This is a genomic window from Colwellia sp., from assembly GCF_013214175.1.
GTDB lineage: Bacteria > Pseudomonadota > Gammaproteobacteria > Enterobacterales > Alteromonadaceae > Colwellia.
This window is the reverse complement of sequence record NZ_JABSPA010000002.1, coordinates 865,074-1,095,759: the sequence shown is the minus strand read 5'-3', so window position 1 is coordinate 1,095,759 and position 230,686 is coordinate 865,074. Positions and strand designations below refer to the sequence as shown.

Sequence of the window (230,686 nt, the reverse complement as noted above, 5' to 3'; positions counted from 1 at the left end):
AAAATACAGCAATACCAACATGCGCAACGCGCCATCGGTTAAGGTAAAGGCCCAATAGTTAGCAGTGATCACTAGGTATTTTTTTACCGGTGCAGACAACTTTACTGATGGAAACAGTGAACTTAATGAAAACAAGCTATTACTCGCTAAGGCTAGGGTTTGTTGATCTTTCAGGGTTAAATTTGATTCAATTTAAAACGGGCTTAATCGCGGCGCGAGCTTTGTATCATAGTTATTCTATTAAAAAAGCAAGCAACAAGGAGTAAGTTCGTTTTAAATGAACCCAAAGGGCAGCACTTGTTTGAAATTTAAACGGCGTTATCGTATGTTCATGTAGCTAGCTACACTTCACATGCTCTGCCTTGCCTAAATATCAAACATGTTGCTGTAAAAGTAATCTCGAAAGATCAACAGACCCTACTTAAGCTATTTGCCATAAGTTTCATCAACTCCGCACTACGATTAGCATAGCCCCATTCATTGTCATACCATAAATACATTTTCAACTGCGTATCATTAACTACCATGGTAGACAAAGCATCGACGACACAGGATCTAGCATCGGTTTTATAATCAACAGACACTAAAGGCCTTTCTTCATAGCCCAAAATTCCTTTTAACTGCCCTGCCGCGGCATCAGACATTAATTGATTTATTTCCTCAACACTGACATTACGCTGCATTTCAAAAACACAATCAGTTAGCGAGGCATTTGCCAGTGGCACTCGCACCGCATGACCATTTAATTTACCTTTTAGCTCGGGGAAAATATCGGTGATGGCTTTTGCTGAGCCGGTTGTGGTTGGAATGAGCGACTGGCCACAAGCACGGGCACGGCGTAAGTCTTTATGCGGTGCATCTAAAATGGTTTGGGTATTAGTAATATCGTGAATGGTCGTCATGCTGCCATGTTTTATGCCAATATTATCTTGTAATACTTTAACCACAGGCGCTAAACAGTTAGTGGTACATGAGGCGGCAGTGACAATACTATGTTTATTTGCTTGGTATAAATGTTGATTAACACCCATAACAATATTAACAATATCCTTATCTAAAATATTACCAGAGCTATCTTGCGCTAACTTCATCGGCGCGGTAACCAGTACTTTTTGAACACCTTGAGTAAAGTAAGCTTGCAGCTTAGCTTTATCACGCATCACGCCTGAAGCTTCAATAACTAAATCACACGCTGACCAGTCAGTTTCAGCTATGCCATTATTCTGGCTAACGAGCAACTGCTTGTCTTCAATATGCATTACCGTATCGCTAGCTGTCGCTTCATATTGCCAACGACCATGAATAGAATCAAAATTAAGCAAATGAGCCAGTGTTGCGGCATCACCTGCGGGATCATTAATCTGAATAAATTGCACCTCTGGCCAATGCCAGGCAGCGCGTAAAATTAATCGTCCCATACGGCCAAAGCCATTTATGCCTACTTTTATTGTCATTAGTTCTTCCTATTATTCTCTAAACTAGCTGATTTAATTACAACACTGTTGCGCACGTTCAGGGCGTTCACCCATCATTGCTAAATTTCTAAGACATTCATCAATCACCGGCAAGTTTTCCTCAAAGCAACTTTTGATGACTATTTGCTTCCATTGAGAAAGAGGTTTTGCCATAGAGTAATAAACCCAACGACCTGACTTACGTTCACTAAGTAACTGTTGTTTCTTTAATAATGCTATGTGGCGAGATATTTTCGGCTGAGATAACTCCAACGCATGAGTCAGCTCACAAACACACAATTCACTTTCACACATCAACATCAATATGATTTTCAAGCGTGTATCATCAGCCATGACTTTAAAAAATAATAAGCAGTCACTTTCCCTAACTCGATTTGTAGCAGTATTCATTATTTTCTGTCTCGTTCACTAGAACTTGTTCGCTGCGATTAGTTGCCAAACATTATACATATGTTTTTTCATATGTATATGCAAGCGTTTAGTTAAAATACTCAATAATAAAGAGTTAACCTAACAGTTATTTCTTTATAAAAATGTGTTTTATAAAATCTGCCCCTTAAAAACTTTTTTCATCATGTGAAATTCAAACTGTACACTTATCACACATCGGCATTGCATGAAAAAGTCGCTAGCTCTTTGTTTTACCAGCATTACTAAAACTGTGTAGCCAAACTCTTTGCTCGGTAAAATATTACATTGATGTAAAAACAACCACCCACCAAGTAAATAGCCATAATATTTTAACGGTCATTAATTGACACTAGTGACAGCTTTATGTAGATTTTTAACACAGTTTTTTTCACAAAGTTGCCACAGTACTGGCTAGTTTCTAGCTAAGGACCGGCTGTAACCTATTAAAATAATAAAGAAAATAACAGAGAGAGCTATTATGGAAATATTATATAACGTTGAAGATAAACCACCGACAGGCACCAGCCTGATATTGGCAGCCCAGCATTTACTTGCTGCTTTAGGGGCAATAATTACCGTGCCTTTAGTGGTTGGCGGCGTTTTAGGTTTGCCGGTAGAAGATATTGTAGTACTAGTTAACGCGGCAATGCTTGTTTCTGGTGTGGTTACTATTATTCAATGTAAAGGTGTTGGCCCAGTAGGTATCAGACTTCCTTGTGTTATGGGTACTAGCTTTACCTTTGTTGGTGTTTCTATTGCCATTGGCTTTGAGCATGGCGTTGCTGGCATCTTGGGCTCAGCGCTTGTTGCTTCACTCGTGATGATAATTGGCAGCTTCTTTATGCCATTAATCAGAAAATTTTTCCCGCCGATTGTTACCGGTACTGTAGTTACCTTGATTGGTCTGTCGTTAATCCCAGTTGCCGTTGATTGGTTTGCTGGTGGACAAGTTGGCAGTGAAGGTTATGCTTCATTACCAAACTTAGCCATAGGTATGCTGGTGTTAATAACCGTAGTGTTGTTATCTATGTTTGGTAAAGGCATATTGTCTGCAGCCGCTGTAGTTATTGGTATGGTAGTCGGGTTTATTGTTTGTGTTACCTTAGGCCTTGTTGACTTTACACCAGTACAAGAAGCACCATTATTTGCTTTACCTAGCCCTTTCCATTTTGGCTTATCTTTTCCAATTAGCGGTATTATCGGTATGTCTATCGCCTATTTAGTTACCATAGTTGAGTCAACAGGTGATTTCTTAGCTTTATCGAATGTGACTAAAACCAAACTAACCGGTAAGAAATTATCTAGCGGTATTTTGTGTGACGGGCTAGGTTCGGCTTTAGCGTCAATATTCTCGACCACGCCTTTTTCTTCTTTCTCGCAAAATGTAGGTATCATAGGTATGACAGGTGTTGCTAGTCGCTATGTTGTGGCGATTACTGGTGCTATGTTGATTCTTGCTGGGCTTTTCCCAGTTATCGGTGCATTAGTAGTAGCTATACCACTGCCCGTACTTGGCGGAGCAGGCTTAGTTATGTTCGCTATGATAATCACTGCAGGCATAAATATTTTATCTGAGACTAAACATAGCAAAAGAAACGGTATTATTATCGCGGTAAGTATTGGTGCAGGTATGGCAGTAACCGTTCGTCCAGAATTACTAAGTCAATTACCTGATTTTATTAAAGTAATTTTAGCCTCCGGTATTACTACCGGCTCGCTAATTGCCCTACTTTTAAATGCAATTCTTCCTGACGGTGATGTCGTTGATTTTGATGAAGAAGATGAACTTACAGAAGCTTTAATAACTGCTGAGTCATCGGTAGCAGAAGAGCTAGCGACTACCAAAGAAGTTCCTTCAACCTCATAAAAATAGAATTATTGTTAAATGGCCTGATTAAATCACAATAAGTATTATGTGATTTAATCAAGCTACTTTTATTTCCCCTCACTAAAACATATCAGTAAAAAACCTCAATAATGCACACCAGCACCATAGCTTCCTCACTATCTAGTCATTCAGACTTGCTGTAGTAGATTCACTTAGACAATTTTGCATTAAGAACTACGGGAATGTATTGGTGATCAACTCACTTTATTTTAGCCATAAAAAATCCTCTGCACTAAATAAGCGACAGAGGATTTTTTAAGTGTTCTAACTTACCTAGCTCCTACCAATAAGACTTTTATAACAAAGCTTAGCGGCAATGGCTTAAGTAATTAATTCCCTGAAAAGACTAAGACTTTTACCGGTAATAACAAAGCTTGCATACGCAGGATAATGGCATGCACCACTCCAACCGCGTCAACCATATGTAAATAGATAGTCTCAGAGGTACTGAGTGTGCCACTAGCGATTAATTCATGATGGTAGCTGTAAGCATTGGCGATACATTTTGTTCCAGGAACAACGCCATCAAGTCCACCTTCATATAAAGGCACTAACTTTACCGTAAACGTGCCTGGTCTTGCTCTATCTTGTATATCTAACAAGTTTTCATTCGCTCTGATTTGACCACTAGCAATAACACTTTGAATACTTGCCACCCTCATAGGAATGATAGTAAATGGCTTAGACAAACAGGTAATTTCGGCAAAGGTGCCTACTTTGATAACACTGGCCGCTAATTGATTAAAACCCGCTTGCACACCCTCTTTCCCTGATGCCTCGCCCGAGCTTGGTACAATAATACCTGCTGAGCGAATCATAGGATTAATAAAATCACCGGGTTGCAAAGCAAATTGCTGTAATTCGCCATCAACATGGGCATAAAGTGTACGTTTTCCTTCCTCAACTATTGCAGATTCTAACTCTTCAATAGCGCTGGCTTTGTTCGCTGGTAAAACACTTTCAATGACCCCTTGCGCAGCTGCTTGATTCGCTAATGAAGCGGCTAAGCCAGCTTCATTGATTGCTACGGTATCAGCCATTTTTTGTACTTCACTGGCACTGATAATATTTAGACCTTTAAGTGATAACTTCTTCTTACGGTCGTATTCATTCTTGGCACGTAAATAAGCACCCTTAGCTTTTTCAACACTGCTAATAGTTATAGCAAGTTGTGCATAGGCAGTAGAAAATTCAGACTCCACTTGTTTAACTTTCGCTTTAGCACGGTCAATTGCCGCCAATTGCGACTCATCATACATGCTAAAAAGTGCCGTGCCAGCCTTAACATGCTGATGATTTTCAACAAAGACATGCTGAACCCGGCCGCTTTGCTCTGGCATGATAGAGACTGTTCTAAACATGGGCGTGGCGTTAGTCGTTGATGGGTGGTAATAAAAAATCAAAGTCACTAATGAAATAGATAAGATAACACAAGCTGATATTCCCCAGCGCAGTTCATACCACATAGTAAAGAAGGTAATCTCTTTACCCCAAGTCTTACCTTGGCGATATTTTCGGAACAAGTAATCTGGAAAAATGGTGACAAGTGAACATAAAAGAACTTCTAACATTTTAGTTGCGCTCCTTAATAATCACTGACTCTTCCGTTTCTAGCTGAGAGTCTGAATGTGAGTTCGGCTGAGAGTTAGCTTGTGCACTTGGCTGTATTGCTTGCTGCTTACTTTGGGCTATGGTCTCTAGAGACTTAGCAATAGACTTTAACGGCGCCAAAAAGTCGGGTAATTCAACTACAGCCAATACTAAGGCCGCCACCCAAAAAATATTATTATGGGTAAATAAAGCTAAAATTGTTAATATGGCGATAAGCTGTATTTGGCTATGATTTTTTCCGTGAGCAATGTGCTCAGGTATAGCGTGTAACTTAAAGTATAAAACACCTGCTATTAAGATTATCACTACCAAAACAACAGTCATTACTACCATTAATGGGTCACTATCAGCGCCAGCCAAATACCCCGGAATATGCTCTGTATTCATTTCTATGTCCCTATTTTATTTATTATTTTGGATATTACTCATTTATCATAGCAACAGTTGAACGCCTGATTAAACGACGGCCATATCACCTTTACTTTGTAGCCATGCTTTACGGTCACTGGCACGTTTTTTCGACAGTAACATATCCATCAATTCCATGGTTTCACTATGATCGTCCACGGTAAGTTGTACTAAGCGCCGAGTATTTGGATCCATGGTGGTTTCACGTAACTGCAACGGGTTCATTTCACCCAAGCCTTTAAAGCGTTGTACGTTGACTTTACCGCGTTTTTTCTCGGCTTCGATTCGATCTAAAATACCCTCTTTTTCTGCTTCATCTAAAGCATAAAAAACTTCTTTGCCGATATCGATTCGATATAATGGCGGCATAGCAACATAAATATGACCCGCTTGAACAAGCGGTAAAAAGTGCTGAGTAAATAAGGCACACAATAAGGTGGCAATATGCAGTCCATCAGAATCGGCATCCGCTAAAATACAAATCTTACCGTAACGTAGCTCTGATAAGTCATCACTGTCAGGATCAATCCCTAAAGCTATTGAGATATTATGTACTTCTTCCGATGCTAATATTTGCCCTGAATCGACTTCCCAAGTATTTAAAATTTTACCACGTAGCGGCATAATCGCTTGAAACTCACGATCCCGCGCTTGTTTAGCACTACCGCCAGCGGAGTCACCTTCCACTAAAAACAATTCGGTACGGGCTAAATCTTGGCTACCACAATCGGTCAACTTACCGGGTAAAGCAGGACCAGAAGTGATTTTTTTACGTACTACCTTCTTACTGGCTCGCATACGTTTTTGCGCGTTACTGAGACAAAACTCTGCCAATAATTCCGCTTTGTCTGTGTGTTCATTAAGCCACAAACTAAAAGAATCTTTTACTACGCCAGTAACAAAGGCGGCACATTGACGTGACGATAATCGCTCTTTAGTCTGTCCGGCAAATTGTGGATCTTGCATCTTAATCGATAAGATATAACTACATTTATCCCAAATATCATCTGGAGTTAGTTTTACCCCGCGCGGTAAAATATTACGAAATTCACAAAACTCTCGCATCGACTCAAGCAGTCCTTGGCGCATACCATTAACATGAGTACCTCCAGCAACCGTTGGGATTAAGTTAACGTAACTTTCACCAATACTTTCGCCGCCTTCTGGTAACCAAGTAACCGCCCAATCGGCCGTTTCATGTTGAGAAGTAAAACTGCCCGTAAAAGGTTCTTCAGGTAATGATATATAGTCTTTTATTGCATCTTTTAAGTAATCGGTAAGTCCGTATTCATAACACCATTGATATTTTTTATCTTCAATTTTGTCATGGAATTTAATGGTTAAGCCCGGGCATAATACCGCTTTAGCTTTAAGTAAATGGGTGAGGTGACGGACCGAAAATTTAGCGGTATCAAAATAGCTAGCATCGGGCCAAAACTTAACACTGGTGCCAGTGTTACGTTTTCCTACTGTGCCAGTTTCGCGCAGTTCTTCTACCTTATAGCCATTTTCAAAGGCCATTTGATAGATTTTACTGTCTCGACGAACACTGACATCGACCCGAGTCGATAAGGCATTTACCACCGAAATACCAACACCATGTAAACCACCGGAAAACTGGTAACTTTTATTGGAAAACTTACCTCCTGCATGCAGCTTACAAAAGATAAGTTCTACCCCTGAAACCCCTTCTTTAGGGTGAATATCAGTAGGCATACCACGGCCATCATCGATTATTTCAAGTGACTGATCTTCATATAAAATAACACTAATATTTTGTGCATGGCCGGCAAGCGCTTCATCCACTGAGTTATCAATTACCTCTTGACCTAAATGATTGGGTCTTGTGGTATCGGTATACATACCAGGACGGCGGCGAACGGGATCTAAGCCACTGAGTACTTCAATGGAGTCGGAGTTGTATTGGTCAGTCATTTGAAACTCAATTTAATCGCGGTTAAAAGGTTTAGATATTTATGCTATCAGCTATCGCTAATTTCATTGGTGGTCATGTGAAGCCAAGAGGACTAATTTATTTACTATTATCAAGTTGAAAGAAGTCACTTATGGTGGCTAAGCATTTATCAAAATTGATAAAACTATGATCGCCTCCTTCTTGTACTATTAATCGACAATGTTGATATTTTCCCACAGCTTGTTGGTAATTTAACACTTCATCACCGGTTTGTACCATAACTAGGTAATTATTTTTTTTCTTGTCAGCAATTGTCGGGGCTGCTTGTTCAAGCGCTTGCAATTGCTGTATATGTTCTTCGGTTACTTGGTACACTTCTTCTGTATAAGGATTAACTTGCTCACCAATATAGTCATGCAATAACTTATAAGGTGTTATTGCTGGATTCACTAACACCGCTAAACAGTGATATTTTCCCTCCAGGTAACTAGCAAAATAACCGCCTAATGAAGAGCCTATTAAATACCACTGGCTATTTGGGCTGTCACTTTCAATGAGCTGCTCTAATTGACTAATAGCTTTGGCTGGTGTCGAGGCTAATTGCGGGCAGACAAAGCCAACATCAGCATGGTTTTTAGCTAAGTATTGACGGGTTTGCTCGGCTTTTAGCGACAATGGCGAAGAGTTAAAACCATGAATGTAGAGGATGTTTTTTTTCATAATATTATTTATTCTGTTAATAATGACGGCAGTAACTCAGCTATTTCTTAAAGGAGCTTCTACTATATACCCGTTTCAGGTGAAGTAGCTGTAGGTTGTACTATCTGGGATAAACGCACTATTTATAAGTAAACGACATCTGTATGCAAGTTACCATCGGCAGATAAATTAAAAATTCGATAACCCGGTCCTTTCGCTAAAGCAGCCACGCCATCGACACTAGGGTCAAATTGTATCGATGTTGCTGGACAGGTATACAAAGTAACGGCTTGATTTACTGCTGTCGATTGAGTTGTTACGGCTTTAGTTATTTTAGTTGCATTAGGTGTATTAATTACGTTAGATGCATTAGTTACGCTAGTTACCTTAGCTGGCTCACTTTCGTTAGAGAGTTGCATAGCACTATGTACATGGCCACAGGCAATGGTTTGAATATTGTCATAGTCATTTATGGCTTGCCAAAAGTCCGCTTTATTTTGCAAACCATGTTTATCAATAAAATAACCGACATCTATAGGATGATGATGCATCATAACGAGCTGATGTTTGTCCTGCTTGATAGCAGTTTTCAATTTAGCCAATGCTTGCTCACTGACATAACCTGCTGGTGTTGCGCTTTTGCTGTCCACGAGTTGAATTTGCCAATGCGGGTGCTCAATGCAGGTATCTGATGAAAACGGCGCTGCAGAAAAGTACTTAGCTAACAATTCTGGCTCATCGTGATTACCCGCTAAATAATAAATAGGTATGGCAACACCACATTCACGGACAAGGTCCGCAAAATTTTGGTAGGACTGCTCGCTGTGATCTTGGGTTAAATCACCGGTAAAAACGACATAGTCAATTTTGGGGTTATGACAAATACTCAATAAGACTTTTTTAAGATTTTCGAAAACATTGTGGCCATGGTGCATGCCGTCTCGGCTTGAGAACAAGTGACTATCAGTTATTTGTGCCAGCACAATGGCTTTATCTTTTATCGGAGTAGGGTTGCTCATATTCATAATAATAAATTAAGACTGCAACTCAACATTCACTTGCCCTAGACGCAAACATAAATGTAGCCACTCATTTAAAAATTGATTCGTTTGCTGCTTTTCATCTTGCTGATGCATTTGACTATTAGGGTAGTCGTACCGAGGCTTTACCTGCCTGATATCTTGCGTAGCCAGTACTTCCGCCATGCGAGCATCGTGATATAAACGAATAGTCATACGCGGATGTAGCGCACTGGCGACAACACCGGGAATATTTTTAAGGGAATGGCGTAAGCTTTCCTGCTCAAAGCTAATAACAGAGGTATAACGAGTCACCTCGGTTATGGTTACTTGATAAGAGAGGGAGTCACTAATAAAAAAATGGCGTGTTTCATCAAGCGTTGATTTTCCCGCTAACACTTTCAGCAATAACATATAGTTGTTGGCGCACAAAGTCATCAAGCTAACTAAGTTAGGTTGATAATTCTTTCTAACCCCATTAACCAACGCTCTATTGGGAAAAAAACTCATAGCTGCCTCTTAACTACCTCCTTTACTACTGAAAAACTTAGTAATGGAAGTTTTAATACTGAAAGATTTAGTACTAGTCGCTAGTGCCTATCCCTTCAGTAGAAGTGATTGATAATTCATAGCCAGCCATTGTAACCCGATAATAGTGGCTGCGTTAGTGATTTTACCTTGCGCTAATAACTCCAGAGCCTTAGTGCGACTAACAAGGTGCAATAAAATATCTTCATTTTCCTCGATCAGGCCATAAACTTCACCATCACTGACTTGCTCACTGTCAAAATGCGCTAAATATAGATGAATACGTTCACTCATACCGCCAGGGCTAGAAAGATATTCCATGATCGGTTGTAAGTTATCTGCACTAATACTGATATTAGCTTCCTCTTTGGCTTCTCGTATAGCGACCTCAATTGGGCTTTCATTATCATCAAACATACCGGCAATAAACTCTAATAACCAAGGACTATCTTCTCCCCTGATAGCGCCAGCTCGAAATTGTTCTATTAACAGCACCTTATCTTGCTTGACATCATAAGGCATAACAACAACGGCATCGCCACGCTCAAAAACTTCTCGGGTAAATGTCTGACTTTGCTGGCCGGAAAAAAGTTTGTGCTGCAGTGTATATTCATTCATTTTAAAAAAGCCCTGATACTTGGTATCAACCGAGTGCACCGACACCTGTTCATTATCGAATTGCAGCATAGCTAAAGGCTTATTTTTATTAACTTTCATCAAGGTTCTCTTTGGTTAAATACTTTGTAAAATAATTTGTTACACTAGTAAACAGTTATTTTATTTGGTTAATTTAAAAATCCATGTAGGATACTCTATCAGCGAATACCAATAAATAAATAACAAGAGTAATACACCCAAGGAATTCCTTACTCATGAAAAAAACACTAAGCACCCTAATTATAGCGATAACAGCTACTTTTAGCAGTACACAAGCCCAAGCTGATGATTTACTGACGGTTTACCAGCAGGCATTATTAAACGACCCTGTGGTACTTAAAGCACAAGCGCAGTTTATGATCGTAAAAGAAGATATTGAACAAGCGCGTTCAGTATTATTACCACAGATTAATGCCTCGGGTGGTATATCCATTAGCGAGCGTGAATCACAACAAACTCAACTAGTAGGCTCAGATGTGGTTGTCTATGATACAACTTCCAATACTGATGCAACTAATTTTGGTGCCAATTTAAACATGCAACTGTATCGACATGATAGCTGGTTGCGTTTAGGTAACGCCGAAAAATCAGCCCATCAAAGTGATTTAAACTATCAAGTTGCCAAACAAGATTTAATCACTCGCGTAGCAAAAGCTTATTTTGATTTATTAAGCACCAAAGATGATCTCGTTTTTGCTACCGCAGAAAAAGATGCCATTGCCCGCCAGCTTGAACAAACTAAGCAAAGGTTCTCTGTTGGCTTGACCGCAATAACTGATGTTTATGAAGCGCAAGCACAATTTGATAGTGCCGTTACTGAAGAGATTCGCGCCGAAAATGCCATTTTTCAAGCAGAAGAAGAGTTACGAGTCATTACCAATACTTATCCGAGAAATGTCAGTGTATTGAATACACAGCGTTTTAGCACTAGCACTCCAGTGCCCAATAGTGCTGATGAGTGGCAAGTAACGGCTGAAGCAAAAAATCTTGACTTAATTGCCGCAAAAGTCGGTATTGATATTGCGCAAGAAAATATCAGTATAGCTCGTGCAGGCCATTATCCAACTTTATCGCTAAACGGTAACTGGGGCAGTAGTAAAAGTAAAACCAGTGTAGAGGCTCTAGGTTTCAATGAAGACTTTGATGAAACACCTTATTTCAATGATTACTCGGTGGGTATTACCTTAAACGTTCCCATTTATTCTGGTGGAGCTATTCAAAGTTCAGTGCGCCAAGCACAAAGTCGCTTTGTTCTTGCCAGCCAAGACTTATCTTTAACACATCGCGGTGTTGTTCGCACCACACGTAATGCTTACAATACCGTTATTGCTGCTATTTCAGCGATAAAAGCCTTTGAACAATCGGTTCTCAGTGCCAATAAAGCACTAGAAGCAACAGAAGCTGGCTTTGAAGTGGGTACTCGTACCATAGTAGATGTATTAGATAGTACACGTAACTTATATAACGCTAAACGAAACTTATCATCAACACGCTATGCCTATATTCAAAACGTTTTATTATTGAAACGTGCGGCTGGTACTATTACCGATGAAGATATAAGTGCTATTAACACAGGTTTAATGGTAGTTAATTAGTCTATCGATTAATGATACTCCTTAACAAATAGCCTGTTAATCAAGCTATTAAAAAGCCCTAAGCAATACTTTGCTTAGGGCTTTTTTTATTGGGAATTTAACCAGAGGTAGGCACACTATATTCGTTGTTTAATAGCAGTTTAATTAAGTTTGTGATCTTGTTGTGCACAGGAAAAACAAATCTAAGCAAGGCGCCCAATTAACCAATAGCTGGCGTGTGTGATTGAGAGCAACGCCGCCTTGACGTATTTCACCCTGCATAAGTGGGCAATAATTTAATGGCATTGGTATAATAAAGGTTATGAGCACTGGCAGCGCATAAGGTAAACAATAACTTACCTTAGTAAGTTTATATTGAGTTCAAGCTATTTAGCGCAGGATTGTTTAACAGCAGGGTTACTTAATAAATAAGTAAATAAGTAAGTAAATAAGTAAGTAAAGTCGTTAAACAATAACGACTCTCTATCCCATATATTACACTAGGGTTTTAAGGAAACGGGTCAGTTCTATTGCTTCTCTTTCGACAGAATAATATTCCTCAACACGCTGACGACCAGAGTGGCCCATTTGAGCAAGCTTAGTTTCATCACTCAGTAATAACGCCATTTTATCTTTCACTGCCGCCAAATCATTTACCGGAACGACATAACCATCGACTCCTTGACGAATAACTTCAGGCCATGCTCCTGCCTCACTGGCAAGTACAGCAGCACCACTACTCATGGCTTCAAGAATAGTTAAGCCGAAGCCTTCTCTTTCACTCAGGGCAACCACAAGCGATAAACTGCTAAATATTTTAGGGATATCAGCAAAGTCCTGCTCACCAGCAAAGATTATTCGATCCGATAAGCCAGCTTGGGCAATGCTGTCACGTAGCTCTTGGGTATATTTTTCATGCTTAGCGGCAATGCCGCCGACAATAACAGCAGTATAATCAGGGTAGTCATTTAATATGGCAATACAGCTTTGTACAAAGAGGTGCACACCTTTTTGTTTTCTCACTCGGCCAAGAATAGCAATACCGCGTTTGCCTTTGGCTTGACTGGGCGCTAATAAGTTAAGTGCTTGCCAAGCTTTTTCTTTGTCTGCACTCGCCGTATAAGCGCTGGTATTAACGCCATGATAAATTACGGTACTGGGAGGGTTTTCTAAATACCTGGCTGAGGCTTTACACATGGCAATAACCGCATCCATACGTCTAGTTAACCAACAGGTGAATTTTGCGCGTTTTCGCTGAGCCGCAGAGCTGAATACTAATTTAATTTTGGCTCTAAAAAGGTATTTTAACACTACCCCTTGAATCATTTCATCAACACGACGAGCATGAAATATCCGTAACTTGCCATTGGTTAAAGGGCGTTGACACATTTTGACCACTTGCCAGAAGCTAATAGCTAAGCTGGTATCGGTTAAATTGTTTTTTCCCATAATGCGTAATGGGATCATGTGCTTTTGGTAAGATACCACTTGCAACATAGTTGAGGTAATTCCAGAAAAATTCCGTTTTGAATTTCCAATAATAAGCTCAATCTCAGTACTGCTTACCGCTTGGTTAACCACTGCATCCATTAAAAAATTCTCAAAATACCAATTATTGATCTAATGACCGCTATTCTACTGGAAAAACCCATTAAGTGGTAAATAACTTCATTGCCCAAGACAAACTAACTTGCGTATAATCATGCATAGTTAAAATAAAGGTCAGATGAGAAAATACATTGAGCAAAAATAAAGTGTTACAGCCAAACTTTAAGTTATCTTTTTTATTACCCAAATACTGGTTAACTTGGCTAGGTGTTTTTATCCTTTACAGTATTTCTTGGCTACCTTTCAAATTACAACTCGCTATGGGCCGTGTTTTAGGCCGGTTAATTTTCAACATTGCGTCAAAGCGAAAACATGTTGCCCTGACTAATTTACGCTTATGTTTTCCAGAGAAAGACGAGCAAGAAATACAGCGTATTTTAAAAAAGAACTTTGAAAATACCGGTATTGCCTTATTTGAAACAGGTATGGGCTGGTGGTGGCCAAATTGGCGAGTAGCAAAAAAAGTTAAAGTGATTGGCGCCCATCATATTACTTCAGCACAAGCTCAAGGTAATGGCGTATTAGTGTTAGCTATGCACAATTTAAGCTTAGAACTGTGTGCTCGTGGCGCAGGTATTGATAACCCACTGGTGGCATTTTACCGCCCACATAATAATCCGCTTATGGAGTTTTTCCAGCACAGAGGTCGAGCTCGTTCAAATAAGTATATGGTCGGCAAACGTGATGTTAAAGGGCTATTAAGAGCACTGCAGAATAAAGAAGCCTGCGCATATTTACCCGATCAAGATTACGGCCGTAATAAAAGTCTCTTTGTACCCTTTTTTGCCGTTAAAGAAACCGCAACTACCACTGGTACGCTGATTTTTGCTCGAAAACGAAATACCAAAACAATGATGATGATTCCGCGAAGAAATGCCGATGACAGTGGTTACACCATAGAAGTATCACCGCCATTAGAAAATTTCCCAACAGATAATGATGAACAAGATTTAATTCGAATTAACCAAGAATTAGAACAAGCTATTCTAGTGCAACCAGAACAATATATGTGGTTACATCGACGTTTTAAGACTAGACCTAACCCAGACGATGTCTCACTATACAAATGATCATTAACATATAACCAACTGATTATTATAGTGATTCACACACAACAAGTCCCTCTAGCATTATAGCGTTGAGGGAAAAAACACAGAGAGATTTGTATAAATATTACTCTTTGGGTAAAGTAAGCTAACTTCACTATAATTAAAGTAATGAAAACAAAGGTGTTGATTAACCGATGAACTTTTGGCTGCGGAACATTATCTTAGGACTCCTCCTGACAGTGCTTGCTTGGGGCTTTTTTGCCAACCAAGACTTTTTACTGTCCCTTGATGGCTCTTTAGGCAAGGTTGATCAAAGTGCCATAAGTAGCAGTGTAACGTCGGTAACTCCACTGCCCCAACAAGAAAAAAGTAGCGCGAACAACTATCAGCAAGGTGGGACTTCAACCAATGCCGCTGCGATAGGACTATCCAGATTCTATGCGAATTTACACGGCGACATGGATGGTAAAGGTCCGAAAATTCGCAACAATATTGTTTACCTGCCCGAGCCGAAAGGTGATTTAACCAAGTTATTGCAAGCGCGAGAAATGGTGGTACGCCCTTATAAAAAAAATTGGCAAGGCAGTATTGAATCTCGCCCTTTTAGACGCGGTGAAACCTTAAATCAAAAGCTTGCCGAATATTCTGACAAAGATGGTATCGATTTAATTTGGTGGTTAAACCGAGATTATGTGGTAAAAGACCCGTTTAGGATTGAAAAAGATATATTAAAAACCTCCTTTCAAGTAGCTAAGGCCATTGAGGGTCACTTTGAATCGGGTCTGTCGATTTTCTTTTGTAATCGTCAACGCGCTATTGTCATTATTGAAAGTGCTCCTCAGCCTTTTTTGGATGAGGAGTGTATTTTACTTGCCAGTGAAAATTCTTATTAATAAACCCTTTGCTTCACTTTATTAATCACCTTATTAATCAACCAAACGGTTTTGCCAAATATCACTAATAGCAGCTTGCCCAGTGACGTTTTGTCTATTAATTAAATGCCCTGCACTTTCCATGGTTGCTTGATGCCCTAGCGCTCTCAGCTTTTGATACATATCGCCAAGCAGTTTCTGTTCGACTTTTTTAAGTAAAGCAAACTTGAGCAGTAATTTAAATATGCCTAAGTTATCACAAGCTAACATCAATTCAGGATATTGCTTGGCATGAGCGAGCACTAAAAACTGGGCAATGAATTCAATATCAACTAAACCGCCCTTGCCCTGCTTAATATCAAACTGTAATTCAGTGGAGTTATCTAGGTGACTGCGCATTTTTTCCCGCATACTAATAATTTCGCTTTTAAGCTCAGTTAGCTCTCTGGGTTTTGATAATACAGCTTGTCGAATAGCGATGAATTGCTGCTGCAGCTTATCATTACCGAAAATCATTCGGGCTCTTACTAAGGCTTGATGTTCCCAAGTCCAAGCATCTTCATCTTGATATTGGGCAAAAGTAGCTAGATGTACCACCAGCACTCCTGAGTTACCTGATGGCCTTAGGCGCATATCTAACTCATACAATATGCCACTATTCATACGAGTATTAAATAGATGCATAATGCGTTGTGCTAACTTCATATAAAACTGGCTTGCTGGTACCGACTTACTACCATCGGCCCTACCACTAGTCACTTCATCGGGCTCACTATGATGTACAAACACTAAATCTAAGTCTGAACTGTAACCAAGTTCAACGCCACCGGTTTTACCGTAAGCAATAACGCCAAAACCTTTTTCCTTGGCACCACCTAAACATGAATTTGGCACACCAAAGCGTTCATTAACATGCTGCCAAGCAAGGTTAATCACCTCAGATAATATCGCTTCGGCCAAAGCGGTTAAATGCTCACTAACTTTACCGACAGGTAATACATCAGCAATTTCAGCCGCAGCAATACGTAATTGCTGCGATTGTTTAAATTGACGTAGCGACTCCATTTGCGCTTCAAGATCTTCCTCTGGAATTCGCAGCATGCGCTCGCGTAACTCCACCGCATAAGTACAAAGCTGAGGCGGATTATGCAGTAATTCAGGATCAATAAGCTCATCAAGTAATATTGGGTATTTGGCAATATAATCAGCTACCCAGCTACTTGCTTGGCATAAATGAATAAGTTGCTTTAAGGCGCCATCATTTTCAAAGAGCAATTCTAGATAAGCGGTACGGGTGACTATTTTACTAAAAACTTGCAGTACCCGCGCTAATACCTGCCCGGCATCGACATTTTTTTGCAGTCGACATAAAAGCAATGGGATTAGTTTATCTAAAACCTGTCGGCCACGATTACCTAAACTGCGTTTACCAATATCTTCTCGAAAAGCACTTAATGTTTGCCAAACTTTTTCACTTTGCCAGCCGAGAGCCTCTTGATCCAACCAAGCAATAGACTCTTCATCACTCCAACGGCTATGCCAAAGTGTAACCCAATGCTCATCGGGTGCTTGATGATTAGGACTATCAAGACCAATAAGTAAATCGAATTCTTGATGCACCGCTTCCATATGTTTGGCTAGTAGAGATAGAAATTCAGGCCAACTGTCAATGGCAAGTACCGCGAGCAGTCGCTGTTGGTCAAGCTCATTATCCGGTAAGGTTTGTGTTTGTTTATCGGCAATGGCTTGAATAATATTTTCCACACGCCGTAAAAAGCGATAAGCATTTTCAAGTACTTGTTTGCTGGTGTCAGTAATCTCCCCTGACAACACTAATTTCGGTAACACTGTTAATAAACTGCGTTGCTGTAACTCCTTAACCCGTCCGCCGCGAATTAGTTGGAAAACTTGCACAATAAACTCAACTTCACGAATACCGCCCGCCCCTAGCTTAATATTATTGACTAGCTGCTTTCGGCGAACTTCTTGAGCAATCATCATTTTCATACGGCGTAAACTATCGATAACACTAAAATCGATATAGCGACGATAAACAAAGGGCCTGAGCATACTTGATAATTCTTGGTGATATTTAGACTGACCGATAACTCTAGCCTTTAGCATGGCGTATCGCTCCCAATCTCGCCCTTGCTCTTGGTAATAATCTTCCATGGCATTAAACGTTAATACCAGTGGACCACTGTCACCAAAAGGACGCAAACGCATATCAACGCGATAGACAAAACCATCACAGGTGATTTGGTGCAATGAGGCTATTAACTTTTGTGCCAACCGAGTAAAAAATTGTTGGTTATCTATGCTGCGACGACAACCCTGGGTTGCACCACATTCAGGATAAGTAAAAATAAGATCGATATCGGAAGAGAAATTTAGCTCTTTTCCGCCCAGCTTACCCATACCATAAACCAGTAAGATCTGCTGTTCGCCCTTTTCATTGGTAGGTATACCCCACTTCTGTCGACAAAAATCAGTCAGCCACTGCAAGCTCGCTAATATAAGCTCATCGGCCAAAGATGACAATCGCGCTAGTGAGGTATCTAAACTGATATTAAACACCATATCATCAAGGGCTATCCTGACCATTTGCTGTAAGCGAAAACGTCTGAGTATGCGATGTAATTGTGCTTCATCAACACAATCGGCTAATTGGGCAAGTAAAAGCTGCTTATAATCTGGTAAAACATCTTCGTTAGCCGTTTTAAAAATTTCTATTACCAACTCAGGTGCTTGTAAAGCACTAGAAAAAATATAGTCACTTATGGTTATAGCTTGTTTAAACGCGCTCAACTGCTCTTGGCTTAACTCAGCAGATACTTGAGAGTGTTGTTCAATAAAGTGTTGCCAACTTGTTGTTTGTTGTTGCTTTAAGAGCGGGGAAAAGGGTAAGGTCACAAGAATTCCTACATAAGCAGCGTTGCCTATAGACATAATATGTCGTTAATGGTATTAATTGACACTTGCCTATGATTTATCGCTAAATTTAATTAACTATTTCGATAACATAGCATTTTTGAGGAGATGATGGCAGAAATGCACTTACTAAAAACACCTTTTTTATTGCTCTTGATCACAATTACCAGCCTTAGCCTTTTTGGTTGTGGCGATCCCGTGAAAGCGCAAATCGAACAGCAACTACCTATCACTGAACAAAGAGTCGCTCAGTTAGGTGATGCCTTAAGCAATGGCCAAATTCGCAATGCTAATTTAATTAACCAATATGCTGATAAGGTTCAGGTTAATAAAGCCCACTTAACCCCATTGATTAACGAGTTTCGCAAAGATGCTTCTATCGATGGTCCTATGTATAAAGCGCTATTGGATAGGGTGAACACTGCCAAGAATCAACCACAAATGTTTGACTCTTCGCAGGCACTTTATAATGAATTACTTAATATTTACCAAGCGGCAGATCCGGTACTCTATTCTGACGCCTTAAGTGATCCGCTTAATGTTTTAGCGGACATGTCAGATGGCCAATTGCCGCGCATTAATTCATTATCAAAAGCACAAAGCCAGCGTGCCAATAATGCCCAAGACTTCGGTACTGGTGAGCAATTAATTGGCAATCCAAGTTATGGTAACTGGCAAACCGGTAGTAATGGTATGTCTTTTTGGGCTTGGTATGGCATGTATTCAATGATGGGCAACGTATTTGGTCGAACTACCTCTTATAATGATTGGGGTAGAAGCCGTAACTACAGCTATTACAATGATTACGGCAGAACACGCTACAGCTCTCCTGGACAATTAAAAAAACAAAACTCACTTGATACTCGCACGAAGAAATCATTTAGCCGCAGCGGGCAAAAATTTACCAGTCCCTACAGTAAAAATAGAACGGGATCATCGAGTTTATCTAGCCAAAGCAAAACCGCTCAAACAAGTGCCAACCGCTTTCGCACGAATGCGGTTAAGAAAAGTAGTTATGCCAGCAAGTCGAAAAGTAAAAACTCAAGCTTTAGAAATTCAAACACCAACACCTCACGCGGCTTTAGACGCGGGAAATAGTGAATAAGTCGTTAATATGAAAAGAATAGGAACAACAAAATTATGAACACATTCATCGAGCTCGTTGGTGTTAATCAAGATTTACTTATTTATTTAGCCATCGACGTTTCCATTGCCATCTTGTTATTAGGGGCTATGCGCTTCCTTTCTGGAATTAGCGCGAAAGTTAATAGTACTGAAGAGCTAGCAACAGAAGACAACTTCGCCTTTGGCATCAGTGTTGCTGGTAGTGTCTTAGCCTTAGGTATTGTCCTTACCGGTGCCATAACCGGAGAAGCCGCAAGTAGCTACGCTATGGAAGCCATTGGCATGTTGGCATACGGCGGCTATGGCTTAATATTAATAAAAGTGGGCCGTGTTATCCATGATAAAGTGGCGCTGCAGCATATAGATAAAAATGCATTAATTATTGAAAAAAATCTCACCATAGGCATTATTGATGCCGCTGGTGCGATAGCGACCGCCATTGTTATTCGCGCAGTATTACTCTGGGTTGATGGCTTAGACCTAAGCACATTCATTGCCATCACCAGCGGCTTTATTGTTGCACAAACCATGTTAGTTCTTGTCACCCGACTTAGAGAAAAACAATATGCGAAAAACAACCAAGAAGATTGTTTGCAAGAAGCACTAAGTAATGGCCAGCTTGCCCTAGCAATTCGCTATAGTGGCCAAGTGATCAGCACCGCATTAGCAGTAACTGCAGCCAGCCATTTCCTTATCTATAGCCCTGAAACCTTAGTAGTTAATTTAATAGGTTGGTTAGTGTTTGGCGTAGTAATGACTTTACTTGTCGCAATACTTACCGCAATAGCTAAACGCATTGTGCTTTGGGGTATTGATTTAGTTGAGGAAGTTGATCAACAACATAATATCGGTGTCGCCAGTATTGAAATGGCCACCAGTATTGCTATCGCTTTGATCTTAACCGCGCTGATGGCATAACAACATGATTGAATCACCATCAATTTTCTAGTGAAAGTTGATGGTGATTTGCCAAAATTAACGTAAACACTGCCCTAAACCTCCCTCTCCTCTGAAACTAAAACCAATATGTCACAAAACACTTTACCTCAAGACTCTTTACTCCAAAATAAGTCCCACCTGCTCGACGATACCTTACTTATTTTGACCATGGCCGTGTTAGCTGGTTGTGGCCTTATTTATGAGTATTTACTTTCTCATTACGCGGGCCGAGTGTTGGGTGTTATGGAAAGTACTATCTATACCATGATAGGTTTGATGATAGTGTCTATGGGGCTTGGTGCATTTGCAGCGCGTAAAGTCCGCTGCGCTTTTAATGGCTTTGTTTGGCTTGAACTCATTATTGCCTTACTCGGCAGCTCTGCCATTTTAATTATTGGCGGCTTAATTGCCATTACCCAGATATTCCCAGAGCTAATCTCCAACATGTTATCTCTGCCACCCGATATGAAACCCCAGGGTGGGCTTTTTAAACAATTGAGTTGGCTTGCTTTTAATAGCCCTTATTTCTTCGGTGCACTGCTGGGCTTTTTTATTGGTATGGAGATCCCACTAATTGCTCGTATTCGCGAGAATATCCATCAACAACATCTTGCCAATAACTTAGGCACAATTTACGGTGCAGACTATGTCGGTGCCGGTATTGGCGCTGCTATTTGGGTGATCTTTTTACTCAGTATAGATATCAGTAAGGCCGCAGCAATAACCGCTAGTTTAAACCTTATTGCCGGTGGTTTTTTCATTATGCGCTATTGGCAGCGACTGCATTGGCGCAAAACATTTGTCACTTTACATTGCCTATTAGCTTTGGTGATTATTTTAATGTTTAACTATGGTAATCAATGGCTCAATCAAATGAATAGTTTGCTCTACCTAGATAAGGTGGTGCATACCGACAAAACTCGCTATCAACAACTTACCTTTACTGAGCGCCATATGGGGCTTGACCAAGATAATATTATTAACTTTTACCTCAATGGTCGTTTACAGTTTTCTTCAATTGATGAACATATTTATCATGATTACCTGGTTGCCCCTGTCATGGCAGGCTCTGCACGGCATGATAATATATTAATTATTGGCGGCGGTGACGGTTTAGCCTTACGCGATGTATTAAAATATAACCCAAAAAGTGTCACGTTAATCGACTTAGATAGTGAGCTAATTAATATTTTTCAAAAGCCAAATGGACTAGTAAATCCGCGCTTAGCACGACAGATATTGCAGTTAAATGAACAAAGCTTGCAAGATGAACGAGTCACTATTTATCGTGCGGATGCTTTTATAACCATTAATGACTTGTTAAAAGATCGGCAGGTATTTGATGCCATCATTGTTGATTTACCCGACCCTAGTCACCCTGATCTAAATAAACTTTATTCGGTTAATTTTTACGCTCGGCTTAATTTATTACTTGCCGGCGATGGCTTAATCGCAATCCAATCAACCAGCCCTTATCATGCTAAAGACTCGTTTATTGCTATTGGTAAGACAGTGGCAGCGGCAAAGTTTGCCCATGTTGAGCAATATCACGACAATGTGCCCAGCTTTGGAGAGTGGGGTTGGACCATAGCTGCTAAGCGTGGTGCGAGCCCATTAACAAGATTAAACAAACTAAGCCAGTTGCCGGTAGCGCATCAATGGTTAAATTTGGCTATATTAAAAGCGGCTTTTATTTTCCCTAATAATTTCTACCAAGACAAAGCAGATATTGGCATTAATATATTAGGTAGTCATACCATTTATCAGTTACATCAAAAGGCCTGGCAAGATCAACAAGGCTTGAATTAAGCTGAAATGCCCAAATTGTAATTAGGTAGTAATAAAACTTAGTAATACTAGACAGTAACAAATAGTTTATAAAAACATCTTGACATAATATGTCAAGGTGTTAAATTTAACTCAGACGACATAATATGTCATCTAACTTTTTCACTAAAGAAAGGAAGGATAGGAAATACATGAATATTCATACTATAGCCGATCACTTAAACAGCTTGGCAGATAATTCAGACACAGGAATGAGCTTTGATTGCCAACCAATATCTGGCGAAGTTGACGTCCTGCAAATTAGTATTTTAGGCCGTGAAGAATTACCCGTTTTTGTCTCGGTAACCGAAGACCAAATTATTTGCATTACCTACTTATGGGGCGTTGAAGAAGTAAAACCCGAAAGTATTAATACTATGCATGAAAGCATGTTGGAAATGAATATCCCTATGCCGTTATCATCATTTTCAAAAATTGGTGATAAATATGTAGTTTTTGGTGCTTTATCTATCAGCTCAAGCTTTCTTGATGTTGAACATGAGTTAGCGGTATTAAGTAATAATGCCGTAGAAGTTATAGATGATATGAGTGATTACTTACTTTAGTTACATAGCTAATTAAGAATCACCTTAAATTATCCCCTAATTAGAAAGAAGTGGAGTTAATAATGAGTATATTTAAAAAAATTATGACCGCAATTCGCGGCGGTGCATCAGAAGCTGGTGAAGCGATTATCGATGCCAATGCAACCCGTATTTTTGAACAAGAAATTCGTGATGCTGAAAATCACCTGACTAAAGCAAAACGTGACTTAACCGGCGTTATGGCTGAGCAAATGTCAGCTAAACGTGAAGTAGACCGCTTAACTCGCGAAGTTACTGAGCACGAAGGTTATGCAATGCAAGCACTTGAAAAAGGTGATGAGACTTTAGCCGTAGCTGTAGCTGAAAAAATTGCTAACTTAGAAACTACTTTAGCAGAGCAACAACAAGCTCACGATAGCTTTAGTGGTAACTCTGAGCGTCTAAAAGAATTAGTGAAGAAAAGTGAGCGCCAAGTCGCAGAGCACAAACGTCAGTTGTCTATGGTGAAAACCACTGAAAGCGTACAAAAAGCGACTTCAGCAATTACCGACAATTTTTCATCAAGTAACTCTAAGTTATTAAGTGCTAAAGATTCACTTGAGCGTATCAAAGCTAAGCAGCAGAAATTTGATGATAGAATGAAAGCTGCTGAACTACTTGAATCTGAAGACTCAGATAGCTCATTACAAGCACAATTAAAAGCAGCAGGTATTGGTTCACAAGATAATAGCGCTAATTCAGTATTAGAGCGTTTGAAAGCTAAGCAAAAATAGTATCAAGTGTCAGCCAGCTAATAACTTTTAGCTGGTAATGCGTTTAATGTTTTGCATAATAAACAATACCCAATGGGCACTATTATTTATCGCTACTTAATGAAGCTATAGATGAGTGCCCATTCTACGTTAGGTCATCAGATGAATTTTTTAAAAAAAATATTTAACAAATCAAATAATGAGCAGAGAAAGTTAACAGAAGTAAATCAACTACTCGTTGGCGATATTATTGTACTCACCGACAGCTTTGCTTTACCTGAGTCGTTACGTGGGCAAGACTTTCAAGTGAAAGCAGTAAATAGCTATGAATTTGAAAACAAGGTACAAACAGAATGGGCCCTTGTCGGCACTAATGCGCTAGAGATATTTTTATCGCTAGAAGTTGATGATATTACCGAGCTGAAACTTTCATTAAAGATTCAACATGAAGATGTCGAAACACTGTTTGACTTAGAGCGTTTTGCCGAAGTTTTTGATGAGCCCGGACAAGCTTTTCTGGAAAAAAAATCTGACTCAGCAATCACCGCTATGTGGAGTAGTGAGCAATATCAACAAAGTGTTTTTGCTAAGGTAGGATTTTTTCATCGTAAAGATCACCGCAGTGAAAATTTATCAGCGTATGAAGGCAAAGACAGCGGCGAGCAGTTCGAGTTATATAGCCTTTATAATGAAGAGCAAAGCAAAGGCGTTGATGTTGAAGTCTGGCAAGATGGTGATACCGAAGTGTGCTTAACTTTATTTAGGCCACTTAGTGATATCATTGATATGTACCCAGCAAGTTAATCGACAACTTCAGCAGAAGTTAATCTAAAAATTAAGCGGAAGTACTATGGCGAGAAAAATCCCCGAGAAATGGCAATCCTCAGTTAAAGCAATAAAAGCTGTGCAAGTTGCTTTTGATATGGATGAAAAAATCCAATTGTCTATCCGTAAGCAGGCGCTCGATGCTGGTTTAAGTCCATCTGATCAAATTCGTGACATCTTGGGTTTACCGATAAATAAAAGACCTAAACGTCCACGTTTAACTGTAAGTCTTGCCCCTAGTGATTACCAAATTCTCGCAGAAAAATATCAACTGCCAGCCGAAGATCAGCTCAGCATTAAAAAGAGACTGATGGATGATTTAGTCACGCATATTAACTTAGGCAATACCGACGAAAATAAATAGTGATTTCAATGTCTGAGATCAATAACTTACCTCAAGATGTAACTGCTTTGTTAAAGTTTTTTTTTGTGCCATACTGCAATGAACGGAATCTAATAATAACTTCACTTGGGATATCATTATGTTAAAACAAATCACCGCAATTTCTTTCGCCTTAACACTTTCGGCTTGCGCAAACACTGATGCACTTGATGCTAACATTAGCTCATTAAACAATAAGGTTGATGCCTTATCAGCCCAAGTTGCTGATTTAGAAGCTCAGCAAAAATCAATGGCAAGCGATACACAAGCAGCTAAAGATGCAGCAGAGCAAGCAGCAAGCGATGCTAAAGCCGCTAACGAGCGTATTGATAATGTTGTTGCTTCTTATAAGAAATAATAGTTAGCGTTGAGTTAACTCAACAAGTAAAAGACAACAAAAAAGCACCTCCTGGTGCTTTTTTGTTGTCCAGATTTTATTGTTTATTCGTCACTAAAATTACTGCTTACTTGGAGAGTTCAACCACTAAACCATGAGGTTTTTCAATAATAGGTAATAATTGCTGCCAGTACTCCCGATTGGTGCCGACAAATCGCTGCATTGCCTTGGTTACAATGACATTGCCTTTGCTTGATTCAAGATCGGTTAACGGCTGATGTATTTCTATTAATTGCTTGTCACCATTTTCATAGGACATTTTTACTGGTTGGTTAATCACTCTCACTTTAGTATTTAGTGGTACATGATCAAAAAGCCATTTTATATCATCATCATATAATCTTATACAGCCAGAGCTTGCCCGCATACCTATACCAAAGCGCTTATTCGAACCATGAATTAGGTATTCACTGGTGCCTAAACGTAAGGCATATTTACCAAAAGGATTATTAGGCCCGGCGGCAACTTCTTTAGCTAAATACTTGCCATGCTCAGCAAAGTAACGATCTTGCATCTCTTTGGTTGGCCGCCAAGTAGGATCCTTTCTCTTCTCACCAATAACAGTACTAGTTAACGGGGTTGATAGGCCCTGTCGCCCTATCCCGACAGGAAAAACATGGACTTTATTCCCATCAAGAGAAAAGTAGTATAAACGTAATTCTGGTAGATTTATCACTATGCCTTGACGAGTAATGAAGGGTAATAACATTTCGTTGGGAATAACGACTTCGGTACCAATTTGAAGTAAAAATGGGTCATGCTGTGGGTTCGCCGCAAGTAAAGCTAAAAAGCCAACATCATATTGCTCTGCCAGTTGCTGAAAATAATCACCCTTGACTACTATATGAACTTTAGGTTGACCAATCAGGCGCTTGTTAACACTACCTATATCATAAACGGTGGCCAGTAACGGCTGAGTAAATAACAGTAACAATTGCATTGAGATGTTTATAAAAATAGAGCGTGATCTTTTATTTTTTATCATAGCGGCTATTACCAGTAGGGTTTCATCGTTAAGGCTTTAGCTCTAGATTGATCTAGTGCGGTAATTAAATTGTCACTTTTATTGGTTAACCATTGCGCTAATTTCGGCTCTGATACTGGCAAATGTCGTAATTGTTGCTGTAATAAACTCAAAGACTGCAATTCACTAATACCTTGCTTAATATCAAGCCAAGGCATACTAAACCGCCTAACCATATCGCTCTCTGACCCAGAAACTAGGCCACCAAACCAACTTGTGGTTAATAGTGCGCGAATCAATAAGCTGTGTGCGGTTAAATATAATTCGCTAGATGATGCACTTGGTGTTTTTTGCAACTTAGCGAGTTCACAACTTAACGCCCTAGAGCTATGAGTTAAGTGCTTAGCAGCAAACTCAATTAATGACGATGAATTTTCAGTTTTATTTGTATCTGCACTATTTCTTTTAAGCAATAATGACAGTAAGTTTAATTGAAAATTATTAAAACGCTCACTATGCAATATCGCCAACACTTGCGACTCATTAGGGTAACGCTGTTGAGCCAACTGTAGCTTAGTTATCAACTCTTGTTTTACCAACGCGGCCTTTTGATTGCAGATTCGTTTACTCGTTAGCGCTTGAATATAGCGGGCATTATCCACCCAATGAATGGTGCGAATAAAGTAACTAAGTTCGCTGCGTAACTCTTGCTGCTCAGAGGGAGATTTGTTGGCCGGAAATAACTCTTTAAAGAGCCAAAAACCTTGCCTAAGTACCGCAAGCAATTCACTTATCTTAGCTAATTTAGACAATGACGGCACATCAACATAACTATCAACACTGAGCTGTAACTGAGTTATAGAATACTCTATGCCTTTATTAAAGGCGCTGTCTATGCTGCTATTTTTGGATAAATCTATCATTGTCAGTGCTATCGGCTCAACAAGTTCGTCATCATCAATAGCTATATTTTCAAGATTAGCACTAACGGCAATACTCTCATGATATAAGGCATAACCGCGAGCGGCTTTGGTTAACTGCCCAGGCCTTAAAGCTAATTGACTAAATAAAAGCTTAGTTAAGACAAATAACGCCTGAGTATCACCACTCACTAACTCTAACTCAATTTCATAAATACGTGGTTTATTACTATGTCCCTGACAAGCAACCTCACCACTATCAAAGGCAATTTCCACTTGCGCATTACTTAAAGTAACCAACCAGGTATGGCGGGTAAAGTTAGTAGAGAAGAGCTCAACAATCTCTTGTTGTAGTTGCTTAATATCCGTAGCTGGCCGCCAAATGGCTTCCGGAAACAGGGCCAGGATAGGTTTAGCATCATCAATATCGACATTGTATTCTGGTCTTTGGTGCAAACCGGCAATGACGGTGCCAGAAGTTTTGATGGTTTGCTCAAAACTTACACCTTGCTGTAGAGCCTGAGTGCCCCGAGTTCGTAATGCTATTCGTTGTTGGCGCAGTGACAAACTCTCGCTATCAAAATAGTGATTACTTAGCTGCTTAACCTGATGAACAAAAGTTAACTCTTGCTCGGTTAGTAACTGGCATATTTTCGCTTTAACTTGTTGTTCTGTCGCCATATCACGACATTCAAGCAGGGAATATTTTAATTCAATTTCGGTAACCATTATCTTCCAATTAGTATTTTAGCCATCACTTAATAATCATACCGTTAGTACATGAATATGCCAATAGAGAGTTACCGCTTAATTAACGCAAACTCATATAGAATGCAGGCTAGTCTACGAAAACATTACTAGATAACTAATTCTACTTACTGATAACTTACCAATAAAAAGCTAAATATGCTTAAGGTTTGAGCTGATTTTTACGCATAATGAAATCATTCTTAGCTTGCCATCAAAGCTGCAAACACATAATATCTTGTCTTCCTTGATTTAATTACTACATTGGTTTTTTATGAATAACGTTATTAACGTCATAGCATTTATTGCTATCACTTTATCTAGCTTGCTTTTTTCATCTGCTCAGGCTGCAGAAAACAATTACAAGCAGGGTTATATCTCTGATGAATTGTTCATATATATGCATGCAGGCCCAGGTACCAATTATAGAATTTTAGGCACAGTTATCGCAGGATCTGAAGTTAAAATTACCGGTTCACAAGACAATGGCTATAGTGAAATTATCGATGATAAGAATCGCGCCACTTGGGTGGAAAGTAAATATGTAACCACACAAGCCGGACTTCGCTTTATTGTCGCTGAGCTTAATGGAAAAATTGCTACTAACAGTAATTTTGCCAGCCAACTAGATGGTGAAGTGAATGGCCTGAATAACCAAGTAACATTATTAACTAATGATAAGAAAAAGTTAACGGCAGAACTGAAGCAGCTAACCACTACCTTGACAGAAACACGCACAAAAATTAAAGATCAAGATACCAACATCAAAAAGCAATGGTTCTTCAATGGCGCCTTGGTATTAGGTATAGGTTTGATTTTAGGTTTAATTTTACCTAGGTTCTTCACTCGCCGTAAAGGTTCAATGGAAAACTGGTCATAGTGTCGAAACTAATGCTTTAAAGGTATTATTTAATAATTAATACCTTAATGCTAAAAATAAAAAGCTCTTAGTGATTATCTCCCTAAGAGCTTTTTTTTGTCCACTAGCAGATTACCTGGCTAGGCTTATATATTGTTGAGCAATTTTACTTGCGGTTACCTTACCAAGAATATCTGCCTCGGCTAAATCAAGTTCACTCATTAGCACACGCTCAATTGCCAATGCCAGCGCCTTAGGATCTCGTCTAGGCACTAAATAATCACTTAACTGCCCTGTTAATATCTCATCCGGTCCATGTTGGCAATCGGTACTAACAACCTTAGTACCTACAGCAATGGCTTCTAATAATACCGTCGGTAGCCCTTCATAATCAGAGCTAAGTACTAAGGCTTGCGCTTGTTTTATCCAATTGTAAGCATTTTTTTGGAAGCCAGGTAAAATTAGGCGGTCCGCAATACCATATTTCTCTGCAAGCTTAAGTGCCTTTTCGGGCTTATTGCACAATAACACTAGCTTAATTTTTTGGCTAACTTGGGCAAATGCGGCAAATAAAATGTCATGACGCTTTTGTTTCGCTAATCGGCCAACATGGATAATGTAGGGTTCACTGGGTATGGCACTATTTGCTATTAATGACTTCTGCTTAATATCTTCAATATCAAAGGGATTATAAATAGTCATTATGTTTTTGGGGGAAATGACAGTTCCTTCAGATACTTCCTGCTCTATTCCTTTAGACACTGCAATTAAACGCTTGCCAGACAGGTTCTTTTTCGATTTAAGTAAGTACCAATAAGCTAAAGGGCCAAGTTTTTTCTGTCGCTGCAACTCTTCTTCAACACTGTTATGAACAATATAATTAACTGAGCGAATACGGCTTTTGGCGAGTAAGTTATTACTACGATCTAAATTAGATAACACTAAATCAGAAGGTTTACCTTGTTGCTGTTCAACGTCAGCAAACCAAGCTTCAAGTTTAGCAACACTGGCTTTTATTTGCCAAAACCGATCAACTTTTGAAGCCTTATGATCAAATAAATAACAGACTTTAATCCCTTCAGGAATAGCGTAATCACAACGATTACTTAATGATAGTATGGTGACAGTATGTCCTTGGGCAACCATTTCAGTGGCTAAACTGATCATTACGCGTTCAGCCCCGCCTCCCGTTAGCCCATCGATGACTATGGCAATATTTTTCATTTAATTATTATCCTGTACATTATTTTTTTTAGCTGTTTTTTGCTGAATACTGCTTTTCTGGGTACTGTTTTTCTGAACATCACTTTCATTACCAAGAAAAAATAACGCAGCGATATCACCGACAATCAAGGCTAATGCTTTTACTGGCGCAAGTTGTGCCATATTACTAATGAGCGTTTTAGCTTGCTGTTTTTCAATTAATCGCAGCGCCTGCTTTACTAAGCTATAGGGTGTTGCTTCAGCCGCAAGTACTAGTTGCTTATGCTGACATAGTTTTAAACGCGCGGGTTGATCTGGCGATACTGGCGCGGCCACACAAGGTTTATGTAAAGCAATACACTGCAATAAGGTATCACCGGCACTGATAACACAGCCTTGAGCGGTTGAGTTCAAGGCTATAAAATCTTTATTGCTAATACTTTTCACACAGGTGATATCACTATCATCAGGGAGCTCTTTAGGGTAGTTACCCCCAAATATAACTAGGCATTTTATTTTTGTTTTTCGATAAAAAATTTGCGCTGCTTGATAATAGATATCTGCGGCAAGTTCCCCCGCAACCAGATGTCCGCCAGAGCCGGCATTAAAAACAAAATAGTCATTTTTAATTAAATCAAACTGTTCAATAAGCTGGGTTTGGTATGAACTGCTACTCACTTCAAAAACAGGACCTATATTTTGAGGCGCTTTTTTATTAAAAAAGGCTAGCTTAGCTCGTTGCCAATAACTTATCGACTTTATACAAAAATCAGGCTGAACTACCCAGTGAATATCGGTATTGAATAAGCGGTTTAATTTTAAGCCCCTGCTACGCTTTTTATTATGCTGGGAGATAAAGGCAACTTTGGCGCCGACAGCTTTCGCTTGCTTAAACTGTTTAGCGCGACCCGAGGCATCAAAAACCACTAAATCAGGGCTAACCTTAGCAATAATTCCATTAACTCCTACTACATCTTTGGTCGGTGACCCCTGACAGGCATGAACTGTATAAGGACAGTCGTTAAAATAAGCTACTTGCTCATTTAAAATAAAATGGATGTTTATATCAGGCCATCGCAATTTCAGCGCCTTGGCAATAATCATCGAGCGCATGTATTCACCGATGCCGGAAGGTGAAGATACAGGAATAAATAATACGCAGTTAGGTTCCATTAAAGCATAAGACCGAAAGTTAAGAGGGGAAATAAAACTATGCATAATACCTGAAAATAGCGCATTGCTCTAATAGCTATCGCTGTTTTTTTTGTTACTTACTTTAAACAGTAGATGAGTTAACTAGCTAACACTGCTACAATTTACGCAATTTTTATTGTTGCAAATTTTTGATATCTTTAGGCGGCAATTTTTTAGTGTTTATTTATTATCAGTGTACCGCACTCTTTAGGATGTTTTAATGTTGTTAAAGTCTAGTTTGGCCATTTTATCTTTACTTTTTTTAAACTCAAGCTTTGCCGCACCTTGGGTAGAGCCAGATGATCTCGCTTTAAGAAATGATATTCAACTACTTGCTGATATCGGTCTAATTACCGCGCCAGTAACAACTTACCCGCTGATGTGGAATGCTATTAAGGATGACATTCTATCGGCTAACACCTCATTACTTAGTGATGAGCAAATTCAAGCCCTTAATCATGTCCGCTATAACTATAAATATGCGTCAAGTAATCAAAATACGACAAAAAAGAGTATTTACTTAGCCAGTAATCAAAATCGCTTTACCAGTTACGGTAACGACAATTTTGACCAAGGTAATGTAGAGCTCTCAGATGAATTTTTTGTTGGTAACCTAGCAGGTAAAATACAGATTAATTATCGAATGGGCCTAGATGACAACCCAGAGCTTAATCAAGGCAGTGATATGAACCTTGACGGCAGTTACCTGGCCTATAAGTTAGGTAATTGGGTATTAAGTGCCGGTGCAATTGAACGCTGGTGGGGCCCTGGCATTGATACTAATTTAATTATGACCACCAACTCAAGACCGTTACCAGCGATGAGTATCACTCGTGATAACTCTGATGCTTTTGAAACCCCTTGGCTAAGTTGGATTGGCCCCTGGACACTTACCGCACAAATGGCACAATTAGAAGAAAGTCGCGAAGTGCCTGATACTATGATGTGGAGTACTCGCGCCACTTTCCGCCCCCTTCGCGGTCTAGAAATTGGTGGTTCTTGGTCATTTCAGTGGGCCGGTGAAGGTCAGCCAAGCTCTATGAAAGATTTCTTCGACATACTTTTTGGTGGTCAAGACTGTGGCAAAGGCGATCCTAATTGTGATCCATCACTTAACAGTTATCTAGGTAATCACCTAGCTGGTTATGATTTTCGATGGTCTGATACACTGTATGACTTACCTTATGCCCTTTACTTTCAAACAATAGGTGAAGATGGCTCACCTAATGCGGGTTTAATTACCGATAAAGCCGATATGTATGGTATTGAAACCCGCTTCACGCTATTTAATCAGCGTATTATGGCCAACTTGGAGTTTACCGATACTCAAGTTGCTTGTACTGGTGGCGATCCGACACTAAATTGTTTTTATGAGCATAGTCTTTATGCGTCTGGTTATCGTTATTATCGTCGCACTATTGGTTCAACTTATGATAATGATGCAAAAACTCTAGTGGCAACATTTTTAATACAAACAACCGCTGGCAATAGCTGGCAGTTAAAGTTTAGAAAAGTACAGTTAAATACCGATAATGTTGACCGCTACCCTAATGATGTAAACCTAGGGAACCCTGTATCTTCGGTTGCTGAAGATGTATTACAGTTTGATGGTCAATATAAATTTATCGCTTTCGATTCTCGTTTTACTCTTGGCATGATAGTAACCAACTCAAAATTTTTAAATAATAAAAATAGCAGTTTAGCCACCGAACCAAGCTATGAAGACGGCACCGAGTTTGATGCATATGTAAAGTGGGAATATCGCTTTTAATATTTCAATAACTATTTATTCTTACTTATTTCCTCGCGACTTATACGAGTAAGTAAATAAGAATAAACGACTAATTTTAAAAATGAAACCTATGATATACTGCTAGGCTAAAAAATTATGATTAATCAAGATGCGAACTAGCTAATGATAACGACAACCACTCACGCTCCTCGCTGGTATAATACTTATGCCATTCACTTCTTCCGTCTTGTTATGACGCGAATTTTACCGGCTTCCTGGTTTAGAGAAGCATTGCCAGGAAAATCAGAGCGTACTACCGTTGATGGTTTTTTCCAGTTAGAAATTGTCAGTCATTGCTGGGGCTATTCAAACATGCTCACCTACCAATTAAGCTCTTTTGTTAATTACCCACCAACTAAGTGTGCACTTACCGTTACCGTTTTTTATGCCAAAGAAGATGTAAAAACCCAAGCAGTGTTGGACTTTTTCAAGCAAAAGAGTGTTGCTAATGTCACTTGGAACTTCCAAGAGATGTCAAAAGGTAAATTATTTAGACGCGGTATTGGCCGAAATATGGCGGCTCGCTCAAGTAAGGCAGACTGGTTATGGTATACCGATTGCGATATTATTTTTCATGAAAACTGTTTAGATTCATTAGCTGAGCAACTACAGGGCAAAAAAGAAAGCTTGTACTACCCTCAGCAAGAACGTACTACAGAAATGTTGGCGCAAGACGATCCTATGTTACGTCAAGATAGCGAGCCACAATTAGTCGATATTGATAGCGACGGCTTTAGCCTGCATTCTCGCGACAAAGCTAAAGGAGCTTTTCAAATTGTTCACGGTGATGTCGCTCGTGCTATCGGTTATTGTGAAAAGTTAAAAATGTTTCAAACAGAAGATGATCGCTGGCGTAAAACCTATGAAGATACAGCTTTCAAATGGTTAATCTCCAGTGAGGGTATCCCACTAGATATAGATGGTGTATTCCAAATCCGCCATGTGCAAAAAGGTCGCTACGCTAAAGACTCCAACATATCAAAAGTTCGTAGTAAAATTAGACGTTTACAAGAGTAGTACTGATGAGCCGTCGAATAATCGATTTAAGATCAGTTTAATGAATAACCTATACTTAAAAGTGTCAACTTTCATTGAAAAACTTATCTAATATAAAAGCTATATTAGATAAGTTTGAGAAAGACACCCTAGTTTATTGTTAATTATAGTACTGCTATTTCCCTTAAAAATACGACTACAAGGTATTCACTACTAGCAACGTTATCTCTATTTAGTTTTACTTAATGAAGCATATGACGACATAAGAAGTTTAATGATTTCTTGTCGCTTAAACTTCTGACCAGCTATTAATGTATTTTTATGTAGTGATTGCCAGAACTCTTTATTGTTTAACTGCTCTTCAACCTCTTTAGCAATAACTATTTTATTGTCTATGATATCAAAAACGATACCGCAGTTATTACTTTCAATAAACTCTGCTACTTCAGTAATATCTCTGTTAACGACCAAAGGTATACCTAAACTTAGTGATTCAGCTGCTTTGGTTGAAAAGAAGTTCATGGTTACCTTTAATTCAGACAGGTAACCACTTTTTGATGAACCTGGGATTAATGTAAATAAAGAGCCTGCTATCTTGTTGGGAACCTCTTTCCAAGGTTTATATTCTGCAGGATGTTGCCCTATATTTTTTATTTTTTTGTTTAATATGAAGGTAGTTGAATTATTAATTTTCAACTTGAAAAAATCTAACGCTAGTTCTATTTTTTCTGGTGCATACCAAGGACCGACAGAGCCGACATAGCCAAATGTTTGTTGCTTCCATATTGAATCGAATCGCTCAAATAAGTCTTCCTGTTTATCAATCACTTCAAAACCACAGTTTGGTAAATATGTTAATGTTAATGCCGGGGCTGTCATTTTAAAAATATTGATGCCACGTTGCGTTGTGGCAAAGGTGATATCAGACTGTATTATTAATTCTTTTTCCCACGCTTTATAATCTAAATAAAAGAACTTATTTTGACGTGATTTCATTGCTATTTCCTCAGGAAGGAAGCTGCGCATATCAAAAATGATATTTACTTTAATATTTGGAGCGATAGTTTTAATGGCCAATGCTTGAGCTGCGGCATAATAAGATCGGCAATGGAAAACAACGCGACTATAGGAGTTTAAGTCCTTGATTATCTTCTTTGCTGATTGATTTAAAAGATAATCTTTAAATATAAAAGAGGATAATTTGAATATTTTTATCCATGTTGAGTAAGTATGAATGGTCAAATTTTTCCACTGTATTACGCTACTTTTATTTTTTAAATTGTTTTTTAAAAACTCTTTTACCGGTAAAACAGATATAGCAAAAACATCATCAAACTCTGTATTTTTTTCTTTTATTAATCGAGCATTTTCATATTGCTGAGAATATACCAAAGACCCTGTTTTAGCTGATTCACCTACATTTAAATATATTAAAGCGCTTTTCATTTTGTCATTTCCTTTAGAACTTTACGGGCTTGAAATAAATAGTATTAACAGGTCGATATACTTAAATTTATTTGCTACTTCTATCTTTCAAATGCTTCCCGCTTATTAATGCACCTAAATATTGTTTATTAATTTGTTGTCGGTAAAAAGGGATACATAACAACACTAATAGTTGTGATACTTTGAACCACTTTCTAAAGCTGCTTTGATAATGATGGATTTTCAATCCTTTTGCGTTAGCCTTTTCAATTTTCCTAAATAACTTTACGGCTTTAGATTCAATATCATTTCGCGATACCGAATGAGAGAAGCCTTGAACAACGGTTATCTTGCTAGTTGGGATAGTGTGAGCAACCCGCCAACAAAATGTAGTGTCGACACCATAGATGTAAAATCGCTCATCAAAGGTATCCCCGTAATGAGATCGAATTTGTTGTGCTAATTGATCACTTATGATTAAGCCACTACCAATAGCTTCAACTTTATCAGCATTATTAAATTTTATAATTTCTGGCTGAGTATTAGTAAGTAATTTTTTTCTATTAATTTTAGGGCTACATGGTTTACCGCCACTTAAAATAATAGGGTAAGCAATAACCTCTGTTTGTAAGTATTTTAATTGATTGAGGTAATTGCTGGTAATACTTGAGTCATCGTCAAGAATGATATAATGCTTAGCGGGGTATTTTTGTATAAAGGCATTGTATATTTCGGCAAGAGAATGATTATTAACTGTTTCCTCAACAAACACATTAAAACCAAGCTTAGTTAGCTGCTCAGTATTATTATCTAACAGTGCTTTGGGTCCGTTATTCCAGATTATAATATTAGACTGTTCAAAAAGTATTTTTGCCGCTGCAATGCCTGCTAAAGTTTGGGAGTCTTTAATTTCACAGTTATACAAAACAACAATGATTGAAAGTTTATCCATGATATAACGGCTCTAGTTTTGGAGCAGGATAAGTTTTAGTGATTTTCATGATTTAATTTTAATCATTAGCAGAATTATCATATAATATCAGATATTTCTATTAGTAAAAATGTTTTGTTAATAGCTGAAACGGATTAAAATCACAGAGAAATAACAATTTAAGTTAGCTTGTCTTTATCTATAGAGAATATTCCTACAATCGAATAATTTAACGAGAAATAGAATGAAAAACTTTGCCCTGATTGGTGCTGCTGGTTATATCGCACCTCGCCATATGAAAGCTATTAAAGAAACAGGGAATAACCTTGTTGCCGCACTAGATAAGAATGATTCTGTTGGCATAATAGATAGTTTTTTTCCGGAAGCTGACTTTTTTACCGAATATGAACGATTTGATCGTCATATAGATTTGTTAAAACGTCAGGGAACTCAAATTGATTATGTGAGTATTGCCTCCCCTAACTACCTGCATGATTCACATATTCGCTTTGCCCTACGAAATAATGCTCATGCAATTTGTGAAAAGCCCTTAGTACTAAATCCTCATAACATTGAAGCGCTACAATGTGTGCAAGATGAGACAGGAAAACAGGTCTATAACATTCTACAACTACGGTTACATCAAAGTATTATAGAGCTCAAAGCTTTTGTTGAGTCAGAAGTGGCTAAAAACCCGAATAAAGTATTTGACGTTGATTTAACTTATTTAACCAGTCGAGGTCATTGGTATTTCACTTCATGGAAAGGCGATGATGCTAAGTCGGGTGGTATTGCCACTAACATCGGTGTTCATTTTTATGACATGTTGGGCTGGGTCTTTGGTGACTTAGTTAAAAACGAAGCGCATCTAAAACAGGCTGATGCTAATGCCGGTTATTTAGAGTTCAAGCATGCAAAAGTTCGCTGGTTCTTATCGGTCAATTATGACTATATCCCAGAAGAAGTTAAAGCCGCTGGTCAACGTACTTATCGTTCTATTACTGTCGATGGCAAAGAAGTTGAATTCTCAGGTGGCTTCACAGATCTGCACACTAAGAGTTATGAACATATTTTAAGTGGCCAGGGTTTCGGGTTACAAGAAGCTAGAAAAAGTATCGAAATAGTAAGCCAAATAAGAAAGCAAGATACAATAATTAATGTGAGTGATTCCCACCCATTTATCAAAAAAGTATAAAACTTTCGATTTAATTAGTAAGTATGCTGCTTAAATTATTCAGTTGCATACCTACTAATATTACGGCATTAAGAGACCACAACTATATGAGTAATAAATTTAACCGTAGCATTGAAATACAGGAACTTGCCGTAAATTTAAATTTTGTTTGCCCTAATGATTCCAATACCAGATTAGATTGTATTTCTGAGCCCGAATTAAGTGAATCGAATAGCGTATGTGTTTTTATCAAAGGTATTCTGCCAGAACCTAAAAAGAATTTATTCTTATTAGTTAAAGAACCGATTGAAGGTTTTATTTGTATTATTTCATCTGATCCAAAAAAATTACTGGTAGATATTATTAAGTATATTGAAGGCAGCATTGGCTTCTTTAAAAAGTATAAAGATGCTGTTTTACCCAGTACAGTTAAGATTGGACAAAATGTCGTCATTGAAGAAAATGTTGAAATCGGCGAAGGTAGCATTATAGAACATAATGTGGTCATCTATTCGGGTTCAAAAATTGGCAAGAACTGTATTATCCGCTCTAATACTACAGTAGGCTGTCAAAGTTATAACTATTATCCCAATGTATCAGGTCATTTGATCGCTTTTCCTGCTTTAGGTGGAGTGAATATTCAAGATGATGTAGAAATTGGCAGTAACTGTAGTATTGCCAGAGGCCTTATTAGCGACACCCTAATTAACGAACGAGTGAAGTTAGATAATCTTGTTAATGTGGCTCATGACTGTGTTATTGGAGCTGATTCAACCATTACTGCAGGCGTTACTTTCTGCGGTTATGTTACTGTCGGACAAAGAACACGTATAGCGCCACAAGCTACAATAAGACAACGTTTAACTATTGGTTCTGATTCAATCGTCGGCTTAGGTGCTGTTGTTACAAAGAACGTCCCGAATAACACTACTGTGGCAGGAAACCCTGCAAAGCTATTAAAACTAAATAAATAACCTGGTTACCACTCATGCAATTCATTGATCTAAAAGCGCAATATCAACACTTACAAACAAAAATCAATAGCAGAATCCAACAAGTTCTAGAGCATGGCCAGTACATCATGGGGCCAGAGGTTTGTGAACTAGAAGAAAAGTTAGCTGAGTACGTGGGGGTTAAACACGCTATAACTTGTGCAAATGGTACAGATGCCTTGCAACTTACAATGATGGCTTTTGATGTTAAGCAAGGAGATGCTATTTTTTGTCCAACATTTACCTTTTTTGCGACAGCAGAAGCGCCAGCATTTTTTGGTGCCACGCCTATTTTTGTCGATTCCGATAGCGCTACATTTAATATCTGTCCTGTAGATCTCGAAAAGCGTATTCAAGCCGTAATTGCTGAAGGTAAACTTACACCTAAAGCCATTATTGCGGTTGACCTTTTTGGTTTACTTGCGAACTATCCTGAGATAGAAAAAATTGCTGAAAAATATCAGCTAAAACTAATCGAAGATGCCGCTCAGGGCTTTGGTGGCTCACTTAATGGTAAAAAAGCGGGTAGTTTCGGAGATATTGCGACGACTTCTTTTTTTCCAGCTAAACCGCTAGGTTGTTATGGTGATGGTGGTGCGGTATTTACTAATGATGATAAATTAGCTGAATTAATTAAATCATATCGAGTACATGGTAAAGGAAGTGATAAATACGACAATGTTAGAATTGGCATGAATAGTCGGCTTGATACATTACAAGCAGCAATACTATTAGAAAAATTAGCGGAGTTTCCCCAAGAGTTAATTAATCGCAATGTATCGGCTGACGCTTATCAAGCAGCATTATCTCAAAACATCTGTACTCCTCAAGTACCTGAAAACTATATGAGCTCATGGGCACAATATACGCTTGTCGATGAGCGTAGAGCTGAGCTAATGGAACATTTGAAAGTTAAGGGTGTACCAAGCGTAATTTATTATGCTAAATGCATGCATCAGCAAACAGCCTTTCGAAAAAATAGTTATCCGCAAGGTGTTTTTCCTGTAGCAGAGAAATTAGCTAAACAAGTATTTAGCTTACCAATGCATCCTTATATAAATGAAGTGGACGTGGTAACTACTGCTCTTAATAGCTTTTTCGATTAATAAACATAATGCACCGCCCAACCTTTACTTATTAACTATCATATTACATTTTAGCCATTGACACTCCTAAGCCAAGTGCGCTATTAATAGTACATTGAATAGTTTTCTCTTAAAAAGAATATTTATTAGCTTTTTGTGAATTTTTACACAAACGCTAAAAACGAAACATAAAATGACTAAATTGATTAAGCACATTAACATTAACCTCCTCCTCGCACTCATCGTGCGCGGCTAGGTTTTGTTGCTTCTTCAATAGTTTAAATATTAAAAACTAAGTAGAAATTAATTAAAACCCGCGCTAACAATCGCGGGTTTTTTTATGTCCGCAGTTATTAGTGAATGATTTTACAGCAGACATCAGATTTACAAGGACAAAAATATGAGCAACCCACAAGTTAACAATGATCAGGTCATTATCTTTGACACTACCTTACGTGATGGTGAACAAGCATTAAACGCTAGTTTATCCGTACATGAAAAGCTGCAAATAGCTTTAGCCATTGAACGCTTAGGTGTCGATGTAATGGAAGTTGGTTTCCCTGTTTCATCGCCGGGTGATTTTGAGTCGGTACAGCAAATTGCTCGTACCATCAAAAATGCTCGTGTTTGTGGTTTAGCACGCGCCGTTGAAGCCGATATTGATGCTTGTGCTCAAGCGCTTAAAGATGCAGAGCAATTTCGTATCCATACTTTTATTTCCACCTCTGATGTACACGTAAAACAAAAATTACGTAAAGAATTTAGCGATGTAGAAGCCATGGCTATTCACGCAGTTAAACATGCGAGGAAATACACCGACGATGTTGAGTTTTCTTGTGAAGATGCTGGCCGTACACCCATTGATAATTTATGTCGCATGGTTGAAAGTGCCATTAAAGCGGGCGCTACCACGGTAAATATTCCTGATACCGTTGGCTATACCATGCCATTTGAATTCCAAGGCATTATCACTGATTTGTTTAATCGTGTGCCAAACATCGACCAAGCAATCATTTCTGTACATTGTCATAATGATTTAGGTTTAGCTGTCGCTAACTCAATGGCAGCAGTGCAAGCTGGTGCCCGACAAATTGAATGTACCATCAACGGTATTGGTGAACGTGCGGGAAATTGTTCATTAGAAGAAGTGGCGATGATCATGCAAACTCGCCAAGCTTTACTCGGTGTAAGAACTAATATCAATCACCAAGAAATTGCCCGCGTCTCTAAGTTAGTCAGTACGGTTTGTAATATGCCGGTGCAATTAAACAAAGCTATTGTTGGTGGTAATGCTTTTAGTCACTCATCAGGTATTCATCAAGATGGCATGTTAAAAGCTAGCAATACCTACGAGATCATGACCCCAGAAAGTGTCGGTATCGCTAAAACTAAATTAAACCTTACCTCACGTAGTGGACGTCATGTAATCAAGCACAGAATGGCAAGTTTAGGCTATCAAGAGTCTGATTATGATATCGAAGAACTTTATTGTGACTTTATCGTGCTAGCGGATAAAAAAGGCCAAGTGTTTGATGATGATTTAGAAGCGTTAGTTTTTAAGTTACAGCAAAAAGATTTACAAGACTTCTTCCAGTTAGACACCATTAATGTCCAGTGTGGTGACGGCGACTTTGCTACCGCTAGCATTAAACTTACCTCAGGCGGCGAAGGCGGCAATAGTGAAGAAGGCAAAGATAATAGCAAGGTGCATGCGGCCACAGGTAATGGTCCAGTTGATGCGCTTTACCAAGCAATCAAACAAAGTGTTGATATTGACTTTGAAGTCAGCGATTACAAAATATCTAACAAAGGCTCAGGTGAAGATGGCTTAGGTCAAGCAGACTTAGTCATTACTTGGCAAGGTCGAAATTTCCACGGTTACGGTTTAGAAACTGATGTTATTGAAGCCTCTGGGCAAGCATTGATTCATGCACTAAACAGTATTCACCGAGCAATGACTATTGCTGATATGAAGCAAACAAAACAAGAATTAGAGAGATAAACCAATGGATTCCCGATCATAAACCTAGGGAATGACAACCTAACATTAATGCCTAGTAATAGAGCTCGGCATATCGTCATCTTCGAAGTATCTAATCGAAGATCCATTTTATAAATATTTTTTAAAATTTAAAGAGAAATAAACATGTCCAACATAGCAATTTTAGCCGGTGATGGTATCGGCCCAGAAGTAATGGTTGAAGCTAAAAAAGTACTAGCAACAGTGGCAGATATATTTGATTTTGAAATCAGTACTAAAGACTATGATATTGGCGGTGCTGCCATAGATAATCACGGTAATGCCCTGCCTGATTCAACCATGGCTGGCTGTGAAGCGAGTGATGCTATTTTATTTGGCAGTGTCGGCGGTCCTAAGTGGGCAAACTTGCCGCCAACAGAGCAACCTGAGCGTTGTGCCTTATTAGGCTTGCGTGGCCATTTCGATTTATTTTGTAATATGCGTCCGGCAACCCTACAGCCGTCACTATCATCACTTTCAACATTGCGCGCTGATATATCTTCACAAGGTTTTGATGTTTTAGTTATTCGTGAATTAACCGGCGATATTTACTTTGCCGAGCCAAAAGGCCGTAGAGGCGAAGGTGAAGAAGAAACTGGCTTTGATTCTATGTTCTATTCACGTCGCGAAGTAAAACGCATTGCGCACCTAGCATTTCAAGCAGCACAAAAGCGCAACAACAAAGTAACTTCTGTGGATAAAGCCAATGTTTTAGCTACCAGCCAGTTATGGCGCCAAGTTGTCGGTGAAGTTGCTGTAGAGTACCCCGATGTTGAGTTAGAGCACCTTTACGTTGATAACGCTGCCATGCAGTTAGTCCGTGATCCTAATCAATTTGATGTCTTACTTTGCCCTAACTTATTCGGTGATATTTTATCGGATATTTGCGCCATGATTACTGGCTCAATGGGTTTATTACCATCAGCCAGCTTAAATAGCGATGGCTTCGGCATGTATGAACCTGCTGGCGGCAGTGCTCCTGATATTGCTGGTCTTGGTGTTGCTAACCCTATTGCGCAAATTTTATCCGCTGCTTTAATGTTACGTTATAGCTTAAATCTAGAAGCAGCAGCAAAAGCCATTGAGGCAGCTGTTAGCAGTGCACTAGATAATGGCATCTTAACCGCTGATTTATTACCGGCTAACGAACGTTCCGAGGCTAAATCGACCAGTGAAGTGGGTGATTATATCTGTAAACACATCACTGCCCAAAGTAATGATCAGGAAAAAGGGAATACATAAAATGACAACAACTAGCCCACAAACCATGTATGAAAAATTATGGCAAAACCATTTAGTTGAAGATGCTAAAGGGGAAACACCGTTATTGTATGTTGACCGTCATTTGATTCATGAAGTGACCTCACCACAAGCTTTTGCCAGTTTACGTTTTCATAATCGCCCTGTACGCCACCCTGAACGTACCATTGCCACTATGGATCATAATATTTCAACTCGCTCAATTAAAATTGATGCTGCTGGTGAAGGTGCTGCTAACCAATTACGCGCGTTAGCAATAAACTGTAAAGACTTTGGTATCGAGCTTTTTGATATGGGCCACAAAAACCAAGGTATAGCTCATGTTATTGGGCCTGAGTTAGGTTTGACCTTACCTGGTACTATTATTGTTTGTGGTGATTCACATACCGCTACCCATGGAGCTTTTGGTGCTCTTGCTTTTGGTATTGGTACCTCAGAAGTAGAACATGTTTTTGCTACCCAGACTTTACGTCAAAACAAAGCAAAAACCATGAAAATAGAAGTTAAAGGTCATGTCGGCGCAGGTATTAGTGCCAAAGATATTATCTTAGCCATTATAGGAAAAACCGGTAGCGCTGGCGCAACAGGTTATGTAGTTGAATATTGTGGTGAAGCTATCGAAGCGCTAAGTATGGAAGAGCGCATGACCGTTTGTAACATGAGTATAGAATTTGGCGCTAAAGCCGGTTTAATTGCTCCTGATCAAACTACTTTTGATTATGTAGAAGGCAAAGAATACGCGCCAAAAAGTGACGTATTTACCCAAGCGGTTGTTGATTGGAAAAACTTAAAATCAGATGCTGATGCAACATTCGATGCGGTAATAACCCTTATAGCAAAAGATATTAAAGCCCAAGTCACTTGGGGCACAAATCCTGGGCAAGTTATTAGTGTCGACGGTATTGTGCCTTCACCTGAAGATTTCAGTGATCCGGTGGAAAAGGAGTCTTGTATAAATGCACTTAAGTATATGGACCTAACCGCCGGCACTAAGATGACTGATATTCAAGTAAACAAGGTATTTATTGGCTCTTGTACTAACTCACGTATTGAAGATTTACGCGCTGCTGCAGGTGTTGTTCAGCAATATCAAGGTCAGCAAGTAGTAAAGGGCGTAGATGCCATTATAGTTCCTGGTTCTTACCGCGTGAAAGAGCAAGCTGAAAGTGAAGGTTTAGACAAAATATTCACTGATGCTGGTTTTGAATGGCGCTTACCCGGTTGCTCTATGTGTTTGGGCATGAATGATGACGTTTTAGAAGAAGGCGATCGTTGTGCGTCAACCAGTAACCGTAATTTTGAAGGTCGTCAAGGCCGTGGTAGCCGTACTCACTTAGTTAGTCCGGAAATGGCCGCAGCTGCTGCAATTACTGGTCACTTTGTTGATTTAAACAGCCAGTAGTTTTGAGCAAGAGTTAATAGTCATCTTCGAAGATCCAGTAGTTTTACGATAAAAAACTATGGATTCCCGATTAAAATATCACGGGAATGACACTCAATATTTGGCAGCTTGCTTACGATAATAAGCCTGCCTCAAAGAGGAACAGAAAATGGAAAAATTTAACACACATACTGGTTTGGTTGTGCCTTTAGATATCGCTAACGTCGATACCGATCAAATCATCCCTAAGCAATTTTTACAAAAAACTGAACGTGTAGGCTTTGGCGTGCACTTATTTCACGATAGTCGCTATCTTGATCATGCTGGCACCCAGGTAAATCCTGATTTTGTCATCAACAAGCCCGAATATAAAGGCGCCAGTATTTTATTAGCCGGTGAAAATTTTGGTTGTGGATCAAGCCGTGAACATGCACCTTGGGCACTGCTAGAATATGGCTTCAAAGTCATTATAGCGTCTAGTTTCGCTGATATATTTTACGGTAACTGTATCAACGTTGGGCTTTTACCTATTAAATTAAGCGAAGCTGAAATAGAACAGTTATTCAAAATCTCTGCTGATACTCAGTTAACCTTGAAAGTAGATTTACCAAATAACCTGATTACATGCGGCGAACTTTCGTTTAATTTCAGCTTAAATGAATTTCAACAATACAGCTTAGAAAATGGTGTCGACAGTGTCGGTTGGACTTTAGATAAGCTTGATACCATTAAAGCCTTTGAAGCTAAAATGCCCGCTTGGCAATAAACTCTACGGGTATAATTAGTTATCAACTATTAGTTAACACCATAATTAAAAAAGCCCCGGTAAGTTACGACTTACGGGGCTTTTTGTTTTGTCTATTTATTCCCTAAAGCTAAGTTACCCGCTAGCTAAAAAGCGTAAAGGTCTACCAATTGGTTAAAGCCGGTAAACTAAAAGTTTCGCCTTGAAAAGATAGAATGACCTTTTGCGGTAATATTTTTTCAACCACTAAATTATCACCAATATAGTCGCCCTCATAACGATCTCGACCATTCACTTTTACCCAACCTTGGCCATCAGAAGCATATATATGTTGTTCAAAATCTAAACTCGGTATGGAATTTTGGATTTGTTGTGGCATTTGTGCCAGCGGCCTAATGGCTGCCATTGAGTTATCACTGTTATAAAGTGAGTCAAAAATATTACCCTTGATTAATGAACTGTCATTTACTGATGGGAAGCTTATTGGTTGATAACTAACTGAATGAGAGTTAACAGACTGAGAATTAGATGACTGACTGCTAGCTATTTTTTCAGCTAAGTTGTCAGCCTTGCTTTCATCATTAGTTTCATCAAGTGCCGCCTGAAATCGTGCTAATAAATCATTAGATACACCTGCAACTTTCTTTACTTGATAATCTTCATAATTATTATTGGCTAAGCTTTTCTTTTCTGCACTGACAATAATTGTCTTGTCAGTGTTCCCTTGGCTAGTGCTCTTAGCAACAGAGGGCACTGGCTCCACTTTATCTTCAATGGCAGCATTGTTAGCTTTCTTCGCCGGTATGAGGTCAGAATGAGTTGCTGAGGCTTTTGGGCTAGAATAACTATTATCTACTGAAGTATGGTCTGCCAAAGCACGCTCTGCTGAATTGTGCTCTGCTTGTGCGCTGCTAATCATTACAACTTGCGCTTTGCTAGGTTCATCTACAGCAGGCTTTACTAGCTCAACGGTCTTTACTTCAGCCTGAGCGGTACTTACCACAAGTCCATTTAAAGGCGCCTTTGTTTGTCCCCACCAAAAGCCAGATAAAGCAAAGAAAGCCGCAACACTTAATGCCGTGGAAAATATTAGGGCACCGTTATAATGATTTAGTGCGGGCTTACTAGTTAGGTCGTCACCCAGCGCCCGCTGTGCTGCAGCAATAACAGTCTTCTTATTAACCACACTATCATTTTGGTTATAAGCCAACATTAAGGCGCTATGGCACAATAAATTAGTTAACCTGGGCACACCTTGCGACAGTTGATGAATTTTATTCAACGCTGCCTTATCAAAGAGCGCTCTAGCGCAATCAGCAACCATTAACCTGTGTTGAATATATTGCTTCAACTCCTGCTTTGTTAGTGGCATTAAATGATATCTTGCGGTAATTCTCTGGGCTAATTGGCGTAAATCTCGACGTTGTAATAGTTGCTGTAATTCCGGCTGACCAATTAAAATCACCTGCAATAACTTTTTAGTATTGGTTTCTAAATTGGTTAGCAAGCGCAGCTGCTCCAAGACTTCCGGTTGTAAATGTTGGGCTTCATCAATGATCAATACCGTATTGATATCATTTTGATGATTTTTCAGCAGCTTTTCGGCAATTTTATCGGTTAAGTTTTTTAAGCTGGCGTCGGTTTTTCGATAACGAATTTTTAATTCATCACATATGGTCGCCAGTAATTCTTGACAGGATAAGGTTGGATTAAGAATAAAAGCGGCATGAGTGTTGTCAGGCAGTTGCTCCATTAAACAGCGACTAATAGTGGTTTTCCCCGTACCCACTTCCCCCGTCAGTAAAGCAAAACCACCGACTTCTCCTAAGCCATAAGTTAAGTGTGCCAACGCTTCCCTGTGCCTATCACTCATAAATAAGTATTTAGGATCAGGGGAAATAGAGAAAGGTAATTCACTTAATGAGAAAAAATTGCGATACATGGCGTGTGCTGAGCAGGGAAAGTAAGGTACAAAATTAACCGCTTGTTTGATGGATGTCAAAGAGTTAACAAATTTAGAGCAAATGCGTAACATTTAATTGCAAATAAAAACCATTATCATTACCATGTGTGTCGCTAATTACTAATTCATAATACTTAAAAGGAAGATAAGGTGTTAAAAACATCCCTTACACTATTGGCACTAGTTATCGCCAGCCAAGCACACAGCCAAACGAATCCAGAAAATCAAGTTACTCAAACGAAACAAGTTCATAAAAAAGCTAACCAACAAGATATTGAACGAATTATTGTTACCGGTAGTCGTATTGCCGAAAGCATAGATGAAGTGCCTGCCTCAATAACCATAATCACCCAAAAGCAAATAGCACAGCAGCTAAAAGTATCTTCTGAAATTCAAAGCTTATTAGCTAACTTAGTACCGGGGATGGCGCCAAGTACAGGCACTTCCAGTAATTCAGGACAAACATTGCGTGGCCGAGCACCGTTAGTAATGATTGACGGCGTGCCACAATCTACACCACTGCGTAATGGCGCATTAGGTATAAGAACACTCGATGCCAGTGTTATAGAGCGCATTGAAGTGATTAAAGGCGCTACCTCTATTTATGGTAACGGCGCTGCCGGCGGCATTATTAATTACATCACTAAAAAAGCCAATAGTGATAAAGCGCTCAGCGGCCATGCCAGTATTTCAAGTCGCTTTAGTGCGATAGAGATTGAAGATTCAGTAGGCCAGCGTTATGAAGGTGGCATTAATGGTGAAGTAAATAATTTCAATTATGTATTTAATGCCAGTTACGAAAAAAATGGCTTACAGCGCGATGCTGATGGCGATGTTTTAGGATTAAAATACGGTCTTTCTGATGCAGTAATGCAAGATTACTTTGCCAAGCTTGGTTATCACTTTGACCAGGAAAAATCGTTACAGTTTACTTATAACTATTTTCAATCAAAGCAAGACGTTGATCTAATAGATCAAATAGGCGACAGAAATATAGGTGAAAAAACCCAAGCGATCCCAGTACCTGCTGGTAAATCGGTACTCGGTGAGCCTCAAGGTCCGACCAACCATAATATGATGCTTAAATATGTCGATGATGAAGTCTTTGCACAAACAGGATTGATGGTCGACCTTTACCGCCAAGAAGTTGAGAATATCTTCTTTTATTCACCAACATTGGCTAACCCTGATGAGGGCTATGCTGGCGGTCAATCGTTAATAAACTCAGAGAAAAAGGGCCTAAGAGTAACCTTTAATACCCTGGTTGATTTCAGCTTTGATAATGGCGACTCACTTGAGGCGACTTTCATTTACGGTATCGATGCCCTCAATGATGTCACTTCTCAACCCATGGTAGATGGCCGAGTTTGGGTGCCTGAAATGGATATGGAAAGTCTCGCCGGATTTTTACAAACCAAGCTAATTTATAATGATGACCTTGTTATTAAATTAGGTGTCAGACAAGAAGATATTGATTTAACCGTTAATGATTACAGTACCTTGAAGTTATGTAAAAAAATTGACCAATGCTCTGTGCCCGTTAATGTCACTGGTGATACTTTAAATTATAAAGCGACCACTTATAACATTGGTGTAAAATATAATGCCCTAGCACTGTTTAGCCCGTTTATCAGCTACTCACAAGGCGCAGATATTTCTGATACTGGCCGTTTGTTACGTACAGCAACAGTTACCGATATTTCACTTATTCGTACTGAGGCTTCTATTATCGATAATTATGAACTCGGTTTTAGTTCAGACTTCGAACAAGTGCATTTTGAGTTTGCTACCTATTTCAGTACTTCTGAGTTAGGCACTACCAATAAGTTTGATGTAGCAACGGGTGTTTATATGCCAGTGCGAGCACCACAAGAAATCTACGGTTATGAAGCACTAATCAATTATGATATCAACGACGCTTGGGCGGTAAATGTTACTTATAGCTGGGTTGAAGGTAAGAATACTGAAGCTGATGTTTATTTAGGTGCTAAGCAAATTAGTCCGCCTAAGGCGACAGTCAATATCAACTGGAACCCTAATAATGATATCAGCCTAGCGCTAAATTATTTATATGTTGGCGATCGTAAGCGCTTTGAACCAGTTGATGGTGAGTATGTTGGCGATCAAGGCCCCATTGATAGTTATCAAATAGTGAACCTAAGCGGTAACTATGATTTTGCTAACGATTTGTCAGCTTTTATCGGCGTAGAAAACTTATTTAACCAAGATTACTACCCAACAAAATCACAAGGCTACACTTACGGTGGTTACAATATTAAAGGTTTAGGAACCACGGTTAATATCGGTCTTAACTACCAATTTTAATGAGCAATTCTAGTAATAGCTAAATAGCACTATATGGATAAAGCAACATTCAATGTTGCTTTATCCTAACTGCCCCTCCCTGAATTTTGTACGGCCTTATGATACACTTTAGCTAATCTCCTCTTCATTTTGGTCGTACCTTGTCAAGCAACAACTCTGAAAGTAAACATAGCCAACTTAACACTTATTTAGTCGGTGGTGCTGTGCGCGATAAGCTACTTAATCGCCCGATTAAAGACAAAGATTATTTAGTGGTTGGTAGCAGTGTTGAAGAAATGCTAAAGCTAGGTTACCAACAAGTAGGTAAAGACTTCCCGGTTTTTTTACATCCGCAAACGAAAGCAGAGTATGCCCTCGCCCGTACAGAGCGAAAGCAAGGCCAAGGTTATACTGGTTTTAGCTGTTATTTCGCCCCAGATGTCACCATTGAACAAGATTTATTAAGACGCGACCTAACAGTTAATGCCATGGCCATGGCTGATAACGGCGACATTATCGATCCCTACAATGGTCAAAAAGATCTTAACGATCGTATTTTACGTCATGTCAGTGACGCTTTTGTTGAAGATCCTTTACGGGTGTTACGGGTAGCACGTTTTGCCGCCCGCTATCATAAATACGGTTTTACCATAGCCGATGAAACACTTGCCCTAATGCAGGAAATCAGTGCTAGTGGCGAGTTAAAGACCTTAACCCCTGAACGTGTTTGGCAAGAAATGCAATTAAGTTTGGCTGATGGTGGTGATGAAGCTGACATTAATTCAGGTAATCCCGAAGTGTTTTTTCAAGTACTTAAGCAATGTAATGCCTTAGAGGAATTATGGCCTGAGCTTGCCGTTTTATGGGGTATTCCGAATCCCGCCCTTTGGCATCCTGAAATCTGTAGTGGTCTGCATACTATGATGGTATTGCAGCAAGCCGTTTTGTTAACGCAATTAGCCCCCAACGTGCAAGATGATAATAAAACCGCTATTCGCTTTGCCGCACTATGTCACGATTTAGGTAAAGGTATTACCGAGACTCATTTATTACCTAGCCATAAAGGTCATGAAAAAGCAGGCTTACCACTCGTTGAGAAAATATCTAAGCAACTGAAAGTACCGACACACTACAAACAACTGGCGCTAAAAGTATGTGAATATCACTTACATTGTCATAAAGCCTTTGAGCTCAAAGCTAGCACACTGTTAAAAATGTTCAATCACTTAGATATTTGGCGTAAACCAGAAGAGTTTGATTTATTTTTAATGGCTTGTAAGGCTGACTTTCTTGGCCGTTTAGGTTTTGAACAGCGTCCATATCCACAAGAAGAGTACTTACAAGCGGCGGTAAAAGCAGCAAGAGCAGTAACCGCAAAAGCTTTTGTTGAGCAAGGTTTGCAAGGCCTAGCGATAAAAGAAGCTATGGCGAAAGCAAGGTTAAACGCTATTGTGTCAGTTAAAGCCGATTATGCACATTTAAACCCCGCCCCGCACTAAGATGTATTGTTAAATGAACAAGGACAATCAAAGCACTGTTTTTACTTGTCCTTGCTTGAATAAATGAACTGATCAACTTATTTAAGGTCAAGCTTTACTACACCCTCAGTACAAAAATCAAACAACAATTTATTGCAAGACATTTACAAACGACTACAATTTGTCCAAGCACTTTTAACTATCATATTTACATCAAGTCAGTACTTGGTTTGTGTAACTTCTTATTACATTAAGAAAGGTGGTTAACATGACAATGCAAATAACTTCTTCTACAGCTAGCTTCAAACAAATTCAGCCAGTATCATCTGCTAGACCACATGGTGAGTCTCATTCTGACTTAAGCGACATATTAACGCCTGAGCAAAAGAACACCTTACAACAAGGTGCTGATGACAAAATAGCTGAGCAAGTAGAAAACGTTAAATCAAACTATCAAACCGCTAAAGATGTTGATTTAATGCAGTCATATTACCAGCAACAGCAAAAACTCTTTGATATCTATTTGCAAGAAAGTACCAATAGTGACGTTCAAAGTAACAATTCAACCAACATAAATGCAGTGTCTACCTTAACGGATACTTATGCTGCACTATATGAATTACATCAAGAAGTAAAAGAAGGTATTGGCCAAATCCCAGACCATGAACTGCCGAGCATTTTGCCAATGGAGTCAGCTAGCAAGGTTGCTGAAGTTTCAAACAACGCCTTTAATCAGAGCTTAGCTAATAAGCAAATGGATGCTTATAATAGCTTGATGATGCCTAGTACTGCTTCTTACGTGCATTTAAGTGCATAGTTATTTTAACTAAAAAGATAATGCATTTAACAGATAGCTTATAGCTGTTAATGTTTGATCGCTCTAATTAAACTTAATTCCAGTAACAAACATTGTGGTAGCCACAGCCAAAGCGTTAGCGCTACCACGTAAGCCAGATTCACATCTAAAAATAGTCCAACCAGACTTGCCACATAGATTACTGCGCGATTACCGTATAACAAGTAATGCCTCTGCTTTTCAATTGTCATAATGTCCACCATTTCTAACGGTGCGCAAACTTAGTTAATAAGCGGGTTATAAAACAGTTGCTCTACCCTTTTTATCGGCTAAAACATATAAATATTGAGGTTAAACTAAGTTAAATTACGCTTATTGCTATCTGCTGATCTTTACTGCTTTCGATAGCTGTCGATAACTCTTGATATAAGCGCTGCATTTATTAAGCCAAAGATCACGTCAAAATTTACGCTAAAAGTAAACCGAAATACAGCTACTTTACTTGAGCTCAGGCTTATCTATGGTTCTAAAGGTAAGATTTATTCGCGGTTCTAATACTTTCTTAGTTGGGGGTAAGCGATGTAACCAATGTTGCTGGGTTGTGCCTTTCATCACTAACAAACTACCGGGTTTAAGTTGCAGGGCCACAACCTCTTTTGATAGCTTATGTTTAAAGGAAAATTTTCGCTCTGCGCCGAAACTCAACGAGGCAATGTCGCCATTTTTTTTCAAATCCAGCTCACCATCACTGTGCCATGCCATGCCCTCTTCACCTGAGTGATAGAGGTTTAATAAACAAGAGTTATAGCTTTCATTACTATGTTGTTCAACCAGTTTCTTCAGAGCTAATAGCTCTTGGGTAAAAGGTATCGAATGCCTAGTAACGCCTGAATAAGTGTAGGCAAAAGGTTTGCCATCAACGGTATCAGCGCACCACGCGACTTTTCTTTTCGTCTCGATGAGTTTACCAAACACTAATGCTTGATCGCAGCGCCAAGCAATAGTGTTAAGTAAGCGCTCAAAATAAAAGTCACTGTCACTAAGAGGCATAATTTCGCCGTAGTAATTAACCTCGCCATCGTTTGGTAGGATATTTAGCGGCTCGTCGAGTAAAGCAGAGAATAAATCCATAAGATCCTTGTAGGAGCGGTTTTAACCGCGAAAAACTGACTGACAACTCAAAAATTCGAGAATAAATTCTCTCCTACAAAGCAACTAATTACCCCATGGGTTAGCAGGTCTTGATGCGGCTGCGCGTTCACGGGTTTTCTTAGCCTGCTTAATACGCAGCTCTTCAGCATCTTCTAAACTCAATTCTTTCGGTGGTCTTTGCTCAAGTCCACATGGCACAATGCGATCACGTGGCGGTAATTCAAAGTTAGCATCATCAGCTTTTGGCAAACTGTTATATTGATACATATAAAAGGCTTCAACTTTTTCTTGTGCCCATGAGGTTTTCTTTAAAAACTTGATGCTCGACTCAATACTCGGGTTTTGTTTAAAGCAATTTAGGTTCATATAAGCGGCTAAAATTTCAAAGCCATATTGATTAACTAGTTCAGTTAATACGGTTTCAAGGCTAGTGCCATGTAACGGGTTGTTTTTATAAATATCTTTATTAGTCATTTTTTTTCCTAAGCAGCCAAAGGTGGCAACTATGTTTAACTTAACTGGTTTGAATAAGCTAATTATACCACTTGCAACAATGATGTCATGACTAATCCCCATTGCTACAAATAAAAAATCCCCTTGCTTACTTTCTCAAGCAAGACAGGGGGCTTTGATTTTTAGTAACTAAGTAGCCGCTATTTCTATTTCAGCTCTTACTACCTATTTTACTGCTTACTTTACTGCTTCCTCTATTGCTTAGTGACGTTCACTTCAGCTTCAGGGTTATCAAGGGCTAACTTATAACCGAATGAAACATGGTGATAACGCGCACTTGAGTAATCGTCATGAATGGCAAAGCCAAAGTTATATACTTTACCAGCTTCAATACTGACATCTCCGGCTTTATCCGATATAAGTTTACGCTTAACCACTACCGACCAAGTACCATTTTTCAGTGACGCTTCAACTTCTGCACCTTGACCACCATGCATATTACGCTCAGCTAAAATTTGGCCATCTTCCACTTCTTTAGTACCAGATTTATAGCGGATAATATCCATGTATTGGTTGGAAGTTTGTGCCGCATCAATCTCGCTTTGATCTTTCAGTTTATCCCAGCCACCTAGTGCTTTACCACGACGGCCTTTGAACTCTAACTTAGTACGAGATTCTTTTAAGTACTTAGTTACGCCAGTACTTGAGCCTTTACTTGCGCCAGTATTAAACGCTAGACGCTTAGCAAGATCACTACCTTTTAAGGTATCAGCTTCTGGAGCAAACGGCATAGTGTTAGCATCGGCATGACAAGTGCCCCAACAACCAGCTCTATCAGCATATTCAACGTCATCTGTTGCTAGCATGAAAGCTAGTTTCATTGGGTTTTCAGGGTCCATCTTACCACCCTCAACAAAAGGTACCGCTGCATGATCACCTTCAGCCCAACTAAAGCGTAGGTATAAGTGCTCTGTATCATGAGTCGCATCAATAGTTACATCGATAAAACCACGCTTACCTGGAATAACATTAGGCTCTAAGTCTTTTTCACTTGCCCCACTAACAATATTATTACCAATATCAGCAATTTCCTCACCATGACACTCTGTACAACGATCACCTTTACTAAAAGCACGTTTACCACCATGTTTACGTCCTAATATCCACTCAATAGAAGCAGTACCAGGGTAGAAAACACCGATATCTGTTGAGTTAGCTTTACTCCAATCAACGTTAATATTACTTGTTGCAGACGCTGTACTTACACTAGCTTTCTCCCTTTTTATTGCAGCTTGACTAGAACCAGCACTCGCTAAGGCTTCTTCAACGGCAGCAGCAATTCTTAACTCAGTTTTTGCTTTCTCTGCTATTTTTTCAGCTTTAAGCTTAGCTTTTTCAGCCGCTTCTTTTGCTTCAACACGCGCTAAACCATCGCGATAAGCTTGTGGCACCACACGAATATAGTCTGGGTTTGGCGCTTCAAGTATCTCTAACTCTTCGTCAGAAAGCATATTACGCACATCATGGTGAGCGATACCTTTATGACAATCAATACAGGTTTGCCCCGTCTCAAAAGCATTTAAATGTTGTTTGCGTGCACGTGGTTTTTGGAACTCAGGGTTCATTGATTCAAAGTTGTGACAATTACGACACTCTCTTGAGTCGGTTGATTTCATTGCATGCCAAACACTTTGCGCCAATTCAAATCGATGTTCATTAAATTTTTCTTTAGTATCAAGTTTGCCTGTTAACCAAGAGAAAACTTCTTTTGACGCTTGAATTTTACGAACAACTTTATGTATCCAAGGCTTAGGAACATGACAGTCAGGACAACCCGCTCTTACTCCGGTACGATTAGAAAAATGTATTGATGGTTTGTATTCTTGGTAAACGTTGGCTTCCATTTCATGACAACCAATACAAAATTCCGTGGTATTAGTTGCTTCCATGGCAGTATTGAAACCACCCCAAAAAATAATACCGATAACAAAAAATATTACGGCACCGGAAACAGTAGTGCCCCAAATTAGTCTGCGAGACCAAAAACTAGGTTTTAAAAAAATGTTATTTGCCATACTTACCTCTAGGTAACAGACGACTCTTAATAAAAATCATTAGCTTACATCCGAAAACTTAACTAAAAATTCAGCTCTCTTCCCCGCATTAACATAAATATTGCGGAGGTTTTCTCACTATAACTTTCATTTATGATAAAAATTCACAGCGATTTAAGGTGTAGAAAACTCGCTACAACCCTTTCTATTTTCGCTATTGCGTTTTATTAAATGAAAATACACGCTCTTTGCCATCCATAGCACCGCGACATACAGTCCATCCTGTACATAAAAAGGGCATGACACCTGCCATGCCCTATTTGTTCTTGTATCCAACTTAATAACTATTCAGCTTTAAGCTGTATCGTTCTATTTAAAGGAAAGAGCACGGAGTTGACGCATGTCAATGAGTACTCTTGACGCCTAAATCGGGCGATACAGCAACAAGATGAATAAAGTTATTTATGTTTTGTGGTTCATACGGTTATATACGTTGAACTTGCCGGTTGGGGTTGTTAAACCTTTAATGCGGTGTAGCTCTTTAAGTGTTTTAGCATCGTATACTACGATTTCACCCGTTGGATTTTTCGCATCTTTACGGTTCCAAACAGAAACCCAAACTTCAGTTCCATCAGCGTTGAATTCCATGTGTAGAGCTGCTTTACCAGGCTCAGTAGTTACACGGATAGTTTTAACGATTTCGTGCGTATCTTTATCAAATACTTGCACTGACTGTTGAATTTCAGGCTCAGGGTGTTTAAGTTGATCAGCCCAAACGTATTGTGAAGTTTCGTGAGTACGGATAAAGGCTCCAGCACCATCGGTTTCAACTTCGTAACAAAGTTTCCACGCTTGATCTGGATGACCAACTGGATCGTTACCCCATACAGAAACAAGTCCCATACCTAAGTGAGTTGTGCCGCCAACAGGACCACATTTTTTATCAATCCAGTTAGCGCCTGGACCAGGATGCGGTAAGCTTTCAACCTCAATAATTGCTTCTAACTTACGTTCGATCGTATCAACAACGACCATTTGGTTTGAAGCATTAGCTGCAATTTGGAAGTAACGACCTGTAGGGTCGAAGAAACCATCATGTAAGAATTCTGAAGAGGCAATAGCCGTAATAGTTAAGTTATCTATATCGGTATAATCAACTTGCAACATTTGACCTGTTTCTTTAACCGCAACGATAAATGAAGATGTTAGCGGTGAAGTGTAAATAGCCGCTACACGTGCTTCATTGATGAATTCACCTTTAGTATTGTAACCACGAGTAGAGACAACTTTAAGTGGATTCAGTGTTACTGCATCCATAATTACAAAATGCGCAGGCCAGTAACCACCAGCGATTACGTATTTTCCGTCACCAGAAACAGCGATATCACGAGCGTCATAAGCCATTTTAGTTTCAGCAACTAACATTTTATCAGGTGTTTGCCATAAATCGATTTTGTTAACTTTACCGTCACGACCAATGGTGTACCAGAAACGACCAACATCTTTTGCGTGATCTACTTTGTGATGCTCTGTACCTTTAATTACGTGTACTGCGTAACCCGTATCGATATGAGTGATGATTTTTTTAGTATCACCATCGATGATAGCTGCGGTACCGGCATCACGTTCGATAACGACGAAGAAGTTTTTCCAGTTTAAACCATGCATCGGCTTAGTTGGGTAATCTTTTGGAGCAACATATTCTTTAGTATGTGAACGCATTTGTTCTAAAGACATTTCCGGTGGAACAGGTGGTTCCATTTGAATGAAAGTTGCCATGTTGGCAATTTCTTTCTTAGTGAACAAGTCATCAAAGTTGTTCATGCCGCCTTCAGTACCTAACGCAATAATTTTCTCTAAACGCTTCTGACCTTTTTTCATTGTGCTTTTAGGTTCTAAGTTTTTACCGGTAGCGCCTTTACGCAAAGTACCATGACAACCAGCACAACGTTGGAAGTATTGTAATTTTGCTTTTTCATAATCAGCTTCAGCCAAAGTTGGTACTGCCGCAGATGCTGTCATGCTCATACCAGTAGCTGCCATTCCTATTGCAAGTCCAAGTGCTGAAAGACCATATTTCACTTTTTTCATTGGGTACTCTCCAGATTTTAATAAATTCTTTGTTGTTAAATGCGGTAGGCACCTTAAATAATGCCGCCTAACCTTTATTAACTTGTTCATTATGTTCATTTAGTCGATTAGCGTTATTGAGATCTAATCTACTTAAATTGAGCGTTATCAGGCACCTTCAGGAAGTTTTCTTTACACTTTACAGTGTCAAAAATTGATACCTAATTTATGTAACGAAATATTACTATCCGCACTATCGGCTAAATTGGCTTTTGGGAATGTGATACAGATCAAGTTTAAAAAAAAATAAATGTTAATGAATAGACAAGTTGATCAAGGTCAATAAATGGTCTTTTCTCTGGCAAAAGCACTACGTGTTCAATAGTGTTAAGCGCTAGTATTCGCTTCAAGTTACCAATCACTTAACCATATTTATTTTAGGGGTATTGTTTATGGAGAATCGCACTAAGTCGTTTATTTATGCGGCTATCATAGGTCTAATTATTGTTGCTATATTTTTAGGTTTTCTATCGAGTATGGCCAACCCCATCTCTTGGATCTTAATTGCAGTATTGCTACTTATTCCAATATTGTATAAGCGTAAGGCAAACCCGCAGCAAGTACAGTGGCGCGAAGAATACAGCGTTGGCATAGAGCATATTGATAATGATCATAAGAAGCTTATTAGCTTATTAAACAACTTCACCATTGCCTATGACTACGCTATGAGTGAGGCTTTTGAAAAAGAAGCGTTGAACGAATTAGTTAGCTATACCAAGTATCATTTTGACCGTGAAGAAAAAATGATGGCAGATCATGACTACCCAGACTTAACTGCCCATAAAGCGCAACATGAAGTGATGATTGGACAAGTGGAGAACTTTGTACAGTTATACAATGAAAAAGGCCACGATGCCCTTGATGAAATAGCCAGTTTCTTATCTGATTGGCTAATTAATCATATTAATGGCACCGACAAACAGTATTCTGAGCACTTGCATAACAAGGGTGTTTATTAATAAATAGTTACACTTCAATGCTGACAAAATAACTAAAGAGCTTACCTAAAGCTCTTTTTTTTGTTTCAAAAATTAATAATCAGCGGCACTTGTTATAACTTGCCATTCGATGATTTAAATCAAAAAACCTTGTCACTTCCTCGGCAAAGCATGATCTTTGACAAAAAAACATCTGCCTCAGCGTTGTAAGGTTAAGCCAACTTTAAAAAGCTCAGAGAAATACAATGAGTTCCGTAAAAATCACCATAAGCTGCTTGGTTGTAGCGGCTCATTTATTAACTATTAATTTCGCTACGGCTATAGCTGAAGTGACGGTCAATGGAGTAGCCAACGTTGTCGCCAACGAAAAAGAATTGTCACAAGCACGTAAAAATCAACTCACCCATATCGTTAAGCAAGATTGTGGTTCTTGTCATGGCATGACCTTAAAAGGTGGTTTAGGCCCGGCATTATTACCTGAAAACCTTGCAGGAAAGTCGGTGCTATTTTTACAACACTCAATTTTATATGGCCGTACTGGCACAGCTATGCCGCCATGGCAGAGTTTATTAACCGAGCAAGAGGCGCTGTGGATTTCCCAACAGTTAAAAGCAGGGGAAATAGTAAAACCCTAAGCCTAAGAACTAATAGTTAAGAACGAATAGTAAAAAATAATAATAGTTAATCACGTAGCAAAAAATAACGACTGACTGCCATTCCTCAGAAGGAATTGCACAGAAAGTAACTACAGCAACAAGTGACCGTCATTCCCGTAGTCACTAAATCGGGAATCCATATTTCTTATAAAATTTTAGGAAAGTCGATGAAAATAAAATTTAAACAACTTGCCAGTGTGGCACTTTTAACCAGCTTACTCGGCGCTTGTGTTAGTAACACTGCTAATGAAGTAACTGTGGCGCCGCTCCGTGCTACTGGGGATATGGGCGTTATTATTGAACGCGCTACTGGGCAAGTACAAATAGTGAATCACACCAGCAAAACGGTATTAAGTGAGATAGATGGTTTAGGTGATTTATCCCACGCTTCTATTGTTTATTCACGTGACCAAAGATACGCCTATGTTTTTGGTCGTGACGGCGGCTTAACAAAAATAGATATGCTTAAAGACAAAATAGCCAAACGAATTATTCAATCAGGCAACAGTATTGGCGGCGCCATTAGCCAAGACGGTAAATTAGTGGCGGTATCAAATTATACCCCTGGCGGCGTTAAAGTCTTTAACAGTACAACCCTCCAATTAGTGGCCACAATCGACAGCTCAATTTTAACCACTAAGCCAAAAAATAAAGACGGCAGCCCTGTACGATCTAAAGTAGTTGGCTTAGTTGACGCTCCCAATAACAAATTTGTCTTTAGCTTATTTGATAGCCATGAAATTTGGATTGCCGATTTCTCTGGTCTTGAAGCTGGCGAAGAAATGAAACTAACTAAGTTTACTGATATTGGTCTATTCCCATACGACGCTTTGATGAGCCCAGATGGCCGCTTTTATATCGCTGGCTTATTCGGTGAAGACGGCATGGCATTGCTCGATTTATGGCATATTGAAAAAGGGGTGAAACGTATTTTACCTAATTATGGTAAAGGCCAGCAGAAACTACCCGTTTATAAAATGCCTCATTTAGAAGGTTGGGCCATGGCTGGCGATTACGCTTTTATGCCCGCCGTGGGTCAACATAAAGTCTTAGTAGTAAATACTAAAACTTGGCAAAAAGTGGCTGAGATACCTGCTCACAGCCAACCTATCTTTGTTATGGCACAGCCTGATAACCGTCAAATCTGGGTCAACTTCGCTTACCCAGATAACAATACTATTCAAATATTTAACACTGAAACCTTTGAGTTAGTAAACACGCTAACCCCTGGTCCGGCAGTACTGCATATGGAATTTACCCCACGCGGTGAACATGTATGGATATCTGTGCGAGATAGTAACGAAGTACATGTTTATGACACACAAACACAAACCTTGCTTAAAACCCTGAAATCAAAAAGCCCGAGTGGTATTTTCTTCACCAACCGTGCACATCAGATAGGCCTGTAGCCATGACTAAAAGTAAGACTAAAAGCATGACTAAAGAATCGGTAATAATTAGTCAATTACAGCAAGATATTATTAACAATAGCCAAAAGGGTTTCCCCCTTACTAAACAGCCTTATAAAACGATTGCCGAGCAACTGGCACAAGTTAATATCGTCACTAATGAGCTGAGGGTATTTCTAGCTATTGATGATCTCATTAACCAAGAAGTACTATCTCGTGTTGGGCCAGTATTTGATCATAAAAAAGCAGGGGCAAGTACCTTAGCAGCTATTGCTGTACCAACAAAAGATTTAGATAAAATAGCCGGCATTGTGAATCAGTTTGAGCAAGTGAATCACAACTATGGTCGTGAAGGTTCTTCAGGGCAACAGAAATATAACCTTTGGTTTGTAGTGACTGCCAGCAATATGGTGGCACTTAATAACACTTTAGCGAATATTGAATTACTTACAGGTCTAGCCGTTTTAGTATTGCCAATGGAAGCTTCATACCATATTGACTTAGCGTTCAGTATTAATGTTACCGGTGTTGAAAGTCCTACCTCTAATCAAGAAGCTATGCAGCTAGACACGGTTAATAAAAATGACTGCACTCGCTTAACTGAAATTGAAAAAATTGCCTTACGAAGTGCCATAGAAAAAGGCTTACCTGCAAGCTTATTGCCTTATCGGTTGATTGCCCAGCAACTCGCACTGACAGAGCAACAAGTATTAATGCAAATTTCCCATTGGCAGGAAGAAGGTTTGATCCGCCGCTTTGGTTTAGTCATTAAACATAGAAAATTGGGTTATGACGCAAATGCCATGGTGGTGTGGAATATTCCTAATGACGATATGGATGGCATAGCTCAGAGATTAGCGAAATGTGCACCCGTTTCCCTGTGTTATCAGCGCCCTCGCCGTTTGCCTGATTGGCCTTACAACTTATTTTGTATGATTCATGGCACTGATAAAAATTTGGTTTTACAACAAATTAGTCAAATCACCGAGCAACTAGGCCTTGAGTTGATAGAAAAAGATATCTTGTTTAGCTTCAAAGCGTATAAGCAACACGGCGCCAGATACAGCAAAGCCGATAGTAGCACTCAGTACCCTAGTGACAAAAAACAAGGACAAGCCCATGGATAACACCACCAGTCCGTTTACCAATGAGAGTAAAAACGACAGCACAAATAACCGCCAAAATAGCATGCTGAGCAAAAGCAGAAAGTGTCAAACTGTTGAGCTATCACCATTAGAAAAAAGCCTAATCAATTTATTACAACATGGCTTACCTGTGTGTGAACGCCCATTTGCGCAAATTGCCGACGAAGTATCAAGCACCGAGCACGAAGTTATTCAATGCCTAAATAAATTACGCAATGACAAAGTCTTAACCCGCTTTGGCCCGATGTTTGATGCCGCCAGCTTAGGTGGCGCATTTACCTTAGCGGCCTTAGCAGTACCCGAAGATGATTTTGACTTTGTCACTGAGCAAGTAAATAGCTTCGAACAAATTGCCCATAATTATCGCAGAACTCACCGATTTAATATGTGGTTTGTTATCGCCACAGAGTCCGCGGAAGAAATTGATGCGGTTATTGCCGCTATTGAAAGTAAAACCTGCTTGAAGGTACTTAACACACCAAAACTTAAAGAGTTTTATGTTGGTTTGTACCTACCGGTTTAAGCGAGCGTGTAGCTTACTGAACGATGTCACCCTCGAAGTATTTAATCGAGGATCCATGTACTTTCACTAAAAATCATTGCATATGGATTCCCGACTAAATTACCTCGGGAATGACAATGATAAATATGAGCTAGAAATAATGACCGAACTAATGGCAGAAAAAACAAGAAAAAATCAAACGGCACCCGCCAATAAAAGTACAAGTTTAACCGCGTTAGAGCGCCAATATATTCTGCTCACTCAAAATGGCTTAGCTATTACTGAAAAGCCCTATCACGCCATTGCTGAGCAAATGAATATTAGTGTTGAACACGTACTCACCCTGACAAACAGCATGCAAGAGCGAGGTATTATCAGACGCATTGCTGCTGTGCCTAATCACTATAAATTAGGTTATCAATATAACGGCATGACCGTATGGGATATAGATGATGAACAAGCGGAAAAATTTGGTGATGCTGTCGGTCGCTTGCCTTTTGTTAGTCACTGTTATTTAAGACCACGTTTTTTACCCGAATGGAATTACAACTTATTTGCCATGGTGCATGGAAAAACGCCAGCAGCAATAGCCAAGTATAGGGGTCAGATCAAAGAATTGTTAAAAGAGGTCTTGGTCACGCGCAACAATGATTCAAGTCAACAAATCACTACACAAAGTAATGATATGTTAACTAGCACAGAGATACTAAAAAAAACAGGTTTGCGTTTAAAACGTTAGCTATTGCATATAGTTAGCATGGCAAACCGAGAGCAAAGCCCTAGGGGAAAGTATGTTTAGAATTTCACAGTTATTAAAAACATTGCATGATGATATGGCTGACTTTAAGCCAGTAAAAGCGGCAAGAAAAATGCCTGGTCCAGTGGTAATTTGGAATTTAATCCGTCGCTGCAATCTTCGTTGTAAACACTGCTACGCAAGCTCTTTAGACATTGATTTTAAAGATGAATTATCTACCGAACAAGTTAAAGCCACCATAGATGATTTAAAAGTAGCCCAGGTACCGGTATTAATTCTCTCTGGTGGTGAGCCATTACTTCGTGCTGATATCTATGAAATCACCGCGTATGCTAAAAAACAAGGTTTTTATGTTGCCCTATCAACCAATGGCACCTTAATAGACGAAAGCAATATTGCCCAAATTAAGGCCGCTGAATACCAATATGTAGGTATCAGCATTGATGGTTTAGAAGAGTTTCACGATGAATTCCGTCGTCAAAAAGGCAGCTTTAAAACCTCCATGCACGCCATTAAATTATGTAAAGAGGCCGGTATAAAAGTTGGCATGCGTCTTTGCTTAACTAAGGATAACCACAAAGACTTACCGGCAATGTTAGATTTAATGGAAGAGAATAAAGTAGATAAGTTCTATCTATCGCACTTAAATTACTCTGGTCGAGGAAAACGCAGCGCTGAAAATGATGCCATGTTTAAAATGACCAAAGACGCCATGGAGTTATTATTTGGGCGCGCATGGTCACACATCAGCCAAGGCATAGAAACAGATTTTGTCACCGGAAATAACGATGCCGATGGACCTTTTTTATTAAAATGGGCTAGCAAGCAGTTCGGCGAAAGTCATCCTCAATGTATTGCCAATTTAAGACAAAGGTTAATTAATTGGGGCGGTAATGCCAGTGGCGTGAATGTTGCTAACATTGATAATACCGGTACCATTCATCCAGATACCTATTGGTGGAATCACCCCATCGGCAATGTTAAAACAGAAAAGTTCTCCGATGTATGGCAGAACACTCAAGACCCATTAATGCTGGGTTTTAGAACAAGTCCTCGCCCAGTAAAAGGACGTTGTGCAGGCTGTAAATATTTAAATATTTGTGGCGGTAATACCCGTACTCGTGCCTTTGCACAAGCCGGAGATGCTTGGGCAGAAGATCCTGGCTGTTACTTAGATGACGATGAAATAGGCTTTATTCCACCACCGTCAAAGTTTGCCGACCAGCAAAGCAATAAAGAAAATCCTATTCAGTTTATTGAAGTGTAAAAGTATCGGTAAGCCATTAGCAGTAGCTCAAAAGTACCTAACTACCCAGAGCATTAACAACCAAAACACGAACTAGCCAAAGCACCAGCAAACAAAAACTAATTAAGCAACTGAGTCTGTCCTGAAAATGGGCTCAATAGCAATAAGGCGAGAGCATGAACATAAGAGCGACATCCCAAGAAAACAACTTCTCTGCAGTAGATAATGGCCAGATATCCACTCGAGGAAAATCAGTATTAAATCAAGGCGAAGTCGCTTTAGTCGGCTCAGGTCCAGGTGATGCAGAATTACTGACTATACGTGCTATGCGCTTTATTGAGCAAGCTGAAATAGCCATTTACGATAGATTAGTCAGTGATGAAATTTTAGATTTATTACCAGAGAACTGTGAACGTTTTTATGTGGGTAAAGAGCAGGCTAAGCACTGTGTACCACAAGACAAAATCAATGAACTTTTAGTGCAAGAGGCGCTGTTAGGTAAAAGAGTTTTACGCCTAAAAGGTGGGGATCCCTTTATATTTGGCCGTGGTGGTGAAGAAGCAGAATACATGCTCAAACATGGTATTAGTTGTCATATATGTCCCGGCATTACTGCGGCATCTGGCTGTACAAGCTATGCTGGCATTCCATTAACGCACCGCGGTGTCTCCCAAGGCTGTACTTTTATTACCGGCCACATTCAAAATAATGGCCAATTAAATCTGCCATGGCAGAGTTTGATATGTAAAACACAAACGGTTGTTTTTTACATGGGCATTAATACCTTGCCAATTATTGCTAAAAAACTGGTTGAGCATGGTCGTGATATTAATACTCCTGCGGCCCTTATTTACAAAGGCACACAACCCGAGCAAAAAACTTACCGCGGTACTATCGGAAATTTGGCTGCGTTAGTTAAGAAACACGATATCAAACCACCAACACTTATTGTTATTGGTGATGTGGTAAATCAGCTAACCGAGCAACAGCTAACAACACCTGGCTTTTTAGATGCTAAAAACTATGTGCAGGTACAAAACATTAAAACTGCATAAAGGGGCCGTAGTCTATTGGCGAGAATACATAACTTAAAAGTGGGCTCCCCCGACGAAGAGGCCACTGGGATGACGACTTGAAAGTTTGGAGAATAGGTTAATTCTACCAGCCCAACAACCGTCATTTCCGAGGTGCCTGATCGAAAATCCATTGGTTTAAATAATGAATATAGAGTTCCATCATGACTAAATCCCCTTTTTTAAGGTCTCTTGCTGTAGTTATATTATCTAGCTTTTTTGCAATTGATACTGCCCAAGCAGCGCCGACAAAAAACACTTCCATGCCTGCAACGGAACAAGCTGTTGCCAAAAAGCTTTATCAAACCCATTGTCAAAGCTGCCATGGTGTAAATAGATTAGGTGCGATGGGTCCGGCGTTATTACCAGAAAACCTGGCCCGCTTTCGAAAAGACAAAGCCATTAACGTCATTAATAACGGCCGATCTGCCACACAAATGCCGGCGTTTAACTCAGCCTTAACTAAAACCTTAAGCAAAGATGAAGTAGAAAGCCTTGCTAGTTATATTTATACGCCATCAAAAGCCTCTCTTAGCTGGACAGTTGCCGATATCAACGCCTCTAAAATACAACATTTTGACCAAAGTAAATTACCTAATGAAGCGCAGTTTGATGCCGATTTGATGAACTTATTTATTGTCGTTGAGCTAGGTGATCATAGTGCAACCTTATTAGATGGCGATACCTTTGAGCGCTTAGACCGCTTTAAAACCCGCTTTGCTTTACACGGTGGTCCCAAATACTCACCCGATGGTCGCTTTGTCTTTTTTGCTTCTCGCGATGGCTGGATCAGCAAATACGATATTTATAATCGAAAGACCGTAGTTGAAGTACGTGCAGCAATTAATACCCGCAATATAGCCATTTCAAATGACGGCCAATATTTAATTGTCGGTAATTACTTACCTAACAATGTGGTAATACTTAACACTCGCGACTTATCACCACTGAAAGTAATTGCCACCAAAGACAGTGATGGTGTTAGCTCACGAGTAAGCGCAGTTTACAACGCACCGCCACGCCATAGCTTTATCGTCGCACTAAAAGACGTTAAAGAAGTTTGGGAAATTCCCTACTTAGCTATACCTAACAAGAAGAAAGGCGGCGTTGAAGCCTATAAAGGCTTAGCGCATGCTTCACCGATGAAGAGTCAAAGTAAAGCACAGGCTGAAGGTTGGAAACTTGATTTAAATAAAAAAAGTGGACAATTCCCTATTCGCCGCATTAAAACTGATGATTATTTAAATGACTTTTTCTTTGACCCTGATTACATCAACTTAATTGGCACAGCGCGAAACAGTCATAACGGCCAAGTAATAAACCTAGATACCAAGAAGAAAGTGGCCTCAATCGCTTTAACTGGTATGCCACATTTAGGCTCGGGAATTACTTGGAACTATCAAGGTAAACAAGTGTTTGCTTCACCGAATATCAAAGAAGGTAAAATTACCGTTATTGATATGGAAACTTGGCAAGTGATTAAGGAGATAAAAACCGAAGGGCCGGGGTTCTTTATGCGCAGCCACACTAACTCACCCTATGCCTGGACCGACGTATTCTTTGGTCCCAATAACGACAAGGTACACGTTATTGATAAGAGCACCTTAGAAATAGTGAAAACTCTATCGCCATCACCTGGCAAAAATGCTGCCCATGTTGAATTTACCAAAGACGGTAAATACGTCTTGTTAAGCGTCTGGGATATGGACGGTGAATTGATTGTTTATGATGCCGAGACTTTAGAAATAGTTAAACGCATGCCGATGAAAAAACCATCGGGTAAGTACAATGTATTTAACAAGATTAGTTATGAGAAAGGCACTAGTCATTAGGGTATTTATGACTTAATTTAAGACAATATATTCTTCCTTCTAAAACCTGCGATATCAATACTTCAGGTTTTTCTATTATTATTAGTTACTTACTTCTTGACATGGCGTGTAATGTTATTAATTAGATTGTTACGATAAAGTTAATTAAAAACGGTATAAGTAGAATTGTACTAAAACAGAATCAATAGACTGCTATACCTATCAACAGTAACCAATTAGCTTAGGAATACAATAATGGGATTATCGAATGCATTTGTAGGTTTTAGTAGTACAGATATTGATGATTACAGGTTAATGCAAGCATGGAGAGCTAACAATAATATTGATTTGGACTTTAATGATTGTCAGTTGAATGATGCTTTAGCTTCTGAAAATGAAGAGTTTATCAAAACTAAGTGTCGAGAGCGTATAAATATGGCCGATAAGTATGTCATGCTTATTGGCAAGGATACAAAAAGCAAACATAAGTATGTTCAATGGGAAGCTGAAGTTGCTATCGAAAAAGGTTGCACGATTATATGTGTCAATTTAGATGGCTCACGTGAAATGGTTAGGAGTACATGTCCTCCGGTCATTCGTGATATGGGAGCTATTTTTGTAGCTTTCTCTCCTAGAATTGTAGCCCATGCCATTGAAAATTATAAGATGCATGATGATTATGGTAATTATTATTTTAAAGATGAGATATATAAAAAGTTAGGGCATTAAAAACTAAGGTAAAGTTGTTAGGTAGCGGGTATGCTACCTTTTTCCAAGCTCTTTATATCAACATTTAGTAGTAAGTTCTTTTGTTAATAGTTAATTTATCTATACTAAAAACATACTCTTTTATCCGCACTAAAAATGCATAAACAGTTGCCTCATGCCACTTTATTTCACATTTAACCAACAGCTATCAGTTACTTATAACGGTATTATTGAACATACGTTTCAGGCAAAACAGCTAACTTATAGCATTGTATCAAATAAAATAAAGTGGCCATTCAGTCGCTTTATTACATCGACTGAATGAGTATATTTAAGAACCGGCTTAATGGCTTATTTAACTAAGCCTGAAACACTGAAGCGTGTATAATGCGTTCAGTATTTTTCACCAATAGACAAACGATATGCTCGGCTACTACCTTCATACAATAAATGCCCAACAAGCGCTGGAGGCCATTGCTAAAGGACTGTCCTGCGTTATGCTCTCTACTGACCTGAATATTTCAGAGCAAGAATTTTCCATCATTGACCAAGAGCTAGTCCTCGACCAAGACAATAAACTCTCCATTAACGAACTGAAAAAAATCGTCAAGAAAACCCAACGTATCTACCTCTGCAGCGATGGTGATATGGAGCCACTGGAAGACCGCAGCTCTGGTTACTACAAGCTAGTTCCTACCCAAGGTGCACCTCTGCTAGAAATTAGCGGCGTTAAAATGCATATATCCAAGGGTACAGACCCCTTTACTAGTGCTTCAGAAATGTCTCAACAGGCGGTTCGCAAAGGTGACAAGGTATTAGACTGCTGCAGCGGATTGGGCTATGCAGCCATAGCTGCCCACCGATTAGGTGCAAGCGAGGTGCTTACCATCGAACTGAGCCGTCAAGTAATGGGACTGCGCGCGCAAAACCCTTGGTCAAAAGATTTGGGCAATGACGGTATTGTGCAACGTCAAGGCAGTAGCTATGAGCTGATAGGCACAATGCCAAGCATCTCCTTCGATTCAGTAATTCACGATCCACCACGTTTTTCTCTCGCCGGCGAACTTTATAGCGAAGAATTCTACCGCGAAATCTGTCGAGTGCTACGCCCAGGCGGCAGACTTTTTCATTACACTGGCAATCCACATGTATTAAAGAAAGGCAGCAGTTTTGTTGATGGCGTCATCCGACGATTAAAAGCGGCCGGTTTCAAGAACGTGGTCAAGGTAGAGCATCTGATGGGAGTCAGTGCACAGAAAAAATAGCATAGTAGCAGGCACCTGACCCGCGGGTGTATTATACCAATCAGACTAATTAACTGATCTGTTTGGTCTTAGCTAACACTAGCGCTAAAACTTAGATATAGTCATGAGCGACTAAGCTATGACTAATCCATTTTTTACACAACTATGAAACAATCACCGGACAGTCACTAAATAATAAATAAGGACTAGCAGTTAATGTTATCAACTTTTTTTAAAGCGAAACCTATTATTGATGAATCATCGAAAGAATGGATCTTTGATACTTTTTCTTGGTGTATGCAGCAACTTGATGGTGAGTTTTTTCAAAAAAATAGTGAGCTGATATTACCCAATAATTCTTTTTATCCGGGCAATTCAAGCAGTGTAGATGAAATGGCTAATACTATTTTTTCTAATACTCTTAAATATACTGGCATGACCTCATGGCCACTAAACTTGGTATCGAGTGATCATTTTGTGCAAAAGCCAATACCGCAGTTGTTTTTTCAGTCTCGGCTTCGAGGTGAAAACGCAAAGATCAGTACAAAGGTAAACACGCAAGGCAATGGTCAAGCGACTTCAAATTTAAGCTATAAGGTAGAGGGTGAAGCAGTAATGCCTAGCTTAGACTTAGAGCTAAAGTTAGACACAAACATAGACATTGCTTTTCACTCAAGTCAGCTGAACCAGCCGCAAGATATGATTGCTTATTTTGTTCAAATTCAGGCCGGTATTTTAGTGAATCAATATGATGCTCTTGCTGCTAGTGTAAGCGCTCCAAGTGGCAAAGAAGCATTGCCACAAACCATAGATTTAGTTGCCTGTTTTATGGGCTTTGGTGTTATTTTCGCTAATACCGCTTACCAATTTAAGGGCGGCTGTGGCTCATGTAACAACCGTAACCTCAATCGACAAGCAGCCTTACCCGAATTAGAAACGGTATACGCCTTGGCCTTATTTTGTGTTATCAAAGGCATTGAGGTTAAACAGGTTAAGAAAGAATTAAAGTCTCACTTATACAAACCCTATCGCCAAGCATTCAAAGAAATCACTCTGTATTTAGCACAAACGACTAACCCTGCCCATGCATTGCTTAGCGAAAGTATAAGCTAATGATTAACTAATTATGAACGACAAATCACCCACTAATTATCCTCTAGTTAGTGAGACTGTTAGCTCTACTTAAATAATATTTAGAGGATTAAACTCGTGGCCAATATATTTAGTAATATTCCAGCAGAATTACCCGATGAAATATTCGAAGATATCCTCATTACCGAAAAATTAAGGGTTGAGCGTATTGTCTCAAAGGGACAAACATCACCAGAAACTGGTTGGTATGATCAAGATGAAAATTAATGGCTTATAGTCTTATCTGGTTATGGTGTCATTGAATATATTAATGGTGATAAGGTGACACTTAAGCAAGGTGATTACTTAAATATCAAAGCCCATGAACAGCACCGAGTGATTGCAACATCAGCTGATGAAGCAACAGTTTGGTTAGCTATTTTCTATTAAATTGGCAATCCACATGCAGGAAATAAGGACAGCAGTTTTGTTGAAGCATCATCCGCCGATTAAAAAGCAGCCGGCTTCAATAAAGTGCTTACGGTCGAGCATCTGACGGGAGTCAGTGCGAAAAAATAATGGCATAAAAGCTATCCGTTAATATTATCAACATTGTTTAAAACAATAGCTGCTGTTAATGCAGAAAGCAGAGCGTGAATTATTTGATATTTCACTTGCTGAATTGACTAGGTTTATAGCGACTTTATTAAATATAACAAATGGTTAGCCTTACAATATGATATTTCATCCTAGTAGTATAGCTGCAATGCCAGCGATAAAATGGTTTTGCTCAGTATTGCCAACTTTATTAACCTCAGTCCTTACATTGCTTTATATAATTTAATAAATCACCTTGATAGTCACTGAACTCATTTACAACGGATAAAGACTTAATACCCAGCGGTTGTGCCAGCTTTTCAACCAACTGGAAATACAAGCCAATGCTAACCGATTTGATTTGTTTAAGTTTATTTAACAACTCGGCTTGTTCTTGAGCAGAAAGTTCTTTCCCCTTTGATACCTGATGAGCCTTTTCAATCCAAAAAAGGTAAGCTTGCCTAACCTCATTATCGCTAGCTAAGATGAGCCTACTGATACGGTAATGCAATTTTTCATATAAGATAACATCATTATCGAGTATCGATAACCTAAGCAACTGTAAACCTGCGACAATTTGACCTGAGCGCCTTGAAATACGTTGCGATAGTTGCAAAGCCTTTATCAAGTATTCTTTCGCTAACGGATAATCTTCTTCTTTTATAGCCAATATCCCTAAAACATTATAAATAGCGCTTATAAATACCTCTGCATTTTTTTGTTCAGCTATTTGTAGGGCTTGAGCATAACTGTCTTTAGCCTGCTTATTTTTGTTTAGGTAACTCAAACTCGTTCCCTTACTAATGAGCAAACTTATTTTTTGATTTTTGTTTTTTATTGGTTGTCTCAGACCGCAGTTAAATAGCCAAATAGATTCATGAGGGTGCCCTGTTCGGCGCAAGAAAATGCCTAAACTACTCAGTAAAGAAACAAATTTATCCGTTTCTTGCTCTAGTTCAGGGTAGGCAAGCATTGCTCTTACGGTAATTTCAACCTGCTTCATCTGATTCAAAGCAATAGAAGCTCTTAATAGATTTTGATGCCAGCGTAATTGCTCATTTATACTTAGTTGACCAATTTGGGCAAGGAATTGTTTAAGTATTTTTGATGAAACGGAGGGTTGGACTCGTAGGTAATCTTCTGCTTCAGATAACTTGTCCAATAGGTTTTCTGCTGTTGACTCTGCTATTGACTCTGCTATTGACTCTGCTATTGACTCTGCTATTACAGAATGAGCCATAAAAACAATTATTATAAAAAATAGTGTTCTAAGCATAATATTCAATATTGATGGAGTGGCTGCAATGTATAAATTTATTTGAAGTCTAACTAATAACTTGAGTTGTTTTACCGAATACCAAACGATTTCAAGTGCAATAAAATTATAGCATGCCTAAATCCTTTATCTAGCAAGCGGCTGTGTTTGACCAAGAATATCCCCTCCCTAATATTAATAGAACTACCTAATAAAGTAATCGAAGTTCTTCTTATTAGCGAAAAGATAAGAGTTGAATACATAGCTTCAAAGGAACAAACATCGCCAGAAGCTGGTTGGAACCATCAAGATGAAAATTATTGGCTTATCGTATGATCTGGTTATGGTGTCATTGAATATAACAATGGTGATAAGGTGACACTTAAGCAAGGTAATTACTTAAATATTAAAGCCCATGAACAGCATAGAGTAATTGAAACATCCGCTGATGAAACAACAGTTTGGTTAGCTCTTTTTAATTAAGTTTTATCAGTAAGTATCAAAGTGAGGCATGGTCATGAACTACGATGAGTTTAATAAATTTTGTGGTTCTTTAGCTGCAACTAGCTATGTAATGCAATGGGGCAACTCACATGTATGGAAAGTCGGTGGCAAAGTTTTTGCTATTGGTGGTTGGAGCCAAGACAAACAAGCCGCTTTTACCTTTAAAACCTCACCATTAAATTTCGGTTTTTTAAGCGAATGTGATGGTTATAAACCAGCACCCTACTTTGCTAATCGCGGCATGAAATGGATTCAGCAATTCGACAGTACAAAAGTAAAAGATGAAGAACTGCAGTATTATATCTCCGAGTCCCATCGCTTAGTTTCACGAGGTTTAACCAAAATAAAGCAAAAAAATCTTGGTTTAAATCAAAGCTAATATTTAAAAATCCAGAGATAAAAGTATTTAACAGCAAATAACTTACACGGAGGTTTTATGATAGAGGTATACCTTTTTGATTGGGGCGACACTTTAATGGTCGACTTCCCTGATGCAAGCGGAAAAATGTGTGATTGGCAAAATGTTGAGGCCGTTTCTGGCGCTAAAAATACCTTAGCTGCATTATCCAAACACTGCAAAATATATATTGCCACTGGTGCAGCCGACTCAACTGAGTTAGAAATTAAATTGGCTTTCGAGCGCGTAGGTTTAAGCCAATTTATCTCAGGTTATTTTTGTAAAGCTAACTTAGGCTTATCAAAAGGCAGTGCTGAATTTCTCCAAGCTATTTTGACAAAGCTCGATATAGCTGCCAAAAATGTCGCTATGGTGGGTGATAATTTTGAAAAAGATATTAAACCGGCAACGGCTGTCGGTATGCAAGCATTTTGGCTTAGCCCCAACAATACTGAATTGCAGCCAAGTACTGTTAATGTTAGCGTTAAAGTAATTAAATCGTTAACTGCCTTACACACTAATCTGTGTAACTAATCACCTAGATAAGGAGTAATCATGACCATACAAAAATGGGGTGGCATAGCGGCAATAACAGAAGCTTGTACTTATATATTTGGTTTCGTTTTATTTTTCGGTGTTTTAGATGCCAGCGGATATAACACACCAGAGCGTTATCTTGAGTTTATCATTGAGAATCGAGATACCTTTTTTGTTGGCTATTTAGTCAGTGGGCTTTTATTCAGTTTTGCGCTTATTATCTTGGTGCAGTCTATTTATCAACGTTTTAAACAGGTTTCACCTGAATTAATGAAATTCACCGCTATTGTAGGTTACCTTTGGGTTTGCCTTGTGCTGGCGAGTAGTTTAATTTTTCTTACCAGTCTTGCTGCGATAGTCAAATACCATGCCTTAGACCCAGAACAAGCTTTAATAATTCACCGCACTATTGCTATTGTTGTTGACGCATTGGGTGGTGGCATTGAGCTCGTTGGTGCCGTATGGCTGCTGACGATTAGCTATGTGGGCTTAAAGAGTAAAATATTTAGCGCTTGGCTACATTATTGGGGAGCTTTAGTTGCTGTTGCCGGGATTTTAACGCTTTTCTCTGGGCTTTCCTTTTTATCAAAAAATCCTTTTTTTGAGGTTACTAGCGCACTATTTGGTTTAGGACAGATCCTTTGGTTTTTGGCTTTAGGTGTCGCCTTACTAAGAGAAACGCCTACCTCAACAGAGTATATAGCTACAGTAAATGAAGCGGCTGAGACTTAACAAGCAAGCCCAACTTATTACCAGTGTTAGATACATGGGAATATTTAGATATGATTGAAGCAAGTTGTCACTGTGGCAAGGTAAAAATACGAATTCCTAACTCGACTGAAACAGTTACTAGCTGTAATTGTTCTATCTGTACTCGCTATGGCGCATTGTGGGCATACTTTGAACCGAAAAGCGTAACTGTTAGTTGTAATAAAGACGCGTTAGGAACTTATAGTTGGGCTGACAAAACTATTGAATTTAAGCACTGTAAAAACTGCGGCTGTGTCACTCATTACACACCAACAAAGTGTGGTAATAAGGATAAGATGGCGGTTAACTTTCGCTTAGTGCCGGCGAAGATTCTCAACAGCGCAAAGATCAGATACTTCGATGCTGCTGATACCTGGACATTTATTGGTGAATAAGTCCCTATTGAGCCTACTGACTTATAGATATTTAAAGTGAATATCTATTTTATGTCGTTTTTAGCCTCTTTACCTTTCTTTACTTCCTGATGCGCTTTTTTTGTCAATAAAACCCGCTAGCCTGTATATTCAGTTAGTTAAGTACTTTAGCTATATACAGGGAGTTATTTATGTCTTTAAGAACAATTAGTCACGGTATGTTTTTTTTCGCGGGGTTGGGATTATCCCTGACTTCTTTTATCACTTATGCCGAAGTTAAGACTGATGTAAGTGCTGAAGTAGTTCATCCGCAAAAAGACCCTCAACAGCAATTATTAACACTATCTAGTCATTATCAAAAAATATGTAGCTCTGATGAATGTGCCAAACAACTTAAGCAATTAAAAATGTACGGGCGCTGGGGCGATCCTAAAGCACAGTTGGTGCTAGGCACTGCTTATTTGTATGGTGATGGCGTAAAGCAAAGTGCTGATAAGGCTATAAGTTGGTTAAAGCGTGCTGCTTATAATGACGCGCCTAAATATTCTCTTAAAGCTTATCATATTATGGCAAAGCTATATCAGCAGGGAATTGGTGTTGAACAAGATTTAGAGTTAGCCAATAAATATTTCAATAAATTAGCTGATAAACACTACGGGCCAGTATTGTTTGATAGAGCTTTTATCGAGTTTGAACAGAATAATCTAACACAGGGCATAACTTTGTTAGAGCAAGCGAGTGAGAGTCGATATCCTGAGGCCAGTTATTTCCTCGCTAGAATGTATCAACAAGGCGAATTTGTTGAACAAGATATCAATAAGGCTGCCATTTTTTATCAAAAGATAGTAAGAAAAAATTATAAAGATAGCCGTCAACAGTTAGAGTTGATAGTAGCTGAGATGGAAGAAAGTTCGACCGCACATACTGCTACGAATTTAGCACAAGAGCAATCATTGCTTAAACAGTTACATGCGACCCTTAATATTGAAGTGATCACCGTTAGTTCTTATTCAATAGAAACAAAGGATGCGATGACTAACCTAATCGCAAAGTTAACACAAAACCGTAGCAGCTTTATTGCTGCCACAGGAAGTCGAATTAAAGGCCTAAAATGCGGTCAAACATCTAATGATTGTAAGGGCTGGACAGCAGAAGATATTGAAGATGCAATTAATGCAGGGCTAGTTGATTAACGATAATAAACTAGACTAATTTTCTACTTATGATTGCTTTAATATAACTAATCATTAGGCAACCTTGCTGCGGGCTTAAACATTTAGCCCGCTAAATTTCTCTCAGTAATTTACCTACGAGAATCCATCTACAAAAACTCACCTATAAATATCTAGCTACGAATACCCGACAACCTCCCCTGCTTAACTCAATTTACAAAAAAGTTATTTTAGCTGGCACTGCTATTAGCTCGGCGCTAATATCTACAAAGCCATTCTCATGGATGTCATTGTTACTGTCGAGCATAGCGGCAAAGGTTTAAGCAAACAGCTGATGAATTTGATCAAGTCCCATCAAGCCTTACAAGAGGTAAAGCACTTCGAGTAATATTGTTTACCTGATATGGAATCACTTTATCTCGACGAGGGTTTCTCTACTGACCTAGGTGGTATAAAGTTAATGCGGCATCTCAATTGCGATAAAGTCAATTACGATCAAACTAATTGTATTCAAGTCACTGGTAAATAAGTAATAGGTTGATAAATATCTGTTTATAAAAAGAAGGTAAGCTTAGTAAATGGAAAATATTTTTTCGCACTATGCCATAGATTGGCTCGCTATATTGTTAAGTTTATATGGCGCTTATTTACTGGGTAACAAACTAAAAGTTGGCTTTGTTGTTTTTGCTATTTCTAACGTATTTTGGATTGTTTTAGGGGTGTTTTTTATGGCAAGCTACGGTATGGCCGTAGGAAACTTTGCCTTTTTACTCCTTAACATCAGGGGTTATATTCATTGGAATAAAGTCAACTTTTCAGAAAAGACAGATGATGTGAACTGATAAAAAACAACTCAAATAGGACAAAATACTGTTTTCTGTGCTTTAATCCTTGCGCAATTGTCACTGCCAAGCTTATTTAGCAATCTAAAAACTCAATTAATTGAACTCATTAAAATTAGCGCTAATCACTTTAATTTACGTAAAAGCGTAGGCGTTTTATATCAGGAAAGTAATATGTCTCAACCTAGCACTAACAATACACTTATGTCATCTGTTTCTGGCGCTTTATTTGGTGGTGGTATCGCAGGAGTATTTATGGCTTCATATTATTTTATTGATGACGTGATGTTTAATAATGCTCACCAATATGCAGTATTTTATTTAATCGCTGGTGCTTGTGCAATTTATGCATCCAACTCGATAAAAAAAATTAATAAGTAATCCCTATAAACCTAAGAAAATATTTATAAAAAACTGTGCACTGGCTGCATCTAATGGCAAAGCTATTGGGGCTGGTACTGGAGACTATATTGAAAAAGACATTGAATATTCTACTGGTGAGTAGTAGCCAAAGAGCTGAATCTAAAAGTTTTGCTGTCGCACAATATCTACAAACGAATATATTGAATGATATGCAAGGTGTTGAGTCTTCAATATTAGACTTATCACGTTACCCGTTTTTATTAGACCACTATGGTATAGCTAGAGAAACTACCGATAAAGGCGGAATAAGTAGAGATGACTCTACGTCATTAGCTGCCAATAAAGATACCGTATTAAGTCAGTTATACGGCTGTGATGCTGTGGTGTTTATTGCACCTGAATGGGGCGGAATGATCCCTCCTGCCCTGGTTAACTTATTATTGTTAACAGCTAATGGTTCCGCCAACGGTTTACCGCTAGGTCACAAGCCAGCTTTCGCCATAGGTGTTTCAGCTTCTGGTGGCGGCAGTAATCCAATTTCCTTGTTAAAAGGTTATGCCGCAAAAAATAGTCATCTGACATGGTTACCCTTACATGCCATTGTGCAAAATGTTGATGATTTCTTAACACAAGACTGGGCACCAGCATTGCATAATAGATTCTCGCAAGTACAATCACGCTTATTGGTCGGCTTAAAAAGCTTAACTATTTACGCCAAGCAATTATCTGGTGTGCGAGAAGAGTTAGTTGAGCTATCAAAAGTACATCCTTTTGGTCAATAAACTACTACCGTAAATAAAGTAATAAAAACTGTGTGAAAGCAATTTATTGCAGCAGATAATATGAAGGTTTTTAATTTAAAAAAGCTAATTGGTTATGTGTTTTTAGTCTTTTCTTTTCTGGTTTGGGCTGTTATAGCCGCCTTACCCTTTATGGATATTTCCACTAGTGAAATGGCTACTGCCACAACTGTATTGATTATTTCGGGTGAGGTGCTATTTCTGCTAGCTATTGCCTTATTAGGCAAAGAAGCCTGGCTAAAGATAAAAGCTATTCTCAAGGGGAGATAATAAGCTAACAATGCTGTTTATCTCGGATAAAAAAAAGGCGCTTAATAGCGCCTTTATCTAACGTACCGCATAATTAATGCGCAGGTATTTCTCTTTGCTTTTTTGTCACTTTAACTGGCAGAGTTTTGGCACCATCAACTGTCGGGGTAAAGAGACCTAAATCAATGGTATTTTGCCACTCTTCTTGCCATTGACTTAAATCAGTGAGCATAATGGTATTAATACGAGGACGGATAAATTGACCTATTTCATTTTCGTCAATATCACCATCTTTATTATGATCCCAACCCCATGTTGAATGTTCAAAAACTAACGCGCGCCCTTCATCATCTACTGAAATAACCTCCCAAGTACGATGTCTATCACTCCATTCATCAACCTTATACATATTTACTTGACGACCGGCAGTATCCCAAGTCCAACTATTATTTCCTAAAGAGAAATAATCAACATCATAGTCATCCCATTCATATTCAGCGAATACAGACTTCACACCTCGATTTAACGTGCCACCTGCAACAAAGTGATAGCCAAAAATATCGTCAAATTTAAGCTTGTCGCCATCCCATACTTCTTCAATACTACCATTAATATATGCAACTTGAACTTTAGGTAATTCAGTAACTAAGTTCTCAGTAAATTTTGTATAGCTATCATCGAATTGAGCAATTTGTCTTGCTAAAACAAACTCTAATTTGTTATCAAGCCATTTTTCTATTTTAGTAAGGTGTCCCTTGCCTTCAGAGCTAAATGGCGTAAATTTATAGGTTACGTTTTCATTGGTTAGTGCTAATACACCTTCAGTCAGTGAAGCAGTAAACTCTTGATTAGCAAACTGTGCAACTGCGGTAGTACCTTCAATAGTCACCAAATCACTCATGACTTCAGTCATTTCTTCTAGACCAAAAGAATCAGTTACCGTAGCATCAAAGTTGAGTACCCAGTTACCTTCAAGATCTGCTAAGGTTTTCCCCATAAATGCACTCTTTGGCGTATGTACTAAAATTTGATTACGAGAAAATGTTTCTGTTGTTCTAGGATTGGCATCAGTCCATACAACACCAGCAGGTAATGTTAATTCAGTAAAATATTCTCCACTGACATTCACTTGGTAACTGCTTGGCGAACTTGCCAGTAAAACAGAACGTTCGGTGCTATTCCCCGAAATCATGTCCAATTGTACAAAGTTATCCATTAAGCCCGCGTCTGTTGCAGTAACCAATTCATCCACTACCGACTGTGCAACATTATAATTTGTCACTAAATCGCCATATGGATAGTCACTATAAATAATAGTCTCATAAAAGCCATCTAGGTACACCACCTTCAGGCTACCATCGACAACCGACCAGGTGAAGTTACTTTCTCCCGCTATACCATTACTGTTGTTATGGAAACTATAGCTTTTACCGGTACCGTCAGCTAAAAGATTTAGCCCTGTACCACTATATTCATTCCAGCCCTCTCTGGCGCCGTATAAATCGATCATTACTTTTCCAGCAATATTCTCAGTACTGAATTGCTCAACAACATTTGGATCAGAGATTGTTTCTTCTACAGCTACTGCCAAAGCGACTTCGAACGCTTCGCTTGGTTCGCCATTTTCATCAACAAGTTCACTTGCTATTAAGTATTTTTCTATAGCGTCGCTTGTTGATAGTTCTTCACCCTCAACGGTTTCAGCTTCTAAAATAGATAATACCGTCTCTCCTTCTGGAATTTTAAAGTCTGTATTATCAATCAGTAGTTTAATAAAACCAGCTGTTTCAATAAGCTCTTCAGTGGTAATCTCGCCAACTAGTTCGTTAAACTCTTCTTCGTTAGTAATTTCACCACTTTCACTGCGATCTTTTACCAGTAAATACGTTGCCGTTGAGACGTGAGTAACATTGGTTTTATTGTTTTCATCATTAGTCAACTGACGCTCATCATCAATTGAAGCTAGTAAGCTACTGGTTTTACCGACTACAGCAATCAATTCTACATTTTCTTGACCGTTAGCAGGGTTACCTTTGGCTTTAATAAAAATAAGTGCTGACATATCATTAATTGTAATTGGTAAGGCATAGTTACCTTCTGCATCAGCCTCTACTTCAAAAACGTCTTCGCCTATGGTGATTGAAACTAAAGCATTGGCAATAGGGGAATCGGTGACCAATCCTGAGAGTGTCATAGTATGGTTTACGGTAACGTCAATGTTAGCCTCTGCGGTTAATTTACCATCAGAAACTTGATAAGTGATGGTTTCAGTTGTCGCAACATCTGTTTGAGGTGTATAAACTATTTTGTTATCAATAATTTCTACCGTACCACTTTTGGGTTGACTAATAATGGCTGAAATAGTTAATTGATCACTATCTTTATCGGTATCATTCGCTAATACATCAATAGTCATTTTTTCATTGTTTTGCACTAGAGCTTTATCAGCAATAGCTTGCGGGGCACTATTGATTATAGATGTTAGCTCTTCAACCACAGTCGAATCACTACCACACCCGGATAAAATTGCAGCCGTGAGTAGTGATATAGTAATGTTTTTATTCATTAGTATTCCTTTACATGATTTTGTTATACATATTTAAAGTATGTACTTATATGATTTGACGTTCATAGTTTAGATAAGATTTCAATATATGAAAGTTTTCACTTATTGTTATTTATAATTAGCTATAGCCACTATCAGGTAATGTAACTAAGCATTGTATTAAATAAAATCCGGCCTTAATTTATAGTATTAACGCCGCCAAAACACATTCATTAGCCCAATCACTCTTCTTCAAATTTAACCTTACAGTTCAAGGGTTTTTTAACTATTTACCTTCAATAGTTGACACCGTGTCTCCATTTGATAAATTCTATGCAAGCCAAAATCTAATTATAGATATCATCAAACCAATTAAGGTGCTTTAGTTTACATGTTTATCATTTCAATAATTGTTTTCGCCTTGTTTATGCTCGGTATTTTTGTTGATTATGTCACAACGAAAAGAGAGAAAAATCAAACAGATAAAAACAAAAGGATTGTTAAATTACAGTCTGTATTCTTTAAAGGACAACACTTACTCAATGGTCGCTTATGTTTGCCTTTAACCGTATTGAGTTCAGTAGTTTGTTTACAAAGAACCTTAGCTGCGTTGAACGCTATCATCAGGCTTGAGTCAACAGTGCACCGAATTGAAGTAAAAGCCGATTTAGATAAAAAACTGGCTAACTTTAATTCTCTTCCGGCAACACAAGCGCATTTTTATTCCTTATTAGCACTTCCTCAAAACCTTAAAGAGCAAGTAAAGATGCTTAAAAGTAGTGCTTTATTAGTCATGGTTTTGAAGGTAGAGCAATCAAATGGCTATGTCTCTATCGACAGTAATCAAGCTGAAGTTGATCAATTAGACATATTAAATACCAGACTAAGGTCTTCTATTTATGGTCTGCAAGCAACGGAAATGCTAGAGAAAAAAAGTTATGGCAAGTCAAAAGCCTTGAGTGATAAAGCCATGGCATTATTAGTAGTGCTAAAATGTGATAATGAAGAGGTAACTACACTTATTGATGAGCAAATAGCAGCACTTCAGTTAATAAATGATGGCATTGCTGGTGTCATCGATGAGAAAAACCATACTTTTTATGATAAATTTAAAGATGAAGCGAGATTACAAGACGGAAGTAATGACGGACTACACCGGGCGGTAAATTATGATCTGTAAATTATTATTTTCATCGGCTCAAGCTGAGAAGATTGATTATGTAAACCGAGTAAAACACGCTAATTAACAATTAGCGCTTCCACAAGACATTCACTAACGCGCCAACCATAATTAAGCTGCCACCAATGATGGTGGTAAATACCGGCACTTCACTAAAGTACGCCCAACCAATAAAGACTGAAAATAGCACTTGTACATAAGAATAAGCCGTTGCTTTACTTGCATCGGCGCTATTGAGTGCTTTTGTTAAGCCAACCTGCCCTATTTGGGTAAATATGCCAATTAAAATGAGTAACCCTGTCGCCGCTAAACTCGGTACAACAAAATCGTCACCTAACAATATTATTGAAATAGGTAAGGCAATTAGTGGGAAGTAAAAGATAATGACCGAGCTGTCATCGGTCTTAGTCAACTTTTTAATAATGATATAAGCAACTGCACTACCAAAAGCACCGAGCACACCTGCGCCAATGCTTAACCAGGGATATTGCACGCCGCTATCGAATTGTAAATTCGGCTGAATGATTATGAATAGGCCAATTAAGCTTAAGGCAATACAAGCAATAGTAGAGCGCTGTATGATTTCTTTCAAAAAAAACAACGCCAGAATAGCGGTAAATACAGGATGTAAATATTGTAATACCGTCGCTTCAGCCAAGGGCAAGGTTGTTACTGCATAATAAACAAACATCAGCGCAAACGTGCCAACAGTTCCACGTGCTATCAGTAGTATTTTATTATGTCCCCATAGGGAAATATTTTTACGCTTAATGTCAGCGTAACTAATAATGCCCGAGACTATAGCTCGTGCGGCAACAATTTCAAGTACCGGAATACCTAAGCCACTGACCTCTTTAACACAGGCAGCCATTAGGGCAAAACCCAAAGCCGAGATCAACATATACCAAACGCTCATTGGTACTGAATTTTTTATGGTAGTGAACATTTACTAGGGTACTCGAATAGGTAAGAAATAGAATTAGCTTGCTGAATGGGCGCTATTCTACCCCAAGAATGGCAATAAAAAAGGCTTAAGGTGAATTAACCTTAAGCCTTGTGTGTTATCAAAAATTGGCACTAAGTTAAGTAATTGCTTACTAACTTATTTTTAAGAACATCCTAGTAGCTAATGCTGTATTCAACAGCGATTCGACGACCATAACCGGAGAATTGGTTGCGGTACGTTTCCCAAACCACTTCTTTGTTCATTTGTGATACCAGTGGTTGGTAATCTTCATTAAGTAAGTTATCAACACCCAAAGTAATGCGACCAAAGTCAGTATCAAAAGTAGCGATTAAATCAACCAGGGTGTAACCATCATAAGGTGACTCATAATAGCTATAACCTTCTGGACCTTCTGCGGCATTCTTCTCACGGTCGCCAACATAGTTTGCTTGTAAACGTAATGCGGCAATTTCATTAAATTGGTAATTGGCATAGATAGAGGCTTTTACTGGCGTAATTTTGGTATCGTTTAACCAGTACTCTTCACCTGTGCTGCCATTGGTACGCTTACCTTCAGACTGTGATAAAGCACCACCTAATTTAAAACCTTTAGTAATAAAGTAATCGGCGGTGACTTCATAACCCCAAATTTCTTCATCGGCAACAATAACCGAGGCAACGCGTTTATCTAATTCAGCCTTAACATTGTAGTCGTAACCATAACTATCTGAGATATCTGAGTAGAACACAGCAAAACTTGCTTGCAGGTTATGATCGGAAAAGCGCAAACCAGTCTCAAAGTAATTAGTTTGTGTCGCTGGAATTTCATCAGCAAACTCAGCCACTGTATCTACTGGCATATCACGTAACATACGCATATCGCCATGTGAGTAACCTTGTGAGAAACTGGCAAAAATATCGCTGCTCTCGGTAACACTATAAACCGCACCTAAATTAACTAACGGCTTGTTATATTTTAAGGTATCGCCTTGTTTTTCGGTGATAACACCTTTTCTATAGCGCTGATAATCAGGTACTTCAATTTCAAAGTTTTCATAACGAAGACCTGCTTGCAGGGTTAAATCATCGCCGAGCTGATGCCAGTATTGGGCGAACGGGCTTAACTTGGTTTCAGTTAAATCACATACTGAGCAAATATATTGCGATTCGATTACTGCTTCGCCAGCACCCGCTTCAGTGATCATAACATCACGCATACGGCCTTGTTCGGTGTTATCTGTACCGTATTCAAAGCCGTAAACTAAGCGTTGCTCATCCGTGATACGCCATTGTAGTGCCGCTTTAAAACCAGCACGCTCTGAAACAATTTCTGAGCCTGATTCATAACCGACATTAACATCACTTTTATAAGCAGAAAGGCTAAGCTGCTGACCAAAAAAATCATCATGTTCATAGGTTACTTGAAAGCTAGTTAATTTAGTTAATGGGTTTGGGCCTTGATACGGGCTAGTTTCATCAATTTCAACCATGCCATTATCTTCGTTAACTGTGCGTTTATATTGCAGGTTATTAACGATTTTATAATGATGTGCAAGAAAAGCGATGCGAGAGTCGGTCATTTCTTTATCAAGTTTAAATAAAATATCGTACTCGTCTGCATCACCCATACCGCCTTGGCTATTAGGAGCACCGGGTAAACGGTTACCATCGGCGTCATATAAATTGCCGCGATCTTTACCCGCTAGGTTTAACATGAAACCAACATCTGACTCACTGGTACCCGAAACAGTTTGTGAGAAGCTGTAGCCGGTATCAGATAATTCACTGGCAAACGCTTCTGCGCCAATGGTGGTTTGCATTTCAACATTGGCAGTGGATTTTTTGGTAATAACATTGATGATAGCGCCCGCCTCACCGTTACCGTACATAGCACTAGCGCCTTTAATCACTTCAATGCTTTGGATAGCATCAACTGAAATTGATTGTAAATCACGTCCGCCAGCACGCAAGGTTGTTGAAATTAATACGCCATCAATCATAACGATTGCTTTGCCGCCACGGAAGTTTTGTCCGAAGGTAGACATGGTTTCAGTGCTTGGCGAAAAACCCGGTACTAAATTAGAAATAATTTCACTTAAATTACGAGCAACGGTTTTTTGTAAGGCTAAATCTTCTTGAGAGACAATAAAAACAGAGTTTGCAGTATCAGATAATTTTTGCTCAAAGGGTGAGGCGGAAACAACTATTCTTTCGATATTGTCAGATTCTGGTGAATGTTCCTGAGAAGTTTGCGCGAAAACGGGTGTGGCAGCTAATGCTGCAGTTAATGCTGTTGTTACAGCAAGGTTTACAATTGATAAGTTCATGTTAAAACACTAAAGAAAATAGGAATCGTTATTATTGCGATTTAAAGCATTGATGCAAGCCCATCACACACTTAGTTACATCTTTTAACGATATAGTTAGAACTTATTGATCTATCCATACTTTTCTAACCTTAACAGTTTAATTTTTGTTGATTTTTTGCTCTCCATGCCGCAAATACACTGACTATCAATTTTTACTGACAGCTATTTAAACGTTATGAAATTATACTATTTGTACTACAAATAAATAATATAAGATATACAATATATGAGTTAGGGTTTATGATGTTTTTCGCTACAAAATCTGCGCGATTTATAATCATTGAATTTTTCAGGTTTCTGTTTGTAGCGAGTTAATAAAAGAAGCCCCCCTTGATATACAGTACTTTTATAGTGAATTTTCAACTTAGGGATAAGATAAGTAACTGGCTATCAGATAAAAATATAATAATAACCAAGGATAGAAAATGACTCTCATCAACAACAAAGTAATGAGTATGTCTATGTTAATGATGTTATGTGCATCACTAACTGCTGTAGCGGGAAAGCAAACGCCTGATAATGGCTTTGCTAAAGATTTAAAAGCAAGCATACAGTCGACGTCTGCAAAACAAAAAACACTTGTAAAGGGCAATCCCCTAACAAAAAATTTACTTAAAAGTCGCAATGTTCATCAGTCACGTATTAGTGCGGCAACTCAAGTGTGTGCCATTGATGAAAATGGCCAAGATTGGCATAAATTACAAAAAAAACTCACTAGCGAACTTAAACAATTTAGCTTGGCATCAAAAAAAGCAAGTAAATCGTTATCAAGCAGATCCCTAGCAAGCAGCCTTATGGCGAGAACAAGTACCTTGGCTGTAGTTGCCGACAATGGCATTGCTGAACGTTATTACATTCCGGTAGTGTTTCATGTTTATGGTGAAATGTTTACTTGTGAAGATGCTGCTGAAAGCTGTTTAACCGATGCTAAAATTGTTGATGCACTGCAGCGCTTAAATGAAGATTTTCAAGGTACCAATACCCAAGATGGTCCAATTTCTCCACAATTCCAAGCTATTCGTGAAAACTTAAATATTGAATTTGTTTTAGCACAGAAATCACCTACGGGAGCAGATTCAACGGGTATTGTACGCTATAACCGAGAACAAGCAGGTTACGGTAACGGCAGTGGCGCTGATAGTGAAATTGCCGCTGATGCTTGGGATAACGCTAAATACATGAACGTTTATATTATGAACGACTTGTATGATGATGGCTCAACCAATAACTCTGGCGTTGCTTGGTATCCTGATATCAATATGACGCAAGCTAATACTTCGCGTGTCGTTTATAACGGTTGGTATGTTGGCGATAATACCGATGAAAATTTCCGCTCGGTATTAACTCACGAATTTGGTCATTGGCTTAATTTACCCCATACCTTTGCTGGCAACAGTTGTTCATTAGCCAACGAAACCTTTTGTGGCTTAACTGGCGATAATAGCTGTGATACGCCGCAAATGTCATTATCTACTGATATGTATGAAAATTCACTAAACTGCCTTGGTCAGCCGACCAACACAGAGAACTTCATGCACTATACCAGTAACTATGCCATGTTCACTCAGGGCCAAGTAGCTCGTATGACTGCCGCCTTGCATGGCGACGCTCGCTCGACACTTTGGTCAAACGACAACTTAATTGCCACCGGTTTAGTTGATTATACCCACAACGCCGATCACCCTTGGGATGGTATTTCAGGTGTTGATCAAGGCCCTGTTGGTGAAGAAATTACTAGCTTTGACAACCTTTCTGCTGATAAAGATGCTATCGATACTTTTATCGTTGATGCTCCAGCAGGAACAGAAGCCTTAGCATTTTACTTATCAGGTTACAGTCAAGATCCAGATATGTATGTATCTGCAGGTCAAGAATCAACTATGCTAGCCGATGGTTCATGGCAGGCAGATTACATTTCATTTTTGTCTACGGCAACGCCGGAGTTTATTGGTGTTTTAGGCCCTAAAGTTAATGAAAGCTATTATGCCACTGTGCATGCCTTTAGCGCATATGATCAAGCTAACTTGCAAGTATTAGCTGTTGAAGATCCTTTATTAACCGCAGGTAGCAAACGTTACCATGTGATTAAAAAAGGTGGTTTATGGTCACCTAAAGGCGTTGCCCCGAAAAACTTCCAGTTTACTATTCCTGAAAGTGCTGAAAAAGTTGTCATAGTTCTGGCTGGTGCTTATGGTGGCGATCCTGACATGTATGTTAGCCGCAATAAAGTAATCGACATGGAAACGGCTGATTGTAAACCGTTCAGTGCCGCTAAATTAGCTGAGTACTGTGAGTTTGCTCAAGGTGGTACTTTCAACATTTCTATCGACCCTTTCGCTGAGTATTGGGATGCTGAATTACATGTTTATTATGAAACAAAAGATGAAAGCAACCAACCTCCTTTCGCTAATACTTCACCAACGTACCAAGCAATGCTAGATCATGAGGTGCACTTTAAAGGTGACTCTTCAACAGATGTAGATGGCAGTATAGTTAGCTACCTTTGGGACTTTGGTAATGGCGATAACAGCACAGCAATGAACCCTGTTTATGTTTATAACCAACTTGGTCAGTACCATGCCAGCTTAACTGTAACTGATGAGTTGGGTGTGAGTAGCACTACGAATACCACGGTTGATATCACTTTATATAACCCAAATGATGCGGTGTTATGTGACGGCTGTAGCCGTGTTTATTTAGCCGAAGAAATTGGTTTATCTGCTGCTAAAGGTAGTGAGCCACGTACTTATAAATTCAGCGTGCCAAATGCAGCATCACTGGTAGTGATTGAAATTGTTGCTGGTTCAAGTGGCGATCCAGATATGCACGTAAGTCAAAACAAAATGGTATCTATTGAATCATTTACTTGTCGTCCTTGGGAAGGTCCCGGTGCATTAGAAAGCTGCCAGTTCGGTGAAGGTGGCATATTTAATGTCATGATTGACCCGTTTGATGCTTACAGTGAAGTGACTTTTAAAGCTTATTACGACATTAGAGATGATGCCGACCATTCGATGCCTAACGAGTTACCCATTGCGCAAGCGGGCTCTAGTTATACCGGTTTTACCGGCAATGCGCTAATGCTTAGTAGTGCGGGTTCATTTGATCAAGATGGCAGCATTGTCACTTACTTATGGGATTTAGGTGATGGTAATACTAGTGACTTAGAAAATCCTCAGTATAACTATACACAAGCGGGTCAATATAATATCAGCTTAACAGTTACCGATAACGATGGCGCAACGGCTATGGCTACGGCGACAGTAATCATCAATCCAGCAGGTGATATGGATGGCGATGGCGATGTTGATAGAAATGACATGCGCGCTTTATCAATGGCAATTCGTCGTGGTGAGCAGCTAGACCTAGCTTTTGATATTAACGGTGATGGTGTGGTTAACTCACGTGACGTGCGCGCCATGAGAAGTATCTGTTCATATAATCGCTGTAGCACCATTGCTCCTCCGCCAGAGCCACCAACAGCAATGGCAACAAGTAATAGTGACGTAGAGCAATTTGAAACTATTGCCTTTAGTAGTGCTGGTTCAAATGATAACTACGGACGTATTGTTAGTTATGCCTGGGACTTTGGCGACGGTTCAAGCAGTAGCCAAGCAAACCCTAGTCATGAATATCAACAAGTTGGTAGTTACAGTGTGGTATTAACGGTAACTGATAATGATGGCATGACCGCCACTGACACTATTGCGCTTAATGTTAATTACGGCGCCTTGGTAGATAGCTGTGTTAATCAAGCTGCATTTGTTGATGGCACATTAGAAGCTGGCAACATTAGTTGTTTAGGGGCTGAAAGCCGCCAAACATTCTCAATTCCAGAAGCTAGTTATCATAAAAGTATTGCCATTACAGTTGCTCATGGAGCTGGTGATTTATCACTTTATTACCGCAATGGCGGTTGGGTAAATGTAGATACTGGCAATTTTGACGCTTCTTCAACAGAAGCTAATAATCAAGCCTGTATCTATCTTGAGTTAACGCCTGAAATGAATTACTGGAGTTACATCGAGCTTACCGGTGTCAGCTCTGGCGCAACCATAGTGGTTGATTATGATACTCAGGGCTGTCGCCCAGTTCAATAAACTACAAAAACACATTACAAATAAATATACATATAAAAAATAAAAATAAGCCAGTCGCGAGACTGGCTTCATATAAATTTTAATAACAAAACTAAAATAAAATAAAGGAAAAACCATGAAAAAATTTATCGCGATGCTTACTCTACTTATCGGCTTTAATGCTAACGCTGGCTTATTAACGATTGATCTTTCAGCTGATGAAGTTTCAGTAGGTGAATCAGTATTGGTTACTATTAGCGCTCAAGATTTTGATGAAACAGATATGTTTTGGTTTGACTTCAACTTTGACAACTCCGTTGTCTCTTATGATGATAGCTCATTAAGTAGTGGCCTAACTTTGGCTGATGATGATCCTATGTTTAATGGCTTAGAAGTATCCGCCGAAGATTTTGGTTTAGCATTTAACTTTTTTACCGATGATTTTTCATTAATGGCCGCAGGTGACTTTGTCTTAGCAACTTTTAACTTAACTGCTGATTCAGCAGGTTTTACTGACTTCTCAATATTTGACTTGGTTGTTTTTGATGAATTTGGTGAAACAGCTGCTTACTCAGTAGCTTTTTCTGGTGCAAGTTCAGTTAACGTAAGCGCAAGTTCAATTCCAGAGCCAACATCTGCAGCATTATTAATGTTAGCGGGTTTAGCCTTTGTTAGTAGCCGTCGTAAAGCTAAGTAATTCCTCAAGTTAACCGCTGAGTTGACACCTAACTTAACATTTAAGTTAACGCCTAAATATGCAATGTATTTAGCAATAAGAAATGTATTTTATTAACTGAGAAAGTTGTTTAGGCAGCTTTCTTGGTTCATCGATGCACCTACCTGAAAAACTATCAAAACGAATGTAAATCAATTAAAAATTAATTAAAAACAACAAAAATTGAAACAGGTCTCACAATGAAAATATTACCTAAAAAGTCGCTACTTGCTAGCGCACTATTACTGTCGATGAATATCGCCAATGTACAAGCTGTAGAAATGTGTGGCGAGAAAACATTGCCCCGTCAAGGCGAAGTTCCGGCTAACGAAATGCACTGTATTACCGATTATGGCCATTACTTATTTGTCGATGTTCCTTATGATAATAGCGATGTAACCATTACTACTTCTGGTGGTACTTTTACTGGCTCTGATGCTGATATAACCCTTTACCCTGGTACTTGGTGGGGAGACGGCGATGTTGAGGCGAGTAGTAACAACCCTGAGAGCAACAATGAGAGTATTTCATTTGTATCACATGCTGGTAAACGTTACTTCCACATTGGTGGCAACATTCAACAAACCAGTTTAATGGTTAACATTAGCGGTGGTGATATTCCAGAGCCACCTGAGCCTATGGGTGATTATATTATTTACCCAACCAATACTATCGTTGACGTGCCTGCTGCCCTTATTAGCTCTAAAGCACAATATGGCGCTAGCGTTGCTGAAATATTAGCCTCAGATTATAACGGTTTTAAAGCGATTGCCGGCGCCGTGATTGATCCCATCACAGATGTATCTCAAGCCCTTCATTACCTTGCTGAAGCAGATGACTTAGCTGATCCGGATCTTAACCAATTATTATACTTTTTAGCTTCTTATAAATATTATGCTGAGCAGATGACGAACTCAGAAGCACAAGCTTTAAGTACTGCATTATTAGCCGTTACCCAAATGACCGATTTTGTCAGTCCTGCCGGCAGTGTGATACAAGAAGGTTATGCTTATGCATTAACAAATCTTGAGCGCTACTCGGGCGCGGTATTTTATAAAGATCAGTTACCGCATTTATTAGGCCTTATTCAATACTACTCATTACAAAGCAATCCATTCTCCATCAGCAATGGCGGCGATAGCACCATGGCATTCATGGGCGCTATTTCATCTGCCGCCTATTATGGTGATGCTGCTGTTAAAGCCGCCTATAACGAAAATATGTTAGAGGTATTATCGGTGATGCGCTCATTTATATTTTTAGGTGAAACATCACATGATATGCGTTGGTCGGCAGAGTCTGATAGAAAATGGATAATGCCTCATTCGTTTAATGCTATGGGTAAAATTTCAACTATTGCTACCGATGAAGCAAAGGCGCGTTTTGATAGCACTATTTTGGAAGCACACGGTAAAGTCATTGCTGACATTTCACAAGAAACGGCGAGTATTATTGTGACTAAGAACTACTTAGAGAATGCCGGACGTAGTTGTGAAGAAGGCGATGCTTTGTTTGGTAGCTGTATTGTGCCACCTAAAGTAGAAGATATTTTAACGGTAAGCCATGCTTGTACTGATAACATTACCATACGTGCACAAGGCACAATCAGTCCTGCAACACTTGCGCAATCATGTGCAGATATGGCACTACAAGAAAGCGAATTTCATGCCTTCTTTAATACTGTCGGCACACCTGTTGCTGGCGATTTAAATGAGCATATTGAAGTCGTTGCCTTTGCTAGCCCTGAAGATTATGAAAAATATGCAGGAGAATTTTTTGGCATAAGTACTGATAACGGTGGTATGTATTTAGAAGGCACACCAACAGCAGAAGGTAACCAAGCACGTTTTATTGCCATGCAATGCCCTGATTCTTGGCTTGGTGGTTCATGCCAGTACATTGATCAAATATATAACCTAAGACATGAGTTTACTCATTACCTTGATGGTCGTTATATAAAATCAGGTTCATACGGTTCATTTGACTATAACGTTGCTTGGTCTGAAGGCCTGGCTGAGTATATGGCCATGGGTAAAGATCATACCCGTACCTTAAACACCTTAAAAGGTGAAACCATCCCCCCTTTATATAACATCCTATTTATGAGTTATGAGTACGATAATTTATATCAATGGGGTTATTTTGCCATGCGTTACTTAGCTGAACAGCATAAAAGCGAGATGGAGCTAATTACCGCGGCCTTACAAGCAGGCAATAATAATGCCTATGTAACGGCACTTAAAGGGGTTGTACAACGTACAGAGTCAGGCTTTGCAGCATACATGCTGGAAAATTCTGAAACAGTAGCGCCAACAGCAGCACAAATACCCGCGGCTGATACCATTGGCAGTTGTAATTTAGTCCAGCAATATCCACGTTATTTTGATGCCAGTAAAACTAATTTTACCTTTACTAATACTACCAATACACCAGTTTCACTATTCTGGATAAATAGTACAACGGGTAAAACTAACTTTGGAAAAAACTATAAAACCTTAAACCATGGCGATACTTACACATCAACAAGTTGGACAGTTGGCGATCGTATGATGTTAAGCGATAACAACATGAATTGTTTGGGTGTTGCGGTAATGGCAGCAGATGATAATACTTTCACCATTGAAGCTGATTTAGTGAAAGATGTTATTGTTGAGGAAATTCCTGCATTAAACCAAATGGGCAGTTGCGAGTTAGCACAAGCTCATTTAATCATGAGCGAATCACATGAATTCACCATTACCAATACCTCAGATACGCCAGTGCGCTTATTTAGAATTGATAATACTAGCGGTAAAATCATCACCACTAGTGGTGCCAATGAATTTACTCATGGTTACGGCGTATTAGCGCCAGGGGCAAGTTATAGTAACGATGTTTGGTATGGTGATCGTCGCTTAATGGTTACTGACAGTAACTTAAATTGTTTAAGTGTAGGTGTATTAAATAATGCAGTAAGTAGCTTTACGGTTGACGAAGCGACTGTGGCTAAGGCCGCTACGCCAGAAGTTATCCCTGCTGTAAATGTTATTGGTAGTTGTGCGTTAAAAGCGCCGCATTTGGTTGGGCCTTTTGAAAGTGACTTCTCCTTTGTTAATAACAGCGATCACACTGTACGAGTTTATCGTGTTGATAATGTTACTGGTGAGCTAAGTGAGAACTTTGGTTTTACCACGCTAGCAAAGGGTGATACCTACGACAGTGCCTCAACATGGAAATGGTTTGGTAATCGTCGTGCCGCTATTACTGATGAAAGTGGTAATTGTGCAGGTGTGGCCGTGATGACAGAAAAAGACACCAGTAATGACTATGAAATTACTAATGCTCTTTTTGGTACTGACCCTGTTGTTATAACTGGCGATATGGATGGTGATGGCGATGTAGATAGAAATGATATTCGCGCTTTTGCTATGGCTATTCGTCGTGGTGAAGAGCTTGATATCTCATTTGACCTAAATAATGATGGTGTTATTAATTCACGTGATGTTAGAGCAATGAGAAATATTTGTTCTTATGATCGTTGTAGAGCTACACCAGCACAATAGTAGCCTCTGATAGTAGCAATGTTAGTTAATTAAACATTGCTACTGCTTTACTGTTAGGTACTTACAGTGAAACATTTACCGTTAAATTCCTACCGCTCAAATACGGTTATAAAAAAGTGGCTATTGTTAGCCACTTTTTTATATATCTACTTACAGGTGATTTATTTCGCGATACATATTTATCGGTATTTATTTCTCAATAAATGAATATCGCTATTTAATCACTTAAACTCGCCAACTTGTCACGAATAGCTTGATAACGCTGCTGTTCACATAAGCCAAAAGCTGATAACTGTCTGACTTTATTACGGCCAAATAATGGCACTGTCATACCAGCAAAAAATCGGCAGTAACTCTCCAGAGATAAGGATTGGTTTATCTTACCCGATAGTCGCTCAGCTAATTCAGTCATGCCTTGTTTTAATGCCTCGTCACTCGGCCATGGCGTATTTTCTTGAGAGCGCGTAAGCACCGCCACTTGCCCACGACAAACACTGCAATGACCACATTGTGGCACTGTGCCTGATTCACGAGAGTCATCCGTATCTAGGCTATGGTCATCAAAGTACTTAGCCAAATTTGCCGTTAAACAGCTATTTAATTGAAAGAAGCGCACTAAGGTCGCAATACGCTTTATTTCTTTCTCTTCATTATCTTTAAAGTAGTCACTTAAGGTTTGGCACAAACTCGGGTCAGCTAACTCATTAAGGTTTATTTTAAAAACCTCAGTCATGCCTTTGGTTTCAAGTACTATCAGTTGTTGTTCTTGCAGATATTCAAGGGCAGCAATAACCCGATTTCGCTCGATACTTTTATCTTTTAATAAGGTATTAAAATTTAAACTACCCCAGATTTTTTTAAACTCTGTGGCGTTAAAAATACGCTGGAGAAAATCTTTGCGTTGATCATTAAAGCTATTAATGATTTCATCTTTTGGTTTTAACAGCTTAATTTTAAAATCAGCGAAATAGGCATATAAAGGTTCAATGACACCAGCGAGTTCTAACTGTACCAATAAGGTTTTTAATGGCAACTGTTTGATATTAACCGCATTAGACAGCTGTAATATTTGCAATTCCCACTTACTGTCATAAGAGTTAGTAACAACTTCATCTTTGATAGTGTTAATCATCATTTCGATGCCAGCATATTCTGGGGTATCACCATAAACAAAGTTTTCTACCGTATTTAAGCCATCAAGGTTTGCTAGGGTAAAACACTGCGCAGGCTGTCCGTCACGCCCTGCTCGGCCGATTTCTTGACTATAGTTTTCAATAGATTTTGGCAAGTCATAATGAATAACAAAGCGGATATCACTTTTATCTATACCCATACCAAAGGCAATAGTGGCGACAATCACTTGAATTTTACCCGCCATAAAGTCCTGTTGAATCTGACTGCGCGTATCACTATCAAAACCAGCATGATAAGCACAAGCATTAATGCCTTGTTGAGATAAATATTGCGCAACCTTTTCAGCACTGTGTTGCAAGGTCACATAAACAATACCAGGGCCTTGTTGCTGATTAATTATTTGCTCAAGTTGCTTATTTTTATGATACTCAGTCACCGGCAGTACAGTTAGATCGAGGTTGGCGCGGTAAAAGCCTGTTTGCACTATATGTTCGTCTCGAATAGCAAACTTAGCCGCCATGTCCATTTTTACTTTACGCGTAGCCGTGGCGGTAAGTAATAATACCAAGGGAATTTTTAATGCTTGGCAGTAACTCGGTAGTTTTAAATAATCTGGCCTAAAGTTATGACCCCACTCAGAGATACAATGCGCTTCATCAACCACTAACATAGACACAGGCACAGATTCTATAAACTGTCTGAACCTTTCATTTTTGAAACGTTCTACTGACACCATCAATACTTTAATATCGCCATCACGAACCCCAGCCATCACGTTTTGCGCTTCATTGCCTTTTAGGGTCGAATCAATGCTTGCTGCCTTAATGCCTTTGCTAGCAAGAAAGGCCAGTTGATCTTTCATCAAGGCTAATAACGGTGATACTACTAAGGTTAAATGTGGTAAATGCAAAGCGGTTAATTGATAACACAATGACTTACCTGAGCCGGTTGGGAAAATGGCTAAAGACGATTGACCATTTAACAGTTGCGATATGGTTTGTTCTTGCCCTGGACGAAAGCCATCAAATCCAAAAGTTTTTTTGAGTAATGGCGTTAATTCGCTAACTTGTCTGACTTGCTGAGTCATTTGTGGAGCTTGCTGGCCGAATGTAGGATTGGTCATGGGTATTATCACATTAAAGGTAGTCATTTATTAATGTGTTCATCATACCTTGGCTAAGGCGAAAATACTTAATTCTTGCCATCAAAAAGACTTAACCCTCCCCTTAAAAATAAAGCTGGCTAGGTTTAAATGTCGATTCAAAGGCAAATAATGTCAGTTCAAAGAAAGTAGACCGACAAGGCTGTGCCAACGCGCTAAATTTACGCTATCAACAGGTAAGTTCTGCCACGATATAGCACATATAACACAGAATAATAATCAAGATATAAGGGATTAACGAATGAAAAAATTATCACTGAACATAACCAGTCTATTGGCCGGCCTTAGCTGTATTAGTAGCCTAAGTGTCCAAGCCATCGATTTACGTATAGACAATGTTCGTTTGTACCAAGCAGAGCAAAGCGCCTTTAGCCAGCCAAGTACATTGTATATTGAAGATGGCAAGATTATTGAAATAATCACTGGTATAGCAAAAAATCAAGCAGCCTTTAAAACCGCAGATAAGATTGTTGATGCTAAAAACAGCTTCGCCCTACCGGGATTAATTGATTTACATGTTCATCTTGGCGCATCTGGTAGCAACTATGGTAAAGAGTTTCAATACTTACCGGTGGACGCTCATTTTAATTCGAACTTATATTTAGGTGTTACCAGTATTGTCGACTTATTTTCATTTGATATTACCCTTAACGCGGCAAAAAATTTAACCAGCTATAAAACCTCACCAAACTTATTTTATGCCGGGGTATTATTTACCAATCCGGGCGGCCATGGCACACAGTTTGGCGGCAGTGCATTGGAAGTAACCAGTGATGCAGCTATAGAAGGTTTATGGCAACAACATATGGCGCGAAAACCACATCTAACCAAAGCAGTTATTGAAACCTTTGGTGGTCATGGCGACTCATTAACCGACAAGCAACTAACCGAAGTTGGCAGACGTTCAAAAGCGGCGGGACTGCCTTACTTTGTGCATGTATCTACCTTAGCCGATGGCAAAAGAGCAATTAAAGCAGGCGCTACTGCCTTAGCCCATGGAATTAATACCGAAGCAATTGATGATGAGTTTATCGCCTTAATGGTTAAACATAATGTCGCTTACATACCAACGTTAGCGGTTTATCAAAACCACAGTGCCGAGCACGAACTCCAGCAGATTAGTAGTAACACAAGCTTGTTAGCGACAGTGCCAGATAAACTGCAACACTGCTTATTTGATAAAGTGCCTGAGCCATCCAAATGGAAAGATATTGCTTGGCAAAAAAGACAATTGGCATACAAGAACCTTAACTTACTTGCCCAAGCCGGTATTACCATTGGTACAGGCTCTGATGCAGGCAACCCTTATACTTTACATGGCAGCGGTCTGCATAATGAACTACAAGCGCTGAGTCAATCTGGATTAACAAACGCACAAGTAATAAATGCTGCCACAATAGATGCAGCAAAAATAATTAATGCACCCGAGCTAGGCCAATTAAAAGTAGGATTTCAAGCAAGTTTTATTTTACTAAAACAAAATCCGCTCAACGACATTAGCCAGATAAGTCATATCCAATCGGTGTATAAATCAGGGATTAAAGTTGATAGAAAAGATCTGATTGCCCAAAACAAAAAAATAACCATGCTTGGTGAAAAATGTAATGCCGCTGCAGTTATTGCCAGCTCAGCTAAAAAAACCATCGATAACTTTGCAGATGAAATTAAGTGGCAAGCGATTAGCGATACCATGATGGGCGGTCAATCGACAGCAAAACTTGCACAAAAAGAGAAAGTACTCTCTATTGATACCCAGTTAGGAAAACCTGGTGGTTTTGGTGCATGGGCTGGAATGCAGGTTATGTTTGAGACACCCGTTGACGCTTCGAAATTCAAGGGAGTGAAAATAACTTACCAAGGCTCTACAGTTCCGTTTAGCATTTCAGTTTATCATGGCGAAGTACAGGACTGGGACCATTTTTCTGCCACTCTGCAGCCAAGCGAGACTTGGACAACAGTGGAAGTACCCTTTACTCAGTTGCAGCAATTTGGCTTCGGCAGCCAGAAAGATTGGTCGGCAAAAAGCTTAGCTGGTTTGAGTTTAGTATGGCGCACTATGCCTGGACAGCAATTAGCGAGCAACAAAAACACCTTACAAATAAGTAACATAAGTTATTTTTAATTTGCTAAGCTGACGCTAAGCTTTAGAAATATACAAAGATATCTAAAGCAATTCTTTAGATATCTTTTATCACTTATCATTCAGTTTTTTATCGATAACGATTCATCATTAAATATACAAAATAGAGCACTTCATGTTACGACACCCTTTTTTCAAATATAGCTTTTTTATCTTACTCTTGGTTGATCTAACCTTTACGGCTGGCTTGATAGTATTTGGCATGTCTTCTATTTCCTTAAATACACTGTTAGCGACAAGCATATGGTTTGTTTGCTTTTATTGGTTACCTGTATGGCTAGCAGCTTTTCTTATATTCTCAATAAGGGAAAGAGGATTTCATAATGTCTTGCTCGAGTGTTTCATTGCTGTGCTTTCAATGTCGTTTGGCCTGGCAATAACCAACCAACTGCTGCTTTTAGCTTTTGATGGATTCTCCTCTATGGGTAATTTTGTTTTCTTTGGTGGTATGACCTGGGGAATACCTATTTATTTTATTAGCCGTTATATTGAAAGCAGAGGAAAAATATCACAGGAAAAACAGGCAAGGAAACAAGCACAATTGCAAACCTTAAGGTATCAATTAAATCCACACTTTATGTTCAATAGCTTAAATACTATTTCAGCTTATATTCATTCTAACCCGGATTTAGCTGATGAAGTATTACATGAATTAGCCGATATACTTCGTTATTCATTAGATACCGGCGAAAAGAACAGTGTCTCTCTGCAACAAGAAATTGCCATTATTGACAAATATTTGAATATAGAAAAAGCCCGCTTTGGCGACCGACTTACCGTTAACTTAAATATTCCAGCTGAGCTGCTCAATACGCAAGTACCGCCACTTATTTTACAGCCCATTGTTGAAAATGCAGTCAAACATAATGCTCAACAAACTGAATTGACAATCACCATTAAAGTAGAAAAAGTCATTAACCGTAAAGATGAAATATTAAAAATATTAATTAGTGATAATGGCTCTGGATTTAGCGAAGCCGTGTTAGCCAAAGGTTATGGTCAGGGCATTGGTATGAAAAACTTGCAACAACGCATGCAGCAGTTACCACAGGGTAAAGTAAGTTTAACTAACGGTACAGCTCCTAATCGCAAAGGAGCTACTGTATTGGTGGAGATGGCACTATGAATAAGTTAACGGGCAAGGAAATACCAGATAAAATGCGCGTTATTTTTGCTGACGATGAAAAACCAGCCAGAGACAAACTCGCCCATCAGTTAAGTCTTATTGCAGATATTGATGTGCTTGGCTTTGCTACCACGGGTAAGGAAGCTGTAGCGCTAATAAATACCCAAAAGCCTGATTTAGTGTTACTGGATATTCAAATGCCTGAAATTAGCGGCATGGAGTTATTAAGTTTACTTGATTATAAACCACTGATCATTTTTACCACTGCTTATGATCAATTTGCCATACAAGCCTTTGAACAGTCATCTACTGATTACCTGTTAAAGCCCTTCCCTCTGGGGCGGTTAAAAGCTGCTATAGATAAGGCTAAAAAACAGTTTTTGGCCGGATTACCTATAGAGAAAAGCCAACAAGAGCAGAATTATATACTCACTAATAACGCACCGATTAAACGCTTGATCAGTAAAAATGGTGAGCGCATGACCATATTATCACCAAGTGACTTACTCTTTATCAAATCATCTCAAGGTAATTGCTTAGCTTGGGATGGTAAAGAGCATCATTACTTATCAGAAAAACTCGATTTCTTAGAGCAATCATTAGCGCCAGCAGAGTTTGTTCGTATTCATCGAAGCTACTTAATTAATGTCGATAGAATTAAAGAAATTCAACGTTGGTTTAATGGCAAGTTAATGGTGATCATGGATGATGAGGATAAAACAGAACTCAGCACCAGTCGCACTGGTGCTGATAAGTTAAAGCAGTTATTAGGTTTATAACAGGCTTAAGTTCCACAAAAAGTATGATAATTTTCATCACCATCACTAGGCGTATCTTGATAATTGTGAGTATTATCTAATTGTGTATAAGGTTGCTGCACTACTGCTAGAAACTTATTTAAATCTGATAAGTCACCATTTTCTTGATAAGAAGTTTGGCTCGACGCTAAAATAACTTCAACATGATGATTTCTTGGAATGACTAACGGGTTAGTTTTTGCCATCAAGTCTTTAGCTGCGCTAATATCGGCGGCAATTCTTACATACCAACGACTAAGCCATTGCTGCCACTTGTCTTGCTCGGCTTCATCATCGATAGCTCCTTCGGCACTTTCCTGAGCAACTTTCATAGCAAGCACGTTATCTACTTCTGCTTGATTTAAGTTAGCAGCTAAGGTGACAAAAGACTGGGTATAATCTAGTTTCATATCGCTCATGATGCCTAGCAAATCATTAACCAAGTCAATATCACCATCGGCCAATTCACTGATGCCTAACTTATTCACCATCATTTCAAAATAACGATACTGCAAGTCATTGGCAAATTTATGTAACAATGGTGTGATTTTGGCTAAGGCAATATCCTCATCTTCATCAATCAGCGGTAATAAACAGTCAGCAAGACGCGCCATATTCCATTGTATTATTTTGCTTTGGTTACCAAATGCATAACGCGCATTTCTATCAATAGAGCTAAAAACTGTATCACTGTGATAATGGTTCATCATGGCACAAGGGCCGTAATCAATGGTTTCACCTGATATGGCAGTATTATCAGTATTCATCACTCCATGGATAAAACCAACACGTAACCATGACACGACTAAAGCAACTTGTTTGTTGAGAACAGCTGCAAAAAAATCAATAACATTTTGGCTACTGGGTAAGATAACATCAGAAATAACTTCTGCTGAAGACGCTAATTTAATTTCAGGAAAGTGACGACCTATGGAAAAACTGGTCAGTTTTTTAAGTGATTCAATATCTTTTCGGGCTGCAAAATATTGAAAAGTGCCAACACGAATATGGCTAGTGGCAATGCGAGTAACAACGGCGCCAGGTAATGCTCGCTCTCGATAAACCGCCTCACCGGTAGCTACTACCGCCAAACAGCGAGTAGTTGGTACGCCTAAGGCGAACATAGCTTCACTCATCATATACTCACGTAGCGCTGGCCCTAGCGCGCAGCGACCATCACCTTGGCGAGAAAAGAAACTAGTACCAGAGCCTTTTAATTGTACATCCCAATACTGACCTTGTTTATCAGTAATATCACCCAATAAATGCGCACGGCCATCACCTAATTGCGGATTAAAATGGCCAAACTGGTGACCCGAATACGCTTGTGCAATTGGCGTACTGCCATCAATTAACTGGTTGCCAGAGAAATATTGTGCCAACAGTTCACTATCTTTTTGGCTAGAATAGTTTATTGAAAGCGATTGTGCTAAAGGTCCATTCCACAGTAATAGTATCGGCTGAGCAACAGGTGAAGGCAGGGTTTGCTGTGAAAAGCTTTGACCCAATTGATGGTATTGGTTGGAAAGTTTCAAAGAACTTACTCCGTTAATAAAATTCTTGTTCAATCCGCTGACAATAACGGATTAAATTAGGGTAATTACGTGCTTTACTATTAAATTCATTATCACAATTAACTGAGATAAATTGGCACAAGATTGAATAAGCAGTGGCATCAAATGAACTTGGCTGCTCACCATAAAAATAGTCTTGATCACCCAGTAAAATCGATAAAGCGTTAAAACTTTTGTCGGCTATTGTTAATATTTCAGCCTGACTGTGTCGGCCCATACCATGAGCATGTAATTTTTTAATCACTGACTTTCTGACTAAGCTAGGGATAAACCAACGTAAAGGCAACGGCATCCTACCAAAAAAAGCTTTATTAGCAAGTGGCCAAGTCTCTGCTAATACCCAGCGAGAATATACTAAACACCAATATAGGTTTTCATCGAGTGATTTGGTTAACAAATAAGATTGCGCGCGCTGCTCTTTCGTTAAGAAATCGTCAAGGGTAACCGAGTAGTTTTGCGTTAAATACTCAATTATATGCTGTGAATCAGCAACAACTATTTCTTCTGCTTGCTGTTGAATTGAGATGAAAGGCAGCTTACCTTTAGGTGATTTTTTTAAGTAATGCGCGCCACTTTTAACTTCGTAGGGTAACTCTGCCATTTTTAAAAAGGCATCTACTTTCACCACAAATGGACTAGGATCCATTACACCAAAGCTAGATCCAAAACTATATAATCTGATCATTATCAGTTCCTTATTTATTTAATAACACACAAAACAACAGTAAAGAAACTGCCTAGCTTTAATCAACTTAACCTTCAATTGGACAAGCACTTACCGCTGCAACAACACCCTTTTGTTCGGTGAAGCCTTTTGAAGACATTTGATTCCCTATCATTTAAGGTTTGCTTTATTGAATTATTTTATCGGTAAAATTCGCTGTGATAAAACTGTTCAACAATATACGGTGTTAATACTTAGTGAGTCAAAATTTATATAATAATTCTTATTATTTATAAATTTATGCAAAAAAAAACCTTAGGAAAACCTAAGGTTTGTTTGCAAGTAGTAACCCGTTCTGACTAAGGTTATTTTCTTTTTCTAGCTGCTGTCATACCAAATAATGCCAAAGAAATTAAAGCAATTGAAGTTGGCTCTGGAATACTTGAAGCTTGGTAGGTAAGGTTATCAAAAGAAGTATCAGTCCAGCTTCCGGCAACAGAAACATCGACACGATCTAAACCGGTGAAACCAGCAAAGTTAAAAACACTATTCTGACCAGAGTTATACGATTGGCTCGCCACTACTTGACCATTAAAGTAACCTACCCAAACAACTGGATCAGCTGCATCAATATGACTTCTGAAAACACTGACAAGGTCAAAAATTCCGCCGGTGGATAATGAAAAAGTTTCTGGTCCTGCATCACAACAATCAAGAAACCATTTACCATTAGTTCTAATTGGCTCTGCTGATGTAGCTGAAATAGTCATTCCTGCTTCAACGTAGCTTACACCCGTTGAATTCCCTTCAAACTCTAATGTCATTAACGTTGCATTCGCAGACTTAGCTACGAACAAAGCTAAAACCATAGCTAGAACTAAACTAAAATTTTTCATTTTTATCTCTTAATATAATTATTACCTGATTGCTTTGGTCTGTGCAAAAAACAAACCAACATTACAAGACTCTGATTAATAGAGCTTTAATGTCATCAACTTATATATTCATACATTTATGTAAAAAAATCAGACAATCACATTACTTTTCAGCAGCTACTACTGAAATTTCCACTAACAAAGCTTCTCTTGCCATTTTTGCTGCCACACAAGCACGCGCAGGAGCATGCCCTTCGGGTAGCCAAACATCCCATACCGCGTTCATATCAGCAAAGTAACTCATGTCTTTAACATAAATAGTTGCTGATAAGATGTGCCCTCTGTCGCTGCCTGCTTGTATTAACAAAGCATCAACTTTATCCAGCATGGTTTGTGTTTGTTCGGTGATATCTTTAGTGGCATCCGCCGCTACTTGACCACATAAATAAATAGTACCGTTGTGTTTAACAATTCTACTCATTCTTTGCTTAGTTTCTAATCTAGTAATAGTCATTATAATTTCTGCTCGTCCTAGTAGATATTTTATCGGCATTGTTTTATGTTTACTTTCTATAAGTAAAGGCATCACTTATAGTCATCGTCTCTCCTTGGCATCCATGCCATCGCGACATACCGTTCATCCTGAACATAATCTCAAAAATAAAACACTCAAAAGCTTTGCTAAAATCCCAACTAGTTAGAGCTATTCCTTGTGCGTAAAAAATAAAACCTCAGTGTTTTTCAACAGTGAGGTTTAAATTAAATTCTATATGCAGAGCTTTAATTGAAAGCGTAGGTAGAACATTCAAATTCAAGGCGGAAGCACGGAGCCTATGACTATAGGTGAGTACTTTCAACGCCGAAGTTGATTGTTATATCAAGCTTACTATAAAGCTACTCCCATTCGATAGTCGCTGGTGGTTTACCAGAGATGTCGTAAACTACGCGTGAGATACCATCAACTTCGTTGATAATACGGTTAGAAACTAAGCCTAAGAAATCATACGGTAAATGTGACCAACGAGCGGTCATAAAGTCGATAGTTTCAACACAACGTAAAGAAACAACCCAATCGTATTTACGCTGATCGCCCATCACACCTACAGATTTTACCGGTAAAAATACGGTAAATGCCTGGCTTACTTTTTTGTATAAGTCGTGGTTGTGTAATTCTTCAATGAAAATAGCATCGGCGCGACGTAATAAGTCAGCATATTCTTTTTTCACTTCACCTAAAATACGTACACCTAAACCAGGTCCAGGGAACGGGTGACGATAAAGCATGTCGTACGGTAAACCTAGCTCTAAACCGATTTTACGTACTTCATCTTTGAATAACTCACGTAATGGTTCAACTAGACCCATTTCCATATGCTCAGGTAAACCACCAACGTTATGGTGAGATTTAATCACATGTGCTTTACCAGTAGCAGAAGCCGCTGACTCAATCACATCAGGGTAAATAGTACCTTGTGCTAACCACTTAGCATTTTCAAGTTTCTTTGATTCTTCTTCAAATACTTCAACAAAAACGTTACCAATGATTTTACGTTTTTTCTCTGGATCGCTTTCATCGGCTAAACGATCTAAGAATCTGTCTTCAGCCTGAACATGAATAATTTTAAGACCAAAATGATCACCAAACATATCCATTACTTGCTTGCCTTCATCTAAACGAAGCAAACCGTTATCAACAAATACACAAGTCAGTTTATCACCGATAGCGCGCTGTAATAACATGGCAACAACAGATGAATCAACACCACCAGAAAGACCAAGGATAACTTCATCGTCACCTACTTGTGCTTTCATCTTGGCAATAGCATCATCAATAATTGACGCTGAAGTCCAAAGCTTTTCACATTTACAGATATCTACAACAAAGTTTTCTAAAATGCGTAAACCTTGTTTTGTGTGCGTAACTTCAGGGTGGAATTGTACGCCGTAAAATTTCTTCTCTTCATTGGCCATTGCGCCAAAAGCACAACTTGCTGTTTTTGCAACAGTAACAAAGCCTTCAGGAATTGCAGACACTTTATCGCCGTGACTCATCCAAACGTCTAGTAAGGCATTACCATTATCACCAACGCTGTCTTCAACTTTGTTGAATAACGCAGATTGGGCAATTAACTCAACAGCAGCATAACCAAATTCTTTATGACTCGAGCTTTCAACACCACCGCCAAGTTGCTCAGCCATGGTTTGCATGCCGTAACAAATACCTAATACTGGTACGCCAGCGGTATATACATATTCAGGTGCACGAGGAGAGTTAGCTTCAGTTACTGACTCTGGACCACCAGCAAGGATAATACCCGTTGGGTTAAAACCTTTAATTTGCTCTTCAGTTACGTCCCACGACCAAAGTTCACAGTAAACACCTATTTCACGTACACGACGTGCGATAAGTTGAGTGTACTGAGAACCAAAATCTAATATTAGTATGCGGTGATCATGAATGTTTTTACTCATGGTTGTTTTCCTACTGTTAACGCTTATCATGAACAAACTTTATACTTGTTCATTTAGAGCGGTGTGCATTAAATAAAAAGGCTGAGCTTTCTCTTGTGAGATTCCTGCTCAGCCTGTTTGAATTTGTTATCTTCTTAATTTTAATTAAGAGATGAAGAATAGTTTAGTTCAAAGCTAATTAGCGCTAAAGCAAAGAAGAAGCGCGGAGCTGACGCTAGTCAGTGAGCACTTCTGATGCTGCTATTGCGTTAACTAGCACAGAAATAATCTGTTCGACTAACCCGTTCTATAGTTTGGCGCTTCTTTGGTGATGGTAACGTCATGTACGTGCGACTCGCCCATACCGGCTGAAGTAATTTTCATAAACTCAGGTTTGGTACGCATAGTTTCAATATCTTTACAGCCAGTTAAGCCCATTGACGAACGTAAACCACCCATTTGCTGATGAATAATTGCCGCTACAGGGCCTTTATAAGCAACACGACCTTCAATACCTTCTGGTACTAATTTGTCTGCTTCGCCTTCAGCTTTTTGGAAGTATCTATCACTTGAGCCATCTTTTTGCGCCATAGCCCCTAAAGAGCCCATACCACGATAAGACTTGTAGTAACGACCTTGATAAAGCTCAACTTCACCTGGTGCTTCTTCCGTACCGGCTAACATACTACCAACCATAACGCAGTGCGCGCCAGCAACAAGTGCTTTAGCAATATCACCCGAGAAACGAATACCGCCATCAGCAATCACTGGAATACCTGTGCCTTTCAAGCCTTCAACAGCATTTGAAATAGCAGTTAGTTGTGGCACACCCACACCTGTAACAATACGTGTAGTACAAATTGACCCTGGGCCTATACCTACTTTAACGGCATCAACACCGGCATCAGCCATAGCTTTTGCGCCCGATGCGGTTGCAACATTACCGGCAATAATTTGCAAGTCTGGGTATTTATTACGGGCTTCTTTAACTCTATCTAATACACCTTGTGAATGACCGTGTGAAGTATCAATTAATAAAACATCAACTCCCGCAGCCACTAGAGCGTCAATACGCTCATCAGTACCTGCGCCAACACCTACAGCAGCACCAACACGTAAACGACCAAATTCGTCTTTACAGGCGTCAGGCTTGTCTTCAGCTTTTTGGTAATCTTTTGCAGTAATAAGACCTACAAGTTTAAACGCATCATCAACCACTAAGATTTTCTCAATACGGTTACTGTGCATTAAACCTAAAATTTCTTCGCGAGCAGCGCCTTCTTTAACTGTCACTAGATTTTCTTTTATTGTCATTAGTGAAGAGACAGGTTTACTTAAATCTGTTTCAAAACGTAAATCACGTCCAGTGATGATACCCACTAAATTGTTATTATCATCAACAACGGGGAAACCTGAGAAACCTAGGTCATCAGCTTTGTGCATAACCTGTTCAATAGTAAATTTGCTATCTACAGTTACAGGGTCTGAAACTATGCCACTTTCATACTTCTTCACTTGAGAAACATTCTGCGCTTGTTCAGCAATGGTCATGTTTTTATGAATAAAACCTAAACCACCTTCTTGCGCTAACGTGATCGCTAGACGCGCTTCGGTAACTGTGTCCATAGACGCAGAAATCATCGGTACGTTTAAATTAATTTTACGGGTTAATTTAGTTTTTAAATCAGCCGTGTGTGGGAGTACTTTTGAATGAGCAGGTACAAGTAATACGTCATCAAAAGTTAAAGCTTCTTGGGCAATTCTTAGCATCGCAACATCTCTCTAAAAAGGTTGGTTAGGGAGTGAATATTGCGGCAGAATTTTAACCGTTTTCTTGTTTTAGGTAAACCTATTTTTTAAACTTTTATCAACTCACTAAAAAACAACGCAATAATAGTGCCGAAATACTTTATTTATAAGAATATAATTTGGATTAATGTCCTAACAGCTAATTATTGACAGAAGTGTCAACTAATTAACCGTATTACAATAAACTATAAAGTTTGAGCGAAAGGCACTAAACACTAGTAATATATGCTTATGACATTAGCGGTTATCAGTTCGGCATTATCTCAGTAGACTTGATATACTAGCTAGCTATCTGCCTACACAAAACCACGATTACCTCTTCATTATGAGCCAACAGCATATATTACAAATAAGCGAATTAACTAAAAAAGTACGCTTTATTCTAGAAAGTGAGCTAAATACGGTTTGGTTAACCGGTGAAGTATCCAATTTTATTGCCGCTAGTTCAGGTCATTGGTATTTATCATTGAAAGATGCCAAGTCGCAAGTTAAGTGTGCCATGTTTAAAGGCAGTAATAGACGTGTACGTTTAGGCACAGGAGCAAAACCGAGTAATGGCCAACAAGTTCTTGTGCGCGCTAAAGTGTCTTTATATGAGCCTCGTGGTGACTTCCAACTAATTATTGAACATATGGAAGATGCTGGTGCCGGTATGCTGCGTCAGCAATTTGAACAATTAAAAAACAAACTCAACGCACAAGGCTTATTTGATTTAAGCCATAAAAAAGCAATACCAACACATATCAATTGTGTTGGTATTGTTACTTCTCCTACCGGTGCTGCGGTGAAAGACATTTTAACGGTACTTAAACGTCGTAATCCAAATATCAAAGCTATTATCTATCCCGCTTTGGTACAAGGTGACTATGCGCAAGGTGATATTTGCCATGCCATTGAGCGTGCTAATAGTCGTCAAGAATGTGATGTACTTATTGTTGGTCGAGGTGGTGGCTCTTTAGAAGATTTATGGCCGTTTAATGAAGAAAGTGTTGTTCGCGCTATCTATCAAAGCGAACTGCCAGTGATTAGCGCCGTTGGTCATGAAATTGATACCACACTAAGTGATTATGTTGCTGACTTACGCGCCGCTACGCCTTCTGCAGCCGCGGAGCTAGTATCAAGCGATAGCAGTGAGTTACTTAAGCGTGTTGTTATGCTTAAACAACGTTTGCTTAAAGTTCAACAAGTAAAACTCGCCCATTTAGGCAATGAAAGAAATTATTTACAACACAGGTTATCGCAAGTCCATCCTGAACAACAGTTACAATTACAGCAACAAAAATCCGATGAATTGGCCTTACGTTTAAAGCAAGCGATGAAGCGTAATCTAGTAGAAATTCAAACGAAACCTGCTCAGCTTAGCCAAAGACTATTACAACAATCACCGGCAAAAGTGATTCAATTACAACAAGAAAAAACTCAGCAGAATATGCAAAGAATTAGCCATGCAATGCAAAACACTTTACAGCATAAAAGTGAAAGTTTTGTCCACTTGATTGAGCAATTGCAACTGGTTAGCCCATTAGCAACGATAGCTAGAGGTTACAGTGTCACCCGCAATAAAAATAATACTGTTATTACTAAAGTTACTCAGGTGTGCAAGGATGAAGAAATAAGTGTGCAATTAACTGATGGCAGTATTAATGCGCGGGTAATATAAATTTACCACTGATAAGGGTTTTGCTTGAGCAGTAAAGCAATATAAGTAGGTTAGTGATCATGTGCTAGCGCTTGATAAAGCAACTCAATGACCTGTTGCTTACTCACTTTATTAAATTTAACCCCAAAAGAGAGACCATCAACTTGCTGTTTAATATTGCAAATGGTGGCGTTGAGTTTTATATTACTTTCCCCTTCCCCTGTTTCCACCACAATATCGATTACTTTATCTTCTGCCAATACCAACTGTTCGCCATTGATAATATCTAGCTGACCACCATCAACCGATAAGTTAGTCATGGTTGTTTGCCAGTAAACGTCATCAATTTTTACTTTAGCGTAAATGTGGGTATCAATACGCACCGAGGAACGTAATTGTTGTAAGGTTACGGTATTAGGGATGTCTAACACCATAATACGTGAGGGTATTTGCAAGGTTTGTCTAACACTGCTAATAAAAGCCACCGCAGCGCCATCACGACCTTCAATAAGGCCACGAACAGTGATAACTGTGCCTTGAGAAATATATTGAGAAAATGCACCTAATTTGGTCGCATCGGGATATTCGATAAGTACATACTTCTTAGGTAAGTAACCAATATAAAAGGTATGAAACTTTCTTTTTTGACCTGCTGGGGTACAGATATCAATAGTGATAGGCGCACCCGCTTTTAGATAAGCTAAATTACGCGCAGAAGGTTTTTTGGGGTTGGTTAAAATTGCTTGTCCTGCCATATTTTTCAATAAGATCAAACGTGGAACGTACCTATAACCTTAATTAAATAAAACAGAAATTGCAACTTACTGTAAGCACAGTAAGTTGCAACAAACGTTAGTCTTTTTTATAACCTTGCGTTAATCGAGCAATTTTCTTTTGCTGGGTATAGGTTAACTTTTTCTTACCGGCAAATGGATTCAAGGTGTCTTTAAACTGAATACGAATAGGTGTACCCATCATTTTTAACGACTTACGATAGTAGTTCATTAAATAACGTTTATAAGACATTGGCAATTTCTTCGCCAAGTTACCATGCACGATAATAATAGGTGGGTTATAACCACCTGCATGGGCATATTTAAGTTTAATACGACGCCCTTGGTGCATTGGTGGTTGGTGATCAAAAACCGCCATATCAAGTATTTTAGTTACCATAGCGGTTGAAATACGTTTTGTTGCTGAAACAAATGCTTCTTCCACTGATTCATACAAGTGACCAACACCAGTGCCGTGTAAAGCAGAAATAAAATGTATACGGGCAAAGTCGATAAAGCCTAAACGTCTATCAAGCTCTGTCTTAATACGATCTTTTTCATGATCCTCTAAGCCATCCCATTTATTTACCGCTAAAACTAAAGAACGTCCTGCTTCAAGAATAAAGCCCAGTAAGCTTAAATCTTGATCACTAATACCTTCTTGCGCATCAATAATAAGTAGACAAACGTTAGCGTCTTCAATAGCACGTAAGGTTTTAATCACCGAGTATTTTTCTACCACGTCAGTAACATTTTTACGACGACGAATACCCGCAGTATCAATTAAGGTATATTCGCGGCCATTACGCTCCATTGGAATATAAACACTATCACGTGTAGTACCTGGCATATCATAAACAACAACACGTTCTTCACCCAGAATACGGTTAGTTAGTGTTGATTTACCTACATTCGGACGACCGATGATAGCTAATTTTATTTTGTCATTTTCTTTAGGTTCATCTTCAAGCTTTTTAGCCAGCTCTTCTTCTGTTAGCTCAACCTCTAATTCGTCAGAGAATTCATCATTCTCTTCGCCTTCTTCTTTAGGCTCAACTGGGTTAGCCAAAGCTTCAATATGTGGAGTTAAGGCAAGCGTTAATAGTTGCGTAACACCACGACCGTGGGCAGCAGCAATTTGATGGACATGTTCACCTAAACCTAAAGAATAGAATTCGGCAACAGCTGAGTCGCCATGAATACCGTCAATTTTATTGGCTACAACAAATATCTTTTTATTTTGCTTACGTAAATGATCAGCAATACCATGATCAGCTGCGGTTAAGCCATCGCGAGCATCAACTAAAAATAGCACTGCATCGGCTTCTTCAATCGCCAGTAATGACTGTTCAGCCATCTTTACGTCAATGCCTTTTTCATCACCATTAATACCGCCGGTATCAATAACAATAAATGGATGTTCTTCTACTTCAGCTTGACCATATTGACGATCGCGAGTTAGACCAGGGTAATCGGCAACAAGTGCATTACGACTACGGGTTAAACGGTTAAATAACGTTGATTTTCCGACATTAGGACGGCCAACAAGAGCAACTACAGGAAGCATGAGCACCTCAAAGAAATAACCATACAAGCGAGTAATGCATGGTTTTTCAGAAATATATAAAAACTAAATATCAAGAATAAAAAGCAAGACTGCTCAGTCTACTAAGTTAAAATTGATATTGCTAAAAACAAGCAACGGCTCCTGATGCACTTTGCATAGGAGCCGTTATTAATTTTAGCTGCTTTCTTTCGAAAAAGAAGTAGCTAAAAACAGTGCAACTTATTGAGCAGCACTGACAATTTTTGGTGTGATGATAGCTTGTAAATCACCATCACGAGATTGACTATATAAAACATCATCAACCACTGTTGGTGTTGAATGTATACCACTACCATCGACTTTATGACGAGAAACGATTTCACCGGTTTCTTGATCAAGCCAATGTAAGTAACCTTCAAAATCACCAACAACAATATAGTTATCAACTACGGCTGGGCCGGTAACACTTCGGTTAGTTAACTCCATGTTACTCCAGCGTTCAATACCATTGATACGATTAAGTGCATAAACGTGACCGCTGGTATTGGTAATATAAATATCATTTCGATAAACAGAAATTTGTCTAAATGATGAGTATTGGCGTTTCCATAAAATGCGACCTGATTTTAAATCGATAGCAACTAGGTTGCCACGCGCAGAGATTACGTAAATTTTATCACCAAAAACTACCGGCGCAGAATCAACATCAATAACACGTTCTAATTCTGTTGAACCAGTCGCTTCGCCTACTTCGGTAGTCCAGCCTGCTTGGCCTTTCTCAAGAATGTAAACGGAAAGTTCACCCTTGCCAGAGCCAATCAAGACACCACCAGAGGCTATTACCGGCGTACTAATACCGCGTAAGGTTAATGCTGGAACATCTTGCTCAACCTGCCACAACTCTTCACCCGTGCGGGCATCAAAAGCTTTAATTAGGCCTGAGGCAGAATTTACCACTAAGATACCTGAGTCTATCGCGGGTTGAGTTATCACTTCACCCTTAATCTTTGCTTGCCAAACTAGCTCGCCAGTCTCGGCATCTAAGGCATAAACCTTACCACTTTCAGTACCTAAGAATATTTTATTTAGACCGGCTGTCGGACCACCAGCAACTTTAGCAGAAATTCGGCTATCCCAAAAACTACGTTCGTTATTAATATCACTTAAGTCGGCTTGCCAAACTTTTTTACCACTGTCTTTATCAAAGGCAATCACATCGCCCATACGACTAGCGCTATAAACTTTGTTGTACGCAACGATAGGTTTTAGCCGTGAAAAATAATCATCAACGCCATCACCAACACTGCGATCCCATAATACTTCGACATCAAAAGCATTCTCTAAGTCTGAGAGCTCTGCCACTTTTGTACTAGGATCTTCATCATCATTTGAAGAACAAGCCAGTAAACTTGCAGACAACAAGACAATAGCTAGTGCCTTTTTAGCACTAAAGCCCTTAAAAATTTTATGTTCAAAATAACGCATAGTTTGCCTTTTAACTAAAATAAATGAGTGTGCCAAATAACCGGGTAAGTTACTTATCTTCAGACTCAGTTACTACGGGCTCTGCTACTACTTTCTTAGCAGTAGGCAATGTAGTTACTTGAGCTAAATCATCTAATTTAATTTGTAAACTTGGGCTTGTCGCTATACCGTCAGCAGCAATCGCGGCTTGATAGGCATTACGAGCAAGGTCTTTTTTACCTTGTTGTAAATACGCATCACCTTTAATTTCTTCAATAGCAGCGGTAAATGCTTCAGGTAAATTGTTATTTAAGGTAGCGAAAGCTTGTGAGTATTGCTCAAGTTGCACTTGTACTCGCGCTAAACGTAAGCTAGCAATGGCTTTAATACCATCAGTTGGCGCAGATTCTATCGCAGTGGTTAGCTGCTTTTCAACTTGCGTCCAATCTTTATGGGTCGCTGACTCTTTTGCTAGCGCCAATGCAGTTAAAGACACATAGCTATTGTTACCATTTTCACTGATAAACTTCTCGCCATTTTCAGTAAAAGCTTTAGCGTCAGTAGCGCTTTGTTCCATAAGCGTTTGATAGCTGTCTGAAACAGCAAGCTCTTGCTCAAGCTGGTTATCTTGATAAAAATTAAAACCGATAAAACCGGCGAAACCTAAAAAGATACCAGCACTGATGGTCATACCATTTTTTGCCCAGTAACCTTTAATGGCTTCTACTTGTTGTTCTTCCGTTTGATAAATTTCCACTACTTCACCTTGGCTTAAAGCCCTTAAATTAATTCAGTTAACAAGCTAGAAACTTGATTAAAGTCCACGCTTTGTTGTTCTTTTTGACCGCGTAGGTATTTCACCATAACTTGCTCTTGAGCAATTTCATCATCACCCAGTATTAACGCTATTTGTGCACCGGACTTATCGGCACGCTTTAATTGTTTTTTCATATTGCCACCACCACAGTGACACTGCAATCTAATGTCTGGCACTTGATCACGCCATTGTTCAGCTAACTTGTTTGCTATCACTTGCGCATCATCACCTAAGATAACCACATAGGCATCTACTTGTGGGCGAGTATTAGTAACTTTATCTAACTCCGTTAGCATTAACACTAAACGTTCGATACCTAAAGCAAAGCCAAAGGCTGGCGTTGCTTTACCACCAAGTTGTTCAACTAAACCATCATAACGGCCACCAGCACAAATAGTACCTTGTGCGCCTAATGTTGTTGTAACCCATTCAAATACGGTGCGGTTATAATAATCTAAACCACGTACTAGACGTTCATTTAAAACGTAGTTAACACCTGCGGCATCTAATCGAACACATAAGGTATCAAAATGCGCTTGCGTTTCTTCACCAAAATGATCAGACAACTTAGGTGCATTAGTCAATGCTTCTTGAACTTTTGCATTCTTACTATCTAACACTCTTAACGGGTTAGTGTGCATGCGACGTTTAGAGTCATCATCAAGTAACTCTTCATGCTCAATTAAATAAGCAATCAAGGCTTCACGATAATTAGCACGCTCATCGTTTGATCCTAATGAATTCAACTCTAGTGTGACAAACTCATTGATGCCAAGTTCCTTCCATAAACGCGCTGTCAGTAAAATAATTTCAGCATCTATGTCAGGAGTCGCTATACCAAAGGCTTCCAGGCCGAATTGGTGAAACTGGCGATAACGACCTTTTTGTGGTCTTTCGTGGCGAAACATAGGTCCCATATACCAAAGACGCTGCTCTTGGTTATACAGTAAGCCATGTTGAACACCAGCGCGAACACAACTCGCGGTACCTTCTGGACGTAGCGTTAAGCTATCACCATTAAGGTCATCAAAAGTGTACATTTCTTTTTCAACAATATCGGTGACTTCACCAATACCGCGTTTAAATAGTGCGGTTGACTCAACAATGGGCATGCGTATTTCAGCAAAACCATAATTACTGGCAACGCGGCGCAGTACCGCTTCAACCATTTGCCAAGTACTTGTTTCACTGGGAAGGCAATCGTTCATACCACGAATTGCTTGTAGAGCCTTTTGTTTAGCCACTGATGGGTCTCTCTTTCTTATTCTTAGGTAAAGCTGAGGCTTGCCATATTAGACATAGCTGTCAGCGCTTACGTTTAATTAATATATTAAGTGCTGTGTTAAATTTGCGCAACGCGCAGTATACCTAATAACAGAGCGCTAATAAACTTATGCTTTATTTGACGGTTCATATCAGAAGTTAATCGACAGATTTAAAGTCAATTTTATTCTTTTCATCTTGGCGTTCATTTATCGCGTGTGCTTTAGCACGGATGCGCTGTTCAAGTTGATCCACCAGGTTATTATTATCAAAGCGCTCTTTTTGACGTATGCCATCTAAATAAAAGCCACTTTTTTTACTGCTACCGGTTAAGCCAAGATCTGACACCATAGCTTCACCTGGGCCATTAACAATACAGCCAATAATGGATACATCCATCGGCGTCATAATATCTTCAATACGCTGCTCTAAGGCATTGACCGTTGACACCACATCGAACTCTTGACGGGAGCAACTTGGACAAGCAATCAAATTAATACCACGACTACGTAATTTCAATGACTTTAAAATATCAAAGCCTACTTTGATTTCTTCAATTGGGTCTGCCGCCAATGAAATACGTAAGGTATCACCAATGCCCTGTGCTAATAATATGCCCAAACCTACCGATGATTTTACCGAACCAGAACGTAAGCCGCCCGCTTCGGTAATTCCTAAATGTAATGGATTATCAATTTGTTTAGCTAATAATTTATATGACTCAACCGCAAGAAAAACATCCGATGCTTTGACACTGACTTTAAACTGATCAAAGTTCAACCTGTCGAGAATATCAACATGGCGCATAGCCGACTCGAACAGTGCTTCAGCTGTTGGCTCTTTATACTTTTCTTGAATGTCTTTCTCTAATGAGCCGCCATTAACACCGATACGAATAGGGATATTATTATCTCTAGCACTATCAACCACACTGCGAATTCGACTTTCATTGCCAATATTACCCGGATTAATTCGTAAACAATCAGCGCCATACTCGGCTACTTTTAAGGCGATACGGTAATCAAAGTGAATATCTGCCACTAAAGGCACATTGACTTGTTTTTTGATTTCACGAAACGCTTCTGCAGCATCCATGGTTGGTACACTTACACGGACGATATCGGCCCCAACAGCTTCCAATGCCTTGATTTGTGCAACTGTTGCGGCAACGTCTGTGGTCGATGTATTAGTCATTGATTGCACAGTAATAGGTGCATCACCACCTACGGGTACATTACCGACCATAATTTGACGAGAAACACGACGTATAATTGGAGATTCTTTAAACATAATTTTTCTTTATATAAAGGGAGTTACTTAACTCAAAAGCAAATGCTAACAACTAGTCAACAGCACCTATTCAGCAATGCTTACTCAGCAATGATAGGTAATTTAAATTTAGCAATATTACCATCATCAAACGCTGACATATCTATTGGCTTGCCGTTAAAGACAATACTGGTTAACTCAGGTTTACCTACGGTAATACTTAGTGGCGCTTTACCTTGAATGGTCATTACATAACCTGCCTTTTTAACACCCCAAGCAATACGTTCACCGGTAGCATCATAAATATTGACCCAACAATCTCCTTTAAAAGTAAACACCGCGGTACTTATCTCTGGCACCTGTGGCTGAGCCGTTTCACTGACGATTAGCTCAGGCAAAACCGCTGGAATTTCAGTAACTTCAGCACTGTTTAAGGTTTCATTTTCACTCTTCTGTCCAATAATTTGAACGTCATTAGTAACTGAAGCAGTATCTTCACTTAAAGAGCCCTGTACAACAGCAGTAGCTGCTTGTTCATCGCTAATCTTTTCAACGTTAACCTCTTGAGAGTCAGCAGTAAGACTCACAGGGTTTGCCGCTTGCTGGCTACTCTCTTGCTGCCACCATAAAACGGTTAACCCCACTAAAACAGCTACTATTAGGTAGCTTAACCACATAACACGACTGTGCTCAGCTTGTTTAGTGGTTTCATTCGAAAAACTCAACATTTCACTGCGCTGAATACTGGCAGCATCTAAGGCATCATAGCTTGCCAAAATATCTTCTACTTCAACAGCAACTAATTTAGCATAATTAACTAGATAGCCACGGATGAAAGTAACCGGCGTTGATGGCGAAAAAATATCGTTTTCAATATCGTTAACCAAGTCTACCTTAAAGTTCAGTTTACTGGATATATGTTCTTGAGAGAGAGATAGCGCTTTTCGAGCTTCACGTAACATGGCTCCTGGGCTTACCATTTCCATGTCTTCACTCAGTTCGGTAACTTGTTCAGTCATTTGTTCGGTGATAGTACTTTGTTGTTCTTTATCTGGTTTTCCAGTCGGAGCTAGATCATTAATCATTAATATTTTTCACTGTTTGAGGGTCAACCACATAAAGCTTATCGCCTATACGGATTTTATTTTTTTCGGAGATATTATTCCACTTACGTAATGCTTTTAACTTGACGTTATATTTTACCGAAATATTGTAAAGGTTTTCACCTGGACTGACTTTATGGAAAGCATCTTGGGCAGCAACTGTTTCAATATCATTTACCAATGCTTCGGCTACAACAACACTTGATACTGCCGCTGCGGCTAACACTGGAGCTGTTGCCATTAGTAGCGCCTCATCAACATTAGCTTGTGCTTTAATCACACCAGCTTCAGACGTTACCGTTTTAGCAACGAGAGTTTCTGCTTCAACTTGTTGCGGTAAGGCTTCAGGTAAAGGCACATCACGTGTCGCGGGAATAGGCTTAGTTGAAGTAGGTTCAATGGTAGCGGGTACCGGTTGAGTAACTACTGCGCTTATTGCCACTACTGATGTAGCCGCTGGTGCAAGGTCTACGACTTCTTTGCTGATAGTATTAATTTCTTCAGCATTCGTTAATGTTGTGTCAGTTGCTGTGATGTCAGTTTTAACTACTGTGCTGTTAGTTAGTGGCATACTTGTCGCGGCAACCGTACCCGCTACCGTAGCAGAGAGCAAAGCTGTTCCTGAGCCAAGTACCGTTTGTGTTGCACTTGTGGCCAGCTGTGGCGCAGTTGTCACTATAGGCATAGCGGCCACTGCAGGTGTAGCTAGCACTACCGGCGAAGATGTCATTGCCGTTGTAACTGCAACTGATGCTGTTGGCACTTTCGCTATTTTGGCGACCTCAGCGAGTTCACTACTACTTTTAGCAGGACTAGCGGTTTTAACACTGGTGGTATAGGGCGAATTATTTACTTTTCTAGGAGAAAGTTTTACCACACGTTTACTACTGCTGGGTGATAAACGATTTTTTTCTCTTTGACTTACTTGGTATTTTCTCGCTAAATCATCCGCTTCAATAAATTCTAAGTCATTGAGTAGGTATTGCTTACCTTCCCATGATTGTGGGTACATCTTCACTAACATATTTGCGTAATTTGTTGCTGTGCGACGCTGACCTAATTTCCAATATAATTTATAGGCTAGTGCTAATGAGTTGGCCGTAAAACGCCGAGTATGTCGTTCGTATTTATGTAAAAAACGCTTAGCTTCTTGGTAATCGGTCATGGCATATTGCATGCGAACCATTTGCAATAAAGGTCTTGTTCTATTTGGGCTATGAAATATAGCCTTATTCAAATACATTTCCGCTTTTTCAAAGTCATCATTTTGTAAATAACAGGAGGCAAGGTTTTCATAGCTTTGCGAGACCAAAATATAACTAGGCACAGCAATCGCTCTTAAAAACTGAACTTCGGCATCGGCAAGTTTATTTTGTCGACATAAAAACACCCCATAGTTATTTAAGGTATCTGCACTGTCGGCTTTAATTGATAAAGCTTGTTCGAATGAGCCAATAGCAAGTTCACTTTCACCTACTGTTTCATAATAGTGAGCAAATGCCGTATGCACTTGCACTAGACCTGGCGAGAATCCTTTCGCTTTTTCTAAATTGAGCTTAGCTTGGGACATGTCGCCCATTTTTAGGTAGCCGAGTCCTAAAGCAACACGGGTTGCCGCCATCTCATCACGATTAGCTTGGTTTTTTACAATGGGTTCATTATTTTCAAAGCTCTGGGTAACACAACCACTTAACATCGATATTGAAATCGCAGTCAAAAGTGTCGGAAAAATATATTTAGCCATAGCTTTATCCATAATATGCAATGTATTAACCGCCTCTTATTGTTGTAGAGATTTCACTACTCAGTGAGCATTTTCAAATAGTTATCTAACCAACACCATCGTTACTTTCAGTGTCAATAGCCGGCTATTACTCAATCGATTACCTTGTTCATCAACATCTATTGTCATTGCTTCGGTAAAATTGAAGCGGTACCTTAATTAATGAAATTTCACGTATTTTTCACTAAAAAACAGTGCACTAATGCTTAGATTGATTTGATAGAGATAGTGTCAGTTTTAGGCTGATCTTTCAATGAACTTATTTCAACGTTTTTTGCAGCATTCTTTGCGCTAATAAATGCACTACGTTTAGTTCTATCTATAACATCACCTGCCAATTGACCACAAGCAGCATCAATATCACCACCACGGGTACGCCTAGTAATTACCGTTAAGCCATAGCTTTGTAATACTTTATCAAAACGATCAATTCGAGAATTACTTGAACGTTTATAAGGTGAACCTGGATAAGGATTAAAAGGGATCAAATTGATCTTACTTGGTAAATCTTTTAAAGCATGTGCCAGCTCGTGTGCTTGATCGGTACTGTCATTAACATGATCAAGCATAACGTATTCTATGGTTGCTTGTTTATTTGCTTTTGAGCCATCAATATAGCGTCCGGCTGCGGCAAGAAAATCTTCCAATGGATATTTTTTATTGATTGGCACTAACTCATCACGCAACTTATTATTTGGCGCGTGAATAGAGATAGCTAAGGCACAATCAATTTTTTCTTTAAGCATGTCTAATGCTGGTACTACACCAGAGGTACTTACCGTCACACGACGTTTGGACAAACCATAACCTAAATCGTTCAACATGGTATCAAGGGCAGGTATTAAATTTTTCATATTTAATAGTGGTTCACCCATGCCCATCATGACAATGTTGGTTATCGGACGAGTACCGGCAATGCGCGTTGCACCGATATCATTGGCAACACGCCATACTTGGCCAATGATTTCAGCCATAGATAAATTGCGATTGAAGCCTTGTTGAGCAGTAGCACAGAAGGTACATTCTAATGCACAGCCAACTTGAGACGAGACACACAAGGTGGCACGATCATTTTCAGGGATCCATACGGTTTCAATTTCTTGGCCGCCTTCAAGTCTTAAGGAATATTTTATCGTGCCGTCAGAAGAGACTTGTTTTTCAGAGATTTCAGGGGCTGTTATCACACAATTGCGCTGTAACTTTTCCCGTAGCTTCTTATTGATATTGGTCATTAACTCAAAGTCGCTGTAGCCAAAGTGATAAATCCACTTCATCATTTGATCGGCCCTAAATGGTTTTTCACCAATAGATTCAAAGTATTCACGCATACCTTTATGATCAAAATTAAGTAGGTTTACTTTACTGTTTACATCACTCATACAACAAACTCTCAATAACTAAAATTAAACTACTCGATAAAGCAGCCTAAAAAACAAGGCGCACATTGTACGCTTTTCAAGCAACAATCGCAATTTTACTGGTTATCTTAAGCGAATTTATAATCCACTTAAAATAATAAAAGGATTTTACTGACACTCAGTAAAATCCTTTCAATTTAATTCATGCTTTAAGCAAAGCAAGCGAAATGAATTCTAGAAGGCTGCACGGAGTTGACGCTAGTCAATGAGTACAGCCGACAATGAAGTCGTGAGCTTTGCGAAAATTAAAAATGAATTAACGAGTACGTGAACAAATCTCTTCGTCTGAGAAGAAGTAAGCAATTTCACGTGCAGCAGATTCTAAAGCGTCAGAACCGTGAGCAGCATTTTCGTCGATGCTATCAGCAAGATCAGCACGGATAGTACCAGCAAGTGCTTCAGCAGGGTTAGTAGCACCCATGATTTCACGGTTTTTAAGAACAGCGTTTTCGCCTTCTAAAACTTGAACCATAACTGGACCTGAAGTCATGAACTCAACTAAAGCACCAAAGAAAGGACGTTTGCTATGTTCAGCGTAGAAACCTTCAGCTTTTTCTTTGCTTAAGTGGATCATTTTAGAAGCAACGATTTTTAAACCAGCAGTTTCAAAACGATTGTAGATTTGACCGATGAAGTTTTTAGCAACTGCGTCTGGTTTTACGATAGAAAAAGTACGTTCGATAGCCATGATAAGCCCTTTTAAGTTGTATTAATTTAAGTTAAAAATTTAAATATGTCGTTAGCCATTTATTTAAATGGCTAAAAATTTGGGCGCATTATAGACGAAAGTAGACGAAAAAACTAATGATATCGCGTCAAAGCAACATCATTAGTTTAATTAACTAGTCCCAAGTGACAGTGTTTTTTTGTGGCTTAAGCACTAGTCCGGCGATATTCGCGGTAAACCGGTTTCCAGAAGCTTAGCTCTATTTTGGCAAGTAACTCTTCGTCACTCATAGCTAGTGCTAAGTTTTGCTTAAAAGCAACTTTCGCAATCGCAAAAGCAATGTCTTTACTTAATTGCGCAATGGCGGTTAACGGCGGTAGTAATTGATCCGATTCATTATTAGCTAGCGGTGAAGCCGACGCTAAGGTTTCACTGGCCACTTTTAACATGTCATCGGTAATACGTGTGATATTTGCCGATACAACACCCAAGCCAATACCTGGGAAGATATAACTATTATTACACTGGGCAATAGGGAAAGTTTTGCCTTGATATTCAACCGGCGCAAATGGGCTACCCGTGGCAATAATCACTTCTCCTTTGGTCCAATTAATTACTTGACTAGGAGTTGCTTCTACTTGACGTGAAGGGTTACTTAACGGGAAGATAATTGGTCTATCACAATGAGATTTCATCGCGGTAATAACTTCTTCGGTAAACAAACCTGCTTGTCCTGAAACACCGATAAGAATATCAGGTTTAGCGCCATGCATGACTTCAACAAGTGAGGCAAACTCGCCAGTAATATCCCAAGAGGCAAGGGCGTCCTTGTTTTGTACTAATTTTTGTTGGAAATCGCGAAGTTCGGCCATGCCTTCTGTTAGCAAGCCAAATCTATCTACCATAAATACTTGGCTACGCGCTTTTTCAGGGGAAAGACCTTCACTGATCATCTGACTGATAATTTGTTCGGCAATACCACAACCCGCTGAGCCTGCACCAACAAAAGCAACGCTCTGCTCTGATAATTTAGATCCGGTACTACGACAGGCAGCAAGTAAAGTTCCGACCGTAACGGCAGCCGTTCCTTGAATATCGTCATTAAAACAACAAATTCTATCTTTATAACGTTGTAATAAAGGCATGGCATTCGGTTGAGCAAAATCTTCAAACTGCAATAAAACCTGTGGCCAGCGACGTTTAACTGCGCTGATAAATAACTCTAAAAATTCATCATATGAGTCTTGGTCGATACGTTTATGACGTGCGCCCATGTACATAGGATCGTCTAATAACTTCTGGTTATTAGTACCAACATCAAGCATCACAGGTAAAGTATGGGCGGGACTAATACCACCACAAGCGGTGTAAAGAGAAAGCTTGCCAATAGGAATACCCATACCGCCGATACCTTGGTCGCCAAGGCCCAAAATGCGTTCGCCATCGGTAACTACAATCACTTTTACTTTATTTTTAGTGGCATTACGCAACATATCATCAATATTGAATCTATCTTCGTAAGAAATAAATAAACCACGTGAGCTGCGATAAATATCAGAAAATTGTTCACAAGCATCGCCAACTGTCGGGGTATAAATAATTGGCATCATATCGGCAAGATGATTTTGCACTAATTTAAAAAATAAAGTTTCATTATTATCATGAATGGCACGTAAATAGATGTGCTTATTGATGTCACTATTAAAGCAGCTGTACTGACGATAAGCGCGCTCAGCTTGCTCATCAATAGTCTCAAAGCGTGGCGGTAATAACCCTGTTAAGTTGAAACTACCGCGCTCTTCTTTGCTAAAGGCACTGCCTTTATTAAGTAAAGGGGTTTCTAATAAAGAAGGACCTGCATAATGAATATAAAGTGGGCGTTTAGATTGGGGCATTTGACTGACTGCTTATATGTTTGGTGAATGATGAATATTGACTAAATTAATTCAGCAAAGTATAGATGATATTAATCCAGCTGCAAAGCAAGAGAATGATTGAATTTGTTAAAAATATAGGGGATTTACCTGAATCGATTTGGAATAGATTTTAAAAAGACCTTTCGATTCTACTATATGAAAAATTAGCTAATTATTAATGATAAAAGTAAGGTCTTTTCTTTGAAAAATCATTAACACTAGCGTTTAGCTTCTGTGATTTAATCAACTTCGGCCATCCAAGCCAGTTGAATGGCTTCAAGCACTCGTTCACCGCAATGTTCCGGATCATCTTCAAAACGCTCTAATGCAAGTACCCATTGCCTTAATTCAGTAAAGTGTAATTTGAACGGGTCAACATCATCATGTTGCTCAATTAGATCCAACGCAATTTCTTGTGAATCACTCCAAAGTAGTCCGTTTTCCATGATATTCAGCCTATACTTAACACCATTATTTTAGTGGCTTAACTAGCCACTAAAATAATAATTGAAAGAAAAATAAATCTATAATTAACATTAGTATAAGCCAGATGAATAGCAACCTAACCTTTCGACAAAAAGCACAATCGCTATGCCACCATTTTTTAAAACTCTTCATCATTAATCTACTCGTGAAATCGCTGCACTTTTCTAGTAAAAACTATAATAACAACAGAATGATACCATCGGAACTTTTAAAAGATAATACAGTGATCCCACAGCGTAAGTATTTATATGATGCTTATTTTGGTTAAGAAAATAAATCGGTACTAAAGTAACGCTCGGCATTATCAGCCAAAACTTTCACTATATTTTTCCCTTTAAACTCAACACGTCGGCCAACGCTCATAGACTAAATGAGTTTGCTGATTTTCAGCTAGTCACTAATATCAAATCCTTCTTTTTATTCACCCGATAAACAAAGTCATTATTATGTTTTAATCTATAAGTTAATTTCTCCACTTTATTGGGAAATATTTGTGCCTATTTCACTATCAATTGACCACAAGGAGAAATACAATACCAAATTCCAGTGAAAATTTAGTTTTAAATTCTATTCAATAGCCTTAGGTAATAAAATGGATTCTTTTGATAAGCACATTCTTAGTATTTTACAAAAAGACTGTACCCTTTCAACGAGTGACATCGCCGAGCGAGTTGGACTATCGACCACCCCTTGTTGGCGTAGAATTCAAGCAATGGAAAAATCAGGCATAATTAAAGGCCGAGTGGCGCTAGCAGATCCCGAAAAATTAAATGTTGGTCTGTCTATTTTTGTCATGGTGAAAACCAATCAGCATAATCCTGCTTGGTTAGCCACTTTTGCCAAGGTTGCCCAGGATTTCCCTGAAATTGTCGAGTTCTATCGAATGAGTGGCGATGTTGATTACTTGCTGCGCGTAGTTGTGCCAGATATGAAAGCATACGATCGCTTTTATAAAGAACTGATTACCAAGGTAGATTTTTCTGATATTAGCTCTAGTTTCGCTATGGAGGAAATAAAATATACCACCGCCCTGCCGGTTGATTATATTTAGTAGCCATACCAAATGAATAGCTAATAAAGCCTAGTTAACTGCTAGTGATAACTCATTAGTGCACAGCTACCGTAATTAATTTTTGCTGAAGCTTTATAGAAAAGCCACCGTTACCTCGAGGCAACGGTGGCTTTTTGCTAAGAATGTTTAGAGTATGACTTAACCACTGTTCTTAACTTATATCTTTAATTAAAATTGCGCACTAAAGCTCAAGTAATAACCCTCAGATTCATTTTCATCACTATCATTAGACACTGAATTATAACCCGCTTGTACTGAGTAGTTTTGGTTAATGAAGTAGTTTGCACTGACACCATAGTAATCATCATCACTATATGTCACAGACACTGAGGTTCTATCATTAAAATAATAACTGCCGTTAACACTCCAGTAATCATCATCAATAATATAATCTCTATTATCAAAGGTATAAGCACCACCGAGCACTAAATAGCTTTGATCTCCAAGTCCGAAAAAGTATCGTGATGACAGCTGATGAATATCAAAGTCTTCATCAACATTATAGCTAAAGCCTATATAGTCGGTACCTGTGAGTTGCCAGTTATAGCTGGCGCTATAACTAAAATAGTCATCGCCATCGCCGCCGTCATTATAATAAGCACTTATGACTAAATCGTCTGAAATTAAGTAGCCTAGTTCAGCCCCATAATAACTACTGCTATTATCATAGGAGATCTCGCGACCATCACTAAAATAGGAGTCAGTCAACTTACCTTCTGCCTTGAAGTAGCTATAACTTGCACCAAAAATGAAATTATTAGTTATCCACTGCCCGCCAACAGAAATACTATTATCAGTTGATGAAGAGTTAGAATCATGAGATCTATATGTAGAAGAAACTTCGCTGTTGCTATTACTAATTGCAGCATAAATATTACTACTGCTATTAATATAAGCAAACTCATTTAGCGGACCAAGTGCTTGCTGCTCGTCGAAGAAATATTTGCTATATAACGCAACTGAATCCGTGTCACTTTTACCATAAATGTCGTACTCTGGCATATTAGATGTGTAACTATTATGTGAATAACTTATGGTGGAAAAAGACTGGTAACTTTGTGAAAGTACCACATTCGAGAGCAGCAACGCTGCTAGACCTGATAGTTTTGATAGTTTTGATAGTTTTGATAGTTTTGATAATTTCATCAGCTTAATATCCTTATTATTTTATTGTCCATTAAAAAGCAAAATAAATATGTCATTAAAGTAAGACCACGTCTATTAATAGATTAATAAACTTACACTTTTTAGACACATAGCAGCTAAAACCATACAACTGGCATACAGAAAACATACGATTGAAAGCATTGTTCCTTCAATGCTCAACTAGGTATACTACTAAGAGACAACTAAACATTGACATCGCCTCCTTTTTTACAGGTTTATTATGAGTAACATTAAATTTTCCAGCACTGAAACAGAGCAATTAGTCATTAAAATACAAGGCTACTTTGCTAAAGAGCTCGACCAAGATCTTGGTCAGTTTGATGCAGAGTTTTTATTAGATTTTTTCTCAACAGAAGTTGGTGCTTATTTTTATAATCGCGGTTTGTTTGATGCACAAGCAGTTATTGCAGCTAAGCTTGAGAATATTAGTGAAATGATACACGAAGGCATTAGTGAGATAGAAAAGCCTATCCGTTAATTGCAGCTATATTTATATCTAAAATATAGACCTAAAAAAGCCGCTGTTAAGTGATTAACTGCGGCTTAACTTGATGTTTAAGCTAATACTGAGATTAACTGTATATAACTACTGATTTACTTCAGTTTCGATAAAGTCAATTTCGTCAGCAATTAGCTTATTGCCATTCATTTGACCTTCAACTTCAATCAATGCACCTTTTTTTAGGTCACTCGCATTACCATTGTCATATTCAGTCTGCAAGTTAGTCATAACTTGATGCCCGTTAACGGTAAAGCTGAATATATTAGTAAAATTATCAATAGTACCGACTAGTTCAACCTCGTTATCTTTATCATCACCATCAATTTCAACTTCTAGCGCCACCAACAATCCATCTACAGTGTAATAAGTTTCAACTTCAACTTCATCACCCTTAACAATAGTCTGAAAGAAAACTTCTTGGTTTATCGAATTACCTAGAGCATTCTCAAACTTAGTGTCTGCATCAACTAATACATTAATACCTTTAACAGAGAAGCTTGGTAAATCAACATCAATACTGTCAACCACACCTTCAATCTCATAAGTGTCTTGCTCACTGGTACCAGTTTCTTTACGCTCTACTTTGCGGCTAATTAAAATATCATTAAGTTCATAAGCATCAATATCTAACCTGTCACCAATGGCAATATCAGAGAAAGTGAAATAACGTAACTCTTGCTCTGAATTATCTTCATACAGGGTATAGCTATCTACTGTAAATTCTTGGCCAAAAAGTGTAAAACTGCTGCCAGTAGCTGACTGAACAATACCTTCAAGGCTGATTTCATTAGCTAATTCAACACGAATATTATTGATAGGATAATAAGGATACTGTTGTTCTGACTCGATTATCGTAGCGATTAAGTTCACTTGATCGCCAACACGTAAGTTTTCTACATCGCCTTGGCTAAAGTCTGCCTCATTGGTTAGTAGGAAGTTGCGACCATCAACTTTAATAACAGTGCCTTCGTCGACTTCTTTTTTAGTTTCAACAATACCTGAAACCGTCAGTGTGCCACCAATAACTAAAAGCATGCCTTGAACGCTCACTTCATCAGCATTAAATTCACTAGCAATCAGACCGATATCATTTTTTAACGAAACTGTAGAGCCATCATACAAACTACCATCCACATCAGCATCACCGTAATTAACCAGTAATTCACCAATAAAAAAAATTTTATCTCTAGCTTTAAGCTTTGATACCCTACCAGTCAGTTGATGCTCACTGAAATCGTCTTTGATGGTTAAGTAGGTAACCGTAAAGCTACCGTTAGCATTTTCAAAAGCACTCAATTCAACCACCATGCTTTCGCGCAGTTCATTAAAAATCACTTCATCAAGTTTTGTTGCGGAGGTGATTAAATAGGTTTGCCCTAACACGCTTATTGAAGGCGCTGCTAAATCAATAGCTTCAATTTCACCAATAGCATCGGCAAGGTATTTCACCTCAAAGGCTGTGCCCTCAGTCGCACTGGACTGATGTGCGTTAACAACTACTTTCATACCTACTTTAAGTGCCGCTTCGTCACTTTCAACACCATTACTTAGGATATTACTATTTTCAGTCACATAACGTAGGCCATTTACATACACACTACCAAAGCCACTTACAACGCCTGAGCTAGTTGCATTTTGTGTTAATACTTCGTCTTCATCTGAACAAGCTGATAAAAATAGACCTAAACTTGCCACTGTGGCAAACGCCATAAACTTATGTTGCATCAATACTATTCCACTCTATATATTAGGGGTTTTTCCCTAAATTAACTAAGGTCAATGCAGCTCCCCATGCCCGTATGCGTGAATAGAACAAAGTAGATGACATTGGTAATTAAACTGCGAATCAAGATCGAGTCTACACGACAATATTGGCTAATATGTGGTAACTTTGTTTACTCGTGTAACCTAAAGTTAATACCTGATAAGCAAGCGTAAATCTTCATCTTAGTGTCATAATATTGATTTAAAATAAACCGGTATGATCGTTTATCGGCATAAAAAAACTCGCCGAAGCGAGTTTTTAAATTTAATATAAAGTGCTATCTAGGAACTGAGTTAGTTGTTCTCTTTTTCCTTAGCTGGCTTTTCAAGCTCTATCTCAACAACCTCCTGCTTTACTTCCAGCTTAGTTACCGTCGATTTTACCGGCTCAATGGCTTGTTTTACTGGTACAGTTTGAACCACTGCTTGTGCTTGTAAAGCCAAAGCTTTTTGCTCAGCCTGTTTTTTTGTTTGCTCTTGCAGCACTAAAGCTGCTTGCTGCGCTTCTTTTTGAACTTTTTCATCTAAAGCTAACGCTTCTTGCTTCGCTCGTTCTTTTAAAGCCAGTGCTTTTTGCTCAGCCTCTTTTTTAGCTTGTGCTTGTAAGGCCAGCTCTTTTTCAACGGCATGTTTACCTTCAATCTGTAATACCGCTTCTTTATAGGCTTCTAAACGCACCAACTCGATCTCTTTACTTTGTAATTGCTTATTTAGCGATGAATTTTCAACAACAAGAACATCATATTTAGCATTTAAATTAACCAGTTGGCTTTTAAATTCGGCTCTAAGACTCTCCGTAGCGGCGGATGATTGGCTACTATCACTTTGCAGTGCTAACACAGCAGCATTGGCTGTAGTTAACTTACCCTTCATAGTACCCGCTTGTAATGCTATAGCGGCCACTTGCTTAGTTATTGGTAAATCTCGTACATCCGCGATTTCTAACGACTCACTTACCGTGTGTAACAGTGTTTCTTTAGCCAGTAAATATTGCTCATAATACTTACTTTTTGTTTTCTTCAAGGCATTAACTTCTTTCGATATATGGTAAAGATGAGCAAGTTCAAATTCAGCTAACTCAACTGCCACTTTTATTTCGGCGGTTGCTCTAGGAGTAGCTGTAAGAATGGTATTCGCATGACTGCGCGCTGCTAATAACTGTTGGTGACTAATAGGCACATATTTGGCCAAACGTTTTTTCTTAATATATGCGATATCGCTATCAAGTTGGCCTAAAGCATTTTTTCGTACGGTACGTACTTCTAACGCTTGCATATCGACAATAAGTTTTGGCTGTTTTTCCTGTGCTTTACTTACCTTTCCCTCATCAATGTATTCAACTAAATCATCAACTCTAGCGCTAATTTTTCTATAATCTTTAGCAAATACTTTAGGTGCGCCAATACCTTTTAAAAACACCCGTTGCTTAAAGGTTTCTGCCAAGGTGCTTTCCGCTGTATCTTTAATACTATAAGAAAACTTTAACTTCTGATTTGCCAGAGTAATATAGCTAATTATTTCTTGCTTAGCTTGCAGGTACTGCTCGGTATCACTTTTAAAAACATTAAAAGAAGATGCACCGTTTTTACCTATATCTGTATAAACTTCAGTGGCATTATCAAATTCAGCCACCGCTTTTTTAAAGGTACTTGGAGCAAAATAAGCAAGTTGGTCTGTTCTCCCTTGACTAATATCTTGCTTCAACTTATCCAAAGAAACTTTCGCTTCAATAAAGTATTGAGTTTGCTGGTTCACCTCAGCATTTTTAGTCATCGAAGATTTAGTCGTTGATTGACAAGAAGTCAAAAGCGAAAGTCCTACACAGGCAAGACATAGAGTTAAGGTTTTCATTGAAGTTCCTTTTTGGGTTATTTCCATACAGAATTCATACTTTGACAAATTATAGTCGGGAATATATTTTGCTATAAAAAATAACCGTTTTTTTTAGGCCAAGTGACCTAAAAAAGCTAACTTCGAATATAAAACCTCATAAAAACAACGAATAATAAGTATAAAAAAACTCGCCGAAGCGAGTTTTTATTTTCAGTAATAAATGAGCGTTAATTATACCAATTTCACTAAGTTATTGCCCACTTGTGCTGGTTAAAATACTCCAAGACTGCGTTGCTCTCAATCCCAATAGCCAGCTATTGTTCCATCGAGCGCCTTGTCCTGAAATATTTTTCCTAAGCACAACAAGATCACAAACTTAATAAAAATGGTATTACACTTACTATAAATGTGAGTAATTAGTTTTTAACCTTCACAGGGAAGCCACGATCTCGCATTAACGCTTCAACTTTAGCATCACGCCCTCTAAAGGCACGATAAGCTTCACTTGGATCAACGGCATTACGCACACTAAACAAGTGTTCAACAAGTTTATCGGCAACTTCTTTATCGTAAAAACCACCCGGCGCTTGAGCAAAAGCTTCAGCAGCATCAGAGGTAAGTACTTCAGCCCACATGTAGCCATAATAACTTGAAGCATAACCTTCGCTGCTAAAGATATGACCAAACTGAGGACTACGATGACGCATAACAATTTGTTTAGGCATTTTCAGGGCTGCTAATGTTTCACGTTCAAACTTATCAGCATCAATACCTGTTGGGTCAACTGTATGAAACTTCATATCAACTAGCGCTGACGCTAAATATTCAGTGGTGCTAAACCCTTGGTTAAAGGTAGCGGCTTGTTTAATTTTAGCGACTAGTGATTTAGGCATTGGTTTGCCCGTTTTATAATGTACTAGGTAATTATCAATCACTTCATCTGTTGATAACCAACGTTCTAATAACTGCGATTGAAATTCAGTATAATCTCGTACACCAGAGTTTAGTGTTGGGTATTCAACTTTAGACGCTAAAAAGTGCAATGCATGACCAAATTCATGGAAGTACGTTTCTGCATCTGACCAAGAAATTAACGTAGGTTGTCCCGCAGCAGCTTTAGAGAAGTTTGAGTTGTTAGAAGATAAAACATTCTTCTTACCTTGGAATGTAGTGTGAGAACGATAAGTCGTTGCCCAAGCACCTGAACGTTTACCTTGGCGAGCGAACGGGTCTAAATACCATAAACCAATATGTTCACCTGAGGTTTCATCTTTTACTTCCCAAACACGCACATCTTCATGGAATACCGGCACAGAGCCATCGGTTATTTCGGTAAAGTTAAAGTTAAACAAACGCCCTGCTACATAAAACATAGCTTCACGAAGGTTATCAAGTTGTAAGTATTGTTTTACTTCATCAGAGTCTAAATTGTATTTATCTTTACGAACTTTTTCAGCATAAAAACGATAATCCCATGCTTCAACTTGCTCAATACCATCTTGTCTTTTGCCGATCGCTAACATGTCAGCAACTTCTTCATCAACACGGGCAATAGCTGCCGGCCAAACAGACTCCATCAAGGCAATGGCATTTTCAGGTGATTTAGCCATGCGGTCTTCTAAGCGCCATGAAGCATAGTTTTTATAACCTAATAAACCAACACGTTCGTGACGTAACTGTAATATTTCCGCAATGATGCCATTGTTATCATACTGATCGCCATTATCACCACGGCTATAGTAACTATTCCACACTGTTTTACGTAATTCACGCTCAGTTGAGTAAGTTAAAAATGGGTCCATTGACGAACGTGTATTGGTAATAGCGTATTGACCTTGATGATCACGCGCTTCTGCAGCGGCTGCCGCTACGCCGATAATTGATTCAGGTAAACCACCTAATTGTGATTTATCTAAATACAGTACATAGCCTTCTTCATCCGCTAAAATATTATTACCAAACTTAGTTTGTAGCTGCGCTAAACGTAAGTTTATGTCTGCATAACGCTTTTTATCTGCCACATTTAAAGTCGCGCCATTACGAGCAAAGCTGTTATAAGTTAATAACACTAAACGTTGATTAGCTGGGCTCATCGCTTTAGTTGCATCACTATTATAAACCGCTGAAATACGCTTGAATAATTTATCGTTTTGATTAATTTTCGAATAAAACGTCGACAATTTTGGCGCTATTTCACTTTGTAGCGATCTAAATTCTGGGCTTGATTTATTTGAACGCCAAATACCGTAATAAGTGAATAGTCGACTCAACTCTGCGCCAGTTTTCTCCATGGCAACAATAGTATTTTCGAAGGTAGGTGCGTCAGTGTTATTAGCAATCAATTCTACTTCCGCTAACTTATCAGCCATGGCTTTGTCCATCGCTGGTACTAAACCTGCCTGGGTGACTTTATCAAAGGCTGGTACACCCTGAAACGGTCCTTGCCACTTAGCCAAAAGAAGATCTTGTGACTCTTGTACTGTTTGCACGCTAGTCACTTTATTTAATGTATTAGCCGCTGGCTGAACATCAGTAGTTTCAGTTGCTGTTGAGCAACCCATCAAAATACTAGAAACTAAAAATGCCTTGATAAATAGGGGTTTCATTGAATATTCTCTTTTTATAGAAGTTGCCAATAGTTTAACAAGCAAATAGTTGAGGGGAAATGCTTGCAATGACCGTCTATCGCAAGATCAATACAATTAAACTTATTTTTAACTTCAGCTCAAGGTTCAAGGCATAAAAAAGGCCGGCTACCGAAGTAGCCAGCCCAAAGGGGAGTGGAGTATAACAAGTCAATTAAGCCCTTTCTCAGTCCTTAAGAATGACAACGAAACGAATTGATATGGGTTGGGAGCTCCCCTTAAACTGGGTCGAGTATTTGTACTCGTTATTTATCTATTACTGAAAAGTGGCTGAAGTTGTTTTTGCAACAAAATCAACTAACTCTTGTTCTGTTAACGATTCATCAGCATTGCTATCAATGTGTTTGAAAGATTTAACCAACCATTCATTTTTTCCAGCAATAACTTCTTGCTGGCTTAACTTGCCATTTTTATCAGTATCTAAAGAAGTAAAAGTAAACCTTTCACTAGTTTCTTCTACTGTGTCAGTAATTTCAGTGCTAATTGAGTGCTCGCTATGAGCCACACTGTTGTCTTTAATGCTGTGAGCAAATGCATCCTCTGCACTAACAAAAAAAGCAGCCAAGCTTACGACTACAACAAATGCGGTTACTTGCGTTAAACTGATACTCTTCATGGTAATCCTCTTTTAACTATTAAAGCGTTCATTAGCGCTGATTGAATTCATTATCGATTGAGGAATAGCACACAGCGTGCCACATTTATTATCACATTGATTTAATAGGCTTTTATAAATAAACAGTGATTACCTTGCCCGCAAAACCAATCAAAACCGTCGCCATATAGCAACAAAATAAAATATTAATGACTAACAATCACTACTCATAAGTAACACTCAGCTACAAAACCAATAAATACAATAACTTAAAATAATACTAGGCAGAGACAGTAACTGTCTCAAAATAAAGACACCCTTGTTTTTGTTTTATTTTTCAGACAAAGTAGTTGCAGATTTATTCACTGCCGTAGAGTTCAGACTAAATTTCATGGATTACCTAAACAAGCTAAGAAAAAGTAAAACGATATTAAGCAAGCTGCTGTTTTCGCTTTATATTTTTAGTCAGTCAATACTTAACAGGGTATCCATTAATAAACTGACCTTACTTGGTTTTACCTTTGTCGCTATGCCTTTAGTGATGGCTTTACTTTTTAGTGCCAATAAGGTCAGTTTGTTAGCCAAACAAAGTACCAGTGCTATATATCATGTTGCGCAATTAACCCAGCTCAATAGTAGGCTTGAGGACACTATTGCTAAAGTGGAGCGCTATGCCAGTCAATTTATCGTGCTTAAAGATGATGAATTACATACTGCTTTTAATCGCCATCAAGAAGTATTAGCTGACATAATTCAAGCAACCGTATTAATGCAGCAAGATATAGTATTAAAAGAATTATTAAGCTCATTACAAATTGAAAGTGAGCGCATACAAGCCTTGATGGCTAGTGACAGTGCAATGTCACTATCATTAGATCAGGTCCAAGCAGAATTTAAGCAATTACATTTTATAAGTAAAGAGCTGGAAAAACGCAGCAACTTTGTTGTTAATCAGCAAGTGTTGGACATATACCACACCACAGAAAACATTAGCGATAGCATCCTTGAACGCTTGTATATTATTCCTGTCACCCTATTAATTGCCGGTATATTTATCATCCTAATTACCCAACCATTAAAACGACTCACTGATAAAATTCAATTATTAGAGCAAGGTAATTTTGAACAAGAAATCAACTTACATGGCCCTGCCGAAGTAAGAGCAATAGCAGATGCTTTAGAGAACATGCGGCAACGTCTTCATAGCTTAGAATTACAAAAATCGAGCTTTATTCGCCATATATCCCATGAATTAAAAACACCGTTAGCGGCAATTAGAGAAGGCACTGAACTTATCTATGATAATAGCGTTGGCCCGCTCAACGACGAACAACAAGAAATTTGCGATATTATTCGTACAAGTGTAAATCGTTTACAACGATTAATTGAAGACTTACTCGACTTTAATATTGTGTTGGATTCAACCAGCTTGCATGGTCTAGAAAAAATAAATCTAGCGGAACTGATTAGCGATGCCTGTAAGTTAAGAAAGCTCGACATTAAGTCTAAATATTTAACCTTAAAGTACAATAACAATCCCTACTTTATTTACAGTAATAGTAAGCAACTGAGTGTAATTCTAGATAATATTCTGTCGAATGCGATAAAGTATTCGCCGATAAACGGTAATATCACCATAACGTATAGCAGTAGCAAGGAGTGCTTAACCATTAACATTATTGATCAAGGTCCAGGAATAGAATCATCGCTAACCGATAAAGTATTTGATGCTTTCTATCAAGGAAAAGCACCTGAAAATAGCCTAATAAAAGGCAGTGGTTTAGGGCTTACCATAGTCAAAGAGCTATTACTTCGCCTTAATGGCAGCATCAAGATAAGCCAGGCAGAAAAATTAAACGCCGGTAATAACAGCGGTGCTTGTGTCACCATCACCTTGCCTATTACGCAAACAGATATTGAATTATGAAAACAAATAACCTTAGTTTAACCGCCACCATAAACACCGCTAAAGCAGTGTTTTTTAGTAATAGAAAAAAACACTTTTCAATCATATTTATCATGCTAATAGGCAGTTTATCAAGCGCCTGCCAGATGACTACGCCGGCCGATAAAACTCATAATGTGGTCAGTTATAGTAATTATTATTTATGGTTAACAACCTTAAACAAAAAGCAGGTTTTGACCGAAGAACATAAACAACAAGCTTTACTAAACAATAGATTAAACAATAGATTAAACAATAGATTAAACAATACAGTAAACGACGTAGATCCTAGCCAAGGTAAGCTTATTTTAATTTATAGTTTAGCCAATAGCCCGCTTCATCAACCCTATAAAGCTAAACGACTGCTCAATGAACATTTATTAGTCAGCAATAACATGAGTAAAGAGAACCTAGCCTTTACCATGCTACTTAGAGATCAACTGAATACTCAGCTGCATTTACTTGAAAAACAAGCTCAGGCTAGTAAGAAATTTAATAAGCAGAGCGATGAACATCACGCGATAATTGCACAATTAGAAAGCCAATTAAAGCGGGTAAAACAACAGCTGATATTATTAAAGAAAATTGACCAGAATATTAATGAGCGTGGCTAAGCCCTAAGAGAGAAATTTATGAGCCTAAACACTCAAAACATTACCAAAAAAACAGCCAAACATGCAGCCAAAATCCTTATTGTCGATGATGACCCTAGCCTTTTACGTTTACTCAGTATTCGTCTATCCGCTGCTGGCTATAACGTAGAATCCGCCGCCAATGCAAAAATAGCTTTAGGCACATTACAACACTTCATTCCGCAAGTGGTCATTAGCGATTTACGCATGGAAGGCATGGATGGCATGGCTTTGTTCGAACAAATTAGAGTACAACACCCTAATATCCCGGTAGTGATCATGACTGCCCACGGCACAATTCCCGATGCAATTAATGCCACTAAACAAGGGGTATTTAGTTTTTTAACTAAGCCTTTTGAAAGCCAAGAATTGCTAGACACTGTTGAGCAAGCCATACGTTTACAACCATCGAGTGGTGAACAAACTTGTGAAACCGAGCTTTGGCGCAATAATATTATTAGCCGCAGCACGGTAATGACCTCGTTATTACAACAAGCTAAAAAAGTTGCCAACAGTGATTTTAGTGTGCTCATTCACAGCCAAAGTGGTACCGGTAAAGAGCTGTTAGCTAAAGCAATTCATCAAGCCAGTAACAGAAAAGATCAGATTTTTACCGCGATAAACTGTGCAGCAATTCCCGAACAACTACTCGAGTCTGAATTATTTGGTCACGTTAAAGGTGCTTTTACTGGCGCTGAGCGCAATCATCAAGGTTTATTTCAAGCAACCGATGGCGGCACTTTATTTCTCGATGAAATTGGCGATATGCCACTGAGCTTTCAGGTAAAACTTTTGCGAGTGCTGCAAGAAAGAGAAGTTAGACCGGTAGGAAGTACCCAAGCAATAAAAGTTGATGTACGCATCATTTCGGCAACCCATGTTAATTTAACTAAAGCCATAAAAGCCAATACCTTTCGAGAAGATTTGTATTACCGACTCAATGTTGTTGAGTTGGAGTTGCCGACCCTAGTCCAGCGACGGGAAGATATCCCCTTGTTAGTACAATACTTCTTAACCCAAGCAGTTGCTCGTTCCAATATGCCGATAAAAAGCATCAGCCAAGAAGCGATGGAATTACTGATTAGTGCCCCTTGGCCAGGTAACATCAGACAGCTGCAAAACGTGGTCGAGCAAAGCGTGGCGTTATCAAGTGAAAATGTTATCAGTGCAACTTTAGTGAAAAATGCCCTGCGTGATGATTCTACTCAATTCCCTTCTTTTCAACAGGCGCGAGATCATTTTGAGCGGGATTATTTATCCAAACTATTAAAAATCACTGCCGGAAATGTCTCACAAGCAGCACGAATTGCTCAGCGTAATCGGACCGAGTTTTATAAGCTACTAAACCGTCATCACTTGGTCGCTGAGTCATATCGTGTAGATTAACGAAGTAAATAACTAAGAAGTAAGTCACACTAGGCAAGTGTGACTTTCTACTCTATAAAAGTAATGAGAGTGCCAATTAATTAAAGAAGTAGGTAGTTAAGAAAAGTGCTTAACTTTAAATGTGCTAGTTAAGCTTAAAGTCTAGTGATCTCACTTTAATATTTACGCCAGCATTGCTTAACTCTTGATAAAAGTCTCCCTCTTGGCAATAACTCACCTGCCGACAAACTATGACGTATTTAAGCACTCCAGCCTTATCACTTTGCAGTGCGGCTTGTTTAAACCAATACATAGCTTGGCTAAGATCTTTATCAACATATTGAGCGTTTAAGTACATTTGCGCCAAATTAACTTGCCCTTGGGCAAAACCTAACTGGGCTGAGCGGCTTAACCGCTCAAAAGCTTGTTCTAAACTATTTTCTAAGTAACTAGCTTTTAGGAAACTTAACCCTTCGAGGTTTTCTCGCTTACCGGGAATGTAACGCTTAGTAGTCTGTTCAGGCTTAGGATCATTGATATAATTTCCGTACAACATATTTAGATCCGGCCTTTTAATCATATAAATGGCCGCGGAGTCATGCATGGCTTTTAACTGCGTTAGGGTTAAGTCATAACGTTTGGACTCAAAATAACCTTTATATCTTAACTGGCCGTAGTGGATACTATCTTTTAACGATTGTTGGCGTAAGTAAAACATATTGCCATAAAGTAGCGTCACTGTATCGCCAGTAATATCGACCACCTTAGCAATGCGGTATTTCTCTTTTGGCCTTAGTGCGTCACTAAGCACCCTAAAATCTAAAAAATATATATCATCGATTTTAGGGCTGGCAAGATAGGCCAAACTATCATCATTTTCTTGTTGAGATTGGGTCGATTTGTTATAAATAAAAAGACACAGCGCCAGTAAAGTGATTATCTTTAATACGTTAGCAACGCTAAAGAGCTGGCGAGTAAACCAATGAGTAATCTGCGTTACCTTTATTGCCTTCACTGGCTTTTCAGTGCCGTTTTGTACTTTAACGCTGTGCATAAATCACCTTCCGATTCTATCTGTCCGTTTGTTAAAAAAAGCTATAAGTTGCTACTCCTAAGACTGTTTTTTATCCAGTAACAATTAACCATCATTTTTTACTGTGACTTTTTGCCGTGACTAGACCGATTACAGCCTAAACAAGGCTAGCTAATAACTAGCGAGCAAGCAATCGGTCTTGTAACCAAGCGGATATGTCTTTAAGTTGCTCTGGTAATACCGAGTGTTCCATAGGATAAGTTTGCCAAGTCACCTTATATTTAGCAGCGGTTAGCAAGGTATTTGCCATTTTACCAGCACTCAGTGGTACCACATCATCTCGCTCACCATGATTTTGTAAAATAGGCGTCGCTAGGTTAGAGCTATGACATTGCTCGGGCAGTTTATCTGCCGTTGGTAAATAACAAGATAATGCCAAAATACCCGCTAAACTTTGCGAAAAGCGTAAACCGGTAAATAAACTCAATACGCCGCCTTGGCTAAAGCCAGCTAAGACAATATTTTTCGAGGCTATACCTAAATCTATTTGTTCTTGGATTAACGCTTGCACACGTTTTTCAGACTCAAGTACACCGGCCATATCGGCGCGGTTATGCAAATCCATACTTTTGATATCATACCAAGATCGCATTACATAACCTTGGTTAATGGTTACAGCTTGCTCTGGTGCATGAGGAAATACAAAGCGAATACCGTGATTTTCTGGCAAAGCTAATACCGGCACAATAGGAGCAAAACCGGCACCAGAGTCACCCAGACCATGTAACCAGATAACACAGGAAGTAGCTGGCGATTTAGGTTCGACGGTAATTCGTTCAAGAGGCATTGTTGACATAAAATTCAATAGTTTTTCATTGGAAAAAGATGCGACATCATAGCAACCGCGAGTGCCCGTGGCAAAGTAGCAGCGAGAACTGCCAACACCTTTACAATAATTGCCCAACATTACTTTGAAAGTAATCTAAAAAGGTTCGGGTTTTACTGGCAATATTACGACTTTGATAAAGTACACTTAGGCGTTGGGCAACACTCTCTTGGCTCAATGCTAATCGTTGTAAACTCTGTTTTTGGCCATTATTTTTTAGGACATTATCCTTTAAGGCATAGTTATTTAGCACATAGTCAGGTAGTTTACATAAGCCTAAACCTTGTTCTGCTGCTCGAAGACGCATTTCAGGACTAGAAAGTATCAGCTTACCTTTAACATTAACCTGTTCAATTTTATCAGCATTTCGAAAGTGCCAAGGCTGATCTTCTTCCGCTAAAATACAGTCAAATTGAGCCAGTTGCTCTGGCTTAGCTCGCCCTGTCATTAGCGGTTTAATCGCTAGGTCAGCGGCCAGTTGCGGCGAAAGGTATATAGATTGCGGAAAACTTAGCAACTCCTTTGCAATCCAGTTTGATGCTGGCAATGCCTGCTCATGCAAAACAAAACAGAGATCAAACTTAGGATCAAATTCTGGCACTGCGCCTGAATAGTGCTGACAATGTAAGTTTATTTTAGGATAGCGCTGTAAAAAATCGCCAATTAAATTACTAATGATGGTATTAAAAAACTCTAAAGGTAATAAAATATTGAGCTTACCTTGAACTTGTTTTAATGAGGAATAGAGCTCTTCTTCTACTCGAGATAAAGCCTCTATATGCTCTTTACTCGCACAAAAAAGTAAGCGACCACTCTCAGTAAGTGATTGTTTTCGTGTGGTACGAATAAGAAGATCACAACCTAATTCGTTCTCAAGCTGCACTAGGCGTCGACTTAATTTCGATTTTGCTATGCCTAAAGTCTTTGCCGCCAAGGTAAACGAGCCAGCTTCCACTAAAGTCACAAATAAATGTAAATCATCTAAATTGCTCAATTTCATATTTATCTTACCTTTACCCGATATTGTTTCATTTTTAGAACAATGATTCCCATTAAACACATCTAATTAAGTAATTACAACTTAAGTACACTGCCCTTACTAATTAATCCTTAATTACCAATAGCAATACCAACAGCAATAGAATGGAGTACACCATGAACATAGAGACATTAATAAAAGTTACCGAGATTTCAGCAGAGCAATTTACTCCAGAAGTAGAACAAGCAAAGGGAAAAGTATTAATAGATTTTTATGCCCCCTGGTGCGCACCATGCAAAATGTTAGCACCAGTAGTCGAGCAAATTGCCCAAGAACATGATGACATTAAAGTTGTCAAAATTAATGCTGACAATAGTCAAGAATTGATGGCTAAGTTTGGTATTCGAGGTATTCCAACCTTATTATTGATGAATAATGGCGAGTTAGTGGCTACACAAGTGGGCGCGGCTTCTATCAGCCAAGTGAAGAAATTTGTTCTACAACATTAATACTAAGGTTTTTGGTTTATGAGTTATGAGTTATGAGTTATGAGTTATGAGTTAAATTTTAACTCATAACGAGCTTAAGCTATCAACACTTAATGGCTTAAGCTCAAATATTTAAGCCAAGTAATTCACTTTTCATTGATCTATTTCAGGCATCGGCTGTCACTATTCATTACAATTCTAAATAACAATATTGTCGTAATCATCTTAGATGTATATAAGGCACAGATATGATGCAAATCACCGATTTAAAAACTGAACAAAAAATACCGCCGCTATTACGCTTAGGCTTTCGGCCCTTTTTTCTTAGCGGCGCCCTCTTTAGCGTTTTCGCCGTTACGCTTTGGTTATTAATCTATAAGGGCGCCATTAGCTTATCTCCCTTAGGTGGTGGTTATTGGTGGCATATTCATGAAATGATTTTTGGTTTTGGTGGTGCCATCATTGCTGGATTTTTATTAACAGCTGTACAGAACTGGACTGGCGTACGAGGTGCTCAAGGAAATACCCTTTTAGCTCTCTTCTTACTTTGGCTAGCAGGGCGCACCGTGCTGCTAGTACCTGACTTACTGGGCACAACTCTTACCAGCATAATTGACTTAGCCTTTCTGCCTACCGTTGCCTTTGTCTTGGCAAAACCTATTATTGCTATCAAACAGTACCGGAATTTGTTTTTTGTCCCCTTGTTAGCCTTATTTACTGTCGCTAACTTAGAGATGCACCTAGCAATAGCATACCCTGAGACATTTAACAGCGTTTACTCTGGTTATGCTGGGGTTATGTTAGTAACCTTTTTAATGTCGGTAATGGCTGGTCGTGTTGCTCCTATGTTTACTGCAAACGGTACAAAAACCCCGAAAGCAACGCCGTTACCTTGGTTAGATAAAGCGGCCAATGGCAGTTTAGCAATTGCCATGTTCAGTTTACTGTTACAGCCTTTAGTTGGTTTTTCTGCAGTCTTTTTTGGTGTCTTACTTATTATTGCCAGCATATTTCAAACTATGCGTTGGTTAAGATGGCGACCTTGGATCACCTTAAACGTGCCACTTCTATGGTCCCTTCACGGCGCGATGAAATTTATCTGCTTTGGTTTATTTGTTCTCGGACTAAGTTATTTAATCCCTGAAGTACCAAGTAACCATGTTTGGCATTTACTCACTATTGGCGGGATTGGCGGTTTAATTTTAGCGATGATTTCACGGGTTTCTTTAGGTCATACCGGCCGCCCACTAACAGCTCCAAAATCGATGACTCTAGCTTTTATCCTTATTAGTTTAGCAGCACTGGTGCGTACTTTCGGCCCTTGGGGATTACCTGATAAAACCTTACTTTTTATTGATATCAGTGGTGGGTTATGGATTGGCGCATTCGTTATATTTATTGTTGGCTATGCACCTATGTTAATGAACGCAAGAAAAGATGGTCGACCCGGCTAAGGTAATTTACACTAAGCTAACGAGTCTTAACTATACTCGCTAGCTTATTTTTTTACAGCCATAAAAACACCAGAACTAATCCACTAAAACCATTGAGTACATACATGCGCGCGGTATTTCTAGATAAAGACACTTTCAGCTCTGCCATTGACTTTTCAATCATTGAACAACAAGTTACTAAATTAAACTGTTATGCCAAGACCTCCCCTGCTGAAGTGCTCACCCGTTGCCTAGACGCTGAAATTATTATTACCAATAAAGTACAATTAACGGCTGAAATTTTATCGACCTTACCTAAGTTAAAGCTTATTTGTATCAGCGCTACGGGTTATAACAATGTCGATATTGGTGCCGCTAGGGATTTAAATATTGCCGTCACTAATGTTAGTGGTTACGCCGGGCAATCAGTTGCTCAATACGTTTTTGCTCAATTACTCGAGTATTTTCAACAAACCAGCCATCACAATAACAACACTGCACAGGGTTTATGGTCAACAAGCGCTGCTTTTTGCTATCACGGTAATGGCTTTAGTGAGTTAGCGGGTAAAACTCTCGGTATTATTGGTTACGGTAATTTAGGTAAAGCCGTTGCCGCAATTGCACAGGCATTTAATATGCAGGTACTCATTAGTGAGCGACCAAAGGCAACAGCTGTTAGAACAGGCCGGATTGCTTTTGATAAGCTAATAGCGCAGGCGGATATTATTAGTTTACATTGCCCACAAACCGCTGAAACAGAAAACCTTATTAATGCAGAAGTTTTATCGACTATGAAAAATACTGCGGTGTTAATCAATACGGCCCGCGGCGCACTCATTGATGAGCTAGCTTTAGTTACTGCTTTAAAGAATAAAGAAATTTCTTATGCTGTACTCGATGTTTTGAGCCAGGAGCCACCGCCCGCAGAGCACATATTATTGAGTAGTAAGCTAGACAATTTGAAAGTAACAGCTCATATTGCCTGGGCAAGTATTGAAGCACAAATGCGACTCATTAATTTATTGAGCGAGAACATTAGTGCCTTTAAGCAAGGTGAACGTTTAAACCGCTTAGACTAATTAAATTCTGCTGAGTGTTTAAATTTTCACACTGAAACTACCGGCTATAATTCCAGCTAGAATTTTATTCCTGAAGTCTAGCTGGAATTATAGCCGGTGCTTACTTAGGAACTTAACTAGGCTCTTACCTAGAAACTTAGCTGCAACTTACTCGCAGGTTTGCTATCTTAGCCTAGAGTAATCAATTAAGTGCCTTAAGAAGTTCTATGACCAACAACCAAGATACTATTCGCTATTTACCTTTAACCTCAGTCTATTTTTCACAAGTGATAATCCTAGCCAATCAAGTGCACGGTGAGGGTTATTTAGATGATGAAAAAATAAAACAGTGGACCAATAAAGGCATAGTAAATGCTATTAACTGTAGTTTTGTCGCTTTACTCGATAATAAACTTGTTGGCTTTCGTAGCACCTATTCAGCCAACCAATGGTCAATAGATCAATGGTGCAGTCCCGCGTTATGGCAAGTTGATAGTCAAAAGTGTTGTTACTTTAAATGTAATACCGTTGATGAAAAATACCGCGGTTTAGGCATAGGTAAACAACTGCTCAAACTTGCCATCGAAGCCGCACAACAGCAAGGTGCTCAAGCAGGTATAAGTCATTTATGGAAACAAAGCCCTAATAATAGTGCGGTGTCCTATTTCAGTAAGTGCGGTGGAAAACTAATAAAGTCACACCCAGATAAATGGAATGAAGACAGTAGGCAAGGTTATGATTGCGTTTTATGTGGTCATGATTGTCATTGTGAAGCCGCTGAGATGATTATTCACTTTAATAGTCAAGGCTAACATTGTGAGGTGAAGCGATATCTAGTTATATTTAGGAATGTTTTAAATGATAAAGCTAAATATTATTACCATCATCATTAAGTTGCTCAGCTAAGTGTTTAAAGATGTCTTCATTAAATAACGCTAGCCCTGCTTGAGTAAGGATAAAAGATGAGGCACTCCCTACCTCATGGGCAATAATGTCTTCATGGCGTAAAAAGGCCAGTGTGCCTATATGAGCTGCGCGTTTATTGGCATCAATCTCAGCGTCCGGAAATACATCATTAAAGCCAATTTCAGTCGGCATAGGAAAATGCTGCGCTAATACTTTGAGTATAACGATAGCCGACTCATCAAATTGGGTAAAATCTACACTCATTATTATTCCTGTTGATTGTATTAAGTAATATCAAGGGGCTGTTGATCTTTCATTTTAGTCTCTGCTATAGGCTAATTTTTAAGATACCAAGGCGAAAAGAGTGTTATGTAGTCACTCTACTTTAACGATTTTCAACGATGTTAGCTTGAAAATTAGCTATAGCCCTTCGGGTTGTCTTGAAAAAGCGTTACTCTTTGTTGCTTAATGTGCATTTGGAACAACCAAACATTACATTAAGCGCCTCGAGTACCCTCTTTTTCAAGACAACAGCGCTATAAACTGAAAGATCAACAGCCCCTAATTAAAATATAGCAGACTCACTTCAATTAAAAAATTTTAACTATTGCTAGTTGAGCCTCTAATCAGACTTTATTAGTGCATATACCTAGTGATAGTTATTTACAGAGGTTTTCACCGGTAATTTTCACCGGTGCTGTTACTCGAAGAAGCGAATCTTTAGCCACCATCAAGTGAAACATCAAGGGGTAATTGCCAATCAATTTTCTTAATTCCCTGCTTTGTTAACCAAGCATTCGCTTTTGAAAAATGCTGACAACCAAAAAAACCTCGATAAGCAGACAGTGGTGAAGGATGTGGACCGGATAAAACAAGGTGTTTATCTTGATTGATATTTTTACCTTTTTTATGCGCATGCGCTCCCCAAAGAATAAAAACACAGCCGCTATTATGTTCATTTAATTCATTAATCACTTGTTCAGTAAACGTTTCCCAACCAAGTTTTGCATGTGAGTGAGCATTTGCTTGCTGCACGGTTAACACGGTATTTAACAATAAAACGCCTTGCTCTGCCCAATCGCTTAAACAACCATGTTTGGGTGTATTAAAGCCCTTGATATCCGTTACCAACTCTTTATATATATTCACCAGTGATGGCGGCACTTTAATACCCGCTTGTACTGAAAAGGCTAAACCATGGGCCTGATCCTTTCCGTGATAAGGATCCTGACCAAGAATAACCACTTTAACATCGTTTAAATCAACATGATTAAAGGCATTAAACACCGCCTCTTCAGCCGGGTAAATTAGAATGCCAGCCGATCTTTGATTTGTTATTTCACTGGTCAGTGTTTGAAAGTATTCTTTGTTAGCTTCACGGTTAAGTAACTGCTGCCATTGGGGTTTGATCATGATAATACCTGGAGTTAGGACTTAGAATTAATGCCCGAAATTAAAAGCTAAAAAAAAGCCATCACCTAAAGTGATAGCTTTTCTTAGTTTACTTTATTTTTATATTATTAAGCATTATAAAACAATACTAAATGATACTACTTACCCGGCTACGCTAGAAGATAACTACGTAAATCACTAAAGTCGGTCGAGAGATCTTTCGATAAAATAGGCTCGCCGACACAATCTGCCAATTCTTTTGGTAAGCCAATAGGTTGACCCAGAATACTTTCTACAACTTCTTTAAATTTCGCCGGATGAGCTGTGCCTAAAAAGATACCAAACTCCCCTTCCTCAGCACTGTATTGTAGCGCTTTATAAGCAACAGCCGCATGCGGCTCACTGATATAACCAAGCTTACTCAGCTTAATGACTGCAGATTGGGTTTGCTCTTCGTCAATAGATACCGAGCTGACACAGCCTTGTGTAACAATACCGCTTTTCAGCATATGTTCTACTCGTGGCCAGTTACTCGGATTACTAACATCCATGGCATTTGAAATAGTCGCTACGGTTTTATTGACTGTCCATTCCCCTGTTTCAAGGTAACGTGGCACAGTATCATTATCGTTAGTTGCAGCAATAAAGCGCTTAATGGGTAGACCCATCGCTTTAGCCAATAAGCCCGCAGTTAAGTTGCCAAAGTTACCACTTGGAACAGAGAATACTATGTTACTTAAATCACTTTTTACGCGAGATAATTGCGCTACTGCTTCAAAGTAATAACATACTTGCGCCAGCAATCGACTGATATTAATTGAGTTTGCTGAGTTTAAGCCAATGGTATTGGCCAGCTCTTTATCATCAAAAGATTGCTTAACTAACGCCTGACAGTTATCAAAATCACCTTCAATGGCTAATGTTTCAATATTACCGCCTAGGGTGGTAAACATTTTCTCTTGTAGTAAGCTGATTTTACCTTTCGGATACATGATAACAACACGAATATTATCAATGCCATGAAAAGCATGAGCGACGGCAGCACCGGTATCGCCAGAGGTCGCCGTTAAAATGGTTAAAGGCTTAGTTTCACCACTGGCTTTGGCATCTTTGGCAACAAATACTTGTAAACATTTCGCCATAAAGCGAGCACCAAAATCTTTAAACGCCAATGTAGGACCATGGAATAGCTCTAAAATAGCTCGGTCAGGGCTAATAGGTTGTAATAAAGCGGGGAAGTTAAAAGCGTCGGTAACAATCTCTGTTAATTCACTTTTACTTAAATCATCGCCCACAAAGGGTTGTAAAATTTTAACGCTACGTTCAACTAAAGGCAGTGCCAGTAATGCTTCAATGTTATCTAATTTAGGCATAGTGCTAGGAAAAAATAGCCCCTGATTTTTACCTAAGCCTTGCTTTACTGCTTGGGAGAAACTTACCTGTTCATCGTTTTCTTTTAAATTATAATATTTCACTGTCATTCCTATAATCTGTTACTGAATTGTTTAGCTTTAGTACTTAGATATGATTAATGCCAATCGTTATTAAACTATCAGCTAAAGCTCAGTTGCACCCACTTTATCTACTTTACATACGTGCACAAAGCCTAAGGTTGTTTGTAAATAATTATCTTGTAACCATAGGGCAAATTGCTGTGCTTGCTGCTCGCTATCACAAATACAAAATAGTGTCGGTCCTGAGCCTGAAATACCAACGGCTAAAGCGCCTTGTGCAGTCAAATAGTCGCGAGATGTTTGATATCTTGGTAACAAATTTGTGCGATATGGCTCAGCAACAACATCTGTTAATACAGAAAAGGCTTGGTCCTTATCTTGACGATGGCAGGCATCAACAAAAGTTGCTAAATTTTGGCCAAAACAGATCAGGTCACTACGACTATAATCCGTCGGTAAAACCTCCCGAGCAGCTTTAGTTGATACTTCTATGCCTGGATAGGCCATAACGTAGAAGCAATCATCGAAGCTTGGTAAAAGGCGCGAGATGACGTTTTCATCCGGCACCATTAATTGCAAACCACCTAAATAACAAGGCGCAACATTGTCGTAATGGATACTGCCACTAATTTTCCCTTCCATTTGTCCGGTCATTTTCAATATGAGATTTTTAGCAAAACTAAAATCATGGTATTTAGCATAAAAAGCATTTAACGCGGCAAGCGCGGCAACAACTGAACAGGCACTTGAGCCTAAGCCGCTACCAACAGGCATTTTTTTATCTAAAGTCAGCGCAACACTAACGGGAGTTTGTCCTGCCTTTATTAATTGTTCATTAAAAAGTAATAAACATGACCAAACAATATTATCTTCTTTATTACTCGGCAACTTTTTAGCAAAGTTGCCGATCACCGTTAAGCTATTTTCTTCTGTTGTCGCCGATACAGTAACAACATCGCCTAATAAAGTGCCATCAATAGGCTTTACCGCTAGTCCTAAGACATCAAAACCAACACTAACATTGCCGATAGAAGCCGGAGCAAAAACTGAGACACTTGTTGAAGAACTCGTATTATTAACAGACATTAGTGTTGTTGCTCCCAAGCTAAGGTTCTTAATAAATCACCAAAAACACCGGCGGCCGTAACGGCTGCGCCTGCGCCATAACCCCGTAAAACAAACGGTAGCGGTTGGTAATAGCGACTATGGATAGCTAAAGCATTTTCACCATCTTTAATACTATAAAGTGGATGGTCAGTGCCAACGGCTTCAATTGATACTTGGCACTTGCCATCAACAATATTACCGATATAACGTAATACTTTACCTGCTGACTTTGCACTGGCTACACGCTCAGCGAAGTCACTATCAAGCTTGCTTAAGTTAGTCATAAACTCGCTGATATCACCGCTATCATCAAAATCACTGGGTAATACTGACTCGATAGAGATATCAGATAACTCTAATGGCATGCCCGATTCACGGGCCATAATTAATAATTTACGAGCAACATCCAGACCACTTAAATCATCACGAGGGTCAGGCTCAGTAAAACCATTTTCCTTGGCTATGGCGGTAGCTTCTGATAACGACATACCTTCTTCAAGCTTGCCAAATATATAAGATAAAGAGCCTGATAATACCCCTTCAAAACGTTGTAATTCATCACCAGCTTTAATTAAACTTTGCAAAGTATCAATAATCGGCAGACCTGCACCTACCGTTGTTTCATATAAGAAACGACGATTAGTTTGCTGGGCAGTACTACGTAGTTTTTGGTAATATTCCCAAGAATCTGTATTGGCCTTTTTATTGGGTGTGACCACATGAAAACCTTCCGCTAAATAATCGACGTAGCTCATTGCTAGCGCTTCATTAGAGGTTGAGTCAACAAATACCGGATTGATTAAATGATTATCGCGGACAAAGGCTTTTAAGTTCTCAACATTAACAGGTAATGCTTGCTCTGCCTGAGCAACAACGTCTTGCCAGTTATTTAAATCAATACCTTCTTTGTCAAAAACCATGCCTTTGGAGTTAGCAATGCCATAAACTTTCAAGACGATATTTTGCTCTTTTAAGCTTGTTTGTTGACGAGAAATTTGCGCGATAAGCTCGCTACCAACAACACCACAGCCAACTAAAAACACATCAATGGTAGGTTTGTGAGAAAAGAAGTTTTGATGGCTAACTTTCATCGCATCCATACATTTTCTTTGCTCAACAACAACAGAGATACTACGCTCTGAGGAGTCTTGCGCTATGGCAATTACATTAACTCGCGCTTGCGCTAATGAGCTAAAGAATTTAGCTGCTACGCCGCGCTGGTGATGCATACCATCACCCACCAGTGACACTATGGATAACTCACCCTTTAACGATAAAGGTTCAAGTAAGCCATTTAACAACTCTAATTCAAATTCATCTTGTAAGCTTTGTTTAGCAAGCTCAGCATCACTAGAGTAAATACAAAAACTAATACAATACTCACTGGACGACTGACTTATTAAGACTAAGGAGATATTTTCTCTACTCATGGTAGCAAAGACACGACTCGCCATGCCAACCATGCCTTTCATACCAGGTCCTGAAACATTGACCATAGTTAGGTCATCAAGATTAGAAATCGCTTTTACACGCTTTTGTTGATCATTTTCACTGGAAATTAAGGTACCTGGCGCACTTGGGTTACTGGTATTCTTAATTAAACAAGGGATATGATATTGCGCAATTGGACCTATGGTTTTCGGGTGTAAAACACTGGCACCAAAATATGATAGTTCCATGGCTTCTTGATACGATAAATAATCCAGTAACTTTGCTTCTTTGATATAACGAGGATCGGCATTATAAACACCATCAACATCCGTCCAAATTTCACAACACTCAGCTTCAGCACAAACGGCTAATACCGCAGCCGAGTAATCAGAGCCATTACGCCCTAATGTCGTTACTTGTGGCATACCATTCTTAATGTCAGCATTTACGCCAATAAAGCCCGGCATTAATGCCACCTGGCTCAGTTTATTGTATTCACTGGCGAATTTGTCTTTCGATAAAACTAAATCTGCCACGGCGTTCAGTGAGGAATTATTAGTATATAAGAACTTTTCCGGTGCTAATAAAGAAACCTGCAAGCCATAAGCTTGTAACACGGCATCAAGTATTGCCACGCTTAAGCGCTCACCGGTACTAATAATACGAGCACGAATATGAGCAGGGCAATAGGTTAGTAAGGTCGCCCCTTGCATATAACGTTCAAGTTGCTGTTCATAGTTTGTTAGGGCTTGCTTACAATGCTGGTTATTAAAATTTGTAATACTTGCTGATAAATCATCAATAATTGTGGTTATTGCGCGATTAAAGTGACCTAAATCGGTTACCAGCTTTGCTTCATCGCTAATATTTTCAGCCATGGCAACTAAGTGATTGGTAACACCTTGTGGCGCTGATACAACTACCGCAACTTTTGAAGATTTACTTTTATCTTTGATAATATCGGCAACTTGACGAAAACGCTCTGCCGACGCTAATGAAGAGCCGCCAAATTTAAGTACACGCATGTTTTTTTCCTTGGTAAAGAACAATAAAGAGAAACTCTTTTGTCAGTTTGGCTATTAGCCGTCAATTAACTTTAGAGTTAAAACTATTCATCGTAAATATAAAAAAGCCCGTAACCTTTTCAGGTCACGGGCTTCGATAAAATTGTTATTTTTTACACGTTAGCCAGCGACCGCCATCCTAATAAGGGTGGTGGTGGTAATAATAATATTGGTATTGTGGCTGTTGCTTATTTTCATAACTCTAAAGTGCCTTAAGTGAAGATATCTGTCAATCATTAATAACAATAAATATTAAATAAAACGTTATAATTTATGCATAAAAGCTTATTTTTAACGGTTGTTTTGCATAAAATTAAAGCTGACTCTGATATTTATACTAAGCAGTCGCCATGTTAGTGGCACTACAGACTTGATTTCGCCCTTGTGCTTTAGCTTGATATAAAGCTAAATCGGCATGAGTTATCAACTCTTCATAACTAGAGGTCTGCTTACTAAGCGGGGCAACACCCAAACTCACTGTTACCTTGATAACCTGACCATTATATTGTAACGGGGCTTTTGCAATACTATGGCAAATACGCTGGGCAAGCTCCATCGCGCCGGTTAAGTTTGTCTCAGGCAAAATAATGGCAAACTCTTCCCCACCATAACGACCAAAGATGTCTTCAACTCTCAGCAAAGAACTAATTAAAGCACTGATTTCAATTAACACCATATCACCGCATTGATGACCATAATTATCGTTGAGTAACTTAAAGTGATCTAAATCAAGCATTATCAGCGAAAGGTTCTTGCTATGTCGGCGTGACTTTGCATATTCTTGAACCAGTGAATCTTGCCAATGCCTACGGTTATAAATTTGGGTTAATCCATCAATACGGCTCATTTGAGCGAGCTCTGCTAAGGTCTTTTGTAACTGGCCTTGGTAATGACATACATCGGTGACATCTTCAATTAAGATGCAGATATGTTTATGCTCGCAATCAGTATCTATCGGCAAAAAAGTACAATTTTGAGCCATAAATTCACTATCTGTGGTGATTTGTCTAGTGTGAGGTAGTTCGAATAAGTGATGTCTTTGTTGCCAAGAACAAAAGCTTGGGGTATTGAGCTGTAAAACAGCACTTAACTTTCGGCTTAACCAACGTTCAGGCAATTCAGGGAAGGCAATAAATATAGACTGACCAATAATATTAGCGGCATCTTTATCTGTATGTACTTGCAGAAAACGATTCCACAGCACAATATTAAATTCAGCATCTAATACCAAAACCCCAGTATTTATCTGATTGGAAATTTGCGTATTTATTTGTTTAAGCACAGTCCCAGACAATGCCTGTATGCTGGTGTTATTTTCGCTTGTAAGCGCATTAAAATCTAACATTAAAACTCTGCTAAAATCCGGTCGAGTACCTTTTTGATATTAATTATTGCGGTTTCGGGGATCAATAAGATCATATTGCAATTAAAAGAATAATCAGTGACTTGATAATTTATATTTATTTTTAACGCTAGGTCCCAATTAAAGGTCATTTCCTGTAAATGTTCTGACAAACAGTTTTGCACACTTGGCAATAATTTAGGGGCATTATAAGACATTTGGTTGTCTATTTGCCGAGCGAATACATTCAAAAAAGTGGTTGTTAAAATAGAGCTAATATCGATTAATTGTTCATCCTGTGATAACTCATCAGGCTCATAACCGAGTAAATCACCAATTCGACCTGAATCTTCTTCTTGATAAGAAAGTAGCGCCTCACCCCTTATGCCTTCATAGCCAAAGAAACCTTGGCTTACTACAGCCATAGTATTTTGCTGTTGACTCAAGGTTTGTAATAAATCTTTTGCATCAATGCTTTCAATGCTTGGTACTTTCAAATAAACAAAGGTGTCAAGATAACGAGCAAGTTGGTCACTTGCTTGACCCATAGCAATATTTATTAACTCTTGCAGGCAATCTTGCTGGTCTTCAGTTAGGTGAAATTCACTCATAAAAGGCCATGCTGTTGTAAGTGGTTGATTAAAACATCGGGTTTTACCGGCTTACGTATAAACTCTTTTGCCCCTAAAGCTTTCACCTTAGCTTGCATTTCCGGTTGAATATCCGCTGAAATAACAAATACACTGCAGTTAAGGTTCAATTTTTTTATGCCTTGTAACACACCAATACCATCAATACCCGGCATAGTAAGATCAAGAAATAACACTTCAATGCTATTATCACGCAACAGAGTCAAGGCTTCAGCGCCATTGTTTGCTGTTTGAGCTGAGGTTTTCCATTGCTCGGGGAGGCTTCTAAGCACTTGCTTTCTAGCCATATTAGAATCATCACAAATAAGTACAGACGGACTCATACAAGAAAGGACCTTAAATATTATTATTTTATTAAGGATAATTTACCCTAAAAAAAAGCAATTGTTAATCAACAATTGCTTTTTTTTGTGCTACTGAGCTAATAAGGATAAAACTAGCAGGTTCAAGCTGAAGGTATAATAGATTTTCAGTGACGACTAAAGTGAATAGTCAATGAAATTAACTACTAAAAAATATAGAGCGAATAAGCTTCGCTTACAAGTTTAGCAATCTTATGGTCAACTGAAGACTAACCGCCAACAAGAAATGACGCACAAGCGAGAGAGAGTATTGCTGAACTGCTATAAACAGTAATCATTTTGATACTATGTAAATTAATTTTCATCACAATGCCTTTTCAAACTTGAATTAAAAGAGGATAAATAGTTAGTAAAGTGATTATAATTCAAGAGCACTGGGGAAAGTGTAGTTAATGGTTGGCACTTTGTCTAAATCTGTGATTAAGATCATGGAACTTGGAGTGTTTTGTATTCTTTAGCTAGGGTTTAGCCAATATAATTGTGATTGATGATGGCTAAGCCATTGCTTGGCTTTTTGATAATCAGGAGAGTGTTGTTCAACCAGTTGCCAAAAGCTTTTAGAATGATTGAGGAATTCTAAATGGCAAAGTTCATGAATAATAACGTAATCAATGACAAATAAAGGTGTCATCATTAAAAAGTAATTAAAACTTACTTCACCGCGATTATTACAACTGCCCCAACGTGCTCGATATTGGCGAATATTTACTTTTGTTGGCGTTAAAGACGTTCGTTCACTTATGACTTCTAGGCGCTCAATAATAAGTTTTTCCGCTTGCTGCTTAAAATAAGCTTCTAATTGTTTTTTAACCTGCTTAGTTATTGCTAGATCGCTCGCTAGTTTAGTGCTGACTCTATTACTAATAACAACATTAAGTTGTCTGAATGCAGGTTGTTGTATACGCAATAAATCCGTATCAGTTACTAGTTTATCAGCAAAGAAAACCCTCGCTTGTTTTGCTGTACCTATATTAAGGCTTACTTGTTCGCCTAAAAAAAGCAAACTTGCGCCTTGGCTAAAGTCACAAAACTTAGCAATACTTTGTTGCTCAACTAACTTTGCTTGTAACCAAGCTGACTTTTCTTGAATAAAAGTATCAATGAAAGCTGATTTAACATAATGAGGAGCACGTACAGTCACTCGACCATGCTTAACTTGCAAGCTGAGTGTCTTTCTACGTTTACTGCGGATAAGCTGATATTCAAGCATAGAAAACTAGCCACAACACCTTATCATTGATTAACTTGCTGCACTTAATTTTGCAGTCGCAGTTTTAGCTTTGCTCTTTTTTACTTTAGCGGTAGGCTTTTGCTCTTCATTTTCAACAACTTCAGCTATAGATGCAGCAATTATTTTTTCAGTTGCCTTTTTAGCCGTTGGTTTTGTCGGCTTTTTAGCCAATAGTGCCACGAGTACATCATCTCTATGTTGCGCTAAATAAATACTTAATTCTTCATTAGCACTATCACTTAAGGCTACCGGAGATTGAGAGAAAACTTGGCTTAAGTTATCAGCCATATCCAACATTTTGTCATATTCATCTGCTGATTTCTTATCCATAAATGTTTTCGCCTCTACCCCGTTTCTAATCACTACAAACCGACTTTCAACTGCCATTAGTTTTCCCCAATTCCTACATTTGAGCTCAATTAGCGCTCGCTACATCGTTATGAACTTAATACCAAAGGCATTAAATTAACTTATTTCCCGATAATTTTAGCTACAATAACACAGTACCAATACAAACTGTATATAAAAACAGTGTGAGAAAACAGTTAAAAGGTTATTTTTACACCACTAAGGCTACTAAATTTTTATAGGCTTAGTCAATTACCGCAAGATTAATTACTTATACAGCAAGTTTCGTATGTCAAATTATCACCAAATGTAAATATTAATTTCAGCTAAATCCTAAGTTAAATGTTGAATAAACAAGCAATCAATCACTTAGCAAAAATCTAACATGAAACAATTGATTTTTACTTACATCCTCTGTGTGGATGGTTACAACTTTTAACTAAAAACAGGCCACTATTATGGTGTGCCTTGCATAACTAGGTGCATAAAACACTAACGAATTATAAAAACACTTTGGAGAATTACCATGACTACGATTAAAAAAACTTTAGTTGCTCTTGCTGCCTCTTTACCCCTGATAGCTATCAGCTTACCTAGCCAAGCAGCAATGGACCCCTATTTAGAAAGTGCATTAATTAATGTTTGTAAAGCCGCTAAGAGCAATAGTATTTTAAAACTTAATAGCACCACAAAAGGATATCGTCTAAAACATAAAACCGTAGCATTAAAATTAGTCTGTAATGGTCAAGATGTCATTAGCTTTGCTGAAAGTTATGGCGCAAATAAAACCGCAGCTAGACTACAAAAAAGTATTGGTAATGTGAGTATTACTGATGTTGCGGCATTATCAAAAGTTAAAGTAACGTTTTAAGATGATGGCTAAATAAGAACGCTCAACAGGATATTCTTGAGCGTTCATATTTACTGTTAATGCCATAACTACTCGCCAAAGACTTTCTCAAACCAAGAGCGCTGATCGACTTTTTCTTGTAAACACTGCTTAGAGGTAATGATTCCTGCTCGAACAGCAGGATAAATCATGGTATTGGCACATTCCTCGGTAACGGCATTACCTGTTTGTTGCTCAAACAAAGTGATAACTATACCTTCAGGTTTTTCTGTAACCTTATTTACCACACCCTGTTTTTTCATAAAGTTGGCGAATAATGTTAGTGCACCGCTACTGCCTGTTAATCCTGTTGGTGCGTTGTTATCTTTTCCTAGCCAAGTAGTGACTAGATGGCTGTTGTCATAGCCGACAAACCAACTATCACGCAAGGCATTACTAGTACCCGTTTTACCCGCGACCTTGTGATTATTTAAACGCCAAGTCAGTGACTTAGCAGTGCCCCTTTCGGTCACTTGGGCAAGCGCATAATCGAGTAAATAGGCGGTATTGGTAGATAACCGCTGTTCACTTAGTTGCTGCTGTTGCCATAACGTCTCATTTTTGGCAGACAGTATTTTGGTGATGGTATGACTCTTTTTCGCGTAACCTTTGCCAGCAATGGGTAAATACAATTGATTAACTTCCAAAGGTGACATGTTAATTGCGCCTAATAATACTGACGGGCGCATTTGCAGTTTATGCTGAAAGCCTAAAGCTTTAATGGTATCGGCAACATTATCTAAACCTAAGCTCATACCAAGGTTAATCGTTGGTATATTCAATGAGTAGACCAAGCCCTCAATTAATGAAACCTGTCCACGATATTTACCATCATAATTCTTTGGTTGCCACTTTTTACCTGAGCCACTTTTTAAGGTTATTGCCTTATCATCAAGGATAGTAGCAAAGTTATACTCTTGAAAACGCTCTAATGCCGCAGCATAAATCGCCGGTTTAATTAAAGAGCCTATGTGACGTTTAGCGTTAACGGCTCGATTAAAGCCCGCATAGCCACTTTCCCTACCACCAACCAATGCTCTAATTTCGCCACTAGCAATATCGGTGACCACCATGGCGACCTCTAAACCACTTTGTTTATATTGTCGTTCTAGTCGTGGTAATTGCTCGGTAACACTTTGCTCTAATAATTGCTGACTGCGATGCGAAAAGCCGGTAAAAACTTTAATACCTGATTTTTGAGTAAAACTTGAAAGATGTTGATTGAGTTCGGCATTAACAAGTTGCAAATAAGCGGGATAATTTTTTTTAGCTAAGCGTCTATGTGACCGAATAGATAAAGTAGACTCAGCAGCTTGTTCAAAGTCTGCCAGTGATAACAAGTGCTGCTCAAACATTAACCTTAAAACAAGATCACGGCGCTCAATCGCACGTTCAGGATGACGCCAAGGGTCGTAGTAACTTGGTCCTTTGACTTGTGCTATCAATAAAGCCATTTGAGCATTACTTAATTGATTAATTGATTTACCAAAATAAAACTGTGCGGCCAAGCCAAAACCATACACGCCATTGGCATAGTTTTGCCCCAAATAGACTTCATTAATGTAGGCTTCTAATAGTTGGTCTTTGCTGTACCTATATTCTAAAATTAATGCCATCAGTGCTTCTTTAATCTTGCGAGAAAGTGTTCGCTCTCGACTAAGAAACATATTTTTTGCCAGCTGCTGCGTTAAGGTACTGCCACCTTGTACGGTACGTCCTGCTCGAATATTATTAATTAGTGCGCGAAAAATCCCTACAGGTGAAACACCATGATGGTGATAAAAATCGCGGTCTTCAATTAATAATAAAGTATCGATTAACTGACTAGGCAGCTCTTCAAGGGACACCAGTACGCGGTCTTCCTTATTATCTGGCACTAAACGCGCCAATAACTGTGGCTCTAGGGTTAGCTGCGCTACAGCTTGTTTATCGACACTCAAAGCAACCACAATATCACTGACAACTTCAATACTTAATTGCTGCGCATGACTTACGCCATCGGAAAAATCAAATGGACGTTGAAAAATGGCTAAGCGCTTTTTAAATAAAGCAAACTGCCCAGCTCGAGTAACATATCTAACTTTTTTATAGCCATTAATGATCAGTGATTCTGCTATTTCTTCAAGATTTGCACGCTCTCCTAGTTGTAATATTTGCAGCTGACCATACACTTGCACTGGCACATGCCAGCGCTGTCCTTCAAAGGTTTGTCTGATCTTAGCATCAAGGTAAATTGAATAAATCCCTAAGGCAAAAATGAGCGCAATCGTTAATTTACCTAAGGTGATTGCTATTCGAGCTAAAAGAGAGATTTTTTTAACGGATGCGCCGCTGCGTTTCTTTACTTTATTTTTTGACATTATTCTTCGATATGCTTATTAATTTAGCTAACTTGATTATTCTTTTATATGGCGTTTAGTTTTATTGGTTGCCTTGGCATTGGCAGGATCATCTGGCCAATAGTGCCTAGGATAACGGCTTTTCATGTCTTTTTGCACTGCTTGATAACTGCCCGACCAAAATTTAACTAAATCTTGTGTTACTTGAATAGGTCGTTGTGCAGGAGAAAGTAACTCTAGTAACAAAGGAACTCCCTGCTTTTGTTCATTTATCCCTACTAAAACACCAATATTGGGCGTTTGTGTTAAGCCATATAGCTCCTGCATAGGCAGTGAAACTTTTGGCGAACGCTCTAAATCATAGCTAATGGGACAGTGGCGTCCAGTGGGTCCAATATAAACAGTTGGCGCCGCTTGCTTTAATATCTTTTGCTCTTGGTAGTTGAGTAAAGATAACAACATTTGTGACAAGTCTAGCTTAGCTAGCTGTGCTTTGGACTTTATATCGCCAACAAAAGGAGCAAACCAAATTGCTAGCTCGGCCAATAGACTATTATCATCGATAGCCGCTAAATTATATTCTGGAAAGTAGTTATTTAACCATTGCCAACGTGACTTTAATGCTAAATCTTTGCTCTGCCATGGTAGAAAGCTCAAACCTTTTTTTCTGACCAGCTGACACCACATTTCACTAATGGCTTCAGTCGTGATCCCTTGCTTTAAAGGCTTTTCTGTTAGCACTATTGCCCCTAATGATGTTTGCTGGCGCGTTATTATCCTACCGCTCTTATTATCAAATTTGGCTATATCTTGCTGTTTGATTTGCTCTGCAAAAACTTCGGTAATTTCTACCAAGCTCAGTTGGCTAGCTAAACGTACATGCAACTGATTATCACGCTGACTGGCTTGAGCTATAACAATAAAGCTCTCTGTGGCTAAAGCGTCTTGCTCATGCACTGATGCCCCTTTACCATTCACACAAATATAATCGCCATGGCTGCTGCGGGCCATGGCAACTCTTTCAGGGTACGCATAAGCCAGCAGTAGACCCGCTTTTGATAATTCCAATGAGTTTGTGCTAAAACGCAAGTTCATATGTTGGGCAAGTCGATTGGCTTGTTGTATAACCCGTGTTAACAATGGATTTTTATGACTGTTAACTTTAATAAGCAATTGTAATCGATGATTTAAATCACAATCGAATTTCGCCTGCTCGCCCTTAAAAACATCACGTTCTTCGAGTAATGCCGCAATTAAACAAGCCAATAGACTTGCTTGCTCACCATGATTCCCTGCCATTAAGATCATATGAGCGAAACGTGGATGACAAGGTAGATTTGCTACTTTTTCGCCATGTTTGGTCAGTAGGCATTTGCCATCGACAATAGCTAAGCTTTGTAACTCTTGCCAAGCTTGGCTCTCTTTAGTTTTACTCGGTAGCTCTAATAAGGGTAATTCTTTTAATGCAGATACGCCCCAACGCGCCGCTTCAATAAGAGTTGGTAATAAGTCTGCTTGTTGAATATCATTAACACTATGTTGCGGCCTGCGCTCAAAATCATCTTTGCCATATAAGCGGATACAATGCCCAGGCATTAATCGCCCGGCACGCCCAGCTCTTTGTATAGCCGAAGCTTTCGCTATCTGCTTTTGCATCAGCTTATTCATTAAACTAGCACTATCATAAATAGCCACTTTTTCTAGGCCGCAATCAATAACCAGATCAATGCCATCAATCGTTAGTGAAGTTTCCGCGATGTTAGTGGCTAAAACAATTTTCCGCTGACCATCTGCACAGGGCGCTATCGCTTGTTGCTGTTCTTTTAAGCTTTGCTCACCAAATAAAGGGCAAACCTTGGCCCCTCCGCTTTGTTGAGTGCTTAAACGCTCAACTAAAAAACGAATATCTGCGACGCCAGGTAAAAAAACTAATATTGACCCCATATGGTTAAACATTTTATCTTTGATAACCGCCAACGCATGATCACGCCAACGCAGGTGACTTTTAGGCGCTTGGTAACTCACTTCAACAGGAAAGCTTCGCCCTTCACTGCTCAGTAGCTGTGCATCAGGTAAAGCCTTACTTAAATACTCAGTGTCTAGGGTCGCAGACATCAGCAGTATTTTTAAATCATCGCGCAACTCTGTTTGTACTTCACGGGTAAGGGCAAAAGCTAAATCCCCTTGTAAACTGCGCTCATGAAATTCATCGAAAACGACTAACGCTGTACCCGATAACTCGGCATCTTTTTGAATGATCTGGGTTAATATCCCTTCTGTGATCACTTCAAGGCGAGTACTTTTAGAGGTTTTACTATCATTACGCAATCGATAACCAACGGTTAAACCGACGTTTTCATCGAGTTGCTTTGCTAAAAAAGTGGCGATATTTTTAACCGCTAAACGTCTAGGTTGCAGCAAATATATTTTTTTATCAGCCAAGCTTGGCAAGGTTAATAACCATAAAGGTAAACAGGTTGACTTACCTGCCCCAGGGGGGGCCGATAATATAAGCGTATTTTGCTCACCAAGGGCTTGGCAAAATTGTTTTTTAATTGCTTCTATGGGTAAAGAAGTAGTCACAGCCATCGATAAAATAAACTTATGAATAAAATGACCTTTATCATAACAATTATTACTTGCTGGGTATAATTCGATAAGCAATTGATTTTGTCTATAATAAAACTATCTTTTACCAACAGCTTTTCAAGGTAACTCTGCGATGAAAAAAACTCTCGATAACATGATTGAATTTTGTTTTTTAGCTGAACCAACCGATGTGAACTTTGGCGGTAAAGTGCACGGCGGTATGGTGATGAAGTGGATTGATCAAGCATCTTATGCTTGTGCAGCAAAATGGAGTAAGCGGTACAGCGTCACCGTTTCTGCCAACGGCATACGCTTTATTCGTCCGATATTGGTGGGTCAAATGATCACAGTCACCGCACAAATAGTACACACTGGTCGCAGTAGCATGCACATTTATGTGGTGGTTAGAGCTTGTGACCCTAAAGAGCAAAGCTATGTGGTTACCAATCGCTGCTTTATCACCTTTATGGCTACAGATGAGAGCGGTTATCCGGTCAAAGTAAATAAATTTGAACCCAAAAATGAAGAAGAAAAAAAATTAGAACAGGTAGCCATGCATGCTAAGGAATTTGCCATTAAATTAGACCAAGATTTTGAAGAACAACTTGGTTGGAAATAAATAAATAGCAATAACTTAGCGTAATCCCTTTTTCTTCCATACATTATTTAAGCCTTAAAAACACCTAATTAAACTTGCAAAAAAAATTATTTATGCTTACTTGGCAAGTTATTTAAAGGCTGTTATTAATAAACGTTCCCCCTTTAATTAATTAGCACTAATCACAGAGGAAATGACATGGAATACTCAGCACATGGACGTTATGTTATTGAACAGCAAGATAATATTTTGTTGGTTGATGCACAAGGGCCTTTTAATGAGGTGACAGCCGAGCAATACCACCATGATATAAAAATACTCACCGAGAAAATGACTGGTGAGCCCTGGGGTTCTTTAATCACCTTTCGTGGCAATAGTGTTTTTACCCCTGAAGCCGAACAGCAATTACGGGAAACCGCGCAATATCGTCAAAAAAGGGGCATGATTGCTATAGCGGTCGTTATTCTAAATAGTGCTTATGCCGATATGCAGCAAATGCAATTACAACGTATTTACCACGATTGCAAAATTGACTTTCATGTCTTTAGCGATAGCGATAGTGCGAGCAATTGGCTCAATGACTTTATTGAGCAAGCAAACTTATTAAACAATAAACAACAAAAAAAATCCCGAGTGAATTAAAATTACTTTACCAATAAAACTTCGTTATGATGGGCGAAACAATCGTAATACCAATTGAATTAATGAATGCACCACTTAGCGAGAATTAAAAGGCTTAGAGGCAAGGCATTGATTGAAGAGAATGGTTATTCCCTTGTCAAAATCAATAACGCCGCATGTAGGCCTTTTAAACTCGCCCTTCGGGAACTCAGTAGCAAACTGATAACATCGCAAAATGAATGAAATATAGAATAACTATGTTTAACTCATTTTGTTTGTTTTAAGCTCTCTACTGAAGCTCTAAGTTGGTCGATTCATTATTTCAATTGGTATGAGCTCATTTTAATATGTTACTCCAAGTACAAGCCGCCAAATTAATTAAGCGTTATAAACGTTTTTTAGCCGATATCGAACTTACCAATGGTGAAGAAACCACCATACATTGTGCCAATACCGGGGCGATGAAAGGTTGTGCTGAGCCTGCAGATACCGTTTGGTATAGCACTTCAACGAATGTTAAACGAAAATACCCTTTCAGCTGGGAAATCACCCAAAGCCAAGATGATCATTTTATTTGCGTCAACACCTTACGTGCCAACCAATTAGTCGAAGAAGCTTTGCACAAAGGTTTAATTGCTGAACTCAGCGGCTTTAATTTATTACAACGAGAAGTAAAATACGGCAATGAAAATAGTAGAGTAGATTTTTTGGCCTCTTACTATGATGCTCCAGATACCTATATTGAAGTAAAATCAGTGACCTTATTAGAAAGTGGCCACGGTTATTTCCCCGATGCTGTTACCACACGCGGTCAAAAACATTTGCGTGAATTAGTGGATATGGTAGAACAGGGGCATAGAGCCGTTTTATTATTTGCTGTCTTACATAGTGGTATTAATGACGTTGCTGCCGCCAGCCATGTTGACCCTACTTATGCCAAGTTACTCAAAGAAGCCAAACATGCTGGTGTTGAAATAATCGCCTATAAAGCAGACTTTTCGCTCAAACGAGGTGAACTTAATATGAGTTTATCTGAAAAAATTCCATTTATTGAACGATAATGATTGACTAGTCATAGTAAAACTTGCTAAAAAAGCTTGCTCAAAATTTTTAAATATCAGTACAAAAATTATCATCGCCATTAACTAGTTGATAAAGTTAGACAAAAATATTTATTTTAGCTAATTTGTTGATTTTTATCATGAGCGACACAATATAGTCCTGATTCATCGGGTCATATATAAAATATTGGCACTTACAACAGAGGCGTTGTACCACATAAAACGTGGTATATTAATAAATCGTCTTGGTCTATGTAGCATTGGGAGAAAAGCATGCCAACAAAGAAACACAAGCCATTAGGTATTCTTGCTTTAGCGGGCGTTGCGCCATATCAAGAAAAAGCTGGCGAAGAGTACATGGAAGCACCTCAACAAGAGCATTTTAAGAAAATTTTAGATGCTTGGCGCTCACAATTACGTGAAGAAGTTGATCGTACCGTATCGCATATGCAAGACGAAGCAGCTAACTTTCCAGATCCTGTGGATAGAGCAGCTCAAGAAGAAGAGTTCAGTCTTGAATTACGTACACGAGACCGTGAGCGTAAACTGATCAAGAAAATTGAGAAAACCTTACAGTTCATTGAAGATGACGATTTTGGTTTTTGTAACTCTTGCGGTATAGAGATTGGCATTCGTCGTTTAGAAGCCCGTCCTACTGCCGATCTTTGTATTGAATGTAAAACGTTAGCTGAAATTAAAGAACGTCAAATGGCGGGCTAATTTTTTAGTTAACCTAAACTAGCTTTAGTTAGCAATAGTTCAATGCAAAACATGCATAATATGCGACCACGGGAGCCTAATAAGGCTCTTCAATATCGTGGTCGCTTTGCTCCATCCCCTTCTGGTTTACTCCACTTTGGTTCCCTTATCGCTGCTCTAGCGAGTTTTCTTGATGCAAAAGCCTTTGTTAATGCTAATGGTGAGCAAGGAAAGTGGCTACTTCGCCTAGAAGATATTGATCCTCCTCGTGAACAACAAGGCGCTAGCTCAGCAATATTAACGACACTTGCCGCTTTTGGCTTGCATTGGGATGAAACTGAACTTTACCAAAGCCAGCAGAGTCAATATTATCGTGAGATATTGTCTAGCCTAACACAGCAAAAACTAAGCTATTACTGCCAATGTACACGTGGCAAAATCAAGGCTATCGGTGGCATATATCAAGGACATTGCCGCAGCGCAAATCATCAAGCATCTGGGTGCGCCATTAGACTTGTTAACCAATACGGTTTACATAAATTTAATGATATATTTCAGGGTGAAGTCGTGTGCGATCAAGCCTTAGCAGATGAGGATTTTATTATTCACCGTAAAGACGGCTTATTTGCCTATCAGCTTGCTGTAGTTGCCGATGATATTGCCCAAAATATCTCCCACGTAGTTAGAGGCTGTGACTTACTTGAACCCACTGCCAGACAACTAACGCTCTATCAAACCTTAAACGCTAGTTTTTTACCCTGTACCACGCCGAAATACGGTCATATCCCCTTAGCTGTATGTAATGATGGTTATAAACTGAGTAAACAAAATAAAGCGCCAGCTATCGATAATGATAAACCGCAACCAGCACTTATTGCCGCACTAGCATTCTTGGGACAATCACCTGAGCCTGAGTTAGCAGGTGCGAGCGTTGCAGAAATAATTCAATGGGCAATTAAAAGTTGGCAACGAAGCCGTGTACCCAATAAGGTTGAGATAAACATTGATTAACTCCCTGACCTCTTTAACTACTTAAAAATAAGTTACTGAAAACTAGGCGTTTGAGCACTACTGGCACTAAGCTACGACAAACTAAATTCATAAATAAAAGGAAATGTTATGTCTACCAACACAGCAAAAACTATTGTAATTACAGGCGCTAATCGTGGTATCGGTTATGCCATGGCTAAAATTTGTCAACAACGTGGCGATAGCGTTTATGCACTGTGTCGTCACAGCTCTGCACAATTAGATGCCCTTGGCGTCAATGTGGTAGCGCAGGTTGATATTGCCACACAAGCAGGTATCGATACTGCTGTCTCAGCTCTTAGTAGTATTAACATTGATTTATTGATCAACAATGCCGGTATTTTACGTGATGAGCAACTAAGCGACCTAAATCAAGAGACTATTATCGAGCAATTTAATGTTAATGCCCTAGCACCACTATGCTTGAGCCACGCTTTACTCGGTAATTTATCTGCGGGTAGCAAAATAGGCTTAATCACCTCAAGAATGGGCTCCATCACCGACAATACTTCTGGTGGCAGATACGGTTATCGCATGTCAAAAGCAGCACTAAATATTGCCGCGGTTTCATTAGCAAGAGACCTTAGTGCAGAAAATATCGCTGTTGGTATTTATCACCCAGGTTACGTGCAAACTGAGATGGTCAATAGCGATGGCGTGTTAAACAATGGTGATATCAGCGCCGATGTCGCAGCACAGCGATTAATCGCTCTAATGGACAACTTAACCATGGCCGATTCAGGCGTATTTAAGCACTCTAATGGTGAAACATTACCTTGGTAGCAATACCAAGTTGGATAATGACTGAGCGCTTAATACCTCAGTCATTATCCAACTTTAGATTAGATTAGAGAAAGAAAAGCGTGCTGTCATAGTCGCGTTTCTCTCTCTGCCACACTTTAGCTGCTTTTTCATGCTATTTACCCTCTCTGTTATTCTCTTTTGCCCTGCACTGTTATATCATTGCGCCACTATTTTATGTCTGTCTTAAAGGCCTGTGACTATCAAAAGCGTTATAAATTTATGCAAAAGAGTTTTCTCTAGAAAAACGAGTAAAACTATCGCAAAAACGACCCCTAAAAAGAACGCAAAAAAAAGCGCCAGTAACAAAACTAATATTGCTACTGCATCTTTTGATAATCCCTTAGTTTTCTCCCGAGATCAGCACCCTGTTTCCCGTCAATTATTAAGCCCAAGTGCACTGAAAGTTTTATACCGCTTAAATAAAAGTGGCTTTGATGCTTATCTTGTTGGTGGTGGTGTTCGTGATATTTTATTAGGCTTAGAGCCGAAAGATTTTGATATTGCTACTAACGCGACACCTGATGAAATTAAAGAATTATTTAGAAATTGTCGCTTAATTGGCCGACGTTTTCGTTTAGCTCATATTGTTTTTGGTCGCGAAATTATTGAGGTTGCCACTTTTAGGGGCCACCATGATAATGCTTCTGAAGAAGATAAAAGTTGCAAGAAAACCTCTAAGCAAAGTGAAGATGGCATGTTATTGCGTGACAACATCTACGGTAGCATTGAAGAAGATGCTGAGCGTAGAGATTTCACTATCAATGCGCTCTATTACTCTACCAAAGACTTTAAAGTGTATGATTTTGCCAATGGCGTGCAAGATGTAAAAGATAAAGTTATCCGCTTAATTGGCGATCCTGAAACTCGTTACCGTGAAGATCCGGTACGTATGTTACGGGCGATTCGCTTTGCCACTAAGCTCGATATGCAAATATGTGATGAAACTAAAGCTCCGATTAAAGAGCTTTCTTCGTTAATGGCCAATATTCCTGCCGCTCGTTTGTTTGAAGAATTCTTGAAAATGTTTATTGCCGGTAAAGCGGTGGCTAACTTTGAACAATTGCGTAGTTATAACTTGTTTGGTTATTTCTTCCCAGCCGTTGAGCAAGCACTTAACCAAGCACCAGAAGAACAAGGTTTTTTGCTGCCTTTCATTAGATTGGCCATGGAAAATACTGACAAACGCATCAATAACGATCAAAGGGTAACGCCAGCATTTTTATTTGCTGCCTTGCTTTGGTACCCATTACAAAAGCATATTCAGCGAATTAAAGTAACCACACAACTTACTCCGCAAGATGTATTCTTTGCCGCCTTGAATGAAATAATGCCAGAGCAGCAACGCAGTATTGCCATTCCTAAACGTTTTCAAGCCGTTATTAAGGATATTTGGATCCTGCAAGAAAAATTAGCTCGACGCGAAGGTAAGCGAGCTTTTAAGACATTCGAACACCTTAAATTTAGAGCCGGTTACGACTTCTTGTTATTACGTGCACAAATTGAAGGCACAACTGAGCTTGTTGAGTTAGCACAGTGGTGGACAGACTTTCAAGAAGTGACAAATGACGCCCGTCTTCAAATGATTAAAGGCGTTAAGTCACCTCTAGGCCCTAAACGTAAAGCGCCAAGAAGACGCCGTAAGCCCAACAGCAAACCTACTGAATAGTGATAACAAGCTGATGCCAACCACCACTATTGTTTATATCGGACTAGGTAGCAATTTATCAAAGCCAAGGCTACAGGTAACAAATGCCGCTAAAGAAATAGCCAATATTGACAAAACTAAGGTCTGTGCATTATCTTCTCTGTATTTGAGTAAACCTATGGGTCCTCAAGATCAAGATGACTATATCAACGCGGTAATTTCCATAGAAACTAGCTTATCAGCGCTGGCATTGTTAGACGCCTTACAAGCAATAGAAAATACCGCAGGTAGAGTGCGAAAAGATAATCGCTGGGGCGCACGAATTCTCGATTGTGATATTTTATTATATGGTAATGAGTCTATCGACAATGCCCGCTTAACTGTACCTCACTATGGTATGAAGCTGCGTGAATTTGTCTTGTTACCACTGGCAGAGATTGCGAGTAATTTGTATTTACCAGACGACACCTCAGTCAACGCTCTTGCCAATGAGATCAATAGCAATGGCATAGTAAAATTATAATATTGCAATAATAACTATTTAAATAATAAATAGTGGAATCTTAGATATTAGCAATACAATCCTTAGCACTATAATAATTAGAACTAACCGCTTATAGCAAACAGCTTAATAAGCTAATTAACAAATTCGGAAATATCATGGCTAAAATATCCACCGCAAGCTTGCTAAAAATGAAACAACAAGGCGAAAAGATATCAACAATCACCGCCTATGATGCCAGTTTTGCCAAACTATTTGATCAAGCAGGTATACACGCCATTTTAATTGGTGACTCTCTAGGCATGGTTTTACAAGGGGAAGACAGCACACTACCTGTCTCTATTGAAGACATGGCCTATCATACCCGTTGTGTTAAACGTGGGGTTGAAGAGACCCTTGTTATTGCCGATATGCCTTTTATGAGTTATGCCACCCAAGAGCAAGCACTGACCAATGCTGCAGTATTAATGCAAGCCGGTGCTAGCATGGTTAAGATGGAAGGTGGTGCTTGGCTTAATGACACTATTTCAGCTTTAGTTGAACGCGGTATTCCGGTTTGCGCTCATTTAGGTTTAACACCACAATCCGTTAATATTTTTGGCGGCTTTAAGGTGCAAGGCCGTGAAAATGATAAAGCAGAGCAAATGATTGCCGATGCCAAAGCATTAGAAGCTGCTGGCGCGCAATTGTTAGTGCTTGAATGTATTCCAGCAAGCTTAGGTGAAGCCATCACTAAAGCGCTGACTATCCCAACGATTGGTATAGGCGCAGGTAAAGATACGGATGGCCAAATTTTAGTAATGCACGATGCCTTAGGCATTGCCTGTAATTATATGCCGAAGTTTTCGCGTAACTTCTTAAAAGACACCGGTGACATTAAACAAGCAGTAGAGCTTTATATCAGTGAAGTGAGTCAAGGTAACTTCCCTGGTGATGAGCATATTTTTAAGTAACAATTAAGTTCTAGCAATAAACTACTAATAATAAATAACTATTAATAAAGTAACGACAAGATAAATTTATGAAAACAGTCAGTCAAATAAGTGAATTACGTGCGCAAGTAAAAGCATGGCGTCAACAAGGTTTAACCATAGCTTTTGTCCCTACTATGGGTAACTTGCATGCGGGTCATATTTCGTTAGTGGCTGAAGCCCATAAACATGCTGATAAAATTGTCGCCAGTATTTTTGTCAACCCAATGCAGTTTGGCGCCAATGAAGATATTGCTAGTTACCCACGTACTATGGATGACGATCAACAAAAATTAACTGACGCAGGTACCGATTTATTATTTACACCAACATCTGACATCATTTACCCCAAAGGACTGTCTAAACAAAGCTTTGTTGAAGTGCCAAACGTTTCGGAAGGATATTGTGGCGAAAGTCGTCCTGGCCATTTTCGCGGTGTTGCCACAGTAGTATGTAAACTATTCAACCTAGTTCAACCTGATGTCGCTTGTTTTGGTTTAAAAGATTACCAGCAAGTTCAAGTGATTCAAACCATGGTTGAAGACTTATCGATGCCAATCACCATAGTACCTGTAGTAACTAGCAGAGAAGAAAATGGCTTAGCGTTAAGTTCTCGTAATGGTTATTTAACGCCAGAAGAAATAGCGATTGCGCCGGCCCTACATAAAAATTTAACATGGTTAGCCGAACAAATTAGTTCAGGCTTTGCTCAACAAGAAAGTATCGATTTTATCGGCTTAGCAAAACAAGCTGCCAAGGCAATAAATCACGCCGGTTTACATACTGACTACTTGCATATTTGCCACGCAAAAACATTACAACCAGCCAGTGAAGATGACACTGAGTTAGTGATTTTAGCGGCAGCACATTGCGGTAAAGCGCGTTTGATTGATAACTTGCAACTGAACTTAGCTTAAATTAGCTCAGCTTAATTTTATTTAGTTAAGCTGATTCTAGCTAGCTTAGCTAGGCTATATTGCTAACTTTACTGACTTTACTGACTTTACTGACTTTACTTACCAAAGTAATCGCGCGGCTACCCTTCCCGCAGTACGGTTTTAATACTTCTTTCCCCGCAAGACTAAACCAAATAACAATAACCACAGCATCGAGCCAGCACTCGTTTGCTGCTCATCTACGGTGTTAATCTCCTCTTCTACAGGCACAGTTGCAATAGTAGCTTCGGGGGTTGAAACTGGCTCTTTAACCGACTCTGTTACCGGCTCTGGTGGAGAAACAACCTCAGGAGTAATGTTTCGCAGTATGGCAAAGACTTAGCTTAAGCTGGTTTGGCATTGCTTTTATTAACATAACTAGTTTGTATTTTTACTAAGGCTATGACCAGTAAAGTGGTTATAACAAAAGGCGCGGTTAGTGCTGGTATGTTTGCCAACTCGAATGCCCGAGTAAGTAAAACAGCAAATACAATAGCAACCAAGATCAACCACTGCTTATTTGGATAGCGACCCACCAGTGCGATAGCGACCAGACAACTATTAAAACCATACAGTCCCATCATAACTTTCTCTTGAGGAAAGCTAAAGCCAATAGCAATCAACATACCTGCTGCCGAACCGATAAACGCCCAAACGGCCGACTTTCGACAATTAACAAATAATGCACAGAGAAAAAACACACCGGAGAGCCAGTATTCTTGCAACATTACTTGGCCGACACCGCGCATACTCGCTTTAAAATAGCCAACAACTATCGCGAAATTCATGCCAGCGTCATAGTCCATATCAGGAGCACTGCTAACTACACCGTCAACTACATTGCCAACTACACCGCTAACTACAGTGGTCAATTCAGCATAATTAATAAATTGCAATATCAACCAAGTAGTTAGAATAAAGGGCGTGGTAAAAGCTGGAATCCTTGCCATTTTAGAAATCATAAAATGCATTACCGCCGTTGAAAAAGCGCCGCCAACAATAACAACAAATAGAGAGATAAAACTAAGCGGTAGAAAATACAAGACTGCTACACCCACAAGTGCCGCATTAAAACCATAGAGGCCTTGTCGCACAGCGTTGACATCATAATATCGACATAATCTAGCTACAGCGAAAGCTGATATTATTGCCAATATGCTGCCCAGCAACATAGTAGGAGAGTTTAAAGCAATACCGAGCAGGAATAACAAGCCAGTGATAGCGTTGCCTTGCAACATAACTTGGCCATAGCTACGCAAAAAACTTTTATAAAAATGCTTAAAAGAGAATTTCATCAATATTATTTGGTCTTGTTCGCTACTATAAAAGCGGCAATGCTTAGCAGGAAAACTATGGAATTTGGCTGGATTACAGGTCTATAAATTTATTAGCCACTAAGAAATAGTGGCTAATACTTTTGCTACTTGCTACTTGCTACTAATGTATTTTAACGTTTCTATCACTTGTTCAACATTAGTCGCCCAAGCTTGAGCCGTGGCATCAACTTCTTTTAGCGGGTGAATAATATCTTCACTATGTAAAGTAATATAAGGCTTATTCAGTGCAGCACAATAACCAGCATCAAAAGCAGCATTCCATTGCTTGTACTTATCACCAAAACGAATAACCGCAATATCACATCGCTCAATCAAAGTTTTGGTTTTCATAGCATTCACTTTAGCTGATTTATGATCGCGCCAAAACTGTTGCTCTTCAGCACCAAGGTGATCACCAGCACCGTCACTAGTTTCATGATGGGTGACGGCAGAAGTAAAGCTGATATCTAAATCACTCTCTTGGCAACCTTGAATAATTTTATCGCGCCAATCAGTATGAATTTCACCGGAAAGATAAACTTCTAATTTCATAACAATGCTCTCTATTTCAGACTTACAACTTTATATTGCACAATGGTACACCAATAATCAGCCGCTCAATAAATTAATCCAATGAAATCCAATTTCACTATGTGAAATATAACAAAGCCACTTTGAGGATTATAAGCCAGCTATGCTTAGCTAACCCTCTTCGCTTTGCTTTTCTTCAAGCTTAGTTTGTGGCAGAAAGGCATTTAATGCGATTGCCACTAAACCACATAAGCTAATACCTGTTAGGCTAAAATCAGCATTTCCAATAGTCATACCACCGATACCAAAGACTAGCGTAGTTGAAACGATTACTAAGTTACGCTGATCAGCAAGGTCTACTTGAGCTTTGACAATTATGTTCATACCAACGCCGGCTATTGAACCAAAAAGCAAAATCAGTATACCGCCCATAACTGGCGAAGGAATAGTTTGCAAGGCAATGCCAAACTTAGCAACGAATGCTAAGCCAATAGCGAAAGCGGCGGCCCAAAGCATAATGCGAGGATTGAACATCTTAGTGAGCATTACTGCCCCAGTAACTTCTGAATAGGTAGTATTGGGTGGTCCACCAAACAGCGAAGATAAAGAAGTGGCTAGACCATCACCTAATAGTGTTCGGTGTAAGCCCGGATTTTTGGTGTAATCTTTACCGGTAACACTACCAATAGCTAAAATATCACCGACATGTTCAATTGCAGGTGCAATAGCTATCGGTAACATAAATAGAATCGCCGCTAGATTAAACTCAGGTGTTATAAAGTTAGGAATGGCAAACCACTCACTATTAGCAACAGCTTCAGTACTCACCATGCCCATAACTGATGCCATCATATAACCGACAATTACACCGGCCATAATTGGAATTAAGCGAAAAATTCCCTTACCTAAGGTCGCAACTAATACCGTGGTAAGTAAAGCTGACATTGAAACGATTAAAGAGTCCACATATGGGAAAAGTTCCGCAGCACCGTCACCCGTTTTACCCATAGCCATATTCACCGCAATTGGCGCAAGACTCAGTCCGATAACCATAATGATTGGCCCGGTTACTACAGGAGGCATTAGCTTATGTAAAAATCCAGCACCACGAACGGCAACGATACCGGCGATAAGTACATAGACTAAACCGGTAACGAATAGAGAACCCATAGCTGCGGCAACACCCCAAGTTTGCACTGAATAGGCAATTGGCGCGATAAACACAAAGGAAGAAGCCAAAAATATAGGCACTTGCTGTTTGGTAATGAATTGGAATAAAAGCGTGCCTATACCTGCCGTAAATAAGGCTACGCTTGGATCTAGTCCGGTGATTAATGGCATCAATACCAATGCACCGAAGGCGACAAACAGCATTTGTAAACCAGCAAGGGCGTTTCGCCAAGCAGGTTGATTAAAGCTACTTTGATTTAAAGAAGATTCCGACATAATACTTACTCTGTAGTGATTTTGTTCAATATAAATAAGAAATAGTTTTAATAGCTGCTACTTACTTATATTGAATTTATTAGCTTTATTTAGTACCAAATATTTTATCGCCGGCATCACCAAGTCCAGGAATGATATAACCATTCTCGTTTAAGTGGTCATCAATTGAGGCGGTATAAATATCTACATCTGGGTGAGCACTTTGTACTTTGGCAATACCTTCTGGCGCAGCAACTAATATCAGCGCACGAATGTCAGTACAGCCGGCTTTCTTTAATATGTCGATGGTCGCATTCATAGAACCGCCAGTAGCCAGCATAGGATCGATGATCAAGGCCATACGTTGATCGATATCACCGGTTAATTTTTCGAAATAAGTCACTGGCTCTAACGTTTCTTCATCGCGGTAAAGACCGACAACACTAATTTTTGCACTTGGCATTAGCTCTAATACGCCATCTAACATGCCAATACCGGCGCGTAAAATAGGGACTACCGTGGCTTTTTTACCAACGAGACGTTGACCTGTTAACTCACCATCCCAGCCTTCCATTTGAAAGTCTTCAAGCTCAAGATCTTTAGTCGCTTCATAAGTTAATAAGCTACCTACTTCAGCAGACAATTGACGAAAGTCCCGTGTGCTCATGTCCTTGGCGCGCATTAGGCTAATTTTGTGTTGTACTAGTGGGTGTTTGATTTCAAATACTGACATGCTTGATGATCCAATGAAGAAAGTTGACCTATTCTCACATATATTGGCAAGATGTTAGAGGGATTTTAGCTATATTTATCTATATGCTCAGTAGTTGAATAAACACCATATTAACTAGCGCTATGAAAAAGCGTATTTGAAAAGTAAAAGCTGATATCTCACAATTATTTAGCTTCAGAAACCAGTATGGCTGGCTAGATAATCGCAAAAAACAGCATTAATTTTTTAATTAATTGCAACTAGACAAATTAATACAAGATAGGTCTGACCTCTACTTAATATCCTCAAACTCACTTGACAACGCTGTCATTTAGTATAAATATCAAGCTGATTTATTACAAAAACGTTAACTAACAGTTAAAAAACAATATCACAATAATAATAGGCTAACTGATGAATACTAAAAACTTGATAAAACCAGCCATAATCGCTGCGCTATGCACCTCACTATCGATAAATGCTACCCAGCCGCAGGCAGATCCCGACAACCCAAACGGCTACATACTTGCTAAGACAGATATATTAGCAAGTGAACAAGCAAAAACACAAAACCCAATGTATGAAACATGGTCTAAAGCGTTAAGAACTCAAAGTAATACTATTGTTAATGCTATTACACCTAACTCATCGGCCAACCCTGAAAATGTAAGGCGAGCAGAAAGAGTATTTGGTCAGCATGAATGGAATTTTTTAACCGCTATGGCTGCACCAGAATACACTTATACTCGATTTCTCAAGGCTATAGGAAAATTCCCTGCTTTTTGTGGCGACTATAGCGATAACCGCGATGCCGATGCTATCTGTCAAAAATCGATTGTTACCGCTTTTGCTCACTTTGCTCAAGAAACTGGCGGCCATATATCACCAGATAATACCTCTGATAATCCCGCACAATTAGCAGAGTGGCGACAAGCGCTAGTGCATGTACGTGAAATGGGTTGGTCTGAAGGCGAAAAAGGTTATACCACAGGTTGTGGACAAGACGATTGGCAAAACAGACGTTGGCCATGTGCTGTAGATCAAGGCTATTTTGGCCGGGGTGCAAAGCAGTTATCTTATCACTTCAACTATGGCGCCTTTTCAGAAGTCATGTTTGATGGCGACGCCACCGTTTTACTTAACGACCCAGCACAGGTTGCTGACTCTTGGTTAAACTTAGCATCCGCTGTATGGTTTTTCTTAACACCACAAGCACCAAAGCCAGCAATGCTGCACGTTATTGACCGAACTTGGCAACCATCAGCAACCGAATTAGCAGCCGGTATTGGTTATGGCTTTGGTACTACGATTAATATTATTAATGGTGGCATAGAATGTGGCGCGCAGAATAAAGACAAGGGACAACCCGTTAACCGTATTAGTTATTGGCAGGGATTATCTGATCACTATCAAATAATTAAACAAGCGGATGAAGAGAATACTTGTTGGCAACAAACCCCTTTCGGTAGCCTGAATTTAAGCAATGCCGAAGATGTACTTTACACCAATTGGGAAGGTGACTGGCAATATTACGCTGATCGACCGGGTGGTTTCTCATTTGAATGTAAATTAGTGGGTTATCAAACGGCATATTCAGCACTTGTTACAGGTGATTATGAAAAGTGTGTGACGAATTTCTATCAGTCACATGTTAACTGGCCAACTGTGCGTATAGTTGATCAAATAACTGATCCCGTTGAGCCACCAACAAATGACACTGAATGGACTGCTAACAAAGTATATGTGGCAAATACGCTAGTTACTTATTTAGAGCAGCAATATAAAGCTAAGTGGTGGACCCAAGGAGACAAACCTTCAGATGGCGGACCATGGTCGATAGTTTCAGCTACTCCACCAACAGTTCCGCCGACAGAACCTGTTCCGCCAACTATTCCACCGACTGAGCCAGTGCCACCTATTGAGCCGCCAACTGAACCAGTTCCGCCGACAGAACCACCAACAGGCATAGCGCAATGGGATGTAACTACCGTATATTATGGTGGTGACCAAGCAAGCTATAACAATATCGTTTATACCGCTAAATGGTGGACCAAAGGCAGTAAACCTGACACCAGCAATGAATGGAAACAATAAGGCTGTTAATAAGACCGCCGAGCAAGGATATAATTTAAGGTGCCCGGCTTAAGCTAAATTATCTTTAGCCTTTATTATTGCTAATAGAGGCTAAGGTAATTTTTGTCACTTGCTAGAAGAAGCAATTAAAATGGGAAAGAGCACTTAATTTCAGTAATTAATATTCAACACATGCCCGGCTATGTTCAAAGTTTTTCCCTGTATGATTATCTTCACCACATAAAAAGGCACTGCATACACAACTGGAAATACAATGATAATACTGAGTATCTAGCAAGCCGATTTTTCGTTTTCTTACCACTGTCATAATAAAAAACCTCTCAACTAAGATTATTTCACCTTAGTTGAGAGGTTCTGATTTAGTAATTAACAGTGAGTGTCCTTGTTAATTTTTTAACCGAGCTATAAATTACGGCTCGATTAGCGCTGCCATCATTTTTTTAGCTAGGTCGACGTGATGTTGCATGGTCGAGAATTGCTTAATCACCCCCATTGGTCCAAAAGCATAAACAGGAACAGGAGCAGCAGTATGAGTGCCAGTCCCCCAAACTACATTTTGATCAGCGGCTAGGGTGCGGCCAATTAAATTGCCATGAAGCTCATCACCATAAACGTAGAATTCTTTAAAATCGACGATTTTAGGGAATTCGCTGGCATCTAGGTATTTGTGACCTGGCACCTGATATTCATTAACTTCACGCTGAGGTATTTGCTCAGCTTGCTCTGTGGTGACCTTAATCGCGCTATATTGATTGATGACATCTGCCCATTCTTGACCGGTGGTGCCGTTAAAGTCCCAGTTTGAATCAACAGTATTCATCATGTTATAAAAAGTGCCGCTTTGAGCATACAATTTATCGAGTGTTGCCAGTGGGCCAAAGTTAAAGTTAGGTTTATATTCTCGACCTTGCATACCATCACCATCAAGGAATTTTCCTTCCGGTAAATTTTTGCGCGAGTAACTTAAGCCAAAGCTGCCGGTTTCATGATCGGCGGTAACAATAACCAAAGTATCTTCACGGTCTTTAACCCAGTCGTAAACGGCTTGCACCGCTTGATCGAATTTGATTAACTCATGCAGCATGGTGCCGGCGTCATTAGAATGTCCTGCCCAGTCAATTTGACCGCCTTCAATCATGAGAAAGAAACCATCGGGATCTTGGCTCAACACATCAAGTGCTTTCATCGTCATGTCACGTAGTGACGGTTCGACACAGCTATTGTCTTTGCTACAGGCGGTATATGCAATACCATCGGCCATGCCTGAGTTAGCAAACAATCCTAATATTTTATTGCCATCGAGGGCGGCGAGTTGTTGCTTGGTGAAAGCTAAATCGTAACCATGATCGGCTTTGGCTTCTAGGATTAGGTTGCGATCATCCTTACGTTTCGATTTACCGAAACTGGTAGTCGGCATTCCTAGGTCTTTCATTAATGCTTGGTCGGCGAGGTCTGTTTTAATATCTGAAGGTAAAAATACTCGCGCGCCGCCAGAGAGTAAAACATCGACATTACCTGACTCAATCAATTGCTCGGCAATCGAAGTTTCTAATGATCGATGCGGCTGGTGGGCTGCGAATGCTGCGGGAGTCGCATGGGTAATACGGGTATCAGAAACTAATCCGGTTGCCTTACCTTTGGCTTTAGCCATTTCGAGGATGGTTTCGACGATATTACCGTTGATATCAAGCCCAATCATTTCTGAACCGGCAGCCACACCGGTGGCGAGTTGAGTAGCTGAACAGGCAGAATCTACAACTAGGCTGCCGCTATCACCATGGGGTGCGTTGAGCGATAACCCCATCAAACCAGCATTAGCAAATTTTGACAAAGCAGTTTGATTACCCATACTGTTATATATTGAATTTGGGGCGCGGCGCGCATATTCTTCGAGCAAACCAACTTGCTGTGCGCCCATGCCATCACCAATCATTAATATCACGTTTTTAACCTGAGTAACCACCACAGGTGGCACTTCTTTAATGACTTCGACCTCTTTGATTACTTCGACTTCTTTGATTACTTCAACAGTATCTTCACTACAGCCACCCAAAAGAGTTGCTGCAACAGCAAGTGCTAAAATTGTTTTTTTGCTCATCATAATCTCTTGTAAACGATAAAAATTAAGCAGTAGCTTAGAGCGTGAAGATGACAATAATATGGCAGAAATGTTGCAAATTAAAGTTGGCTAATTATTATAGCCAATCGTTCAATTTTAATATTAGAGAGCTGACGATAGTCAAAGTAAATAGAACCAAAGGCGTTGAAGATACACTGACTAGATAGAGAGTGGAATGTGGTTTGCCTTAAATGATTGTCGGTAGAATTTTAGTTTGCTGATAGGCTGTCGCATAAATTAATCATGGCGAGCATAGTTATTGGAGATTAGCCTAAAGACGGCCAGAAGAAATATGGTGGTAATTATTTACAAGAATATATTATGAAAATGGTGGGCCTTCCCAGACTTGAACTGGGGACCTGCCGATTATGAGTCGGATGCTCTAACCAACTGAGCTAAAGGCCCATTTTCACATATTTGGCCTGATGTTTTCTAATGCGTTTATCAGTTTAATCAAATGAGTAAACCAGTAAAGCGCGTGCAGTATAAGCATTTTTTATTTTGTTGTCACCTACAGAATTTTAAAAAGTCACCTTTTTTTACTGACCGCTTATTTCTTAGGCAAATATGCATAATTTAGCCCTAAAAACGATAGGTTAAGCCGACACTCACTTCAGTTTGAAACCAAATATCGCTAGAAATGTATATTGCACAATTTGCTTCATCACAAAATACCGCACTATCAGAATTAAAGAATGTTCCGTATACACGACTATCTAACCTTAAACTAAGACGCTCACTTAATTCAATTTTACTGGCTAAACCAACATTCATCGAAAAGCGTGTTTCACTACTGAGTTGCGCATCTTTAGGGTCTAGATGAGTAAAACCAAAACCACCGGTAACATAAAAAGGAATAGGTCCTTCAGAAATAGGAACATTACCACCTATGTGGGCATAGGTAATACCAAGGCCGCTGTTGCTAGCTGAAAAGTCATCCGAATGGGAAAAGTTAGTACTGTAATGGCTTATTAATAGCTCACCTTGACGTTTTCGATCAAAAGACCAAGCTGTTAACAAACCATAACTGGTTGCTTCATTTAACTCGATGCGATTATGCACCTTATCTTTACTGGTATCAAAATCACCACCAAAGCGGTAACCAATCAACGGGGTTATCTCAACGTTTAGTGCTTGTTTTGCCATTGAAGGCAAAGCGGTGAAGGCAAGTGCGCAAGCGAGTACAACAATAACGCGCATAGAAGTTCCTTATCTTAGAAAGTAAAAAGAGTAAGCTAGGATTACTAACTTACTCTTTTTTATGTCTATTTAAAATAGAATTTTAGCTATTTACGATTTACTCACCATCTAAGAAGCTTTTCAGCTGCTCTGAACGAGAAGGGTGACGTAACTTGCGTAAAGCTTTAGCTTCAATTTGACGAATACGTTCACGTGTTACATCAAATTGCTTACCTACTTCTTCCAAAGTATGGTCAGTGTTCATATCGATACCAAAGCGCATTCTAAGTACTTTAGCTTCACGGGCCGTTAAGCCAGCAAGTACTTCGTGTGTAGCACCTTTAAGATTTTCTGAGGTAGCTGAGTCAACCGGAAGTTCACCACTACCATCTTCAATAAAGTCACCTAAGTGTGAATCTTCATCATCACCAATAGGAGTTTCCATTGAAATAGGCTCTTTAGCTATTTTCAATACTTTACGAATTTTGTCTTCAGGCATTACCATGCGTTCAGCAAGTTCTTCTGGCGTAGGTTCACGTCCCATTTCTTGTAGCATTTGACGAGAAACACGGTTTAGCTTGTTAATGGTTTCAATCATATGCACTGGAATACGAATGGTACGCGCTTGGTCAGCAATAGAACGGGTAATTGCTTGGCGAATCCACCACGTTGCATAAGTTGAGAACTTATAACCACGACGGTATTCAAACTTATCAACCGCTTTCATCAAGCCGATGTTACCTTCCTGGATTAAATCAAGGAATTGTAAACCACGGTTGGTGTATTTTTTAGCAATTGAGATAACTAAACGTAAGTTTGCCTCTACCATTTCTTTCTTGGCACGACGTGCTTTTGCTTCACCAATTGACATACGACGGTTAATGTCTTTAATGCCGTGAATATTTAGGTGCGTTTCTTCTTCAATTAAGTTTAACTTGTAGATACAACGTTCAACATCAAGTTCAACATCAAGAAGCTTAGTTGAGTATGGCTTACCCGCTGCTTTTTCTGCTTCAAACCATTCTTTTGAGGTTTCATTACCTGGGAATAATTTGATAAAGGTTGTTTTAGGCATACTCGCACCAACAACACAGTGTTTCATGATCAAACGTTCTTGAACACGTAATCTGTCCATCATGCTGCGCATGTTTTTAACTAACTTATCAAATAACTTAGGGATCAAACGGAATTCTTTAAAGACTTCAGCTACGGCATCGATAGCTTCTTGAGCATCGTTATGACCACGACCCTTCGTCTCTATTATTTTATTTGCTTTCTCATACGCTTCGCGTAAAGCAGTAAACTTCTCACGTGCTAATTCAGGGCAAGGACCAGTATCTTCTTCTTCCTCGTCCTCTTCTTCTTGCTTTGACTTATCTTCATCAGCAAGATCTGCTTTTGACAGTTCACTACCTACGTGTGTAGCTGCGGGAGCAACTTCTTCTTCCGCATCAGGGTCTAAAAAGCCAGTGATGATATCAGTTAAGCGAAGTTCTTCCGCTTCAAAGTTATCCCACATGTCTAATAAGAAGTTTATCGCTGGTGGATATTCTGAAACACTACGCTGAACTTCTCTGATGCCTTCTTCTATACGCTTAGCGATAACAATTTCGCCTTTACGGGTAAGAAGTTCAACGGTACCCATTTCACGCATATACATACGGACAGGGTCTGTTGTACGACCAATTTCACTTTCAACGGTAGCCAGTGCTTGAGCTGCAGCTTCGGCTGCATCTTCATCAGTGTTGCCTTCACTCATCATCAAGGTATCTTGATCTGGTGCATTTTCAAACACTTGAATGCCCATATCATTAATCATACTAACGATATCTTCAACTTGATCAGAATCGATAATGTCTTGTGGAAGATGATCATTAACTTGCGCAAACGTTAAATAACCTTGTTCTTTACCTTTGGTTATCAGCTCTTTAAGTCTAGATTTAGGGGCTTGTTCCATTGACGAGTGTCCACCTGTATTATATAAATATGGGATGTAAAATATGCGCATAAAACATTAGCAAATGCTAATAAAAGGCGCAATAAAGCCGGAAATTATAACGAATTTTTCAGACAGTTACCAGCGAATATCCTGTCTTAATCGCTTGGTGAAATTTCAAGCCAATATTGTGGCTCTAATCTCATTATTGCTTGCTAAGTATAGTCAAAACTAAGAGTTAAGTATTGCTTGTAACTCTTGTTTTTCCTCAGCAGTTATTTGTCCAGCACGGGCTTTTTGTAATAATACTTCTCTCCGCTGCTCAACAAAGTTATTCAATAGCGCCTCAATATTATCAAGAAAAACATCTGTCGCTGCATCAGCTTCAACGTGATGTTGCCAACACATCAACTTAGCTAATTGTTTGCCTTGCTCAGTTCCTCGAAAATATTCAAGTAATTGTGCTGACTTAATATCAGGGTTTTGCTGACATACGCCTAACACTTGCATTAACAAAGGTATTCCTGGAGCAGTTAAAGGCTGCAATACACTTATTTCACCTAAGCTACTTGCTATATGGGGATGCTCTAACAATAAAGCAAGTGCTAACCTCACGGGGGTGACTTTTGTTCTGGCTTTAAGCGCCGGCCTTGCCACTTCACCTTTTATATTTTTAGTGAACTTTGCTAGAAATTGCTCACTACCGGTACCAAAGTTGTTCGCTATTTCATTAAGCATGGCATCTTTTAAAATGCTTTCTGGCAGCTTAGCTAAAAAGGGTTGAAATGATTCAACTAAAGCTGCACGCCCTTCAAGAGAGCTCATATCAACTTGCTGCATTAATTGTTCAAATAAGAATTTTGATAACGGCATTGCGCTATCAAGGATATCTTCAAAAGCTTGCTGCCCTTGTGCCCTAATCAATGAATCAGGGTCCTCACCATCGGGTAGAAAAACAAATTTTAACGAAAAACCATCGCGAATAAGTGGCAAAGCATTTTCCATAGCCCGCCATGCAGCATCGCGCCCTGCTCTATCACCATCGTAGCAACAAACCACATTAGGAACAGTGCGAAATAATGTTTGTAACTGCTCAAATGTCGTCGCGGTACCTAATGAAGCAACGGCATAGTCGACGCCATGTTGAGCTAAAGCGACTACATCCATATAGCCTTCAACCACAACCAGTCGCTTAAGTTGTTTATTGGCTTGTTTGGCTTCATGTAAGCCATAAAGCTCTTGACCTTTATGATAAATACGCGTTTCAGGTGAGTTTAAGTATTTGGGTTTTGCATCACCTAATACTCGGCCGCCAAATCCTATAACTCGGCCGCGCTTATCGCTAATAGGAAACATAATACGACCACGAAAGCGATCATAAGGTCGCTTTTTATCTCCCGCAATCGCCATACCTAAATCAATCAATTGCTGATTAGCTTGGCCATTGCGTGAGAATGAATTCATCATACCGTCCCAAGCATCACTGATGTAGCCAATGCCAAAGCGTTTAACGACTTCGCCACTTAAACCACGACCTTTTAAGTAATCAATAGCCGTTTCTTTGTCGCTAGCCACTTTTAATTGCTGCTGAAAGAAACTACTAATTTTCGCCATTAACTCATAGTCATCTTGTTTTTGCTGATAAACTTGTTGCTGTCGGCGTTGCTCTGCTGGGCTAGCTGTATTTTCCTCTCGGATAACTTCCATACCACAATGGGAAGCAAGCTCTTCTACTGCATCGACAAAATCAAGTCGATCAAACTCCATTAAAAAAGAGATGGCATTACCGTGTTCACCACAACCAAAGCAATGATAAAACTGCTTATCTTGGCTAACGGTAAAAGAAGGTGATTTTTCATTATGAAATGGGCAGCACGCTTGATGATTTTTACCGGCCTTTTTTAACGGCACTCGACTATCTACCAGCTCAACAATATCTGCTCGGCTTAATAAATCATCAATAAATTGTCGGGAAATGCGTCCAGCCATAATATTAGAAAATCTTCAGTAAAGGGAAAAGTACCACTTAAGTATTCTACACAATACCCGTGAATAAGTAGCTGGATTTTTTAATTTTTAGTAAAAAAACTCTGTATGAGGAAGTCATAAAAAAGTCATAAAAAAACCGTAACAGCCAAGGCCATTACGGTTTTATTTAATGTATTAAAAAGGGTGTTAGCTATGATGCATTAAGTGCAGCTCTAACTTGACCGCTTACCGCGCCCATGTCTGCTTTACCTTGCATTAAAGGTTTTAACACCGCCATTACCTTGCCCATATCAGCCATAGAAGCTGCACCAGACTCAGTAATTGCTTTGCTTATTAATTCATTAATTTCTTCTGCACTAAGCGGCTGCGGCATGAAAAAATCGATAACAACGATTTCCGCTGCTTCTTTCTCTGCCAATTCATCACGACCACCGGCACTGAACATTTTAATTGACTCTTTACGCTGTTTAACCATTTTGGTTAGCAAGGCAATAATATTGTCATCTGTTGCTTCGGTTTTGTGATCAATTTCTGCTAGTTTTATTGCAGAAAGCGCCATGCGAATAACACCAAGACGTAACTTGTCTTTGGCTCGCATAGCAGTTTTCATTTCATCTTTGAGTTGTATTAGAAGTGACATCTATCAATCTCTTAGAATAGTTATACTAAGATAGTTCTTAGTACATGCGAACGCGACGAGCGTTCTCGCGAGAAACTTTTTTCGCAGCACGTTTAACAGCAGCTGCTTTCTTACGTTTACGTTCCCAAGTCGGCTTTTCATAAGATTCGCGACGACGAACTTCTGAAAGGATTCCTGCTTTTTCACATGAACGTTTAAAACGACGTAATGCAACGTCAAATGGTTCGTTTTCTCTTACTTTAATTACTGGCATGTACTTTATTACCTTAGGGTAGCTATATAAATTGGTGATTGATTTCGACTGAACAATACAAATATTTGCAATGTTTGCCTCATCCACACCCACTCTATTAAAAATTGGTGACGTATTCTACTTCTAAGCAGATAGGAATGTAAAGATTAATTTAGGCGCTATTGATAACTTTTGGCTAATTGCACTGGTGCCTAACTTACAAACACGTTAAAATCGCCCTCCTTATTATTACTGTGCTCTGGCGTAATAATAACAAGCTAACATTTTACTATTTTTTGAGACTATAACTATGCGTATTTTGGGTATTGAAACTTCTTGTGATGAAACTGGCATTGCCATTTATGATGATGGTCAAGGCGATCGTCCACAAGGTATACTCGCTCATCGCTTATATAGTCAAATTGCTGTGCATGCCGATTATGGCGGTGTGGTGCCAGAGTTGGCCTCACGAGACCACGTTCGTAAGACTATTCCTTTAATAAAACAAGTTTTAGCCGATGCTAACCTGACACCTCAAGATCTTGACGGTGTGGCTTATACTGCAGGCCCAGGTTTAGTGGGTGCATTACTCGTAGGTTGTTCAATTGGTAGAAGTTTAGCTTATGGCTGGGACTTACCTGCGGTACCGGTGCATCATATGGAAGGTCACCTATTAGCACCTATGCTTGAGGATGATGTTCCTGAGTTTCCTTTTGTCGCATTATTAGTATCTGGTGGACATACCATGCTAGTGCGTGTCGATGCTATTGGTGAATATAAACTACTCGGTGAGTCGGTTGATGATGCCGCCGGTGAAGCTTTTGATAAAACCGCTAAGTTGCTCGGTTTAGATTACCCTGGTGGCCCGGCGCTATCTAAGATGGCTGAAAGTGGACAAGCAGGTCGCTTTAAATTACCTCGCCCTATGACAGACAGGCCCGGTTTGGATTTTAGTTTTAGTGGCTTGAAAACAGCTGCGGGCACTTTAGTTCGTAAAGAATGTATTAATGTTGAGCCGGCTTTGTCTGAAAGCCAATTAAAGCAAACTCATGCTGATATTGCCCATGCATTTCAGCATGCAGTGGTAGAGACCTTAGCGATAAAATGTAAGCGTGCACTACAACAAGAGAAATTAAGCCGTCTAGTGATTGCTGGTGGTGTCAGTGCTAATACTGCTTTACGTGAGAAACTTGCCCTGACAACTAAAAAGCTTGGTGGCAGTGTCTTCTATCCTCGCCCTGAATATTGTACCGATAATGGTGCCATGATTGCTTATGCGGGCTTGCAACGATTAAAAGCCGGTACCGATGCCGACTTAACCTTTAAAGCCAACCCTAGATGGCCTTTGGATTCACTTCCGCCAGTTAAGTAGTCGCTTAGTTAGCAGATAAGTAACACGCCCTGAGTTTTCTATCATAGATATTCGGGGCGTCATAATTGCTTATACAGTTTATTAAATTTTATGAGTAATCTTACTTTCTGTGCCTTTAAACAAGCGTTTAATATTTTCTCTATGTCGAAAGATAATCAGAGCACTAAGCATTAAAGTTGGATAAACATATAGCGGTTTTAACAAGTAGACATAAAGTGGTGCCAGAGATACGGTAACAATAGCCGCTAAACTAGAATATTTACTAACCTTCGCCACTAATACCCAAGTAAGAATGAGTAAGCCTCCCAAAGTAAAACCAATCGGTAGCAAAGTCCCTAACGCAGTTGCGACAGCTTTGCCGCCTTTAAAATTGAAAAATATTGGGTACATATGCCCTAAACAGGCAGCGACGCTAATTACACCTAAATAAATAGCTTCTATTTTTAAAAAATATGCTCCCCACACCGGGATAGTGCCTTTAAGAATATCTAAAAATAATACCGTTGCTGCAGCTAGCTTATTGCTCATACGCAAGACATTAGTCGCACCCGGGTTTTTTGAGCCCGTTGTTCTTGGATCCGGCAAACCTAAAAATTTACACACCAATATTGCACTAGAAATAGAACCTATTAAATAAGCAGCAATGATCATGGTTAGTATGAGTAATAACATTTAAATGACTAAATCCATTATTGGCATAAAAGAATAGAATTATTATTCTATCTCCATCTCTGCTAGTTTTTCTAGCACTTCGCAGGTAAAATCGCTCTTTATTTTGTAACAATTGCATAAATACTGCAAATAGTTACTGCAATATTTCTTCTCACAGCATAATAGGTAAGTCATGGATAAGGTGTTTATTAAAGGTTTAAGTATTCAAACCACGATAGGTTTTTTTCAGTGGGAAAAAGAAATAAAACAAACCTTGGTCATTGACCTTGCCATGGGCTGGAATACGGCTAATGCGGCAAAAAATGATGAACTGGCTAAAACCTTAGATTATGCCGAGATTTCAGTGGCTATAGAGCGCTTTGCTAACGACAACCCTGTTGACTTAATTGAGACCCTTGCTGAACGCTTAGCCAGCTATTTAATGACTCAATACCATATCCCTTGGTTAAAGCTCTTCGTTGGTAAACCAGGGGCGGTACATAATGCACAAACTGTTGGTGTAGAAATTGAACGTGGTAAGCAAACCACAGAGACCCAAGTTTAATGGCACAAATTTATATCTCACTAGGTAGTAATGTTGAACGTGAGCATTATGTTAAACAAGGCTTACTTTCGTTAGCTAAAGCATTTGAACTGCCCTTTGAGCAGTTAAGCTTATCTTCATTATTTGAATGTGAAGCAATAGGCTTTAATGGGCCCGCTTTTTACAACATGGTGATAGGTATCAACTGCCGACAGAATGTTGAACAGGTGGCTAGTATGTTACGTGACATTGAGTTCTATCACGGTCGCGACCATAACGCCAAGAAGTTTAGCCCACGTACTCTAGACCTGGACTTGTTATTATATGATGATTTAATTATTGAGCAGCCAGCACAACTTCCTCGAGATGAAATAACTAAAAATGCTTTTGTCTTATGGCCGCTGAGTCAAATTTCACCTGAATTACAACACCCGATATTAAAAAAATGTTATCAAGAGTTGTGGCATGATTACAATAAAAATAGCCAACAGCTTAGCATTGTCGCTAACTGCTGGTAAAGTGACCCGCACCAACATTAAGATTCAAAGTTAAAGGACAACGAACGACACATGAGTACTTTAGAAATAATCATCCTTGCCTTATTACAGGGCTTAACCGAATTTTTACCTATTTCCAGTTCCGCCCACCTCATTTTGCCGTCAAAAATATTAGGCTGGCAAGATCAGGGGCTAGCCTTTGACGTTGCCGTGCATGTTGGTACTTTATTAGCAGTGATGCTGTATTTTCGCAAATCAGTTGGCTCTATGGCTGTAGCCTGGTGTGGAACCGTTGGCATAGGCCCGGAAAAAGGTAAGCAAAGTTTTGATGGCAAGCTGGCTTGGTGGATATTATTGGCCACCATCCCTGCCGGTTTGTTTGGCCTTTTAGGTAAAGATTTTATTGAAGAGCACTTACGCTCCGCTCTAGTTATTGCTGCGACAACATTATTGTTTGGTGCTCTGTTAGGTTTTGCTGATATTAAAGCAGGAAAACGTAAACAGCATAAACCCATGGAAATACTCGGTATCAAAGGCGCAATGTTAATAGGCTTAGCGCAAGCGATTGCCTTAATCCCTGGCACCTCTCGTTCAGGTATTACCATGACCATAGGTTTAATGTTGGGCTTGAGCCGCGATAATGCTGCACGTTTTTCGTTTTTACTTTCTATTCCTGCCATAGCTATGGCAGGAAGCTATTTAACGTTAAAGCTAGTTTTATCAAGTGAAGTAGTTGATTGGTTTGCCATGGGCTTAGGCAGCTTAATCGCTTTTGTTAGTGCTTATGCCTGTATCCATTACTTTCTTATTTTATTAGAGAAGTTAGGCATGATGCCCTTTGTTATCTATCGATTATTCTTAGGTGTAGGCTTACTCTGGTTTATCTTAGCTTAGATTTGCCTTTGGCTAGGCTCAGCAAGAGAATTAAGAGAATCAATAATTAAGAAGAAAAAGAATAAGCAGCACCAATGACCTATTAAGACTTTCAATAGTTACCCGTTTTATAGTTAAGATTTTAATAATTAATACCAACACATTCGAGAAATAAATATGATTGCCATTACCCTAGATAACTTTCAACAAATGGTTGTTGAAGAGTCAAAAAGAAAATTAGTGCTGGTAACCTTTTGGGCTCAGCAAGTACCTGAAAGTATTGAATTACGCGATAAATTAGCTGCCAAGCTATCTGGATTAACTGACCATATAACTTTGGCGACTGTCGATTGTCAAAGCCAAGAGCAAATCGCTCAGCAGTTTGGCATTCAAGGCTTACCCACGGCTATTTTACTAAAAGATGGCCAACCCCTTGACGGTATTTCAGGACCACAAGACGATGTTAGCATAGCTACATTTTTAGAGAAGCATCTACCTAAGCCAGAGGATGTCTTATTAGGACAAGCTAAAATTGCCTTGGCTAATGGCCAGTTAGTCGAAGCGAAAACAGCCATCGACCAAGCCTATCAAATTGATAATAGTCGTGCCGATATTAAGTTAGTATTGATTGAGGTTTACTTACAGACAGGAAAAACAGCTGAAGCCAAGGCACTGATAGGAACCATAATGATGGTTGATCAAGGTAGTGAATATCAAGTATTACTGGCCAAAGTAGAATTAGCAGAGCAAGCAGAGAATTCTCCTGAAATTCAAGCCTTAGAAACACAGTTAAAAGCAACGCCTGATGACATCAATCTCAGCCAACAACTTGCTACTCAGTACAGCCAAGTGAATCGTCATGAAGATGCCCTAACAATATTATTTCGTCTAGTACAAGCGGGTGATGAAAGCACTAAAGATAAAAGTAAGGAGTTGTTTTTAGGTGTCTTAAAATCGTTACCTGATGGCGAACCACTGGCAGCAAAGTTTCGTCGAAAGCTTTACACACTAATGTATTAATAAGCTACGGCTAACAAGTTTGAACAAGTAATTAAGTAACAGATATCAAAAAGCCCGGTTCACTATGCAAGTGAACCGGGCTTTTTTCATATTCAGTTAAAACATAGCGAATACTGTGCTGAGCTAATGTTTACTCTCATGTTTAGGGAATGTGCTCACTCGCCAGGTAATCGTGTGATTGCATTTCTTGTAAACGACTTAAACAACGTTTAAATTCAAAGGCAAGACGACCACCACTATACAAGTCTTCTAAGGCAAGCTCCGCCGACATAATTAACTTTACATTACGCTCATAAAACTCATCAACCAAGGCAATAAAGCGGCGCGTGGTATCGTCACTATCAGGACCCATTTTTTTAACGTTCGCCATTAATACTGTGTGATACAGTTGACTGATTTCCATATAATCCCCTTGACTACGGGCACTTTCACACAGTACCGAGAAGTCAAAATAGACCACGCCATCACTCACCAAAACGGTTTCTAATGGCCGATTATGAATCTCAATAACTTGCCCTGCTTTGCCTCCATCGCTTGAAAGTTGCTTAAAGTAATGCTGTAAGTTTTCTTCAGCTTGGGCATCAAGTGGATAATGAAATATTTCTGCCTGCTCTAAGGTTCTTAAACGATAATCTACACCGCTATCGACATTAACGATGAGGGTATGTTCGTTTATCAGCTTGATTGCCGGTAAAAAACGCTCACGTTGCAGGCCGTTACGATACAGTTCATCGGGGATAATATTTGATGTCGCCACTAAAATAACATTATGAGCAAATAACTCTTCGAATAATGTGCCTAAAATCATGGCATCGGTAATATCTGAAACAAAGAACTCATCAAAGCAGATGATCTGTGTTTCATCAGCAAACTTTTTAGCAATGATTTTCAGCGGGTCCGATTGTCCTGACAAGCCTTTAAGCTCTTGGTGAACCCTGTGCATAAAGCGATGAAAGTGCACACGAGTTTTGTTTTCAAACGGTAAGCTGTCAAAAAAAGTATCAACCAAATAGGTTTTTCCTCGACCAACACCACCCCAAAAGTACAAACCTTTAATCGGTTTTTGTTCCTGTTTTTTATATATTTTTTTCCAGCGATTAAGGACTTTTTTAAAACCTGATACCGCTAAGGGCTTACTTTGTAAATCGTCATATAAACGTTGCAGATGGATAACAGCATTTTCCTGTGCCGCATCAAAAAGAAAATCATCTCTGGTTAAATCTTGTTTATACTTATCTATAGGAGAGAGCTTTATCATTGAGAGCCTATGTTATTAAAATCAATTCTTAATGCGTGTTGAGGTACTTAAAAAACAACTATTTGCTAAGATATTTAACTAAGCATTAACTCAGCAAATTGTTTTGATGATAGTATAATCTATCTCGGTATCATATTTATACCCAACGAATCAATTTCTATTTACAATGTAAGGTAAACCCTATGGATGTAGTAATAGCTCTAGTCATTTTTATCATCGGCGGCATTGGTGGTTTTTTCGCAAATCGCCTTCTTTCAAGTAGCAGCCAAGAGCAACGTAAATTAGCAGAACAAGTGAATAAAAGTGAAGCAGCTTTAGATCAATACAAACTTGATGTTGCCGAGCATTTATCTAGCTCAGCCAAGTTACTTGAGCAAATGAATAGCACTTGCCAAACGGCGATGAAACAAATGCAAGAAAGTACCCAATTACTGCAAAAAGCTACCACGGTTGAAGTTGACAGTATGCCATTTTTCTCAGCAGAGACTCAGCAACAACTTGCGCAAACAGCAACTTTACGTCATCAAAAACGCAGCAGTGCCGTAACTGAAGTAATCACTGAAGCGCCGCTGGATTACTCTGATACCCCGAGCGGATTATTTGACGAACAGAAACAAAAAGTTACAACTGCAGAGTAATTTTATACATGATTTACTGAACTAAAGGCTTTTAGTTCAGTCTATTTTGGGGTATTGATAAAGAAGTTAACTTGTATGCATGTTAACTTTTTTTAACCGTTATTTTCGGAGAACTCTTAAATATGAAAAAATCATCTAAATTATCTCAACGCGCTAAATATTCTAAATTATCTATTATCATCAGCGCGGCATTATTCTCTTCTACTCTAGCACTCTCTAGTGCGCCAGCTTTAGCTAATTGGCCAGCGCAAGTTGATGGTCAAATGATGCCAAGTTTGGCACCTATGCTTGAACATGCAACCCCAGCTGTTGTCAGTATATCTGTGATAGGTACTCATAAAGTAGCACAGAAAAATGTCCCTGATGCTTTCAAATTTTTCTTTGGTAACAAGGGTGAAAATCAACTTCAACAACAGCCATTTCGCGGTTTAGGCTCAGGTGTCATTATCGATAGTGATAAAGGCTATATTGTTACCAACAACCATGTGGTAGAAAACGCTGACAAGATCATGATCACCTTAAAAGATGGCCGTCAAATAGAAGCGAAAAAGCTAGGCAGTGATGCAAAAACTGATATCGCCTTATTACAAATCGAAGCAGAAAATTTAAGAGAGATTAAGCTGGCAGATTCTGATGAACTGCGTGTTGGTGATTTCGCTGTCGCTATTGGTAGTCCATTTGGCTTAGGTCAAACAGTAACCTCGGGTATTGTTAGTGCTCTTGGCCGTAGTAATTTAAATATTGAACATTATGAAGATTTTATTCAAACCGATGCAGCGATAAATAGTGGTAACTCTGGTGGTGCTTTAGTTAACTTACGCGGTGAGTTAATTGGTATTAATACTGCCATAATTGGACCTAGTGGCGGTAATGTCGGTATTGGTTTTGCTATCCCAAGTAATATGATGCACAACTTGGTGACACAAATTATAGAGTTTGGTGAAGTTCACCGCGGTATTCTTGGTGTATCTGGGCGCAGTGTGAACAGCGAAATAGCTAAAGCCATGGAACTAAACATCAGCCAAGGTGGTTTTATTGAACAAGTAATGCCAGATTCTGCCGCCGATGAAGCGGGTATTAAAGCCGGTGACGTTATTGTTGCGATGAATGGTAAAGCGATCAAAAGCTTCCTTGAACTGCGCGCTAAAATAGGCTCAATTGGCGCCAATAAAAAAGTTAACTTAACAGTAATAAGAGACGGTGATAAAAAAACTTTTACCGTTAAATTAAAGCAAGATCAGAGCGCTGATATTAGTGCCGCAAGTATTCACCGTATGTTAGAGGGAACTCTACTAGAAAATGACACTAAAAATCAGGCGATAATCATAGAGCAAGTTGCTCAAGGCTCTCCAGCTGAAATGGCGGGGTTAAAGGCGGGTGACATTATCACTGGTGTTAACCGTAGTCGCATCAAGGATATTGCCCAATTACGCGATTACCTAAAAGATAAAACCGGTGTCTTGGCGCTAAACATTGTTCGTGATAATCATGCTCAGTACATAATGATCCGCTAATCGGCTATTTGGAATAGTTAGATTAAATAGAAAAATCTACAGCTAAGCTGATGATATTGACGCTAACGATTCAATAGTGGCAGTCAAGAGGGGCTGTTGATCTTTCAGGGTTAAATTTTGTTCGAGATAAAAGCGTTTTAGTCGCGGCGAGTAGTGTGTAGCCTAGTCATTCTAAGCAAATACTACTCAACAAAGAATAAAACGCTTTTAGCCGAATCCTTCGGACAGCGTTTGTTGGGTATTTTTACTGCGTTATCGCCTTTTTATGTGGAATAACCACATGACAAAGGCTCTACCTTGTATAAATACCCAACAATTCGCTGCAAAAGCAATCTCGAAAAATCAACAGCCCCTATCATCAGATTTTTTTATGTTACACTGAAAAACTTGGTGCAACATAAAATAAGATAGCCTTTGAAACTCTTCTCTTCAATCAAATATACACTTACAGCAATCAGTTACGGTGTATTCTTAGCTGTGCTGCTATTACTGCTGATGCCGGGATTAGTTCCTGGTTTAAATGGTACGAGTTTGGTAACCAGCCTTTTCAAAGGCAGTCAAGCGCAACAAGCACCTATGTCATTTGCTAAAGCGGTTAGTATTTCCAGCCCTGCGGTGGTAAATATTTACTCAGAACAAATTGAAGTGAATCCACAATACGGCCGCAAACCCCGTAAAAGTACCCGCTTAGGCTCAGGGGTCATTATGGATAATCACGGTTATATATTAACCAACTTACACGTGATACGCCAAGCAGACCTGATTCAGGTATTACTACAAAGTGGTCAATTATACCCAGCTGAGCTAATAGGCTTTGACCATTATACTGATTTAGCGGTATTAAAAGTGAACGCTAGCAACCTGCCAGTTATTCCACAAAAAGAACAACAAACCTCATTAGTCGGTGATATTGTCCTTGCCATTGGTAACCCACTTAATTTAGGTCAAACCGTAACCCAAGGCATTATTAGCGCTACCGGCCGTAGTGGTTTAAGTAACACCAGCTATTTAGAGTTTTTGCAGATGGATGCTGCTATAAATGAAGGTAACTCAGGCGGCGCACTTATTAATAGTAACGGCATTTTAGTGGGAATTAATTCAAGGAAGTTCACCCAGTCCAATCCGCAATTATCTATTCAGGGAATTTTCTTCGCTGTCCCTTATCAACTCGCCTATAAAGTAATGCGTCAGATCATTGAAAATGGCAAAGTAGTACGCGGCTGGTTAGGAATTTCCACGCAAAATTACCACCCAGAGTTAAAAGGCTTTGTTGTTGATGATGTGATGGATAATAGCCCAGCACAAAGCGCAGGTATACTGGTGGGTGATGTAGTTTATCAAATAGATAACCAGCCAATAGATAGTGTTACAACGGCCCTAGATATCATTGCTGAAACACCGCCAAATACTGAGTTAACTTTTAAGGTTTATCGACAAGGTAATGCCATAATCATCAAGGTTAAGATTATTGAGCTATCTAATTAACAAGCGAGTTACGTTAGTTAATTAGATCTTAGTTAATGCAATGTTATTTTATAGCATTAACTAACATCTGCTAAACAAAAAAAAGGCAGACTGTAAAGATACAGTCTGCCTTTTTGTATTTACTAACATTTATTAAAAACAATGTTATCAATTCAGTACGATTAACTCAGCACTATTAACAATAGTCGTAATAGCTCTTATGAGTCTAATTCAAGTAAGTATTTCACTAGATTTTTATAATCTTGTTCCAAATTGTTTTTATCTAATTTTGCTGCGTTGACTCGGTATTTTCCATTAACAAAAATAGCTGGAACGCTAGTTAAAGCACGTTTAGCACTCATGGTGTCTTGGCTTTTCTTTAATGATTTTGCTTGTGAATTCACGCTAAAGCTTTTCATTAACTTATCAAACTTCTCACCATCAGCACCATTTAAGACAAAGATATTACGTAAGTCTTTTTCTGAAGTTATAACTGCGCGTTGTACTTGTACATAATTAAAGATAGCACCAACAAGCTTATCCGTATTATCCATTTGCTCAGCAACAACGATTGATTTAGTGATCATCGCTTGAACTTTCGGGCTAGCGGCACGAAGAAAATCAACATGGTTACGCACAAACTTTGCATCTGCAGGTAGTGATTTTTTTAAGTCATGGGCAAAAGATTCAAAAGTCATACAATGCGGACAGTAAATAGAGAAGTATTCACGCACTTCTTTTTTCTTAGTAACCGTTTCACTCACTTTAGTGTATTGCTCACCTTCTGTATATTGCGCAGCAGTGGCACCTACAGATAAAACCAACAGCGGCATCAACAAAAGAGATTTTAGTATTTTATTCATTATTTTTTCCTAAAGTAAAATGGCCCAATAACAGTAACAACTATAAATAACTTCAATTAATTACTTATATGCATTACTAGGGCTAAAAGTTATTCAAACTTAACGGTGCTTGTTGCAAGGCAGACATTTGCTCTTTCAGCATCAGTATTTGCTGCTCCCAATATTTCTCGGTATTAAACCAAGGAAAATTTGGTGGGAAAGCAGGATCTTGCCAACGTTTGCATAACCATGCCATATAATTAACCAGTCGCATAGTTCTTAATGATTCTATCAACATAAGCTGATCATTTTCAAAGGAAAAGAACTCTTCATAGCCCATTAATAATGTATCAAGCTGTAACAACTGCTGTTGCCTGTCTCCTGATAGCATCATCCAAAGGTCTTGAATAGCAGGCCCGGTTCGACAGTCATCTAAGTCAACAAAGTGAGGCCCTTCATCACGCCATAAAATATTACCTGCATGACAATCACCATGTAAGCGAATTTGCTTGGTATGTTGTGCCGGTAAATACTGCTTGGCCGCAACGTCAATAACCTGATCTAAAATGGTAAAAAAGGGCGTTGTTAAACTTTTAGGAACATAGTTTGAAGCAATAATACTATCACGTGCTTGGAACAGTAATTCATCGGTATTGAAATTTGGCCTATGTTGAAAGTCATTTTGTGAAGAGACCGCATGAATACGGGCAATAAACCGGCCCATCCACTCTAGTTGGTTGAGGTTATCGACCTCAAAAATACGTCCACCTCGACAAGGAAATACGGCAAAATGATAGCCTTTAAATTCAAATAAACTTCTGCCATTAACTTTTAGTGGCGCAACTATCGGTAGTTCTTGCTCTTCAAGCTCAAAGGAAAAATCATGCTCTTCGTGAATCTGCTTAAGCTGCCAACGCTGTGGTCGGTAGAACTTAGTCACATATTTAACTAAGTTATCATCATGAAATTGATAGACTCTATTTTCATAGCTGTTAAGCGCTAATAAACCGCTATCAACGCTAAACCCGGCACTCTCTAAACCATCAATAATTAAGTCTGGTGACAATGCACTAAAATCAAATGAAGCCATTAGTGTTTATTAAAGAATCGGCTTTCTTGCTCGATCTTCGCCTCACTTTCCGGTGATATTTGTTCAACGGTAAAGGTAATATTAGTCATAAAACTTTCCAATTCATAAGGGTCTACAGAGATACTTATCGGCAATGTATAAACAGTAGCCGCTTTAACGGTCACTTCTTGTTTTCCATGCCATTGGGTATTATTAATACCCTGCATAGATAGCTTATAGGTATTATCTGTTTGCGACATATTGAGGATTTTTAAGGTAAAGACATTTTCAATGTCGCCATTAAAGTTCTCTTTCGCCAGCTCTGTTCGGTCGCGAATAATATCTAAAGATAAAGGCACGCGATTAACGATTTCAAGTACTAACAGAGTACTCATAATAATGAGTAACACCGCATAACCAACGAGTTTAGAACGTAGTAGATGGACTTTATTACCTTGTAATTCATGCTCTGTGGTATAACGAATAAGGCCTGACTCATAGCCCATCTTATCCATAACGCCATCACACGCATCAACACAAGCGCCACAGTTAATACATTCATATTGCAAGCCATTGCGAATATCTATGCCGGTAGGGCAAACCTCCACACATAAATTACAATCAATACAATCTCCTAGCCCCATGGCTTTATGGTCTTGTTTACGACCGCGAGCACCTCTGCTCTCGCCGCGCTTACTATCATAAGCAACAGTTACGGTATCTTTATCAAACATGGCTGATTGAAAACGTGCGTAAGGGCACATATGTAAACACACAGTTTCACGCATCCAACCGGCGTTGCCATAGGTGGCAAAGGTGAAAAAAGCTAAAATCCCGGCCATCATCACGCTAGTATCTAAGGTAAAGACATCAATAAACAAGTCCTGCATTGGCGAAAAGTAGCCAGCAAAAGTCATCGCGGTATAAAGCGAAAATAATAACCAAGCACAATGTTTTAATGTTTTACGTATAACTTTATTGCGATTTAATGCTTGTTTGTCTAACTTTCTTCTTTGATTTGCTGTGCCTTCAATTTTCTCTTCAAACCAAATAAAGATAAAAGTCCATACGGTTTGTGGACACATATAGCCACACCAGACTCGACCAACAAAGGTGGTGACAAAGAACAGTAAAAAAGCACCCAGTATGCTAAACCACGCCAGCAAAGTTAAATCTTGTGGCCATAAAGTAAGGTTCCACAGGGTAAAGCGTTGTTCACTGATATCAAACAATACCGCTTGATGACCATTAAACTGTAGCCAAGGCAGTATGAGAAAGAAGGCAAAATAAACAAGGTTCATCCGCTGCCTGAGTTTTTGAAAAAAACCAGAGACTTTACGGACATATATTTGATCACCGGGTTTGTAACGTTCTTTACCGGTGTTTTTATTGCCATGAATTTTGACATTTTTAATGGGGATGTACTGTTCAACCGCCGCCTTTTTTGTTTTAGGCGCAGAGGATGATGGGTCGTTTGCTCTCACGATGAATCCTTGGTAAGCGAGTAAAATACTACTAGCGGGCTACTTGCTAGCCTTAATACGAACGTTAATTTTATTAACAAATGCGCATAATAGCTAATAATTTATTACCTTAGCGAGTCATTTAATATAAAATCAGCTCTTCTAATTTATTATATGACATATTATGAAGCATTTATTGATCTTAATCGTTGCTGCCGCACTCTATTTACATTTCTATCCGAATGAAGAAGTGACTCAATTTTATAACGAGCAAAAACAAGCTTTACTTGAAGGTTTTACTGAGTTTAGTGACACTAAAGTACGGTTAAAAGCCGATAAGATTTATCAAGATTTAGAAGGTGACTTAGGGAGTTTTTCAGAAAGAGAAGTTGAGCGCTTAAAAGTTATTACCTCATCAAGAGTAGTAGTTAAAGAGTATTATTTTACTATTTGTAAAACTGAACAGCGAGATATTGTCTTTCATATCAAAAATCAAGAGAAAGTCTGTCGGGTCATTACCCGTTACGCTAGCATGCTTTAACCCTTGGATTAAAGCACCTAGCCTTAACCCATATTAGCTAGCAGATAACCTGACTAATAATTTGGCAAAGTTATCACTGGCTTGCTCTTGCTCAACATGTTGTTGAGCTCTTATCTGCCACACACCATTAACCATCACATCGGCCACTGGGTTTTGCTGACTGGCAAAAATCATACTATCCAGTAAGTGCTGATTAGCATTAGCGTATAACTTAGTTTTATCACTATCCAATACTAATAAATCCGCCTGTTTACCAATAGCTAAGCAACCGGTATTACTATTAGTACTTTGCGCGCCTCCTTGAGCCGCCTGTTGCCATAAATTTTGCCCCACTGACGCTTGTTCATCTGAAGCTAAAATAGCGCGTTGTTGCTTTATCAGACGTTGTGCATATTCAAGCCAGCGTAATTCCTCAATAGGATTCACTGAAATATGACTATCAGAGCCGATGGCTATAGTACCTTGTTCAGCTAAAAACTCGGTGGTTGGGAAAATTCCGTCTCCTAAATTGGCTTCAGTAGTAGGACAAATTCCTGCTATGGCTTGTTTAGCGATAATGCCTTTTCTTTCGGCCTCATCGATATGAGTGGCATGAATTAAACACCAAAACTTATCCAGTTCGATATTATCAAGTAGCCATTGCACTGGTCTTTTACCGTAATGTTGCAAGCAATCATCAACTTCTTTTTGTTGCTCACTAATATGAATATGAATTGGTGCTTGCTTATCTAAGCCACGCACATGTGTCACCGCACTGATTAGTGAAGCCTTATCAACAGCACGTAAAGAATGCGGCGCAATACCAACATTGGTATTTGAGTATTGTTCACTTAAGGCAAAGCAGTCACTTACTAACTGGTTAAACTGCTTGGTTGAATTGATAAAGCGTTTTTGTCCATCATTCGGTGCTTGTTCGCCAAAACCACCATGTTGATATAACACAGGTAATAAGGTTAAGCCGATACCGGATTCTTTTGCTGCAGTAAAAATTGCTTGTGCCATAGTGGCAAGATTAGCTGAGCTCCCTTTTGATGGGATGGTTTTTGATGTGCTGCCTTCAGTAGCATTAGCGTCATAAGTACTGCCATCAATATCATGATGTAAATAATGAAACTCGGCAACTCGGGTATAACCCATTTTAAGCATTTCAATATAGAGTTGTTTAGCAATATTTTTAGCATCAACATCGGTTAGCAGGGCTAGAAATTGATACATGATTTTTCGCCATGTCCAAAAGCTATCTTGCCCTTCACTGCCTTGCTCACTAAAACCAGCAAAAGCTCGTTGAAAAGCGTGTGAATGACAATTAACCATACCTGGAATGACAGCACCTTTTGCTATTTCAGCGCCAGCAATCATGCCAGCTTCAATGGCTGTAATAACACCTTGCTCAATAGTAATGGTTTGCTTAGCAGCCCAACCATCTTTTAATAAAATATTTTCTGCGTATAGTTTCATATTACCCTGCCAAACTTCTCTAATTGTGCTTATTTACTAAACTGGATTACTTATGCTGCTTACTAAGCCTATGACTAAACTAGCTAGCACTAACTTCAACTTAGCTTACTTTTCTTGGCCTACTTTGCTTGATTTACTTCTCTTGACTGAAGTCAGCTAAGCATTTTACAAATACCTGTAACTTTTCTTTTACCTGCGCAGCTTTTTGTTCATTGTAACGATCACTAGGTTCATCCATATAGGTATGCTGTGATAACTCTAACTGCACGGCATGAATATTTTCTTTAGGATTGCCATAACCTCGGGTGATATAACCACCTTTAAAGCGGCCATTAACCACACTAGAATAAGGAGATAAATCAAGCATGGCTATTTTATTAATCAACTCACTACTACAACTTTCACCATTAGCACTACCAAAATTAAAGTCCGGTAATTGCCCATCAAAGAAACGTGGCACATGTGACAAAATAGAATGAGCATCCAATAAAATAACTTTACCGAACTGTGCTTTCATTTGGGCTAAGGTATCGTTTAATGCCTGGTGATAAGGTTGCCAATAAAGTTCAATTCTGCGCTTAATTTCAGCTTCATCAGGCTCTTGTCCCGAGATATATAATGGTGACAAGTCAAAAGCTGTAGTTGGGCATAACTCAGTGCTATTTGCACCTGGGTATAAATTTATGCCATCGATATTGCGATTTAAATCGATAACATAGCGACTGTATTTAGGTTTTATAATCGAAATACCAAGACCTTGGGCAAAGTCGTAGAGTTTATCCATATACCAATCAGTATCTGGAACCTGATGACCGGTATTTGTCATGGTGGCAGCTATACTGTCAGGGATTAATTGCCCGTTATGCGGCATGCTAATTAACATGCCTATTTTCCCAGTGACCAAGTCATAACTCTTATTCATGTTATCCCCTCAAAATTGGCTATCGTTCAAATTGTATATACAACTTAGGAGTGACTAATTTATCATGCGTTAGTGACTCTGAGCAAGGATAGATGGAATTCTTTTCTCTTGCTTGTATTCGCCATTATTAATAATTTTATTATTAGTTTATTTTATAAATAGATTTTACCTATTGTAATGATAGATTTAATAAGTTTTACTGAATCAAGTTTAGCTAGCATAATAGCTGCATCTTAACGAGTTACTTGAACGAGTAATTCAAAAAAAACGAATAAAATTTACCCCTAAAGGATTTCATTATGTTTACTGATATTACCGGTCAAAAAGTCCCTGCAGTCACTTTTCCAATCATAGCTGATGACACATGGAGCGCACGTACTAGCGATGATATTTTCGCTAATAAAACAGTGATAGTTTTTTCATTACCAGGAGCATTCACCCCTACTTGTTCATCTTCTCACTTACCACGTTATAACGAATTAGCGCCTAAGTTTTTTGCCAATGGTGTTGATGAAATTGTTTGTATCTCGGTTAACGATACCTTTGTTATGAACGCTTGGGCAAAAGACCAAGATGCTGACAAAATTAGCTTCATTCCTGATGGTAATGGTGACTTCACACAAGGTATGGGCTTGTTAGTTGATAAGTCTGATATTGGTTTTGGCAAGCGTAGCTGGCGTTATGCCATGTTAGTTAAAAATGGCATTATTGAAAAAATGTTCATTGAACCTGATTTACCAGGCGACCCGTTTGAAGTATCCGATGCTGATACCATGCTTAACTTTATTAATCCAGCAGCGGTACAAAAAACTGAAGTCGCTATTTTCACTAAACACGGCTGTTCACATTGTGCAAAAACCAAAGCTTTATTGGCTGAACAAGGTTTACAATACGAAGAGATGATCTTAGGTGAAGATACTAGTATTACGGCAATGCGCGCTATTACTAAAGCCGATACCACTCCACAAATATTTATCGACGGCAAACACATTGGCGGCAATGACGAGTTAACTAAATACTTTAGCTAGTCGCCCTTTACTTGCTTTAAAATTTGAAGCCCTAAAGCTAAGCAATACTCCAATAAAAACACAATAATGATATACTATCGTTATTGTGTTTTTTGTATACTCCGATTGGAATTAATAATGGATAACCAGCCCTACAACCCGCTACATGGCATAAGTTTAAAAACTATAGTTACTGAATTAGAAGCTTACTTTGGTTTTGAAACCTTAGGTAAAACCATTAAAATAAAATGTTTCACTGACACCCCAAGTATTCAATCAACATTAAAATTTCTGCGTAAAACGCCCTGGGCTAGAGAAAAAGTTGAGCAGCTTTATATTAAAAATAAGATTAAAATTCAGAATTCATTTGAATCAGATGATTTGAACTAGCCCTATCAATTGATACACTTTTCTGACTATTTACCCTCTAACATATTGCCAAACAAGCTATTAAAGCACTGGCAATACACCGAGAAATATCTAATGATGGGCTAATACTCATCAGAACTTAGGTAATTATGTCTTTAGCCACGCATTATATTTTAACTTGGCAATGCCCTGACAATTCAGGCGTTTTAGCCAAAGTATCGCAAAGCCTGTTTTCACACGGTGCTTTCATTACCGAAACTTCGCAATACAGTGACCCTTACAGTGAAACCTTCTTTTCACGTATTGCTTTTGATGATCGTAATTTAACCGTTTCTAGTAGTGAATTTGTTGCCGCCTTGGATGAATTAGCAAAACCACTCGCCATGCAATATCAATTACGTAAACGTGATGATGTGCCCAATATTTTGATTGCAGTGTCTAAAGATGACCACTGTTTAGTGTCATTGTTAACTAAGTGGAAATCTGGGGTATTACCTATTAATATCGTTGGTGTAATCTCCAATCATCAAGATTGCAAATCGTTAACTGAATGGCATAATATTCCCTTTTATTACTTACCGGTAAATGCTGAGACTAAACTTGCACAAGAAGCACAAATTAGTGAGTTAATGATCGAGCTTAAGGTTGATTTGTTAGTATTAGCCCGTTATATGCAGATATTGTCCGATGGTTTATGTCAGCAATTACAAGGTAAAGCCATTAATATCCATCATTCCTTTTTACCTAGTTTTAAAGGTGCTCGCCCTTATCATCAAGCTCATGCACGAGGCGTTAAAGTTATTGGCGCTACCGCCCATTATGTAACCGCAAACCTTGATGAAGGTCCTATTATTGCTCAGGAAGTAAAGTCTATTAATCACACTTTTACCATAGAGCAAATGGTACATATGGGTCATGACTTAGAAGCGACCGCATTGAGCCACGCAGTAAGGATACATGCAGAACAACGAGTTTGCATAAACGGTGACAAAACCGTAATTCTTACTTAGTTATTACCTAGTTTATGCTTATTCTTAACCTAGTACTCGCTTAGCTTTAGCTTCAAGAAAACCTATCAGCTTATTCGGCTGTAAGTAATTTTTTACAGCCGTCAACTCCCCCTGACGTATAACAATTGACTAAATAAGGCTAAAATTAGCCTTATTTAGTGCTTTATGATTAAAATTACTCCATAACCTATTTTAATAAAAAGTCTCTTTATGATTAATGTTGAAAAAATTCATCACGTTGCCTATCGCTGTAAAGATGCTAAAGCAACAACTGACTGGTACAAAGACAAGCTAAACATGGGCTTAGTACTCGCGATTGCTGAAAATGAGGTACCTTCGACCAAGGCACCAGATCCTTACATGCACATTTTTCTTGATGCGGGTAATGAAAATGTCTTAGCATTTTTTGAATTACCTAATTCCCCAGCCATGGACAGAGATCAAAATACCCCAACTTGGGTGCAACATATTGCCCTTAGAGTTGCTAGTTATGATGAATTAGTATCCGCGAAAGAAGAATTAGAAAGTAAAGGCGTAGACGTTTTAGGGCCGGTAAATCATGGTGTCTTTAAGTCTATTTACTTCTTCGATCCAAACGGCCACCGTTTAGAACTTGCTGCTGATACGGGTACTGCTGAACAATTTAAAGAACTCAATCGTGTAGCTTATGACATGATTGAAGAATGGTCGGTGACTAAACGTGCACCTCGTCACGCGGCTTGGTTACACGAGCAAGATTAATTTTAGTCGGTAAAATACAGCAGGGATTTACCGCTAGAGCTATTACAAAGCTGAAACTAAATCTAAACCTAAAACGAACACTAAAAGCACCACAGCTTATCACTATGGTGCTTTTTCTTTGGCCTGTAGTCTTAGATTTTAACCTTAGCCTTACGCTTTAGTGAATCCTTTGACTAAAGCTTAGGCTAAGACTGCCTACGACAAGTTAGCTGCACTTAAGCTTTATGCTCGTTATAATAAAAATACTAAACAGTTAGAGATAATAGAAAGCTACTGCCTGAAGCTATCAAAGAATTTGCCAACTTGTATACTGGTTAGTATTAAAAGTCATAACACTAGAGTATTGAGATAAGCCATGTGGCATCAAACTGAAATAACATTGCGCTCGAGAAAGCGAGGCTTTCATTTAATCACCGATGAAATTCTTAGCCAGCTATCGGAACTGAATAACATTAGCTGTGGCATTCTGCATATTTTTATCAAACACAGCTCAGCTTCCATTACCCTCAATGAAAATGCCGACCCGACGGTGCGCGCAGATATGGAAGAGCACTTTAATTACTTTGTCCCAGAGCGAGCGTCATATTACCAGCACACCTATGAAGGTGACGATGATATGCCCGCGCACATTAAGGCAAGTCTATTAGGCAATAGTTTGAGTTTACCCATTACGAATGGACAATTAAATATAGGGATTTGGCAAGGGATTTACCTTGGTGAACATAGGAACCATGCAGGTAGCCGCACGATTGTAGTAACAATTAATGGCGAGTAAATTTCATTACCGTCATTCCCGAAGTTACTCATCGGGAAGCTATTCTTTATGGACCTATTGATTAGAAAGATAAGGAATTAAAAGCTGGATCCCCGACAAAACAATTCGGGGATGACGACTGTTTGGTTAGTATTTAAAAATCTAACTATCTAACTATCATTTATAGTTTTCAGCTTTAAGTTGTACTGTTCAAGTTAAAGGAAGAAGCACGGAATTGACGTTAGTCAATGAGTACTTCTGACGCATAAATGGGACCATACAACGACAAGGTGAATGCTATTCAATAATTAATCTTCTTCTAGTACATGCGGTCCGGCGTAGTTGTCGAAGCGCGAGTACTTACCTTGGAAGGTCAGCGGCACACGACCAATCGGCCCGTTACGTTGCTTACCAATAATAATTTCTGCCATGCCTTTAAATTCACTATCATCGTTATAAACCTCATCACGGTAAATAAACATGATTAAATCCGCATCTTGCTCAATTGAACCCGACTCACGTAAATCAGAGTTAATTGGGCGTTTATCAGAGCGTTGCTCCAAGCCACGGTTTAACTGAGAAAGCGCAACTACAGGCACTTTTAACTCTTTCGCTAATGCTTTCAATGAACGAGAGATTTCAGCAATTTCCAAGGTACGATTATCAGAAAATTGCGGTGCGCGCATTAGCTGCAAATAATCAATCATGATCATAGAAATACCACCGTGATCACGGTGAATTCGCCTTGCTCTAGCTCGTAACTCTGTTGGGGTTAAACCTGAAGCATCATCAATGAACATTTTACCTTTTTCCATCAACAAGCCCATGGTTGATGATAATCGTGCCCAATCTTCATCTTCTAGTTGACCGGTACGGATTTTAGTTTGATCGATTCGTCCTAACGAGGCCAGCATACGCATCATGATTTGGTCCGCGGGCATCTCTAGACTAAAAATAAGTGCTGGATGTTCCTGTGTCATCGCCGCATGCTCGGCCAAGTTCATGGCAAAAGTGGTTTTCCCCATGGAAGGACGTGCGGCAATAATAATAAGGTCAGACTTTTGCAGCCCTGCCGTCATTTTATCTAAATCAGCATAACCGCTGGGAACGCCGGTAACACCACCCGAAGGTGTTGAACAAAGCTTTTCAATGCGATCAACAGTTTTTTCTAACACTGAATTTAAGCTTTCAGGGCCTTGAGATTTACTAGCACGCTTTTCAGCGATAGCGAAAACTTTGGTTTCAGCGAAATCCAGTAATTCTGCGCTGCTACGTCCTTGGGTATCATAACCCGCTTCAGCGATCTCATTGGCAACACTGATCATTTCACGAGTAACTGCTCGTTCACGGACAATATCCGCATAAGCTGTGATGTTAGCGGCACTCGGGGTGTTCTTCATCATCTCTGCGAGATAAACAAAACCGCCGGCATCCTCTAGTTTTTGATCATTTTCTAAGGCTTCAGAGAGAGTAATTAAATCAACCGGTTCGCCGAGTTCAATTAAGGCTCCGATTGTTTCAAAGATAAGGCGATGAGAGCGACTATAAAAATCATCGGCAACCGCTTTTTCTGCCACGCGATCCCAAGTTTCATTATCAAGTAACAAACCACCAAGTACCGACTGTTCAGCCTCTAACGAGTGCGGTGGTACTTTTAACTCATCAATTTGTTTATCTCTAATAAATTGCCGTTCTTTCGCAAATTTACGTGGCTTTTTGTCGGCCATTACCTTAACCCTACTCTGCTACATCACTATACTCGCGCTTGTCTTAATGTCGGTTTTAACTAAGTTAAACCTAAGTTCAAACAGCAACTACGAGTATCTAAAAAAGGAGTGCTAATGTAGCAGAATTTGCCTTATGGGAATATACAATTTTTGCTAAAAAACGCTTAATGAGAAAATAGATTATTTGCTACTTACCACTACATTACCGTTAACGGTTGACACTCTGACTAAGGCGCTGCCATTCACCGTTTGAAAATTTAACTTAGCGCCAGGTCCATACTCAGCGTGCTCAGTTTTATCCTGGGTAATATTGTTGTCTATGTCACCGCCAACACTCGATTTAAGACTAAAATCGGCATCTACGCCTTTTTGGAAGGTGAAAGCTAAGTCACCACTTACCGTGGAAGCTTTTAGTAAGGCTTTTTCAGCTAAGGTTAGCTTTGCCTGTAAATCACCACTGACGGTTCGGATACGTAGCTCAATAACTTCAGCTAAATTAAGTTCACTATTACCGGAAACATTGTTAAAAAATACTTCTTTAGCTTGGCTGTTAATATCAACTTCACCACTCACCGATCTTATTTCTAACCGTCCGGTAGAGTTACTATCGTTAATATCGCCACTGACCGCAGCTAACGAGACTTTACCGGATAAATTATGACTATTGATATTGCCACTAATACTACTGAGTTCAACATTTTGGCTGATGTTTTTCGCCAAGATATCGCCACTTACCGTTTTAACTTCTACGCCACCATGTAAGTTTGATATATGAATATCGCTAGAAATACTTGCAGACTTCATCCTGATGTTTTTGGGCATAAACACGGTTATTTTTGAACCATCCGCGCGCCAATTGTCCATTCTTGGGTATTCAACCTTGATGAGTACTTGCGCACCTTTCTGCTCAAAAATAAGTTTTTCGGCATCATCATCTAGAGTGCCAGTAACGGATATTTTATCTTTATCCCAACCAACCACATTAATAAAGCCACTATGGTTACTGATAGAAACATTGGTAACATTGTCGCTCGGTAAGCTTTGTGCAATCTCAATGGCGGCAAGTGTTTGACCACTTAACATTAGACAAATCGTCACTGTGATGATATTGGTATATAGTTGTATTTTTCTTGTTAGTTTGTTCATGAAAACCTCTTCTTTTATATATTTTTCACTGTCTTTAGCTAGCGCTATTCTTTGTTAACTTGTTCATTGTTAACATTTTATATAACGAAATAGTAACTCGCTAAATCACTTGATATTGGCGATATAATTGTTGTAATAACTTCAGCTCTTGTTGCTGAGTAAAGTCTAATAAATTCAATAAGTCAGCGTTGTTCTCATCCGTTAACAGTGCTTTTTTTATTGATGATCTGGCATCCGCTAATTGCGTTAATTCTTTTTGCATCGCCACTGGCAATTTATCCACCGAGGGTTGACCGTAACTTGCCAGCAATGTTTGTTTTTGTAGCTTAAAATTTTGTTGCATAAAGTTGACCAACTGCCCCGGTGTTGGGCTAGTTTTCTGCTGGTTTTGCACCATTACCGGCACACTTTGTTCAACTGTCGAGGGTGAAAAAGTAAACCAAGACATCAGCACCACCATGGCAATAGACGCTGCCCAGACACTCGGCACAAAAACATTACTTTGCTTATCCCCTGCACTAGCTTGGCTTTTATGGTTAAGCGCACGTTCGATACCCGGCCATAAGTCTCTTTCCGGTGTCATTTCATTCGCTAAATTGGCCACTTGCTCATTCAGCGTTTTATCTGAAATCACCTTATCTAAAGGTAGCTGGCCTTGATGCTCATGACCTTGATTTAAGTGTTTTTGAGGTACTTGCTTATTCATGACTTAATTCCTCCTCAACCGATATAAAATCATTAGCCGTTAATGATTCCTTTAATAAATTTCTCGCCCTATGGTATTGCGACTTACTTGAACCAACCGCCATTTTCAACATTTTGGCTATTTCCTCATGGCGGTAACCTTCAACAGCAAACAAAACAAAAACTAAGCGTGCCCGTTCAGGTAAGCGAGCAATGTGTCGATCTAACATCATTAAGGTAGAATCATCCGTTAGCCTGACACTTGCCTCGACTACATTTTGTCCTTGCTCTTCAATACTAAAAACCCGCTGTAGCCAGTTTTTATTTTTACGTAAATGCCCGAGTACTACATTGGTGGCAACACTGTGCAGCCAGGTACTAAACTTACTTTCGCCGCGAAAATTATTAATTTTTTGCCAGAGCACGACAAAAACTTCCTGACATACATCTTCAGCGCTGTCTTTATCTGCCAGCATACGCCAGCACAAGGCATAAATTGACTTATGGTGTTTTTCATAGAGCCGGTAAAAAGCACTTTGACCACCTTGTTTAGCTTGGGCGATCCACGCCTGCTCACCATCGATGTTGCTGGGTTGCTGAGCTTTATTCGCACTAAATAGTCCCTGGCCATCGATGACTTTTTTATGGTGTTTATCTGCTGTTGTTTGGCTATCCAAGTGCTAAAGCCTCTGACTGGTTCAAAATTACTATCCAAAGTTAATATCTAAAATAGTGTCCGCTATTAACTAAGATACCGAACAACATAAAAAGGTTTAAAGGGTATTTAATAAATTAGCTTAATAAAAATGAATTTATAAAACTGAAAAAGATTAAGTGAAAATTATCCCGCTAAAATACACCTTGTAACATCTTGTTACCCTTTGCTAAGCCTGCTTAGTTACTTTAGCTAAAATCATGTGTAAATTAGCATAAGTCACCTGAACTCTGAATAAACAATATTACACAACAAAGCTATTTTAACCGCTATCAGCGTTATTTCTACTACCAATAGCCAGCTATTGGCTAGGTAAAAAAGCCTTGATAACGATTAAACTATCATCACTGTGTATAACGTATAATTTACTATTTAAATTTCATAGTGTTAAAACATTCATTATCCAGAGTACAGGTTAACTATTTCAACAACTATAACAATAACAACCGTCCCATAAGGAAACTCCAATGAAATTAACCAGTCTAGCAATAGCACTTACACTTGCGTTAAGCGCCAATCAGGTTGCTTTTGCCGCAGATGATAAAAAATCAAAATCGAAGAAGAAAGACCAAACCATTGAGCAAATGATTGAAAATAAAACCGCGACCATAGGTTTGTTTGATTTTTATCAAGATAAAAAGACTGGCGAAACGTTAATGTTGTTGGATGAAAGCCAGTTAGACACGCCTTTTTTACATTTTGCCCAAACCGTTGACGGTCTTGCCGATGCTGGACATTTCCGTGGTGGTTACCGGGGTGAAAAAATCATTGAATTTAGACGTTACTTTGACCGTGTCGACATCGTCACCAAAACCTCTCGCTATCAATTTGATGAAAACAACCCTATTAGCCGTGCTAAAGATGCCAATATAAGTGAAGCGGTATTAGCCAGTTTAAAGATTGAAAAAGTAGAAAATGGCCAAATTGCTTTAAAAGTCGATAAACTATTCTTAAGTGAAGCACTGCATAAAGTTTCTCCTTGGGCGCGTGTTGATGATAAAAAAGCTAAAAAACGCTTTAAGGTAGGCAAGTTAAATAGTAAAAAATCACGCATCCTAAGCAAACGCGCTTACGATAATAATGTTGATATTGTTGTCGATTATGTTTTCAATAATCCTAACCCAAGTGTTTATGGCTCTAAAGCCGTTTCTGATCCACGCTCAGTATCAATTAAGTTACAACACTCTTTTATAGAGCTGCCTAAAGAAGAATTTACCCCACGCTACCAAGATGCCCGTATTGGTTACTTTGGTCGTCAATATACTCAAATGACCTCAAGTAGCTGGGCACCTTATAAAGATGTCATGAATCGTTGGAACCTGGTAAAAAAAGATCCAAGCGCTGCGGTATCAGAGCCGGTTGAGCCAATTGTTTGGTGGATTGAAAATACTACGCCACTCGAATGGCGTGACACCATTAGCGAGGCGGTATTAGCGTGGAATTCCTCTTTTGAAAAAGCAGGCTTTAAAAATGCACTACAAGTTAAAGTACAGCCAGATGATGCCACTTGGCAAGCAGGGGATCTAAATTACAATGTACTGCGTTGGACCTCATCACCACAACCGCGCTTTGGTGGTTACGGCCCATCTTTAGCCAACCCATTAACGGGTCAGCTGCTAGGCGCTGATATCATGCTTGAATTTATCTTTATGAAAAACCGTTGGATATATAACAGCTTATATAGTCAAGGCGCAGCTAGTGTTGGTTTTAATAATTTAGAGCAAGTAAATCAAGGGCCAGGCTCAGCAAGTGCATTAAATTGCAGTGCTGGTCATGAATTGCAACAAGGCTTGTTACTTAGCCAAGCGATGTCCAATGGTAATGACATAGAAAATAAAGCCGTACTAAAAGAAGGCTTACGTCATTTGGTACTACATGAAGTAGGTCATACCCTAGGTTTAAACCACAATATGAAAGCCTCAATTTTGTGGGATGAAAAAGAAATTCACGATAAATCACTTACGCAAGGCGCGTTAACCGGCTCAGTTATGGATTACTCTCCCATTAACGTTGCTCCTAAAGGCACTACCCAAGGTGATTACTTTCAAACAGAGCCTGGTCTATATGATGATTGGGCCATCGAATATGGCTATTCAATTGCGCTTGATGACTCAGAGCAAGAAGCCGAGCGTTTAGCAAAAATATTAGCGCGCTCTAGTGAAAAAGGCTTAGCTTTTGGTAATGATGCTGATGATATGCGTGCTCCTGGTCGTCATATCGATCCACGTATAATGACCGGTGATTTATCATCTAACCCTGTCGCTTACGCAAGCGAGCGAATGACTTTAATTCAAGGTTTATTGAGCGAATTAAAAGATAAAGCACTCATTGATGGACAGTCCCATCAGCAGTTATTAATTTCAGCCAATTCACTGTTTGGTCAATACCGACGTCAAGCTGAGGTGATTTCTCGCCAAATAGGTGGTGTTTATGTTGAGCGTAACGTAGTTGATAGTAGCCAAACACAAAGCCTACCTTATACGCCTGTACCAAAAGAGAAACAACAAGCAGCTATGCAAGCACTAACTAGCTTTGTTTTTGCTGGTGATGCCCTAGCAGACATGCAGCCTTTATATAGCTATATGCAGCACCAACGTCGTGGTTTTAATTATTACAATAAAAATGAAGATCCTAAAGCCCATGACATGATTTTAAATATGCAAAAATCGGTATTAAACCAGTTGCTGCATAAAAATGTCTTGAAGCGTATTTCTGATACTAGTTTGTACGGCAATGATTATTCGTTAACCGCAGTAATGTCAGACTTAACTTCGGCAATTTTTGTTGATAGTAAAAAAGCCAGCTCTACTAGTCGTAACATTCAAGTAGAATATGTGCAGCGTTTAATTGCTATTGCTGGTATTGCTAAATCATCACCTTACGATAACCTTGCTAAAGCAGCCGCACTAGGCCAGTTAACTGCAATTTTAGATGATAGCTCTTCAATGAGTTTTGGTAAGAGTGCTGAAGCGAAAACACAAGATGCCTATATCAGTTTGATAATAAACAAAGCACTTAAAGTCTAACGACTTAGTACTACTCGAATAACTAAATAAAGCCTGACAATCTCTGTAAATAAACAGTTTGTTGGGCTTTTTTATGGCTGTTTTTTATGACTATTAATTTAAGGTATGAGCTTAGCGGGACACTGTCATCGACTTGCCGGCAGAAAAAGAAGCCGATATTTGCGTTATGCTTTTTCAGCTTTATTAACTGAGGGGTTAGAGTAATCTCTATTTAGCAGACACAAAACAAAGTCCGACATTTACGTTATGCTTTTTCGACTTTATTAACTGAGGGGTTAGAGTAATCTCTATTTAACAGGCACAAAAAAAAGGCCTATATTTGCGTTATGCTTTTTCAGCTTTATTAACTGAGGGGTTAGAGTGATATCAATTTAACAGGCACAAAAAAAGCGCCAATAGGCGCTTTTTTACGTTTATCGCAGTAAAGAAGAATCTACTTCTTGCTAAGTGCACCAAAACGTTTGTTAAATTTATCAACACGACCACCGGTCTCAGCTTCTTTCTGCTTACCAGTGTAGAATGGGTGACAAGCAGAACATACGTCTAGGTGAATGTCTTTACCTAAAGTAGAACGCGTTACTATAACATTGCCACAAGAACAATTTGCTGTGAATTCAGTGTACTTAGGATGAATACCGTTTTTCATGGGGACCTCTATCTCTTTTATGAGAATTTGGGCGCATCGCCACTTAGCCATTTATTATTGCCTATTGCTATAATAGACCAAACGCTAAGCACCATACGTAGTTAAAAATTAATGGGGGCAAATTGTAAAGGATAGTTTTATCAACTGCAACATAAAAGAGCATAAGGCGGCTAAAAAAAGACTTTTGGGGCTTATTTACTAACAAAGTTATAATGTTTCTTGGCAGCTGCCATTACAGCGGGCAAAATAGACTCAACAATTGCTAACCACACCAGTTAATTAACCGTGTCTGAACATTACATTCAAGTTGCTATTCCTGTCCCTATGCGGCAGTTATTTACTTATCAAGTACCCGAAACATTAAGCTCACCTGCTCTTGAGGTAGGTGAACGTGTCGTGGTGCCTTTTGGTCCGCGCAAAGTTATTGGTATTGTTATTGATGAACAAGCGGAGTGTAATTTCGATGTCAGTAAAGTGAAAAGCATTACTGGCCGTCTTAATGATAATTTTAATTTAAGTAAGCCATTAGTTAGCTTTTTACAGTTATGTGCCCATTATTATCACCACCCAATTGGTGATGTTTTTAAACAAGCCCTACCCATATTACTGCGGAAAATAGAAAACATTACCTTAAGTCCTCCTATGATTTGGCAGGCAAAAACAGTTGATAAAGATCTTAAAGAAATACTGGTTAAACTCGAAAAAAAAGCAGCTAAGCAATTCGCTTTATATCAACTCATCAAAAGTCACCATGGCATTAGCTGGGTAGAACTTCGCACCTTAGGCTATAGCAAAGCACAGTTAAATGCTCTACAGAGTAAAGATTTAATTATTGAGCAAGAGCAACTTGCTAGCCAATTTTCTTGGCAAGAAGATACCCTTAATCAAGCTGATAGGTTAGTGCTTTCCAGTGAGCAAGCCATCATAGTCAGTGCTATTAATAATTCTTTAGCACAGTTTTCTTGTCACTTGGTTGACGGGGTTACCGGTAGCGGTAAAACTGAGGTTTACTTGCAGGCCATGGAAGATGTACTTGCTGATAATAAACAAGTCTTAGTGATAGTGCCTGAAATTGGTTTAACACCGCAAACATTAAACCGCTTTGAACAACGTTTTAACGTGCCTATTGCTCTGCACCATTCCGGACTAAATGATAAAGAACGATTAGCCACTTGGTTAAGTGCTCAGCAAGGCAGTGCCGCCATTGTTATTGGCACGCGCTCGGCAATTTTCACCCCTTTGCACCGGCTTGGCTTAATCATTATCGATGAAGAACATGACTCGTCATTAAAGCAACAAGACAGTTTTCGCTATCATGGTAGAGATATGGCCATCCTTCGTGCCAGACAACTCGATATTCCCATTGTACTTGGCAGCGCTACACCAAGTTTTGAATCACTGCAAAACGCCTTGTCAGGAAAATATAACTACCATCAATTACTTAATCGAGCCGGTAAAAGTAATAAAGCCAAAATAGCGCTTATAGATATGAACCAGCAGCAAGTTGAATACGGTTTATCTGGTACGCTTAAACATGAAATAAAGCAAACAATAGCACGCGGTGAGCAGGTGCTATTGTTTTTGAACCGACGTGGTTATGCGCCAGCGATCAACTGTCAAGAGTGTCATTGGTTAGCTGAGTGTCAGCGTTGCGATAAACCCTACACCTTGCACCAAAAACAACAACTACTTATTTGCCATCATTGTGGTAGCCAAAAACGCATACCTCCTCAGTGTCCGAGTTGCGGCAGTGTTCGTATAGCACCATTAGGTCAAGGTACCGAGCAATTAGAATCACGCTTAGCCGAACTATTTCCTGACACTTCTATCGTGCGTATTGACCGTGATAGTACCCGAAAAAAAGGTGAATTAGCAAAGTTGCTGCAGGAAGTCACTGATAAAAAACACCAACTGCTTGTCGGTACGCAAATGCTTGCCAAAGGCCATCATTTCCCCGATGTCACGTTGGTTGCCGTACTTGATGTTGATGGGGCTTTATTTAGCTTTGATTTTCGCGCCAGTGAGCAAATGGCGCAACTACTGATACAAGTGGCTGGGCGTGCCGGGCGCGCCAGTAAACCTGGAAAAGTATTAGTGCAAAGTAATTATGTTGATCACCCCTTATTACAAGATTTGGTACATAATGGTTACCATCATTTTGCCCATCAAGCACTTACTGAACGTAAACAAGCACGACTACCGCCATTTACTTTTCAAGCTTTGCTACGTGCTGATGCCAATTACCCTTCGTACCCAGAAAAGTTCTTACGGGCGCTAACGCAGCAGCGGTTAGAAGGATGTGAGTTTGCTGGCCCCGTTGCGGCGGCAATGGAGAAAAAAGCAGGCAAGTTTAGATACCACTTAATCATTCAAGCTAAATCACGTAAAGATTTACATCGAGCAATTTTACAACTGCTTATGCAGATACCTAACAATGAATGGCAAGGTAAGGTTCGATGGAGTTTAGATATCGACCCCATTGATCTTAACTGGTAACAAAAAACTGAAAGCATACTAGTAGTAGGTATAAGAGAGTGTTCGCTTTTTATGCTGGATGGTATTATAGCAAACGGATTAAGCGTGTTTTTTATTATCAGCTCGGTTACACTAGCTAAAATTTTCCCTGTTATCGATCCTTCCCTTTCCATGGCTAATCAAGATTACGTTTCTCGCTCACCAGCAAAAAAGAAAAGAAAACCCCGTAACGGTAAAAAACCGGTACAACATCCCAGAGGTTTACCACTAAAAGCCAAGCTAATCAGCCTATTGTTAGTGATATTAATTGGCGTATTTTCCTATGGCTTATGGTCGCTAAAAACAGACCCTAGCACTAAAACGCCTTTGGTTGAGTCAGTTAAAAAAGTGCAAGATAAAAATCACAAAAACAAAAACACAGAATTACCTAAGCCGCCTAAAGAAAAATGGACTTATGTAAAGGATTTAGCCACCAAAGAAATTGAAGTCGGTGAATATAAGGTGGTCGAAAAAGGCCCTTATAAAATGCAATGTGGTTCATTTAGAACACAAAAACAAGCTGAAGTATTAAAAGCAAGAATTGCCTTTGCTGGACTCGAAGCTCAAGTCAAAAGTGTAACTGGAAAAAGTGGCCTTTGGCATAAAGTATTCTTAGGCCCCTACCCCCGTAAACGCCTTGCTGAAAAAGATAAACATAAGCTTAAACGCAACAACATTAATTATTGTCAAATATGGTTGTGGGAATAATTAATATATAACTTCCTCCTTGAAAAAAACACAAATACCCCAATTACATTAGCATCAATGAATTGAGTTAAAATGAGGTTAATGTGACTACTATTATTTCAGTAAGACGTAATGGCAAAGTGGCTATTGGTGGCGATGGTCAAGTATCACTTGGCAATACCGTAATGAAAGGCAATGCCCTAAAAGTTCGCCGTTTATATAATAACAAAGTACTGGCTGGTTTTGCCGGCGGTACAGCTGATGCATTTACTCTGTTTGAGCGTTTTGAAGCTAAATTAGAGCAACATCAAGGCCACCTAACCAAAGCGGCAGTCGAGCTTGCTAAAGACTGGCGCAGTGATAGAGCGTTAAGAAAGCTAGAAGCTCTACTTGCCGTTGCTGATGAAACCGCTTCGTTAATAATTACCGGTAATGGCGATGTTATTCAGCCAGAGCATGATCTTATCGCTATTGGTAGCGGTGGTAACTTTGCCCAATCTGCCGCCATAGCCCTGCTAGAAAATACCGAATTAAGTGCCAAAGAAATAGTAGAAAAGTCATTAACTATTGCTGGCAATATCTGTGTATTTACCAATCAAGAACACACCATAGACGAACTATAGTTCTAGCTCTTGCAACCTGATTAGAATGCTGCCTGAGTATGAGTCGAGTACTCCTTAGGTGGCAAAGAGGAATAAAAATGTCAAATATGACCCCACGCGAAATTGTCCATGAATTAGATAGCCATATTGTTGGTCAAAGTGATGCTAAACGTGCTGTTGCCATCGCACTAAGAAACCGCTGGCGTAGAATGCAGCTTGATAAAGATTTACGTAACGAAGTTACCCCTAAAAACATTCTAATGATAGGGCCAACAGGTGTTGGTAAAACTGAGATTGCTCGCCGCTTGGCAAAACTTGCCCACGCCCCCTTTATTAAGGTGGAAGCGACTAAGTTCACCGAAGTAGGCTATGTAGGTAAAGAAGTAGAAACCATTATTCGTGACCTTGCCGATATGGCAATAAAAATGGTTAAAGAGCATGAGATGGATCGTGTTAAACATCTTGCAGAAGAAGCCGCTGAAGAACGTATTTTAGATGTGCTTTTACCACCGGCTCGTGACAATTTTGGTAATGATGAAACAAGTGAAAACACCAATACTCGTCAAATTTTCCGTAAAAAATTACGTGAAGGTAAGCTAGATGATAAAGAAATTGAGCTTGATTTAGCCGCGCCGCAAATGGGTGTTGAAATAATGGCTCCTCCAGGCATGGAGGACATGACGTCACAATTACAAAGCATGTTCCAAAACATGTCTAGTGAAAAAACCAATAAGCGCAAACTTAAAATTAAAGATGCCTTCAAAGCTTTACAAGAAGAAGAAGCTGCTAAAATCGTTAACCAAGATGACATAAAACAAAAAGCTATTGATGCGGTAGAGCAAAATGGCATTGTCTTTATCGATGAAATTGACAAAATTTGTAAACGTGCCGAGAATTCTGGCGGCGGCGATGTATCTCGTGAAGGTGTGCAGCGCGACTTATTACCTTTAGTTGAAGGTTGTACGGTAAGTACTAAGCATGGCATGATCAAGACTGATCATATCTTATTTATCGCCTCGGGTGCCTTTCAAATGTGTAAACCATCGGATCTTATTCCTGAATTACAAGGTCGTTTGCCTATTCGAGTTGAGTTACAAGCGCTAACGGCTGACGATTTCGTACGTATTTTAACCGAACCTTTTGCCTCGTTAACAGAACAATATAGCGCTTTACTCGCTACTGAGGGCCTAGAAGTAACCTTTACTGTTGATGGTATTAAAGCAATTGCTGATGCAGCTTGGCAAGTTAATGAAACCACTGAAAACATTGGTGCGCGTCGTTTACATACTATGATGGAACGTTTGGTTGAAGATTTATCGTTTAATGCCGACCAACGCAGTGGTGAGACAATCAGCATAGATGAAACTTATGTGAATGAAATATTAAGTGACGTTGTTAAAGACGAAGACTTAAGTCGCTTTATTCTTTAATCACTCGATAGTTTTTAAATTGGCAAAGAATATAACGATATAAATAACTGTATAAGTAATTTATAAAAATAAGAGGTTAGATGGTTTACTGCAATGAATATTACCCATTTTGTTATAGATAATAACCAACACAGTCTAACTATTAAGTTTACTGCCAGTAAAGCGAGTGAAAATACAGAGCTAAGCTTTGAATATTTGCGTATTAGCTCGCCAGCAAACTCAGCGAAAAAGCTAAAATCGGGTCAGGTTGCTATTACTAGCCATAAAAAGGCGGTGCTGTTAGTTAATATTGAGAGTGTGGCAAAACATGGTTACCGGTTAATTTTCGATGATGACCATAGCGCTATTTATAGCGAAGAATATCTGCAAGTATTAGCCGTTGAGTATAAAGTGCGATGGCCGCAGTATTTAGCTGAGCTAAAAGCCAGTGGTCACTCTCGTGAAGCTATGATTGATATAAAGCAGTTATAAAACAGAAAACTTAGCCTAATTAATATCGGCTTTATATTTAAAAGCCAATAAAAAATGCCCTGACTGCAAAAGAGTCAGGGCATTTTTATTTGATTCATGACTAATCCAAGCAAAGCAATTAATCCGTTTACTCTAAGAAAAATCTATACGGTAAATCGGCTAACCTCTTTGCTTAATACTTGCGCCTGCTGTGATAGTTCTTCACTCATACGCTCATTTTGTTTAGCTGACTCACCAGATTGTTCAGTTACATCTCTAATCATCACTACGTGTTGGTTAACTTCTGAGGCAACAGTACTTTGCTCTTGAATTGCAATGGCAATAGCACTATTCATATCCATGATCAAAGCGACATCTTGCGTTATTTCATCCAACATAGTGCCTGCAGAACTCGCTTGCTTGGCACTCTCCTCACCTTGATTTCGGCACTCTGCCATTAACAAAACAATCTCTTGGGTACGTTTTTGTAATAAACCAATAATGGTTTCAATTTCTTGTGTTGAGTCTTGTGTTCTACTCGCTAGCGTTCTTACTTCATCAGCAACTACGGCAAAGCCTCGTCCCTGCTCTCCTGCTCTTGCCGCTTCAATGGCTGCGTTTAAGGCAAGTAAGTTAGTTTGTTCAGCAATACCACGGATAACACCTAGTACAGAGGCAATGGTGACACTCTCTTTTTCTAGCTCTTTAACAACATTTTCGGAGTCTAACAGCTTCGCAGAAAGCTGACCTATTTGATGGATGGTCTGCTCAACTCCGGCTTTTCCTTTCTCTGCATTAGTATTTGTTAGCTCGGCTTTATGGGCAGCTTCTCGAGTATTAGTGGCAATTTCATCGACAGTAGCGACCATTTCGGTTACCGCCGTTGCCACAAGATCAGTTTGTTGCATTTGAGTATCTACTCCTTCATTGGCATTGTAGATATTCTCCGCTAAGCTACCCGTGGCAGAATTAAGAGTGTTTACCGAGTGATTAACTTCAACGATAAGAGAGCGGAAATTGGTTAACATGTGGTTAAACACTTCGGCCATATCCGATAATTCATCACCGCCACTGACTGCAACTTCAGTGGTTAAATCATTACTTTGAGCAATTTTATTCATGGTCTGTTGTAAGTTGTTAATACGGTCTAAAATACTTCTACCGATTAACCAAGCGCTGCCTAATGCGATTACAAGCACCACAGTAAATAAGCTATATGCCAAGGTATTAACAAAGCCAATATCAGCTTTTACCGCCGCTTCACTCTTCGATAATAGTTGTGCCAGTTCCTTGTCAACTTGATGTACGACATTACGCATGTCATTCATTACGCCCATTTTTTCATTATAACCAAGTGCTTTTTGAGCTGTAACTAAGTTTAAGAAAGCACTTTGATATACTTTAACTAGCTTACTAACTTCCTGCATTTTAGCTGGTGAGAAGTTACTGGCTTGTACGCTCAACAATAACTTCTTGGTATTAGCTTGAATCTTATCAACATATTTATCATCGAGTCGTAACATAAAATCTTTTTCATTACGCCTTAGCTGTAACATTTCACTACGCAAACGATAATTATTTTTACCTATAAGAGTTTCAACATTATGAACCGCGGCACGAAGTTCTCCATATAAGCCAGATTTGGCATCCAAGCCAATTTTCTTTTGCAAGACAATAACCCTATTAAATTGGCCCTGATACTCGGTTAAAATATTCCCAGTACTGGCTAATTCAGGCATAGATAAACCAACTTGAGCGAAATCTTTGGTCAGAGTGGTGATTTGCAGTTGCACTTCGGATATTTGATTATTGAACTGTTCAGAATATTTCAACATTTTACGGGCAGCGAAATCTTTTTCATCACGTCTAAGCTCTAAAACCGATGCTTTAATATCGCCAATATGCTTGGCAATAATTAAATCATGTTGTAAAGATGAACTTGCGTAATTCAATAACACTAACATTAGGCTCATTGCGAGTACTAATATTGTGGTATTGGCGATTAGTTTATGTTTAATAAGCATAGAATTTAACCTTAAAAATGAACCTATATAGAATAAAACGAAAGAACAAAAATTTACTTATCCATAGCCCATTTTCTCATTCTCTGCCAAGCTATTCACCTGCAATTAGAGCAAGACAAAGCAAAGGCGAGAGAAAGGATATATAACTTAAGACGTTCCTTTATTTCAGTATAGACATGTATCGGTAAGTATTAGATTTTATTTAATTTATTTACAAAGTTTTATGGTTTTAGGCTGATTTGTCTCCATTTTATTAGAATAATTTTTTTTCCGAAATAAATTGGCTAACCTGAGCTTGATTTAAACATACCATTAAACAAGTATTTATTGAGACCAATCAGCTTAGTTAGAGAAAGTATAGCTTTAGGCAAGAATAATAATTTAAGCATAGTCATTCTATGGTTTGATTATTTAACGCGGTATAAAGTCATTTTAACCCCATCGAAGAAGTATTTGAGCAGGAGCATATTCTCCTGAACAACCATTATTTCATCGCAGCGCCTTGAATTAAAATTGCTCCAGCATTCTGAAACATGCATCCTGAATGGTCACGGGTATAGAGAGCTAATATTAGGATTTTTTTCTTTTCAGGTAACGTACTAATTCTTCTTCAGGTAAGGGCTTGTCAATAAAGTAACCTTGCACCGCATCACAACCTAAATGGCGTAAAGCATTAAGTTGTTCAACCGTTTCAACACCCTCCGCTAAGACACGTTTACCTAGGCCATGGGAAAGATCTATCATAGATTTAACTATAGTTAGATCGGAGTCATTACTGGCCACTTCGCGAATAAAGCTACGATCAATCTTTATTTTATCTATAGGTAACTCGCGTAAATAAGCTAAAGAGGAGTAACCTGTACCAAAGTCATCAATTGAAACTTTAATACCCATACTTTGTAATTTAACAATACTGTCCATTGCTCGGGTTATGTCTGTCATAACCACATTTTCAGTGATTTCTAATTCAATATATTTAGGAGGCAAATTATATTTATGTAATAAGTTTTGAATATTAGTAACTAGGCGCTCATCTTGAAACTCAACCGCAGTTATGTTTACCGCAATGGCAACACGGCGTTGGTATAATTTGAACCAGCGTTCACTTGTTTGGCAAGCCTTGGCTAGAATGTAATTATCAAACACACTGTGCATACCCAAAGCTTCTACTTCATCCAAGAACTCACTTGGAGCAAGCAAACCTTTTTCTGGGTGTTGCCAACGAACTAATGCTTCGACACCTTCGAGCTTATTGGTTAGTAAGTTTAATTGTGGCTGGAAATATAAAATGAATTCATCATTTGCTAATGCTGCTCTTAACTGTTTTTCCATTAACAGTAAATGTCGTCCCTGTGCCTGCATGCCTTCTTCAAAAGCGACAGAGGCAATATTGTTAGTTTCAGCATGATGTAAAGCAAGATTAGCTTTTTGTAAAAGATCCTCAGATTTTTCGGCATCATCCGGGTAAAAACAGTAGCCGACACTTCCTTGAATAGTTATCTCTTGCTGCTCATAATGAAAGGTACGTTGAATAAGTTCGTGGATATGACTTACCGCTCTATCGACATGAGAAGCCTGCTCGAATTCGATTACAAACATAAATGAATCACCACTTAAGCGTCCTACAGCCTGAGGCATAAAAACACTGTGGTTCAGTCTGCTGGCAATTTCTCCTAGAATATAATCACCTATTTTTAAGCCGTAGGTATCGTTAACAAACTTAAATTGCTTTATATCGATTAAGAAAACCGACAGTTTTAACTGACTTTTGCTGTTTTTATTTACTTGCTTTAATTCATCTATTTTATCCGATAACTTAGCCATGACTTGCCCACGATTAAGTGCTCCCGTTAACGAGTCATGTTTACCTAGATATTGCGCTCTGTTAATGGCATTTATAGCGGCAAACCGCTCAGCTCCTTGCATCCAAATGAGTAAAGTAAAACCTAGAATACTATGTGCAGAAACATCAAAATATAATAAAAACAACTCTAGCTGGCGAAACCAAGGCTCTGTTAAAGCCACAATAGAAATGAAAGAGTGAATCAAATACCGAAAACCAATAACCGCAGAAAAATACATTAATACTTGGCTAGAGAAATAATTCTTTTTATCAAATAAAAGGTAAGTTGCTAAAGCGAGAAAACTGCACCCCAAAATAAAACTAGGTAGGCTAATGGTTAAATAAAAATGATTGAAAGCTTGGCTGGGCTCAAAGGCGAAGAGCATTGTTGTGGTTAAACTGACGGCTATAGTTAAAGCCAATCCGCCTATTGATACTTTCTTGGGGATTACTTTATTTGTTTTAGCATTGTACACGCCAAGTAAAAGAAACAATAAAAAAGCATACTGACAAGTTTGTAGAATAAATTCAGCGATATAGTACCAATTGCTATTGGCCAAATTCGCGCTGGTATAGGGGAGTAAAGCTTTAATAAGGTAGCTAAAACTTAACATGCCGATACTGACTAACCAGTACAGCACATATTTACGAAAGAAGGTGCGATAGTAAACAATAAAGACAAATAACAATACCGAAAAAACTACGGCTTGTGTCGCAAATAAAAAAGTCCGTGGGGTAATATATTCGATCATAAAAAATGTTTAATCATAACTATCAAGAGTTCCGCTTAAAGCCTGTGTTTATCGAAAAGAGAACTTAGGTTTTAGTCGTAAAGATAGTGCTATTAAAAAGGCTTTTACTTTTAAATTCAAGTAATACCCGCTAAATATATAATAGGTTTTATTTTATAGATAACAATATATACTGATATTGAATATTTTCTTAAAATAAAAAGAGAACAAGCATGCAATATAACACCTCTGAATTATGTGACTTTTATGCCGATTTAATTGATGTTGTTGATCCTATTTTTTGTAATTACGGTGGTTGCAGCTCATTTGCCGGCAAAGTAGTCACGGTAAAGTGCTTTGAAAATTTGGGTTTGATAACAGAGTTAGTCAATTTGAATGGCAAAGGGAAAGTGTTAGTTATTGATGGTGGTGGGTCAACCCGCCGTGCGCTTATTGATGTTAATATTGCCCAGAGTGCTGCTAGCAATGGCTGGGAAGGTATTGTTTGCTATGGGAGTGTTCGCGATGTCGATGCTTTAGAAGATATAGATATTGGTATTCAAGCACTCGTGGCTATTCCTGTTGGGGCAAGCGATCAAAGTGTTGGTGAAACTGATATTGCCATCAACTTTGCTGGCGTAACCATGCTACCTGATGACCACCTTTATGCTGACAACACTGGTATTATCCTATCCGCTGAAGCGCTAGATATAGAATAAAGTAAGGCTAACGCTAATGCATTAGCCTTACTATTTAGACAGCTAAGACTTAATAGCTAATATTTAATAAATAGACGGCCTTGCTTCTGGAGGGATTGAGCCTGGGTGCTGTAAATACCACTTTTCTAACCAAATTTCTATTTCATCAGGTACCACACCTGAGTGAATAATATCCCCCTGAATTAATTCACCTCCCATGGCAATATAGGCTTGTGATGCATCATGCCTGTCAATGTTAGTACCAATAAGTGGGATTTTCATACTGCGTGTTAAGGTAACTAGCGCATTGGTGATCGCCTTATCTACTCGATTACTACTATCATTTGATAATTGCTGACAGTTCACTTTCAATTGATGTATGGCCATTTTACGCACATAACGTAGTGATTCATAACTGCCAGAAAAGTTCGCAATGGAGATACTTATATCTAATGACTTCAGTTGATCTATGATGCTTTTTACCCGTTGACTTGCATTGAGCATGACTTGTTCATTTAGCTCAATCATTAAATATTTACCTGCGATACCATGCTGTTGTAACTTTTCCTCAATGAAGTCAACCAAGTCCACTTCAAACAAGTTTTCACTGGCTAAACTCACGGAAATACGTTGATATACACCGATACGGTGTAAAGTCTCAAGGGTGGTAAAGGCTTGCTCAAACATATATCTTGTTAAGCAATATAGTTCACCACTTTGCTCTGCAAGCTCTGAAAACTCGGATAACTCAAGTGGTTTACGGGCACTCTTCTCATACCAATGAACTTTTAATTGAAAGCCGACAATATTGTAATTCTTTATATTTACTTGCGGCTTTAAATAGCAATGTAGCTTTTCATCGTGAATGTCTTGACGAAATGCTTCCATCCGCGCTAACTGGCTTTGTGTATATAGGATACTGCTATTATCAAAATAGCTAATGACTTGCTGAGATTTTAATCCATTGAGTAAGGCATCACCCGCATGGGCAATAACCTCTTCAACAGTATTGCCATGCTCTCCTGATATTGCGATGCCAAAAGCGAGTTCAAAGTTTAAAGAATAACTTTTAAAGCTCATAGCATCAGGAACGGCTTTGCCTAGTTGTTGGCACAACTCATTCAACATACTTTGATCATCGAAGCGGCTATCAGTTAAATCATAAACAACCAAAAACTGTAAGCTTTGCAAACGTGCAATACGAACGGGTTCTGGACTAGCGCCAAAAGTTAATAATTTCTTATTGTTAACTATTTTTTGTTGTAAACAATAAGCAAGTTGCAGTAATAAAATATCTGAATTGTGATAGCCCAATAAGCTATTCACTTGTTGAAAATTTATAGGTTTGAATACCACTGCGGCATAACGTTGCCCAGTACTTGACTTGATTGCCGATTCGAAGGCCTTTAAAGCTTGTTGTGCGGTAGGTAAGTTAGTTACTGGATCATGAGTATAAGTAAAAAGCTCTTCAACACTGATGGTTTCTTTGCCAGCAGTGCTACTTTCTGTACCAAAGAGTTTTTGGGTAAGCAGCCAAGCCAGAGCAATGGCGATAATGATAGCAATAACATAACTGGCCGTTGCAATTAAGCCAATAGGTAACTGTTCGCTATAAAGCTGAGCAAATAGTACTGACAGAGCAACTATCACGATAAAAATAGTGAATAAAAAAAAGTACTTGGCGTTAAAACGACTCATATTTAACAACACCCATCCTGGTAAGCTCTACAAAAGGTAAAAATATAGCCTAATGAAAATATAGCCTTTTGTACAGATATTCTAATTATTTAAGGTCTAACCTTAAGAGATACAAACACTTTCTTTAATGTTTGACGAGACACTGGTACTGTCTCCAATAGTGAGTAATGAATCAACTAAAAAAAGAAAGCCATTTAAGTTATCACTAGACCAATAACGCTTCAGCTGTTTATCACCCGTGACTATTAAGGCAACAAATTTCTTATATGCAGCATTATCATGGTTTTCAAAACACTTTTTACTTACTACTTTTAGGCGACCTTTGCCTTTTAGGCACTCTCTGAAAATAATACTGTAATTATTGATTAATGGGCTAATTAGCTCAACGTGTATGATGAGATGTTCATCTTCACTTGCTTTAGCTTGCACTTTTAAACGTGCTAATCTAGCTTGAGCAAATTCTTGTCCACGAGTGGCAAAAAGTGTCATTGAGTCTGCTAATACTTTATTTTCCTTACGGGTAGTAAAACTGTCACGTTTTTGGCTTATTAGCTGTCGCTGTAGCTTCTCTGCGCGAAGGAAGAAATAGATACTAATCACGACAAAGATAGCCGTTATAATTAAAACAAAAAACATTAAGGTACCCTAGACTGATTAACTTGCTTAATGTTAACAGATTCAGCTATATGTGCCAAAAATAGATAAGGATCAATATCTTTATATCCGGGTGTACTTATTGAATATTTCATTGCAATTGAAAAGCTACCTAAATTAGCAAAGGCTCGACTATTTAAAGCTTGTACTAGCTTATCGACTTTCATTTTCGCCTCCTCACTACTTAAATGCTCAAATATCAATAAATACTCGCCCTGGTTAAGTAAACCTGCGTAATCAAACGCTGTTAATTGACCATTGATTAAGCTGGAAATATCTTTAGTGACTTCATTAATTCTTTTATTATTAAAATGAAAAGCCAGCTCTTGCCAATTTTCTACCACTAAATAAGCAATGCTTAAAGGGTATTGAAATTTACGTGCTTTTTTAAAAGCCAATTGATAATCAAATTTAGTTTGCATAGGACCAGCCATGGCATAACTTGGTTTTTCAATTTCTTCATAGGCTAAATTTATTCGCCGTGCTCTTAAACTCAGGAAAAAACCCAGCAAGGTCATAATCAATAAGCAAACAAGCGCGGATAAACTAATAATAATGCTACGTTGCTTTTGGTACTTTTCGACAAAACTACTCGATAACTCACTACTTTGTGCTAATTTCACTGCCAATTTTCTCGACTCTTCAATAGGCTCAACGATAGCTTTCGGACCAGAGCTCAAATGAGATAATCCATAGCCTAGAGTCAAAGATTTTTTCATATCATGCAGTTTAGTTATTAACACTTTACTATGTTTTTCCCGCCAGAGATAAGCACTTGGATAATTGTCTTGGGCAAGGTGCATCTCTGCAACCATGCGGTAAAAACCAGCAAACTGCAACGAAATATCTTTGCCATCTAAAAGCACTAAAACTTGATTTAATAAAGTATAACCCTCACTAGTTTGCTGCTGGTCTAACTTCGCCTTAACCAGTGCGACCATAGTTTCAATTTGCTCATCAAGCATGTCGTTATGCTTAAATATAGTGATTGCTTGCTCTAATGATTCAATAGCAGCAGGAAGCTGCTGTTGAGTAAGTAATGTAATGCCTAACCCTTTACTTGCGTAGGCTGCACTAATAGGTGCTTGCTTATTATCAGCATGCTTTTTAGACTGCCAAAAAGCATTGTAAGCATCATCAAAACGCTGCAAATAGAAATACGCATAACCCAAATATAAATAGGTCTTATCAAGGTTTGCCACTTGTCCCATTTCAAACCTTAATTTCAAAATTTTTAACTGCATAGTCAATGATGTTTGATAATCACCTAAATGGTGATAGACCATGGACAAGATAGTTAATAGTTCAATATGTTCGGTCAATTCGCTTTTACTAATGCCTCGTTCAACCTGTTGTAAATCCGACAAAGCCTGTTGATGTTTTCCCAGCATGGCAAAAGCGACACTACGATAACTGAGTAAAAGTAATTGATGTTTGATATTACGGCTGTATTCACTATTGTTTACTGCCGTTTGAATCAAAATAAGTAACTGTTGATACTGCTTTCTCGCAACATAAACTTCCGCCAACTTTAACAAAAGCGATAGTTTTATTTTTTTATCCCTGCTATTTACCGATAAACCACTTTGAGCAAAGTCATAAATCTGGTTGATATTTGCTTGGTTACTAGCAACATTAGCGGAGAGTAAAAAAACTTTGGCTAGAATATCATTGGAGAAAAGTTGACGGTTATCAATAATTTTAGCTGACAGCTGTTTCACCGTATCAGCATTGAGCGACTCGCTATTGACTTTTAATAGCTTCAGCACTTGATTAGTCAATATTATTTGCTCAGAAGAAGATTGAGCATAAGTATTGACTGCAAATAATAAAGACAGTGTTAGCAGTTTAAAAGTAAATATTATGAAGGAAAATAACCGCGCACTAGTCATATTCATACCGTTAGTGATTGAAAAACAAACCATTGAAAGTTATCCAATAGTATTTATTACTACTTTTAACCTATAAAGCGAAGCAAAAGTAGCCTTTTCTGTTTACATTTATAAAATTCAACCTATAATGAAATTGAGCTTTACAGCTTGATAAGGGCAAATCTAATGAAAGTTAGAGACGCAAAGTTACCGGTCTAAAGGGAAACCTATGATAGCGGGACTACCAAGTTTAGATATAGTGGGGGCTTATCTTAATTCGATAATCCACTATCTGTTTCTTCCGTTTTCTTTGCGTGCTCCCTCTCCCTTATTCCTTTAAATCCCTTCTGGAACAGCCACATCATCCACTCTGTACAAATTATTTAATAAGATTATATCGCTATTATTCAATCAAGTAACTTGTAATGCCGTTGTGTGCTATCAATATTTACTTCATTAAATAAAGCGAATAGCCTAATACTACCTAAGATAAACCAGACTATTCACTGAGATAAATAAGAGTTATTGCATGATTATTTATTTTCTATTGCCTGCTCATGGATATATTGCATAACAACTTTATCCATCATAGATAATGGCATAGAGCCGTGCTTGAGTAATTGATCATGAAAGTCTCTTAAATCAAAGTCTTTTCCTAATGCTTGTTCTGCCTCATTACGTAAGCGCTTAATCGTTAATTCGCCCATTTTGTATGACAGTGCTTGCCCAGGCCAAGAAATATAGCGATCTATTTCTGTAGTCACATTGTGTAGTGACAATGCAGTATTACTCGCCAAAAAATCAATCGCTTGTGCTCTACTCCAACCTTGAGTATGCATACCCGTATCAACAACTAAGCGGCATGCTCGCCACATCTCATAAGTTAAGCGACCAAAGTTATGATAAGGGTCTTCATACATGCCGGCCTCGATGCCAAGGTATTCAGAGTACAAGCCCCAACCTTCACCGAAAGCTGAAATGTAAGTACGATTGCGAAACTTTGCCACATCAACCATTTCTTTTGCTAAAGATATTTGTAAATGATGGCCTGGCACAGCCTCATGGAGTGTTAATGCTGTTAAAACATAAAGTGGTCGTCGGTCAAGTCTATAAGTATTTACCCAGTAATTACCTGGCTGATCATCACGAGATGAACCTGCATATCTGCCAGTAGTGTATTTGGGAGCAATATTAGCCGGCACTGCCATAACACCATAAGGCGTTCTTGGTAGTGTTTTAAAGAGCGATGGTAATTTAGCATCCATTTTTTTAGCAATAAAAGATGCCTCTTTTAATAGCTCAGTTGCTGTGCTTGCATAAAATTGAGGGTCGCTACGTAGAAATTGTACAAACTCAGCAAAATCCCCATCAAAGTCAACTTGCTCAATAATAGCTTCCATTTCTCCACGAATACGCTTTACTTCCACAAGGCCTTGTTGATGCACTTGCACTGCGGTCATAGGCAAGGTGGTATAATGTACTAATCTGTTTTGATAATAAGCGTCGCCATTAGGCAGTGAACTAGCGGCAATATTATCTCGAGCATTAGGTTGGTACTCATTAACCATAAAGTCATAATAAGCTTTATATGCGGGCATAACTTTAGTGCTTAACACATGCTTAGCTTGTCTTTGTAATTCTTTTTGCTGGCTTAAGCTAATAAAAGCAGACATTTTATCAAACGGTTTATAGTAGCCACTCTTAGTGACATCTTCTTTAATAAAGGCCGAGATAGATTGCTCGAAGCCCTCAAGAACTATTTTAGGTTGGCTAATTCCTTGTTTAAGCCCTTCTTTCATCCAGTGAGTTTGCTGTAAAAAATAGTTTGGTAAGGCAGCTAGACGTGCTAAATAATCTTGGTAATCGACAAATTTTTTAAAATCACCTTTCGTGGAAATACTTGCTATCCAAACATGAAAGCCTGACTCGGCCGTAAGTGGCATGAAGTGCTCTTTGTTAGTGTAATTATCTAACTGATTTTTTAGGCTGTAGCTAAGAACTGATAAATTAATCTGATTATCTTGTGTTAATTTTTCATCATCTAAGGCCATTAATTGCTGATATATAGCTAAACGCTGTTGGTAGTGTGTTAATAATGTATCTGCTGATAGGTTTGGTAATTTAGCATTATTTCCACCAACCTCAGGCTGATTAAAAGGGCTTGATTGTAGATAAAATTCTTCATGTATTTGAATAATAATAGCTAATTGTTGATTTTCGCTATTATGATCTACATTCGCGGCTTGGCTGGCATTGATTAGGCAAATGCTCAGCACAAAAAGCACTAGGCAAGTGATTATAGTTTTCATTGGAATTACTCAAATAGGAAGATGGCACGATAATAACGTTATATTATTTTTCGTGCCTTAATTTTTGTATCTTTATTGTTAGCTCTAGGGCTAAGGGGATAGTTATAGTTTGAAAAATAGCTCTCTATAAACTTTTAACTCGGCAATAGACTCTTTAATATCATCGAGTGCTAAATGCGCGCCAGTTTTAACCACTGAGTCTAGCACTTCTGGTTTCCAACGCCTTGCCAGCTCTTTTATCGTACTGACATCTAAATTACGGTAATGAAAATGATCTTCAAAGTCAGGCATATATTTATTAATAAAGCGTCTATCTTGCCCGATACTGTTGCCGCACATAGGAGACTTGCCTTGAGGTACCCATTCTTGCACAAAAGCCAAACTTTGCTGAGTTGCCTCTGTCAAGCTGACCTCGCTATCACGACATCTTTGCGTAAGCCCTGACTTACCATGATGTTCAATACACCACTGGTTCATATTATCTAGCACTTCATCACTTTGACTGATGGCAAATATTGGCCCTTGCGCTAAGATATTCAAATGACTATCAGTGATAATGATAGCGATCTCTAAAATAACATCACCCTCAGGCTCAAGCCCCGTCATTTCTAAATCAAGCCAAATTAAATTACTGTCATTACCCGCCATAAAGTTCCCTTAAAAAAATGCACAAGCATTCATATATTATTGTTAGTATAATACGCCAGAACTAAGTTGGATCAAATTAAATAGTATGAATAATTAACATGGCTAAAACAAAAAAATTGACCGAAGGTCAACAAAGGCGAATTAAAGCCAATCATGATAAAAGGCTACAAGGCAAAAGCACTAAAGGTAAAGATAAAGTGCAGTGGGATGATGGCGACCTAGGAGCTCCAGAGCAAGGGACCATTATTAGTCGATTTGGCCAGCACGCCGATGTCGAAAATAACCAAGGTGAAATATTCCGCTGTAATTTACGCCGCTCTATTTCCTCTCTTGTATGTGGAGATAAAGTGCTGTGGCGTCTTGGAAATGAAACCCAGCATAGCATTACCGGCATTATTGAAGCAGTACATGAGCGTGATTCTGTTTTAAGTCGCCCGGATGTTTATGACGGTGTTAAACCCATTGCTGCTAATATCAGCCAAATTTTAATTGTCTCTTCGGTATTACCCGTATTTAACAGTGATATTATTGACCGCTATTTAGTCGCTGCCGAGCAAACTGGTATTACTCCAGTGATAGTGCTTAACAAAACTGATTTGTTAGACAGTATCTCCACAGACGAACAAGCAGCGATCAAGAAGCAATTACAAATATATCAAGATATTGGCTATCAAGTGCTTTATGCCAGTAGTAAATCACGTGAAGGCATAAATGAGCTTAAACTGCAGCTGGCGCAACATACCAGTATTTTTGTTGGTCAGTCAGGCGTGGGGAAATCAACCTTAGTTAATGCGTTAATGCCTGAACTAGGGATTTTAACAAAAGAAGTCTCAGAAAATTCAGGTTTAGGACAACATACCACCACAGTGGCACGTTTATATCACTTTATGGAGGGTGGCGATTTAATTGACTCCCCTGGTATACGAGAGTTTGGTTTATGGCATTTAACACCTAAACAAGTTTGTCATGGTTTTATCGAATTTTCAGATTTTCTTGGCCTATGTAAATTTAGAGACTGTAAACATCAGAGCGATCCAGGTTGTGCTCTAATTGCAGCAGGAAAGAATGACAAAATCAGCCCTGCTCGCTTAGCAAGCTTTCAGCGTATCTTAGCCAGCCTCAATGATAATAAATTAACCTCGCGTTTTAATAATTAAGGAAAAATGAGTGTCTTCAAAAAATAATATTAGCGATAAAATTAAAATTGCCTTGCAATACATTATGCCTAAACACGCTATTTCACGTTTAGTTGGCAAGTTAGCTGCGGCAAAAATGGGTTGGTTAACCACTAAACTTATTAATATGTTTATTAAGGCATACGGCATCAACATGGGTGAAGCGAAACTAAAAAAAGCCAGTGACTTTAATACCTTTAATAACTTTTTCACCCGCGAATTAGCAGAGGGTGCACGAACCATTGATGATGATAACAATGCTATATGCTATCCAGTAGATGGGGCGATTAGCCAACAGGGTGATATTGTTGACGGTCAACTTATCCAAGCAAAAGGTTTCAATTACAGTTTAACCTCATTGTTGGGCGGTGATGCCGCAACAGCAGCACCTTTTCAAGGCGGTAAGTTCTCTTGCATTTATCTTGCCCCAAAAGATTACCATCGCATTCACATGCCAATGGCAGCCACATTACGTGAAATGATTTATATTCCCGGAGAGTTGTTTTCCGTCAACCCGCTAACGGCTGCAAATGTACCCGATCTTTTTGCCCGCAATGAACGTGTTGTTGCTATTTTTGATACCCAATTTGGCGAGCTTGCTATGGTCTTGGTCGGCGCAACAATAGTTGCCAGCATTGAAACTACATGGGCGGGTACTATTACACCTCCTGCAGGCAAAGACATCTTCAGATGGCAATACCCTAAAGAAGGCGTTGATGCTATTACTTTTGAAAAAGGTGACGAAATGGGTCGCT

Annotated in this window: 197 protein-coding genes, 1 tRNA gene, 2 pseudogenes and 1 riboswitch (2 of these 201 only partly in view); of the genes and pseudogenes, 101 read left to right on the top strand and 99 right to left on the bottom strand. The window is 39.0% G+C overall.

What is annotated here, in order from left to right:
* The 3 genes from arsJ to HRT55_RS07690 all read right to left on the bottom strand — a co-directional run.
* Positions 1–135, bottom strand: partial view of an organoarsenical effux MFS transporter ArsJ gene (gene arsJ, locus HRT55_RS07700; protein WP_291620138.1) — the start only. 1,104 nt of this gene lie to the left of the window's left edge; 135 of the gene's 1,239 nt are visible here — the first part of the coding sequence; its start codon is at positions 133–135; its stop codon lies beyond the left edge, outside the window.
* Positions 136–407: 272 nt separating this feature from the next.
* Positions 408–1,454, bottom strand: a complete 1,047-nt coding sequence (locus HRT55_RS07695; RefSeq protein WP_291620135.1) for an ArsJ-associated glyceraldehyde-3-phosphate dehydrogenase — start codon at positions 1,452–1,454, stop codon at positions 408–410.
* 33 nt (positions 1,455–1,487) lie between these two features.
* Positions 1,488–1,865, bottom strand: coding sequence for a metalloregulator ArsR/SmtB family transcription factor (locus HRT55_RS07690; RefSeq protein ID WP_291620133.1), 378 nt, complete (start codon positions 1,863–1,865; stop codon positions 1,488–1,490).
* 499 nt (positions 1,866–2,364) lie between these two features.
* Here HRT55_RS07690 and HRT55_RS07685 point away from each other — a divergent pair, with 499 nt between their 5' ends.
* Entirely contained in the window at positions 2,365–3,753 is a 1,389-nt protein-coding gene (locus tag HRT55_RS07685; RefSeq protein ID WP_291620131.1) for a nucleobase:cation symporter-2 family protein, read from the top strand.
* Positions 3,754–4,103: 350 nt separating this feature from the next.
* Here HRT55_RS07685 and HRT55_RS07680 read toward each other — a convergent pair whose 3' ends face one another.
* The 7 genes from HRT55_RS07680 to HRT55_RS07650 all read right to left on the bottom strand — a co-directional run bounded on the left by HRT55_RS07680 (position 4,104) and on the right by HRT55_RS07650 (position 10,671).
* Positions 4,104–5,345 carry an HlyD family secretion protein gene (locus HRT55_RS07680; RefSeq protein WP_291620129.1) on the bottom strand — a complete coding sequence of 414 codons (1,242 nt, stop codon included), beginning with the start codon at positions 5,343–5,345 and terminating at the stop codon, positions 4,104–4,106.
* Position 5,346: 1 nt separating this feature from the next.
* On the bottom strand, positions 5,347–5,772 hold the full coding sequence (locus HRT55_RS07675; RefSeq protein WP_291620127.1) for a hypothetical protein: 426 nt from the start codon (positions 5,770–5,772) through the stop codon (positions 5,347–5,349).
* Positions 5,773–5,841: 69 nt separating this feature from the next.
* On the bottom strand, positions 5,842–7,728 hold the full coding sequence (gene parE / locus HRT55_RS07670) for a DNA topoisomerase IV subunit B (RefSeq protein WP_291620125.1): 1,887 nt from the start codon (positions 7,726–7,728) through the stop codon (positions 5,842–5,844).
* Positions 7,729–7,825: 97 nt separating this feature from the next.
* Positions 7,826–8,428 carry a YqiA/YcfP family alpha/beta fold hydrolase gene (locus HRT55_RS07665; RefSeq protein ID WP_291620123.1) on the bottom strand — a complete coding sequence of 201 codons (603 nt, stop codon included), beginning with the start codon at positions 8,426–8,428 and terminating at the stop codon, positions 7,826–7,828.
* A gap of 122 nt (positions 8,429–8,550) precedes the next feature.
* Positions 8,551–9,426 carry a metallophosphoesterase gene (locus HRT55_RS07660; RefSeq protein ID WP_291620121.1) on the bottom strand — a complete coding sequence of 292 codons (876 nt, stop codon included), beginning with the start codon at positions 9,424–9,426 and terminating at the stop codon, positions 8,551–8,553.
* 15 nt (positions 9,427–9,441) lie between these two features.
* Positions 9,442–9,936, bottom strand: a complete 495-nt coding sequence (locus HRT55_RS07655) for a DUF1249 domain-containing protein (RefSeq protein WP_291620119.1) — start codon at positions 9,934–9,936, stop codon at positions 9,442–9,444.
* A gap of 87 nt (positions 9,937–10,023) precedes the next feature.
* Positions 10,024–10,671 carry an NUDIX domain-containing protein gene (locus tag HRT55_RS07650; protein ID WP_291620117.1) on the bottom strand — a complete coding sequence of 216 codons (648 nt, stop codon included), beginning with the start codon at positions 10,669–10,671 and terminating at the stop codon, positions 10,024–10,026.
* Between the two features lie 155 nt (positions 10,672–10,826).
* On the opposite strand from HRT55_RS07650, the gene tolC reads away from it, so the two are divergent.
* A complete protein-coding gene (gene tolC, locus HRT55_RS07645; protein WP_291620116.1) occupies positions 10,827–12,206 on the top strand; it encodes an outer membrane channel protein TolC in 1,380 nt (459 codons plus the stop codon).
* Between the two features lie 474 nt (positions 12,207–12,680).
* Here tolC and HRT55_RS07640 read toward each other — a convergent pair whose 3' ends face one another.
* Positions 12,681–13,775, bottom strand: a complete 1,095-nt coding sequence (locus HRT55_RS07640) for a glycosyltransferase family 4 protein (protein ID WP_291620114.1) — start codon at positions 13,773–13,775, stop codon at positions 12,681–12,683.
* A gap of 149 nt (positions 13,776–13,924) precedes the next feature.
* On the opposite strand from HRT55_RS07640, the gene lpxL reads away from it, so the two are divergent.
* Positions 13,925–14,863: an LpxL/LpxP family Kdo(2)-lipid IV(A) lauroyl/palmitoleoyl acyltransferase gene (gene lpxL / locus HRT55_RS07635; protein WP_291620112.1), complete on the top strand. Its 939-nt coding sequence runs from the start codon at positions 13,925–13,927 to the stop codon at positions 14,861–14,863.
* Between the two features lie 173 nt (positions 14,864–15,036).
* Complete coding sequence (locus tag HRT55_RS07630) at positions 15,037–15,735, top strand: TcpQ domain-containing protein (RefSeq protein ID WP_291620110.1); 699 nt, start codon at positions 15,037–15,039, stop codon at positions 15,733–15,735.
* Between the two features lie 33 nt (positions 15,736–15,768).
* On the opposite strand, the gene glnE is transcribed toward HRT55_RS07630, so the two are convergent.
* Entirely contained in the window at positions 15,769–18,663 is a 2,895-nt protein-coding gene (glnE, locus tag HRT55_RS07625; protein WP_291620108.1) for a bifunctional [glutamate--ammonia ligase]-adenylyl-L-tyrosine phosphorylase/[glutamate--ammonia-ligase] adenylyltransferase, read from the bottom strand.
* A gap of 93 nt (positions 18,664–18,756) precedes the next feature.
* Between glnE and HRT55_RS07620 the strand changes: the two genes are divergently transcribed.
* The 8 genes from HRT55_RS07620 (at position 18,757) to HRT55_RS07585 (ending at position 25,398) form a co-directional block, all read left to right on the top strand.
* A complete protein-coding gene (locus tag HRT55_RS07620; protein ID WP_291620461.1) occupies positions 18,757–19,743 on the top strand; it encodes a hypothetical protein in 987 nt (328 codons plus the stop codon).
* A gap of 42 nt (positions 19,744–19,785) precedes the next feature.
* Entirely contained in the window at positions 19,786–20,688 is a 903-nt protein-coding gene (locus tag HRT55_RS07615; RefSeq protein ID WP_291620107.1) for a DUF350 domain-containing protein, read from the top strand.
* Positions 20,689–20,796: 108 nt separating this feature from the next.
* Complete coding sequence (locus HRT55_RS07610) at positions 20,797–22,518, top strand: polyamine aminopropyltransferase (protein ID WP_291620105.1); 1,722 nt, start codon at positions 20,797–20,799, stop codon at positions 22,516–22,518.
* Positions 22,519–22,688: 170 nt separating this feature from the next.
* On the top strand, positions 22,689–23,102 hold the full coding sequence (locus HRT55_RS07605) for a DUF2170 family protein (protein WP_291620103.1): 414 nt from the start codon (positions 22,689–22,691) through the stop codon (positions 23,100–23,102).
* Between the two features lie 62 nt (positions 23,103–23,164).
* On the top strand, positions 23,165–23,854 hold the full coding sequence (locus HRT55_RS07600) for a PspA/IM30 family protein (protein WP_291620101.1): 690 nt from the start codon (positions 23,165–23,167) through the stop codon (positions 23,852–23,854).
* A gap of 141 nt (positions 23,855–23,995) precedes the next feature.
* Positions 23,996–24,637 (top strand): hypothetical protein, encoded by a 642-nt coding sequence (locus tag HRT55_RS07595; protein WP_291620099.1) that lies wholly within the window; start codon positions 23,996–23,998, stop codon positions 24,635–24,637.
* A gap of 46 nt (positions 24,638–24,683) precedes the next feature.
* Entirely contained in the window at positions 24,684–25,022 is a 339-nt protein-coding gene (locus HRT55_RS07590) for a hypothetical protein (protein ID WP_291620097.1), read from the top strand.
* Between the two features lie 118 nt (positions 25,023–25,140).
* The gene (locus HRT55_RS07585; protein ID WP_291620095.1) at positions 25,141–25,398 is read left to right on the top strand and encodes an Lpp/OprI family alanine-zipper lipoprotein; all 258 of its coding nucleotides are present in this window, start codon (positions 25,141–25,143) and stop codon (positions 25,396–25,398) included.
* Between the two features lie 106 nt (positions 25,399–25,504).
* On the opposite strand, the gene HRT55_RS07580 is transcribed toward HRT55_RS07585, so the two are convergent.
* Together HRT55_RS07580 and HRT55_RS07575 are read right to left on the bottom strand one after the other, a co-directional pair.
* Positions 25,505–26,422 (bottom strand): L,D-transpeptidase family protein, encoded by a 918-nt coding sequence (locus tag HRT55_RS07580; RefSeq protein WP_291620093.1) that lies wholly within the window; start codon positions 26,420–26,422, stop codon positions 25,505–25,507.
* A gap of 8 nt (positions 26,423–26,430) precedes the next feature.
* Entirely contained in the window at positions 26,431–28,050 is a 1,620-nt protein-coding gene (locus HRT55_RS07575) for an inorganic triphosphatase (RefSeq protein WP_291620092.1), read from the bottom strand.
* 292 nt (positions 28,051–28,342) lie between these two features.
* Between HRT55_RS07575 and HRT55_RS07570 the strand changes: the two genes are divergently transcribed.
* Complete coding sequence (locus HRT55_RS07570; protein WP_291620091.1) at positions 28,343–28,948, top strand: TIGR04211 family SH3 domain-containing protein; 606 nt, start codon at positions 28,343–28,345, stop codon at positions 28,946–28,948.
* A 111-nt stretch (positions 28,949–29,059) separates the two neighbouring features.
* Here HRT55_RS07570 and HRT55_RS07565 read toward each other — a convergent pair whose 3' ends face one another.
* Entirely contained in the window at positions 29,060–30,151 is a 1,092-nt protein-coding gene (locus HRT55_RS07565) for a glycosyltransferase (protein ID WP_291620089.1), read from the bottom strand.
* Positions 30,152–31,303 (bottom strand): glycosyltransferase family 1 protein, encoded by a 1,152-nt coding sequence (locus HRT55_RS07560; protein WP_291620087.1) that lies wholly within the window; start codon positions 31,301–31,303, stop codon positions 30,152–30,154.
* A 241-nt stretch (positions 31,304–31,544) separates the two neighbouring features.
* Between HRT55_RS07560 and HRT55_RS07555 the strand changes: the two genes are divergently transcribed.
* Together HRT55_RS07555 and HRT55_RS07550 are read left to right on the top strand one after the other, a co-directional pair.
* On the top strand, positions 31,545–33,095 hold the full coding sequence (locus HRT55_RS07555) for a capsule assembly Wzi family protein (RefSeq protein WP_291620085.1): 1,551 nt from the start codon (positions 31,545–31,547) through the stop codon (positions 33,093–33,095).
* A 144-nt stretch (positions 33,096–33,239) separates the two neighbouring features.
* Positions 33,240–34,133: a glycosyltransferase family 2 protein gene (locus HRT55_RS07550; RefSeq protein ID WP_291620083.1), complete on the top strand. Its 894-nt coding sequence runs from the start codon at positions 33,240–33,242 to the stop codon at positions 34,131–34,133.
* 207 nt (positions 34,134–34,340) lie between these two features.
* On the opposite strand, the gene HRT55_RS07545 is transcribed toward HRT55_RS07550, so the two are convergent.
* Both HRT55_RS07545 and HRT55_RS07540 read right to left on the bottom strand, forming a co-directional pair.
* Positions 34,341–35,558, bottom strand: coding sequence for a hypothetical protein (locus tag HRT55_RS07545; protein WP_291620081.1), 1,218 nt, complete (start codon positions 35,556–35,558; stop codon positions 34,341–34,343).
* Between the two features lie 67 nt (positions 35,559–35,625).
* Positions 35,626–36,489: a hypothetical protein gene (locus HRT55_RS07540; RefSeq protein ID WP_291620079.1), complete on the bottom strand. Its 864-nt coding sequence runs from the start codon at positions 36,487–36,489 to the stop codon at positions 35,626–35,628.
* Between the two features lie 223 nt (positions 36,490–36,712).
* Between HRT55_RS07540 and HRT55_RS07535 the strand changes: the two genes are divergently transcribed.
* The 7 genes from HRT55_RS07535 (at position 36,713) to leuD (ending at position 45,146) form a co-directional block, all read left to right on the top strand.
* A complete protein-coding gene (locus tag HRT55_RS07535) occupies positions 36,713–37,663 on the top strand; it encodes a Gfo/Idh/MocA family oxidoreductase (protein ID WP_291620077.1) in 951 nt (316 codons plus the stop codon).
* Between the two features lie 86 nt (positions 37,664–37,749).
* A complete protein-coding gene (locus HRT55_RS07530; RefSeq protein ID WP_291620075.1) occupies positions 37,750–38,616 on the top strand; it encodes a UDP-3-O-(3-hydroxymyristoyl)glucosamine N-acyltransferase in 867 nt (288 codons plus the stop codon).
* A gap of 14 nt (positions 38,617–38,630) precedes the next feature.
* Positions 38,631–39,740, top strand: coding sequence for a DegT/DnrJ/EryC1/StrS aminotransferase family protein (locus HRT55_RS07525; RefSeq protein ID WP_291620073.1), 1,110 nt, complete (start codon positions 38,631–38,633; stop codon positions 39,738–39,740).
* A gap of 379 nt (positions 39,741–40,119) precedes the next feature.
* Positions 40,120–41,721 carry a 2-isopropylmalate synthase gene (leuA, locus tag HRT55_RS07520; RefSeq protein WP_291620071.1) on the top strand — a complete coding sequence of 534 codons (1,602 nt, stop codon included), beginning with the start codon at positions 40,120–40,122 and terminating at the stop codon, positions 41,719–41,721.
* A 144-nt stretch (positions 41,722–41,865) separates the two neighbouring features.
* Positions 41,866–42,981, top strand: a complete 1,116-nt coding sequence (gene leuB, locus HRT55_RS07515) for a 3-isopropylmalate dehydrogenase (protein WP_291620069.1) — start codon at positions 41,866–41,868, stop codon at positions 42,979–42,981.
* 1 nt (position 42,982) lies between these two features.
* Positions 42,983–44,401: a 3-isopropylmalate dehydratase large subunit gene (leuC, locus tag HRT55_RS07510; protein ID WP_291620067.1), complete on the top strand. Its 1,419-nt coding sequence runs from the start codon at positions 42,983–42,985 to the stop codon at positions 44,399–44,401.
* A 148-nt stretch (positions 44,402–44,549) separates the two neighbouring features.
* Positions 44,550–45,146, top strand: a complete 597-nt coding sequence (gene leuD, locus HRT55_RS07505) for a 3-isopropylmalate dehydratase small subunit (RefSeq protein WP_291620065.1) — start codon at positions 44,550–44,552, stop codon at positions 45,144–45,146.
* A gap of 142 nt (positions 45,147–45,288) precedes the next feature.
* Here leuD and HRT55_RS07500 read toward each other — a convergent pair whose 3' ends face one another.
* Positions 45,289–47,067, bottom strand: coding sequence for an AAA family ATPase (locus HRT55_RS07500; protein ID WP_291620459.1), 1,779 nt, complete (start codon positions 47,065–47,067; stop codon positions 45,289–45,291).
* Between the two features lie 171 nt (positions 47,068–47,238).
* Here HRT55_RS07500 and HRT55_RS07495 point away from each other — a divergent pair, with 171 nt between their 5' ends.
* From HRT55_RS07495 to HRT55_RS07485, 3 genes are all read left to right on the top strand, one after another.
* Positions 47,239–49,413 carry a TonB-dependent receptor gene (locus HRT55_RS07495; RefSeq protein WP_291620063.1) on the top strand — a complete coding sequence of 725 codons (2,175 nt, stop codon included), beginning with the start codon at positions 47,239–47,241 and terminating at the stop codon, positions 49,411–49,413.
* Positions 49,414–49,553: 140 nt separating this feature from the next.
* Positions 49,554–50,891, top strand: a complete 1,338-nt coding sequence (locus HRT55_RS07490; protein ID WP_291620061.1) for a multifunctional CCA addition/repair protein — start codon at positions 49,554–49,556, stop codon at positions 50,889–50,891.
* A gap of 247 nt (positions 50,892–51,138) precedes the next feature.
* Positions 51,139–51,687 carry a hypothetical protein gene (locus tag HRT55_RS07485; protein WP_291620059.1) on the top strand — a complete coding sequence of 183 codons (549 nt, stop codon included), beginning with the start codon at positions 51,139–51,141 and terminating at the stop codon, positions 51,685–51,687.
* 47 nt (positions 51,688–51,734) lie between these two features.
* On the opposite strand, the gene HRT55_RS07480 is transcribed toward HRT55_RS07485, so the two are convergent.
* The 6 genes and pseudogenes from HRT55_RS07480 to HRT55_RS07455 form a co-directional block, all read right to left on the bottom strand.
* On the bottom strand, positions 51,735–51,917 hold the full coding sequence (locus HRT55_RS07480; RefSeq protein WP_291620057.1) for a hypothetical protein: 183 nt from the start codon (positions 51,915–51,917) through the stop codon (positions 51,735–51,737).
* Positions 51,918–52,164: 247 nt separating this feature from the next.
* On the bottom strand, positions 52,165–52,797 hold the full coding sequence (locus HRT55_RS07475; protein WP_291620055.1) for an alpha-ketoglutarate-dependent dioxygenase AlkB: 633 nt from the start codon (positions 52,795–52,797) through the stop codon (positions 52,165–52,167).
* An 84-nt stretch (positions 52,798–52,881) separates the two neighbouring features.
* Positions 52,882–53,292, bottom strand: a complete 411-nt coding sequence (locus HRT55_RS07470; RefSeq protein ID WP_291620054.1) for a VF530 family DNA-binding protein — start codon at positions 53,290–53,292, stop codon at positions 52,882–52,884.
* A 233-nt stretch (positions 53,293–53,525) separates the two neighbouring features.
* On the bottom strand, positions 53,526–54,782 hold the full coding sequence (locus tag HRT55_RS07465) for an ethylbenzene dehydrogenase-related protein (protein WP_291620457.1): 1,257 nt from the start codon (positions 54,780–54,782) through the stop codon (positions 53,526–53,528).
* A 12-nt stretch (positions 54,783–54,794) separates the two neighbouring features.
* A pseudogene (locus tag HRT55_RS07460) lies at positions 54,795–55,262 on the bottom strand (NapC/NirT family cytochrome c); the annotation flags it as partial.
* A gap of 525 nt (positions 55,263–55,787) precedes the next feature.
* Entirely contained in the window at positions 55,788–57,416 is a 1,629-nt protein-coding gene (locus tag HRT55_RS07455) for a cytochrome D1 domain-containing protein (RefSeq protein ID WP_291620053.1), read from the bottom strand.
* A 431-nt stretch (positions 57,417–57,847) separates the two neighbouring features.
* Between HRT55_RS07455 and HRT55_RS07450 the strand changes: the two genes are divergently transcribed.
* The 14 genes from HRT55_RS07450 to HRT55_RS20950 all read left to right on the top strand — a co-directional run bounded on the left by HRT55_RS07450 (position 57,848) and on the right by HRT55_RS20950 (position 70,465).
* The gene (locus HRT55_RS07450) at positions 57,848–58,414 is read left to right on the top strand and encodes a bacteriohemerythrin (protein ID WP_291620052.1); all 567 of its coding nucleotides are present in this window, start codon (positions 57,848–57,850) and stop codon (positions 58,412–58,414) included.
* A 224-nt stretch (positions 58,415–58,638) separates the two neighbouring features.
* A complete protein-coding gene (locus HRT55_RS07445; RefSeq protein ID WP_291620051.1) occupies positions 58,639–59,028 on the top strand; it encodes a cytochrome c in 390 nt (129 codons plus the stop codon).
* Between the two features lie 188 nt (positions 59,029–59,216).
* A complete protein-coding gene (locus HRT55_RS07440; protein ID WP_291620050.1) occupies positions 59,217–60,458 on the top strand; it encodes a cytochrome D1 domain-containing protein in 1,242 nt (413 codons plus the stop codon).
* Positions 60,459–60,460: 2 nt separating this feature from the next.
* A complete protein-coding gene (locus HRT55_RS07435; protein WP_291620049.1) occupies positions 60,461–61,585 on the top strand; it encodes a hypothetical protein in 1,125 nt (374 codons plus the stop codon).
* On the top strand, positions 61,578–62,126 hold the full coding sequence (locus HRT55_RS07430) for an Lrp/AsnC family transcriptional regulator (protein ID WP_291620048.1): 549 nt from the start codon (positions 61,578–61,580) through the stop codon (positions 62,124–62,126). The genes HRT55_RS07435 and HRT55_RS07430 overlap by 8 nt, the downstream gene beginning before the upstream one ends.
* 139 nt (positions 62,127–62,265) lie before the next feature.
* Complete coding sequence (locus tag HRT55_RS07425; RefSeq protein ID WP_291620046.1) at positions 62,266–62,844, top strand: Lrp/AsnC family transcriptional regulator; 579 nt, start codon at positions 62,266–62,268, stop codon at positions 62,842–62,844.
* A gap of 52 nt (positions 62,845–62,896) precedes the next feature.
* Positions 62,897–64,129, top strand: a complete 1,233-nt coding sequence (gene nirJ / locus HRT55_RS07420; RefSeq protein ID WP_291620044.1) for a heme d1 biosynthesis radical SAM protein NirJ — start codon at positions 62,897–62,899, stop codon at positions 64,127–64,129.
* Positions 64,130–64,284: 155 nt separating this feature from the next.
* A complete protein-coding gene (cobA, locus tag HRT55_RS07415; RefSeq protein WP_291620042.1) occupies positions 64,285–65,163 on the top strand; it encodes a uroporphyrinogen-III C-methyltransferase in 879 nt (292 codons plus the stop codon).
* Between the two features lie 182 nt (positions 65,164–65,345).
* Positions 65,346–67,013 carry a nitrite reductase gene (locus tag HRT55_RS07410; RefSeq protein WP_291620040.1) on the top strand — a complete coding sequence of 556 codons (1,668 nt, stop codon included), beginning with the start codon at positions 65,346–65,348 and terminating at the stop codon, positions 67,011–67,013.
* A gap of 234 nt (positions 67,014–67,247) precedes the next feature.
* Complete coding sequence (locus tag HRT55_RS07405) at positions 67,248–67,721, top strand: TIR domain-containing protein (protein ID WP_291620039.1); 474 nt, start codon at positions 67,248–67,250, stop codon at positions 67,719–67,721.
* Positions 67,722–68,197: 476 nt separating this feature from the next.
* Complete coding sequence (locus HRT55_RS07400; RefSeq protein WP_291620037.1) at positions 68,198–68,965, top strand: methyltransferase domain-containing protein; 768 nt, start codon at positions 68,198–68,200, stop codon at positions 68,963–68,965.
* Between the two features lie 195 nt (positions 68,966–69,160).
* Positions 69,161–70,057, top strand: coding sequence for a hypothetical protein (locus tag HRT55_RS07395; protein ID WP_291620035.1), 897 nt, complete (start codon positions 69,161–69,163; stop codon positions 70,055–70,057).
* 96 nt (positions 70,058–70,153) lie between these two features.
* A complete protein-coding gene (locus HRT55_RS20955; protein WP_367241142.1) occupies positions 70,154–70,303 on the top strand; it encodes a hypothetical protein in 150 nt (49 codons plus the stop codon).
* Between the two features lie 6 nt (positions 70,304–70,309).
* Positions 70,310–70,465 (top strand): cupin domain-containing protein, encoded by a 156-nt coding sequence (locus HRT55_RS20950; RefSeq protein WP_367241205.1) that lies wholly within the window; start codon positions 70,310–70,312, stop codon positions 70,463–70,465.
* A gap of 364 nt (positions 70,466–70,829) precedes the next feature.
* Here the strand turns inward: HRT55_RS20950 and HRT55_RS07385 are convergent, their stop codons facing one another.
* The gene (locus tag HRT55_RS07385; protein WP_291620033.1) at positions 70,830–71,852 is read right to left on the bottom strand and encodes a hypothetical protein; all 1,023 of its coding nucleotides are present in this window, start codon (positions 71,850–71,852) and stop codon (positions 70,830–70,832) included.
* Between the two features lie 532 nt (positions 71,853–72,384).
* Between HRT55_RS07385 and HRT55_RS07380 the strand changes: the two genes are divergently transcribed.
* From HRT55_RS07380 to HRT55_RS07340, 9 genes are all read left to right on the top strand, one after another.
* Positions 72,385–72,750 carry an MmcQ/YjbR family DNA-binding protein gene (locus HRT55_RS07380; protein WP_291620031.1) on the top strand — a complete coding sequence of 122 codons (366 nt, stop codon included), beginning with the start codon at positions 72,385–72,387 and terminating at the stop codon, positions 72,748–72,750.
* A gap of 57 nt (positions 72,751–72,807) precedes the next feature.
* Positions 72,808–73,302 (top strand): HAD family hydrolase, encoded by a 495-nt coding sequence (locus HRT55_RS07375; protein WP_291620029.1) that lies wholly within the window; start codon positions 72,808–72,810, stop codon positions 73,300–73,302.
* A 21-nt stretch (positions 73,303–73,323) separates the two neighbouring features.
* Positions 73,324–74,037: a DUF4386 family protein gene (locus tag HRT55_RS07370; RefSeq protein WP_291620027.1), complete on the top strand. Its 714-nt coding sequence runs from the start codon at positions 73,324–73,326 to the stop codon at positions 74,035–74,037.
* 50 nt (positions 74,038–74,087) lie between these two features.
* Entirely contained in the window at positions 74,088–74,450 is a 363-nt protein-coding gene (locus HRT55_RS07365) for an aldehyde-activating protein (RefSeq protein ID WP_291620025.1), read from the top strand.
* Positions 74,451–74,620: 170 nt separating this feature from the next.
* The gene (locus tag HRT55_RS07360; protein ID WP_291620023.1) at positions 74,621–75,622 is read left to right on the top strand and encodes a tetratricopeptide repeat protein; all 1,002 of its coding nucleotides are present in this window, start codon (positions 74,621–74,623) and stop codon (positions 75,620–75,622) included.
* A gap of 557 nt (positions 75,623–76,179) precedes the next feature.
* Entirely contained in the window at positions 76,180–76,443 is a 264-nt protein-coding gene (locus HRT55_RS07355; protein WP_291620021.1) for a hypothetical protein, read from the top strand.
* A gap of 174 nt (positions 76,444–76,617) precedes the next feature.
* Positions 76,618–76,824, top strand: coding sequence for a hypothetical protein (locus HRT55_RS07350; RefSeq protein ID WP_291620019.1), 207 nt, complete (start codon positions 76,618–76,620; stop codon positions 76,822–76,824).
* A gap of 89 nt (positions 76,825–76,913) precedes the next feature.
* The gene (locus tag HRT55_RS07345; protein WP_291620017.1) at positions 76,914–77,588 is read left to right on the top strand and encodes an NAD(P)H-dependent oxidoreductase; all 675 of its coding nucleotides are present in this window, start codon (positions 76,914–76,916) and stop codon (positions 77,586–77,588) included.
* A 60-nt stretch (positions 77,589–77,648) separates the two neighbouring features.
* On the top strand, positions 77,649–77,876 hold the full coding sequence (locus HRT55_RS07340; RefSeq protein ID WP_291620015.1) for a transporter suffix domain-containing protein: 228 nt from the start codon (positions 77,649–77,651) through the stop codon (positions 77,874–77,876).
* 73 nt (positions 77,877–77,949) lie between these two features.
* Here HRT55_RS07340 and HRT55_RS07335 read toward each other — a convergent pair whose 3' ends face one another.
* Positions 77,950–80,421, bottom strand: a complete 2,472-nt coding sequence (locus HRT55_RS07335) for an Ig-like domain-containing protein (RefSeq protein ID WP_291620013.1) — start codon at positions 80,419–80,421, stop codon at positions 77,950–77,952.
* A 370-nt stretch (positions 80,422–80,791) separates the two neighbouring features.
* Here HRT55_RS07335 and HRT55_RS07330 point away from each other — a divergent pair, with 370 nt between their 5' ends.
* Complete coding sequence (locus tag HRT55_RS07330) at positions 80,792–81,580, top strand: hypothetical protein (RefSeq protein WP_291620011.1); 789 nt, start codon at positions 80,792–80,794, stop codon at positions 81,578–81,580.
* Positions 81,581–81,650: 70 nt separating this feature from the next.
* Here the strand turns inward: HRT55_RS07330 and HRT55_RS07325 are convergent, their stop codons facing one another.
* Together HRT55_RS07325 and HRT55_RS07320 are read right to left on the bottom strand one after the other, a co-directional pair.
* A complete protein-coding gene (locus HRT55_RS07325; protein ID WP_291620009.1) occupies positions 81,651–82,526 on the bottom strand; it encodes a DMT family transporter in 876 nt (291 codons plus the stop codon).
* Between the two features lie 173 nt (positions 82,527–82,699).
* On the bottom strand, positions 82,700–84,853 hold the full coding sequence (locus tag HRT55_RS07320; protein ID WP_291620007.1) for a TonB-dependent receptor: 2,154 nt from the start codon (positions 84,851–84,853) through the stop codon (positions 82,700–82,702).
* A 467-nt stretch (positions 84,854–85,320) separates the two neighbouring features.
* Between HRT55_RS07320 and HRT55_RS07315 the strand changes: the two genes are divergently transcribed.
* The 3 genes from HRT55_RS07315 (at position 85,321) to HRT55_RS07305 (ending at position 93,231) form a co-directional block, all read left to right on the top strand.
* A complete protein-coding gene (locus HRT55_RS07315; protein ID WP_291620005.1) occupies positions 85,321–88,995 on the top strand; it encodes a PKD domain-containing protein in 3,675 nt (1,224 codons plus the stop codon).
* A 115-nt stretch (positions 88,996–89,110) separates the two neighbouring features.
* Positions 89,111–89,671, top strand: coding sequence for a PEP-CTERM sorting domain-containing protein (locus tag HRT55_RS07310; protein WP_291620003.1), 561 nt, complete (start codon positions 89,111–89,113; stop codon positions 89,669–89,671).
* A 218-nt stretch (positions 89,672–89,889) separates the two neighbouring features.
* Positions 89,890–93,231 (top strand): collagenase, encoded by a 3,342-nt coding sequence (locus HRT55_RS07305; RefSeq protein WP_291620002.1) that lies wholly within the window; start codon positions 89,890–89,892, stop codon positions 93,229–93,231.
* Positions 93,232–93,448: 217 nt separating this feature from the next.
* On the opposite strand, the gene HRT55_RS07300 is transcribed toward HRT55_RS07305, so the two are convergent.
* Complete coding sequence (locus HRT55_RS07300) at positions 93,449–95,452, bottom strand: ATP-dependent DNA helicase RecQ (RefSeq protein ID WP_291620455.1); 2,004 nt, start codon at positions 95,450–95,452, stop codon at positions 93,449–93,451.
* Positions 95,453–95,768: 316 nt separating this feature from the next.
* On the opposite strand from HRT55_RS07300, the gene HRT55_RS07295 reads away from it, so the two are divergent.
* From HRT55_RS07295 to HRT55_RS07285, 3 genes are all read left to right on the top strand, one after another.
* On the top strand, positions 95,769–97,649 hold the full coding sequence (locus HRT55_RS07295) for a CIA30 family protein (protein WP_291620001.1): 1,881 nt from the start codon (positions 95,769–95,771) through the stop codon (positions 97,647–97,649).
* Between the two features lie 133 nt (positions 97,650–97,782).
* Positions 97,783–98,793, top strand: coding sequence for a sensor histidine kinase (locus HRT55_RS07290; protein ID WP_291620000.1), 1,011 nt, complete (start codon positions 97,783–97,785; stop codon positions 98,791–98,793).
* Positions 98,790–99,572: a LytTR family DNA-binding domain-containing protein gene (locus HRT55_RS07285; protein WP_291619999.1), complete on the top strand. Its 783-nt coding sequence runs from the start codon at positions 98,790–98,792 to the stop codon at positions 99,570–99,572. The genes HRT55_RS07290 and HRT55_RS07285 overlap by 4 nt, the downstream gene beginning before the upstream one ends.
* Before the next feature lie 5 nt (positions 99,573–99,577).
* On the opposite strand, the gene HRT55_RS07280 is transcribed toward HRT55_RS07285, so the two are convergent.
* From HRT55_RS07280 to guaB, 6 genes are all read right to left on the bottom strand, one after another.
* Positions 99,578–101,125 (bottom strand): protein adenylyltransferase SelO family protein, encoded by a 1,548-nt coding sequence (locus HRT55_RS07280; protein ID WP_291619998.1) that lies wholly within the window; start codon positions 101,123–101,125, stop codon positions 99,578–99,580.
* 13 nt (positions 101,126–101,138) lie between these two features.
* Positions 101,139–101,849: a glutathione S-transferase family protein gene (locus tag HRT55_RS07275; RefSeq protein WP_291619996.1), complete on the bottom strand. Its 711-nt coding sequence runs from the start codon at positions 101,847–101,849 to the stop codon at positions 101,139–101,141.
* 344 nt (positions 101,850–102,193) lie between these two features.
* The gene (locus HRT55_RS07270; RefSeq protein WP_291619994.1) at positions 102,194–102,724 is read right to left on the bottom strand and encodes a PEP-CTERM sorting domain-containing protein; all 531 of its coding nucleotides are present in this window, start codon (positions 102,722–102,724) and stop codon (positions 102,194–102,196) included.
* 142 nt (positions 102,725–102,866) lie between these two features.
* Positions 102,867–103,217: a RidA family protein gene (locus HRT55_RS07265; RefSeq protein WP_291619992.1), complete on the bottom strand. Its 351-nt coding sequence runs from the start codon at positions 103,215–103,217 to the stop codon at positions 102,867–102,869.
* 380 nt (positions 103,218–103,597) lie between these two features.
* Positions 103,598–105,175, bottom strand: a complete 1,578-nt coding sequence (guaA, locus tag HRT55_RS07260; RefSeq protein WP_291611904.1) for a glutamine-hydrolyzing GMP synthase — start codon at positions 105,173–105,175, stop codon at positions 103,598–103,600.
* Positions 105,176–105,451: 276 nt separating this feature from the next.
* A complete protein-coding gene (gene guaB, locus HRT55_RS07255) occupies positions 105,452–106,924 on the bottom strand; it encodes an IMP dehydrogenase (protein WP_291619990.1) in 1,473 nt (490 codons plus the stop codon).
* Positions 106,925–107,288: 364 nt separating this feature from the next.
* Here guaB and xseA point away from each other — a divergent pair, with 364 nt between their 5' ends.
* Positions 107,289–108,623 carry an exodeoxyribonuclease VII large subunit gene (gene xseA, locus HRT55_RS07250; RefSeq protein WP_291619989.1) on the top strand — a complete coding sequence of 445 codons (1,335 nt, stop codon included), beginning with the start codon at positions 107,289–107,291 and terminating at the stop codon, positions 108,621–108,623.
* Between the two features lie 50 nt (positions 108,624–108,673).
* Here the strand turns inward: xseA and HRT55_RS07245 are convergent, their stop codons facing one another.
* From HRT55_RS07245 to iscX, 12 genes are all read right to left on the bottom strand, one after another.
* Positions 108,674–109,375, bottom strand: a complete 702-nt coding sequence (locus HRT55_RS07245) for a PilZ domain-containing protein (protein WP_291619987.1) — start codon at positions 109,373–109,375, stop codon at positions 108,674–108,676.
* A gap of 79 nt (positions 109,376–109,454) precedes the next feature.
* Positions 109,455–110,942: a ribosome biogenesis GTPase Der gene (der, locus tag HRT55_RS07240; protein WP_291619985.1), complete on the bottom strand. Its 1,488-nt coding sequence runs from the start codon at positions 110,940–110,942 to the stop codon at positions 109,455–109,457.
* Between the two features lie 219 nt (positions 110,943–111,161).
* The gene (gene bamB / locus HRT55_RS07235; protein WP_291619983.1) at positions 111,162–112,406 is read right to left on the bottom strand and encodes an outer membrane protein assembly factor BamB; all 1,245 of its coding nucleotides are present in this window, start codon (positions 112,404–112,406) and stop codon (positions 111,162–111,164) included.
* Positions 112,407–112,455: 49 nt separating this feature from the next.
* On the bottom strand, positions 112,456–113,142 hold the full coding sequence (locus HRT55_RS07230; protein ID WP_291619982.1) for a tetratricopeptide repeat protein: 687 nt from the start codon (positions 113,140–113,142) through the stop codon (positions 112,456–112,458).
* Positions 113,143–113,165: 23 nt separating this feature from the next.
* Entirely contained in the window at positions 113,166–114,446 is a 1,281-nt protein-coding gene (gene hisS / locus HRT55_RS07225) for a histidine--tRNA ligase (protein ID WP_291619980.1), read from the bottom strand.
* Between the two features lie 178 nt (positions 114,447–114,624).
* Positions 114,625–115,755 carry a flavodoxin-dependent (E)-4-hydroxy-3-methylbut-2-enyl-diphosphate synthase gene (gene ispG, locus HRT55_RS07220; protein WP_291611921.1) on the bottom strand — a complete coding sequence of 377 codons (1,131 nt, stop codon included), beginning with the start codon at positions 115,753–115,755 and terminating at the stop codon, positions 114,625–114,627.
* Positions 115,756–115,835: 80 nt separating this feature from the next.
* A complete protein-coding gene (locus tag HRT55_RS07215; protein WP_291619978.1) occupies positions 115,836–116,819 on the bottom strand; it encodes a RodZ domain-containing protein in 984 nt (327 codons plus the stop codon).
* A complete protein-coding gene (pilW, locus tag HRT55_RS07210; protein WP_291619976.1) occupies positions 116,812–118,581 on the bottom strand; it encodes a type IV pilus biogenesis/stability protein PilW in 1,770 nt (589 codons plus the stop codon). The genes HRT55_RS07215 and pilW overlap by 8 nt, the downstream gene beginning before the upstream one ends.
* 245 nt (positions 118,582–118,826) lie before the next feature.
* Positions 118,827–119,999 carry a bifunctional tRNA (adenosine(37)-C2)-methyltransferase TrmG/ribosomal RNA large subunit methyltransferase RlmN gene (locus HRT55_RS07205; protein ID WP_291619974.1) on the bottom strand — a complete coding sequence of 391 codons (1,173 nt, stop codon included), beginning with the start codon at positions 119,997–119,999 and terminating at the stop codon, positions 118,827–118,829.
* A 295-nt stretch (positions 120,000–120,294) separates the two neighbouring features.
* Complete coding sequence (gene ndk / locus HRT55_RS07200) at positions 120,295–120,726, bottom strand: nucleoside-diphosphate kinase (protein ID WP_291619972.1); 432 nt, start codon at positions 120,724–120,726, stop codon at positions 120,295–120,297.
* A gap of 185 nt (positions 120,727–120,911) precedes the next feature.
* Positions 120,912–122,600 (bottom strand): NAD-dependent malic enzyme, encoded by a 1,689-nt coding sequence (locus tag HRT55_RS07195; RefSeq protein ID WP_291619970.1) that lies wholly within the window; start codon positions 122,598–122,600, stop codon positions 120,912–120,914.
* A gap of 260 nt (positions 122,601–122,860) precedes the next feature.
* Complete coding sequence (gene iscX / locus HRT55_RS07190; protein WP_291619967.1) at positions 122,861–123,067, bottom strand: Fe-S cluster assembly protein IscX; 207 nt, start codon at positions 123,065–123,067, stop codon at positions 122,861–122,863.
* Between the two features lie 632 nt (positions 123,068–123,699).
* Between iscX and HRT55_RS07185 the strand changes: the two genes are divergently transcribed.
* The gene (locus tag HRT55_RS07185) at positions 123,700–124,158 is read left to right on the top strand and encodes an Lrp/AsnC family transcriptional regulator (protein ID WP_291611935.1); all 459 of its coding nucleotides are present in this window, start codon (positions 123,700–123,702) and stop codon (positions 124,156–124,158) included.
* A gap of 189 nt (positions 124,159–124,347) precedes the next feature.
* Here the strand turns inward: HRT55_RS07185 and HRT55_RS07180 are convergent, their stop codons facing one another.
* Positions 124,348–125,325 carry a putative porin gene (locus HRT55_RS07180; RefSeq protein WP_291619965.1) on the bottom strand — a complete coding sequence of 326 codons (978 nt, stop codon included), beginning with the start codon at positions 125,323–125,325 and terminating at the stop codon, positions 124,348–124,350.
* Positions 125,326–125,566: 241 nt separating this feature from the next.
* Here HRT55_RS07180 and HRT55_RS07175 point away from each other — a divergent pair, with 241 nt between their 5' ends.
* Positions 125,567–125,824, top strand: a complete 258-nt coding sequence (locus HRT55_RS07175; RefSeq protein ID WP_291619964.1) for a DUF2164 domain-containing protein — start codon at positions 125,567–125,569, stop codon at positions 125,822–125,824.
* Positions 125,825–125,932: 108 nt separating this feature from the next.
* Here HRT55_RS07175 and HRT55_RS07170 read toward each other — a convergent pair whose 3' ends face one another.
* From HRT55_RS07170 to HRT55_RS07155, 4 genes are all read right to left on the bottom strand, one after another.
* Positions 125,933–127,573, bottom strand: coding sequence for a DUF5666 domain-containing protein (locus HRT55_RS07170; RefSeq protein ID WP_291619962.1), 1,641 nt, complete (start codon positions 127,571–127,573; stop codon positions 125,933–125,935).
* 333 nt (positions 127,574–127,906) lie between these two features.
* A complete protein-coding gene (locus tag HRT55_RS07165) occupies positions 127,907–129,463 on the bottom strand; it encodes a hypothetical protein (RefSeq protein ID WP_291619960.1) in 1,557 nt (518 codons plus the stop codon).
* A gap of 398 nt (positions 129,464–129,861) precedes the next feature.
* A complete protein-coding gene (locus HRT55_RS07160) occupies positions 129,862–132,051 on the bottom strand; it encodes a M3 family metallopeptidase (RefSeq protein ID WP_291619957.1) in 2,190 nt (729 codons plus the stop codon).
* Between the two features lie 295 nt (positions 132,052–132,346).
* Positions 132,347–132,706: a hypothetical protein gene (locus HRT55_RS07155; protein ID WP_291619955.1), complete on the bottom strand. Its 360-nt coding sequence runs from the start codon at positions 132,704–132,706 to the stop codon at positions 132,347–132,349.
* A 304-nt stretch (positions 132,707–133,010) separates the two neighbouring features.
* On the opposite strand from HRT55_RS07155, the gene HRT55_RS07150 reads away from it, so the two are divergent.
* Genes HRT55_RS07150 through HRT55_RS07140 form a run of 3 tightly spaced genes read left to right on the top strand, consistent with a single transcriptional unit; the run spans position 133,011 to position 136,648 of the window.
* Complete coding sequence (locus HRT55_RS07150; RefSeq protein WP_291619953.1) at positions 133,011–134,612, top strand: HAMP domain-containing sensor histidine kinase; 1,602 nt, start codon at positions 133,011–133,013, stop codon at positions 134,610–134,612.
* Complete coding sequence (locus tag HRT55_RS07145) at positions 134,609–135,244, top strand: hypothetical protein (protein ID WP_291619951.1); 636 nt, start codon at positions 134,609–134,611, stop codon at positions 135,242–135,244. The genes HRT55_RS07150 and HRT55_RS07145 overlap by 4 nt, the downstream gene beginning before the upstream one ends.
* 18 nt (positions 135,245–135,262) lie before the next feature.
* Entirely contained in the window at positions 135,263–136,648 is a 1,386-nt protein-coding gene (locus HRT55_RS07140; RefSeq protein ID WP_291619949.1) for a sigma 54-interacting transcriptional regulator, read from the top strand.
* A gap of 124 nt (positions 136,649–136,772) precedes the next feature.
* Here the strand turns inward: HRT55_RS07140 and HRT55_RS07135 are convergent, their stop codons facing one another.
* The 3 genes from HRT55_RS07135 to HRT55_RS07125 all read right to left on the bottom strand — a co-directional run bounded on the left by HRT55_RS07135 (position 136,773) and on the right by HRT55_RS07125 (position 139,546).
* Positions 136,773–137,681 carry a sel1 repeat family protein gene (locus HRT55_RS07135; RefSeq protein ID WP_291619947.1) on the bottom strand — a complete coding sequence of 303 codons (909 nt, stop codon included), beginning with the start codon at positions 137,679–137,681 and terminating at the stop codon, positions 136,773–136,775.
* A 157-nt stretch (positions 137,682–137,838) separates the two neighbouring features.
* Positions 137,839–138,516, bottom strand: coding sequence for a carboxylesterase (locus HRT55_RS07130; protein ID WP_291620453.1), 678 nt, complete (start codon positions 138,514–138,516; stop codon positions 137,839–137,841).
* A 91-nt stretch (positions 138,517–138,607) separates the two neighbouring features.
* Entirely contained in the window at positions 138,608–139,546 is a 939-nt protein-coding gene (locus HRT55_RS07125; protein WP_291619945.1) for a LysR family transcriptional regulator, read from the bottom strand.
* 143 nt (positions 139,547–139,689) lie between these two features.
* Between HRT55_RS07125 and trxA the strand changes: the two genes are divergently transcribed.
* From trxA to HRT55_RS07105, 4 genes are all read left to right on the top strand, one after another.
* Positions 139,690–140,034, top strand: a complete 345-nt coding sequence (gene trxA, locus HRT55_RS07120) for a thioredoxin (RefSeq protein ID WP_291619944.1) — start codon at positions 139,690–139,692, stop codon at positions 140,032–140,034.
* 227 nt (positions 140,035–140,261) lie between these two features.
* The gene (locus HRT55_RS07115; protein WP_291619942.1) at positions 140,262–141,467 is read left to right on the top strand and encodes an NnrS family protein; all 1,206 of its coding nucleotides are present in this window, start codon (positions 140,262–140,264) and stop codon (positions 141,465–141,467) included.
* A 104-nt stretch (positions 141,468–141,571) separates the two neighbouring features.
* Positions 141,572–142,525 (top strand): D-2-hydroxyacid dehydrogenase, encoded by a 954-nt coding sequence (locus tag HRT55_RS07110; protein ID WP_291619940.1) that lies wholly within the window; start codon positions 141,572–141,574, stop codon positions 142,523–142,525.
* A 206-nt stretch (positions 142,526–142,731) separates the two neighbouring features.
* Positions 142,732–143,316, top strand: a complete 585-nt coding sequence (locus HRT55_RS07105) for a GNAT family N-acetyltransferase (protein ID WP_291619938.1) — start codon at positions 142,732–142,734, stop codon at positions 143,314–143,316.
* Positions 143,317–143,371: 55 nt separating this feature from the next.
* Here HRT55_RS07105 and HRT55_RS07100 read toward each other — a convergent pair whose 3' ends face one another.
* The 10 genes from HRT55_RS07100 to HRT55_RS07055 all read right to left on the bottom strand — a co-directional run bounded on the left by HRT55_RS07100 (position 143,372) and on the right by HRT55_RS07055 (position 153,830).
* Positions 143,372–143,674: a hypothetical protein gene (locus HRT55_RS07100; RefSeq protein WP_291619937.1), complete on the bottom strand. Its 303-nt coding sequence runs from the start codon at positions 143,672–143,674 to the stop codon at positions 143,372–143,374.
* A 456-nt stretch (positions 143,675–144,130) separates the two neighbouring features.
* Positions 144,131–144,823, bottom strand: coding sequence for a uracil-DNA glycosylase (gene ung, locus HRT55_RS07095; RefSeq protein ID WP_291619936.1), 693 nt, complete (start codon positions 144,821–144,823; stop codon positions 144,131–144,133).
* A gap of 149 nt (positions 144,824–144,972) precedes the next feature.
* The gene (gene thrC / locus HRT55_RS07090; RefSeq protein WP_291619935.1) at positions 144,973–146,277 is read right to left on the bottom strand and encodes a threonine synthase; all 1,305 of its coding nucleotides are present in this window, start codon (positions 146,275–146,277) and stop codon (positions 144,973–144,975) included.
* 81 nt (positions 146,278–146,358) lie between these two features.
* Positions 146,359–147,342, bottom strand: coding sequence for a homoserine kinase (thrB, locus tag HRT55_RS07085; protein WP_291619933.1), 984 nt, complete (start codon positions 147,340–147,342; stop codon positions 146,359–146,361).
* On the bottom strand, positions 147,342–149,819 hold the full coding sequence (gene thrA, locus HRT55_RS07080; protein ID WP_291619931.1) for a bifunctional aspartate kinase/homoserine dehydrogenase I: 2,478 nt from the start codon (positions 149,817–149,819) through the stop codon (positions 147,342–147,344). Before thrA ends, thrB begins: the two co-directional genes overlap by 1 nt.
* Before the next feature lie 376 nt (positions 149,820–150,195).
* Positions 150,196–151,203, bottom strand: a complete 1,008-nt coding sequence (locus HRT55_RS07075) for a GGDEF domain-containing protein (protein ID WP_291619929.1) — start codon at positions 151,201–151,203, stop codon at positions 150,196–150,198.
* A complete protein-coding gene (locus tag HRT55_RS07070) occupies positions 151,203–151,811 on the bottom strand; it encodes a chemotaxis protein (protein ID WP_291619927.1) in 609 nt (202 codons plus the stop codon). Before HRT55_RS07070 ends, HRT55_RS07075 begins: the two co-directional genes overlap by 1 nt.
* Positions 151,808–152,173: a response regulator gene (locus tag HRT55_RS07065; protein WP_291619925.1), complete on the bottom strand. Its 366-nt coding sequence runs from the start codon at positions 152,171–152,173 to the stop codon at positions 151,808–151,810. The genes HRT55_RS07070 and HRT55_RS07065 overlap by 4 nt, the downstream gene beginning before the upstream one ends.
* 493 nt (positions 152,174–152,666) lie before the next feature.
* Positions 152,667–153,422, bottom strand: coding sequence for a M48 family metallopeptidase (locus HRT55_RS07060; RefSeq protein ID WP_291619923.1), 756 nt, complete (start codon positions 153,420–153,422; stop codon positions 152,667–152,669).
* A gap of 30 nt (positions 153,423–153,452) precedes the next feature.
* Entirely contained in the window at positions 153,453–153,830 is a 378-nt protein-coding gene (locus HRT55_RS07055) for a YebG family protein (protein WP_291619921.1), read from the bottom strand.
* A gap of 487 nt (positions 153,831–154,317) precedes the next feature.
* Between HRT55_RS07055 and HRT55_RS07050 the strand changes: the two genes are divergently transcribed.
* Positions 154,318–154,662, top strand: coding sequence for a DUF3718 domain-containing protein (locus tag HRT55_RS07050; protein WP_291619919.1), 345 nt, complete (start codon positions 154,318–154,320; stop codon positions 154,660–154,662).
* A 68-nt stretch (positions 154,663–154,730) separates the two neighbouring features.
* Here HRT55_RS07050 and mrcB read toward each other — a convergent pair whose 3' ends face one another.
* Positions 154,731–157,040 carry a penicillin-binding protein 1B gene (gene mrcB / locus HRT55_RS07045; RefSeq protein ID WP_291619917.1) on the bottom strand — a complete coding sequence of 770 codons (2,310 nt, stop codon included), beginning with the start codon at positions 157,038–157,040 and terminating at the stop codon, positions 154,731–154,733.
* 36 nt (positions 157,041–157,076) lie between these two features.
* A complete protein-coding gene (hrpB, locus tag HRT55_RS07040; RefSeq protein WP_291619916.1) occupies positions 157,077–159,683 on the bottom strand; it encodes an ATP-dependent helicase HrpB in 2,607 nt (868 codons plus the stop codon).
* A gap of 58 nt (positions 159,684–159,741) precedes the next feature.
* Between hrpB and HRT55_RS07035 the strand changes: the two genes are divergently transcribed.
* From HRT55_RS07035 to panC, 10 genes are all read left to right on the top strand, one after another.
* Positions 159,742–160,227, top strand: a complete 486-nt coding sequence (locus tag HRT55_RS07035; protein WP_291613323.1) for an acyl-CoA thioesterase — start codon at positions 159,742–159,744, stop codon at positions 160,225–160,227.
* 177 nt (positions 160,228–160,404) lie between these two features.
* Complete coding sequence (locus HRT55_RS07030; protein ID WP_291619914.1) at positions 160,405–160,848, top strand: hypothetical protein; 444 nt, start codon at positions 160,405–160,407, stop codon at positions 160,846–160,848.
* A 326-nt stretch (positions 160,849–161,174) separates the two neighbouring features.
* Positions 161,175–161,888: a DNA/RNA nuclease SfsA gene (gene sfsA, locus HRT55_RS07025; RefSeq protein ID WP_291619913.1), complete on the top strand. Its 714-nt coding sequence runs from the start codon at positions 161,175–161,177 to the stop codon at positions 161,886–161,888.
* 273 nt (positions 161,889–162,161) lie between these two features.
* Positions 162,162–162,608: an RNA polymerase-binding protein DksA gene (gene dksA / locus HRT55_RS07020; RefSeq protein ID WP_291619912.1), complete on the top strand. Its 447-nt coding sequence runs from the start codon at positions 162,162–162,164 to the stop codon at positions 162,606–162,608.
* Between the two features lie 42 nt (positions 162,609–162,650).
* The gene (gene gluQRS / locus HRT55_RS07015; protein ID WP_291619911.1) at positions 162,651–163,598 is read left to right on the top strand and encodes a tRNA glutamyl-Q(34) synthetase GluQRS; all 948 of its coding nucleotides are present in this window, start codon (positions 162,651–162,653) and stop codon (positions 163,596–163,598) included.
* 108 nt (positions 163,599–163,706) lie between these two features.
* The gene (locus tag HRT55_RS07010) at positions 163,707–164,399 is read left to right on the top strand and encodes an SDR family oxidoreductase (protein WP_291619910.1); all 693 of its coding nucleotides are present in this window, start codon (positions 163,707–163,709) and stop codon (positions 164,397–164,399) included.
* Between the two features lie 214 nt (positions 164,400–164,613).
* Positions 164,614–166,086: a polynucleotide adenylyltransferase PcnB gene (gene pcnB, locus HRT55_RS07005; protein ID WP_291619909.1), complete on the top strand. Its 1,473-nt coding sequence runs from the start codon at positions 164,614–164,616 to the stop codon at positions 166,084–166,086.
* Between the two features lie 13 nt (positions 166,087–166,099).
* A complete protein-coding gene (folK, locus tag HRT55_RS07000; RefSeq protein WP_291619908.1) occupies positions 166,100–166,588 on the top strand; it encodes a 2-amino-4-hydroxy-6-hydroxymethyldihydropteridine diphosphokinase in 489 nt (162 codons plus the stop codon).
* A gap of 137 nt (positions 166,589–166,725) precedes the next feature.
* The gene (gene panB / locus HRT55_RS06995; RefSeq protein ID WP_291619907.1) at positions 166,726–167,520 is read left to right on the top strand and encodes a 3-methyl-2-oxobutanoate hydroxymethyltransferase; all 795 of its coding nucleotides are present in this window, start codon (positions 166,726–166,728) and stop codon (positions 167,518–167,520) included.
* A gap of 68 nt (positions 167,521–167,588) precedes the next feature.
* On the top strand, positions 167,589–168,455 hold the full coding sequence (gene panC, locus HRT55_RS06990) for a pantoate--beta-alanine ligase (RefSeq protein WP_291619906.1): 867 nt from the start codon (positions 167,589–167,591) through the stop codon (positions 168,453–168,455).
* Between the two features lie 362 nt (positions 168,456–168,817).
* Here the strand turns inward: panC and HRT55_RS06985 are convergent, their stop codons facing one another.
* The 4 genes from HRT55_RS06985 to upp form a co-directional block, all read right to left on the bottom strand.
* A complete protein-coding gene (locus tag HRT55_RS06985) occupies positions 168,818–169,768 on the bottom strand; it encodes an urea transporter (protein WP_291619905.1) in 951 nt (316 codons plus the stop codon).
* Positions 169,769–169,900: 132 nt separating this feature from the next.
* The gene (locus tag HRT55_RS06980; protein ID WP_291619904.1) at positions 169,901–170,341 is read right to left on the bottom strand and encodes a YtoQ family protein; all 441 of its coding nucleotides are present in this window, start codon (positions 170,339–170,341) and stop codon (positions 169,901–169,903) included.
* Between the two features lie 150 nt (positions 170,342–170,491).
* Positions 170,492–171,766: a uracil-xanthine permease family protein gene (locus HRT55_RS06975; RefSeq protein ID WP_291619903.1), complete on the bottom strand. Its 1,275-nt coding sequence runs from the start codon at positions 171,764–171,766 to the stop codon at positions 170,492–170,494.
* Between the two features lie 85 nt (positions 171,767–171,851).
* Complete coding sequence (gene upp, locus HRT55_RS06970; RefSeq protein WP_291619902.1) at positions 171,852–172,478, bottom strand: uracil phosphoribosyltransferase; 627 nt, start codon at positions 172,476–172,478, stop codon at positions 171,852–171,854.
* 393 nt (positions 172,479–172,871) lie between these two features.
* Here upp and HRT55_RS06965 point away from each other — a divergent pair, with 393 nt between their 5' ends.
* Complete coding sequence (locus tag HRT55_RS06965) at positions 172,872–174,551, top strand: chitinase (RefSeq protein WP_291619901.1); 1,680 nt, start codon at positions 172,872–172,874, stop codon at positions 174,549–174,551.
* 157 nt (positions 174,552–174,708) lie between these two features.
* On the opposite strand, the gene HRT55_RS06960 is transcribed toward HRT55_RS06965, so the two are convergent.
* From HRT55_RS06960 to rpsU, 8 genes are all read right to left on the bottom strand, one after another.
* Positions 174,709–174,858: a hypothetical protein gene (locus HRT55_RS06960; RefSeq protein ID WP_291619900.1), complete on the bottom strand. Its 150-nt coding sequence runs from the start codon at positions 174,856–174,858 to the stop codon at positions 174,709–174,711.
* Positions 174,859–174,960: 102 nt separating this feature from the next.
* Positions 174,961–176,649 (bottom strand): alkaline phosphatase, encoded by a 1,689-nt coding sequence (locus tag HRT55_RS06955; RefSeq protein WP_291620450.1) that lies wholly within the window; start codon positions 176,647–176,649, stop codon positions 174,961–174,963.
* A gap of 349 nt (positions 176,650–176,998) precedes the next feature.
* Positions 176,999–177,075 (bottom strand) — tRNA-Ile (locus tag HRT55_RS06950).
* A 177-nt stretch (positions 177,076–177,252) separates the two neighbouring features.
* On the bottom strand, positions 177,253–177,870 hold the full coding sequence (locus HRT55_RS06945; protein WP_291619899.1) for an outer membrane beta-barrel protein: 618 nt from the start codon (positions 177,868–177,870) through the stop codon (positions 177,253–177,255).
* 97 nt (positions 177,871–177,967) lie between these two features.
* Entirely contained in the window at positions 177,968–179,806 is a 1,839-nt protein-coding gene (rpoD, locus tag HRT55_RS06940; RefSeq protein ID WP_291613359.1) for an RNA polymerase sigma factor RpoD, read from the bottom strand.
* 210 nt (positions 179,807–180,016) lie between these two features.
* Positions 180,017–181,774, bottom strand: a complete 1,758-nt coding sequence (gene dnaG, locus HRT55_RS06935) for a DNA primase (protein ID WP_291619898.1) — start codon at positions 181,772–181,774, stop codon at positions 180,017–180,019.
* 190 nt (positions 181,775–181,964) lie between these two features.
* A complete protein-coding gene (locus tag HRT55_RS06930; protein WP_291613363.1) occupies positions 181,965–182,414 on the bottom strand; it encodes a GatB/YqeY domain-containing protein in 450 nt (149 codons plus the stop codon).
* Between the two features lie 37 nt (positions 182,415–182,451).
* Positions 182,452–182,667: a 30S ribosomal protein S21 gene (gene rpsU, locus HRT55_RS06925; protein WP_011045067.1), complete on the bottom strand. Its 216-nt coding sequence runs from the start codon at positions 182,665–182,667 to the stop codon at positions 182,452–182,454.
* 289 nt (positions 182,668–182,956) lie between these two features.
* On the opposite strand from rpsU, the gene tsaD reads away from it, so the two are divergent.
* Positions 182,957–184,018, top strand: a complete 1,062-nt coding sequence (tsaD, locus tag HRT55_RS06920) for a tRNA (adenosine(37)-N6)-threonylcarbamoyltransferase complex transferase subunit TsaD (protein WP_291619897.1) — start codon at positions 182,957–182,959, stop codon at positions 184,016–184,018.
* An 81-nt stretch (positions 184,019–184,099) separates the two neighbouring features.
* Here the strand turns inward: tsaD and plsY are convergent, their stop codons facing one another.
* Positions 184,100–184,690 carry a glycerol-3-phosphate 1-O-acyltransferase PlsY gene (plsY, locus tag HRT55_RS06915; RefSeq protein WP_291619896.1) on the bottom strand — a complete coding sequence of 197 codons (591 nt, stop codon included), beginning with the start codon at positions 184,688–184,690 and terminating at the stop codon, positions 184,100–184,102.
* A 172-nt stretch (positions 184,691–184,862) separates the two neighbouring features.
* On the opposite strand from plsY, the gene folB reads away from it, so the two are divergent.
* The 4 genes from folB (at position 184,863) to HRT55_RS06895 (ending at position 187,603) form a co-directional block, all read left to right on the top strand.
* Positions 184,863–185,234: a dihydroneopterin aldolase gene (gene folB, locus HRT55_RS06910; protein ID WP_291619895.1), complete on the top strand. Its 372-nt coding sequence runs from the start codon at positions 184,863–184,865 to the stop codon at positions 185,232–185,234.
* Positions 185,234–185,731, top strand: coding sequence for a 2-amino-4-hydroxy-6-hydroxymethyldihydropteridine diphosphokinase (gene folK / locus HRT55_RS06905; protein WP_291619894.1), 498 nt, complete (start codon positions 185,234–185,236; stop codon positions 185,729–185,731). The genes folB and folK (HRT55_RS06905) overlap by 1 nt, the downstream gene beginning before the upstream one ends.
* Before the next feature lie 51 nt (positions 185,732–185,782).
* Positions 185,783–186,604 (top strand): undecaprenyl-diphosphate phosphatase, encoded by an 822-nt coding sequence (locus tag HRT55_RS06900; RefSeq protein ID WP_291619893.1) that lies wholly within the window; start codon positions 185,783–185,785, stop codon positions 186,602–186,604.
* Between the two features lie 156 nt (positions 186,605–186,760).
* Complete coding sequence (locus HRT55_RS06895) at positions 186,761–187,603, top strand: tetratricopeptide repeat protein (RefSeq protein WP_291619892.1); 843 nt, start codon at positions 186,761–186,763, stop codon at positions 187,601–187,603.
* 142 nt (positions 187,604–187,745) lie between these two features.
* On the opposite strand, the gene zapE is transcribed toward HRT55_RS06895, so the two are convergent.
* Complete coding sequence (gene zapE / locus HRT55_RS06890) at positions 187,746–188,861, bottom strand: cell division protein ZapE (protein ID WP_291619891.1); 1,116 nt, start codon at positions 188,859–188,861, stop codon at positions 187,746–187,748.
* 182 nt (positions 188,862–189,043) lie between these two features.
* Here zapE and HRT55_RS06885 point away from each other — a divergent pair, with 182 nt between their 5' ends.
* The 4 genes and pseudogenes from HRT55_RS06885 to HRT55_RS06870 all read left to right on the top strand — a co-directional run bounded on the left by HRT55_RS06885 (position 189,044) and on the right by HRT55_RS06870 (position 192,498).
* The gene (locus HRT55_RS06885) at positions 189,044–189,499 is read left to right on the top strand and encodes a DUF1043 family protein (protein ID WP_291619890.1); all 456 of its coding nucleotides are present in this window, start codon (positions 189,044–189,046) and stop codon (positions 189,497–189,499) included.
* Positions 189,500–189,621: 122 nt separating this feature from the next.
* A complete protein-coding gene (locus HRT55_RS06880) occupies positions 189,622–191,013 on the top strand; it encodes a Do family serine endopeptidase (protein WP_291619889.1) in 1,392 nt (463 codons plus the stop codon).
* Between the two features lie 153 nt (positions 191,014–191,166).
* Positions 191,167–191,424 (top strand): annotated as a pseudogene (locus HRT55_RS06875) (hypothetical protein).
* Positions 191,425–191,427: 3 nt separating this feature from the next.
* Positions 191,428–192,498, top strand: a complete 1,071-nt coding sequence (locus HRT55_RS06870; protein ID WP_291619888.1) for a trypsin-like peptidase domain-containing protein — start codon at positions 191,428–191,430, stop codon at positions 192,496–192,498.
* Positions 192,499–192,695: 197 nt separating this feature from the next.
* Here HRT55_RS06870 and HRT55_RS06865 read toward each other — a convergent pair whose 3' ends face one another.
* The 3 genes from HRT55_RS06865 to ccoG form a co-directional block, all read right to left on the bottom strand.
* A complete protein-coding gene (locus HRT55_RS06865; protein WP_291613386.1) occupies positions 192,696–193,340 on the bottom strand; it encodes a DsbA family protein in 645 nt (214 codons plus the stop codon).
* A gap of 82 nt (positions 193,341–193,422) precedes the next feature.
* Entirely contained in the window at positions 193,423–194,409 is a 987-nt protein-coding gene (locus HRT55_RS06860; protein ID WP_291619887.1) for a serine/threonine protein kinase, read from the bottom strand.
* On the bottom strand, positions 194,409–195,872 hold the full coding sequence (gene ccoG / locus HRT55_RS06855) for a cytochrome c oxidase accessory protein CcoG (RefSeq protein ID WP_291619886.1): 1,464 nt from the start codon (positions 195,870–195,872) through the stop codon (positions 194,409–194,411). The genes HRT55_RS06860 and ccoG overlap by 1 nt, the downstream gene beginning before the upstream one ends.
* A 163-nt stretch (positions 195,873–196,035) precedes the next feature.
* On the opposite strand from ccoG, the gene HRT55_RS06850 reads away from it, so the two are divergent.
* On the top strand, positions 196,036–196,392 hold the full coding sequence (locus tag HRT55_RS06850; protein WP_291619885.1) for a hypothetical protein: 357 nt from the start codon (positions 196,036–196,038) through the stop codon (positions 196,390–196,392).
* Positions 196,393–196,425: 33 nt separating this feature from the next.
* Here HRT55_RS06850 and HRT55_RS06845 read toward each other — a convergent pair whose 3' ends face one another.
* Positions 196,426–197,850 carry a formimidoylglutamate deiminase gene (locus HRT55_RS06845; RefSeq protein ID WP_291619884.1) on the bottom strand — a complete coding sequence of 475 codons (1,425 nt, stop codon included), beginning with the start codon at positions 197,848–197,850 and terminating at the stop codon, positions 196,426–196,428.
* A gap of 133 nt (positions 197,851–197,983) precedes the next feature.
* On the bottom strand, positions 197,984–198,772 hold the full coding sequence (gene hutG / locus HRT55_RS06840; protein WP_291619883.1) for an N-formylglutamate deformylase: 789 nt from the start codon (positions 198,770–198,772) through the stop codon (positions 197,984–197,986).
* A gap of 299 nt (positions 198,773–199,071) precedes the next feature.
* On the opposite strand from hutG, the gene HRT55_RS06835 reads away from it, so the two are divergent.
* From HRT55_RS06835 to HRT55_RS06815, 5 genes are all read left to right on the top strand, one after another.
* Entirely contained in the window at positions 199,072–199,800 is a 729-nt protein-coding gene (locus HRT55_RS06835; RefSeq protein WP_291613399.1) for a glutathione peroxidase, read from the top strand.
* A gap of 117 nt (positions 199,801–199,917) precedes the next feature.
* Positions 199,918–200,169, top strand: coding sequence for a VF530 family protein (locus tag HRT55_RS06830; RefSeq protein ID WP_291619882.1), 252 nt, complete (start codon positions 199,918–199,920; stop codon positions 200,167–200,169).
* A 128-nt stretch (positions 200,170–200,297) separates the two neighbouring features.
* Positions 200,298–201,158, top strand: coding sequence for a formyltetrahydrofolate deformylase (gene purU / locus HRT55_RS06825; protein WP_291619881.1), 861 nt, complete (start codon positions 200,298–200,300; stop codon positions 201,156–201,158).
* 210 nt (positions 201,159–201,368) lie between these two features.
* Positions 201,369–201,899 carry a VOC family protein gene (locus HRT55_RS06820; RefSeq protein WP_291613405.1) on the top strand — a complete coding sequence of 177 codons (531 nt, stop codon included), beginning with the start codon at positions 201,369–201,371 and terminating at the stop codon, positions 201,897–201,899.
* A gap of 355 nt (positions 201,900–202,254) precedes the next feature.
* The gene (locus HRT55_RS06815) at positions 202,255–202,674 is read left to right on the top strand and encodes a secondary thiamine-phosphate synthase enzyme YjbQ (RefSeq protein WP_291619880.1); all 420 of its coding nucleotides are present in this window, start codon (positions 202,255–202,257) and stop codon (positions 202,672–202,674) included.
* A gap of 287 nt (positions 202,675–202,961) precedes the next feature.
* Here the strand turns inward: HRT55_RS06815 and dnaB are convergent, their stop codons facing one another.
* The 4 genes from dnaB to HRT55_RS06795 all read right to left on the bottom strand — a co-directional run bounded on the left by dnaB (position 202,962) and on the right by HRT55_RS06795 (position 206,794).
* Positions 202,962–204,380, bottom strand: a complete 1,419-nt coding sequence (dnaB, locus tag HRT55_RS06810; protein ID WP_291619879.1) for a replicative DNA helicase — start codon at positions 204,378–204,380, stop codon at positions 202,962–202,964.
* Between the two features lie 180 nt (positions 204,381–204,560).
* Positions 204,561–205,526, bottom strand: a complete 966-nt coding sequence (locus HRT55_RS06805) for a DUF4097 family beta strand repeat-containing protein (RefSeq protein WP_291619878.1) — start codon at positions 205,524–205,526, stop codon at positions 204,561–204,563.
* A 100-nt stretch (positions 205,527–205,626) separates the two neighbouring features.
* Positions 205,627–206,232: a hypothetical protein gene (locus HRT55_RS06800; protein WP_291619876.1), complete on the bottom strand. Its 606-nt coding sequence runs from the start codon at positions 206,230–206,232 to the stop codon at positions 205,627–205,629.
* Positions 206,225–206,794, bottom strand: a complete 570-nt coding sequence (locus HRT55_RS06795; protein ID WP_291620448.1) for an RNA polymerase sigma factor — start codon at positions 206,792–206,794, stop codon at positions 206,225–206,227. Before HRT55_RS06795 ends, HRT55_RS06800 begins: the two co-directional genes overlap by 8 nt.
* A 598-nt stretch (positions 206,795–207,392) precedes the next feature.
* On the opposite strand from HRT55_RS06795, the gene HRT55_RS06790 reads away from it, so the two are divergent.
* Positions 207,393–209,951 (top strand): zinc-dependent metalloprotease, encoded by a 2,559-nt coding sequence (locus HRT55_RS06790; RefSeq protein ID WP_291619874.1) that lies wholly within the window; start codon positions 207,393–207,395, stop codon positions 209,949–209,951.
* Between the two features lie 433 nt (positions 209,952–210,384).
* Here the strand turns inward: HRT55_RS06790 and rpmE are convergent, their stop codons facing one another.
* Entirely contained in the window at positions 210,385–210,597 is a 213-nt protein-coding gene (gene rpmE / locus HRT55_RS06785) for a 50S ribosomal protein L31 (RefSeq protein ID WP_291619872.1), read from the bottom strand.
* Between the two features lie 285 nt (positions 210,598–210,882).
* On the opposite strand from rpmE, the gene priA reads away from it, so the two are divergent.
* The 5 genes from priA to HRT55_RS06760 all read left to right on the top strand — a co-directional run bounded on the left by priA (position 210,883) and on the right by HRT55_RS06760 (position 216,301).
* On the top strand, positions 210,883–213,093 hold the full coding sequence (gene priA, locus HRT55_RS06780) for a primosomal protein N' (protein ID WP_291619870.1): 2,211 nt from the start codon (positions 210,883–210,885) through the stop codon (positions 213,091–213,093).
* Positions 213,094–213,177: 84 nt separating this feature from the next.
* Positions 213,178–213,819 carry an SPOR domain-containing protein gene (locus HRT55_RS06775; protein ID WP_291619868.1) on the top strand — a complete coding sequence of 214 codons (642 nt, stop codon included), beginning with the start codon at positions 213,178–213,180 and terminating at the stop codon, positions 213,817–213,819.
* 83 nt (positions 213,820–213,902) lie between these two features.
* On the top strand, positions 213,903–214,421 hold the full coding sequence (gene hslV / locus HRT55_RS06770) for an ATP-dependent protease subunit HslV (protein ID WP_291612690.1): 519 nt from the start codon (positions 213,903–213,905) through the stop codon (positions 214,419–214,421).
* 77 nt (positions 214,422–214,498) lie between these two features.
* Positions 214,499–215,830: an HslU--HslV peptidase ATPase subunit gene (gene hslU, locus HRT55_RS06765; RefSeq protein WP_291619866.1), complete on the top strand. Its 1,332-nt coding sequence runs from the start codon at positions 214,499–214,501 to the stop codon at positions 215,828–215,830.
* 93 nt (positions 215,831–215,923) lie between these two features.
* Positions 215,924–216,301 (top strand): gamma-butyrobetaine hydroxylase-like domain-containing protein, encoded by a 378-nt coding sequence (locus HRT55_RS06760; protein ID WP_291619863.1) that lies wholly within the window; start codon positions 215,924–215,926, stop codon positions 216,299–216,301.
* A 143-nt stretch (positions 216,302–216,444) separates the two neighbouring features.
* Here HRT55_RS06760 and HRT55_RS06755 read toward each other — a convergent pair whose 3' ends face one another.
* Both HRT55_RS06755 and HRT55_RS06750 read right to left on the bottom strand, forming a co-directional pair.
* A complete protein-coding gene (locus HRT55_RS06755) occupies positions 216,445–218,304 on the bottom strand; it encodes a methyl-accepting chemotaxis protein (protein WP_291619862.1) in 1,860 nt (619 codons plus the stop codon).
* 570 nt (positions 218,305–218,874) lie between these two features.
* Positions 218,875–220,899 carry a bifunctional diguanylate cyclase/phosphodiesterase gene (locus HRT55_RS06750; RefSeq protein ID WP_291619860.1) on the bottom strand — a complete coding sequence of 675 codons (2,025 nt, stop codon included), beginning with the start codon at positions 220,897–220,899 and terminating at the stop codon, positions 218,875–218,877.
* A gap of 212 nt (positions 220,900–221,111) precedes the next feature.
* Between HRT55_RS06750 and rraA the strand changes: the two genes are divergently transcribed.
* Positions 221,112–221,597, top strand: coding sequence for a ribonuclease E activity regulator RraA (rraA, locus tag HRT55_RS06745; protein ID WP_291612702.1), 486 nt, complete (start codon positions 221,112–221,114; stop codon positions 221,595–221,597).
* Positions 221,598–221,660: 63 nt separating this feature from the next.
* On the opposite strand, the gene HRT55_RS06740 is transcribed toward rraA, so the two are convergent.
* From HRT55_RS06740 to orn, 5 genes are all read right to left on the bottom strand, one after another.
* Positions 221,661–223,274: a GGDEF domain-containing phosphodiesterase gene (locus HRT55_RS06740; RefSeq protein ID WP_291619858.1), complete on the bottom strand. Its 1,614-nt coding sequence runs from the start codon at positions 223,272–223,274 to the stop codon at positions 221,661–221,663.
* Positions 223,275–223,376: 102 nt separating this feature from the next.
* A complete protein-coding gene (locus tag HRT55_RS06735; RefSeq protein WP_291619856.1) occupies positions 223,377–223,910 on the bottom strand; it encodes a hypothetical protein in 534 nt (177 codons plus the stop codon).
* Positions 223,910–225,709: a tetratricopeptide repeat protein gene (locus tag HRT55_RS06730; protein WP_291619854.1), complete on the bottom strand. Its 1,800-nt coding sequence runs from the start codon at positions 225,707–225,709 to the stop codon at positions 223,910–223,912. Before HRT55_RS06730 ends, HRT55_RS06735 begins: the two co-directional genes overlap by 1 nt.
* Positions 225,710–225,965: 256 nt before the next feature.
* Positions 225,966–226,048: riboswitch (cyclic di-GMP riboswitch) on the top strand.
* A 284-nt stretch (positions 226,049–226,332) separates the two neighbouring features.
* Positions 226,333–228,108: a DUF885 family protein gene (locus HRT55_RS06725; protein WP_291619852.1), complete on the bottom strand. Its 1,776-nt coding sequence runs from the start codon at positions 228,106–228,108 to the stop codon at positions 226,333–226,335.
* Between the two features lie 102 nt (positions 228,109–228,210).
* On the bottom strand, positions 228,211–228,756 hold the full coding sequence (gene orn, locus HRT55_RS06720) for an oligoribonuclease (protein WP_291619850.1): 546 nt from the start codon (positions 228,754–228,756) through the stop codon (positions 228,211–228,213).
* A 98-nt stretch (positions 228,757–228,854) separates the two neighbouring features.
* Between orn and rsgA the strand changes: the two genes are divergently transcribed.
* A complete protein-coding gene (gene rsgA / locus HRT55_RS06715; RefSeq protein WP_291619848.1) occupies positions 228,855–229,913 on the top strand; it encodes a small ribosomal subunit biogenesis GTPase RsgA in 1,059 nt (352 codons plus the stop codon).
* Between the two features lie 10 nt (positions 229,914–229,923).
* On the top strand, positions 229,924–230,686 hold the 5' portion of the coding sequence (gene asd / locus HRT55_RS06710) for an archaetidylserine decarboxylase (protein WP_291619846.1). Its footprint extends 131 nt past the window's final position; the window shows 763 of its 894 coding nt (coding positions 1–763); it begins with the start codon at positions 229,924–229,926; its stop codon lies off the right edge, out of view.

What these genes read in the sequence shown, in the direction of transcription:
- HRT55_RS06725 (WP_291619852.1), bottom strand. Translation starts at nt 228,108, where the DNA reads ATGAAAACTATAATCACTTGCCTAGTGCTTTTTGTGCTGAGCATTTGC.
- HRT55_RS07305 (WP_291620002.1), top strand. Translation starts at nt 89,890, where the DNA reads ATGAAAATATTACCTAAAAAGTCGCTACTTGCTAGCGCACTATTACTG.
- upp (WP_291619902.1), bottom strand. Translation starts at nt 172,478, where the DNA reads ATGTCAGTATTTGAAATCAAACACCCACTAGTACAACACAAAATTAGC.
- HRT55_RS07690 (WP_291620133.1), bottom strand. Translation starts at nt 1,865, where the DNA reads ATGAATACTGCTACAAATCGAGTTAGGGAAAGTGACTGCTTATTATTT.
- HRT55_RS07560 (WP_291620087.1), bottom strand. Translation starts at nt 31,303, where the DNA reads ATGGAACCTAACTGCGTATTATTTATTCCTGTATCTTCACCTTCCGGC.
- HRT55_RS06880 (WP_291619889.1), top strand. Translation starts at nt 189,622, where the DNA reads ATGAAAAAATCATCTAAATTATCTCAACGCGCTAAATATTCTAAATTA.
- HRT55_RS06760 (WP_291619863.1), top strand. Translation starts at nt 215,924, where the DNA reads ATGAATATTACCCATTTTGTTATAGATAATAACCAACACAGTCTAACT.
- leuB (WP_291620069.1), top strand. Translation starts at nt 41,866, where the DNA reads ATGTCCAACATAGCAATTTTAGCCGGTGATGGTATCGGCCCAGAAGTA.
- HRT55_RS07060 (WP_291619923.1), bottom strand. Translation starts at nt 153,422, where the DNA reads ATGCTTGAATATCAGCTTATCCGCAGTAAACGTAGAAAGACACTCAGC.
- HRT55_RS06945 (WP_291619899.1), bottom strand. Translation starts at nt 177,870, where the DNA reads ATGCGCGTTATTGTTGTACTCGCTTGCGCACTTGCCTTCACCGCTTTG.
- mrcB (WP_291619917.1), bottom strand. Translation starts at nt 157,040, where the DNA reads ATGTCAAAAAATAAAGTAAAGAAACGCAGCGGCGCATCCGTTAAAAAA.
- HRT55_RS07295 (WP_291620001.1), top strand. Translation starts at nt 95,769, where the DNA reads ATGAAAAAATTATCACTGAACATAACCAGTCTATTGGCCGGCCTTAGC.
- gluQRS (WP_291619911.1), top strand. Translation starts at nt 162,651, where the DNA reads ATGCAAAACATGCATAATATGCGACCACGGGAGCCTAATAAGGCTCTT.
- HRT55_RS07430 (WP_291620048.1), top strand. Translation starts at nt 61,578, where the DNA reads ATGGATAACACCACCAGTCCGTTTACCAATGAGAGTAAAAACGACAGC.
- HRT55_RS07470 (WP_291620054.1), bottom strand. Translation starts at nt 53,292, where the DNA reads ATGACTAATAAAGATATTTATAAAAACAACCCGTTACATGGCACTAGC.
- leuA (WP_291620071.1), top strand. Translation starts at nt 40,120, where the DNA reads ATGAGCAACCCACAAGTTAACAATGATCAGGTCATTATCTTTGACACT.
- HRT55_RS07530 (WP_291620075.1), top strand. Translation starts at nt 37,750, where the DNA reads ATGAGTAATAAATTTAACCGTAGCATTGAAATACAGGAACTTGCCGTA.
- HRT55_RS07375 (WP_291620029.1), top strand. Translation starts at nt 72,808, where the DNA reads ATGATAGAGGTATACCTTTTTGATTGGGGCGACACTTTAATGGTCGAC.
- iscX (WP_291619967.1), bottom strand. Translation starts at nt 123,067, where the DNA reads ATGGAAAACGGACTACTTTGGAGTGATTCACAAGAAATTGCGTTGGAT.
- rpsU (WP_011045067.1), bottom strand. Translation starts at nt 182,667, where the DNA reads ATGCCAGTAATTAAAGTAAGAGAAAACGAACCATTTGACGTTGCATTA.
- HRT55_RS06965 (WP_291619901.1), top strand. Translation starts at nt 172,872, where the DNA reads ATGAATACTAAAAACTTGATAAAACCAGCCATAATCGCTGCGCTATGC.
- HRT55_RS07435 (WP_291620049.1), top strand. Translation starts at nt 60,461, where the DNA reads ATGACTAAAAGTAAGACTAAAAGCATGACTAAAGAATCGGTAATAATT.
- HRT55_RS07660 (WP_291620121.1), bottom strand. Translation starts at nt 9,426, where the DNA reads ATGAGCAACCCTACTCCGATAAAAGATAAAGCCATTGTGCTGGCACAA.
- HRT55_RS07405 (WP_291620039.1), top strand. Translation starts at nt 67,248, where the DNA reads ATGGGATTATCGAATGCATTTGTAGGTTTTAGTAGTACAGATATTGAT.
- HRT55_RS07565 (WP_291620089.1), bottom strand. Translation starts at nt 30,151, where the DNA reads ATGAAAAATATTGCCATAGTCATCGATGGGCTAACGGGAGGCGGGGCT.
- HRT55_RS07055 (WP_291619921.1), bottom strand. Translation starts at nt 153,830, where the DNA reads ATGGCAGTTGAAAGTCGGTTTGTAGTGATTAGAAACGGGGTAGAGGCG.
- HRT55_RS07630 (WP_291620110.1), top strand. Translation starts at nt 15,037, where the DNA reads ATGAACTTTTGGCTGCGGAACATTATCTTAGGACTCCTCCTGACAGTG.
- rpoD (WP_291613359.1), bottom strand. Translation starts at nt 179,806, where the DNA reads ATGGAACAAGCCCCTAAATCTAGACTTAAAGAGCTGATAACCAAAGGT.
- HRT55_RS07615 (WP_291620107.1), top strand. Translation starts at nt 19,786, where the DNA reads ATGAACACATTCATCGAGCTCGTTGGTGTTAATCAAGATTTACTTATT.
- zapE (WP_291619891.1), bottom strand. Translation starts at nt 188,861, where the DNA reads ATGATAAAGCTCTCTCCTATAGATAAGTATAAACAAGATTTAACCAGA.
- HRT55_RS06835 (WP_291613399.1), top strand. Translation starts at nt 199,072, where the DNA reads ATGTTTACTGATATTACCGGTCAAAAAGTCCCTGCAGTCACTTTTCCA.
- HRT55_RS07535 (WP_291620077.1), top strand. Translation starts at nt 36,713, where the DNA reads ATGAAAAACTTTGCCCTGATTGGTGCTGCTGGTTATATCGCACCTCGC.
- HRT55_RS07030 (WP_291619914.1), top strand. Translation starts at nt 160,405, where the DNA reads ATGGAATACTCAGCACATGGACGTTATGTTATTGAACAGCAAGATAAT.
- HRT55_RS07355 (WP_291620021.1), top strand. Translation starts at nt 76,180, where the DNA reads ATGGAAAATATTTTTTCGCACTATGCCATAGATTGGCTCGCTATATTG.
- HRT55_RS06885 (WP_291619890.1), top strand. Translation starts at nt 189,044, where the DNA reads ATGGATGTAGTAATAGCTCTAGTCATTTTTATCATCGGCGGCATTGGT.
- folB (WP_291619895.1), top strand. Translation starts at nt 184,863, where the DNA reads ATGGATAAGGTGTTTATTAAAGGTTTAAGTATTCAAACCACGATAGGT.
- nirJ (WP_291620044.1), top strand. Translation starts at nt 62,897, where the DNA reads ATGTTTAGAATTTCACAGTTATTAAAAACATTGCATGATGATATGGCT.
- HRT55_RS07485 (WP_291620059.1), top strand. Translation starts at nt 51,139, where the DNA reads ATGACAATGCAAATAACTTCTTCTACAGCTAGCTTCAAACAAATTCAG.
- ispG (WP_291611921.1), bottom strand. Translation starts at nt 115,755, where the DNA reads ATGTTTAAAGAATCTCCAATTATACGTCGTGTTTCTCGTCAAATTATG.
- HRT55_RS07335 (WP_291620013.1), bottom strand. Translation starts at nt 80,421, where the DNA reads ATGAATAAAAACATTACTATATCACTACTCACGGCTGCAATTTTATCC.
- HRT55_RS07050 (WP_291619919.1), top strand. Translation starts at nt 154,318, where the DNA reads ATGACTACGATTAAAAAAACTTTAGTTGCTCTTGCTGCCTCTTTACCC.
- HRT55_RS07140 (WP_291619949.1), top strand. Translation starts at nt 135,263, where the DNA reads ATGAGCCTAAACACTCAAAACATTACCAAAAAAACAGCCAAACATGCA.
- HRT55_RS07545 (WP_291620081.1), bottom strand. Translation starts at nt 35,558, where the DNA reads ATGAAAAGCGCTTTAATATATTTAAATGTAGGTGAATCAGCTAAAACA.
- plsY (WP_291619896.1), bottom strand. Translation starts at nt 184,690, where the DNA reads ATGTTATTACTCATACTAACCATGATCATTGCTGCTTATTTAATAGGT.
- HRT55_RS07145 (WP_291619951.1), top strand. Translation starts at nt 134,609, where the DNA reads ATGAAAACAAATAACCTTAGTTTAACCGCCACCATAAACACCGCTAAA.
- HRT55_RS06815 (WP_291619880.1), top strand. Translation starts at nt 202,255, where the DNA reads ATGTGGCATCAAACTGAAATAACATTGCGCTCGAGAAAGCGAGGCTTT.
- HRT55_RS07275 (WP_291619996.1), bottom strand. Translation starts at nt 101,849, where the DNA reads ATGATCAGATTATATAGTTTTGGATCTAGCTTTGGTGTAATGGATCCT.
- HRT55_RS06930 (WP_291613363.1), bottom strand. Translation starts at nt 182,414, where the DNA reads ATGTCACTTCTAATACAACTCAAAGATGAAATGAAAACTGCTATGCGA.
- leuD (WP_291620065.1), top strand. Translation starts at nt 44,550, where the DNA reads ATGGAAAAATTTAACACACATACTGGTTTGGTTGTGCCTTTAGATATC.
- HRT55_RS07465 (WP_291620457.1), bottom strand. Translation starts at nt 54,782, where the DNA reads ATGCTTTCTGACGAAGAGTTAGAGATACTTGAAGCGCCAAACCCAGAC.
- dnaB (WP_291619879.1), bottom strand. Translation starts at nt 204,380, where the DNA reads ATGGCCGACAAAAAGCCACGTAAATTTGCGAAAGAACGGCAATTTATT.
- HRT55_RS07350 (WP_291620019.1), top strand. Translation starts at nt 76,618, where the DNA reads ATGTCTCAACCTAGCACTAACAATACACTTATGTCATCTGTTTCTGGC.
- hslU (WP_291619866.1), top strand. Translation starts at nt 214,499, where the DNA reads ATGTCAAATATGACCCCACGCGAAATTGTCCATGAATTAGATAGCCAT.
- HRT55_RS07380 (WP_291620031.1), top strand. Translation starts at nt 72,385, where the DNA reads ATGAACTACGATGAGTTTAATAAATTTTGTGGTTCTTTAGCTGCAACT.
- HRT55_RS07600 (WP_291620101.1), top strand. Translation starts at nt 23,165, where the DNA reads ATGAGTATATTTAAAAAAATTATGACCGCAATTCGCGGCGGTGCATCA.
- HRT55_RS07340 (WP_291620015.1), top strand. Translation starts at nt 77,649, where the DNA reads ATGAAGGTTTTTAATTTAAAAAAGCTAATTGGTTATGTGTTTTTAGTC.
- HRT55_RS07065 (WP_291619925.1), bottom strand. Translation starts at nt 152,173, where the DNA reads ATGAGTCCGTCTGTACTTATTTGTGATGATTCTAATATGGCTAGAAAG.
- orn (WP_291619850.1), bottom strand. Translation starts at nt 228,756, where the DNA reads ATGGCGGGTAATGACAGTAATTTAATTTGGCTTGATTTAGAAATGACG.
- HRT55_RS07165 (WP_291619960.1), bottom strand. Translation starts at nt 129,463, where the DNA reads ATGAAAACCTTAACTCTATGTCTTGCCTGTGTAGGACTTTCGCTTTTG.
- HRT55_RS07125 (WP_291619945.1), bottom strand. Translation starts at nt 139,546, where the DNA reads ATGAAATTGAGCAATTTAGATGATTTACATTTATTTGTGACTTTAGTG.
- tsaD (WP_291619897.1), top strand. Translation starts at nt 182,957, where the DNA reads ATGCGTATTTTGGGTATTGAAACTTCTTGTGATGAAACTGGCATTGCC.
- HRT55_RS07475 (WP_291620055.1), bottom strand. Translation starts at nt 52,797, where the DNA reads ATGGATTTATTCTCTGCTTTACTCGACGAGCCGCTAAATATCCTACCA.
- thrB (WP_291619933.1), bottom strand. Translation starts at nt 147,342, where the DNA reads ATGTCTGTTAATAATACGAGTTCTTCAACAAGTGTCTCAGTTTTTGCT.
- HRT55_RS06820 (WP_291613405.1), top strand. Translation starts at nt 201,369, where the DNA reads ATGATTAATGTTGAAAAAATTCATCACGTTGCCTATCGCTGTAAAGAT.
- HRT55_RS07330 (WP_291620011.1), top strand. Translation starts at nt 80,792, where the DNA reads ATGTTTATCATTTCAATAATTGTTTTCGCCTTGTTTATGCTCGGTATT.
- HRT55_RS07555 (WP_291620085.1), top strand. Translation starts at nt 31,545, where the DNA reads ATGTTGTTAAAGTCTAGTTTGGCCATTTTATCTTTACTTTTTTTAAAC.
- HRT55_RS06900 (WP_291619893.1), top strand. Translation starts at nt 185,783, where the DNA reads ATGAGTACTTTAGAAATAATCATCCTTGCCTTATTACAGGGCTTAACC.
- HRT55_RS07110 (WP_291619940.1), top strand. Translation starts at nt 141,572, where the DNA reads ATGCGCGCGGTATTTCTAGATAAAGACACTTTCAGCTCTGCCATTGAC.
- trxA (WP_291619944.1), top strand. Translation starts at nt 139,690, where the DNA reads ATGGAGTACACCATGAACATAGAGACATTAATAAAAGTTACCGAGATT.
- ndk (WP_291619972.1), bottom strand. Translation starts at nt 120,726, where the DNA reads ATGGCTATCGAACGTACTTTTTCTATCGTAAAACCAGACGCAGTTGCT.
- HRT55_RS06955 (WP_291620450.1), bottom strand. Translation starts at nt 176,649, where the DNA reads ATGAGCAAAAAAACAATTTTAGCACTTGCTGTTGCAGCAACTCTTTTG.
- HRT55_RS07395 (WP_291620035.1), top strand. Translation starts at nt 69,161, where the DNA reads ATGTTATCAACTTTTTTTAAAGCGAAACCTATTATTGATGAATCATCG.
- purU (WP_291619881.1), top strand. Translation starts at nt 200,298, where the DNA reads ATGTCTTTAGCCACGCATTATATTTTAACTTGGCAATGCCCTGACAAT.
- hutG (WP_291619883.1), bottom strand. Translation starts at nt 198,772, where the DNA reads ATGAATAAGAGTTATGACTTGGTCACTGGGAAAATAGGCATGTTAATT.
- HRT55_RS07580 (WP_291620093.1), bottom strand. Translation starts at nt 26,422, where the DNA reads ATGATAAAAAATAAAAGATCACGCTCTATTTTTATAAACATCTCAATG.
- HRT55_RS07525 (WP_291620073.1), top strand. Translation starts at nt 38,631, where the DNA reads ATGCAATTCATTGATCTAAAAGCGCAATATCAACACTTACAAACAAAA.
- sfsA (WP_291619913.1), top strand. Translation starts at nt 161,175, where the DNA reads ATGTTACTCCAAGTACAAGCCGCCAAATTAATTAAGCGTTATAAACGT.
- HRT55_RS06830 (WP_291619882.1), top strand. Translation starts at nt 199,918, where the DNA reads ATGGATAACCAGCCCTACAACCCGCTACATGGCATAAGTTTAAAAACT.
- HRT55_RS07075 (WP_291619929.1), bottom strand. Translation starts at nt 151,203, where the DNA reads ATGTTAGATTTTAATGCGCTTACAAGCGAAAATAACACCAGCATACAG.
- HRT55_RS07285 (WP_291619999.1), top strand. Translation starts at nt 98,790, where the DNA reads ATGAATAAGTTAACGGGCAAGGAAATACCAGATAAAATGCGCGTTATT.
- HRT55_RS06865 (WP_291613386.1), bottom strand. Translation starts at nt 193,340, where the DNA reads ATGAATAAAATACTAAAATCTCTTTTGTTGATGCCGCTGTTGGTTTTA.
- HRT55_RS07160 (WP_291619957.1), bottom strand. Translation starts at nt 132,051, where the DNA reads ATGAAACCCCTATTTATCAAGGCATTTTTAGTTTCTAGTATTTTGATG.
- HRT55_RS07265 (WP_291619992.1), bottom strand. Translation starts at nt 103,217, where the DNA reads ATGACTATTACTAGATTAGAAACTAAGCAAAGAATGAGTAGAATTGTT.
- HRT55_RS07455 (WP_291620053.1), bottom strand. Translation starts at nt 57,416, where the DNA reads ATGAAAAAAGTGAAATATGGTCTTTCAGCACTTGGACTTGCAATAGGA.
- HRT55_RS06800 (WP_291619876.1), bottom strand. Translation starts at nt 206,232, where the DNA reads ATGAATAAGCAAGTACCTCAAAAACACTTAAATCAAGGTCATGAGCAT.
- HRT55_RS07130 (WP_291620453.1), bottom strand. Translation starts at nt 138,516, where the DNA reads ATGTCAACAATGCCTCTTGAACGAATTACCGTCGAACCTAAATCGCCA.
- HRT55_RS06960 (WP_291619900.1), bottom strand. Translation starts at nt 174,858, where the DNA reads ATGACAGTGGTAAGAAAACGAAAAATCGGCTTGCTAGATACTCAGTAT.
- HRT55_RS06735 (WP_291619856.1), bottom strand. Translation starts at nt 223,910, where the DNA reads ATGTTTTTTGTTTTAATTATAACGGCTATCTTTGTCGTGATTAGTATC.
- HRT55_RS07590 (WP_291620097.1), top strand. Translation starts at nt 24,684, where the DNA reads ATGGCGAGAAAAATCCCCGAGAAATGGCAATCCTCAGTTAAAGCAATA.
- HRT55_RS07195 (WP_291619970.1), bottom strand. Translation starts at nt 122,600, where the DNA reads ATGCCCCAATCTAAACGCCCACTTTATATTCATTATGCAGGTCCTTCT.
- HRT55_RS07575 (WP_291620092.1), bottom strand. Translation starts at nt 28,050, where the DNA reads ATGGTTACCGAAATTGAATTAAAATATTCCCTGCTTGAATGTCGTGAT.
- HRT55_RS07325 (WP_291620009.1), bottom strand. Translation starts at nt 82,526, where the DNA reads ATGTTCACTACCATAAAAAATTCAGTACCAATGAGCGTTTGGTATATG.
- dnaG (WP_291619898.1), bottom strand. Translation starts at nt 181,774, where the DNA reads ATGGCTGGACGCATTTCCCGACAATTTATTGATGATTTATTAAGCCGA.
- HRT55_RS07425 (WP_291620046.1), top strand. Translation starts at nt 62,266, where the DNA reads ATGACCGAACTAATGGCAGAAAAAACAAGAAAAAATCAAACGGCACCC.
- HRT55_RS06790 (WP_291619874.1), top strand. Translation starts at nt 207,393, where the DNA reads ATGAAATTAACCAGTCTAGCAATAGCACTTACACTTGCGTTAAGCGCC.
- HRT55_RS07155 (WP_291619955.1), bottom strand. Translation starts at nt 132,706, where the DNA reads ATGAAGAGTATCAGTTTAACGCAAGTAACCGCATTTGTTGTAGTCGTA.
- HRT55_RS07100 (WP_291619937.1), bottom strand. Translation starts at nt 143,674, where the DNA reads ATGAGTGTAGATTTTACCCAATTTGATGAGTCGGCTATCGTTATACTC.
- HRT55_RS07170 (WP_291619962.1), bottom strand. Translation starts at nt 127,573, where the DNA reads ATGCAACATAAGTTTATGGCGTTTGCCACAGTGGCAAGTTTAGGTCTA.
- rsgA (WP_291619848.1), top strand. Translation starts at nt 228,855, where the DNA reads ATGGCTAAAACAAAAAAATTGACCGAAGGTCAACAAAGGCGAATTAAA.
- xseA (WP_291619989.1), top strand. Translation starts at nt 107,289, where the DNA reads ATGAGCCAACAGCATATATTACAAATAAGCGAATTAACTAAAAAAGTA.
- glnE (WP_291620108.1), bottom strand. Translation starts at nt 18,663, where the DNA reads ATGTCTATAGGCAACGCTGCTTATGTAGGAATTCTTGTGACCTTACCC.
- HRT55_RS07370 (WP_291620027.1), top strand. Translation starts at nt 73,324, where the DNA reads ATGACCATACAAAAATGGGGTGGCATAGCGGCAATAACAGAAGCTTGT.
- HRT55_RS07365 (WP_291620025.1), top strand. Translation starts at nt 74,088, where the DNA reads ATGATTGAAGCAAGTTGTCACTGTGGCAAGGTAAAAATACGAATTCCT.
- panC (WP_291619906.1), top strand. Translation starts at nt 167,589, where the DNA reads ATGAAAACAGTCAGTCAAATAAGTGAATTACGTGCGCAAGTAAAAGCA.
- bamB (WP_291619983.1), bottom strand. Translation starts at nt 112,406, where the DNA reads ATGCGTTATTTTGAACATAAAATTTTTAAGGGCTTTAGTGCTAAAAAG.
- guaA (WP_291611904.1), bottom strand. Translation starts at nt 105,175, where the DNA reads ATGAGTAAAAACATTCATGATCACCGCATACTAATATTAGATTTTGGT.
- panB (WP_291619907.1), top strand. Translation starts at nt 166,726, where the DNA reads ATGGCTAAAATATCCACCGCAAGCTTGCTAAAAATGAAACAACAAGGC.
- HRT55_RS07215 (WP_291619978.1), bottom strand. Translation starts at nt 116,819, where the DNA reads ATGATTAATGATCTAGCTCCGACTGGAAAACCAGATAAAGAACAACAA.
- HRT55_RS07595 (WP_291620099.1), top strand. Translation starts at nt 23,996, where the DNA reads ATGAATTTTTTAAAAAAAATATTTAACAAATCAAATAATGAGCAGAGA.
- HRT55_RS07105 (WP_291619938.1), top strand. Translation starts at nt 142,732, where the DNA reads ATGACCAACAACCAAGATACTATTCGCTATTTACCTTTAACCTCAGTC.
- HRT55_RS07315 (WP_291620005.1), top strand. Translation starts at nt 85,321, where the DNA reads ATGACTCTCATCAACAACAAAGTAATGAGTATGTCTATGTTAATGATG.
- HRT55_RS07070 (WP_291619927.1), bottom strand. Translation starts at nt 151,811, where the DNA reads ATGAGTGAATTTCACCTAACTGAAGACCAGCAAGATTGCCTGCAAGAG.
- HRT55_RS07115 (WP_291619942.1), top strand. Translation starts at nt 140,262, where the DNA reads ATGATGCAAATCACCGATTTAAAAACTGAACAAAAAATACCGCCGCTA.
- HRT55_RS07175 (WP_291619964.1), top strand. Translation starts at nt 125,567, where the DNA reads ATGAGTAACATTAAATTTTCCAGCACTGAAACAGAGCAATTAGTCATT.
- HRT55_RS07410 (WP_291620040.1), top strand. Translation starts at nt 65,346, where the DNA reads ATGACTAAATCCCCTTTTTTAAGGTCTCTTGCTGTAGTTATATTATCT.
- HRT55_RS07695 (WP_291620135.1), bottom strand. Translation starts at nt 1,454, where the DNA reads ATGACAATAAAAGTAGGCATAAATGGCTTTGGCCGTATGGGACGATTA.
- dksA (WP_291619912.1), top strand. Translation starts at nt 162,162, where the DNA reads ATGCCAACAAAGAAACACAAGCCATTAGGTATTCTTGCTTTAGCGGGC.
- HRT55_RS07610 (WP_291620105.1), top strand. Translation starts at nt 20,797, where the DNA reads ATGTCACAAAACACTTTACCTCAAGACTCTTTACTCCAAAATAAGTCC.
- HRT55_RS07650 (WP_291620117.1), bottom strand. Translation starts at nt 10,671, where the DNA reads ATGAAAGTTAATAAAAATAAGCCTTTAGCTATGCTGCAATTCGATAAT.
- HRT55_RS07400 (WP_291620037.1), top strand. Translation starts at nt 68,198, where the DNA reads ATGCTCTCTACTGACCTGAATATTTCAGAGCAAGAATTTTCCATCATT.
- HRT55_RS06980 (WP_291619904.1), bottom strand. Translation starts at nt 170,341, where the DNA reads ATGAAATTAGAAGTTTATCTTTCCGGTGAAATTCATACTGATTGGCGC.
- HRT55_RS07310 (WP_291620003.1), top strand. Translation starts at nt 89,111, where the DNA reads ATGAAAAAATTTATCGCGATGCTTACTCTACTTATCGGCTTTAATGCT.
- HRT55_RS06850 (WP_291619885.1), top strand. Translation starts at nt 196,036, where the DNA reads ATGAAGCATTTATTGATCTTAATCGTTGCTGCCGCACTCTATTTACAT.
- HRT55_RS07360 (WP_291620023.1), top strand. Translation starts at nt 74,621, where the DNA reads ATGTCTTTAAGAACAATTAGTCACGGTATGTTTTTTTTCGCGGGGTTG.
- der (WP_291619985.1), bottom strand. Translation starts at nt 110,942, where the DNA reads ATGCTTCCTGTAGTTGCTCTTGTTGGCCGTCCTAATGTCGGAAAATCA.
- HRT55_RS07675 (WP_291620127.1), bottom strand. Translation starts at nt 5,772, where the DNA reads ATGAATACAGAGCATATTCCGGGGTATTTGGCTGGCGCTGATAGTGAC.
- HRT55_RS07440 (WP_291620050.1), top strand. Translation starts at nt 59,217, where the DNA reads ATGAAAATAAAATTTAAACAACTTGCCAGTGTGGCACTTTTAACCAGC.
- HRT55_RS07180 (WP_291619965.1), bottom strand. Translation starts at nt 125,325, where the DNA reads ATGAAATTATCAAAACTATCAAAACTATCAAAACTATCAAAACTATCA.
- HRT55_RS07010 (WP_291619910.1), top strand. Translation starts at nt 163,707, where the DNA reads ATGTCTACCAACACAGCAAAAACTATTGTAATTACAGGCGCTAATCGT.
- HRT55_RS07290 (WP_291620000.1), top strand. Translation starts at nt 97,783, where the DNA reads ATGTTACGACACCCTTTTTTCAAATATAGCTTTTTTATCTTACTCTTG.
- HRT55_RS07320 (WP_291620007.1), bottom strand. Translation starts at nt 84,853, where the DNA reads ATGAACTTATCAATTGTAAACCTTGCTGTAACAACAGCATTAACTGCA.
- rpmE (WP_291619872.1), bottom strand. Translation starts at nt 210,597, where the DNA reads ATGAAAAACGGTATTCATCCTAAGTACACTGAATTCACAGCAAATTGT.
- HRT55_RS06895 (WP_291619892.1), top strand. Translation starts at nt 186,761, where the DNA reads ATGATTGCCATTACCCTAGATAACTTTCAACAAATGGTTGTTGAAGAG.
- HRT55_RS06845 (WP_291619884.1), bottom strand. Translation starts at nt 197,850, where the DNA reads ATGAAACTATACGCAGAAAATATTTTATTAAAAGATGGTTGGGCTGCT.
- HRT55_RS07655 (WP_291620119.1), bottom strand. Translation starts at nt 9,936, where the DNA reads ATGAGTTTTTTTCCCAATAGAGCGTTGGTTAATGGGGTTAGAAAGAAT.
- HRT55_RS06750 (WP_291619860.1), bottom strand. Translation starts at nt 220,899, where the DNA reads ATGATCGAATATATTACCCCACGGACTTTTTTATTTGCGACACAAGCC.
- HRT55_RS07480 (WP_291620057.1), bottom strand. Translation starts at nt 51,917, where the DNA reads ATGACAATTGAAAAGCAGAGGCATTACTTGTTATACGGTAATCGCGCA.
- HRT55_RS07035 (WP_291613323.1), top strand. Translation starts at nt 159,742, where the DNA reads ATGAAAAAAACTCTCGATAACATGATTGAATTTTGTTTTTTAGCTGAA.
- HRT55_RS07500 (WP_291620459.1), bottom strand. Translation starts at nt 47,067, where the DNA reads ATGTATCGCAATTTTTTCTCATTAAGTGAATTACCTTTCTCTATTTCC.
- thrA (WP_291619931.1), bottom strand. Translation starts at nt 149,819, where the DNA reads ATGCGTGTACTTAAATTTGGCGGCTCTTCATTAGCGTCGGCAGAGCGT.
- HRT55_RS07135 (WP_291619947.1), bottom strand. Translation starts at nt 137,681, where the DNA reads ATGCACAGCGTTAAAGTACAAAACGGCACTGAAAAGCCAGTGAAGGCA.
- HRT55_RS07385 (WP_291620033.1), bottom strand. Translation starts at nt 71,852, where the DNA reads ATGGCTCATTCTGTAATAGCAGAGTCAATAGCAGAGTCAATAGCAGAG.
- HRT55_RS07550 (WP_291620083.1), top strand. Translation starts at nt 33,240, where the DNA reads ATGATAACGACAACCACTCACGCTCCTCGCTGGTATAATACTTATGCC.
- folK (WP_291619908.1), top strand. Translation starts at nt 166,100, where the DNA reads ATGCCAACCACCACTATTGTTTATATCGGACTAGGTAGCAATTTATCA.
- HRT55_RS07300 (WP_291620455.1), bottom strand. Translation starts at nt 95,452, where the DNA reads ATGACTCAGCAAGTCAGACAAGTTAGCGAATTAACGCCATTACTCAAA.
- HRT55_RS06975 (WP_291619903.1), bottom strand. Translation starts at nt 171,766, where the DNA reads ATGTCGGAATCTTCTTTAAATCAAAGTAGCTTTAATCAACCTGCTTGG.
- HRT55_RS07680 (WP_291620129.1), bottom strand. Translation starts at nt 5,345, where the DNA reads ATGTTAGAAGTTCTTTTATGTTCACTTGTCACCATTTTTCCAGATTAC.
- ung (WP_291619936.1), bottom strand. Translation starts at nt 144,823, where the DNA reads ATGATCAAACCCCAATGGCAGCAGTTACTTAACCGTGAAGCTAACAAA.
- HRT55_RS06860 (WP_291619887.1), bottom strand. Translation starts at nt 194,409, where the DNA reads ATGGCTTCATTTGATTTTAGTGCATTGTCACCAGACTTAATTATTGAT.
- HRT55_RS07205 (WP_291619974.1), bottom strand. Translation starts at nt 119,999, where the DNA reads ATGAGTGATGTAAACAGTAAAGTAAACCTACTTAATTTTGATCATAAA.
- HRT55_RS06755 (WP_291619862.1), bottom strand. Translation starts at nt 218,304, where the DNA reads ATGCTTATTAAACATAAACTAATCGCCAATACCACAATATTAGTACTC.
- HRT55_RS07270 (WP_291619994.1), bottom strand. Translation starts at nt 102,724, where the DNA reads ATGAAAAATTTTAGTTTAGTTCTAGCTATGGTTTTAGCTTTGTTCGTA.
- HRT55_RS07570 (WP_291620091.1), top strand. Translation starts at nt 28,343, where the DNA reads ATGAATAACGTTATTAACGTCATAGCATTTATTGCTATCACTTTATCT.
- tolC (WP_291620116.1), top strand. Translation starts at nt 10,827, where the DNA reads ATGAAAAAAACACTAAGCACCCTAATTATAGCGATAACAGCTACTTTT.
- HRT55_RS06805 (WP_291619878.1), bottom strand. Translation starts at nt 205,526, where the DNA reads ATGAACAAACTAACAAGAAAAATACAACTATATACCAATATCATCACA.
- folK (WP_291619894.1), top strand. Translation starts at nt 185,234, where the DNA reads ATGGCACAAATTTATATCTCACTAGGTAGTAATGTTGAACGTGAGCAT.
- guaB (WP_291619990.1), bottom strand. Translation starts at nt 106,924, where the DNA reads ATGCTAAGAATTGCCCAAGAAGCTTTAACTTTTGATGACGTATTACTT.
- HRT55_RS07450 (WP_291620052.1), top strand. Translation starts at nt 57,848, where the DNA reads ATGGAGAATCGCACTAAGTCGTTTATTTATGCGGCTATCATAGGTCTA.
- HRT55_RS07605 (WP_291620103.1), top strand. Translation starts at nt 22,689, where the DNA reads ATGAATATTCATACTATAGCCGATCACTTAAACAGCTTGGCAGATAAT.
- HRT55_RS07640 (WP_291620114.1), bottom strand. Translation starts at nt 13,775, where the DNA reads ATGGATGCAGTGGTTAACCAAGCGGTAAGCAGTACTGAGATTGAGCTT.
- HRT55_RS07685 (WP_291620131.1), top strand. Translation starts at nt 2,365, where the DNA reads ATGGAAATATTATATAACGTTGAAGATAAACCACCGACAGGCACCAGC.
- leuC (WP_291620067.1), top strand. Translation starts at nt 42,983, where the DNA reads ATGACAACAACTAGCCCACAAACCATGTATGAAAAATTATGGCAAAAC.
- cobA (WP_291620042.1), top strand. Translation starts at nt 64,285, where the DNA reads ATGAACATAAGAGCGACATCCCAAGAAAACAACTTCTCTGCAGTAGAT.
- HRT55_RS06740 (WP_291619858.1), bottom strand. Translation starts at nt 223,274, where the DNA reads ATGAGTCGTTTTAACGCCAAGTACTTTTTTTTATTCACTATTTTTATC.
- HRT55_RS07585 (WP_291620095.1), top strand. Translation starts at nt 25,141, where the DNA reads ATGTTAAAACAAATCACCGCAATTTCTTTCGCCTTAACACTTTCGGCT.
- rraA (WP_291612702.1), top strand. Translation starts at nt 221,112, where the DNA reads ATGCAATATAACACCTCTGAATTATGTGACTTTTATGCCGATTTAATT.
- HRT55_RS07620 (WP_291620461.1), top strand. Translation starts at nt 18,757, where the DNA reads ATGGCAGAAATGCACTTACTAAAAACACCTTTTTTATTGCTCTTGATC.
- HRT55_RS06985 (WP_291619905.1), bottom strand. Translation starts at nt 169,768, where the DNA reads ATGAAATTCTCTTTTAAGCATTTTTATAAAAGTTTTTTGCGTAGCTAT.
- HRT55_RS07445 (WP_291620051.1), top strand. Translation starts at nt 58,639, where the DNA reads ATGAGTTCCGTAAAAATCACCATAAGCTGCTTGGTTGTAGCGGCTCAT.
- HRT55_RS07540 (WP_291620079.1), bottom strand. Translation starts at nt 36,489, where the DNA reads ATGGATAAACTTTCAATCATTGTTGTTTTGTATAACTGTGAAATTAAA.
- pilW (WP_291619976.1), bottom strand. Translation starts at nt 118,581, where the DNA reads ATGGCTAAATATATTTTTCCGACACTTTTGACTGCGATTTCAATATCG.
- parE (WP_291620125.1), bottom strand. Translation starts at nt 7,728, where the DNA reads ATGACTGACCAATACAACTCCGACTCCATTGAAGTACTCAGTGGCTTA.
- HRT55_RS07185 (WP_291611935.1), top strand. Translation starts at nt 123,700, where the DNA reads ATGGATTCTTTTGATAAGCACATTCTTAGTATTTTACAAAAAGACTGT.
- HRT55_RS07665 (WP_291620123.1), bottom strand. Translation starts at nt 8,428, where the DNA reads ATGAAAAAAAACATCCTCTACATTCATGGTTTTAACTCTTCGCCATTG.